Origin of the sequence: Mycolicibacter heraklionensis, from assembly GCF_019645815.1 — a bacterium.
In the GTDB taxonomy this organism is placed as follows: Bacteria; Actinomycetota; Actinomycetes; order Mycobacteriales; family Mycobacteriaceae; genus Mycobacterium; species Mycobacterium heraklionense.
This window is the reverse complement of the sequence record NZ_CP080997.1, coordinates 745,972-972,129: the sequence shown is the minus strand read 5'-3', so window position 1 is coordinate 972,129 and position 226,158 is coordinate 745,972. Positions and strand designations below refer to the sequence as shown.

The following is a 226,158-nucleotide window of genomic DNA, read 5'->3' as shown; positions in this document are numbered from 1 at the left end:
GTTCGGCGACCGGCGCGTCGCTGTCCGGGCCGAGGACGGTGCAGGCGGCCAGCACCACTTCGGGAGCCCCCTTGATCATCAGTTCCCGACCGACCACCGACGCCGAGAACGCCCGGCCGGAGCGGAACGGCAGGTGGGCGTCCGGGGTGGTCCAGAGGCTGCCGATACCGGCGGCGGCCTCGGTAACGGCCTGGTCGGTGGCGTGCGTGTGGGGGTCGCCCTCGGGCGCCGGCGCGGCGTTGGCCGCGCATCGCAGCACGTCGTCCTCGGCGTGGCCGGCGACGGGGTACACCCGGGTGACCCGTAGCCGGTTCTCGCTCAGTGTTCCGGTCTTGTCGAAGCAGACCACCTCGACCCGGCCCAGGGCCTCCACCGAGCGGGGAATGCGCACCAGCGCACCGGAATCGGTCAGGCGTTGGGCCGAGGCATGCTGGGCCAGGGTCGCCATCAGCGGCATGCCCTCGGGCACCGCCGCCACGGCGACCGCGATCGCGTTGCCCAGGGCCAGACGCAGGCCACCGCCGCGCAGCATCCCCAACAGACCCACCATTAGCCCGCCGCCGGCGCTGGCCGGGAACGCGCGACTCATCAGCTGACTCAGCTGGTGCTGCAGGCCGACCACCGGCAGGTCCCCGGCGGCCAGCTCGGCGGCACGACGGGCCTGAGTGTCGGCGCCGACGGCGGTAACCACGGCCCGTGCGGTGCCGGCGACAACTGTCGTGCCGGCGTAGAGCATGCAGCGCCGCTCGGCGAGTTCGGCGCCCGGTGTCGCCGCGGTCTGCTTGTCGACCGACAGTGATTCGCCGGTGAGCGAGGATTCGTCGACTTCGAGGTCGATGGCCTCGATCAGCCGCGCGTCGGCGGGCACCACCTCGTTGCTGCGGACCTCGATCACGGCGCCGGGTATCAGGCGGTCCGCGACGATCTCGGTGTAGGTGTTGGTGCCCGGCGCGACGGTGCGGGCGGGCGGGGTCTGTTGGGCCAGCAGCCGGTTCAGCCGGTTCTCGGCCTGCAGCTGCTGGGCTGCCGCGAGCATGCAGTTGCCGATCAGCACCGTGCTGACCATCAACGCATCCACCGGCGAACCCAGCATCGCGGTGGCCGCCGAGCTCAGTGCCAGCACCGGCATCAGCGGATCCGACAGTTCGGCGCGCACCGCCCTGATGAACTGCCAAGCCATGTGCGGTGGCGCGGCGTCGACTTCGGCTGCGGCGCAGGAGAGGTCGGGGACCGGCAGGATCGCGTGGATCTCGTCCAGTGACATCGCATGCCACTCGTAAGCCGGCGCGGGCCGCGGCGGCTGCGTCCGAGCCACCTGGCGAGCCAGCAGGTATCCCGAGAGCAGTCCGGTGGCTGCCCCGGCGGTGACCGGCCCGGGACCCCCTCTTCCCCGGCCCGCCCGCACCCCGGGAACCATCAGCAGTGCACCGATCGTCGATGCGCCGGTGGCCAGCGAGGTGCCGCGCTGGGCGGCCGCGCGCGCCGCCGGTATCGCGTGCAGCACCCGCCAGGCGCCGGCCAGATCGGTCAGCAGCAGATCCGCCTCCCACGGCGGTGGCGTCTCCGAGTCGCCGGGCAGGATCCCCAGGCCCACGTCGGCGCAGGCGAGGGCCTGCGCACCGCTCGACGTGAGCACCGCAACGGTGCGGCCGTCTTGCTGGCGTGCCGTCAATGCGGCAGCCAGCGCCTCGTCGAGTTGTTCGTCGTCGGCGGCGGTATCGACCGGCGCCAGTTCGTCGAACGCGGGACGCAGTTCACCCAGAGCTTCGACGTCGAGGGTGACCAGTTCCGCGCCCGACGCCCGTGCCTCGGCCAGCAGTGCCGAGGCCAGCGGGTGGCGTGCGGTGGCGGTGCAGAGCAGCCGGGGATCGATGAGGACGGCGTCGACGCGGTCGAGTCGGCGCAGGCCCTCCGGGCGCAACGGCAGCGCGGCGTGCTGCTCGACCAATGACCGGCTCAGCGTGGCCGCGAACGATTCAGTGGTGGTGCGCATGGCTTTCGGGGAGGCGACCACGGCCGCGGTCGCGGCTGTGGTGACGTTGCGGGTGAGCACTCCCACCAGGCCGGCCCCGAACAACTGGACGTAGCCCACCCGCCTGCCGTGGCGGTCGAGCGCCCCCTCCGGTAGCGGCACCGGCCGCGACGGCACGTGCACCTGAGCCTGGTCGGCGTGCCGGGCCAGGTACGGCTCGTGGCGGTTCCAGGCCTGCGCCGCGGCCGCAGACTCGGCGGCTTTGACACCTTGCAACGCCAAGTCCACTGCCAGCGTGGCCGGCGACAGGGTGGCGATACGCGCTCCGGTGGAGATCAGCGACAGCACCGTGTCGGCAGGTCCCCTGCCGATTCGGTCGGCGAGTTGCCGGCGCAACCACGGCTGGTAGTTGGCCAGCGCCGCGACGGCGTCGACGGTGATCGGCGCCTGCGGCAGCCGCAGCGCGCGCCCGGCGACCGCGATGGCCAACCCGGCGGCGTTGACGCCGACCATCACGCCGCGGGCCATCAGCAGCAACCCGTCGCCGGGTAGGACGGTGGCCGGCGCTGCCCCGATCGGAGCTGTCGTGCCGTCGGAGCGGCGGTAGCTGCGTTCGGTCTCGGCGATCAGGCGGCACAGGTCATTCAGCGTTACCTGCTCACCGTCGACCGCCAGTTCCACCACGACCCGAGACAACGGGCGGTTCAGCCGCGCCGACACCACGCCGGGTTCGGCGACGAGCGTGTCAAGCACCCGCTGCCCGAGTTCGGGGGATTCAGTCAAGCCACGTATCTCGATCCAGGCGCGGCCTTCCCCGCGCCAGCACCTGCGGGTCAGCGTCGCCGTGGTGGATTCGCCGGACAGCATCCGAGTGGCCTCGCGAATCGGCAGCGCGGCGACCTGCAGGCCGGCCGAGGTGATGGCCCCCACCGCCTCGGTGGTGGCCGACGCACTGCGGGCCGCCGCGCCGACGACGGCTGACGCCGCACGGATTCCCAGGGTGGCCGGTCGCAGCAGCGACGATGTCGGAATCAATTCGGCAGTAACCAATCCTGTGGTCTGACGGCGGGTCTGGGCCGTACCCGCCGGGCGGCCAAGGTGCCGCGGGAACTGCCCAATTCTGGCGACACTTTGGCGATTGCGCAACTATGCGAATGTGTCGTTCGGCGAATCCCGCCATGGGAGTTGGGACAAAATGAATGCCGCCATGGCAAAAGATGAAGAACGGCTGTCCGAAGAAATCAGTTCAGTCAACCGGACCGACGAACCGACCCAACCCCAACTGGCATCCGCCGCGAGCACGTTCGCGCTGCTCAGCAGTCCGGCGCGCCTGCACGTGATGTGGCTGGCCGCCCAGGACGCCTACGACGTGACAACCCTGGCGAGACGGGCCGGCGTCAACGTCGCCACCATGAGCCAGCACTTGACCAAGCTGCGGCTGGCCGGGCTGATCAACGCACGACGCGACGGGCGCCACCACATCTACACCGTGGATGACCCACACATTCTGACCCTGCTCCAGCAGATCTTCGCCCACATCGCGCCGGACGGCAGCCTGGCGCCCGACCCGCCGCGAGGCGGTTCGAGTAGCTGAACGGCCCGCCGCATACGACGATGTCTTCGATGCCGTAGACGGTACAGCCGAGATAAGGAGACTTGCGTTGGGCGATCAGGTAGTGGCTCCGGTGTTGCCCAACGGCGCGGTGTTGCCTTTCCCGCCGGTCGGCTCGGGCAGTGTCGCAGGCCGGACCCTGCAGGAGTCGACCTACAGTCCGCGGGCGGTCCCGCAACGGCTGCACACCGATGCACCCAATGTGGTGATCGTGCTTATCGACGATGCCGGCCCCGGGTTGCCGTCGACATTCGGCGGCGAGGTGAACACCGCGACCCTCGACCGGATCTGCGGCCAAGGTGTGTCCTACAACCGGTTTCACACCACGGCCATGTGCTCGCCGACCCGGGCGTCGTTGCTCACCGGTCGTAATCACCACGAGATCGGCAACGGTCAGATCGCGGAATTGGCCAACGACTGGGACGGCTACGCCGGCAAGATCCCCGCGTCGAGCGCCACGGTGGCCGAAGTGCTCAAGCAGTACGGTTACGCCACGTCGGCTTTCGGGAAGTGGCACAACACTCCCGCGGAGGAGACCACCGCGGCAGGCCCCTTCGAAAACTGGCCCACTGGTTTGGGTTTCGAATACTTCTATGGATTCTTGGCCGGCGAGGCCTCGCAGTATGAGCCCAACCTGGTCCGCAACACCACCGTGGTGGCCCCACCGAGGACACCCGAAGAGGGCTATCACCTGTCCGAGGACCTGGCCGACGACGCCATCTCCTGGCTGCGCCGACACAAGGCCTTCAACGCCGGCAAACCGTTCTTCATGTACTGGGCCAGCGGCTGCCTGCACGGCCCGCATCACGTCATGAAGGAATGGGCCGACAAGTACGTCGGCAAGTTCGACGACGGATGGGACGCATACCGCCAGCGGGTGTTCGAACGCGCCAAGACCAAAGGCTGGATTCCGCAGGACTGTTCGCTCACCGAGCGCGACGAAACCCTCACCGCCTGGGACGACATCCCCGAGGATGAAAAGCCGTTCCAACGCCGCCTGATGGAGGTCGCCGCCGGCTACGCCGAGCACGTCGACGTCCAGGTCGGTCGCATCGCCGACGAACTGGAAGCCCTCGGCTACGCCGACAACACGCTGTTCTTCTACATCTGGGGCGACAACGGTTCCTCCGGCGAAGGCCAGAACGGCACCATCTCGGAACTGTTGGCCCAGAACGGGATCCCCACCACGGTGCGTCAGCACATCGATGCCCTCGACGCGCTCGGCGGCCTGGATGTGTTGGGGTCTCCCCTGGTCGACAACCAGTACCACGCGGGCTGGGCCTGGGCCGGGTCCACCCCGTACAAGGGCATGAAACTGTTGGCGTCGCACCTGGGCGGCACCCGAAACCCGATGGTGGTGCGCTGGCCGGCCAAGATCGCCGCCGACCCGGCGCCGCGGGAGGTCTTCTTGCACTGCAACGACGTGGTGCCGACCATCTACGAAGTCGTCGGGATCGAAGCGCCGCTGACGGTGCACGGGCAACCACAGATGGCCTTGGCAGGAGCAAGCTTCGCGCGCACGCTGACCGACCGCGACGCGCCAGGCGGCAAGAAGACCCAGTACTTCGAGATCATGGGCAGCCGGGCGATCTACCACGACGGATGGATGGCGTCGGCTCGCGGCCCCCGGCTGCCGTGGGTGCCCGGCCAACCGCCCGGCATCGCCACCTGGACTCCGGATGCCGATGCGTGGGAGCTCTACAACCTCGACGAGGACTGGTCACAAGCCCACGACCTGGCCGAGCAGCTGCCCGAGAAGCTCGCCCAGATGCGCGAGATGTTCATGGTCGAGGCGGCCCGCAATGCGGTGCTACCCGTCGGCGGCGGCCTGTGGGTGCCCGTCTATCACCCCGAACTACGCATCGCCCCGCCCTACACCGAGTGGGACTTCACCGGCGACACCGTGCGAATGCCCGAATTCTGTGCGCCCGCGCTCGGCAACAAGAACAACGTGGTCACCATCGATGCGGAGATCCCGGCCGACGCGAACGGCGTGCTCTATGCCCTCGGGGCCGGCGCCGGCGGCCTGACGTGCTACTTCGACGATGGCTATCTCTGCTACGAGTACAACCTGTTCATCTTGTCGCGCACCAAGATCCGCACGGCAGGCAAGGTGCCGCCCGGCCGCACCACCATCGCCGTCACCACGCAGTACGCGGAGCCGCGCCCGGCGGGACCGCTCGACATCACCGTGGCCGTCAACGGCGAGACCGTTGCCGAGGGCCAGGTCCCCGTCAGCGCGCCGTTGTTGTTCACCGCCAACGACTGCCTCGACATCGGCACCTGCCTGGGCTCGCCGGTGTCCCTGGACTACCGGGAACGTGCCCCATTCCCGTTCGAGGGCCACATTCACCGGGTTCACGTCGCCTACACCTGAGCCCGCTGTCCACACCGGTGACCGCGGTCACAGACCAAAGTCCCGAGATGACGTGATCGGCAACACTTTTCCGTTTTCTACAACAGGCGGCTGTATAACGTCTCGATCCATGAAAGATCCAATGCTTGCTCTTCCGGTGCTCGCCGGAATCCTCGGACTGCTCGTCTTCGGATTCCTGGCCCTGGAGGTCGTGTTCCACATCGGCTGAGGGCCACCGACGGCTAGGGCCGGGTGTGCTGCGCGACAAGCTCCTTGAGCAGCTGCCCGGTCCGCAGCAACGGCGCCGCCGATTTGGCGGCCAGCGACATGATCACCGCACCTTCAACCGCAGCGATGGTGGTGGTGGCCAGCTGCTGCGCGGTCGCGGGCGCGACATCGGCCTCTTCCAGCCGATCGGCCAGTAGGCGCTCCCAGTCGGCGAACACCGCGCCGGCGACATCGGCCGCATCGGGCGCTTCGGAGCGTCCCAACGCTGCGGCCACAATCGGACAGCCCGCACGAAACTCGCTGCCGATCAAGGCTTCCTTCCACACCGCAATGAACGCCTCGACGGCCGTCACCGCATCCGCCTCGACCAGCAACCGCCGGATCATGTCAGAGGTCGTCCGACCCGCGGTTCTGGCCGCGCTGGCGACGAGTTCGGCTTTGCCGCCAGGAAAGTTGAGGTACACCGAGCGTCGCGCGATCCCACTGTGGGCGAGCAGTTCGGAAATCCCGGTACCCGCAACACCCTTGCGCTGCAGTAGTGCGATCGCACTGTTGATGAGCCGGTCGCGCGCCGCCATCGCCATCACCTTTCCCGGCCCCCGATTGTTTGCGATATACCGATCAGTCTACTAGCCTCGCAGCACACAAGTAGACCAATTGGTATACCGCGGTCGCCGGACTGATTCTTCGATCGGCGCAGGGGATGGGGAACAAGCCATGACACGAAGTGACGAGCAAGCCCTACGCAAGTTCCGCACCGAACGACGAGTGGGGCGCTACATCGCCAACCCCCTGGTATCGGCGCTGGCCCGCCTGGGCATCAGGACCACACTGGCCACCGAACTACAGACCATCGGCCGCAAGACAGGAAAGACGCGGCACGTTCCGGTCGCCGCCTGTTTCGACGCCAGCGGCGCCTGGGTGATCTCCCAGCACGGGTCACGCTCGGGGTGGGGCGCCAACATCACCGCCAATCCACAAGTCCGCATACGCCAGGGCTCGCAATGGCGCAGCGGACTCGCACGGTTCCAACCCGACGACGACGTGACGGCCCGCGCACGCACCTTCGCGTCCCGGCCCGCCTTCGCAGGCCTGGCGGTGGCCACGTTTCGCGCGCTGGCGAGCACGCCGGTCTCCGTGCGCATCACCTTCACCGATGGTGCCGTGTGAGATGCGTTCCGCCTGGGTGTATCTGGTCGTGGCAGCAACGCTGGGCGCCACCGGGGTGTTCATCGCCCATCTGAGGCTCAGCGACATCCCCGACCCGGCGGTCGGCCACTCGCCGCGCCCTCCGGCGGTCGGCCGACTCAAAGAGAAGGTCGTCGAATACCGCGTGGACGGTCCGGCAGGCACCCCGGTATTCGCGTCCTATCTCGACGTCGACGGCTCGGTGCGCCAGGTATCGGCGACCCTGCCCTGGCAGACCACCCTGCGCACCCAGCGCATCACCGTGCCCACCGGGGTGATGGCGCAATCCGAGAACGAGCCGTTGTCCTGTCGTGTCGTCATCGACGGGCAGGTACGCGATGAGCAATCGTCCATGTCGTCAGCGGTGGCATGCAAGGACCCGGTCGCATGAGGGCGCCGGACAGCCGGCCCCTGATCGCCCGGCTGCTCTATCGGTTCGCACTGCCCATCATCGTGCTGTGGGTGGGCGCCGCCGGCGCGCTCAATCTCGCCGTCCCGCAATTGGAAACGGTCATCACCGAGCACGCGAAATCGTTTCTGCCCGACGACGCCGCGTCGGTGCAGGCCATCGTGAAGCTGGGCGACCACTTCGGCGGCGCCGGCACCAACAACTTCGTCTACCTGTTGCTCGAAGGCGACGAACCCCTGGGCCCCGACGCCCACCGCTACTACTCGACATTGCTGGATCGGATCACCGCCGACACCGCGCACGTCAACTCGGCAATGGACCTCTGGTCCGATCCCCAGTTCGCCTCGGCGAACGAGAGCGCCGACGGCCATGCCGCCTACGTCTTGCTCAATCTGAGCGGCAACATGGGCACCGCCCTGGCGATGTCCTCAACCCAGGCCGTTCGCGACATCATCGCCGCCACCGAGCCCCCTGCGGGGATCACCGCACACCTGACCGGTCCGTCAGCGGTCGTCAACGACGAATTGGTGTCGATCAACGACTCGATCCTGCTGCTGCTGATCGCCTGCGGCGCACTCGTCGGCGCGATTCTGTTCTGGGTCTACCGCTCACCGGTCACGGTGGCGATGCCGATGCTGGTCGCCGGAGCCGGACTCGGCGTCGGCCGGCCGGTGGTCGCGCTGCTGGGCAGCCACCACGTCATCGGCGTCTCCATCTTCGCCTCAGCACTGATGGCAGTCATGGTCCTGGGAGCCGGAATCGACTACGGCATCTTTCTGTTGGGCCGCTACCAAGAGGCACGCCGGGCCGGGGCCGACCCGACCTCCGCGTACTACGCGGCGCTACGCGGTGTGCAACACATCATCATCGCCTCGGGCCTGACCATCGCCGGGGCAACCGCATGCATGACATTCACCCGACTGGCGATCTTCAGCACCTCCGGGTTGCCGTGCACCATCGCGGTCGTCATCACCCTCGCCGCGGCACTGACGCTGGGGCCGGCCATCCTCGCGGTCGGCAGCCGGTTGGGGTTCTTCGAGCCGCACAGAGGCCGCGATCGAAAGTCGCTGCGTCGCTGGCGGCGGATCGCCACCTACGTGGTGCGCTGGCCGGGCCCGGTCCTGGTGGGCTCGCTGGCGGTGCTGAGCCTGGCCCTGCTCGTGCTGCCGACGTTTCATCCCAGCTACAACGAACGCATCGCCCAGCCCAGCAACTCACCGGCCAACCTGGGCATCGCCGCGGCCGACCGCCACCTTCCGCCCAACATCATGTCTCCCAGCGTCTTCCTGGTCGAAGCCGATCACGACATGCGCAATCCGGCGGACATGATCGCCCTGGCCAAACTGGCCAACGCGGTGCTGGCGATTCCCGGAATCTCCAACGTTCAAGGCATCACCCGCCCGCTGGGCGCGCCGCTGCAGCAGGGCACGCTGACCTCCCAGGCCGGCTACCTCGGTCAACGACTGACGCAGATGACCGATGTGCTCAGCCAACGCGCCGATGACCTGCTGATCCTCAACGGCGAGGTGGGACGACTCCAGCTCACCATCGCCGGGATTGAGCAGGCCCTGCACAGCGGGCGCGCCGGCAGCGATGAGATCAACGGCAGCGCAACCGAACTCCAGGCCGCCCTGAGCGGCGTCGTGACGAAGATGGATTCGCTGCGCGACGCCGCCGCGCCCGCCCGCGTGTTCATCGATTCCATCCCCAACTGCCGGGACAATGAACCGTGCCGGGCGGCACTCACCAGCTTCTCGCTCTTCGAAGACCTTCATCGTTTCGACGGACTGGTGGACCGACTGGCCGGCGGAACCCACGCCGTCGCCCGCACCCTGCCCGAGCTGTCCGCACAGCTCGACAGCCTGAAAGGCTTCGCAGCCCAGGTCAATGCCGCGACCGAACCGGTGCGCGCCACCCTGCAGACGTTGGTTCCCCAGATCGCCGAAATCACCACGTTCACCGAGGAACTCAGCCAAAGCTTTTCCGGCGGCGACCCCAACGGTTCGTTCTTCCTGCCCAGTCAGGCCTTCGACAATCCGCTGTTCAAGAACGCTATGCCCTACTTCTTCTCCCCCGACGGCATGATGACTCGCATGGTCGTCACCCCCGAGATGGAGGGGTTCAGCCGCGAAGCGATGGATGTCAGCGCCAACGTCATCCCGACCGCACTGCAAGCGATCAAAGGCACATCGCTGGCCGGCAGCACGGTAAGCCTCGGTGGCCCCGGGGGCACCCTGCTCAATATCGAGGCCTTCGCGCGGGAAGACTTCATCACCAGTGCGGTAGCCGCGTTCGCGTTCGTGTTCTGCGTGATCCTGATCCTGCTCCGCAGTCTGGTCGCGGCGATCGCGGTGATCGGAACCGTGGCCCTGTCCTATCTGGCGGCACTGGGTTTGACCGCTTTCGTCTGGCAGGACCTCATCGGCAACCCGCTGCACTGGTCGGTGGCCCCGGTCTCCTTCGTGTTTCTGGTCGCGGTGGGCGCCGACTACAACATGCTGCTGGTCGCCCGGTTCAAAGTGGAGATCGGGGCCGGCATCAAGACCGGCATCATCCGCGCCATGGTCAACACCGGCGGGGTGGTCACCACCGCCGGGTTGGTGTTCGGGTTCACCATGTTCGCCATGCTGGCCGGCTATGCGCACAACATCGCCCAGACCGGCACTGCTGTCGGCCTGGGACTGTTGCTGGATACGCTGCTCATCCGGTCCCTGGTCATCCCAGCCGTCGCAACCCTGGCCGGTCGCTGGTTCTGGTGGCCGATCGTGGTGCACGACCGACCCACCAAACAGCTACCGGCGTGATCCGGCTCGGTGCGTCGTCAGCCCTCGACCGTGGGCCCCGGATACGGCAGCAACGCCATTTCCCGGGCGTTCTTGATGGCGCAGGCGACCTGGCGTTGTTGACGAACGGTGAGGCCGGTGACGGCACGTGAGCGGATCTTGCCGCGCGGAGAGATGAAGATGCGCAGCGTGGCGGTGTCTTTGTAGTCGACGACCGTCAGGCCCAGTTTGGCGAGCAGGTTCGGCTTCGCCGACCTAGGCGCGCTCCGTGAAACACGCCGCGAATCTTTGGTTTTGATCGCCATCTACCAACTCGCCTTCCGGACGCCAGGCAGGTGGCCCTCGTGCGCGAGTTGACGCACGCGCACGCGCGAGAGTCCGAACTTGCGCAGGTAGCCGCGGGGGCGCCCGTCGGCGCTGTCTCGGTTGCGCAGCCGGACCGGGCTGGCATCGCGCGGGTGGCGCGCCAGCTCGCGCTGGGCGGCCAGTCGCTGCTGCGGGCTGCTCGCCGTCGAACGAATGATCTCCTTGAGCTCAGCGCGTCGCTCGGCGTAGCGGGCCACCAACACCCGGCGCTGCTCGTTCTTCACGATCTTGGATTTCTTGGCCATTGCTCAGCGCTCCTCCCGAAAGTCGACATGGCGACGGACCACGGGGTCGTACTTGCGCAGCACCAGGCGGTCGGGGTCGTTGCGCCGGTTCTTGCGGGTGACGTAGGTGTAGCCGGTGCCCGCGGTGGAGCGCAGTTTGACGATGGGACGAATGTCGGTGCGCGCCATCAGATCCGCTGCCCTTCGCGCCGCAACCGGGCCACCACGGCCTCGATGCCGTCCCGGTCGATGACCTTGATGCCCTTCGCGCTGACCCGTAGCCGGATCCGGCGGTCTTGCGAGGGCAGGTAGTAGGTCCTGACCTGGATGTTCGGCGACCAGCGACGACGGGTGCGGCGATGCGAGTGCGACACCGCATTCCCGAATCCGGGCACCCGGCCGGTGACTTGGCAGCGTGCAGACAACGGAGCTCTCCTTCAACCCTTATTGACAATGATTGTCGACAAGCGACGCGCTGGAGGCTATCGTAGGGACGGTCTTAATGACAATGATTTTCAACAGGAGGATGATGCGGACTCCGGTGATCCTGGTGGCCGGGCAGTACGGCACCGACGCAGCGACCAAAGCCTTGCAGGCCAAGGCGGGCACGGTGACCGTCGCCTACGGCCTGGACGGTCACGTGGTGGTGCGGGAAACCACCAGCACGACAGCGGTTGCCACGACGTTGGCCCTGGAGCTGGCGCACGGCTGCGTGTCCTGCACCCTGCGCAACGACCTGCTGGTCCTGTTGCGCCGACTGCACCGGCGGGCCGGCGTTGAACGCATCGTCGTTCAGCTGCCCAATTGGCTGGAGCCGCAGCCCATCTGCTGGGCGATCCGCAACGTGCGGGTCCGCGTGGGACCGGGATACATCGATGGACCGGCCGGTCGAGATGTGGCGGTCGCCGCGGTCGTCACCTGCCTGGATGCCACCGCGTGGCTGCCCCAAGCACTCGGCGACGACGAACTCGACGACGGCCGCACCATCGCCCAGGTGGTGGTCGGCCAGGCCGAATCCGCCGACGCCCTGGTGGTTTACGCCCCAGACCCGACGGCTCTGGCGGTACTGCGCCGGTTGGCTCCGCTGGCACGCATCACCGCCGGAACCGATCGCCTTGAACAGGCACTGACCCACCTCGACGACGGCGCGCGCCGCGGTCGAGCCGATGATCCACACGCCCCGCTGCTGGCCGGTCAACCGCCGCTGCGGCCCGAGGGCCCGGTTGAGCTGATCGAATTCCACGCCCGCCGACCGTTTCATCCGCAACGCCTGCACGCGGCCCTCGATGCGCTACTCGACGGGGTGATCCGGGCACGCGGGCGGCTGTGGCTGGCCAACCGGGGCGAGCGGGCGATCTGGCTGGAGTCCGCGGGTGGCGGGCTGCACACCTGCGCGGTGGGCAAGTGGCTGGCCGCGATGACAGCGGAGGAGGCCGCCCGCGTGTCCCCGGAGCGGCACGCGTTCGCGGATCTGATCTGGGACCACCGCTACGGAGACCGGCACACCTCGCTGGTGGTTCTGGTCTGCGGCGCCCGACCCGAGCAGATCCGCGAAGCCCTGTCGGATGCTCTGCTCACCGACGACGAGTTACGCAGCACGCATCAGTGGGCCGGCTACCCCGACCCGTTCGGCGACCACCACCAGGAACCGTGCGACGAGACCCCAACTGCCACAGCAGATATTTCCCCGTACCGCACCCGAGACGGAGACCAACGATGAAACCCGGCATCCACCCCGACTACCACCCCGTCGTCTTCCAGGACGCCACCACCGGCCAGACGTTCCTGACCCGTTCCACCGTGACCAGCGACCGCACCATCGAGTGGCCCACCCCGGCGGGCCCTCGCAGCTACCCGCTGGTGATCGTAGAGATCAGCGCGGCGTCACATCCGTTCTGGACCGGAAACAGCCGAATCGTCGACTCCGCCGGGCAGGTCGAGAAATTCCGCCGCCGCTACGGACAACGCCAGGCCTGACCGCGCCGTGCTTCACCAGGAGACCGACAGCGCCTCGAGCACCTCACGGGCCGCCCGGGTGCCCGATTCGATGGCGCCCTCGAGGTAACCCGCGTGCTCGCGCGCCGTCTCGGTACCCGCCCAATGAATGTCGCCGGTCGGGGTGCACTCGATCGGCGGGATACCGTCGGTAGTCCCGGGCAGCGCCAGTGCGACGTAGCCGCCGCCGACGTATTCATCGAGGTGCCAAGATTTTTCGTGCCAGCTCGCCGGTTCGAGAACGTCGGGACCGACGTAGCGGGCCAGCGCACCGAGCACCGCGTTGCGCCGCTCGGCGGCCTCCAGTCGGTCGAGCTCGCGCGCCTCCGGTCCCCCCACCAGCACGCACAGATGGCCGGGGCCGCCCGGCGCGCCGGTGTCGAACACCGCGCGTCCGGGTTTATCCAGGACCAGGAACTCGCCGCCCGCTCGATCCCTCCAGAACGGGCGTGAATAGACCGCCACGCCCTTATACACCGAACCCATATAGGTATCGGACGCCAATGCGGCACGGCCGGGCGGGAGCGGCGGCTCGTAGGTGATTCGTCCGGTGAGTGGCGGCGGCACCGTCACAATGACTTTCGCGGCACGGACGTCACCCGCGGTCGTTCCGATGGTGACGCCATCGCCGCTCTGCACGATCGAGGTGACCCGGCGCCCCGGGAGCACTCGGGGACCGAGTTCGGCGGCCAGGCCCTCGATCAGCGAGCCGATCCCTTCGGCGACCAAGGACTCCTGGGCGCCCCCGGCCGTCGCCAACATCGTTCGCAGCCCGCCCTGCTGGCGGATGCTCTGCGCCATCGCGTGAATGGAGCAGCGATCAAGGTCAGCGGTCCACGAGATGTACGCAAGCACTTCGAGCAGCCGCCGAGCGCGCCCCGGGACTCGGCGCAGCCAGGCCTGCACCGTGGTGGCATTCCACCGTTGCGTCTTGGCGATGCGAGACAGGGCTTCGACGCCGACGAGCACGAGAAGGGTCGCCAACATCGAGGGCGCCGCTGCCCGCACTCTCCGCGATCCGTCGACCACGATGGGCAACGGCCGAGAGTGCATTCGAAACTGCGTGGCGCCCAGTTCAGAAGCCAGCGCCTTGAGCCGGTGGTGATCGTGGCCGATCCACTGACCGCCGAGGTCCACCCGTGACCCCAACGCGCTCGTCTCGGTCATGGCCCGTCCGCCGAGCCGGTCCGCGGCCTCCAAAACGAGCACGTCGACGCCGGCGCGGTGCAGCTCGCGGGCAGCCGTCAGTCCGGACATCCCCGCACCCACGACGGCCACCGTGCTGGCCATCGCTCCGTCGCCTGACTTCACGCCCCGTAATCTAAGTCGGTCAACCGACCGAGTCAAGGATTCATGCTGCTCGGCGGGCAGTAGTCGATGGACTCAGCCGGTGCGGCGCGGGCGTTTGCCGACGGGCTGCGGATCGGCGAATCGCACGACCATGTCCACGGCGCGGTCGAGGTCGCGTCGTGCCCGCTCGGAGTCCGGGTTTGTCACGTACTGCACGATCAGGCCGTCCACCAGGGCAAGCGCGAGCCGTCCGAGACTGTCGAATTCGACGGCGCAGCGCTCCCCCGCCGCCTGCGCGGCTTGGGAGCAGAACTCGGTGACGAGCGCGGTGTAGCGCTCATATTGCAGCTGGGCCAGGCCGCCGGAGCCTTCGCTGCGCACCGAGTACATGGCCAGCTCGTATTGCATGATCTGCAGGCCGGTGTCGCTTTCCACCAACGTGGTCCAGAAGTTCGTCACCCCTTGCCGCAGCGCATGGGCCACCCCCCGGTCGAGCTGCAGATCGGCGCGCACCGCGTCCACAACGTCGTCCATGACCGCGGCGATCACCGCACGCAGCAGCAGGTCCTTGGACGGAAAGACGTAGTGCAATGTGCCCAGTGGGATTCCGGCTTCAGCGGCAACCCCACGCAACGTCGTGCCCGCTACGCCAACGTCACGCAGTACGCGCATTGCGGCCGCGACAATCTGCCCCTCACGCTCGGTCGCCTTGATGTAGGCCACCCATTCCTCCTGAATCCACCGCTGCCGGGCGGACTAACCGGCGCGCCACACCCGTAGCGCCGCGATGATCATCGGAATCTGCAACGGCAGGCGCGCGATCGCCCCTGCCCGCAACCAGGGTTTGGCCCAGAACAACCGGACCGAGTGGATATTCGCCGGGTACACGGCAACGAACAGAGCGGCAGCGGCCAGCCCGGCCATGCGGCGGGTGCGCGGCGACAACAGCAGGGCACCGATGACCAGCTCGGCGACTCCCGACAGATACGTGTACATGCGTGCACTGCCCGGCAACTCCGGCGGAACGATCGCGTCGAACGGTTGAGGGACGACGAAATGTCCTGCCCCGGCGCCCAGCAGCAGCCCGGCGAGCCCTCGCGCGGCGGTGGCGGCGTTTCGCTGTCCTGGCGGTGCGGCAGTCATCGCTCGATCGTAGCCAGCCTGGCGGTCTGCAGTCACCGGCCGCCGGTGCCGAAAAGTACGGCCGCCATCAAGGCGTGAATCCGGGACCGCTGTTCGTCTCGATCATCAAAGTTAACCAGGCGTCCTATATCGACGACTAGAGCAAGCGCCGCGTGGACACGGAACACCGCTTCGGTATCGCCCGCGCCGGCCTGGTTCACCAGGTGAGCCCATTCGTCGACGTTCTGCCGCTGCAGACCGCGCAGTTCAATGCGGTCGGGTTCGGGCAAGTTGGCGAACTCGGCGAAATAGATGTTGATCAGCTCGGGCGCGGCGAATGCCAGTGCGGTATAGCGCTCGGCGATGCGCAGGGCCGCCTGCCTTGGACTGGTCGACTCGGCCAGGGAATCGGTGATGGCCATCAGCACGCGGCCGTTGGCCCGATGAAAGGCGACGGCCAGTAAGGCCGCCTTGCTCGGGTAGTAGCGGTAGGCACTGGAGCCGTTCAGTCCGGCCGCGGCGGCGATCTCCTCGATGCTGACTTCGTAGAAGCCGCGCTGGCCGAACATGCGGATGGCCTCGGCGAGCAGCCGTTCTCGCTTGGATGTGCTGGGCAGACCCCGCTCCGGTCGTCGGGGCGCGGGACCCGACGGCGCCGGGGGCAGCTCGACGGTGAGCACCGCCCAGCACAGCTCGCCGAGCAGGTCCGCAAGTGCGGCAGCAGGCAACCGCGTTCGGTGCGCGGAGATGCTGCCGATCACGCTCAGGGCGGCAGCGGCCAAGATCGCCGTGTCGGCCTCGGGAAGTTCTGGGCGCATAACCGCCAGCGGCTCGGCGATCGCGGCGTTGAGCGCATCGTAGCCGGCCCGGATTTCCTTGCGATCCGGCAGCTGCAGGTAGCGCCGCTCCCACCGATAGAACGCGCCCTCGCGCCGCGTCCCGATCGTGGTCTCGATCAGCGCCGCGGTGATCGCGCGCAACCGCTCCTGCGCCGGCCGGCTCGCATCGTCGGCGGATCGCGCGGCGCTCACCAGCGCCCCCGCCGTGTACTCGGCGGTCGCGACCAGTAGCGCGTACTTGTTGGCGAAGTGCCGGTACAGCGCCGGTCCGGAGATACCCACCTCGGCGGCGATCTCGTCGACCCCGACCGCGTGGTAGCCGCGATCGCTGAACGCGCGGGCTGCGACGCGGACGATCTGAGCCTTGCGGTCCCTGGGGCGGCGCTGCACCGCAGCCATGGACGCGACCATTCACACCCCCGTGTTGACTGTTGGACCCGACGCCCATACGTTAACCACAATTTACATTTTCATCCACGGAGGAAGTCGTGCTGCAATCCCGGTTCATCGAAGGGCGGGTCTGATCGTGTCCGAGAACGCCAGCTCCGCCAAACTCACCGCGTCACGCGACGGCCGGGTGCTGCGGGTGACGATCACCAATCCCGCCCGGCTCAACGCGGTCGACTACGCCACCATGACGGCCCTGGGCGATGTGTTCGCCGGCGCGGCCGACGACCCAGGCGTGCGCGCCATCGTCATCACCGGCGAAGGCAAGGCGTTCTGCACCGGTGCCGACCTGTCCGCCATCTCCGGCGGCGTCGGCCCCGAGGAGGTGATGGACTGCGCCTCCCGGCTGGTGACCTCAGTCGCCGAGAGCCCGGTGCCGGTGATCGCGCGGATCAACGGGCCGGCCGCCGGTGTCGGCGTGGGTCTGGCACTGGCCGCGGATCTGATCTACGCCGCCGAGAGTGCCTACTTCCTGTTGTCGTTCACCAACATCGGCCTGATGCCCGACGGCGGCACCACCGCCCTGGTCGCGGCCGCCGCCGGACGGGCGGTGGCCAACGAGATGGCACTGCTCGGTGAGCGCCTGTCGGCGACCGCCGCCCGCGATGCCGGCCTGATCAACGCGGTGCTCGGCGAGGCGGAGTTGGACGCCCGAGTCAACGAGGCCGCCGAGAAGCTGGCCCACGGACCGCGTCGCGCCATCGAATTGACCAAACGCGCGCTCAACGCCACCAACCTCGCATCGTTGGACGCCGCACTGGCTCGCGAGAAAGCCGGCCAGGTGGAGCTGCTGGGTTCCCCCGACTTCTTCGAGGGCGCCGCCGCGATGTTGCAGAAGCGGAAGGCGGTGTTCGGCGAATGATTGCTCAGCCGCTGCGGTCTCGCCGCAACCACTGGATGAATCAGGTGGCGAACCACGCCGAGATGCGTCCCGACGCCGTTGCCTTCCGCTGTCGCGGCAACGACACCACCTGGCAACAGCTGCACGATCGCTCCGAGCGCCTGGCCGGGGCACTGTTCCGGCGCGGCATCTCCTTCGGCGACCGGGTGCTGATCGTGATGCTCAACCACACCGAATACATCGAGGCGACCTTGGCGATCAACGCCCTGGGTGCCATCGCCGTACCGGTCAACTTCCGCCTCACCGACCCCGAGATCAGCTACATCGTCACCGACAGCGGCGCCAAGGGCGTCATCACCGATCAGCTGCTGGCACCGCTGATGGAGGCAGTCCGCAAGAACACCCCCGGACTCGACGTGGCCGTGGTGCTAGGCGATGACTACGAATCGCTGATCGCCGAGCCGGGCGACCCGCACCCCGGCGCTGACGTTCCCGAAGACACCCCGGCCCTGATCATGTACACCTCGGGAACCACCGGAAGTCCCAAGGGCGCCATCCTGTCCCACTCGAACCTGCTGGCCCAGTCGCTGACCTGCATCCAGGCGCTGCAGATCAGCCCGGACAGCGTGTACTTCTGCGCCGCGCCGATGTTCCACATCGCCGGCCTGGGCAGCATTGCACCCAACCTGATGCTGGGCACCAAGACGGTGATTCACCCGCTCGGCGCGTTCAACGCCAAGGACACCCTCGATGCCTGGGAGAGCGAGCGCGCCACCTCGGTGTTCCTCGTGCCGGCGCAGTGGCAGGTCATCTGCGCCGATCCGACTGTGCCGCAACGAGACTTGGCGCTCGAAGTGATCAGCTGGGGGGCGGCTCCGGCATCCGACACCGTACTGCGGGCCATGGCGGAGACGTTCCCGGACGCGCTCAACGTCGCGGTGTTCGGCCAGACCGAGATGTCACCCATCACCTGCGTGCTCCAGGGCAAGGACGCGATCCGCAAGCTTGGCTCGGTGGGCAAGGTGATCCCTACCATCGCGGCACGGGTCGTCGACGAGAACATGAACGACGTGGCACCCGGCGAGATCGGCGAGATCGTCTACCGCGGGCCGACCATGATGCAGGGCTACTGGAACAAGCCCGAGGCGACCGCCGAGGCGTTCGCCGGCGACTGGTTCCACTCCGGCGATCTGGTGCGCGTCGACGACGAAGGCTTCGTCTACGTCGTCGACCGCAAGAAGGACATGATCATCTCCGGCGGCGAGAACATCTACTGCGCCGAGGTGGAGAACGTGCTGTTCGAGCACCCGATGATCCGGGAGGCAGCCGTGATCGGGCGCGCCCACGACAAGTGGGGCGAGGTGCCGGTGGCCATAGTCGCCACCGAGGCATCGCTGACGCTGGAAGACCTCGAACCCTTCCTCAACGAGCGCCTCGCCCGCTACAAGCACCCGAAGGAACTGGTGCTGATCGACGCATTGCCCCGCAATGCCAGCGGCAAGGTGGTCAAGCCGCAGCTACGCAAGCAGTACGGTTAGCGCGGCCGACGATCTGCGCGGTTCCGGTAGCGTCGGGACATGAGTCTGGTCTATTCCAGCGAGATCGAGGCGCCGCGTGACGAGGTCTTCGCCTGGCATGCCAGGCCGGGGGCGTTCACCCGGTTGAGCCCGCCGTGGCAGCCGATGCACCTGCGTAGCGAAGCAGACGCGTTGCGCGACGGCATCGCCGAGCTGGCGCTGCCGGGCGGGCTTCGTTGGGTCGCCGAACACCAGGCGGGCGGCTATGACCCGCCTCGGCAATTCGCCGACGAACTCAGCAGCCGCGGCCTGGCGTCACTGCCGGCAAGGTTGGTGATGAAGTGGCGGCACATTCACGAGTTCGATGATCTCGGTGACGGCCGGACGCTGATGACCGACCGGGTCGACACCCCGGTGCCCGGGGCGCTGCTGCGGCCGATGTTCGTCTATCGGCATCGCCAGCTCGCCGATGACCTCGCCGCGCACCGGCGCGCCAAAGCCCATGGCCTACAGCCCCTTACGGTGGCAGTCAGCGGTGCATCCGGGCTGGTGGGTTCGGCGTTGACCGCGTTTTTGAGCACCGGGGGTCATCGGGTCATCCGGCTGGTGCGGCGCACCGCGGGCAATCCCGATGAGCGGCAGTGGAATCCCGACGATCCGGATCGTGATCTGTTGGCCGGCGTCGATGCGGTGATCCATCTGGCCGGTGCGTCGATCGCGGGACGCTTCACCGACGAGCATCGCCGGGTGATCCGCGACAGCAGAATCGGTCCGACCCGCAAGCTGGCCGAGCTCGTTGCCGACACGGCCACCGGGCCGAGCGCCCTGATCTGCGCTTCGGCGGTCGGTTATTACGGCTATGACCGCGGCGACGATGTCCTCACCGAGGACAGCCAACGTGGGGACGGCTATCTGGCCGACGTCGTCGCCGCCTGGGAGGGTGCCCTCGCTCCGGCAGAGCAATCCGGTACTCGCGTCGTACGCGTTCGCACCGGCATTGTGCAATCGCCACGCGGCGGGACACTGCGGCTGATGCGGCCGCTGTTCGCCGCGGGCCTGGGCGGTCGGTTGGGCAGCGGCCGACAGTGGCTGCCCTGGATCGGGATCGACGACTTGATCGACATCTATCACCGAGCCCTGTGGGACACCGGACTTTCCGGACCGGTCAATGCCGTCGCACCGCATCCGGTACGAAACAGCGACTACACCAAGACACTGGGACGAGTGCTGCGCCGGCCCACGATCCTTCCGGTACCGGGCTTGGGGCCACGATTGCTGCTCGGCGCCCAAGGCGCGCGTGAACTCGCCTGCGCGAGCCAGCGAGTACTGCCGGAGCGCCTGAGCCAGGCCGAACACCGGTTCCGTGCCCCCGAACTCGAACCGCTCCTGCGGCATCTGTTGGGGCGTGCCAGTCGCGCTACGTACTGATCCGCTGATACCGGCGTAGCGCCTCGGCCCGCTCGTGACCATGGTCGACGATCGGCTCCGGGTAATCCGGCGGACGCCCGCGCCGCACTAGGTGGGCATCGGTGACATCGGCCAACTCGGGAACCCAGCGACGCACGTAGGACCCGTCGGGGTCGAACTTTCGGCCCTGCAGCGTCGGGTTGAAAACCCGGAAGTACGGCGACGCATCGGTACCGGTCCCAGCGCACCATTGCCAGCCATGCTGATTGTTGGCCAGATCGCCGTCGACCAACTGATCGAGAAACCAGCGAGCACCCCACTGCCAAGGCAGATGCAGGTCCTTGACCAGGAAAGAGGCCACAATCATTCGCGCGCGGTTGTGCATGAATCCAGTGGCGAGCAGTTCCCGCATGCCCGCGTCGACCAGGGGAAATCCGGTGGTCCCGGCCTTCCAGCGCTCGAAGCGCCGTTGTGCCTCGGCATCGGTATCGGTCTGGATCGAGTCGAACTCGTTGTTCCAGTTCTCCCAGGTACTGTGTGGCCAGTGGTGCAGTACCGCGGCGTAGAAGTCCCGGAAAGCCAACTGCCGCAAATACGCTGACGCTCCTGGGCTGTGGTCGAGGTCGGCGACCATGGTGCGCGGGTGGATGTTGCCGAATTTGAGGTACGCCGACATCCGGCTTGCCCCGTCGCGGCCGAGGAGGTCGCGATCCTGGTCGTAGCGGTCCAACCCGCTGGCCACAAAGGCATTCCAGTGCTCACGCGCGGCAGCTTCCCCAGCCGGGATGTCGACCTGCCCGCCGAAGTCGGGGATCTCCACCGGTTGCGTGGTCTTGCCGGACAACGCCGCGGGGTCGATCCAGTGCGCCGATTCGGTCCGTGACAGCGCCGGACGGCGCCAGCCGTGTTCGCGCCACCGCCGAAAGAACGGTGTGAAGACCCGATAGGGGGTGCCGTCGTCTTTGACGACCCGGCCCGGCGAGACCAGGTAGGGCGATCCGGTCGACACCAGCGGGATGCCGCCGAGCGCGGCTTGCACCTGCTCGTCACGACGGCGCCCAAACGGTGCGAAATCTTGCGAGACATGCACGGCCGTCGCCGAGATCTCGGCGGCGAGTTGCGGGATCCGCCGCTGCGGGAGCCCGCGGGTAATCAGAAGCCGGCCACCGAATTCGTCGCGTAGATGACGTAGGCAGTCACCGAGGAACTGCAGTCGGCGCTGCCCCGAGGAGGCCTCCAGCCGTGGGTCCAGCACGAAACAACACAGCACTTCGGAGTCCTCGGCGACAGCGGCCGACAGGGCCGGCAGATCATCTACTCGCAGATCGCGGCGATACCACAGCAGGACCGGCATTCGGCTATGCCTTCGTCCTCAGGCCGGCGACAGCGGCAGCCGCAGCGCACCCGGCGCATCCTCGGGAACGGTCGGGCGTTGTGGCGCCACCGGCGGGATGCGCCGGTACGGATGCCCCAGCGGCGGCCGGGAGTCCGGCTCACCGTTGTTGGGCCAGAACGCCATCGCCCGTTCGGCCTGCGCCGTAATGGTGAACGACGGGTTGACGCCCAGATTGGCGGTGATCGCCGAACCGTCGACCACGTGGACGCCGGGATGTCCGTACGCGCGCTGGTAGGGGTCGATGACCCCAGTATCCGCGGATTCACCGATCGGACAGCCACCGATGAAGTGCGCCGTCAACGGGATGTTGAGCGCGTCGAGGTAAGTGCCGCCGGCCATCCCGCCGACCTTTTCGGCCATCCGGCGCGCCACCTCGTGGGCGGTCGGGATCCAGTCCGGATTGGGTTCGCCCACACCCTGTTTCGCGGTCATTCGGGTGCCGAACAGACCACGCTTGCGGTAAGTGGTCAGCGAGTTGTCCAGGGACTGCATCACCAGCACGATGATTGAGTGCGCCGAGGCGTTGCGGGGGAACATGCTGTGCAGCATCATCGCCGGGTGGCGTGCGATGGTCAGCATCAACCGGGCGAATCGCCAGGGTCCGCCGTCGATCAGGTGGGTGCCCATCATCGACAGCAGGTTGGAGCCCTTGCCGTAGCGGCACACCTCGACATGGGTGTTGGCTTCCGGGTGGATCGACGAGGTGATCGCCACCCCTTGGGCGAAGTCGTCACGATCGGGCGCGAACACCACTGGCACCTCTTCGGAATTGGTGCGGGTCAGCTCACCCAGGCGTGGCGACAGATGTGGCAGTGATCCGGTGTCGCGCAGCTTGTGCAGCAGCCGCTGGGTGCCCAGCGAGGCCGCCGCGAACACCACCTGGCCCGCGGTGAAGTCCCGCTTGTGCTTGCGCACCCAGCGTCCGGTGCGCACCGTGCTGACCACATAGCCGTCGCCGTCCGGCCGCACATCGGTGACCATCGTCATCGGATGGATCTGGGCGCCGGCGTGCTCGGCCAGATACAGGTAATTGGTCTCGGTGGTGTTCTTCGCGTTGTGCGGACAACCGGTGAAGCACTGCGCGCAGCCGATGCAGCCCGCACGGTCCGGGCCTGCCCCGCCGAAGAACGGGTCTGCGACGGTCATGCCGGGCTCTTCGCCGAAGAAGACTCCGACGTTGGTCGGGTGGTAGGTGTCCTCGACCCCCAGATCCCGGGCCACCGCCAACAACACCTCGTCGGCCGGGGTGGTGTGCGGGGTGGGTGTCACCCCGAGCATCCGGCGAGCCTGTTCGTAATACGGCGCAAGCTCGGCCTTCCAGTCGGTGATGTGCGCCCACTGTGGGTCGGTGTAGAACCGTTCCAATGGTTCGTAGAGGGTGTTGCCGTAGATCAACGAGCCGCCGCCGACGCCGACGGCGCTGGCGATGAACGTCTTGCCCAGCACGGTCAGCCGTTGCGGGCCGAAGCAGCCGAGTTTCGGTGCCCACATCGCTTTGCGGACATGCCAGTTGTTGGGCGGGAAATCGGTGGGGGCCCAGCGACGTCCCATGTCCAACACGCCTACGCGGTAACCCTTCTCGGTCAGGCGCAGCGCCGCGACACTGCCGCCGAATCCCGAACCGATCACCACGACGTCGTAGTCATATGTCAATTGGAGGCTCCTGGTGCGTTCGCCCGCGGCGGGCGCGATCGTATGGCGTAGTGAATCACGTTGCGCGTGCGGGTACGAGCAAGATCAGCGATGCCGCCAGGAGCAGGCTGAGACCGACAGCGTTGAGCACCGCGTCACGCGGGCCGTACATGTGCAGCATGCCGAGGTGATAGATCAGGTGCAGCGCATTGAAAACCGACCAGCTGATCGCCGTGATCACCACGACGGGGCGGTTGCGCAGGTAGTACACCGCCAGTGCGCTGAGCACGCCGAGCGCGAGAAACATGGCGCCGACATCCTTCACGAAGTGCTCGTTGTACGGTCCGAGCACCGGCAACCACCTCATGCCCATACCGGGAAACGTGCTGTACCAGTGCAGCGGGGCGAAGTATGCCCACAGTCCGAGGCTGAGACCGACGATGGTCAGGAGGATCAGGCACAGGCGATGCGCGATGAGGTTCATGCCCCGTGGACGGCGCAGCGGACGAGTTTGTGACATCGTGGCGCTCACACGCTGTCCGGTGTCAGCGCAGCCAGCCACTCGGCGTAGGTTTGCCGACCCCTCGGCCCGGGGTCGGTGGGCAGCAACGCGCCATTGGCCATACCCTTTCCGGCCGCCCCGGGGATCCGCAGTCCGATGACCGGCCGGTGCTGGCCGCGCCGCCGGACCAACTGCCGAACCATGTCGACGACCGACTCCACGCGCGGGCCGGCGAGTTCGGGCGCCATCTGCTGGGGCTCGCCGGTGGCCAGGCCGCATAGGTGGGCGGCGACCTCGCTGACCGCGATGGGCTGCGACTGCATCTTCGGGACCAGCGCGATCGGGCCGGGCACCTGCGCCAGGACTTGGTCGGCGAACTCGTGGAACTGGGCGGCCCGCAGAATCGTCCACGGCACGTTGCCGGCCTTCACCACTTCCTCTTGGTGCAGCTTGCCTTGGTAATAGCCGGTGCGCACCCGGTCGATGCCGATGATCGACAACGCGACGTGATGGCGAACCCCGTTGCGCTGTGCGGCGGCCAGCAGATTGGTGGTCGCTGCGCCGAAGGAGCCCCGTGCCTTCTTGGCGTTCATGGTCGCGAAGTCGGAGACGTCGATAACGACCTCGACGCCGTCGAGCGCGGCGTCGATTCCGGTGTTCCGGATCAGGTCAACCCCGTGCGCGCGGGCAAGGATCACCGGCTGGTGCCCCTGGCTGTGGAGATGCTCGACCACTTTGCGGCCGGTCTTGCCGGTACCGCCGGCAACCGCGATCTTCATGAGCTGCTTCTTTCCTGGTAAACGCCGATCAACGCCATTGTGATCGATGGGGCGCCGTGCGGGCGCCGCTTCGTCGTCTCAGGCGACACGGCGCTCCGACCGCCCACCGCGCACCCCCTGGCGATCCACTAGAGTTCTGTGCACCTGTTCTGACAGGTCCCCCGCCCCCGTAGCTCAGGGGATAGAGCACGGCTCTCCTAAAGCCGGTGTCGCAGGTTCGAATCCTGCCGGGGGCACCAAAGTGCACCAAAGGGGCGTAAAAGTGCACCAAAGTGCGCTGTATGGCGGGGCGTGACTATTACTTCCAGAAGGCGTTCATGGGCTGGGCGTACATGTCGTTGTCAGTGAGCGGAGCCAGGGTTCCCGGCGAGGTACGCAGCGCGTCTTCAATCGTGGCCATCAGGCTGTACTCGTTGTAGTAGTCGTCGGTGGTGAAGTTGCCGGACTGCATCCCGCCGGCCACCGCACCCGCGCTCGGGATGACGATCATCGGAACGTTATTGCCTTGGTTGCCGAAGCCCAGTGAGAGGTTGTTGTTGTCCTCGTCCGTGGTGACGATGATGACGTCCCGCTCGTTCGGGTCAGTCCACGTCTTCGAGTTCTCGATGGTAGAGACCTCCTGCTGGACGAACTGGTCGGCGGCCGCGACGTTGTACTGATGGTCTCCAACCTGGGTGGCAATGAACTGGAGAATGCCACTAAGCGAGTCGACCGGGCCCTCCCCGTTGTTGTCCTCGTTGGCGGCGATCCAGGTGAATCCGGGGAACGTGCTCGGGTCATTGAGGTCGGTGGACAACTGCGTCAGCGGAAGCAGGTGGTCCTGCAGGTAGTCAGGGGTGTTGCCGTAGACATAGCCGAATTGGGCGAACGGCAGTTCGTCAGCGGAGTAGTCACCGGATGATACGAGATCACCGGCGGTCGGCATGCTCTGCGCATAGCCGGCCCACGAAATGCCCGCCTGGTCCATCTCCTGCATGAGGTTCGGGGCGTCGATGGAGTTCAAAGCGGAGTTGTAATCGATGCCGAAGTCCGAGCCTCCCAGGATCCGGAAGTAGTTGGGGTCGCTGGGATGGCCCAGCGCGTAGTAGTTGTCGTCATAGCCGTAGGTGTTGATCAGGCTGTTCATGTACGGCGCATTGGGGCTGCCGACGATATCGGCGGCACCTTTGTTCTCCATGTAGATGACGAACACGTGGTCCAGTTGGCCGACGTCGGACACCGGTGCAACCAGCGGTGCGGCGCTGAGGCTGGGATCGCCGACCGTGAACGACTCGTTGTCGGCGTAGGCGCCGTTGTAATTGCCCAGGACCCAGTCCCGGTCGGTGAAGGTGGTGGTCACCTGCGCGGAGACGGCGCCCTCGGGGACCGTACCGGTGATGGAACGGCCCTCTAGTCCGGTGAAGCCCAGGCGATCCCACACCGAGACCGGTGCGAGCGCGCCGGTGCCCACCACGGCTCCGTTGGCGTCGTAGAAGGTGACCTGCACCGCGGCCGAGGACGGATCCCAGCCCTGTCCACCGAGATCCGCGCTCAGCGCATACGGCGTTCCGGCCGCACCGGTGACATCGACGGTCTGGCTGATGCTCGACGTACCCACCGGTCCGCCACCGGCGAAATTGTCACCGGCGCCCGACGGCGCGCTCTGCGGAAAGCTCGACCATGCCGGGATGGGAGCCGACACCGGCGACGGATAACCCATCGGGGTGCCGTAGGCGATCACGGTCGGGGTGCCGGTCTCGGTCCAGCCCGGGATGGTCACCCCGCTGTAGCCCGACCCGGACGGATCTGCTGTCTCAAAACTGGGATTGACCAGCAAGTTCTGACTCATCGCCTGCGCATCGGCGCTGGCCGCGCCAACCGGGTCAAGGCTGTTGAGCCAGCTGACGAGCTCGGTGTCCAACGGCGAACCCAACACCGTGCTGACTGAGCCCATCTCCAGGAAACTCGTCATCGCATTGAGGACCTGGTCGATGAGCATGTCGAAATCGTCGGCATGGGCGTCGGGCGCAGACGTCAGCTGCCCCAGTCCCAGCACGGCAAACGCTCCGATCGCGCCCGCCATCCCGATTCTGAGACGCTGAACAGCCATGGGGCTGACGATCCTCAGGCGTCACTAGGCTGTCAAGAAGCTTCAGCTAACACGATTCAAAGCCACAGCAAGCCCGCAGACTCAACCGCAACGTCAGGGTTCAGCTGAACAGATCCGCCAGGCTGAAGCTCGGCGTCGAGGCGATCAGATCCGACATGTTCGCCCACTGCTGGGCTGCCTGGGCACTCAGTTCGGTCGGCCAGTCGTCGTTGCCGCTCAGGATCACCGTCGCGAAGTCGTCACGGGCGTTGAGCAGCCCGGCCAGGATGCTGGTGTTCGGGTTGAACAGCGCGTCGTCGATGGCCGTGAGCAGCATCTGCGGCATCAGCACCGACATGGCGGTCTGGGCCAGCGCCAGCGTGATCGGCAGGGTGATGTCGCTGGTCAGCACCGGCAGCGCGTTCCACACCGAGGTCAGGCTCTCCATCGGGTGGTCCATGATGCTGCGCATGACGGCATCCCAGTCGGGGCTGAGCGCGTCGGTGAACCGCAGCTCGATCGGGGTGGCGGGCTGGCTGCCGAACACCGACTCGAAGTTATCGCTGCCCATCAGCGCCGACAGCGCGTTGAGCTCCAGATGCTGCAGCACCCAGGCGGGCTGGGCATGGATCCGGGACACGTCCAGCGCGTAGTCATACGACATCACCCGCCGGGCCATGTCGGCGGCGAACTCCTCCGGGCTGACGGTCGGAGTGTCGCTGGGCAGGTATTGGGCGATATCGCCGACCGGCACCACCTGCGCCGTCACCCCCAGGCCGATCGCGGCGTCACGGTCGTCGACGTTCTCGAAGCGCGCGAAGATCTCACCCGTGGTGAGTCCGCCGGTGTCGAGCCAGTTGGCCACACCCGGATTCGTCGCGCTCACAACGTAGTAGGTGTAGCCGTCGTCGGCGTGGAAGGTGGTGGTGTGGTTGAGGGTGGTCTGGGCCATGACGTAGGGCAGCGCACCGCCGTAGACGTTCATCAACTCGATGCCGCTGTAGGCCGCCTCCACGTTCGGCACCTTCAGGATCAGCGCCTCACCGGGATCCAGATCCCAGTTGCCGCCGGTGACGACCGCGGACTCCAGACCGACTCCGTAGCTGGTCTCCGGTGCCAGCGTCATCATCGTGTTGGCGGGCACCTCCATACCCACCGATGCCCCACCTTCGATGCTGCGCTGGTTGAACGGGACGACGATCTGGGCAAAGGCGTTGAACAGCATGTTCAACACGTCATCGACCGAGCCGATCTTGGCCGGCTCGGTCGGCACGTCGGTTCCGCCTCCCTCGGTGGGGAAGAATCCGCCGGCCGGAATGGAGAAGAACGGCGGGCAGTCAGCCACACATTGCAGGCTGAGGCTGGCCGGGCCCTTGGCCCAGTCGCCCGTCATGTCGCGGATCAGCAGGGACGCCGCACCCCCGACCGTGGCGTCGGTTGAGTCCAGGAAGTTGACCGCACCCGCCGGCGCTTCCGGTCCGATGTAGATGGTGAAGTTGCCATTGGCGTCGACCACCAGCCCGTGGTTGAGTTCCAGGTCCTCGATGGTGTGGGCCGTGGCACCGGTGACGGCCATGGTGCTGATCGACATGTGCTCGGTCGCCCCACCGAGGGTTCCGGTGAGTACGTAGGTCGCACCGGGAGCCAGCCCCGCGGTGACGTGGTAGTTGATGTCGGGGGTGAAGTAGTCGAAGTATTGACGCGAGTCGGCGACGTTCCCGGCGACCACTTCCGGTGATTGGAAGAACACCCCGTTGAACAACTCGGTGACGCGCGACAATCCGGTGGTGAGCAGCTGGTAGTTGGTGTTGCGCAGCATCGTCATCAGCGTGTCCGCGTCGCCGGGCGAGGCATACGGCAGCGCCAGGTCGTTGGCCTGCGCCTGCCTCATAGCCGCAAGCAGGTCATCGAGGGCCTGCTGATATCCCGCGGTCAATGTCACCGCGGGTGCGACGTTGCCGGCAGTGACCAACGGGGTGCCCACCACCATCGACAGCGCGCTGCCGACCGCCGCGGCGGCGATCCCCAGCCGCGTCCCGTGGACCGACGACAGGAACCGGGAGACCCCCGAAGGACCTTGCGCTTCGGTGCTGCCCGCCATGTCCACGGTCACTACGCCCCCGATCTCGTTAACCATTTTCTCGTTTTACTCACGGTGAATTTTTATTTTCCGACCCTACGTCGGGTCCGGAGGAGGTGCAACAGTCCCCGCACACCCAGCGGCCGTGTCGCGAAACCGGTTGCCCACATCGGCCGGTACCGACAGGTAGGTTGCGCTGCATGTCCATGCGATGGCTTTGCACGTTCGGCGCGGTGACGGCGGCCCTGGTCCTGAGCGGATGCGGGCTGACGGTGACGAAGACCGGCACCGACCCGGTGGCGAACCTGGCCCCACGCAGCACTCCCAACGGCATGGTGCTGGTGTCGCCGGACAACTTCGTGCGGGCTGTCACGGACCAGGAATTCACCAATATCGTCAACGAGAACGGCTTCGGACGCTTCTTCCACATGCGCGAAGTCACCCCGGTCGACCGGCAGCTGGTGGTGCGCTCCAACCGGGACACCTTGTACTCGGCGGCGGTGTTCGACCTGCAGGCCAGTCCGGTAACGCTGACGCTGCCCGACCCTGGTCAGCGGTACATGTCGGCACAAGTCATCAGCCAGGACGAATACGTCACGGACATGTTCTACGGCGGCGGCGAGCACACCCTCGATCAAAAGCACGTCGGAACCCGCTATGTGGCCGTCGCCGTACGCATCCTGGCCAACCCCAACGATCCCGCCGACCTGGCCGCGGCACACCGATTGCAGGACGCGATCACGGCGAGTCAAGACGACACGGGCAGCTTCGATGTCCCCCGGTGGGATCCGGTCAGCCAGAAGAAGGTCAACGACGCGTTGTTGGAGCTGGCCCAGACCATCCCGGACACCCGGGGCATGTTCGGCACCGAGGCCGACACCGACCCGGTGCGGCATTTGATCGGGGCGGCCGCGGGGTGGGGCGGCAACTCCGAGCAGGAGGCGCTGTACCTCAATGTCACCCCGGCCCGCAACGATGGCAACACGGTGTACCGCCTGACCGTCAAAGATGTTCCGGTGAAAGCCTTCTGGTCGGTCACCGTCTACAACAAGAACGGCTACTTCACGGAGAACCCGCAGGAGGCGTACTCGGTCAACGACATCACCGCGGACAAAGCAGCGGACGGATCGGTGACCGTGCAGTTCGGCGGTTGTTCGGACGACGTCCCCAACTGCCTGCCCACCACACCGGGATGGAACTACCTGGTCCGGCTCTACCAGCCGGAGAAGGAGATCCTGTCGGGCAAGTGGGTCTTCCCGGCGGCGCAACCGGAAGAGTCGGCAAGCAGCGAGACCCGGTCTCCGGCGTCGACGCCCACTCCGGCACCCAGCCCCGCGCCCCCGCCGTCGCGGCCGGCACGCTGAGGGCCAGAGCCCGCACTCGGCAAAGCCGGTTGAGGAGGAGGTAGTTGGTGGACAAGCAGTTTCGCTTCGGCGTGGGTCTGAACCCGATCCGGTCGGCGACCGAACTCGCCGAGACCGCAAGGCGGCTGGAGGGTTTCGGATTCGATGTCCTGCACGTGCCCGACCATCTTGGCGCCCCGGCCCCCTTCCCGGTGCTGGTGGCCGCCGCGGCGGCCACCTCGACGATCCGGGTGGGCACCTACGTGCTCAACGCCTGCTTCTACAAGCCGGCGCTGCTGACCCGCGACATCGCCGACACCGATGTGCTGTCGGGTGGACGGCTGGAGGTGGGCCTGGGCGCCGGCTACGTCCGCGCGGAGTTCGAGGCCGCCGAGCTGCCCTTTCCGAGCGCCGGTCGTCGCATCGAGTACCTCGAGCACGTGACGAAATACGTAGCGGCGCATCAGCCGCGCGTGCCCATCCTGATCGCCGGCAGTGGTGATCGGCTACTCACCGTGGCAGCTCACCACGCCGACATCATCGGATTGACCGGGGCGCGGGTGGACGGTGCCGCCGATCCCCTGGCCGAGCGGATCGGCTTCGTCCGCGCGGCCGCCGGCAACCGGTTCGACGCCCTCGAACTCAACCTGGCCATCACCGCGGTGCCGACCGACGGCTCCGGGATGCCCAATCTGTCGCTGACCCGCCGATTCGCGCCGAGCCTGTCGGATGAGGAACTGCTGGCTTCACCCGCCGTGTTGTCGGGATCCGTTCACGACATGGCCGACACGCTGCGTGAGCGCCGCCGTCGCTACGGGATCAGCTACTTCACCGTCCAGCAGGAACACGCCGAAGCCTTCGCCGAGGTCATCGCCGCACTGCGGTGACCAGCGCCCACACCGAACAACCCAGTGCCCCCGCCACCGCGACGGCGCCGATGTAGAGCCCGTAACCGGCGGTGATCGGCGCGACGACGTTCAGCCGGTAGTACCAGAGGCCCAGTCCAGCGATCAGCACGGAATCCAGCACTGCGACAACCGCGGCCAGCCGGGTGAAGAGTTCCCGGGCCACCATCGCGCCGGCCACCAGCAGGACGGCGGCCAGCAGCACGATCAGCTGGCCGACACCGAAGCGGGGCGGCAGCGCGATGGCACCGGCACTGCCGCCGATCGCACTGGCATGCCCGCCGCCGTTGGCCGACGTGATGAGCCATGGCAGCCACGCACTACCCGACAGCAGGGCCGCGCACAGCGCAATCAGCCAACCGGGACGCCAGCGAGTCATGTTGTGACACTAGCCCGCATCAACCAGTAGTCCGCTGCGCGGCATCGTCAACGTTCTGGTCAGGCCGAGCCGCGCCAGGAATTCGTCGTCGTGACTCACCACGATGAAGGCTCCGCGATAGCCCGCGAGCGCGTCGACGAGCTGACCGACGCTGGCCAGGTCGAGATTGTTGGTCGGTTCATCGAGCAGCAACAGCTGCGCCGGTGGATCGGCGAGCAGCAGTTGGGCCAGCGCGACGCGGAATCGTTCACCGCCGGACAGCGTGCCGACCGGCCGGGCCACACAGTCGGCGTCCAGCAGGAACCGGGCCAGTTGGGCCCGCACCGCCCGCGGCTCGCTGTCCGAGACCGCCGACACGGCATCGAACGCGGACACGGTGTCGTTCAGATGGTCCAGGCGCTGCGGAAGGTATCCGACCCGGTCGGTCAGCAGGCGCCCGGCCGCGCCCGCCAGCAGTGCGTCCAGCAGCGACGTCTTGCCCACCCCGTTCGGGCCGTCGAGGGCGATGCGTTCTGGGCCTTGCACGACGATCGGCCCGTCGACGCCCGGCAGTTCGGCCAGCCGGCGGCTGTTGGGCACCTCCGGGTCCGGCAGGTCGACGCGAATGTGTTCGTCGTGGCGGACCCGGGCCGATGCGACGTCCAAGTCGGCCTGGGCATCACGGACCCGCCCGTCAAGGTGCCCGCGCAGCTTGCCCGCCGAAACCTGGGCATTGGCAGCGTTCTGGTTCATCACAATCTTCGCGGCGCGCTTGTTCTGGCGGGCGACCTGGGCCGCCCGGTTGCGTCGGGCGAGTTTGGTCTCGGCTTCCACGCGTTGACGCTTCTCCACCCTGACGACCTGCTCTGCGGTGCGGGCAGCCGTCCGCGCGGCGGCCTGCTCAGCATCCAGGTGCACCCGCCAGGCGCTGTAGGGGCCGCCGAAGGTGGTGAGCCGCCCGTCGTAAAGCTCCGCGGTGCCGTCCATCTGCTCCAACAGCGCGGTGTCATGGCTGGCCACGATCAGCGCCCCCGGCCAGGCGTCCACCAGCCGCGCCAGCGCGGCCCGCGCGGCACGGTCGAGGTTGTTGGTCGGCTCGTCGAGCAGGGTGATCGGGGCGGCCGCCAGGCGCAGCCCGGTCAACGCCACCAGCATGGCCTCGCCACCGGAAAGTTCGACGACCCTGCGATCGAGGTCGCCCGAGGAAAACCCGATGTCGCGCAATGCCGCATCGGCGCGGGATTCGATGTCCCAGTCGTCGCCGACCAGCTCGAAATGCTTCTCGGCGGCATCGCCGCTTTCGATCGCCCGCAGTGCGGCGAGTCGATCGGCAACGCCGAGCAGCTCGGCGACCGAAGCCTCGGCGTCCAGCGTGAGCAGCTGCGGCAGATAGGCCACCCGGCCGGCCGTCGTGATGCGCCCGGTTGTAGCCCTGAGTTCTCCGGCGATGAGCCGAAGCAGGGTGGATTTGCCAGCGCCGTTGGCCCCCACCAGACCGGTCCGGCCGGTGCCGAACGAACCGGTGACGCCGGCCAGCGCGGTACTGCCGTCGGGCCAGGTGAAGCCGACATCGGTCAGGGTGACGACAGCATGGGAGTCAAAAGAAGGTAGGGACATGAGGTCTCCGGGAAGGTCAGCGGGAGCGCTGACAACCGGGACCGGACTACGGCAACTCGTCGGTGATCAGCGCGCGGACAGCGGCGTGAGACCGGCGATGCCTGTCATTCCATGACCTCCTGTGCAGGGACGTCCCGGATGGGGACGCCCGCCACCCTAGCTGCGGGAGGGCTGGCCGTGCAACCAATTAACCCGACGCGAAAACGGTGACGAACTTGCGCAGCGACTCGTTGATGTCGCTCTTGAGCGCGGCGGCCACCAGCATGCCGATCGGGCCGAACAACGCCGGACCGCCCAGGTGCACGTCGAAACTGACCTTGGAGCCGTCGCCCTCCGGCGAGACCTTGGCGAGCAGCTTGATCTTGACCCCGCCCTTACCGTCGCCGTTGAGCGTCATCCCGGTGGGCGGCTTGTAGTTCACGATCGTCCACCTGACCTTGTTGAGCATGCCCTTGACCTCGACGATCGACTCCAGCGTCGTGCCCTTGTCGAGGGTCTCGGGCAGCACACTGCGCCACACCCGGTGAATGGTCAGCCACTCTTTGTAGCGGGACAGATCCGAGGCGTGCGTCCAGGCCTGTTCGGGAGGCAGCGGGACGTCGATGGATCCGGAGAGCTTGGCCATGTCGTTCTTTCCCCTTGTGTCACGGTTTATCGCTGGGACATTGTGGTCGTTGGCGATTCCCGCCACAACTTCGGCCGCTCACCGAGCATGCCGCCCCGGGCCCACCACATCGCCTCGATGGCGGCCGCACCGAGCGCGCCGATACCAAGCGCCAGCAGTGTCAGGGCTACGTTGGAGGGGTCCAGCAAGAACTTCTCCCGGGTCAGCGGCATCGCGAAGATCGCCACATAAGCCAGCCCGCAGCTGATCACCAGCAGCAGCCGCCACCATTGATAGGGCCGCGCCACCACCGCCAGCACCCATCCCGCCGTGGTCAGCAATGTGATCAACGCACTGGTGGACGCCTGGATCTGCTGGACCGACGTGGCTTCGCTGCCGCGGTAGGCCACCAGGTAGGAGGCGAATGTGGCGACGCCCACCACCACGCCGGCCGGCAGCGCCCCGCTCATCACCCGCCGTACGAATCCGGGGTGCGCCCGCTCGTTGTTCGGCGCGAGCGACAGGATGAACGCCGGGATGCCGATGGTGAACCACGCAGCGACCGTGACGTGGATCGGCTGGAACGGATACAGCAATGGTTTGGTGCCGAACAGTGCCGACGCCAACCCGACCAACCCGACCAGCAGTGCCAGCAGCACGGAATACACCGTTTTGGTCAAGAACAGGTTCGCCACCCGCTCGATGTTGCCGATCACCCGGCGACCCTCGCCCACCACGTAGGGCAGGGTGGCGAATTTGTTGTCCAGCAACACGATCTGTGCCACCGAGCGCGCCGCCGAGCTCCCCGCCCCCATGGCGACACCGATGTCGGCATCCTTGAGCGCCAGCACATCGTTGACGCCGTCGCCGGTCATCGCCACCGTGTGGTCGTGCGCCTGCAAGGCGTGCACCATGGCCCGCTTCTGATCCGGGCGCACCCGGCCGAACACGGTGTGTTCCTCCAGTGCGCCGGCCAGTTGGTCCGGTTCGGACGGCAGTTTGCGGGCATCTATCGCGTCCCCGGACAGCCCCAGCTCGGCGGCCACCGCACCCACCGAGACCGCGTTGTCGCCGGAAATGACTTTCACCGACACTTCCTGCGCAGCAAAGTAATCCAGGGTTTCCCGGGCGTCGGGTCGGATCCGCTGTTCCAGCACCACCAGCGCCGCCGGGGTCACCTGTCCCGGGGCGTCGGGATGGTCGACGGGCTGGTCGCAGATGCCCAGCAGCAGCACCCGCAGGCCGCGCGCCCCGATCCGTTCGGCCTGTTCCGCGGCCGCCGATGACGGGTCGAGCAGCACGTCGGGAGCACCGATCACCCAGTTGCCGTGCTCCCCGTACGAGACACCGCTCCATTTGGTCGCCGACTTGAACGGAGCGCAAGCGCTGGACGTCCAGCCCGGCGAGGTGGGGAACGCCTCGGCGATGGCCTGGATGCTGGCGTTGGGGCGGGCATCGTCGGCGGCCAGCGCGGCCAGCGCTTGGCGTACCGGAAGACCTTCGCCGCCATCGAGTTCGGTGACCTCCGACACCCGCATCCCGTTCTCGGTGAGGGTGCCGGTCTTGTCGGCGCAGACGACGTCGACGCGGGCCAGTCCTTCGATCGCGGGCAGTTCCTGCACCAGGCACTGCCGTTGCCCAAGCCGCACCACACCGACCGCGAATGCCAGCGAGGTCATCAGCACCAGGCCTTCGGGAACCATCGGCACCAGGGCGCCCACCATCGCCAGCACCGACGCCCGCCAGCCCACGTCGGTGGTGAACAGCTGCGTGTAGATGATCAACAGGCCGGCCGGAATCAACAGGTAGGTGATGAATTTCAGGATCTGGTTGATACCGCTGCGCAGTTCGGATTTCACCAGCGTGAACTTGCTGGCCTCCTCGGCCAGTTTGGCGGCGTACGCCTCGCGACCAACCCGGGTGGCCCGGTAGGCACCGCTGCCGGAGATCACGAAGCTGCCCGACATCACCTGGTCGCCAAGATCTTTGCCGATCGGGTCGGCTTCACCGGTGAGCAGGGACTCGTCGACCTCCAGGTCGGATGACTCGATGACCTCGCCGTCGACGACGATCTGGTCGCCGGGACCCAGCTCGATGACGTCGTCGAGCACCACCTCGGCCGGCGGGAGCTGCTGCGTCCCGGACTGCCTGCGCACCAACGGTTTCGCTTGGCCGACGATAGCCAGCTTGTCCAGCGTCTGTTTGGCCCGGATCTCCTGCACCATTCCGATGACGCTGTTGAAGACGATGAGCAACCCGAACAGCCCGTTGATCAGTGAGCCGGTGGCGAGCACGATGACCAACAGCACGCCGAGGATCGCGTTGATCCGGGTGAAGACGTTGGCCCGGATGATCTCGGGGATGCTGCGCGCGGCGCGGGCAGGGATATCGTTGGTCTGGCCCTGCGCGACCCGCTGAGCGACTTGCGCGTCGGTGAGGCCTGTGGTTCGCGCTGTCGTCAACGGGTGAGCCTTCCCAGCTTGTCGTGATCGACGTACTCCAAAGCACCGGCCAGCACAGTGGCCCCGGCCGTAGCCGCCCACCTCGTCATGGTGCTACAGCCTCCACCACGCTGTTGGCGCGGCGGCGCCGAGCCGCACTGAACCACCGGGTTTGGGCACCGCCGTCGCTATCCCCGCGGTGTCGGCGGCGGCCAGCAGCCGGTCCACCGGCTCGGCCCAGCGGTGTGGCGCCAACCGGAACGTGCCCCAGTGAATCGGCACCAGCAAGCCCGACGGCGAGGCATTCAAGTCGAGATGAGCCTGGACCGCCTCCTCCGGGTTCATATGGACGTCGGGCCAGGCGGTGTTGTACGCCCCGATCGGCAACAGCGTGACGTCGAACGGGCCATGCTGGGCACCGATCGTGCCGAAGCTGCCGGTATATCCGCTGTCCCCGCCGAAGTAGACCCGGTGGTCGGGTCCGGCGATCACCCATGACGCCCACAGGGTCTGGTTGCGGGTCAGGAACCGTCCGGAGAAATGCCGCGCCGGGGTGCAGGTGACGGTGAGTTCGCCCAGCGTGGTGTTCTCGTCCCAGTCGAGCTCGATCACCCGTTCCGAGGGGATGCCCCACGTCCGCAGGTGCGCCCCCACGCCCAGCGGGACGACGAAGGGCGCCCGCTGGCTGCGGGCGAGCGCGGTGACGGTGTCGATGTCGAGGTGGTCGTAGTGGTCATGGCTGACGACGATCGCGTCGACCGCGGGCAGCGCACCGAGCCCCACCGGCGGCGGGTGCAGCCGTCGGGGCCCGACGGCGTCCGACGGCGAGCAGCGTTCGCTCCATACCGGGTCGGTCAGAACGCGGTAGCCGTCGATCTCCACGAGTGCCGTCGCATGTCCCAGCCAGGTGATCGCCAGCGGCTCGACGTCCACGCTGAAATCGGGCACCTCCAGCGGGATCGGCACCGAGGGCCGTCGCCCGACGCGGTCGGCGAACAACTCGCGCAACATCAGCCGCTGTTGTTCGCGGTCCATATTGACCATCGCGGCGCGTTCGACGTTGTGAAAGATCCCGTCGCGGTAGTTCCTCGACCGGGTGGCCACCGCATCGATAGCGCTGGGCGCCGCGCCCAACGCGGCGGGTGTGCCGCGCAGCGCACGAAGCGTCCAGCCGCCGGCTGCCAGGGACGCTGTAGCCCCCGCCAGACGAAGTCCCCCGCGCAGCATGACGACGAGTCTATGGGGGCGACCCGGGGGCTCCCCCGCGTTTGCGGTCACCGCGCGGTCATCGTCGTTAGGCGCCCTGGAACTTCGGCGGGCGCTTCTGGACGCGAGCCACCTGAGCCTCGATGACGTCTTGGCTGCTCCATGCCTTGTCGAACAGCTCCTTGTGCACCGGCTGCTGCTCCTCGTAGGCGCCGTCGTCGTTGAGCACCCGCTTGGCGTGCTGCAGCGCCAGCGGCGCCAGCCCGGCGATCTCGTGCGCCCAGGCCTGCGCGTCGGCAAGGGTTCCGATCCGGTTGGCCATGCCGGTCAACAGCGCCGCGTCGGCCGGCAGCTGCTCCGCGGTCAGCATCATCGCCCGGGCCCGCCCGTACCCGACCAGCGAGGTCAGCCGCCGGATGCTCCAGTTGTCCAGCGCCAGGCCGTACTTGGCGACCGGGAACTGGAAGAACGCCTCGGGGGCCACCACCCGCAGGTCGCAGACCATCGCCAATTGCAGACCGGCGCCGATCGCGGCGCCGTTGATGGCGCCGATCACCGGCACCGGGACGTCGGCGATGCTCTGGTGCAGGGCGACCAGCTTGTCGGGGTAGTCGGCGGCGAACGCGTCACCGGACAGATCCGCGCCGGCACAGAACACCGTGCCCTGCCCGGTCAGCACGATCGCCCGGACATCGTGGGTGGCGGCATCCAGGACCGCCTCCCGCAACTCGGTGACGAGCTGGGAGTTCAATGCGTTGCGCCGCTCGGGGCGCTGCAACTCGATAGTCGTGACGGCTTCATCGCGGGTAACACCGATCATGGCGAACCAGCCTAATTACGCTTTCGGTGTGAGCCGGATCGGGGCCGACGAACTGCGCGACGCGGTGCTGGACCGCGACTCTTTCCTCAGTTGGGACGCCGCGCCGCTGGCCGTGCCGATCAGCGACAGTTATGCCGCCGAGCTGGCCGCGGCGCGGGCTGCCACCGGCCGCGACGAGGCGGTCCTTACCGGGGAGGGGCGGATCAACGGCCGCCGGGTCGCGGTGATCGCCAGCGACTTCGACTTCCTGGCCGGCTCCATCGGGGTGGCGGCCGCCGAGCGGATCACCGCCGCCGTCCAACGGGCCACCGCAGAGCGACTGCCGCTGCTGGCGTCGCCGAGCTCGGGCGGCACCCGGATGCAGGAAGGCACCGTCGCATTCCTGCAGATGGTGAAGATCGCCGCCGCTGTCGAGCTGCACAAACGTGCCCACCTGCCCTACCTGGTGTACCTGCGCCACCCCACCACCGGCGGAGTGTTTGCCTCCTGGGGTTCGCTGGGGCACGTCACACTGGCCGAGCCGGGGGCGTTGGTGGGCTTCCTGGGGCCGCGGGTCTACGAACAGCTTTACGGTGCCCCGTTCCCGCCGGGCGTCCAGACCGCCGAGAACCTGCAGGCATACGGCGTGATCGACGGGGTCATCCCGCTGAAGTGGCTGCGGCGCATCTGCGCGCGGGCGCTGAAGGTGATGCTCGACGATCCCGGTCCTGCGCCCCCGACGCCGGCCGCCGAGCCGATTCCCGACATCCCGGCGTGGGACTCCGTGCGCGCGTCGCGGCGTCCGGACCGGCCGGGCGTGGGGTTTCTGCTGCGGCACGGCGCCACCGAGCGGGTCTTCCTGTCGGGCACCGGCAGCACCGAACGCGGTGCCACGATCCTGCTGGCGTTGGCGCGCTTCGGCGGCCAGCCCGCCGTGGTGTTGGGACAGCTGCGCGGGGCCGATCGGCTGACCGACCCGGTTGCGCTGCGCGACGCTCGCCGCGGCATGGCGCTGGCCGCGGGCCTGCGGCTGCCGCTGGTGCTGGCTATCGACACCCCGGGGCCCGCGCTGTCGGTGGAGGCCGAGCAGGGCGGATTGGCCGCCCAGATCGCGGCGTGCCTGGCTGAGCTGGTCACGCTCGAGGTGCCGACGGTGTCGGTGCTGCTGGGCCAGGGCAGCGGCGGTCCGGCGCTGGCGATGGTGCCGGCGGATCGGGTGCTGGCGGCGTTGCACGGCTGGCTGGCGCCGCTGCCGCCGGAGGGGGCCAGCGCCATCGTGTTCCGCGATACCCGGCACGCCCCGGAACTCTCCGCCGCGCAGGGCATCCGTTCGGCGGATCTGCGGGCCCACGGGATCGTGGATGTGGTCGTGAGCGAGCACCCGGACGCCGCCGAGGAGCCGATCGACTTCGCCAAGCGAATGTCGCAGGCCATCGCCGTCGAGCTGGACGCGCTGCGCAGGGTGCCCACCGAGCAGCGGATGGCGGCCCGGTTGGAGCGCTACCGCCGGATCGGGCTCCCAGGTTGAGGTCCGGCCGGACTTCGTAGGGCGTCCCGGCTGGACCCATAGGGATAGTTGCCCGGCTTTGCGCGACAAGTCGCAGTGGGACCCGCCGGGCAGCCGCAGTTGTCGCGCAAAGGCGGGCAACTCTGCTGTTCCCCCCAGCCGGGGGACCAGCGGCCGGCTACCCGGTGATCATTGCGACGGCCACTCCCGCCAGCACCATCCCCATCACCTGCCGGAGACGCACCCGCTCCCCCAGTAAGACGACCGCCAAGATCACGGTGGCGGCCGGGTACAGCGAGATCAGCACACTGGCCAGTGACAGCAGCGCGTGCTTCAAGGCGAACAGCATGGTGACGTTGGCGGCGGTGTCGAGCAGCGCGATCAGGAACGCCAGCCGCAGCGGTGTCCCCGACGGGACCCGGAGATTGCGGCTGGCCGCCGCGACGACGATCACCAGGACGGTGGCCGCGCCACGCGCGAACAACAGCGGCCACAGCCCGGAATCCGACGGAGTGCGATCCAGAAAGACGAAGTTCAACCCCAGGGCCACCCCTGAGGCAACGGTCAACCAGAGCACGCGGTGGGTGAGTCCCGGCCGATGGACGCCGTCGTCGCCGGCATGCCAGCTGATCAACACCACCGCGCCCAATGCCACCGCAATACCTGCGCTGGCAAGCAGGCCGGGCCGCTCCCCCAGGATCCGCCCGACGCACACCGGCACGCTGGCATCCACCACCGCGGCCAGCGGCGACACCACCGAGATCGGGCCGGCGGCCATGGCGGCGTAGAACCACCAGATACCCAGGGCCTGGCTGAGCCCACCGAACATGCCCAAGACGACGGTGCTGGTCGTGATGTGCCCGCCGCCGATCATGGCGAGCATTCCGAGCATCACCATGGAGACCGGGGTGGACACCAACACCACCCGCAGCGCGGCGACCCGCCGCGACGCGACACCGCCCACGAAGTCGCTGATCCCGAAACTGGTGGCCGACGCCAACGCCAGTCCCTGCGCGGTGGGTGAACCGATCACGCAGCTGCCTTGGCGGCGATGGTGGCCTTAACGTTGGATGTGACGATCACGGCGGAAAGCCTAAGTGGGCAGTTTGCTTGGAAACTCCTGCGTTTGCGGGATCTTTGCGGCCCACGTCCCCATGTTCGCAGGTCGGTGCTTTAAAATTCACCTGGATTTAACCCAGCCGCGCACGCAGCACGGGCCGCTCAGGCCAACGAGCGCAGCCACGCGTCATGCAGGGCGGCGTAGTGTCCCTCAGCGCGGATCAGCTCGGCCGGTGGCCCGTCCTCGATGATGCGCCCGCCCTCGATCACCAGAACCCGGTCGGCGATCTCGACCGTGGAGAGCCGGTGGGCGATCACCAGCGCGGTCCGCTGGGCCAGTACGCTGCGCAGCGCCTTCTGCACCATCCGCTCGCCGGGGATGTCCAGCGACGACGTCGCCTCGTCGAGGATCAGTACCGCCGGGTCGGCCAGGAAGGCCCGAGCGAACGCAACCAGCTGGCGCTGACCGGCCGAGAGCCGCCCACCCCGCTTGGCGACGTCGGTGTCGTAGCCATCCGGCAGGGCGGTGATGAACGTGTCGGCGCCCACGCTCGTCGCCGCGGCAACCACCTCGGCGTCGGTCGCGCCGGGGCGGCCGAAGCGGATGTTGTCGGCGACCGTCCCGGTGAACAGGAAGTTTTCCTGGGTGACCATCACGACGTGGCGACGCAGTGCGGCCTGGGTGAACGCACGCAGGTCGACGCCGTCAAGGGTCACCGCTCCCGACACCGGGTCGTAGAACCGGGCAATCAGCTTGGCGATGGTGGACTTGCCGGCGCCGGTGCTGCCGACCAGCGCGACGGTCTGGCCGGCCGGGATGTTCAGCGACAACCCGTCCAGCACCGACTGTCCATCCCGGTAGCCGAAATGCACGTCGCGCAAGGCGATCTCACCGCGCACCTGATCGGCTACGTCCGCGTTCTGCGGGCCGGGCGGGTCGGTGACGGCGGGCGTTTCAGCCAGCACCCCGGCCAGTTTCTGCAGCGCCGCGGTCGCCGAGGAGAAGATGTTGAGGAACTGGCTGATGTCCTGCATCGGGTCGAAGAACATCCGCAGATAGAGCAGGAACGCGGTGAATGTCCCGATCGTCATGTGCCCGTGCAGAACTCGCCAGCCCCCGTAGAGGAGCACCACACCGGTGGTGAGGTTGCCGACCAGTTTGATGCCGGGCGAGAAGATCGCGACCAGTTTGAACGCCCTCTCGTTCACCGCACGGTAGCGGTCGGCGACTTCCGTGAAGATCTGCTGATTGCGGGCCTCACGGCGATAGGCCTGTACCGCCTTGATTCCGGTCATGGTCTCGGTGAACTGCACGATCACCCGCGCCGCATGCTCGCGGACCGCGGTGTAGGTCTTGGCGGACTCGTCCTGGAACCACCGCAGTAGCACCACCAGCACCGGGAAGGCGGTCAGACACATCAGGCCGAGCCGCCAGTCCAACATGATGAGCAGCACCGCGGTGCCTGCCATCGTGAGTGCGGCGCTGACCAGTCCGTCGAGTCCGGACTGCAGCATCTCTTGGATCGCGTCGACGTCGTTGGTCAGCCGGCTGACCACCCGGCCGGAGGTGTAGCGCTCGTGAAACCCCACGTCCAGGTGCTGGAAGTGACGGAAGACCCGTCGCCGCAATTCCAGCAGCACCTGTTGCCCGATCTTGCCCGACCACTGCAGGAAGACCATCCGGGTGCCGGCTTGGGTGAGTACGACGACCGCGAGCGCAGCCACGATCACGCTCAGCTGCCGGGTCGAGCCGTCCTCGGCGATCGGCGGGATACCGCGGTCGATGCCGCGCTGCGCGAGCAGCGGAACCGCCAGCCGGGCAGCGTTTTCCACCACGACGGCCAGCGCCAGCAGCAGCGCCGCGCCGCGGTAGGGGCGCAGCAGCGACCACAGCAGGGCCCGCGCCGCGGCCCGGCCCGGGTCGGCCGTCACCGCCGCGCCCAGTCGACGAGGTGTTCGGCGCCGTCGTCGAGCTCGTCGTCGGCCGCCAGCAGGTAGCGGTATCGCGGCACCTCGGCCAGCAGCTCGGCGTGGGTACCGACCGCGGTGATGGTCCCGTCCTCGACCAACGCCACCCGATCGGCCAGTGCCACGGTGGAAGCCCGGTTGGCCACCACCAGCGCGGTGATCGGGCGCGGTCCGGTTCGCAGCAACCGGCGCAGCGCGTCGGTCACGGCGGCCTCGGTGTGCACATCCAGGGCAGACAGCGTGTCGTCGAGCACCAGGATCGTCGGCGCCGCCACCAGGGCCCTCGCCAGCGACAGCCGTTGGCGCTGCCCACCCGACAGGCTCATGCCCTGCTCCCCGATCCGGGTGTCCAGCCCCGACGGCAGGTCATAGGCAAAATCTGCCGACGCCACGGCCAGCGCCCGGGCCAGTTCCGCGTCGTCGGCATCGGGCTGCCCCAGCCGCAGGTTCTCGGCCACCGACATCGAGAACAGGGTCGGGTCGTCGAAGGCCGTGACCACCGCCGAGCGCAACGCCGCCAGCGTCAGCGTCCGGATGTCCCGGCCGCCGATGAGGATCTGTCCCTCATCTACGTCATAGAGCCGGGACAGCAGCATCGCCAGCACCGACTTCCCGGAGCCGGTGGCGCCCACCAGGGCGACGGTCTCGCCGGGTTCGACGGTGAGATCGACCCCGCGCAGCACCCACGGGCCGGCGGTGTCTTTTTCAGCGGCGAACCGGAATCCGACGCCGCGCAACTCCAGCCGGCCCGATGGTGGCACCGGGTCGTCGCCGTCGGTGATCTCCAGGGGCGCCCGGAATATCTCGGTGATCCGATCGGCGGCGGTCATCGCCTCATGGGTGGCCGACAGCAGGAAGCCCAGCGCCGACAGCGGCCAGATCAGCGACAACATCAGCGTGATGAACGCGACCAGCGTGCCCATGGTGACCAGGTGGTGCCCGGCGGCGTACGCGCCGACCGCGACCACCGAGATCAGTGTGAAGTTGGGGATCACCTCCAGCAGCGTCCAGAACTTCGACGACACCACCACCTTGTCGACGCCCAGGTCGCGCAGCCGTGCGGCTTGGGCGTCGAAGCGCGCGAACACGTAGTCCTCGCGTCCGAACGCCTTGATGGTGCGCAGGCCCGCCGCGGACTCCTCGACAACGGTGGCCACCTGGCCGGCCTGGTCCTGCGCTTGGCGGGTCAGCCGGGTGTACTGGCGGCGGAAGTGCTGGATGGCCAGCATCACCGGCACGAGCGACGCAGATACCACCACGCCCAGCGGCCAGTACAGCACCAGCAGAATCGTCGTCACCACGATGATCTGCACCGTATTGAGGACCAGGAACACCACCACGAACGACAGGAAGCGGCGCACGGCGGAAAGGTCGTTCATGATCCGCGACAGCAGCTGGCCGGACTGCCAACGGCCATGAAAGCTCAGCGGCAGGATCTGCAGCCGGGCATACAGGTCCTTGCGGATGTCGGCTTCAACGCCCATGGTGCCGTGCGCGATCAGCCAGCGCCGCACGAACCACAGCAGCGCCTCGATGACCCCCAGCGCGGTTGCCGCCGTGCCCAGCGTCCACAGGCCGGGCTGGTCATGGTGCAGCACCGGGCCGTCGATGACGGCCTTGGTCATCAGCGGGATGATCACAGCGGCGGCCAGGCAGAGCACGGCCACCGTCACCATGGTGATCCACCGCACCCGGTAGGGCCGCAGGTAGGGCAGCAGGCTGCGCAGCGCCGAAGCCGAGGTCACGGACTCGACCCTAGATCGATGGCGGCGACCCGCGGCACGTCCCGCGCTTAACGGCCACGTTCAGGCAAAATGGCGGTCATGGACAACGCCGCTGCCTCACCCCGAGTCTTGGTCGTCGACGACGACTCCGATGTGCTCGCCTCGCTGGAACGCGGACTGCGACTGTCCGGTTTCGAGGTGGCGACGGCGGCCGACGGCGCCGAGGCGTTGCGCAGCGCCAAGGAGGCTCGTCCCGACGCCATCGTGCTCGACATCAACATGCCGGTGCTCGACGGCGTCAGTGTGGTGACGGCGCTGCGGGCGATGGGTGACGACGTGCCGGTCTGCGTGTTGTCCGCCCGCAGTTCGGTCGACGACCGGGTAGCCGGGCTGGAGGCCGGCGCCGACGACTACCTGGTCAAGCCGTTCGTGCTTGCCGAGCTGGTGGCCCGGGTGCGAGCGATGCTGCGGCGGCGCGGGTCGGCGGCCAGTTCCTCCTCGGAGACCATCACGGTGGGTCCGCTGGAGGTCGACATCCCGGGCCGCCGCGCCCGGGTCAAGGGTGTCGACGTGGACCTGACCAAGCGGGAGTTCGACCTGTTGGCCGTGCTCGCCGAACACAAGACCGCGGTGTTGTCGCGGGCGCAGCTCCTCGAGCTGGTCTGGGGCTACGACTTCGCCGCCGACACCAACGTCGTCGACGTGTTCATCGGCTATCTGCGACGCAAGCTGGAGGCCGGTGGCGCTCCGCGGCTGCTGCACACCGTGCGCGGGGTCGGCTTCGTCCTGCGAACGCAGTGAGGACCACCATGAACGCCATGAAGCTGCTGCGGCGCATCTTCGCCAGGACACCGTCACTGCGGACCCGGGTGATGCTGGCGACGGCGATCGGCACCGCGATCGTGACGGTCATCATCGGCGCCATCGTGTGGGTCGGTATCACCAATGACCGTAAGTATTGGCTGGACCGGCGGCTCGACGAGGCGGCCGGCCTGACCGTCCCGCTGATCGGCTTGGGTGAACTGCCCCGATCGGCCGGTGCCAGCGACGCGGTCATCACGCTGCGGCGGGCCAACGAAGTGACGTCGAACTCCGCGGTGGTGCTGCCGGAACTGGAGCCGGGCTACGCCGACACCGAGATCGACGGCGTGCGCTACCGGGTGCGCACCGTCGACATCCCCGGCCCGGGGCCGCGGTCGCTGGCCGTCGGCGCCACCTACGACGCCACCCTCGCCGACACCAACAACCTGCACCGCCGGGTGATCCTGCTCTGTACGGCCGCGATCGGCGCGGCCGCGCTGTTGGGCTGGCTGCTGACGGCGTTCGCGGTGCGCCCCCTGCGGCGGCTGGCGCAGCAGGCCCGATCGATCGACGCCGGCGACGAACGACCCGACATCGAGGTGCGCGGCGCCACCGAGGCGGTCGAGATCGCCGAGGCGATGCGCGGCATGCTGCAGCGGATCTGGACCGAGCAGGACCGGACCAAGGAGGCGCTGGCCTCCGCACGCGACTTCGCCGCGGTCTCCTCCCATGAGCTGCGCACCCCGCTGACCGCGATGCGCACCAACCTCGAGGTGCTGACCACCCTGGATCTGCCCGACGACCAGCGCAAGGAAGTTCTCAACGACGTGGTGCGGACCCAGACGCGGATCGAGGCGACGCTGTCGGCCCTGGAGCGCCTCGCGCAGGGCGAATTGTCCACCTCCGACGATCACGTGCCGGTGGACATCACCGATCTGCTCGACCGGGCGGCCCACGACGCGATGCGGGTCTTCCCCGACCTGAATGTCTCGTTGGTGCCGTCGCCGACCTGCATCATCGTCGGGTTGCCGGCGGGCCTGCGGCTGGCCGTGGACAACGCGATCGCCAACGCGGTCAAGCACGGCGGTGCGACCCAGGTGCAGTTGTCGGCGGTCACCTCACGCGAAGGCGTCGAGATCGCCATCGACGACAACGGCGGCGGGGTCCCCGAGGAAGAGCGCCGCGTCGTCTTCGAGCGGTTCTCCCGGGGATCGACGGCGTCACACTCGGGGTCCGGTCTCGGGTTGGCGCTGGTGGCTCAGCAGGCCGAATTACACGGCGGCACAGCGTCTTTGGAAGACAGCCCGCTCGGCGGGGTGCGCCTGCTGCTGCGGCTGCCGCCGCCGCGCTAATTCGTCCTCAGCAGCTTCTCGTCGGGATCGAAGACAACCCCCCGTGCGGCTGCGGTCGCGGACAGCGCGCCCCAGAGGAAAGTGCTGAGCTGTTCCACCAGCACGGCTTTGCTGATTGTCGGGGTGTTCAGCCAACGCAGCACGCCCAGCGCCACCGCCCCGAGAGCGGCGTCGACAACGTATTCCAGGTTCGTACTGTCGCCGCTGCGGGCGCCGATGATCTGCGCCCAGACGCCAACCGTCGCGTCCGACAGCGGTCGGCCTCCGTCGATCAGATCGGTCGCAGAACGCCCGTCCCGGAAATGGGAGCCGACCAGAAATCGAAAGAGGTTGGGCCGCTCATCCACCAAGTCGACATAGGCGGTCAATGCCGAGCGGACCATCTGCTGCGCGGTGCCGGCAAAGTCGAAGCGCGGCACCACGTGCTCGATAACCAGTTCCTGCACCCGTGCAGCCGCTGCCCGGAAAAGGGTGTCCTTGTCCCCAAAGAATCGATACAGCTTCGGGCGGGGCACTTCGGCAGTCTTGACGACATCGTCGATAGACAGGTCCGGACCGTACTTTTCGATTGCGCGAAGGGTGGCTTCGATCAAGTCAGCCTGCACCGCGGCCCGGTGCTCACGCCAACGATCGCTCCGAGCGTCTCCCGTCAATGCGGGCAGCCGCCCGCGGCCAGAAGCCGCATCCGTCGACATGACTGCCATGGTAATCCGCATGAACCCGCTACCTCGCTCATGCCTTACCGCAATTGTGGTATTCGCTTTCCTAGCCGATCCAAGAACCGCGCGCCGAGTTTCTCCAGCGTCTCCACCGAGAACGGCTGAGCCATGCGTCGATTGACACCGGGTGCGATACGCAGCATGAAGTAGCCCAGCCAGGCCTCGGTGCGCACCGGCACGATCGCGAGATCGAACCGCGCGGCCCGCACCACGGCCCGGGCAACGAGATCAGGACTCATCGGAGCGAACGGAAGGCTTTCGGCGAGTTCTTGCAACTTCCGTTGGGCCGCGATACCGCGCTCCTTCAGTTCTTCGTCGACGCCGACGGTTACCGAGTTTTCGCCGATGCTGGTGTTGATCACGCCCGGACAGATGGCGCTGACCCCGACACCTTTTGGCCCGAGCTCTAGCCGCAGGCATTCGGTCAGCATCTTGACCCCCGCCTTGGACACCGAGTACGGGGCCATCACCGAAGTCGGGGTGAATGCCGCCGCCGAGGCGATGTTGACGATGTGGCCGCTGCCCCGCTCGACCATCTGCGCACCGAAAACCCGGCAGCCGTGAACCACTCCCATCAGGTTGACTTTCAGCTGGCGGTCCCAGTCTTCCGGGCTGAGCTGAAGAAACGGGCCGGCCACCAGCATGCCGGCATTGTTGACCAGCAGATCGGCGCACCCGTGTTCGGCGAGCACGTCAAGGGCGAACACCTCCCATGCGTCAGCGTCGGTGACGTCGAGTTGTGCTGCCGAGGCCTTGTGCCCGTTGCCGCGGATGGTCGCCGCGGTAGCCGACGCCGCCTCCGCGTCGATGTCGGACACCACCACATGGGCGCCCAGCTTGCCGAGTTTGATCGCCGTGGCACGTCCGATACCGCTGCCGGCGCCGGTGACCACCACCAGCCGCGGCCGGAATCCGTTGATCTTCACTTGAGGTGATCCACCAGGGCGCCCTGGGCGCCGAACAGATCGTCTCGCCACTGCGCAACCAGCTGATCGGTGTCGACGTCGTCGGGATGGAAGCCGGGTCTCATGTAGACGCGCAGGTCTGCCATCAGCCCCTTGACCAGCGGGCCGCGGAACACGCCGTAGGTCTGGCGCAGCACTTTGATCGGACGCCAGCCACGCCGATCGGTTAGGATGGACATCATCACCAGCGCCGTGGTGATGGGAATGGTCACCTCGTACATCACGGCCATCACCCCGATCCGGATCCACTCCGGGCCGCCGACCGTCCGATACACGTCGAACGCCACCGACTTGTGTTCCAGTTCCTCGGTCGCATGCCAGTTGAGCAGGTTCCACACTTCGGGATCACCGGGGATGGCCTGAATCTCCTTGCGCGACAGCACCCGGTCGGCCAGCGTCGCCGTGTAGTGCTCCGCGGCGGCGGTCATCGCCAGATGGACCAGCCCCGGTGTCCGGTTCTCGAATCGCAGGATCATTCGCTGACGCCTGCTGTCATGCGGGAACGTGAAGAGTCGCACCAACGAATATCCCATCGCGATGAGCTTCTCGTTGAGCGCCCGATGCTGCTGGCCGTGGACCGACTCCTGGCCGATGAACGCCGCCACCCGCTTCTTCAACGTGGGATCGGTGACCCGATCGGCAAACCTGCGAACCGACCGGATGAAGGACTCCTCCCCGGGCGGAAACACCGCCGACAGCATTGCCACCAGGTGGCTGAACACGATGTCACCCTCGACGAAGTGGTGATTCATCGGTTGCGGTTCCCCGAAATGGAACTTGATCCGCCGTACCTTGGGGTACGGGGGCGCAGGCGCTGCAGCTTGGGTGACTGTCGTTAGCCGGTTGGCAACCATGTATCCCTCTCCTTGGGCCGCGCTGGACGGGTTATTTCAGGTGATCCACCAAAACGCCATCGGCGCCGAAAAGCTCGCGCCGCCACTGGTCGAGGATCCGGCCGGTATCGATGTCATCCGGGTGGAATCCCGGCCGCAGGTACTTCGCCAGTTCACGTGCGGCACCCTTGAATATCGGCCCGCGGAACAGTGCATGGGCTTCGCGGACCAGCCGCAGCGGCTGTCGTCGGGCGTTCGGGTCGCGGGCCAGCGATACCGCCAAGGCCGTCACGACGATCGGGAGCGTGACGACGCCAAGCACCGCCATCACCTCGATACGGACACGCTCCGAACCGCCCATCGCGCGATAGACGTCGAACGCCACCGATTTGTGTTCAAGTTCTTCCAGCGCATGCCAGTTCAGCAGGTTCCATACTTCCGCGTCGCCCGGAATCTCCTGCAGTTCGTCGCTGGAGAGGATGCGTTGTGCAAGAACGGCGGTGTAATGCTCCGCGGCCGCGGTCAGCGCCAGATGCCCATAACGGCCCAGCCGGCGTTCGAGCCAGAGCAGTCTTTTCTCCATCGGCTCCGAATCCCACCACGCGATGGGATATCCCATGGCGACAAGTTTGTCGTTCAGCCGACGATGCTCCTGCCCATGCGTGGATTCCTGGCCGATGAATCCGGCCACCCGCTTCTTCAACACCGGATCCGAGATCTGATCGGTGAAATGCCGCACCGATCGGATGAAACCTTCCTCCCCCGGCGGGAAACCACCCGAGAGCCCAGCCACGAAGTGACTGAACACGATGTCGTCGTCGACGAAGTATTTGCCGGACGCAGCACCTTCCCCGAAGTTGAAGCGGAGCCGCCGAGTCTTGGGGTAGCTGGGCTTGGCGCCTGCCGGGGCGGCCGCGACCGCGGCTTTGCCCGAATGCCCGTTCGCCATGATGACCGCCTTAGTCAGACGTTCAGTACCTAGTACTGTAAGTACTAGGTACGGTACGCCCGCGGAACCCGCCGCACAAGACCTAAGGGAATTCGGCCCGGCGGCCCCGGGTTAGCGCAGCGGCGACTCAACCCTGCTGGTCACAGCACGGGGACATGGTGGGCACACCGGTGAGGTTTCAACTGTCAGCAGACCTCACCGGCGGCGTTACTTCTTCTTCTTGCGCCAACTGTCCCAACGGGCGAAGCCGGCCGCTGCGGCCGTCTCCTCGTCCTTGAACCACACTTCGGCGACCGTCGCGTCGTAGGCCGGGCTCGCCGGACCGTGGTAGAGCATCGAGTCCTCGTTGCCCTTGACCGTCCAGCCGATCGGACCGCTGCCGCCGGGGCCGGCCTTGGTCGACCCGGGACCGTAGGGCCCGGGCGGCACCTCCTCGACCCCGCCGACCAGCTTGGCCGCACCGCCGCCTTTCGCCCTGCCCTTGTCCCAGCGGGTGAATCCGGCTGCCTCGGCGGCCCTCTCCTCCGCGAACCACACCTCGGCGATCGTCTGGTCATACCAGGGGCTGTCCGTGGTGTGGTAGAGCATCGAGTCCTCGTTGCCCTTGATCGTCCAGCCGGTCGGGCCGACCCCGCCGGCACCCGCGCGTGCCGAGCCCACGCCGTAGGGCGCTCCGCCGACCGCCATCGTGGTGGTCTCGGCTTCCGAGGGAAGCGTGCCGCCGGTGAGCTTGGCCGTCGAGCCCGCGCCGGTGCCCGCACCGGCGGACGGGATGGGGGCTGTGGGTGCGCCGGCCGCGGCGCCGGCGGCACCCAGGGTCGCCGACACCGGTACCTCGCGTTTGACCCGCCGGATGGTGAAAGCGAAGGTCAACAACAGACCCAGCAGAAATGACAGTCCCATCAACCAGCAATTGACGCCGTGCATCAGTGGGCTCCTATCTCACGCGAGCCGGGAAGCGCCGCGAGGGCTTCTTCCTTGCTGGTGCGGCGAATCGAGACGATGGTCAGCAACCAGGCGACCGCCGAGCCCACCGCGAATGCCAGCAGATACCACAGCCAGTGAATGACGAAATCCATTGCAGATTCTCCTTAGCTAACGGTGATCGCGACGCGACGGTTTTGGGCACGGCCGTCCGGTGTCGCGTTGCTGGCGACCGGGTCGGCCGATCCGAACCCCTTCGACGTGACGCTGTCGGCGGGGACACCCTGCGACACCAGGAAGTCAGCGACGGACTTGGCGCGCGCGGTGCTCAACGGCACGTTGATGCCGTCATTGCCGGTGTTGTCGGTGTAGCCGTTGACCGCTACGCGGGCGTTGTGGCATCCCTTCAACTTCTCCGCCACCCGGCTCAATTGCTGCTGGGTGCCCACCGCCAGCGTGTAGCCGTTGGTGACGAACCTGACCGGCGTGCTCATCAACGCGGTGATGTCGGCCTGCAGGTTGCCGCAGTCACCGGCCGGGCCCGGAGCCGGCGTCTGCGCCGGTGCGCTACCCGATGGTGCGGGCGCCGGGGCCGGCGTCGGTGTCGGCGTGGGCGTCGGGCTCTCAGGTGCGCTGGGGGCCGCCTGGGCCTCCTCAGTCGAGACCTGAATGTTGTTGAGTAGGTTGAGGTTCGGCCACGCCGCCTTCGCAGCCGCCGTCACGGCGGACTTGACCGCCTCGGACGCCGCGGTGCCGATCAGCGTGACGGTGTCGCCGTCGATCTTGAATTTGAAGTCCGGCATGGTCACCGCGGCTTTGAACAACGATCCGAGCGCGGCCACGTCGGGCACCTTGACGCCGGGTTTGATGTTCAGGTTGTCGACGAGTTCGATCCCGCTGCCGAACACGCCCTTGAGCATGTCGAGCAGTCCGGTTCGCGTGGCGATATCAGGCACGTCTCCGTTGAGAGTGACGACGTTGCCGTTGCGCAGAATCGCCAGCGGGGCGAAGGACAACGCCGGCAGGCTCACACTCGGTACCGACGGCGCGGCGACATTCGGTGCATTGATATTCGGCGCGTTGATGTCGAGTTTGGAGCGATCCGTTATTCCGTAGCCGATCAGCGCCAGTAGCAACGGAATTGTCACCAGGGCCAAGAGCCAGCCGAAGCCGGGAGGCCGGCGGTAGAACCGCGAGACCTTTCGCCAGCCAGTCACAGTGCGATTTTCTGAGCCCGGCATGGATCCTCCTTGAAGACCGAAAAACACCCGCGAGTCCAGGACACCGCGAGTGTAGGAGTTTCGATTTGTCAATGGAGGCAATTAGTCGTTATTGGTGGACTTCCCCCCGCCCGGAGAGCTGGCCACGAGCTCGTTGACGATATGGGCCCGCGGCCAGGCGTCCTCGGCCGCGGTCTGAACGGCCGCCGCCTCGTCCGCCTTCGCCGCGGTCCCGCCCAGCGTGACGGTGTCGCCGTTGATCCCCAAGGTGAAATCGCCGATACCCGCGGCCGCCTCGAACACCGGTGCCGCGACCGAGAAGTCCACGGCCGCCGCTCCGGGTGCCACACCGAGTTGGTCGACGACGGTGACGTCGTCGCTGGCGGTGATCACCGCGTCCAACAGCTCTCGTTTGGCCGCAGGATCGGCCACGTCACCGGCCAGGGTGATCTCACTGCCGCGACGGATCACTGACACCGGGACCGACGCTGTCGGCCCAGCGGCGGGCTGCGGGACCCCGATGGGTTGGTGCGCGCGTTCGAGCAGGCCGTAACCGATCGCAGCGAGCAGCACCGTTACCAGCGCCGCGCCGATCAGCCGGGCACGCACTCAGCGGGTGCCGAGCAGGTCGATCACAAAAACCAGAGTCTTGCCGGCCAGCGGGTGCCCGGTTCCGTCCGGCCCGTAGGCCAGCTCCGGCGGGATCACCAGCTGACGGCGGCCGCCCACCTTCATTCCCGGGATGCCGTCCTGCCAGCCGGCAATGAGCCCGTCCAGCGGAAATTCCAGCGATTCGCCGCGGTTCCACGAACTGTCGAACTCCGCGCCGCTGTCGTAGTCGACACCGAGGTAGTGCACGTTGACGACCCCACCGGGTACGGCCGCGGGGCCCTCCCCGACGACGATGTCCTCGATGACCAGTTCGGCGGGTGCCGGGCCGGTCGGAACGGTGATCTGCGGCTTGGCCGGATTCGTCATGGTGGTTATCGTCCGCCGATGCCGACGTAGTCGCGCTCGGTGTAGCCGGTGTAGATCTGACGGGGCCGGCCGATCTTGCTGTCGCCCTCGTCGTGCATCTCGCGCCAGTGCGCGATCCAGCCGGGCAGCCGGCCCAGGGCGAACAGCACCGTGAACATCTGGGCCGGGAAACCGATCGCCCGGTAGATCAGGCCGGTGTAGAAGTCGACGTTCGGGTAGAGCTTGCGCTCGACGAAGTAGTCATCGGTCAACGCGGCCTCTTCGAGGTCCTTGGCGATGTTGAGCAGCTCGTCGTCACCGCCGAGCTTGCCGAGGATCTTGTCGGCCTGCTCCTTGACGATGCGCGCCCGCGGGTCGTAGTTCTTGTAGACCCGGTGACCGAAGCCCATCAGCTTGACGCCGTCTTCGCGGTTCTTGACCTTGCGCACGAAGTCGGTGACGTTGCCGTTCTGCTCGTCGCGGATCTGCTCCAGCATCTCCAGCACCGCCTGGTTGGCGCCGCCGTGCAGCGGGCCCCACAGCGCGTTGATGCCACCGGAGATCGAGGTGAACAGGTTGGCCCGCGAGGAACCCACCAGCCGCACCGTCGACGTCGAGCAGTTCTGCTCGTGGTCGGCGTGCAGGATGAACAACATGTCCAGGGCGCGGACCACCTCGGGGTCGGCCTCGTAGGGCTCGGCAGGCAGGCCGAACGTCATCCGCAGGAAGTTCTCCACCAGGCTCAGCGAGTTGTCCGGGTACAGGAACGGCTGGCCGGCCGACTTTTTGTAGGCATAGGCGGCGATGGTGGGCAGCTTGCCCAGCAGCCGGATGGTCGACAGCTCAACCTGGTCGTTGTCCGACGGGTCCAGTGAGTCCTGGTAGTAGGCGCTCAGCGCGTTGACCACGCTGGAGAGCACCGGCATCGGGTGGGCGTTGCGGGGGAAGCCGTCGAAGAACCGCTTCAGGTCCTCGTGCAGCATGGTGTGCCGCTGAATCCGGCCGGTGAACGCGGCCAACTGTTCGGACGTGGGCAGCTCGCCGTAGATCAGCAGGTAGCTGACCTCGATAAAGGTCGACTTCTCGGCCAGCTGCTCGATCGGGTAGCCGCGGTAACGCAGGATGCCGGCGTCTCCGTCGATGTAGGTGATGGCGCTCTTGACCGGTGAGGTGTTGGCATAGCCATTGTCGAACGTGGTGTATCCGGTCTTGGCGAGCAGCGAACCGATGGCGAGCGCGTCGGACCCCTCGGTCGCCTTGACGATCGGCAGTTCTAGCTCGCCGCCCGGATACCGGAGAGTGGCGGTGTCATCGGTTGCGGCCACAAGGAACCCCTTTGCGCTATTCGGCTGACCAGATTGGGCGTATAGGACGTGTATAGGAAAAGGTAGTCGGTTCCGGGCCGGCGCGCCCGCCCGGGGCCGGGGTATCTCCTATCGGCGTTCCGGTGACGGTGGCCGGCGTACATCACCGGGCCGGTGATAGCGCAGGAATGCGGGCGCTGCCAGGGCCGCAAGCACCACGCCCACCACCACCAGGGCCCCGCCACCGGCGGACGCCGCGGCCGTCCCCACCACTGCGCCGGCGGCACCGTGCACGGCATCGGCGAGCCGGGGGCCGCCGGCGACGATCACGGTGAACACCCCCTGCAGCCGGCCGCGGATCTCGTCGGATGCGGCCTGCTGCAGCATCGTCGATCGGAAGGCCGCCGAAACCATGTCCGCGGCGCCGCCGACTGCCAGGAACACCAGCGCCACCCACAGCGCTCGGCCGGCATGTCCTCCGCCGTGGCCGACCGCGAGCCCGAAGCCGATCATGGCAACGCCCCAGACCACGATCGCAGCCACCACGGCCAGGCCCTGACGGGTGATCCGCGGCAGCCATCCCGAGAACACCCCGCCCAGCACCGCCCCGCCCGACATCGCCGCGGCCAGCAGGGCCATGGTGGTGCCGCCCTCGACCGGCCCGCCGAAGTCCGCGCTCGCGATCTGCGGGAACAGCGCCCTGGGCATGCCGAGGATCATCGCGATCAGGTCCACGACGAACGACATCAGCACCACGGTGTTGCCGGCCAGGTAACGGAATCCGTCCAGCACGGCCGCGATCCCGAAACTGGACGGGCCGGCCGAGTCGACCGGTGGCATGGGAGCCAGCCGGAATGTCGCCCAGATCGGGAAGATGCAGGTCACGGTGTCGATCAGGTACAGAGTGGACAGATCCACCCAGCCGAGCAGCAGCCCGGCCAGCAGCGGGCCGACGATCGCCCCGAACTGCATGACGGTCATGTTCAGCGAATTGGCGGCGGGCAGATCGTGGCCGGCCACCAGCCGCGGAATCGCCGCGGACCGGGTCGGGGAATTGACCGCATAGAACCCCTGCTGCACGCCCAGCAGTCCGAGCACGACCCACACGTTGTCGAAAGCAGCCGCGGCCTGCACCCACAACAGCAGCGAAGCCACCGCCAGCCCGCAGGAGGCGATGATCAGCAGCTTGCGGCGGTCCATGGCGTCGGCCCACGCGCCGCCGAGCAGTCCGAAGACGATCAACGGCACCAACGCGAAAAGTCCGGACAACCCGACGTAGGCCGAGCTTCGGGTCAGCGCATAGATCTGCACCGGCACCGCGAAGATGGTCAGGTTCGCCCCGATAACAGTCGGGATGCCGGCCAGCCACAACCGCCGAAAGTCGGGGCTGCGCAGCGGGGTGGTGTCGGCGAAGATCCTCACCGCGGCGGCACCGGACTCACGGCTGGAGCCGCTCCACCCGCCCGCCGGTCACCCGAATCCGGTTGTGCAACCGGCCTTCCCGGCCCTGCCAGAACTCCACCACCTCGGGAGCGATCCGATAGCCGCGCCAGTTCGGCGGCGCGGGGATCGACTCGGCCCCGGAGAATTGGGCCGTCACCGCGTCCAACTGCGCCAGCAGTGCGGCCCGCGACGCGATCGGCTGCGACTGCTGCGACGCGCAGAAACCCAACTGGGACGCCCGCGGTCGGTGCGCCCAGTACTCGGCGCTGACCGATTCGGCGAGCTGGGTGACCGGTCCTCGAATGTGGACTTGGCGGCCCAGCTGATACCAGGGAAACGTCGCCGATGCGTAGGGCGTCGCGGCCAGCTCAGCGGCCTTGGCGGAGTCGGAGTCGGTGAAGAACGTCACGCCGTTCTCGTCGAGGTTCTTGCACAGCACCGAGCGGCTGACCGGGCGGCCGCCCTCGACCGTCGCCAGCACCATGGCGTTGGGTTCGGCTATCCCGGCGCGCTCGGCGTCGCCGATCCAGTTGCGCAGCAAAACCTCCCAGCCCGCCTCGAGCCAGTCCGCGTCGAGGTCGCCGCTGTTGTCCTTCTCCTGGTATTCCACTCGCATCGCCGCCAGGTGCTCGTTGTCTGGGCCCGTCCTGTGCACCGCCCAACGCTACGCCTCGCCGCAGACCAGCCCTCGTTACCGGCCGGTAGCAACGGCTCGGCACCGGGGTGGAAGAATCCGGTGTATGACTGCTGCGGTCCCGGAGAACTTTGTCGCCGGCTTGGAAGGCACGGTGGCCTTCACTACCGAAATCGCTGAACCGGACAAGGACGGCGGGGCGCTTCGCTACCGCGGCGTCGACATCGAGGACCTGGCCGGCAAGGTCGGCTTCGGCGACGTGTGGGCCCTGCTGGTCGACGGCGACTTCAACCGTCCGCTGGCGCCCGCCGAACCGCTGGAGCTGCCGATACGCACCGGCGACGTCCGGGTCGACGCCCAGGCTGGGGTGGCGATGCTGGCCCCGCAGTGGGGCTTTAAGCCGTTGCTGGACACCGACGACGCCACCGCCCGCGACCAGCTGGCCCGCGCGTCGGTGATGGTGCTGTCCTACGTCGCACAGTCGGCCCGTGGGCAGGCGTCCGCGGTGTCGCAGCAGGCGATCGACAGGTGCACCACCATCACAGAGCGGTTCATGACCCGCTGGCGCGGTGAGCCCGACCCGCGTCACACCGAGGCGATCGACGCCTACTGGGTGTCAGCGGCCGAGCACGGAATGAACGCTTCGACCTTCACCGCCCGGGTGATCGCCTCCACCGGCGCCGACGTCGGCGCAGCGCTGTCCGGCGCGATCGGCGCCATGAGCGGCCCGCTGCACGGCGGCGCCCCGGCACGGGTGGTACCGATGATCGCCGAGGCGGAGCGCACCGGTGACGCGCGCGCGGTGGTCAAGGGCATCCTGGACCGGCGCGAGAAGCTGATGGGCTTCGGCCACCGGGTATACCGCGCCGAGGACCCGCGCGCCCGGGTGCTGCGGGCCACCGCCAAGCGACTGGCGGCCCCGCGTTTCGAGGTGGCTGCGGCGCTGGAACAGGCGGCGCTGGCCGAGCTGCGGGAGCGTCGCCCGGACCGGGCCATCGAGACCAACGTGGAGTTCTGGGCGGCGGTGATCCTCGACTTCGCCGAGGTGCCCGCGGCGATGATGCCGGCGATGTTCACCTGTGGCCGCACCGCGGGCTGGTGCGCCCACATCATGGAGCAGAAGCGGCTGGGCAAGCTGGTGCGCCCATCGGCGATCTACGTGGGCCCGGGGCCGCGCAGCGCGGAATCCGTTGCGGGCTGGGAACACGTCACCAAAAGCTGACCCGGCTGTCCTTGCGCCGAACGTGTAACCAGGGCGAGATTCTGCGATTTTTCGCCCTGAGTACACGCTCGGCGGGGCCGGTGGGGTTCGGCGGGTCAGTGCCGTTTCAGTGCGCCGAGCAGGTTCTGCAGCAGCGGCAGGTCCGAGTGATCCTTGACCACGTCGAGCATGTCCGGCACTCGAGTGAACTTCACCCGCGGCCGGTCTTGCGCTTCGCCACGGGCGATCTCTGCTTTGTCGATCGCCTTCCAGCCGGCGGCGTCGATCACGTCGGGCTGGTGGGCGTGCACCATTCGGGCGATCGCACGCGGCCCGGCTATCGGCTCGGTCAGCAGGCCTGCGTTGTAGTCAGCGGCCAGAGTCTGGATCGTCTTGAGCGAGTCGGACTTGTTGGAGCCGATGAAACCGTTGGTACCGCGCTTGATCCAGCCCGACACGTAGGCTCCCGGAACTCGCTCGCCGGTCGCCGGGTCAATGACGCGGCCGCCCTCGTTCGGGACGACGCCGGCAGCGTCGTCGAACGGCAGGTCGGCGATGGGCGTTCCGTGGTAGCCGATCGAAGACAGCACCATTCCGGCGTCGATGCGTCGCACCTGGTCGGTCCCGGTGACAGTGAACTCCACTGCGCTGCAACGGTCCTCACCGAGGACTCGACCCGGGGTCAACTCGTAGGCGAATCGGATCCGCGGGCGGGTGATCGGCGCCGAGGCGTCTCCTAACTTGGTCAGTATCTCCAGTTTCTGCCGGGTCAAGTTGTCCTGGACGGTCGCCAGGTCATCGCGTACCCGGACATGGTCTTCGGTGTCGAGCACCACCTCGGCGGTCTGCGTGAGCCCCACCAATTCGGGCAGCGTGAACGCGGACGAAATGGGACCGCGCCGGGCGACGATCACCACTTCCTGGACCGCCGAGTCACGCAGCGCTGCCAGTGCGTAGTCGGCGATGTCGGTGTGGGCCAGCCGGTCCGGGTCGGCGGTGAGGATGCGCGCCACATCGAGGGCTACGTTGCCGTTACCCACGATCACCACCCGCTCGTGGCTGAGATCGACTGGCAGGTCGGTGAACTCGGGATGGCCGTTGTACCAGCCGACGATCTCGGTGGCCGTGCCCGTTCCGGGCAAACCCATGCCGTCGATCTCGAGCCGCCGGTCGTGCAGCGCACCCGAGGCGTAGAGCACGGCGTGGTGGTGCTGCAGCAGGTCCGCGTGGCTCAGGTGCTTGCCCACCTCCACGTTGAGGAAGAACTGGAAACCACGGCGCCAGGAGATCTCATCGAACAGCCGGGTGGCCAGCTTGGTGCGCTGGTGATCCGGGGCGACGCCGGCACGCACCAAACCGTAAGGGGTGGGCAGCTTCTCGAACATATTGACCAGCACGCCCTGCTGAGTCAGCAGCTCGTCGGCCGCGTACATGGCCGCCGGGCCGGAGCCGACGATAGCCACGGTCAGCGGATATTTGCCGCGCTGATGCAGCTCGGCGGCCGGCAGGATGGGCGCCAGCTTGGAGGTCGGCGGCAGCTTCACCCCTTCAGGTCGTTCCGGGTAGAAGGACCTGTTGATCTCCACGAACGGCAACTGTTCGGCCAGCGCCTTGGTATGCGGGACGATCGCGTCGACCGGGCAGGCCCGCACGCAGGCACCGCAGTCCACACACGCGTCGGGGTCGATGTAGAGCATCTCCGACGTGGCGAAGTCGGGCTCGTCCGGCGTGGGGTGAATGCAGTTGACCGGGCAGGCGAACACACACGAGGCGTCGTTACAACACGCCTGGGTAATTACGTGCGGCATGACCTGAGCGCGCGCTACGCGACCGAAGCGGCAACGGGCGTGAGGTGCGCGCGCTGCGGCTGGCTGCGGAACCGGGACGGAGCGCCGTGGATCCGGCAGATCCGCCACACCAGCTTGGCGACCGGGTTCATCAAACCGGTGTCGTGACACAGCATCCGGACGTCACCGAACATGTCCTGCAGCATCTGACGAGCTTCTGCCGAGCGGAAGAAGATGTCCTTACGGACCTCGTGCGGAATGTCGAACTCGGTCCAGAACGCCTTGGGCGGCACCACGATCGCCGAACACAGGATCCGCATGACGATCGGAACGTACAGCGACAGCCAGAACCGCTTGCGACGCGGCAGGTTCGGAATGCGCTTGTGCAGGTATTCGTGCGCGAACGAGATGTGCCGCGCTTCCTCGGCCACGTGAATGGCCATCACCCGCTCCATGATCGGGTGCAGGGTCTTGCCCTCCCGAAGGATGGCCTTCTGGATGTGGTCGATGGGCTCCTCGCCGGCCAGGATGCCGAACCAGAACGGGATCGGCAGCGGTCCGGCGACCAGCGGGATAAACGGCTGCACCCACTTCAGCAACCGCGGCATGCCGGGCACGTCGGCGCCGATGTGGTTCACCATCTCTTGGAACATCATGGTGTGGTTGCACTCTTCCACCGCCTCGTGCAGGCAGTAGCGGTACTCCGGTGAGCCGTTGGGCACCCAGAACGCGTACTCCATCAGGCCGCGGATCAGGATGGACTCGAAGTGCAGCCCGACCTTGGCGACGTTGGCCTGGCGCCACATGCCGATCTTGATCTGGACGTCCTCGGGCTGCGACTGGTACCACCAGTGCCGGCCGATCGGGTCGGTGCCCGGCAGGATCCAGCGCGGGTCGTTTTCGGTGACCTTGAACTCGGGGGTGTCCCAGTCGATGTCGGTGTACGGATTGAAGTTCCGGCGCACCGAACCTTCCGACAAGGTGTTGAGGATCTCGACGTAGTTCGCGTCGTCGGTCACTTCCATGTTGGCTCGCCACCGGCGCACGATGCGGGTTCGAGCGGCTTTCTGAGCCATCGGAGACACCTCCACCAGTCGTTTACATTTACCAGGCTTATGTACAACGGTACCGCAGGTACTGGGTACCCGTCCAGACTCCGGATCAACACTGTGGGCGTGACAGGTGTCGAGCGCTCCAGGTGATCCACATCACAATAAACCTGGCCTGCGGACGCCCGCCGGCCGCTGTCTACGCTAGAGGCCATGGCTGAGCAGCTCACGATCCCGGACACCATCAAGCCCGCTGACGGACGGTTCGGCTGTGGGCCGTCGAAGGTCCGCCCTGAGCAGTTGAACGCGCTGGTCACCACGGCGGCGCCGCTGTTCGGCACCTCCCACCGTCAGGCGCCGGTCAAAGACTTGGTCGGCCGCGTCCGCTCCGGGTTGCGCGAACTGTTCTCGGTGCCCGACGGCTACGAAGTGGTCCTGGGCAACGGCGGCTCCACGGCGTTCTGGGACGCCGCGGCGTTCGGGCTGGTCGACAAGCGGTCGCTGCACCTGACCTACGGCGAGTTCAGCGCGAAGTTCGCCTCGGCGGTGGCCAAGAATCCCTTCGTCGGCGATCCGATCGTCATCAAGGCCGACGCGGGCAGCGCCCCCGAGCCGCAGTCCGACCCGTCGGTCGACGTGATCGCCTGGGCGCACAACGAGACCTCGACCGGGGTGGCGGTGCCGGTGCGCCGGCCCAGCAGCTCGGGCGACGCCCTGGTCGTCATCGACGCGACGTCCGGTGCCGGCGGACTGCCGGTCGACATCACCGAGGTCGATGCCTACTACTTCGCGCCGCAGAAGAACTTCGCCTCCGACGGTGGGCTGTGGCTGGCCATCATGAGCCCGGCCGCCCTGGCCCGCATCGAGGCGATCGCCGCGTCCGGCCGGTGGGTGCCGGAGTTCCTGTCGCTGCCGATCGCGGTGGACAACAGCACCAAGAATCAGACCTACAACACTCCGGCGATCGCCACCCTGGCGCTGCTGGCCGAGCAGCTGGACTGGATGCTGGGCAACGGCGGGCTGGACTGGGCGGTCAAGCGCACCGCGGACTCGTCGCAGCGGCTGTACTCATGGGCCGAGGAGCGGCCGTTCACCACGCCGTTCGTCGCCGACCCGGCGTTACGCTCGCAGGTGGTGGGCACCATCGACTTCGTTGACGAGGTGGACGCGGCCGCGGTGGCCAAGGTGCTGCGGGCCAACGGCATCGTCGACACCGAGCCCTACCGCAAGCTGGGCCGCAACCAGCTGCGGGTCGCGATGTTCCCGGCGGTGGAGCCCGACGACGTGAGCGCTCTGACCCAGTGCGTGGACTGGGTGGTAGAGCGGCTCTGAGCGCAGCGGGCCCGCCTCCCTCTCGGCGCCGGGTTCATGCGGCGGTCCCAGCTTCACCTCTCCTCCGTCGAGCCTCGCTAAACCGCCGTGATCGGATCGTTATAACGCCCGCGTGTCACGACGGGGCGGGCTGTCGACTGGACTAGAGTCCGCAGGTAACCGGGCGTTCGCAAGGAGAAGTCATGCGGGAACTGAGGGCCATCGGCCTCGACGTCGACGGCAAACACATCATCTGCGAGAGCACCGGCGACGGCGAAGACCACACCGAGATGTTCCGGGTGCGCATCGACGACCGGCTGCGCGGCGCAGTCCGCGGCGAGGGCCACCGCGTAGGTCAGAATCCGGCCGACGCGGGCAGCAGCATGCTGCGCCCCAAGGACATCCAAGCGCGGATCCGCGCCGGGGCGTCGGTCGAACAGGTGGCCGCGGCAGCCGGTGTGGACGTCGCCCGGGTGGAACGCTTCGCCCACCCGGTGCTGCTGGAGCGGTCCCGGGCCGCGGAGCTGGCGACCGCCGCCCACCCGGTGCTGGCCGACGGCCCGGCGGTGCCGACCCTGCTGGAGGTCGTCACCTCCGCGCTGGTGTCGCGGGGCTTGAGCTCCGACAGCAGCAGCTGGGACGCGTGGCGCAACGACGACGGGCGCTGGACGGTGCAGCTGGCCTGGAAGGCCGGGCGTTCGGACAACGTCGCCCACTTCCGGTTCGCTCCGGGCGCGCACGGCGGGACGGTGACCGCGGTCGACGACGCGGCCATGGAGCTGATCGACCCCGGCTTCGGCCGTCCGCTGCGGCCGGTTGCCGCGGTGGCCGAGTTGGACTTCGAGACTCCGGCCGCCCCCGCGGTGGTCGAAGAGGTGCCGGTGCAGCAGCGCGCGGGGAGCCGCGCCCGCCGCAGCAAGCCGGAAGTCCCGGGGTGGGAGGACGTTCTGCTCGGGGTGCGTTCGACCGGTCAGCGCTGAGCGGCCAGCGCCAGCAGCACCAGCCACGCGCCCGCCACGCCGATCCCGGCGCCCAAGGCCAACCATCGCAGTACCGGAGTGCGCCGCCAGCCCCATACCGTGGGCGCCAGCCCTCCCACCGCAATCAGATTGAGCACCACCGCCACCGCGGGATGCACGCGCAGCAGCCCCAGGCTCAACACCGTGATCGCGGTCCCCGTCACCGCCGCGACGAACCCCGCCACGGTCAAGCCCGTCCCCCACGGCGTACGGGGGGTGGAGGTCATTCCGGCAGCCTAATGCGCTCGTAGAACGCCAGCGCGGCTGCGGTGGCGACGTTGAGCGAGTCCGTTCCCCGCGACATCGGGATGCGGACCCGAATGTCACTGGCGCGCATCGCCTTCTCCGACAGGCCCGGCCCCTCCGCGCCGACCAGCACCGCCACCGGTTCGTCGCGCACCTTCGCCATCGCACTCGACAACACCTCGGCCCGCGGGTCCGGCGTCATCGCCAGCAGCCGGAAGCCCTGCTCGCGCAGCATCGCCAGATCGCCGGGCCAGTCCGCCGAACGGGCGAACGGCACCAGCAGGGCGTGCCCCATCGAGACCCGCACCGAGCGCCGGTAGAGCGGGTCGGCGCAGCCGCTGCCGAACACCACGGCGTCCACGCCCAACCCGGCACCGTTGCGAAAGATCGAACCCAGGTTCTCGTGGTCGTTGACGCCCTCGAGCACCGCGATCGTGCGGGCCCCGGCGACCAGGTCGGCCACCGGCGGCTCGGGCACCCGCGACGCGGCGGCCAGCACGCCTCGGTTGAGGTGAAACCCCACCACGTCGGCCATCACCTCCGCGGACACCCGGTAATACGGGACATCGGGGGCGTCAGGTGCGGTCAGGTCGGGCGTCAACTCGGTCAGCCGCCGATCGGTGCCCAGCAGCGCCCGCGGGGTGAACCGCGATGCCAGCATCCGCTGCACCACCAGCACCCCTTCGGCGATCACCAACCCTTTTCCGGTGGGCAGGTCCGGGCGACGGTCGATGCTGTTCAAGTCGCGGAAATCATCCAGCCGGGAATCGCGGGGGTCAAAGATATCGACGACATCGACGACCCTGGCCACTGCGGGAACTTTACCGGCGAGGCGCTAACGTCAACGGCGATGACCCCTCAGCACTCCCCGGAGCACGCCCCCGAGCCGCCACCGCTGCCGACCGCCCTGCTGCGGGTCTGGCCGGTGATCCGCGCCGGGGTCACCGGCTTCTGCTGCGCAACCATCGCCGCGTTCACGGTGCCCGCGCTGGAAGGGTGGCGGCCGGTAAGCGTGGCGGGGCTCGGCGTCGGGATGGTGGGCACCACTATCTTTCTGGTGCAACGCAGGGCGGCACGACGCGGCGCGCGCGGAGCCCAAACCGGGCTTGAAAACGAATAGAGTTACGAACCGACGATTCGAGGAGGAAAGCCATGGCAGCCCCGCTGTTGACGGCACAGATCGACATCAACGCACCGGTGGCCAAGGTGTGGGCGCTGGTCTCCGACTTCCGGCGGATGCCCGAGTGGAGCCCGCAGTGCCGGTGGATGAAGCCGCTGGGTGCGGTGCGTCAGGGCACCCGCACGATCAACGTCAACCGGCGCGGCCGGATGTTCTGGCCCACCAGCTCCGTCATCACCGAATACATCCCGGAGCGCAAGCTGGCGTTCCGCGTCACCGAGAACCACAGCGTGTGGAGCTATGAGCTCGAGCCGACCGCCACCGGCACTCGGGTCATCGAGAGTCGGCACGTCGAAAACGGCAACACCACCGCGGTCTCGGCGTTTCTGGTGGGCAAGTTCATGGGCGGGACGCCCACCTTCGAACGCGAGCTGGTCGAGGGCATGAACGCTTCGCTGAGCAAGATCAAGGCCGCCGCAGAGAACGCCTGACGCCCCTGTGGCGGCGGAGTAACGTCCCCTGAAACGGGCAGGATACTGGGAGGAATCCATGGAAACCGTGAAATCCGCAGTGCGACTGCCGATCGTCGCCGTCGCAGCGACCGCGCTGGTGGCCGCCGGCCTGGCCCCGGTGGCGGCGTCACCCGAAATCAGCACGCGCGCCGTGGCCGCGGTGTCGGCGGAGGTGGCGCTGGCCGCCAGCGCGGTCGTCGACAGCTTCGACACCCTCGCCGGGCTCGCGCCTTTCGACATGTCCAGCATCGCCGAGGAACTCAACGTCCCCGGCACCGCCGACGTGTTCGACGTCCTGCCCGGCGCCGCCGACGCGTTGGACGTTCCAGGCGCCGCCGCTGCGTTCGACATCGTCGGCCTGTTCAACGCGGAAGTGGCGGCTGCGGTAGGACTGTTCAACCGCTTTATCAGCCTGCCGTTTACGTTGTACGACGACATCTCGAACGTGGTCACCAGCCTGATCAACCTCGACTTCGGGATGGCCTTCAGTCAGGCGGCCACCATCCCGCTGGACATCGTCAACTATGTGCTCGGCCTACCGGGAGCGGTGGTCAACACCGCCTTCAACATGATCTTCGTGCTCCCGGGCGAGTACCTGTTCAACTTCGGTTAGGCACTGCGTGGCGACCGATGTCGGCTTAGGCATCGGCGAGCAGAGCGCGGGCCACGACATCGATGATCGCGGCCCGAGCCCGTCGGTGGCTCCAACCGCGGTCAACGGTGAGCGAGCGGTAGGGACCGGTGCTGTGGCCCAGCGCCCACCACAGGTCCACCGCGTGGTCGACTGATACCCGCAGCGGCCCGGCCTCGGCAAGAAGTTGCACCAGCCCGCGAAGGTCGTTACGACGGCGGCGTTCGAGTTCGCTCTGCAGCTCGGCGATCTCCGGGTCGGAGGCTGCCACTGAGCGCACGATCTCGTCGATCGGAGCCACCCGGCGCAGAACGTCGCGGGTCGCATCGGTGATCAGCTCGAGGCGGCGCCGCTGGTCGGGCTCCGCCTTCACCCGGGTAAGCCAGTCCCCGGTACGCCAGGCTTCGGTGCTGGGCGCTCCGGTCGAAGCCTGTTCGACCACGGCGCGCAGCACGTCTCGCTTGGTTCCGAACACGGCGTACACGGTCTCCGGCGATACCTGTGCCCGCGCAGCGATCTGCGCGATCGTGGTGGTCGCGTAGCCGTTCTCGATGAACCCGGCTGTCGCGGCGTCGATTATCGCCGCACGTGTCGCCTCACGCTGCCGGGTGCGCGCAGCGGAGCGATATTGCCGTCGAGGCTTGACTTCCTCAGCCATTTAAGTACAGTTCCACTGTATTCATTACATGACCACCACAGCTAAATATGTCCATCCTGGCAGTCCATCATCTCGTGATCGCGTCGCACAAGCTGTGCGCGACACGGGTTCTACGCCGACACAAAGGCCTTCCCACGGCCCGAGACGGCGAAGGAGGCCCTCATGCCGACGGACGCGTTCGACATGGCAATCGTTCACAAGGTATTCCGCAGCGAGTTGCACGACTTTCCCGCCTTGATTCGCAGCGTCACGGCCGGCGACACCGCGCGATCTGCTGTCGTCGGCTCTCACATCGAGCTGATCATGGCCGCACTACACCACCACCATGCCGCTGAAGACGAGTTGATCTGGCCGAAACTGCACTGCCGAGCACCCGAATTCGCCGAAGCCGTCGCACGTATGGAACAAGCTCATCGCGCGATCGCGGTCGCTGACGCCAAGGTCAAGTCAGCTCTGACGTCCTGGGCACGCACCGCCGATGCCCGGCTCGCTGCGCAACTCCTCGAGGCCGTCGCGGATCTGTCAGCTCGGGTGGACGAGCACCTTGCCGATGAAGAGCGCAACATCGTCCCGCTCATCAACCAACACATCACCGCCGAGGAATGGCAGCAATGCGCCGCCCGCGGCTCCGAATTCATCTCGCGGAAGAACTTCCGACTCGGTCTTGTGTTGGGCGGCTTGACTTTCGACGTATCATCAGCGGATGAGGCCCGACGACTGCTGAGCCACATCCCGCGACTGCAACGCATCCTGATCCGGGTATTCGCGCGACGCACCCTGATGAGGTACCGCGCCGCTCTCGAGGGCTCACGAACTGCCGCGATGAGCCCGGAACCCTCTGCCCTCCAGATCATCGAGAACTTCCGCACTTGTGAGTTGACCACGATGTCTCGAGACGGCTCGCCACAGACCTGGCCGATCTGTCCGCTTTTGCTCCCCGATGGACGCTTCCTGATCTGTACCAGCATCGGCTTGCCCCAGAAGGCATTCAACATCCGTCGCAACCCGAAGGTGAGCATGCTGTTCTCCGAGCCCACCGGCTCAGGCTTCGATAATCCAGGCGCCGTCCTGGTCCAAGGCGACGCCATCGCCGAGGATCGCATCATCGCCGATCTCAGGGAGAATCGCGACTTGCGCCGGTTGTTCGAGCAGGTCTGCGCACGACAGCCGGCAAGTGCCTTCATGAGCAGTTGGCTCGGTCGGCAACTGTTTCCCTTCTACTACGTACGCCTCGCGATACAGGTGACGCCATACCGGATATTGCATTGGCCTACCAGAGATTTCAGCCAAAACCCGCGTCGATTCGACTTCGAAGAGCTCAGTCATGTGGACTGACGCGGCCAGGGCGCTGGCGGCGTTCTCGGAAATCGGCGGCGTTGTGACGGCGGCCGATTCCTACGGATATCCGGTCAGCGTCCGACAGACCTCCCTACCCTTGGACGCCGCTACGGGCGAGATGGTCGTTGTGTGGCCGAAAGGCCTCGACGTCGTCGAGGGCCCGGCCAACCTACTCTGCCACTCGCATGACGAAAAGCTCTGGCACCTGAAAGCCCTGCGCATCCAGGGACGCCTGGAGCGCCGCGGGGGCGATTGGATCTTCGTCGGTTCCGCGTTCACGCCACCCGCACGCATGGCAGTGGTGTTGTGGCGCGCCGCCAGAAGTAACCGCGCGGCGGGAAACCGCTACTTGGCCAGGCGGGGACTCGTTCGGCCGCAGGTGAATTGGACCGAAGTCAAGGCGATTCAGCGTCGCGCACGACTCGGGCAGCAGCGCTGACGGTAGAGCCGACCCCGAAAACCGCGGTGCACGTCAGGTTGCCTCCGGGTCCCCCGGCTCGGCGGGGATATCGGCGACCGTTTCACCGGCGGCATCTGACTCTGTTGCTACTGGTTCGGGCTCCACCGCGGGTTCCGGCGCCGCCTCGGTCTCCACGGTCGCTTCGACGGCCGCCTCGGTCACCTCATCAGCCACCGGCTCAGCCGGCTCGTCAACCGGTTCGCTGACCTCGTCAGCCGGTGGGGCTGCGGGAACCGCCGTCACATCGACGATCTCCAGCACGCCGTCGTCGTAGGGCTCGTATGCCGGGGAACCGGTGCCAGCGGCCGCCGGAGTGTCACTGTGCGCGCCGCAGCCGTACCGGTTGTCGACCACGTGCCCGTCGGCAGACATTTCGTTGCCGCAGACGCCGAATACCGTGCCCAGTTCGCCGGCGAGCGGCAAATAGAAGCCGCAGTCGCGGCAGACCCGCTTGGTGGACCGTGCCATCGCCGAATCCGGGCCGTACTCGCCGTCATGCCAGCGCTGCGCCGCCTCGGCGCGGCCCACCGGACTCATCAGCCAGCGTCGTCCCAGGCCGATCTCACCGGCTACCTCGTCAAGCTGCGGGTCGCCGCTCGAGGTGTACCCGGGTACCAGGCGCGGATCGTCGGCAGGTGGCGCCAGCAGGTCCCCCGGCCCCAGGTCGCCGGGCCGGACCCGCTGATCCCACGGCACCCACTCCGGAGCCAACAGGGCCGTGGGGCCGGGCACCAGCACGACCTCGCTGACCGTGGGCTCCGTGGCGCCCGGGATGGCAGCGACGACGACAGCCCACTGCCAGCCCTGATAGCCGGGCAGCAGCGCACCGAACCGGTGAGTGGCGGCGGTCGGGTCCTCGTAGTCGACTCCCAGGTGCTCGCCGACAGTCTCGGCACCGCTGAACTCGGCGACGGCCGAGCGGGCCTGCTCGACGGCTGCGGCCAGCACCGTGGGCACGGCGATGGTCGCAGTGGCTGATTCTGCGCTGGGTCCGGTCACGCGGGTCCCTTCCGTTCAATGACGTCCCTCATACTGCCGCAGCGCGGCTCTGTCAGCCACATGCAGGCACGATCACGGCCTACGCGGTCGTACGGCGGACATAGGGAAGAATCGCGGTGTGTCTGCACGGCGTCGCGATCTCCCCGAACCGGGCCGGCGCCGCCGTCCGCCTCCGGCCACCGGCCGCGGTGCGCGTAACGGCTCGGCCGGACAACATCCCGGCATGGCCAACTACCCCAGCAACAACGCGGGTGACCAGCGGCAGCGCAAGCCCATGCCCAGCAACAACCGGTACCTGCCCCCGCTACGCGAACACACCGACACGCCTCGCCGCCCCGAGCCTCCGGGCGGTTCGGGGGCCAGCGACCGTGTCACGGTCACCCGAGCCGCCGCGGCGCGCAGTCGCGAAATGGGCTCCCGGATGTACGGGCTGGTGCAACGGGCCGCCACCGCCGACGGCGCCGACAAATCCGGACTCACCGCATTGACCTGGCCGGTGGTGGCCAACTTCGCGGTGGACGCGGCGATGGCCGTGGCGCTGGCCAACACCTTGTTCTTCGCCGCGGCCGCCGGGGAGAGCAAGGGCCGAGTGGCGCTGTATCTGCTCGTGACCATCGCGCCGTTCGCGGTGGTCGCACCGCTGATCGGCCCGGCCCTGGACCGCCTCCAGCACGGCCGGCGCGCCGCGCTGGCCATGTCGTTCTCACTGCGCACCGCACTGGCCCTGGTGCTGATCGCCAATTACGACGGGGTCGCGGGCACCTTCGGCTCCTGGGTGCTCTACCCGTGCGCATTGGCGATGATGGCGCTGTCGAAGTCCTTCACGGTGTTGCGCAGCGCGGTGACGCCACGGGTCATGCCGCCGTCGATCGATCTGGTGCGGGTCAATTCCCGCCTGACGATGTTCGGCCTGCTCGGCGGAACGATCGTCGGCGGCGGGGTCGCCGCGGGGGCCGAGTACGTCTTCACCCGGCTGCTACAGCTGCCCGGGGCGTTGTTGGTGCTCGTCGCGGTCTCGGTGGCCGGCGCGGTCCTGTCGATGCGGATCCCGCGATGGGTGGAAGTGACCACCGGCGAGATCCCGACCACCCTGAGCTACCGCTTCAACGAACGGCGCCGCAGCTGGCCCGAGCAGGTTCGGCGGGCCGGCGACGCGCTGAGCCAACCTCTGCGGCAACCGCTGGGCCGCAACATCATCGCCGCACTGTGGGGCAATTGCACCATCAAGGCCATGGTCGGGTTCTTGTTCCTGTACCCGGCGTTCGTGGCCAAACAGCATGACGCGGGCGGATGGGTGCAGCTGGGCATTCTCGGGCTGATCGGGGCGGCCGCCGGGTTGGGCAATTTCGCCGGCAACTTCACGGCTGCCCGGCTGCAACTGGGCCGCCCTGCGGTGCTGGTGGTGCGCTGCACCATGGCGGTGACCGCCGTCGCGCTGGCGGCGGCGGTGGCCGGCACCCTGGTGATGGCGGCGATCGCCGCGCTGGTGACATCGGGGGCCAGTGCGATCTCGAAAGCATCGCTGGACGCCGCCCTGCAAGACGACCTTCCCGAGGAGTCGCGGGCGTCGGCGTTCGGCCGCACCGAGTCCACCCTGCAGCTGGCCTGGGTATTGGGAGGTGCGCTGGGGGTGCTGGTATACACCGACCTGTGGGTGGGCTTCACCGCGATCACCGCTCTGCTGATCCCGGGTCTGGCCCAGACCATCCTGTCGTTCCACGGCGACTCGTTGATTCCCGGCCTGGGGGGCAACCGGCCGGTGCTGATCGAGCAGGACGGCGCCCGCCTCGATCCGGCAAGACAGGGGTGATGTGTAGGTGAAACGCTCGACGGCCGCGCTGGTGGCGGTGCTGGCGGTGGTGACGGCGGCGTTCGCCGGATTCGGCACCTGGTGGTTCAGCCGAACCCAGGAGCCGACGCCGCCGCAGATCAGCGTGTACTCCAACGGCCACCTCACCCACGCCGGGCCGTACCTGTACTGCAGCGTGCTCGACCTCGACGAATGCCTGCTCACCGAAGCGCGCGGCACGCTGGCGGTCGACGCGCGTCATCCGGTGCAGCTGGCGGTGGACAACACCATTGGTCAAGCGCCGTGGCGACTACTGCGGCTTTACGACGACCCCGCCGATTCCACCGGCAAGATCTATCCGCCGGGCAGCACCCTGGCGGTCACCGTCCCCACCGTGGACCCGCAACGCGGTCAGCTGCGCGGGCTGGTAGTGCAGCTGCTCACCCTGGTCGTCGACACCAGCACCGGCGAGCAGTTCGCGGTACCGCACGCCGAGTGGGCGGTGGGCATGCGCTGGGGCCGTCAGGTGACTGCGGGCTGATGGCAGCGGCCCGCGGCTAGGACTGAGCTCCATGGCCCGCCGGCACCCGCTCGCCGGCCGGCACCGGCCCCGGCGGGGTGCCGTCCCCGAACGGCTTGCCGCCCAGCGCTTCTCGTCCGTGCGGTGAAAGCCAATTCGTCAGATCCGGGCCGTCGGGAACGATCTGGGACGGATTGATGTCGGCGTGCACGATGTAGTAGTGCTGTTTGATCTGTACGAAATCCACCGTGTCACCGAATCCGGGTGTCTGGAACAGATCCCGAGCGTAGGCCCACAGCACCGGCATCTCGGACAGCTTCTGCCGGTTGCATTTGAAATGTCCGTGATAGACCGGGTCGAACCGGGCCAGGGTGGTGAACAGTCGGACGTCGGCCTCGGTGATGCTGTCCCCCACCAGGTATCGCTGATCGGCGAGGCGCTCGCTGACCCAGTCCAGCGCGGTGAACAACCGGTCGTAGGCAGCGTCGTAGGCCTGCTGGGTGCCGGCGAAGCCACACCGGTACACCCCGTTGTTGATCTCGGTGTAGATGCGCCGGGCCACCTCGTCGATCTCGTCGCGCAGCTGCTCGGGATACAGCTGCGGAGCCCCGTCGCGGTGATAGGCCGTCCACTCGGTGGAGAAGTCCAGGGTCATCTGGGCGAAGTCGTTGGTGACCACCGCACCGGTGGGCACATCGACCATCGCCGGAACGGTGATGCCCTTGGGATAGTCCGGAATGCGCTTGAAGTAGGCGTCTTGCAGCCGCGGGATCTGCAGCACCGGGTCGACGCCACCGGGGTCCAGGTCAAAGGTCCAGCTGCGCTGATCGTGGGTGGGACCGCAAAAGCCTATGGAGATAACCTTTTCCAGCCCGAGCAGCCGCCGCACGATGATGGCGCGATTGGCCCACGGGCAGGCCCGCGCGACGACCAGCCGGTACCGGCCCGGTTCGACGGGATAACCGTCTCGGCCATCGGCGGTGATCCGGGTGGAGATGTAGTTGGTGTCGCGCGTGAAATCGCCGCCGGCGAGGTAGCTGGCCATGACTACCAGGGTGCCATGGCGAGCCACGATCGAAGCCACTGCTGAGCGGGGAGCTCAGATTCAGTCGGCAGGAGAAGCGGCCAAGAAGCGCCGGGCCAGATCGGGTTCGGCCGACGGCCCGGGCTCCCAGTGGGCAATCCATGGACCGGTGGCCTCGGACGGATCGAGGATGCCGTCCTCCAGCCAGACGCAGCCGTCCTGCAGCACCGCGTGGGCCAACTGAGTGTCGGTGCGGTCGCTGTTGGTCCACAACGCGGCGAACAACGCCCCGACCCGCAGCCGCGACTGCTCGCAGAACGCGTCGGCCAGCTGGTAGGCCTGCTGACCTTCGGTCCCGTCGGCCACTCGCTGCGATTCAGCGTGCACGCACACCGCGGCCATCGCGAACAGCTCCGCCCCGATATCCACCACGCGTCCCAGGAACCCCTGCTTTTTCTCCAGGCCGGCCTGCCACCGGGCCATCCCGTAGAACGTGTTGCGCGCCAGCTTGCGTGAATGGCGTTCGACGAACCGCAGATGCGTTGCCAACCTGCCGAACTCGCGATAGGCCATGGGGCGTTGACCTTCCCCGAATACCAGTTGCGGCAACCACTTTGCGTAGAACCCGCTGGCCCCGGCGGCGGACTTGGCCTTCTGACCGAGCCCGGCCTTGGGATTGGCGAGGTCTCCCGCAGCGCTCAAGTGGGCATCCACCGCCTCCCGCGCGATCAGCAGCCGCATGATCTCGCTGGAGCCTTCGAAGATCCGGTTGATTCGCAGATCCCGAACCAGTTGCTCGACCGGCACCGCACGCTCTCCGCGCGCGGCAAGCGACTCGGCGGTCTCGTAGCCGCGGCCACCGCGAATCTGCAACAGCTCATCGGCGATGACGCACCCCATCTCGCTGGACCACAATTTGGCGAGCGCCGCTTCGATCCGGATGTCGTTGCGACCCTCGTCGGCCATCTGACCGGACAGCTCCAGGACCGCTTCCAGCGCGTAAGTGGTGGCGGCGATGAACGCGATCTTCTTGGCGACGGCCTCGTGCTCGCCGACCGGCCGGCCCCACTGGACCCGCTCCCGGGACCATTCCCGGGCGATCTTCAATGACCATTTCGCCGATCCGGTCGCCATTGCCGGAATGGCCAAGCGACCGGCGTTGAGAGTGGTCAGCGCGATCTTCAGGCCGTCGCCCTCGCGCCCTACCAGGTTCTCGGCGGGCACCCGAACCTTGTGCAGCCGGGTCACGCCGTTCTCGATGCCGCGCAGCCCCATGAACTTGTTTCGGCGTTCGACGGTGATCCCGGGCGTATCGGCTTCCACGACGAAGGCACTGATCCCTCCCCGGTGTCCGTCGCCTTTGGGCACCCGCGCCATCACCACCAGCAGCTGCGCCACCACGCCGTTGGTGGTCCACAGTTTCACCCCGTCCAGCTCGTAGGCCGAACCGTCCTCGATCGGTCTCGCGGTCGACGCCAGCCGAGCGGGATCTGAGCCCACATCCGGTTCGGTCAACAGAAATGCCGAGATCGCCCCGGCCGCGCAGCGCGGCAGGAACATCTGCTTCTGTTGGTCGGTGCCGGCCAGCTTGAGCGGTTCGGGCACCCCGATCGACTGATGCGCGCTCAGCAGCGCCCCGAGGCTGGGATGCACGCTCGACACCAGCATCAGGGCCCGGTTATAGGCGACCTGCGACATGCCCAGCCCGCCATACTCGGCCGGGATCTTCAGCCCGAAACAGCCGAGCTCGGCCAGCCCTTTGAGGTACTCGTCGGGGATTTGCGCGTCACGCTCGATAACCGTGCCGTCGACGGTCTCCAGAAACTCCCGCAGCCTGCCCAGAAAATCCTCGGTGCGCGCGGCTTGACCATCCGGGTCATCGGACGGCCGCGGAAACGGGTGGATAAGCGGCAAGGGAAACCGCCCGAGGAACAGCCCCTTGGCGAAAGAAGGTTTGTCCCAGCCGCTCTCGCGAGACTCCTCGGCAACGGCTCGTGCTTGCTCCTCGCTGACCTGCATCTGCTGCGTCATCGGACACCTCCTGAACCAGCCACCGCCGAAGAACCGCTGCTTCGGGGATTAACCAGTTGGTGTCAAACCAAACGCCGTCACGTCGCCGCGGCCACGGTGGGTCAACCGGTTGGTGTTGGGGCGTGCAGGTTTCGCACCGTCCGCGACGATTCCACCGTGCGTGGATCCGGGTAGGTACCCAGGAGTCGGTCGGCGGTACCGGAGCTGGTCACGGTGAACCAGTACTTCTCGTTCTTGAAGTGGTGGTACCGGTGGTTGCGCCACACTGCGCGGTAGATCGCATGGCGGGGTTTGTAATCGGTGTGGACGAGGTAGTGAATCCATTCGTAGAACACCAGGAATGTCGCGATGGTGAGCACGAACGTCAGCCCTTTTCCGATGTCACGGAAGGCGAGCGGCGCCAAGGGCGTCAGGCCGAGGATGATCACGATCAGGCTGGGCCACGGAATGAAGATCAGCGGAATGTCGCGCGGGTCGCGGTGATGGAGACGATGATCACGGGCCAGGCGTGAGTCGATCGTGACGCCCGCCACGGTGCGCGGTCGCCAATGCAGGATGCCGGTATGGATCAACCACTCGCCCAGGGGCGAAAAACCCACGAGCGCAACCGCAATCACTGCGTCACCGATTGACCAGCCACCCACCGCCAAGCGTGCCGCCCACAGCGCGCCCACCCACGTGACGAGCATCCAGGGACTGGGGTGTCGGATGAATTCGGCGAACGCCCCACGCAGCGTCTGCTGTTTACGGCTCATTGCAGACCCTCCAACTGGTTGGCGAGTGCGGCGAAGGCGGCGCTGCCCAGTTCGAGCAGCTCCGCTGCGGCCAGCCGGGCGGAATCCTCATCCCCGGCGGTGATGGCTTCGGCAAGCGACCGATAGTGCTCGATGTCGTTGACCTCGGCAGCCATCACGTTGACGAGCGCGTCGAGGACGGGCACGTATGCCTGGTTCAGCGTGTTGAACAGCAGCCGGAACGCGATGGACTCGGCAGTGTCCACGATGAGTTCCCAAAACCCCAGGGCACGCCACATCCGTTGCACGGGTTCTGATTCGGCTTCCAATTCGTCCACCATGGCGCGCAGTCGAGCGCGGGCGTCGTCGTTGGCGCGGGCCGCCGCCAGTGCGGCCACCTGTGGCCCGATGATGGCGCGGGCCTCGATCACGCTGGCCAACGTGGCGCGGTCGACGTCGCCGCCGTGCACGAGCAGCAGCGGCAACACGTCGAACCCGGCCTCGGCACGGAAGTCGCGGACCACCGTGGACCCGCCCTGGCGGATCTGAATGAGGCGGGCACGGTCCAGCCGGCCCAGCGCCTCCCGGACAGCGGCACGCGACACCCCGAGGGCCTCGGACAGGGTTCGCTCGCTCGGCAGGGTGTCGCCGGGCGTCCGGTCACCCGAGAGCACCTGGCCGGCGAGCTGGGCGAAGATCTCGTCGGGTATCGACTGACGAGTGATCGGCTGCAGGGTCATGATCGGAACCCTAGCACGAAAAATGGCCGGAGGTCTGGTGGTCAGACCAGTGCGACGGTCGCACGGTACCGAAGCTGTCATTTCAGTAGTCAGTCAGCGACGATCGCCACTCGCAGTGGTATCGCCAGCACTGGCTGGGCTCAGGCGTCGAGCTCGCGCGCCACGGCCTTGACCACCTCGGAGATCTGCCGAGCGGTCTTGCGGTCCGGGTAACGCCCCTTGCGCAGCTCCGGCTGCACAGTGCCTTCCAGCAGCGTGATCATGTCCTCGACCATGCCGTGCAGCTCATCGGGAGTGTGCCGGTGTTCGACAGCCGGCGCCGCCTCGCGGCGGGTCCGCGACAAGCTCGGCGGCGGGTCGATCAACTTCACCGTCAACGCCTGCGGCCCGCGACGTCCGGCGGCGACGCCGAACTCGACCCGCTGGCCTGCCTTGAGACCCTCCACACCGTCCGGCAGGGCCGAGGCGCGGACGTAGACGTCCTCACCTTCTTCCTGGGACAGGAAGCCGAAGCCCTTCGCGGCGTCGTACCACTTCACCTTGCCGGTCGGCACTGGTCTCACCTGCTCGTCTCGCTGATCACGTACTCGAGGACATAAAGGAAGCGTCCCGCCTGTGCAGGACGCGTCAGCAGCCGATCTTACTCGGACGCAGACCCGCAAAACACCCAGGTTTCCTCGGTAGGCTGGACAAGCCACCGGAGGAGATCTGGACCGGATACCGAAATCGATTCGGTCGCTCCCCGGCCGACCGAATCGGATACGGACATGACGTTGAGGCACGCGGGTCTGCGCACACCGCCACCGCACGCGGATGCCGCCGACGCGGACCACCGGGAGGCCGCCCGCAAGGCCGCCTTCCACGAAGCCGTGGAGCGCGCGGTCGCCGCGCAGATGCCGACCAGCGGGCCGCTGGTGGACACCTTCGGGCGGGTCCACACCGATCTGCGGATATCCCTGACCGACCGCTGCAACCTGCGCTGCACCTATTGCATGCCGGCAGAGGGACTGGACTGGCTTCCCAGCCAGCACCTGCTGAGCGACGACGAGCTGATCCGGCTGATGCGGATCGGCGTCACCCGGCTGGGCATCACCGACATCCGGTTCACCGGCGGTGAGCCGCTGCTGGCCCGCCATCTCGAAAGCGTGGTGGCCGGCGCCGCAGCCCTGCGCCCTCGCCCCGAGATCGCCTTGACCACCAACGGCCTGGGGCTGGCACGCCGGGCCGGCGCCCTGGTGGCGGCCGGGCTGGACCGCATCAACGTCTCGCTGGACACCGTCGACCGCGCCCACTTCGCCGAGATCACCCGGCGCGACCGACTACCCGACGTGCTCGCCGGCCTCGACGCGGCCGCTAAGGCCGGGATGCGGCCGATCAAGGTCAATGCCGTGCTCGATCCGAAGATCACCGGCGACGACATCATCAACCTGCTGCGCTTCTGCCTACTCCAGGGCTACCACCTGCGGGTGATCGAGATGATGCCGTTGGACGCCGACCACAACTGGAACCGCGACGCCGGGCTCAGCGTCGAACAACTGCTGGAGACGGTCCAGGCACAGTTCACCCTGCGGCCCGATCCGAAGCCGCGCGGCTCCGCGCCGGCCGAAGTGTGGCTGGTGGACGAGGGACCGGACCACCCGGCAGGCACGTTCGGGATCATCGCTTCGGTATCGCGGCCGTTCTGCGGAGACTGCGACCGGACTCGACTCACCGCCGACGGTCAGATCCGCAACTGTCTGTTCGCCACCGCGGAGTACGACCTGCGCGCCCTACTGCGAGACGGTTCCGATGACGCCGCCATCGAGCAGGCGTGGCGGGCCGCGATGTGGACCAAGAAGGCCGGCCATGGCATCAACGATCCGGATTTCATCCAGCCGGACCGTCCGATGAGCGCGATCGGCGGCTGATCCATGACCCATCAGACCGGCGGCACTGATGACAGCGTCGCAGTGGCGGTCCGCTATTTCGCCGCGGCACGGGCGGCGGCGGGAACCGAATCAGAGACCGTCAGCGTGCCCCCCGGGGCGGGAGTGGCCGCCTTGGCGCAGACCCTCGCCAGCCGCAATGAGCGGCTGGCGGCGGTGCTGGGCCGATGCTCCTACCTTCGCGACGGTGTCGCGGTGCGCGACCACGAGGCGCCTTTGCGGCCCGGCGAAACGGTCGACATCCTGCCTCCGTTCGCCGGCGGTTAGCTGGCTCGACGAAGGAGAGACGAAGCTGGACCGCCGAATCGAACCCGGTGGATAGCATGATCTACGTCACATAACGAATTGATCACGGGCCGACAACAGCTTGGTGGAGTGGCCTCTGAGCTGCGCAAACGCTGGCGGTTCCTGGTGGTTTGAGAAGAACCAGCGATGAAAACACCCGGGAGCGGGAAGGGTGACGCGGCGGGTAAGACCGGTTACGGTACATCTCCGGGTGTATCGAAAAATTTTCCGTTCGATCCGCCTTTCCTCACCCGTAGCGCCGAGCTCCATCCAACGGGCGAGGAAAACCACAAATACCTGATGGATGGAGGCGGGGGACCCACCGGGTCCGCCGAGAGCGGCCCTGAGGCCATAACCGGTCTCTCGGGGTGAAGCCGACGACGCACCGTGTGCATCAAGGCCGGACAGTCCCCCCTGTCCGAACCCGACGCTGACCTCGCAGGCGTAGACAGAGAGGAACTCACCACCGTATGAGTGGACGGCATCGCAAGCCCACCCAATCAAACGTCAACATCGCCAAAATCGCTTTCACCGGAGCTGTGATCGGTGGCGGCAGCCTGGCCCTCGCCGGAACCGCAGCCGCGGCTACCGATGACGAATGGGACCACGTAGCCCGGTGCGAGTCCGGCAACAACTGGGGCATCAACACCGGTAACGGCTACCAGGGCGGGCTGCAGTTCTCGCCGAGCACCTGGAGCGCGCACGGTGGCGGCAAGTACGCCCCGTCTGCACACCTGGCCAGCCGCGAGCAGCAGATCGCGATCGCTGAGCACGTGCTGGCAACCCAGGGCCGCGGCGCCTGGCCGGTCTGCGGCCGCGGGCTGTCCAGCGCATCGCACCGCGAGGTTCCGGCGACGCCGCCGGCCGACGCCCCGATCGACAACCCGGACGTCAACGGCGAGACCGTGGCCATGGACAACCCGATGGCTCCCCCGCCCGCGCCCGAGCCCGCACCCTGGTGGGCTCCCCCGGCCCCCGAGGGCCCGGCTCCCGCCGAAGGCGCCGCACCGGCGGCTCCCGCCGGCTGGTTCCCCGAAGCTCCGGCTCCCGAGGCTCCGGCACCTGAGGCCCCGGCCCCGGTCGCCGAGGACCTGCCGCCGGCTCCCGAGGCTCCCGCTCCCGAAGCTCCGGCACCCGAGGCTCCGGCCCCGGTCGCCGAGGATGTCCCGCCGCCGGCCCCCGAGGCTCCCGCGCCTTGGTGGAACCCGGAGGCTCCGGCACCCGAGGCCCCGGCGCCCGGCGAAGAGGTGGCTCCGGCTCCGGCTCCCGCTCAGGACGGCAACCGGCAGGAAGCGGTCTCGGTCGGCTTCCACCAGCAGCTGTGGCAGGCCGTCCGGTCGGAGAACATCAGCGGCAACGACGCGCTGGACGCGTTCGCGCTGCAGCCCAGCCGGGTTATGTAGACAGCCAAAAAAAGCGGGGCCGGCTTCTTGCCGGCCCCGCTTTTTTATTGATGTCGGCTCCGCTACGCCGAGCCGACCCACTCCTCGGTGTCGTCGGCGAAGAACTGGTGCTTCCACACCGGCAGCCGCGCCTTGATGGTGTCGACGAGCAGCGCGCAGGCTTCGAAGGCCTCCCGGCGGTGATCGGCCGCCACGGCCGCCACCAACGCGGCGTCACCGATGTGCAGCACCCCAATCCGGTGGCTGGCCGCCAGCGCGCGGACCCCGACGGCCTGCTCGGCAACCTCGGACAGCACGTCGGCCATCACCTGCGGTGCCGACGGGTGCGCGGAGTACTCCAATCGGGTCACCCGTCTGCCGTGGTCGTGGTCGCGGATCATGCCGACGAACCCGACGATCGCGCCGGCGGCCCGGTGGCCGACCAGCTCCTCGTGTTCGGCCAGCACGATGGGCTGCTCGGTGATCGCGGCCCGCAGTACCAGCGTCCCGGGGGCCGTCACTGGTGGTCTCCGCCGGCGAGTTGGTCCAAGGCGTGATCGAGGACGTCGGCAAGCACGCCCAGCCCGTCGCGCACCCCGCCGGACGACCCGGGCAGGTTGACGACCAGGCTGCGGCCGGCGACCCCGCACACCCCGCGCGACAGCACCGAGGTCGGCACCTTCGGCAGGCCGGACCGGCGGATGGCATCGGCCAGGCCGGGGATCTGGTAGTCGAGCACCGTGAGCGTCTGGGCCGGGGTGTCGTCGGTCGGCGAGATACCGGTTCCGCCGGAGGTGATGATCAGCTCCGGCCCGGCAGCCACCGCGGCGCGTAGGGCGGCGCCGACCGGCTCGCCGTCGGGCACGACGTCCGGCTGCACCGGAGCGAAGCCGCGCTGGGCCAGCCAGTCGGCGATGATCGGCCCGGCGCGGTCGGTGTACACCCCGGACGAGGCTCGGGTGGACGCGATGATGACGCGGGCGGTCCTGGCGCTCACGAGCGCTCCCAGGCCCCGGTACGGCCACCGTCCTTGCTCAGCACCCGGATGTTGTCGATGACCGCGGCGCGGTCGACGGCCTTGATCATGTCGTAGAGGGTCAGGGCCGCCACGCTGACCGCGGTCAGCGCCTCCATCTCGACCCCGGTGCGGTCAGTGGTACGGACGGAGGCGGTGATGTCGATCTGGGATTCGCCGATGGTGAAGTCCACATCGACGCCGGTAAGAGCCAGTTGGTGGCAGAGCGGGATCAGATCGCTGGTGCGTTTGGCGGCCATGATGCCGGCCACCCGGGCGGTGGCCAGCGCGTCACCCTTGGGCAGGCCGCCGGCCGAGATCAGCTGTACCACTTCGGCGGTGGTGTGCAGCACACCGCCGGCGACCGCAACACGCTTGGTGGTCGCCTTTGCGCTGACGTCGACCATGTGGGCCGCACCCCGTTCGTCGAGGTGTGAGAGCGGCCCGGTCATGGCGTCATCGCCTACCGGTTGACGACGGTGACCGGATGCAGGTAGGGCAGCTCGTCGGACGGCAGCGGGAACACGAGGTCCCCGAACGGCGACAGTGCGCCAGTCCGATCGGTGCGCAGCTCGCTGACAGCGGGTTCGCCGTCGGTCTGCGGCCAACCGTTGTCGACGTACCGGTTCTTGTTGTCCTGGTTTCCAGCCACGGATCCATTCTGACAGGTCGCGATCGGCGGCGTTCACCGGTTGGGCCTTACGCTGGTCGTCGATGACCGAACGCGCCCGGGGTGTCCCACTGGGGTCGTGGCTGGCCGACCTGCCCGATGAGGATCTGATCCGGCTACTGAAGCTACGGCCCGACCTCGCCCAACCACCGCCGGGCAGCATCGCCGCCCTGGCGGCGCGGGCCCAGGCCCGCCAGTCGGTCCGGGCCGCGACCGACGAGCTGGACTTCTTGCGGCTCGCCGTCCTGGACGCCCTGCTGGAATTGCATGCCGACTCCACCGGTGTGCCGGTCGCCGATCTGCTGGCCCTGCTCGGCGAGCGCGTCCCCGCCGACGCGGTGACCGACGCGTTGACCGACCTGATCGAGCGGGCGTTGTGTTGGGGCTCGACAGAACCGAACGGAGTGCTGCGGATCGTCGCCGAAGCGGGTGCCGGCCTGCCGTGGCATCCGGGCCAGGTCACCCGGGAGGATTCAGCACTGGGCGCCGAACGGATCATCGCCGCCATCGCCGATCTCGACGCACCGCAGCGTGACCTGCTGGACAAGCTGCTGACCGGCTCCCCGATCGGACGGACCCGCGACGCCGCCCCCGACGCACCCCCGGAGCGTCCGGTCCCCACGCTGCTGGCGGCGGGACTGCTGCGCCGCATCGACGATGAGACGGTGATCCTGCCGCGGCTTGTCGGGCAGGTGCTGCGGGGCGAGCAGCCGGGCCCGATCGCGTTGCACGCGCCCGACCCGGTGGTGTCGCAGACCACCGCGGCCGATGTCGACGCGGCCGCCGCCGGCGCGGTGATCGACGTGCTGCGCGAACTCGACGTGATCCTGGCCAGTCTGGCCGAAACGCCAGTACCGGAGCTGCGCAGCGGCGGCCTGGGCGTGCGCGAGGTCAAGCGACTGGCCAAGACCACCGGTGTCGACGAGACCCGGCTGGGCCTGCTGCTCGAGGTCGCGGCGACCGCCCGGCTGATCGCGGCCGATTTTCCCGACCCGGCGACCGTCGATCAACGGGACTGGCCCGACGCCGACGGCCCGTACTGGGCGCCGACGGTGCTCGCGGACCGGTTCGCCGAACAGCCCACCGCCGAGCGCTGGCACCTGCTGGCCGCTACCTGGCTGGATCTGGCCGCCCGGCCGGGTCTGATCGGCAGCCGCGGCGCCGACGGCAAACCCCGGGCGGCGCTGTCCACGCCGCTGTTCTCCACCGCCGCCCCGCTGGATCGCCGGCTGTTACTGGGCATGCTCGCCGAGCTGCCCGTCGGTGCCGGGGTCGACGCCGTGACCGCATCGCAGGCGCTGGTCTGGCGCCGGCCACGCTGGGCCAACCGGCTACAGCCCGGTCCGGTGGGCGAACTGCTCGACGAGGCGCACGCCCTGGGCGTGCTGGGCCGCGGCGCGCTCAGCTCCCCGGGACGGATTCTGCTGGCCGACGGCGCCGACGGCGCTGCCACCGACGCCGACGGCGCCGCCGCGGTGGCCGCGATGGCCAAGGCGTTGCCCGAGCCGATCGACCACTTCCTGGTGCAGGCCGATCTGACGGTGGTGGTGCCGGGGCCGCTGAAACGGGAACTCGCCGAGGAGTTGGCCGTCGTCGCCACCGTGGAGTCGGCAGGCGCGGCGATGGTCTACCGGGTCTCTGAACAGACCATCCGGACCGCACTGGACGTCGGCCGTACCGGCGCGGGGGTGCGTGCGTTCTTCGAGAAGCACTCGAAAACCCCGGTGCCGCAAGGGCTCAGCTATCTGATCGACGATGTCGCGCGTCGGCACGGGCAGTTGCGGATCGGGTTGGCGGCCTCCTTCGTGCGCTGCGAGGACCCCGCACTGCTGGCCCAGGCGGTCGCCGTTCCGGCTGCCGAGGCGCTGGGCCTGCGGATGCTGGCCCCGACCGTGGCGGTGGCGCAGGCTCCGCTCGCCGACGTGCTCGCCGCGCTGCGCGGCGCGGGTTTCGCCCCGGCCGCCGAGGATGCCACCGGAACGATCGTCGATATCCGGCCCCGCGGGATGCGGGTGCACACCCCCGCGGAGCGTCGCGGGCACCGGCCGCACTCCGGTCCCGGTGACGACAGCCTGACCGCGCTGGTCCGGGTGCTGCGCACGGTGACGTCGGCGCCGTTCGACAACATCCGGCTGGATCCGGTGACTGCGATGATCGTGCTCAAGCGCGCGGCGCTGGAGCGGGCGACGGTGCTGATCGGCTACGTCGATGCTGCCGGCGTGGCCACCCAACGCGAGGTGGCCCCCACCCAGGTTCTGGGCGGTCGGCTGGTGGCGTTCGATTCGACGTCGGGACAGATGCGAGATTTCGCGATCCACCGCATCACGTCGGTGTCGTCAGCCGCCGAGGATTCCGCGCACTAGCGACGCATGTCGGGGCAGCCCGGATAATGGGCCCATGAGCACCGATGGGCCGTTGATCGTCCAATCCGACAAGACCGTGCTGCTCGAGGTCGATCACGAACAGGCCGGTTCGGCGCGCGCCGCCATCGCGCCGTTCGCCGAACTCGAGCGCGCCCCGGAGCACATCCACACCTACCGCATCACCCCACTGGCGTTGTGGAACGCCCGAGCGGCGGGCCACGACGCCGAGCAGGTGGTCGACGCGCTGGTCAGCCACTCCCGGTACGCGGTGCCGCAGCCGCTGCTGGTCGACATCGTCGACACCATGGCGCGCTACGGGCGCCTGCAGCTGGTGAAGAGCCCGGTCCACGGCCTGACCCTGGTCAGCCTGGATCGTGCGGTGCTCGAGGAGGTGCTGCGCAACAAGAAGATCGCTCCGATGCTCGGTGCCCGCATCGACGACGACACCGTCGTGGTGCATCCCAGTGAGCGCGGCCGGGTCAAACAGATGCTGCTCAAAATCGGTTGGCCCGCCGAGGATCTGGCGGGTTACGTCGACGGCGAGGCCCATCCGATTGAGCTGGCCCAGGACGGCTGGCAGCTACGCGACTATCAGGAGATGGCCGCGGAGTCGTTCTGGTCGGGTGGCTCCGGGGTGGTGGTGTTGCCGTGCGGTGCCGGCAAGACGCTGGTCGGCGCCGCGGCGATGGCCAAGGCGAAGGCCACCACGCTGATTCTGGTCACCAACACCGTCGCGGGCCGACAGTGGAAACGCGAACTGATCGCCCGCACCTCACTGACCGAGGAGGAGATCGGCGAGTACTCCGGGGAGCGCAAGGAGATCCGGCCGGTCACCATCGCCACCTATCAGGTGATCACCCGCCGCACCAAGGGTGAGTACCGGCACCTGGAGCTGTTCGACAGCCGCGACTGGGGGCTGATCATCTACGACGAGGTACATCTGCTGCCCGCGCCGGTGTTCCGGATGACAGCCGATCTACAGTCGCGCCGTCGCCTCGGGCTGACCGCCACGCTGATCCGCGAAGACGGCCGCGAGGGTGACGTGTTCTCCCTGATCGGGCCCAAGCGTTACGACGCACCGTGGAAGGACATCGAGGCCCAAGGCTGGATCGCGCCGGCCGAGTGCATCGAGGTGCGGGTCACCATGACCGAGAGCGAACGGATGTCCTACGCCGTCGCCGAACCCGAGGAGCGCTACAAGTTGTGCTCGACGGTGCACTCCAAGATCGCGGTGGTGCGCTCGATCCTCGAACAGCATCCCGGCGAGCAGACCCTGGTGATCGGCGCCTATCTCGACCAGCTGGATGAACTGGGTGAGCAATTGAACGCCCCGGTAATCCAGGGGTCGACGCGGACCGCCGAGCGCGAGAAGCTGTTCGACGCGTTCCGCCGGGGCGAGATCTCCACTCTGGTGGTGTCCAAGGTCGCCAACTTCTCCATCGACTTGCCGGAAGCATCGGTGGCCGTGCAGGTCTCGGGCACCTTCGGTTCCCGGCAGGAGGAGGCCCAGCGGCTGGGCCGACTGTTGCGCCCCAAGGCCGACGGCGGCGGCGCGGTGTTCTACTCGGTGGTCGCCCGCGACAGCCTGGACGCCGAGTACGCCGCACACCGGCAGCGGTTTTTGGCCGAGCAGGGCTACGGCTACATCATCCGCGACGCCGACGACCTACTCGGCCCGGCGATCTAGGCGCCGCCCCCAGCGCTGCCATCGGGGGAACTGAAGGCGGGTAAGGAGAGAAGCGTTATGCGAGTCCTCGTCTCCGGCGCCAGCATCGCCGGGCCAGTCCTGGCATACTGGCTGTCCCGCTACGGCTTTGAGGTCACCGTCGTCGAACGAGCAGCCGCCCTGCGCAAAACCGGTGGCCACGCCGTCGACCTGTTCAGGCCGGCTATGGAGATCGCGGCTCGGATGGGTGTGCTGCCCCAGATCGAGGCGCTCGCCACCGGAACCACCCGGCTGATCATCTCCCGCGAAGGCCACCAACGGCCTATCCGCGTTGATCTCGGCAAGATCTACCAAGCTTCCTCGGACCGGCACGTCGAGATCATGCGTGACGACCTCAGTGAGATCTACTACGAAGCCGCTCGAGACGACGTCGAGTACCTGTTCGGCGACTCGATAACGAGTATCTCCCCCGACGGCGAAGTCGGGTTCGAACACGGTGCAGCACGCCGGTTCGACGCAGTGGTAGGGGCTGACGGGCTGCATTCCAACGTTCGCCGGTTGATCTTCGGCGACGAGAAGCAGTTCACCCGGTTTCTCGGCGCATACCTGGCCGTGGCGTCGGTGCCGAAAACGATTTCCCTGGAGCGGGAAATGGTATGCCACGTCGGGATCGGGCGGGGCGCGGCGCTCTATACCGCCCAGCACCTGGACGATGCGCGCCTGGTGTTCTTGTTTCGCAGCTCCGAACTGTCCTACAACCATCGGGATACGCTGCAGCAGAAGGACATAGTGCGCCGGACGTTCGCCGGGATGGATCCGCGGGTGGACCGTTGGCTTGCACAGCTCGACGAGGCGCCGACATTTTATTTCGACTCCATCACCCAGCTGCAACTCGATACCTGGTCGCGCGGCCGAGTGAGTCTGGTCGGCGACGCCGGATATTGTCCCGGGCCGGCGGTGGGTGGCAGCACCAGCCTGGCGGTGGTGGGTGCCTATGTGTTGGCCGGGGAGTTGGCACGGGCACACGGCGAGCCGACCCGCGCGTTCGCTGCCTACGAGCAACAGATGCGCGAGCCGGTGCGTCGCAGCCGCGCGTTCGCCCGTGGCGCCGCGAAAACCATTGTGCCCGGCTCTCGGACCGCAGTCTGGGCGCTGACCCGGGGCGCGCAGCTGGTGTCATTGTTGCCCGCGTCGATCACTCGCGCAGCGGCGAAGCTGAACACCCGCGGCGTGCGCTTGCATGACTCGATACCCGTACCCGATTACGCCGGACTGCCGTGAGAGCACCGAGCAGGCGCGACGCGTAGACCGTCTCTCAATCGGGCGACCCGCCAGCACGGCAGTCGCATCGCGGTTAGCCTTGAAACATGGCCCTGTCCAAGGACGAACGTGAGCAGTTTCTGGCCGAACCGCACATCGCGGCGCTGTCGGTGAACGCCGGCCCCGGCCGCGGTCCCCTGACGGTGCCGATCTGGTACCAGTACGCACCCGGCGGCGAGCCCTGGGTGCTGACCGGGGCCGGGTCGCGCAAAGCGAAGCTCATCGAGGCGGCCGGGAGCTTCTCACTGATGGTGGAGCGCACGGAGCCGACGCTGCGTTACGTCGCCGTGGACGGCACCGTCAGCCGCATCGAGCCCGGCACCGAAGACCTCCACGCCGAGCTGGCCCACCGTTACCTACCCCCCGAACGGGCCGAGAAGTTCCTCCAGTTCGCGCTGGCCGAACTGGGCGAACAGGTAGTCATCTACCTGCGTCCCCAGCACTGGCTTTCAGCGGACCTGGGGGCGGTCTAGGCCTGACCGCGCGCCTCAGCGCACGCAAACGTCGGCGGGCAGCAGCAGCATCACCGGCCACAGCGCCACCGAGGTCACCGTCGCCACCTCGTAGACACTCGCCGGGGGTATGCCGTACTGCCGCTCGGCCTGAGCTTGGAGGCGTTCGACACCGTCGGGGTGCAGGAACAGCCACACCACTCCGGCGATCACGTAGGCAAGGCCGAACCACAGCGCCGCCTCGATCAGTGCCCCGACGCTCACCTGGCGGTCGAGGAAACGCAGAATCCCCCGAAACCACGAGGCTTCGGGGGATTCCACGTCTACACCTAACTACAGCAGCGACTGCGGCGGGTTGAACCGGTCGCCGTACTTGGCGGCCAGTTCCTTGGACCGCGCCACGAAGGCGGCCTTGCCGCCCGGGTAGCCGGTGATGAACTGCGCGGTGCCGCCGGTCCACGGCGGGAACCCGATGCCCATGATCGCGCCGATGTTGGCGTCGGCGGTCGAGGTCAGCACGCCCTCGTCGAAGCACTTCTGGGTTTCCAGCACCTCGGCGAACAGCATCCGGTCGATCATGTCCTGCAGCGGCGGGGTGGAGCTGCCGGACTTGAACGTCTCACGCAGGCCCGGCCACAGGCCGGTGCGCTTGCCGTCGACGTACTCGTAGAAGCCCGCGCCCTTCAGACGCGACGGGCGACCGAGCTCGATCATCTTGTCGACGACCTCTTCGTTCCGCTGCTTCGGCAGCGTGCCGCCGGCCGCCTCGACACCCTCGCGGGTGGCGGTGGCGATCTTCTGCATCAGCTCCAGGTTGAGCTCGTCGCAGAGCTGCAGCGGAGCCGCCGGGTAGCCGGCCTGCAGACCGGCCTGCTCGATGCTGGCCGGTTCCACACCCTCGCCCAGCATCATCAGCGCCTCGTTGACGAAGGTGCCGATGACCCGGGAGGTGTAGAAGCCGCGGCTGTCGTTGACCACGATCGGGGTCTTCTTGATGGCCAGCACGTAGTCGAACACCCGGGCCAGCGCCTCGTCGGAGGTCTTCTCGCCCTTGATGATCTCCACCAGCGGCATCTTGTCGACCGGCGAGAAGAAGTGGATCCCGATGAAGTCCTCCTGGCGCTTCACACCGGTCGCCAGACCGGTGATCGGCAGCGTGGAGGTGTTCGACCCCAGCAGCGCGTTGGGCTCGACGATGTCCTCGATCTCCTGGAAGACCTTGTGCTTGAGGTCCTGGCTCTCGAACACGGCCTCGATCACGAAGTCGACGCCGGCCAGGTCCTTGGGGTCGGCGGTCGGGGTGATCTTGTCCAGCAGCGCCTGCGACTTCTCGGCGGTGGTGCGACCGCGCTCCAGCGCCTTGGCTTCCAGCTTCTCCGAGTAGCCCTTGCCGCGCTGGGCCGCCTCGAGGGAGACGTCCTTGAGCACCACGTCGTAGCCGGCCTTGGCCGACACGTAGGCGATACCGGCGCCCATCATCCCGGCACCGAGCACACCGATCTTGCGGATCGGGGTCTTCGCGATGCCCTCGGGCCGGCTGCCGCCGCCGTTGATGTGCTGCAGGTCGAAGAAGAACGCCTGGATCATGTTCTTGGCGACGTTGCCGGTGACCAGCGAGACGAAGTAGCGGCTCTCGATGCGGGTGGCGGTGTCGAAGTCCACCTGCGCACCCTCGATCGCGGCGGCCAGGATGGCCCGCGGCGCGGGCATGTTAGCCCCCTTGACCTGCTTGCGCAGCAGGGCCGGGAACGACGGCAGGATGGCCGCCAGCGCCGGGCTGGAGGGGGTGCCTCCGGGCATCTTGTACCCCTTGGCATCCCAGGGCTGGACACCGGCGTCGGGGTTGGCCTTGATCCACGCCTTGGCGGCGGGCACCAGTTCCTCGACAGTCGGCAGCACCTCGTCGACCAGGCCCGCGGCCTTGGCCTTGGCCGGGCTGAAGCGGGTGCCCTGGGCCAGCACGTTCATGAACGCGTTCTGGATGCCGAGCATGCGCACCGTGCGGGCGACACCGCCACCGCCGGGCAGCAGGCCCAGGGTGACCTCGGGCAGGCCGAGCTGGCTGCCCTTGACGTCGGCGGCGATCCTCCTGTGACAGGCCAGCGCGATCTCCAGGCCACCGCCGAGGGCGGCGCCGTTGATGGCGGCCACGACCGGCTTGCCCAGGGTCTCCAGGGCGCGCAGGTCGGCCTTGATGCCCTCGCACTGCTCGAAGACGGCCTGGGCGTCGTCGGGTCCGACGTGGATCATCGCCTTGAGGTCACCGCCGGCGAAGAAGGTCTTCTTCGCGCTGGTGATGACGACACCGGTGACCGAATCCTTCTCCTCGGTCAGGCGCTGCACCGCGTTGTGCATGGACTCGCGGTAGTGGTCGTTCATCACGTTGGCCGACCCGGTCGGGTCATCCAGGGTCAGCGTGACGATGCCGTCGGCATCCTTGTCCCACTTGATGGTGTTCTCTGCCATTTTTTACAAGCCCTCTCAGACGCGCTCGATGATGGTGGCCACGCCCATGCCGCCGCCGATGCACAGCGTGATCAGCGCACGCTTGGCACCGCGACGCTCGAGTTCGTCGACCATGGTTCCGGTGATCATGGCGCCGGTGGCGCCCAGCGGGTGACCCATCGCGATGGCGCCACCGTTGACGTTGAGCTTCTCGTTGGGGATGTTGAGGTCCTTCTGGAACTTCAGCACCACCGAGGCGAATGCCTCGTTGAGCTCGAACAGGTCGATGTCATCGACGGTCAGCCCGGCCCGGTCGAGTGCCTTGACGGTGGCCGGGGTGGGGCCGGTGAGCATGATGGTCGCGTCGGCGCCGGTGGTGGCGGTGGCCACGACCCGGGCCCGCGGGGTCAGACCCTGCGACGCACCCGCCTTCTCGCTGCCGATCAGCAGCAGCGCGGCGCCGTCGACGATCCCGGAGCTGTTACCGCCGGTGTGGACGTGGTTGATGCCCTCGACCCAGTGGTACTTCTGCAGGGCCACGTCGTCGAAGCCGCCCATCGCGCCGATCCCGTCGAACGCCGTGCGCAGCTTGCCCAGGCCCTCCAGGGTGGTTTCGGGACGCATGTGCTCGTCGTGGTCCAGGATGAGCAGACCGTTCTGGTCGCGCACCGGGATGACGGACTTGGCGAAGTAGCCGCCCGACCAGGCTGCGGCCGCCCGCTGCTGGCTCTGCAGCGCGTAGTTGTCGACGTCCTCGCGGGAGAAGCCCTCGATGGTGGCGATCAGGTCGGCACCGATGCCCTGCGGGGCGATGTAGTTGTCGTAGGTGAAGGGCACGTCGGAGAACATCGCGCCGCCGTCGGAGCCCATCGGCACCCGGCTCATCGACTCCACACCACCGGCCAGCACCAGGTCGTCCCAGCCGGAACGCACCTTCTGCGAGGCGACGTTGACGGCCTCGAGCCCGGAGGCGCAGAAGCGGTTGAGCTGCACGCCGCCGACGGTGTCGGGCAGGCCGGCCGCCAGCACCGCGGTGCGGGCGATGTCGCCGCCCTGGTCGCCCACGGGCGAGACGCAGCCCAGGACGACGTCGCTGATCAGGCTCTCGTCCAGGTCGGGGTGGCGGGTGCGCAGTTCCTCGATCAGGCCGACAACCAGGCTGATCGGCTTGACCTCGTTCAGCGCCCCGTTGCGCTGCTTGCCGCGCGGGGTGCGAATGGCCTCGTAGATGAAGGCTTCTTCGGACATGGCTGATTCCTCTTCAATGGGTGTTCGATGCGGATTCTTCGATTGCGTCTGGGTCGGAGCGTAGTCCCCGGATTTCAACCCTAACAGGGTGGCCTATCAACCGGATGGTTGGGCCGTCTGGGCGCCCGCTCCCGGCCGCTCCTTCGGCCCCGTCGCCTGCGCTTTAGGCTCGGGTCCCATGACGGCGCGGATGGTCTCACGGCTGGAGCCCTATGCCACCACGATCTTCGCCGAGATGTCGGCGCTGGCCGCACGGATCGGCGCGGTCAACCTCGGCCAGGGCTTCCCCGACGAGGACGGACCGTCGGCCATGCTCGAGGCGGCCCGGGCCGCCATCACCGACGGCGTCAACCAATACCCGCCTGGGCCCGGCATCCCCGCCCTGCGGGAAGCCATCGCCGGGCAGCGCGCGCGGAAGTTCGGGATCGACTACGACCCCGACACCGAAGTCCTGGTGACGGTAGGGGCTACCGAAGCCATCGCGGCGGCGGTGCTCGGCCTGGTGGAGCCGGGCGCAGAGGTGCTGCTGCTCGAGCCGTTCTACGACTCGTACTCGCCGGTGGTCGCCATGGCCGGGGCGCGACGGGTCAGCGTGTCGCTGGTGCCCGACGGACATGGGTTCGCCTTGGACGCCGACGCTCTACGGCGGGCCATCACCCCGGCGACCCGGGCGCTGATCGTCAACTCTCCGCACAACCCGACCGGAACGGTGTTCACCGAGTCCGAGTTGGCCGAGATCGCCCGCATCGCGGTGGAGGCCGATCTGCTGGTGATCGCCGACGAGGTCTACGAACACCTGGTCTTCGCCGGACGGACTCATCGCCCGCTAGCCGGCTTCGAGGGGATGGCGCAGCGCACCGTCACCATCTCGAGTGCGGCGAAGATGTTCAACTGCACCGGCTGGAAGATCGGTTGGGCGTGCGGACCGGCGGAACTCTTGGCCGGGGTGCGGGCCGCCAAGCAGTACCTGACCTATGTCGGCGGGGCGCCGTTTCAACCGGCGGTGGCGCTGGCGTTGAACACCGAGGACACCTGGGTGGCGGCGCTGTGCGCGACCATGCAAGCCCGCCGGGACCGGTTGACCGACGGCCTGCGGGGCGTCGGTTTTGAGGTGCACGACAGTTTCGGCACCTATTTTCTCTGCGCCGATCCCCGCCCGCTGGGTTACGACGACAGCACGGCGTTCTGCGCCGAGCTGCCGCACCGGGCCGGGGTCGCGGCCATCCCGCTGTCGGCGTTCTGCGTGCCCGGCGCGGAAGCAACCGCCCCCGATGTCTGGAATCACTTGGTGCGGTTCACTTTCGTCAAGCGTGAGGACACCATCGACGAGGCGATCCGGCGACTGGAGACGCTGCGCGACGGGCCCGCTACCGCTCGGTAGCGGTGTCTTCGCCCATGATTCGCTGACGCAGCCGTTCGGTGGCGATGCTCAGCACCAGCTTGCTGGCGCGCCGGACGATGAACTCCGGGATCGGCCCGGATGGTTCGACGGTGATGTCGAAGCGCACCCGGGTGCTGTCGGGACCTTCGCGGGTCAGGGTGTATTCGACGTGCTGGGCGCGCTGCTGGGCCGTCGCTTTGGCATCCCAGACCATCCAGTCCGGACCCCAGTGGTATTCCAGGATCTCCTTGTCCACCAAGCCCAGAATCTTGATGGTGGCCAGTACGTGGTGGGGGCGGCCGTCCTCATATTCGTCGAGGACTTCGATCCGCTTGTGCACCGGCGACCACGATGCCAAGTCGGACACATCGGCGAGCGCGTCGAGGATTGTCTCCGGCGGCGCGTCAATCACAATTTCCCGCGATGCTCGAACAGCCACTGGTTCGAGCCTAGCGCCGAGCCCTGCCGGCGGCGGGATTTCATCGCACCGAAATCAGCGCCCCTTCTTGATCTTGAGCACCTGGGTGCGCAGGCCGTCGGTGGCGGTCTTCATGCCGCCCTTGAGGGTGCTCTTGAGTAGGAACCCCGGGATCGGGATCGACGGGTCCACGTCCATGTCGAATCGGACCTTGGTTTTGTCGCCCTGGGGGGTCAGCGTGTACTTGGCGTCCTGGGCCTTGAGTTGGCCGGCCGACACCAGGGTCCAGCCGACACTGTCGTCGGTCCAGCTGTACTCGACCACCTGCTCGTCGGTCAGGCCCGCGGCCTTGATCTTCATCCGCACCCGGCGCGGCCGGCCGTTGTCGTACGTGTCGAGCACCTCAGCGCTCTGGTACTGCGGCGACCAGGACGGAACAGACTCGACGTCGGCGAGGACGTCGAAGATCTCCTCCGCGCTCGCTTCGATAACCACCTCGCGGGAATCCTTGACTGCCATGGCTGGCACCCTAACCAGGCGCGCGGTGATGTGTGGGGATTTGGCCGCCCGAGAGTCGCCCCATCGACCAGGTGGCGGTGGCACCATGGAGGTCATGCATGTGACCGTCCGGATTGCCGCACCCCTGCTGGCCACCGCGGCACTGACCGCCGCCCCGGCCGCCCACGCCGATGACGCCAGCTATCTGGCGCGGGTCAACGCCGCCCCGGTGGCGATCCCGGTCGCCGATCACGTCAAAGTGACCTCGGGGCACTACATCTGCGCTGAGTTGCGGATGTACGGCCACACCGGGACTTACCGCTCCGGCATCTCGCCGGGTGACCTGGTGCGCCAGCTGACCAACACCTTCTACTACAGCCCCGAAGCCGCCGACGTCCAGATTCAGGCGGCGCAGGCGGAACTGTGCCCGGAGACGTTGCGCCCCTAGCTCTCTCGGTCCGTCTTGGGCAGCGCGCCTTCGCCGGTCAAGCGTTGGACCGAAAGCGGCTTTCCACAAATCCGAAACTGGTAACGTCCGGCCGCATGACATCTACGGTGAGTTGGCCGGTGCGTGCCGCCGGGCTGGTAGCAGTTGGTGCGGGCCTTCTGGCCTCCGGCGCGGGCGTGGCCGCCGCCGAGGACCCGAACGCGGTTCCCGAGCCCATACTGACCACGCAGTGTTCGGTCGACCAGTTGATGGGCGCGACCAAGGTCGTTGACCCGGCGGCCTACGACGCGATTGTGACGAAGTACAACCAAGAGCCGCCGTGGATGCAGGAGCAGATCATCTCGCGGATGAACAACCTGCTCGCCAAGGATCCCGCCAGCCGGCAGACCGAGGTGGATCAGTTCGGAGTCCTGTTCCCCCATTACGCGGCCCTTTTCCGAACGCAGGAGTCCGCCGCCGAAGGTATTGCCCAACAGTGCAGCACCCTGCCGGCAAACGACCCCTCGGTGTGGAAGCCTTCGACCGAGCAGTCCGCTCCCGCACAAGACGAGGCGGTTCCGGCCGCTACCTGAACCGGGGTCGGCCGGTCAGGCGATTTCGCTCGAAGCCGAGGCTAGGAGCGGCGGCCGAACCCCGCGCCCGGGCCGCCCTTGGCGTCCACGTCGTCGAGGATCGCTTGGAACAGCACGATCCCGGGTCCCGGCTGGGTGAGCGGACCGACCGGGACGGTGCCATCGCGGACCATGCCGACCAGTAGGTCATCGACAGTGACGGGCGCCCCGTCATCGCCCGGTTGCCACCACTCTTCGCCGGCGGGATCCACTCCGGCGGGCCCGATGTCGAAGCAGTTGAGACCGGTGCCGCGACCAAGTTTGCAGGCGTGGCGCACGGTGACGTGCTCCACGTCGCCCGGTGGTTCTGGACTGTCGGGTTCGGTGGCGGCAGGTTCAGCGGGATCGGCCGAGCCGATGCCGTAGATCCCGAAGCCTTCGTAGTCGGCGATGGAGGCCACCTTGACCGGGTCGAACTCGATCACCGCGTAGTCCAGGCCTTCGTCAGCGGCCACCACCGTGCCCACGGTGCCGTGGTCTTCGGCACCCTCAACCAGCACGGGCGAGCCCGGCCCGCCACAGTGCGCGGCCGTGAAGCCGACCAGCTTGCCTTCACCGTCACGGCCGATGGTGGTCAGCGTGCACAGCGCGTCGTCGTGCAGCACGATCGCAGCGCCGCCCCCCAGCAGAATCTTGTCGTCAGCCGCGGCGGCGGCCGGCAGCCCGGCAGAGGCCATCAGGGCTGCGACGACGAGGGCTGAAGCTCGCCGAGTCGAGGCAGGGTGCACAGCGGCTCAGTCTAGGGACAGGATCGGAACCGCAACCCGCATAACACCTCGCACATCAGGCTTTTACCGAACTGTCCCCGAAACGATGCCGACGGCGTACGGTCGGATGTGAGCCGCTTCATTGTCAGCGGTGGTCCACCCACTCTCATCCCTAGGGCGGCCCCCCACGGGCAATTGTGATTCCTCCGCCTAGCCGCAACCGCGGGCCAGACGAATCCGACCGTGAGGGAACTGCAGTGGATTGTGAAATATGATGCGACACTTAGACATACCGAGTTCGACGTTTCGACATCGCAAACCTGGCACCGCGATCAGCGGACCATCTCAGCATCCGCGGGAGCAGCTGCGATGATCGCTCCGATGGGAAGCATCCGCCGTGCCCGCCCTATCCGGCTTTCGGTAGCCCGCGAGCTCGGCCACGGCATCGACGGCGCGTGGTGGCCGCGTGCAGACCACATCACCACTGAATTGCCGGACCTGGTCTCGATGCTGACTCCCCTGCTCGGCGACATCACCACCATCAACGTCAATTGGTCACCGCTCCAACGACCACCCGACCTCAACTGGCCGGGGTGGGAGGGCAAACGCCAACACGTCATGTCCCTCAGCGGCAGGCTGGCTCACGCCAATCTGCTGGTCATCTCGTATGCGACCCGCAGCGCACTCGCCTTGATGGTGATGCGCTGCGCCGCGAACCTGCCCATCGAGGCAGCCGACCGTGACAAACCCGCATGCCTGACCGCGGGCTCGATCCTGCGGTACGCCCGACGGCAACGTGACTCTGTTTGCGGTTAATAGCCGGGGCTGAGGTCGGGAGCCGGCCGCCATCGGGTGGGCCCACGCATCGGCGCGGATCGGACTGAGTGGCCAGGGCCGGGATCGAACCGGCGACCTTCCGCTTTTGGCGTGGATGTCCGTGTTCAACAAATGCCTATGTTCAATAAAAATGAACATGTGGCTAAACTGAACACATGGGTCAGATCGGGGCGGGCCTCGCCAAGTCTGTGGAGCGTCACCTCGCCGACTACGGAGTGCGGGTGCTCGGTGGCCTATCGGCGTTGAACTCTGCCTATCCCGAACCGCTACACCTCGAAATTGACGGGAAGCCCGTCACGATCACCGCCCTCTACCTCCCTCACCTGTCGGCAACAGCAGCACTACAGGCCTGGGCGATCGCCGACACCACCTCACCGCTGCTTGTAGTGGGCCCACGGCTACATCCATCAAGCGCTGAAACACTGCGGGCCCGCGGACTCTGGTACATCGACGGGGCTGGCAACGCCTACCTGCGGAACCAGGGTGGCCTGCTCATCGACGTGCGCGGCCGGCGTTCGGCCGTGCCGGAACGACCAGGCATCCTCGGCAACGGGTTACGCGGCGATGGACCGCGCAATCTCTTCACCCCGAAGCGCGCGCAAGCGGTCTGCGTCCTGCTGGCCGCACCCGAACTCGTCGAGGCGCCGCTGCGTGAAATCGCCGAGTGCGCCGGCGTATCGGTCGGTATGGCCAAGGAGACGATGGATACGTTGCGCACTACCGGATTCCTGGAGCACCTCGGCTCCCGGCGCCGGCTGGTGCGCGCCGGTGAGCTGCTGGACCTGTGGGCGGCCGCCTATCCGGGCGGCCTCGGCCGGGCCAACAGACTCTTCGTCGCTGGCGGTGACATCCACACCTGGTCGGCACCCGACGGTTTGCAGGTGGCTGTCAGCGGAGAGCAAGCCGTGCCCGGCGACATCCGCAACCCCGAATCCCTAGTGCTCTATGTCCACACAGCAAATAACGGGCTTCCTACCGACCTGCTCATTCACAACCGCTGGCACCGCGACCCGCATGGCAGCATCGTGATCCGAAAGCTGTTCTGGCGCAACCTACCTGACCAACAACCCGAGATTGCACCAGCGGTCCTGATCTATGCCGACCTTCTTGCTTCGCACGAGCCGCGCCAACTCGAAGTCGCCCACCACATGAGAAGCCACGATGACCGACTCGCCCGACTATGACCCGACACTCCTGGCGTGGGTGACACCGATAGTCACGGCACTCGCCGACATCGTGCCAACTGAACAGCTAATGCTCGTCGGGGCGCAGTGCCGCGATCTGCTGCACTGGCGCTACTGCCACAGCGTCCCGCCGCGGGCCACCAACGACACCGATATCGCAGTCGCCCTGAACAATTGGGATGGCTTCGAGGCCATTCGTGCCACTTTCCCCGCCGCCGGCAACACCGGGCACCGATTCCTGATCGCCGACGGCCCCGTCGACATTCTCCCGTTCGGCGAGGTGGAATCGCCCGTCGGCACAACCTGCCATCCCCCCGGCAACGAGCCCATGAACGTGCACGGATGCACCGACGCCTACCTACGTGCCGACGTTCTGCCCCTCCCCGGCGGCTTGACGGTCCGCATCCCCCCGGCGCCGAACTATGCGGTACTCAAATTGCACGCATGGCTCGACCGGTCCGCGGCCCACGACTACAAGGACGGCCCTGATCTCGCCCTGGCGGTGCACTGGTACGCCGGCGACCTCGACCGGCTTTACGCCGAACCACACCAGTGGGCTCTGCGCCGCCATGACTTCGACCTGCGCCCCGCAGCCGCCGCGCTGCTCGGCCACGACATGCGCGGCGGTCTCAGCCCACCCGAAGCCGCCATGCTGGCAACGCGCGTCATAGACGCTGACCACGACCTGCTGGCCGAACACTTCGCAGTCGGCCAACCAGGCTGGCCTGCTATTGCAGCTGCGCGGCGCACCCTGGTCGACTCGCTGCTCGGCCAGCTCAGCCCTGAGTCCTGAACGGCAAGCTGCCGGTTCTCAATTTCCGGCATTGGGCAAGACTGCTAGCGATCATCCGTTTTCGATCTATGCACTTTCGTCAAGGTGGCGGACAAGGCGCTCCAGCAGGAGAGTGACGCACTGACCACTGAACCGTCCCAGGTATTCATGTCCTACTCGCACGACGACGAAGAACATGGCGAGCCGCACTCGGTGTAGCGGGAGAAGTCAACCTCGGAGTCCCCGGACTCCTCGCTGCGGATCGAAGGCCGCGTGCAGTGGCCGTCCACCGAACCCACGTGATCGGTGCGAGGGCAGTCGCAGAACTCGACGGAGACGGCCTCGGACATGTCCGGAACGTAGGCCGAGCGGGTGACACGTGGCGACCCGTTTGTCATCATCCACCCGTGCGGCGGCCGCCGCAGTTGTCAGGCCTCGCGCGGGATGGCCTTCGCCAACTCGCCGGACAGTCGCCACCGGGCATGGTGGCCGTCTTCAACCGAACCGCCGGTGCTGAGAGTGACGTGGGCGGCGACGCAGAGGTCATCGGCAGGATTCCACTGCACTCCCGCCCTACCGAACGATGACAACAGTCGCCTCCCCCCGAGGGCGGCCCAGCGTCGGTCGAGAAGCTGGTCTCGCAGGGTCTCCCTCGATCCCAGCCCTGCCTCGTCGAGCCGCTGGGCTTCGGCGACTCCATCGGAGACCGCATGGCCGTGATAGGCGCTGATGACGCCGTCCAGTGTCGGCTTGACGATGTAGGCCAACGAGTTCGCGGGCTTGGTCTCTCTGGTGTCCGTTACGTGGAGCTTGAGGAGGAATCGCGTTGGCGCGGTAGCCGACTCGGCTGGTGGCTTCGCGAAGTCCCGGATCGCCTTCCACACCGGCGCAGGCTTGTCGTCGACGGAGTCCACGGGGACACCGGTAAACGCGGCCAGCTGCTTTCCCGGTCTCCAGAAGTCGAACGCGTCGTCGCGTGCCTCGCGGTAGCGCTGGTAGTGCAGGATTGCGCCTTCGGTCAGTCCGCTGCCTGATGGCGGTGGTGGCATCCCGTAGCCGCGTTCGAAGGTCACCGAGCGCGTCATCAGTGGTCGGAGCGCGCCGTTGCCCACGTTGTAGAGCAGGACGTTCTCGGTGTCGACGAACGTGCCGTCATCGGCTGCGCGGTACACCGCATGCAGGCGCCCACCTGATCTGGGAGCTAAGTCGCGCAGCGCTCGGCGCAGGTCATTTCGCATTTCGAGCACCCAGTCGCGCGGTTCATACGGCAAGCGGACCGTCGACCACAGCTCGACGACGTCAGATGCGGCTCGCAATACGTAAGGGGCCGGCATCTCGACACAATATGAGGCTGGCAGGACGACACACGGGTCAACCCGCGCGACCGCGGGTCATCAATCTCGAACTCAGTCGTGTAGCGCGACTCTGGCCGTGGTCTCCTCCCTGCGGGGAAACAGGACGTCAACCGTGCCTCCGATAAGGGCGATTCCGCTGGCGCCAGCGTTTTCCTGACGCTCGGGCACGTGCTGAAAGGGGTTGGTGCCAGCACCAACGACGCCTTGGTTGATGCCGCTGGAGTGCTGAACTCGATCACGACCGCGCAGCCGGATAGCCGGACAGCCGCAGAGTAACTCGCGGAGCTACACGCCGTGTCCGGCGATGTCCATCTGCTCAACCGTCGCGGCGTCGTACCCGCGCGAACGCAAGTACTGCTCGGCCGCAGCAACCGCGGCGCTGGCCTCAGATTGAGTGCTGACGCCGTCCGCGTTGGCGATCCCGTACGCGACGGCGCAGTCCTGTTGGACATCCGCGAGGAACTTGTGCTCGTTGACATAGCCGCTCGTCGCCGCGGCGTTGGCGCACGAGTACTCGTTCGCAGAAGCCGTGCCCGCGTTCACGATCGGCAGCGCCGGGAACATCGCAGTCGCGAAAAGCAGTCGTGCCCTCATAGTCCGCTGAGAGTACCGGCGCGCCGCCTCGGGGTCGGGCCGATTCCAGCTGCGGAGTGACCCGGCCGTGGGTCAACGGGGGCGCCGCCGAGACGATTAATCTGGAATGGGTCATTCTGGGTCACCGGGACCTTCTCGCCGTGCGCCTCAAAGACGAGAAAAACCACCTGCTACCAGGTGGTCCTAGTGGTGGCCAGGGCCGGGATCGAACCGGCGACCTTCCGCTTTTCAGGCGGACGCTCGTACCAACTGAGCTACCTGGCCGGAAGGCACATGTGCCTCGCCGCGTAAAGCGACCCTGACGGGACTTGAACCCGCGACCTCCGCCGTGACAGGGCGGCGCGCTAACCAACTGCGCCACAGGGCCTTGCTTGTACTGCTCACCCCCGACGTTTCCGCCGTTTGCGAGTACCCCCAACGGGATTCGAACCCGTGCTACCGCCGTGAAAGGGCGGCGTCCTAGGCCACTAGACGATGGGGGCCAGAACCGAATCTCTCCGAGGCACTCACAACGTTTCACGCTGGGAGCTTCGCTAGCTTAGGGCACGGTGGCCCCAATCCTCAAACCGGTCCGAAGCGGAGCACAATCGGGCGGGCAGTATTCTGATGCGGCACGGCCCCTATAGCTCAGTTGGTAGAGCTACGGACTTTTAATCCGCAGGTCGCAGGTTCGAGCCCTGCTGGGGGCACCAGAGCGGCCGTGAGGCCGAACCGGTTATCCATCACGTACGCGCTGCCCGACGAGCCGGGCGCCGGCGAGCGCGTGATGCGAATCACTCCCATCGCGGACCACCACGTCGCCTCGTCGGCAATCACCCGCCGCCGCCGCGGCAGAAAATCGGCAGCGGGACCAGCGAAATCATCTTTCTCTAGGCTCCCTCCCAGCTAAGATTCACTAATTCGTGACATCCATCACAGGATGTTGCATCCGGTTAGGGGGAGCCATGGAACTCACCACTCGTCCGCTCATCGCCGCCGGAATCGCGGCGATCGGAGCCGGTCTGATCACCACCGCCCCGCCGGCCCCGACGCTGCCGGGCAGCCAGTCGCCCGCCGTGCAGCTCGTCGCCGACACCGACTTCTTCACGCTGTGGGCCGACGTCCTGGACCGCGCGTTCACCAATATCACCGCACTCGGCACCGAATGGGTGACGCCGCCGCTGCCGATCGTGCAGCAGGTGGTGGCGAACCAGGTCGGCTTCCTGCAGGACTTCCTGAACAACCCGGGCGACATCTTCAACATCGTCGGCCAGATGTGGTCCAACCTGGTCGCCGGCGTCACCGCCCCGTTCGAAGCCGACACCAACCTTCTCGACCCCGCCCACCGGCTCGTGTTCGCGACCCTTTCGAGCCTTCTCTCTCCGGACGACAAGCTAGCGGCATGGCTGGTGGACTTCTCCGCATGGCCGGTGAGCGGTTTGCTCGCCGGCACGCTGGGGGCCCTCGTCAGCCCGTGGCTGGAGTTGCGCGACAGCATCAGCTCGATGATCGGCGCGATCGGCGACCGTGACTGGTCGGGAGCATGGAACGACCTGATCGACATTCCGGCCCACATGATCGACGGCGGGCTCAACGGGTATGGCACTGTCGACCTCACGGACCTGCTCGTTCCGTTGCTGCCCGACTTGCCGGTCGGCACGATCCGGTCGGTGAGCATCGACCTGGGCGGGCTGCTCAGTCCCGGCGGGCCACTGTTCGGCAACATCGGTGCGGACGTATGCACGACGTTGCCGATAGTGGGTTGCGTCTCGGTCCCGCCGTTCCCGATCACCGGACTCGGCTCGGGGCCGTTGGGCTCGCTGATCGAGATATCCCACACCATCGCGCAGGCACTGGGCTGGGACGGTACAGGCAACCCGATCGACGCGCTGCTCAACGACGTGACGGATGCGAGCGGCTCCGCCGATGCCTGGGCTGTCTTGGGCCTCTGAGCCCTTGCGCCGGGCGATTACTCCGGCAGAACCGCACTCAAGTAGGTCATGTCGTCGAACGCCACCGCCAGCTCGTCGTCCCCGTACTCCAGGCCGCACTGGGCGTAGAGGTCTCGGACCCGGCTGCCCGTCACCGTCCAGCCGGCACCGGTCAGGTACTCGACGATGTGATTGCGTTCGCCGTGGTAGATCAGGTCCCCGATCTCCACTTCCAAGCCCAGCGCCGACATCTTCTCCCGGTGCTCACGCCACGCCGGGCTGGCAAACACCGAGGTGTCGCCGATGAACTCACAGGCCAGTCGGCTGCCCGGTGCGCTCAAAGACTTGATGGTGTCGAACAGGGCATCCTGAGCGTCGGGCTGCAGGTAGACCAGTAGACCCTCGGCGCTCCACACGGTGGGGGCCTGCGGGTCGAACCCGGCGGCACGTAGCGCGGCCGGCCAGTCGTCGCGCAGGTCGATGGCGACGGTGCGGCGCTCGGCGGTGGGTTCGGCGCCCAGGTCGGCCAGGGTCGTGGTCTTGAAGTCGATCACCTCTGGCAGGTCGACCTCATAGACCACGGTGCCGGCCGGCCAGTCCAGTCGGTAGGCGCGGGAGTCCAGTCCGGCGGCGAGGATCACCGCCTGACGGATGCCGCTGCGCGTCGCCGACAGAAAGTGCTCGTCGAAGAATCGGGTCCGCACGCCCATCCCGTGTCCCATCCGGACCGGGTCGAACTCGGCGCTTTCGGGAAACACCACCTCGCCGTCCACCAGCCGGGTGAAGAAGTCGATGCCCACCGCCCGCACCAGCGGTGCCGCCCACGGGTCGTTGATCAGTTGGTCCGGTCCCGAGGTGGCCAGGGCGCGCTGCGCCGCCACCATGGTCGCGGTCGCCCCCACACTGGTAGCCAAGTCCCAGCTGTCACTGTCCGTACGCGTCATCCCGATACCTCTCCGATTCCTCAAACTATCTAGCCAGGCTACCGAATATCGTGCACCACGACACCGGCGACAATCGTCGCCTCGACCAAGCCGGCGTTGAGGGCAACCGGATCACCGCCCAGCACGCACAGGTCACCGGGTTCACCCACGGCGATTCGGCGCGGTGTGGCGGGCTGATCGGCCCGGCCGGCGAAACCCTGCAGGGCGGCGCGGGCCGAGATCCGCTCCCCCGTCCCCAACACGGCGCCGCTCGGTGTAACCCGGTGGACAGCGGCGCGCATGGCCCCCCAGGGGTCGCCGTCACCGAAGGGCGTGTCGGTGGAGAGCGCCAGCGGAATTCCGTTGCGCTGCAACGACGCGACCCGCCACAGCTCGTGGTGACGCTCGGGTTCGATTTCGGCCAGGTAGTCGTCGCCGCGTTCGGCGACGAAGTTGGGCTGGGTGACGACGGTGATCCCGAGCGCGGCGAGGTCGGCCAGCCGGTCGTCAGGCACGACGGCCGCGTGTTCGATGCGATCCTCGGCATGTGTACCGGCGGCCTGCCACGCGGCGATCGCGACGGTCAGCTGGGCGTCGGTGACGCAGTGCAGCGCCACACCGTGGCCCCGAGCGTGGTTGTCGGACAACGTCTTTGTCAGCGCATCCAGGTTCAGGCGGTCGTCGTCGAGGATGATCTTGGTCGGGCCGAGGGTGATCCCCGGCGCCGCGCCGGTCCCGGCAGGCGCCAGGCAGTGCAGCCGCTGCAGCAGCTCGCCGGCGCTGCGAGCCGCGGCGAACACGGCGATGTCGGCGTCGCGGTGTCCCGGGGTGGCGTCGGTGATCCCGGTGACGCCGTAGGCCGCCAGCGCCCTGCTCAACCGGGCCAACGAGGGTTCGCGGTGCGGGAGCCGGGGTGCGGGATCGGCGTGAGCGCGCAGCAGCCGCCCATCGGGGTGCTCGGTCACCCCGGCGCGGGCCAGGCCGGCGGAGTTCAGCACCCATAGGGCGCCGCTGCGGTGCGCCACCCGTACCGGTAGCTGCGGTGAGATGCTGTCCAGGAGTGCGGCATTGAGTTCTCCGGCGACCGACTCGTGGTAGCCGTAGCCGCGCACCCAGCCGTCGGAATCGGCTGGAGCGGCCCGTAGTGCGGCGGCCAGTTCGTCGAGGGTGCGCACCTGCGGCGGCCCTAGGCACACCGATTCCAGCGCCGCTGCGGCCGAGCGAAGGTGCACGTGGTGGTCGTGTAGCCCGGGAATCACCGTGGCGTGGCGCGCGTCGAAGACGTCTTCGCCGCGCTGCGCGGTCAACGCCGGTGCGACCCGTTCGATGGTGTCGTCGAGCCGGATATCGACCCTCGACCCGTCCAGCAGCACCGCTCGCTGGATCAGCACCGCGCCCCCGCCCGCGCGAGGAGTTCGCCGATCCGGCCGTTGTCGGCTCCCAGCGCCGGCCCGGCAGCCTCGATCCACGGTGACTGTGGCGGCAGCACGGGAACCTCGCCGACCGGAACACACTTGGGCAGGGCGGCGTAGCCGGCGGCGACCGCGGCCAGCGAAAAGGTGATCACCTCGCCGCCGCCGCGGGCCAACGAATCAGCCACGGCCGCAGCGGCTTCGATGCCGGTCAGCGGGTCGGCGATGGCGTCGGCGCAGAACACCGGACCAGCATTGCCGTCACAACCCACCAGTCCCCCGGCGACCGCGGCGTCGTCACCCAATCCGGCGTAGCCGCTCACTGCGCCGTGCGCGGTGATCTGCACCCACACTCGCCCGGGCCGGCCGGCCACGTCGAATGGGCCCAGGCCACGACGGGCCAGCGCCGCCGGACGCGAGCCTTCCAACACCACGTCGGCGGCGGCCAGCAGTTGGGCCAGGACCGCGGCATCGCGGTCGAACCGCAGTGCGCAGGAAAGCTTTCCGCCGTTCATCCAGTCGAAGAACGCGGTGGATCCGGCGCGGGTGCCGTCCGGGCGCGACGGACTCTCCACCTTTATCACCGTCGCTCCGGCCCGTGCGAGCAGGCGCCCGCACAGCGGTCCGGCCCACAGTGAGGTCAAGTCGACCACGAGGGCGCCCCGCAGGCCGCAGCCTGGGCCCGTCGGACCGACTCGGCGAACCACCGGCGCCGCGGGGGCGGTCTCGCCCAACGCGGCGGCGGGCAGATCCAGCAGCCGCGCCCGCTCGACGACCGCGGTGACCGGGCGCTCGGCCGCCCATCCGGCGATCGCCGCCCACGGCTCGCGGCATTCGGATTCGATCAGGGCGGGCACCGCCTCGAGGTCGTCGGCACGGGAGAGCGTGAGCGCCCACCACCCGTCCGCGGCGGCCAGCAGTCGTGAGGCTCCCCCGGCCGAGATCCGCCCGGCACGCGTCCAGCCCAGCAGCGCGGCCCGACCGGCCAGCAGCTCCCCGGCGTCGGCCTCGACACCGGTCGCGGCGGTGAAGCGGCCCAGCGCCTGCGTGGCGCGCTCAAGCACGGCCGCACGGGAGAAGTCACCCTGACCGTCAGGCGCTCCGGTCAGCCAGGCCAGCCCCGACGCACCCCAGGCTTCCTCGGAGGTCACGACGCGATCCCGTCGACCAGGCCCCAGCTCAGCGCGGTCGCCACGTCGATGGTGCGGCCGGACAAGATCAGATAGGCGGTGCGCCACCGACCGATGCGGCGAGTCACGCTGACCGTGCCGCCGGCGCCCGGAATCAGCCCCAGGCGCAACTCCGGTAGGCCCAGCACCGCGTCGGGGTGCGCCTGCACCCAGCCGCAGAAGGCGGCCATCTCCAGACCGCTGCCCAGAACCTGGCCGTGGATCTCGGCGCGGCAGCGCGCGCCCAGCCGAGCGGTCAGCTCGTCCAGCGCCAGCGCCGGGCTGTGCCGGGTGCGCGCCAGGTGGGCGCTGGGCACATCGGTGAACCCGCCGAACTCGGCGAGGTCGCCGCCGCTGCAGAACGACGGCCCGACGCCGCTGAGCACCACCTCGTCGATCGCGGGGTCGGCGGCGGCGACGGCCAGCCCGTCGAGCAGGACGGCGCGCGTCGCGTTGTCGAAGGCGTTGTGGCGTTGCGGCCGGTTGAATCGCAGCCGCAAGGTGTCGCCGTCGCGGTCGAGCAGCATGGGGTCGGCGGTGTCGGGCACGGTGGCCGGGCCGCGCGCCGCCAGCCAGTCGGCGAACTCCGGGCCGGCCTGCAGCACCGAGTAGGCCAGCGATTCGGTGATCAGGCCAGACAGGGCGGGTGCCGCCGGGTCCACCGCGCGCAGTACGTCGTCGCAGATCGCCGCGGCTTGCGGCCAGCGCGCGCAGCGGTCGGCGATCTCGGCAAGCGCCTCGGGCACCGAGGCGACTCTGATCACCCGCCGATCCGCCGTCTCGGTCTCCGAGAGGGTGCAGGTGGCGTGCTGCAGCCAGTGTTCGGCGTGCGCGGTGTCGAATCGGGAGCCCGTAGCGATGACGATCCCGACGCCGGGAACAGCGTCGGGTGAGGCGGCGTCGAGCTCGACCGTGCGGATCATCTCGCACGTCAGCGTACCGAGCCTCGTTGTGGCTGGATCTCGCGTGATTTCGAAACTGCCGAAAAATGATAATGTCGTTCTCATGGCGGTAACGAGGGCCGAACGGTGAGCATTTCGCTGCTGCTGGAGATGGCGGTGTCGGCCGAGCCGGACCGGATTGCCGTCGTCTCCGAGACCGCCCGCTACACCACCGCAGAGCTCAACGCCCTCGCCGACGCGGGTGCGGGAGTCATCGAGGAGACCGGTGCCGGCAGCGTGGCCTACGTCGGGATGGGCGGCGACATGCTGCCGCTGCTGCTGTTCTCCGCGGCGCGCTCCGGGCGTCCCTTTGCGCCGCTGAACTACCGGCTCAGCGGCCAGGCGCTGCGGGAGCTGATCGAGCGACTGCCACAGCCGCTGGTGGTGGTCGACAAGGAATACCGCGACATCATCGGCGATGTCGGTGTCGCGGTGATGGATTCAGCCACCTTTTGCGCCCGCGCCGAGACCGCCACGCCTACGGTGCAGTGGCCCGACCCGGACGACGTGGCGGTGGTGCTGTTCACCTCGGGGACTACCTCGAAGCCCAAAGCCGTTGAGCTGACGCACAACAACCTGACCAGCTACGTGACCGGCACGGTGGAGTTCGGCTCCGCGGACGCGCGCGACGCCGCGCTGATCTGCGTTCCGCCGTACCACATCGCCGGCGTCGGCGCGGCGCTGAGCAACCTCTACGCCGGCCGCAAAGCGGTCTATCTGCGCCGGTTCAGCGCGTCGGAGTGGATCCGGCTGGTCAACACCGAGGCGGTGACCACCGCGACCGTGGTCCCGACCATGTTGGAGCGCATCGTCTCCGAGCTGGAAGCCCGCCCCACCCCCTTGGCCACCCTGCGCAACCTCGCCTATGGCGGCTCCAAGGTGGCCCTGCCGCTGGTGCGCCGGGCACTGGATTTGCTGCCCGAAGTGGGCTTCGTCAACGCCTACGGCCTGACCGAGACCAGTTCGACGGTCGCGGTGCTGACCCCCGAAGACCACCGGACTGCCTACGGGTCCACCGAGGAAGCCGTCCGCAAGCGGTTGGGATCGGTCGGCCGCGCGGTGCCCGGGATCGAGGTCGTCATCCGCGACGACGAGGGCCGGGTGCTCGAGCCCGGACAGCCCGGCGAGCTGTACGTGCGCGGCGAACAGGTTTCGGGCAAATACACCGGTATCGGATCGGTGCTCGACGCCGAGGGCTGGTTCCCCACCCGCGACCTGGCCGTGCTCGACGAGGACGGCTATCTGTTCATCGTCGGGCGCTCCGACGACACCATCATCCGGGGCGGGGAGAACATCGCGCCCGCCGAGATCGAGGACGTACTGGTCGAGCATCCCGAGGTACGCGACGTCGCGGTGGTCGGTGCGCCCGACCCGGAGTGGGGACAGATCATCGTCGCGTGCGTGGTGCCGGCGCCGGGTACGTCACCGGATCCCGATGCACTGCGCGAGTATGTTCGACAGCAGCTGCGAGGATCCCGCACCCCGGACCGGATCGTCTTCCGGTCGGAGTTGCCGACCACGCCGACCGGCAAGGTGTTGCGCCGGGAACTCGTCGCTGAAATCGAAGCACTGCACGCCAATGCCGAAGGGGCGCAATGATCAAGTCCGGTACCCGCCTGAAGAGTCAGGTCTGCGACACCCAGGTCATAGTCGTCAAGACCGCCGACAGCCTCGATGACCTGCGCGCCGGCGGCGCCGCGATGGTGCCGCTGGATGACACCACTTCCGGTGGCGCAGCCCTGGATCCGGACTTCTCCGGCGGTGCGGTGATGGGCAAGCGCTACGTCGACGAGGCCGGCGCCGAGGTGCTGGTGACCAAAGCCGGCGCCGGAACCTTGAGCATCGGTACCGTGCCGCTGACCATCAAGGAAGCCAAGCCGCTGCCGGCCAGCGACTAAAGCGCTCAGCTCGCCGGCTCGTCGGCCGGTTCCGCTTCGTCGCCGACGCGCATCAGGTGCGCCAGGCGGCCGACGAACACCGGCGGATAGATCCCGACGCCGGCTCGGGTGATCCACTCGGAGGCGAACTCCGGTTCGTTGATCCATTGGCCGGCACCGAGCTCGTCGTCTGCTTCCTGCAGCATGAAGATCTCGCGCGGGTTGTCGAAGGCCTGGAATATCAAGATCTTTCGGATACCGGCCGCGGTGAAGTGCTTCTCGGTGGCATGAACATGCGAGATCAGTGCCTTGGTGTCGCCGACTTCGGCCACCGCCGCGACTACTACGCCCGGCGGTTCGGCGAGGCTCGCCGGATCGGTGAGATCGATGCGCTCCACCAATGACCCGGCGAACACCGCCGGGATGTCGCTGACGCCGACGGCGTCGAACCAGGCCATGAAGGCCTCATCACGCAGCAGGTCGACTACCGGCTGCGCGGCGTGGAGCGCCATCACCGCCAGCACCCGGCCTGGATCCACCGCCGAGGTGTAGACGAGCACGTGATGGGCGCCCAAGTGGGCGAGGTTGTCGCGGTGTCGCTGCATCAGCGGCCAGACCTTGGCCGGATCGGGCACCCGATAGTCCGTCACCAGCACCAGGGAGCGTGCCAGTGGGTCAGGCATCATGTCGGTCGCGCGCCGCCCGCGCCCCTCAACTGGCTGGGCTCAGGTCCGCCGCGACCGACGTACACGCTGCCGGCCCGCAGCGGAACGTCTCGATGTGGGCGTCCCAGGCCGCCGAAGCCGCCGGGTCGATCCCGGCCGCGCGCAGCGCCTGCGCCTTGAAGGCGCGAGCCGCCGCGCTGAGCCGGTGCTGGCGGGCGTCGACGTCGCTGTCCAACTCGGCCGGCACATCTCCCCACAGCGTCACCTCGGTGCTGCTGTGCTCCAGGGCGTCGATCACGCCCTGCCGCACCCGCGCGTGTCCGTCGAACATCTCGGCGCACACCGCGATGGTCTGCGGGTGGGGCCAGTGCTCCCACTGGGTGAGCACCGACGCCAGGTCCAGCACCTTGGCCCCGAGAATCTGCAGCGGGCGGGTGTCCTCGGCGTCGTCGATCAACACAGTGACGTCCCAGCCCGCCGTCGCGCGGTCATACAGCCAGCCGCCGGCAGCCATGACGACGTCGACGACGCTGCGGCCGACGATGTCGAAGCGGTAGCGCATGTCCGGGTCGCCCGCCCCGGTCACAGCTGGGCGCCCTTTTCCTGCGGAGCGAAATCGCGGGCCAGCGTTTCCGCGTACCCCGTGAACACCTCGGTCAGGGGTATTGATGGATCCAGCAGCCATGACATCTCCATTCCGTTGATAAAGGCGATAATCTCCGCGGCCTTGGCGGTCGCGTTGAGGTCTGTGCGGTAGCGGCCGTCGTCCATGCCGCGCTGGATCAGCTCGGCGACGATCTCCAGCGCGCTGCGGTAGCGGTGCAGCATCCGGTCGTGCAGCGGCGCCTCCGGCAGGACGTTTTCGGCGAGCAGCACGGTGAAGGTGCCGACCAGTTCGGGCGCTCGGGTGAATCGCTCGGCCACCCGCTGGATCTCCTCGATCAGGTCTCCGGTTCGGTCGGCGTGCGAATCGTCGTCGGCGTCGCGGGCGTCGAGCACCGCGTGCAGCAGCTGTTCTTTGGACGCGAAGTGGTGCAACAGGCCGGCCGCGCTGACGCCGGCGTTGCGGGCGATCTGCGCCAGCGAGGTGTTGCGCCAGCCGTTGCGCGCCAGCAGGTGTTCAGCCGCCAACAGAATCCGCTGCCTGCGGTCCTCGCCTTTGGCGAGAAGTGTGGCGTACGGCCGGGGTGACGTCACCGGTCTCCTTCGATCAACCAACCAAGTGAACACACAGTAGGTTGGTTAGGGCGGTTGTGACAAGGGTCTCATCGAAGAAATTTTGGCTAGGAGTTCACAACCCCAGCGACTTGGCGACGATCATCTTCATCACCTCGCTGGTCCCGGCATAGATCCGGGCCACCCGCGCATCGGTGTACAGCCGGGCGATCGGGTACTCCATCATGTAGCCGTAGCCGCCGAACAGCTGCAGACAGCGGTCGATGACCCGGGCCTGCATCTCGGTGCAGAACAGTTTGGTGCGCGCGGCGTCGGCGCCCGACAGGACACCCTCGACGTGGTCGGCGACCGCCCGGTCGAGCATGCACTGGGCAGCCTCGATCTCGGTGGAGACCGCGGCCAGTTCGAACTTGGTGTTCTGGAACGACGCGACCGGGGAGCCGAATACGTTGCGGTTCTGGACGTAGTCGATGGTCGCGGCCAGCGCGGAGCGGGCCTGCGCGACCGACCCGACCGCCACGGTGAGGCGCTCCTGGGCGAGGTTGTGGCCCAGGTAGCCGAAGGCCTCGCCCTCGGCCCCCAGCCGGTTGGCCGCCGGAACCCGCACGTCGGTGAAGGACAGCTCGGCGGTGTCTTGGACCTTGCAGCCCATCTTGTCCAGTTCGCGGCCCCGCTCGAAGCCCGGCATGCCGTCCTCGACCACCAGCAGGGTCAGGCCTGCGCGACGGTTGTCGGGATCGGTGGAGGTCCGGGCCACCACGATCACCAGGTCGGCCTGGATGCCGCCGGTGATGAAGGTCTTGGCCCCGTTGAGGATGTAGTCCTCGCCGTCTCGCACGGCGGTGGTGCGCATTCCGGCCAGGTCCGATCCGGTGCCCGGCTCGGTCATCGCGATCGCGGTGAGCAGCTTGCCGGCCGCCATCCCGGGGAACCAGCGGGCCCGCTGTTCGTCGTTCGTGTAGTGCAGGAAGTAGGGCAGGATCACCTCGAGTTGGGTGCGCACCGTGGACAGCGTGACCAGGGCACGCGCCGCTTCCTCTTGCAGCACCACGTTGTAGCGGTAGTCGTCGATGCCCCCGCCGCCGTACTCCTCAGGGATGGCCACGCCGAGCATCCCCAGCGAGCCCAGGTGTTCGAACACCTCGCGGGGCATCCGGCCGGCCTTCTCCCAGTTGGGGTATTCCGGCACGACGTGCTTTTCGACGAAGTCGCGGGCCAGCGCCCGGAACGCCTCGTGGTCTTGGGTGAACAGATCGCGCCGCATGAATGTCTCTCCCTAACCGACCAGCTCGACGATGGTGGCGTTGGCGGTGCCACCGCCTTCACACATGGTCTGCAGGCCATAGCGAATCCCGTTGTCGCGCATGTGATGAATCATCCGGGTCATCAGCACCGCGCCGGATGCGCCGAGCGGGTGGCCGAGTGCGATCGCCCCGCCCACCGGGTTGAGACGCGTGGCGTCGGCGCCGGTCTCGGCCAGCCATGCCATGGGCACCGGGGCGAAGGCCTCGTTGACCTCGAATACGCCGATGTCGTCGATGCCCAGTCCCGCCCGCTTGAGCACCTTCGCGGTCGCCGGGATGGGACCGGTGAGCATCAGTACCGGGTCGGCTCCGGTCACCGCGCCGGCGGTGTAGCGCACCAGCGGGGTCAGCCCGCGCCGGGCGGCCTCCGCTTCGCTCATCACCAAAAGCGCTGCGGCGCCGTCGGAGATCTGCGACGAGTTGCCGGCGTGGATCAATCCGTCGTCGCGGAAGGCGGGCTTGAGTCCCGCCAGCTTCTCGGCGGTGGTGCCGCGGCGGATGCCCTCATCGGCGTCCACCACGCCGCCGTCGGTCGCGACCGGGACGATCTGGTCGCGGAACGCACCGGTGTCCTGCGCGGCGGCGGCCAACTCGTGTGAGCGCGCCGAATATTCATCGACCTGGGCGCGGTCAAAGCCCCACTTCTCGCAGATCATCTCGGCGCCGATGCCCTGGTTGAACTGAAATCCGTCATAGCGGGCAAGCGCTTTCGGGCCGAAGGGTTCCCCGGTGGCGCGGGCGGCACCGAGCGGGACCCTGCTCATCACCTCCACACCGCCGGCGACCACGATGTCCTGCTGGCCCGACATCACGGCCTGCACGGCGAAGTCCAGCGCCTGCTGGCTGGAGCCGCAGGCCCGGTTGACCGTGGTCGCCGGGACGTGTTCGGGCCATCCGGCGGCCAGTACCGCGTACCGGCCGATGTTGGAGGACTGGTCGCCCACCTGCGACACGCAGCCCCACACCACGTCGTCGACGATGCCCGGGTCGGTTCCGGTGCGCTCCATCAGTTCGTTGAGCACGATCGCGGACAGGTCCGCGGCATGGGTGCCGGCCAGCCCGCCGTTGCGCTTTCCGACGGGGGTGCGTACCGCTCCGACGATCACCGTGGGTCGCATCTGACTACTCCGATCTCGTTGATTTCGGCGGCCACCCGCCGGTGAAGCGCGGCGGACGTTTCTCGGCGAACGCGGCATAGGCTTCCGCGGCATCGGTGCCCGCGAAGTTCACGATCTGGGCCCGCGCCTCATTGGCCAGGGCCTCGGGCAGGGTGGCGTCGGCGCCCTGATTGAGCAGAGCCTTGGTCTGGGCCAGCGCCCGCGGCGGGCCGGCGGCCAGTCGGTCGGCGAGATCGTCGACGAATGCGTCGATCTCGCCGGCACCCACCACCCAGGTCACCAGGTTCAACGCCTGCGCCTCGTCGGCGTCGATGGTCTCGGCAAGCAATGCGAGCCGCTTGGCCTGTTGCAGGCCGACGATCTTGGGCAGCAACCAGGAGCCGCCCAGATCGATCGAGAGGCCGCGCTTCGAGAAGATCTGGCAGAACGTCGATTCCGGTGTCGCCACCACCAGGTCGCAGCCCAGGGCCAGGTTCCAGCCCGCCCCGACCGCTACGCCGGTCACTTTCGCGATCGTGGGGATCGTGAGCTCGTACAGGGCCAGTGCGACGTCGGAGAGCCGGCGCAGCTTCTCCACCGGGTGGACGTCGTCGGGGGTGCCGATGTCGGCGCCCGAGCAGAACGCGCCACCGGCGCCGGTGATCACCAGGGCACGCAGGTCGGGGTCGTCGGCGGCGTCGCGCAGGGCATCCCGCAGCTGACGCCACAGCTCCGGGTTGATCGCGTTCTTGCGGGCGGGCCGGTTCAGGGTCAGCGTCCGCACGCCGTCGCGGTCGGCGCGCAGCAGTACGGGCGCAGTGTCGGAAGCCATCAGCGCCCAGCCTGCCCTATCGCACCGTGGGCGCGTAGAGCGGCGATCTCCTCGCCGGTCAGACCCAGCTCGTCCAGCACGGCGTCGGTGTGTTCGCCCAGTCCCGGCACCGCCCCCATCGGCGGGCGGTAGCCGGCGATCACCGGCGGCGGCAGCAGCGACGGGATCGGGCCGGCCGGGGTGTCGATGCTTTGCCAGCGGTCGCGTTCGGCCAGTTGCGGGTGCGCCAGCACGTCGCTGGGCGCGTTGTAGCGGGCGTTGCCGATCCCGGCGGCGTCGGCAGCGTTCTGGATGTGCGCCAACGTGTTCGCAGCGCACCACGCGGCGATCGCCTCGTCCAGGACTGCGCGGTTTGCGACCCGGTCGGCGTTGCCGGCAAAGCGCGGGTCATCGGCGAGGTCGTTGCGGCCCAGCAGTTCCCGGGCCAGGCGCTGCCATTCTCGGTCGTTGGTGGTGCCCAGGACCACGGTGTGCCCGTCGGCGGTCGGGTACGCGCCGTAGGGCGCCACGGCCGGTGAGCTCATGCCCAGTGGCTGCTGGTCGATCCCGGAGTGCCGCGCGTAGGTCAGGTGGTAGCCCATCATCTCGGCCATGGTGTCGAACAGGCTCACGCTGACCGACGGCGCCGGCGAATCCGGTTGGGCGACTGCTTCTTTGCGGCCGACCAGCAGGGCCATGATCGACAGCGCCGCGTACAGGCCGGTGGTGACGTCGGCGACCGGCGGGCCCGGTTTGGCCGGGGCGCCCGGGTTGCCGGTCACCGAGCAGACTCCGGACTCGGCCTGCACCAGCAGGTCGTAGGCCCGCTTGTGCGACAGCGGTCCGCCGGTGCCGTAGCCGTCGATCTCGACGGCGATCACGTTGGGGTGCCGCTGCGCCATCTGCTCGGGCGACAGGCCCAGCCGTGCGGTGGCGCCCGGCGCGAGGTTGGACACCAGCACGTCGGCGCGGTCCAACAGCCGGTGCAGGACATCGCGTCCCGCTTCGCTTTTCAGGTCCAGGGTCAAAGACTCTTTGCCCCGGTTGACCCAGACGAAGTGCGCCGCCTGGCCGTTGACGACGTCGTCGTAGTAGCGGGCGAAATCGCCGCCGTCGGGGTTTTCCACCTTGATGACCCGCGCGCCGAAGTCGGCCAGGGCGCGGGTGCACATCGGCGCCGACACCGCCTGTTCCAGCGCCACCACGGTGATGCCGGCGAGCGGTGCATTTGACGGCTCCGGCATCACATCACCATGCCGCCGTCGACCGGCAGTACCTGCCCGGTGACGTAGGAGGCGGCATCAGAAGCCATGAAGACGAATGCGCCGGCGATCTCGCTGGGTTCGGCCCAGCGCTTCATCGGGATGCGGTTCATCATGTTGGCCGCAAACTTCTCATTGGTGCGGATGGTTTCGGTCATCGGGGTCGCCGCCAGCGGCGCCAGCGCGTTGACGCAGATCCTCCTGGTGGCCAGTTCCCGGGCCAGCGACTTGGTGAAGCCGATCAGCGCCGCCTTGGCGGCCGAGTAGTTGACCTGTCCGAGGGTGCCGGTCAGGCCCGCCGCCGACGTCACGTTGACGATGCGACCGGTGCCGTCGGTGGGAATGTAGGGCAGCACCGCCTGGGTGCAGTTGAAGGCGCCGACGGTGTGCACGTCGAGCAGCAGTCGCATCGACTCGGCGGTGAGTTTGTCGAACATCGCCGGGCGGGTCACCCCGGCGTTGTTGATCAGGATGTGGATCTTTCCGTCGGCCAGTGCAGCGGCCTTGGTGGCGGCCGCGTCGGCCGAGTCGCGGTTCGTGACGTCGAGCGCCGTGGAGTCGGCCCGGCCACCCGATGCCGAAATCTGTTCGGCCACCGCGGCTGCCGCGTCCCCGTCGACGTCGGTGACCAGCACCGCGGCCCCGGCCTGCGCCAGTGCGGCCGCGACCGCCGAGCCGATGCCGCCGGCCGCCCCGGTGACCACCGCGCTTCGGCCGGTCAGGTCGAAGTAGCCGGCCATCAGTAGCTCCTCGGCAGGCCGAGCACGTGCGAACCGAGGAAGTTCAGGATCATCTCCTGGCTGACCGGGGCGATCTTCATCAGACGGGACTCCCGGAAGAACCGGGAGATGTTGTATTCCTCCGAGTAGCCCATCCCGCCGTGGGTCTGCAAAGCGCGGTCCGCCGCGGCGAAACCGGCATCGGCACAGAGATATTTGGCCATGTTCGCCTCACGGCCGCAGGACTTGCCGTTGTCGTAGAGCCAGGTGGCCTTGCGCAGGATCAATTCGGCGGCGTCCAGGCGGGCCAGTGAGTCGGCGAGCGGGAACTGGATGCCCTGGTTCATGCCGATCGGCCGGTCGAACACCACGCGCTCGTTGGCGTACTTGACCGCACGGTCGAGCGCGACCCGGCCGATGCCCAGGGCCTCGGCGGCGATCAGCATGCGCTCCGGGTTGAGCCCGTGCAGGATGTAGGAAAAGCCCTTGCCCTCTTCGCCGATCCGGTGTGCGGCCGGGATGCGCAGGTCGTCGATGAACACCTCGTTGGACGACACCGCGTTGCGGCCCATCTTGGTGATGGGCCGGATGTCGACGTGGTTGCGGTCGATGTCGGTGAGGAACAGCGTGAGACCGTCGGTGGGTTTGCCCCCGCGCTTTTCCACGTCGTCGCGGGACTCGGTGCGGGTCAGCAACAGGATCTTCTCGGACTCAAGGGCTTTGGAGATCCACACCTTGCGGCCGTTGACCACATAGTCGCTGCCGTCACGGCGGGCGAACGTGGTGATACGCGACGTGTCGAGGCCCGCGGTCGGTTCGGTGACGCCGAAGCACACGTGCAGGTCGCCGTGGGCGATGCGGGGCAGGGTCTCGGCCTTCATCTCATCCGAGCCGAAGACCACGACCGGCTGCATGCCGAAGATCGACAGGTGGATCGCGCTGGCGGCGTTCATCCCGCCGCCCGAACGCGCCACTTCCTCGGCCAGGATGGTGGCCTCGGTGATGCCCAACCCGTGGCCGCCGTACTCCTCGGGGATGGTCATGCCGAGCCAGCCGCCGCCTGCGATGGCGTCGTAGAACTCCCGCGGGAACTCGTGCGCCTGGTCCTTGGTCATCCAGTAGTGGTCGTCGAACTTCGCCGCGAGTTCGGCGACCGACTGCCGGATCAGCTGCTGATCCTCGGTCAGTTCGAAGCTCATTCCGCCGGACATGGTTTCCTCCAGCCCATCAGCGCGTGCACGTTGTTAGCCGGAAACGAGAATAACATTCTCGTTTACTGGGTTCCTTCGGCGTACCAGGTACGGAACTCGGCGTAGTTGGGCATCTCTTCGGAGTTCGCCTTGGGGTCGATACAGACGTGGATCACCGCGGTCCCGCCGGCGGCGAACGCACGCTCGATGGCCGGCCCGATCTGCGTTTCGTCGTCGACGAACTCCCCGCGAGCACCCATTCCCTGCGCGATCGTGTCGAACCGGACGTTCTTGCCCCAGTGCACGCCGGGCTGCGGCGAGGGCTGCTCGAAGGTGCGCTTGTAGACGCCGACTTCCAGGCCCCATTGGTGGTCCACGCCCACGACGCAGACCAGCGGCAGACCCAGCCGGGCCGCAGTCTCCAGCTCGGCGATGTGGAACAGGAACGCCGAGTCGCTGGTCAGCAGCATCACCGGCCGCTTGCCGCCCTCGGCGACCGAGGCGCCCACGGCATAGGGCAACCCGGTGCCCAGGTGACCGAAGTTCTGGTTCCACATCACGTCATGCGGCTTGGCCTGCGAATAGGTCCATTGGAAGATCACCGTGGCGCCGCCGTCGCGGACCATGATGCCGTCTGCGGGGAAAGCCCGAGTCGCTTCGACCACGAAGCGCGCCGGGTGCACGGGGGAACGGCCGGCCGGTGCGGTCTCGGCCAGTTCGGCGAGCTGGTCGGCGTCCTGTTTGATCCACCGGTCCAGATCGGCAGACGGGGTGCGGGGACGAGCGCGGCTCAATTCTTCGACGAGCTGCGGAACGATGCCCCGCAGATCACCCACCAGCGCCACGTCCACCGGCCGGTTCACCCCGATCGCCAGCGGGTCCTGCTCGACGTAGATCCACTTGCGCTCGCCGTTCCTGTCGGCCCAGTGCCGGGTGGTGCCGTAGTGCACCGGCTCCCCCAGCTCGGTGCCCAGCGCCACGCAGACATCCGACCCGGCGACGGCCTCGACGGCTGCGGTCGAGAAGCCGTAGGGAAAGGTGCGTTCTTCCAAGCCCGGGATGAACGCCGTGCCGCCGGACGTCTGGATCACCGGGCAGGCCATCAGCTCCGCCAGCTCGGCGACCGCGGCCGCACTGCGCGAGGTGTGCACGCCGTGGCCCACCAGCAGGATCGGGCTGGACGCGTTACGGATGATCTCGGCGGCCTGCGCGACCTCGGGCGCTCCGGCCCGCTGGTTCACCAGCCGGTAGCGGTGCGGCTCGGGTGGATCGGCGACGTCAAGCTCTTCGAGGATGACGTGCGACGGATATTCGATATAGGCCGGTCCGGGGGTGCCGGACATGGCCCGGCGGATGGCCTCGTGCACGATCTCGTCAGTCTGGTCGGCGTATTCGATCGAGGCGCTGTACTTCACCGACGGCGTGAAAAGCTCTTCCTGGCGGACGAATTGGATGCGACCACGCCGCACCCGGCGCTCGGTGATGCGAGCACGCTGGCCGCCGAGGAACACCACCGGGGAGTTCTCCACCCGCGCGCACATCATGGCGCCGGCGATGTTGGCCACCCCCGGCCCCAGGGTGCCGATGCACAGGCCAGGACGGCCGGTCATCCGCGAGGCCGCCTCGGCCATGAACCCGGCACTCTCCTCGTGGTGCGGCGCCACCACGGACCAGCCGCGTTGTTCGGCCTCGACGAACATGTGCACGAAGTTGGGGTCGGGAATACCGAACAGCGTGTTGACACCTTCGGCCTCGAACAGTTCCAGGATCCGGCGATAGACGGGCACACCCACTTCTCGAAACTCCTTGCTTGACTTTGCTAATACCGTTGAGCGAGACGACGACGGTGCGCTGCCGGGGATCCGAACAGCGACCGGTTGAACGTGGCGCGCTTCAGGTAGACGTGGATGCCGCTCTCCCACGTGTAGCCGATGCCGCCGTGCAGTTGTAGCGCTTTGCCGACCACGTCGACGGCGGCAGCGCAGGTGTAGGACTTCGCCATGGCCACCGCCACGTCGGATTCGTGGGTTTCGTTGGCTACCAGGGCGTCGACGGCCTCGCGCACCAAGCTCCGGGCCACCGAGATTTTCACCAGCATGTCGGCGCACGCATGTTTGACGGCCTGGAAGGAGCCGATGGGGCGCCCGAACTGCTGGCGGGTCCGCGCGTAGGACACCGTGGCGTCGAGCATGGCCTCGGCCAGGCCCAGGCTGTCGCACGCCACGGCGACCGCCGCCCGATTGAGGACGGACTGCGCGCTCCCGGCGAGCGGCAGAGGCTCGGCCACCTCGACCCCGTCGGCGGTGACGGTGGCGACGTGGCGGGTTTCGTCGAGCACCGGCTGACCGGTGACGGTCAGACCCTCGACGGTTGCCACGACGTCCGCCCCGGACGCATCGGTTGCCACCACCAGCAGCCGGTCGGCGCCGTGGGCGTCCGGCACGAAGTCGGCACGGCCGGTCAACCGCCGTTCGCCATCCAGAGCGAACGACCCCCCGATCACCGCGGCAACCCGGGTCCGTCCGGCGGCGACGTCGGCCAGCAGCGCGTCACGAACCTCGCTGTGCTGCAGGCTGTTCAGCAGGCCCACCGTCAGCACCGCACCGCCCAGATAGTGCGTTGCCGCAGCGGCGCGGCCCAGTTGCTGGCAGATCACCGCGGTTTCGGCGAACGTCGCGCCGGCCCCACCGAATCCATCGGGGATCTCCAGCCCGACCCAACCGGCGTCGACCATCGTGGACCAGTCGACGACACGGCCGCGGGCCAGCACGTCGGCGGCGACCGCGCGCAGGTCGTCGTGAAGTTCGGCGAAATCGGTTGCGGTCACGGCATGCTCGGTTCTCTCGGCAGGCCGAGGCCGCGTTCGCCGATGATGGTGCGCTGAATCTCGCTGGAGCCGCCGGGGATGGTCCATTCCCAGGAGCCGATGAAGTCCAGCACCCACGACCCCGACTCCCAGCCGCTGGACAGCGGTTTGCCCAGCACCGTGTGGGCGTCCAGCCCACCGATCTCGGTGCCGAAGTCGGTGAGCCGCTGCAGCACCTCGCTGTAGAAGAGCTTCACGATCGAGGCGTCGGCCGGGCCGGCGGTGCCGGCTTCGACGTCGTGCACCAGTTGGCGGCACATGCCGCGCAGCCCGGTGATCTCGGTTTCCAATTGCGCCAGCCGGTCGGCCACCACCGGGTCTTCGGTGGGGGCGGCCTGCACCAGCCAGCGAAATCCGGCGCAGCCCAGTCGTTCGGCGAGCTCGAGCATGGTCATCCCGCGCTCGGCGCCCAGGGTCGCCTGCGCCACCTGCCAGCCGGTGTTCTCCGCGCCGATCAGATTGGTCGCCGGGATGACGACGTCGTCCAGGAAGATCTCGCAGAAATGCTGGTCACCGACGGCATTGCGGATCGGCCGCACCTGCACCCCGGGCGTGTCCATGTCCAGCAGGAAGTACGAGATGCCTTTGCGCTTCGGGGCGCCCGGGTCGGTACGCGCCAGCAGCAGACACCACTGCGCGTGGCTGGCGCCGCTGGCCCACAACTTCTGGCCGTTCACCACATAGTCATCGCCCACCCGACGCGCGGTGGTGCGCAGCGATGCCAGATCCGAGCCGGCCTCCGGTTCGGAGAAACCCTGCACCCAGATCTCGCCGTCGAGGATCGCCGGCAGATGTCGGCGCCGCTGTTCCTCGGTGCCCGCGGCCAACAGGGTCGCCGCGGCGTGGTGGATGCCGACGAAGGCCAGCACCAGCCGGGGCGCGTCGTGGGCGGCGAGCTCCTGGTACAGCACGGCCTGATCGGCCACGGACATCCCGCCGCCCCACTCGCGTGGCCAGTGCGGGACCGCGAACCCGGCGCTGTGCAGGGTGGCGAACCAGCTGCGTTGGAAGTCGACGAACTCCTGCTCACTCACCCCAGTCTGGGCGCGGCGCCAGTCCGCGGGGATGTTGTCGCGGCACCACTGGCGCACTTCGGAACGGAAGTCGGGCGTCATCGCCGGTTCGCCCGCTCCGCGAAGGCGAGTAGGCGCTGCCGGTGTTCGTCGGACTTCATGGTCGCCACCTCGGCGGCGAACCCGGCTTGCAGCGGCCCGGCCAGCACCTGCGACAGGTACATGTTGACCACCCGCTTGGTGCCCTGCAGCGCCTCGGGCGGCTGTGCCGCCAGGCGGGCGGCCAGCTGATGTGCTTGCGGCAGCAATTCTTCGGGCGCCACCGTGCGGCTGGCCAGTCCGAGCTCGACGGCGGTGGCGGCGTCGATCCGGTCACCGGTGTAGAGGTATTCGCGGGATCGCAGGATCGGGGTGATCAACGGCCAGAGGGCAGCCCCGCCGTCACCGGCGACCAACCCGACCGCCACGTGCGGATCGGCGAGGTAGGCGCTCTGCGAGATCAACACGATGTCGCAGAGCACCGCCACGCTGCAGCCCAGTCCGACGGCGGGTCCGTTGACGGCCGCGATGATCGGCAGCGGGAACCGCAGCATCTCTTCGACGATCTGAGCCCCTTCGCGGATGCTCTCGTCTCGGGCGACTTCGTCGTGCAGGAACGTGGTGATCCAGTTCAGATCGCCGCCCGCGGAGAACGCCCGCCCGGCGCCGGTCAGCACCACGACCCGGATCGCCTTGTCGGCGGCCAGTTGGCGCCACACGTTGGCCAGGCCCCAGTGCAGGTTGGCGTTGACACTGTTGAGCTCGTCGGGCCGGTTGATCGTGACGGTGCGGACCGGCCCGTCACCGGTCACTGTGATTTCCTGGGGCAGGTCGTATTTCATGCGTAGAGTCCCGTCAGTCCGGTGTGCTGGGTACGGCGGGCCAGCCGGTCGCGGGTGGCCGACAACCCCCACGGCAGGCGGCGCAGCGGCTGGCTGTAGCGCGACAGCCACGACAGTGCGGTCTCGTCGCAGAATCCGACGGCACCGTGCAGTTGGTGGCAGATCCGGAACACCACTTCGGCGGCCTCCAGCGCCGCCGATCGCAGTGCCAGCGCGTCATCGGTGGCTTCGGGCCGCCCGGTCGCGATGCTCCACAGCGCGTATTTGGCCAGCATGTCCACCCCGGCGCGTTCCACCTCGGCGTCGGTGAGCTGGAACTGCACACCCTGGAACGTCGACAGCGCCTGACCGAACTGTTCGCGCAGCCGCACGTGGGAAATCGTCAGATCCATTGCCCGGTCCAACATTCCGAGCAGCGTCCAGCACTGCAGCGTCAATGCCAGCGCGACGTCATCGGTACCGGCGTCGTCAAGCTGTGCCAAAGTCAGCTCCGCCACCAGAGCCGGCCGGGCCTCCGACTGCCCCACCACGGTGCTGCGCACCCCGCCCAGCGTGACCGTGGCCCAGCGCTTGGACAGCCCCGCCACCACGCCGGCGGGGGCATGGCCGGCGACCACGATCAGCCCGTCAACGTCGAGATCGGCCGGCGCGGAAAGGCATTCGGCCACCGGGTACGGCAGCGCCCAGTACCCGGCGCTGCGGCACAGCGCGGCGGCCGCCTCGAGTTCGTCGGCGTCGGCGCGGGGCTTCAGCTCGTACGCTCCCAGCCCGCGCAGGATCGGGCCCACCACTTGCTCGCGGGAACCGGGGTCGGCGTCAGCGCGCACCACCAAGTCGTCGCCGCCTGCCGCTTCGAAGGCGCTGCGCGCCGCGCGCCCGAATTCTTGCGCGTCCGCGCCGAGTTCGAGATTCATCGCCCCGGCCCCAGCAGAGCGCGCGACAGCAGGATGCGCTGCATCTCGATGCTGCCCGAGGACACCGTGGCGGCCTGCGAATAGCGCCAGTGGTCTTCGACCTCCTGGCGATACCACTGAGCCTGCGGGTTGTCGGGCGCTTCGGCGGCGATCTCCATCAGCACCTCCGCGCTCTCCTGGTCCAGCCGGGTGACCGCGATCCGGTAGGCGGCCGCGTCACCGGGCGCTATGCGACCACTGGCTTGCAAAGACACCACCCGGTAGGCCATCAGGCGGGCACGCCGGCAGTGCGTGAGCATGCGCGCCCATCGGGCAGTCAGCTCGCCGGGCAGGGCCTCCCATCGCTGCCCGAGGGCGTGCGGCGCCGCGGCGAGCAGCCGTTCGCAGCGCGCGTAGCGGGCGATGCCGACTCGCTCAAAAGCCATCACGTCGGCCACGATCGACCAGCCCGCGTCGATTTCGCCGAGAACGTCAGCGTCGGTGACGCGCAGGTCGTCGAAGAACACCTCGTTGAGATGGTGCGGACCCATCATGGTGCCCAGCGGTCGGACGGTGATGGCGGGGTCGTCCATCGGGACCAGGAACACCGTCAGGCCCTGCTGCTTCTTGGTGACCGATCCTTCACCGACCCGGGTGGTGCGCACCAACAGGAAGCACCACTGCGCCATGGTCGCATACGAGGTCCAGATCTTCTGGCCGTTGATCAGCCAACCGTCACCATCGCGGCGGGCGTGAGTGCGCAGCGAAGCCAAGTCTGAGCCGGCTTCGGGTTCGGAGAAGCCTTGGCACCAGATCACCTCGCCGGACGCGATCGGCGGCAGGTGGCGGCGCTGCTGCTCGGGAGTGCCGTGCCGCATGATGATCGGTCCGACCCAGTTCACCCCCATGTACTGCGCCCCGCGCGGCTCATGGTGCGCCCACATCTCCTCGCGCACCACGGTGTGCTCCCACACCGGGGCGCCCGCCCCACCGAATTCCTCCGGCCAGGACAGACACAACAGATCCTGCTCCGCCAGCACCCGGCAGAACCGTTGTGCTGCAGCAAAATCAGCGGGGTCGTCGGTGAACGCACCCGGGAACCGGTCGGGCAGCTCCCGTTCGATCAGGTCACGCAACTGGGCCCGTAGTTCGCCGGCGCGCGTCCCCAAGTCGAAGTCCAGCGTCATGCGGTGCCCCGCTCGAGTCCGAGTTCGGCGAAGACCGCCGCGGTGTGCGCGCCGAGCTCCGGCGCCGCGCCGGCAACCCGTCCGGGGGTCCGCGACAGCCAGGTGGGCACCCCGGGGAAGCGAACCGGGCCGTTCGGGGTGTCCACGGTCTCGAACAGCCCCACCGCGTTGAGGTGCGCATCGTCGAACAGCGCCCCGGGCGAGTTCAGTGGGGCCGCTGGGATTTCCAGCTCCTCGAACAGCGCCAGCCACTGGGCGGTGGTGCGCTCTTTCATGGTCTGCGCCACCAGCCCATAGATGGTGTCGATCTGTTGGGCCCGCTGCGCCAGGGTGGCATATTGCTCGCAAGACCAGGGCGGCTGCACCGCACCGATGAAGGCGTTCCAGTGCTTGTCGTTGTAGATCAGCGCGGCGATCTGGCCGTCGCTGGTGGCATAGGGGCGCCGGTTGGGCGCCACCGTGCGCGGGTAGACGGCCGGGCCCAGCGGCGGGTCGAACATCGCGCCGTTGGCGTGTTCGACGAGCATGAACGAGGCCATGGTCTCGAACATGGCGACTTCGACTTCCTGGCCCTCTCCGGTTCGTTCGCGGTGGAACAACGCCATCATCGTGGCGTAGAGGGCGGTCAGTCCGGCGATCTTGTCGGCCATGATGGTGCCGACGTAGTCGGCCCGCCCGGTGAGTTGCTCTTGCACCGCGGGCAGTCCGCATTCGGCCTGAATGGTGTCGTCGTAGGCCGGGCGGTCGGCGGCCGGGCCGCGGCGCCCGTAGCCGTAGCAGTTGGTGTAGACGATCGCCGGGTTGAGCACGGCCACTTCGGCATAGCCCAGGCCCAGCTTGGCCATCGCCTTGGCCCGCATCGAGTGAATGAACACGTCGGCCCGGCCGATCAGTGCGGCAATAGCGGTCCGTCCGGCCTCGGTGCGCAGATCCAGCACGACGCTGCGTTTGCCCCGGTTGACGTTGACGAACACCCCGCTCATGTCGGGTGCGGGGCCAGCCGAGATGTAGCGGGTGGCGTCGCCCTCCGGGGGCTCGACTTTGATGACGTCGGCACCCATGTCGGCCATGATCTGCGTGCAGTACGGCCCCATCACCATGGTCGTCAGATCCACCACTCGCACGCCGCTCAGCGGCCCGCGCGCCGGCGACTCGCCATCCACCCCGTTGGCGCCAGCCGTTATTTGTTCGGACAAAATACTCCGTTCTGCGTAATGCAGAACACTATTCCGCAGCGGTTATTCGTGCGTCAAGGCCGGGTTGCCCGGTCGCGGCGGACTATTGTCTGGACTAACTGGGCTTGATAACGTCCGGAGTCATGACCGCCTCCCCGCCACTCCCTCGCGAGCTGGCCGGTACCCTCTCCGCGGCGCCGGGCTGGCGGCTGGAGCGGGTCACCGAACCGAGCCGACTGTTCGGCGCCAACGGGCTGCGAACCGGCCCGGACGGCCGGGTCTACATCGCGCAGGTGACCGGCAGCCAGATCAGTGCACTGGATGTGACCACCGGCGAGTTGGCAGTCGTGAGCGCGCGCGGCGGCGACGTCGTCGCTCCCGACGATGTCGCCTTCGACGAGCGCGGCACCTTGTACGCCACCGAGGTGATGGATGCCCGGGTCAGTGCGCTCGATGCCTCCGGCCGCAGCCGGGTACTGCGCGACGACCTGCCCTGCGCCAACGGCATCACCGTGCACCACGACCGGATGTTCGTCGGCGAATGCCGCGAGGGCGGACGCCTGATGGAACTCGACCGGGCCACCGGCGGTAGGCGCATCCTGGCCGAGAACCTGCCGTCGCCCAACGCCATGGAGGTGGGGCCCGACGGGCTGCTGTACTTCCCGGTGATGACCGCCAACGAGATCTGGCGGATCGATCCCTTCGCCACCGATGCCGTCCCGGAGCGGGTCGCGGGCGATCTGGGCGTACCGGACTCGGTGAAGTTCGACGCCGACGGCTTTATTGTGTCCACCCAGGCCGCCAGCGGACAGGTGCTGCGTATCGATCCGCGCACCGGCGAGGCCACCGTACTGGCGCAGCTGCGTCCCGGACTGGACAATTGCACCTTCGTCGACGGGCGGCTTTTCGTCTCCAACTTCACCGGCGAGATCACCGAAATCGCCGGCGGGGGACAGACATCGACGGTGCTGCCGGGCGGTCTGAACTGGCCGCTGGATCTCACCGTGGACGGCTCCGGCAGGCTCTACGTCGCCGACGGCACCTACTTCTACGCCGTTGGCGAGGGCGGCCGGCTGGAAACCCTCGGCATGCTGTTCAGCCCCGGTTATCCCGGCTTCGTACGGGGCGTGGCCGCCGTCGGCCCCGGCGAGTTCGTCGTCACCACCTCCGGCGGGCAGGTCGCGCGCTACGTGCCGGCGCAGTCGTCCAGCGAGGTGCTCGCCGACGGCTTCGACCAGCTTTACGGGGTGGCGGTAGGGCCCGCCGGTGTCGCGGTCACCGAGTTCGGCACCGGCCGGGTATTGGGGGTGCGCGCCGGCTCGGTTGAGGTGCTGGCCCGCGACCTGGCGGGGCCGGTCGGGATCCAGATCGCCGATGACGGGACCTGTCTGGTAGCCGAATCCGGTGCCGGCCGCGTGGTGCGGGTCAGCGGCTCGGGAATCCAGACGGTGGTCGACGGACTCCTTCGGCCGCAGGGGATTACGCTGGCGGACCGCACGCTGTACGTCGTCGACGCCGGAACCCGGCAGGTGCTCGCCGTCGACCTCGACACCCGGGCGCGGCAGGTGATCGCCGACGGGCTGCCGATCGGGCCGCCTCCGGGCGTGAAACCCAAACCGCTCAACGGAATGCCGCCGTTCTCCGGTCCTCAAGGTCCGTTCGCCGGTATCGCGCGCGGCCGCGACGGCACCCTGTTCGTCTCGGCCGACGGCGACGGCAGCGTGCTGGCACTGCACCCGGTCGGGCCGTGACCGACCACCGCTACCTGAAGGTCGCCCGGACGCTGCGCAAGGAGATCGCCGACGGCGTCTATCCGATCGGCTCGCAGCTGCCCACCGAACACGAACTGTGCGAACGGTTCAACGTCAGCCGCTACACGGTCCGCGAGGCGCTGCGACGACTGCGGGAGGACAACCTCGTCGCCTCCCGTCCCCGCGCGGGCACCGTGGTGATCCCCCGCGCCGCGACCAACTGCTACGCCCAAGACGTGGTGTCGATCGATGACCTGGTGGCGTTCGCAGCCGGCGCCGAGTTCGAGATCGACTCCAACGCCATGGTCACCCTCGACGCGGATGCCGCCGCGCGCACCGGTCTGCCGGTGGGCACCGAATGGCTGGCGGTGCGCGGCAACCGCCGGAGGGAGGGTCAAACCGCGCCGATCTGCCGGACCGAGTACTACATCAACCGTGCGTTCGCCGGAGTCGGCCGGCTGCTGCAGCGGCACTCCGGCCCGATCTTCCCGCTGGTCGAGGATGTGTTCGGCGTCAGCGTCGTCGAAGTCCGCCAACACATCCGCGCGGTGATCATCACCCCCGAGCTCGCGACTGCGCTGGCCGTCGAGCCTGGCACCGCCGGCCTGCAGATGCAGCGCAGCTACATCACCTCCGAGGGTGAGATCGCCCAGGTGACGGTGAACACCCATGCCGGCGACGACTATCGCTACTCGATGACGCTGCACCGGGTGCCCGGACCGGGCGCACTGTGATGGCCCGCTTTGCCGGCACGCTGGCCCACGCTCTGGCCGACGCCGCCGCGCAGACCCCGCAGCGGGTCCTACTGGTCGACGGCGCCACCCGGCTGACCTGCCGAGAGCTGCACCGCCAGGCGACCGCACTGGCCGGGGCGATGCTGGAGAAGATGCCGACGGGCAGCGTGGTGTCGTTCATGTTGCCGAACTGGCACGAGGCCGCCGTGGTCTATCTGGCCGCGACGCTGGCCGGGATGGTGGTGAACCCGATCCTGCCGTCGCTGCGTGACGCGGAGCTGACGTTCATCCTCGCCGACTCAGGAACCCGAATGCTGTTCGCGCCAGAGCAGTTCCGTGGTCACGACTACGCGGCGATGCTGACCCGCGTCACCGGTTCCCTCGCCGACCCGCCCGAGGTGGTGCTGGTGCGCGGTCTGTCGGCCGGCTACGCAGCCCTGCTCGGCGGATCCCCCGGAGCCGCACTGCCGACGTTGGATCCCGACGCGGTCCGGCTACTGCTGTACACCTCCGGTACCACTGGCCATCCGAAAGGTGTTCTGCATAGTCATAATTCGATTAATGCCCTGATTCACCAGCTGGGCCGGCACTGGATGGTCGAACCCGGTGACCGGTTCCTGGTCCCGTCCCCCATCGCCCACATCGGGGGATCGGTCTATGCGTTCGAGGCGCCGCTGATGCTCGGCACCACCGCCGTCCTGATGGACACCTGGAACCCCGATACCGCGATAGCGCTCATGCTTTTCGAACACTGCACCCACGTGGCAGGGGCAACACCGTTTCTGGCGCAGTTGCTCACCGCCGCCCGTGAGGCCGGCACCCGCCTGCCTGATCTCAAGCTCTTCGTCTGCGGCGGCGCGTCGGTCCCGTCATCGTTGATCCGCGAGGCGGCCGGCTACTTCGGTAGCGCCGTCGTCACCCGGGTGTACGGGTCCAGCGAGGTTCCGGTGACCACAGTCGGATCGATAGGCCCCCACGAACTTTCTCACGCCGCAGACACCGATGGCCGGGCCGGGATCGCCGACATCAAGCTGGTGGCCCGCCCCGGCGGTTCACCCGGCGAAGGCGAGATCTATGTCCGCGGCCCCCAGATGCTGCTCGGCTACCTGCGCCCCGAGGACGAGCGCGACTGCTTCGATGACCAGGGCTACTTCGCTACCGGCGATCTCGGCCGGTGGGTCGACGAGCACTATCTCCTCGTCACCGGACGACTCAAGGACGTGATCATCCGCAACGGCGAGAACATCTCCGCGCGCGAGGTGGAGGACATCTTGATCGGCCATCCGGGCATCTCCGAGGTCGCCGTGGTCGGGATCCCCGATACGCACACCGGGGAGCGCGCCTGCGCGGTGATCGTGCCGACCGGCGACGACGCTCCCGACGTCGCGGATCTGCGGGCGATGCTGACCGCCCACGGTGTCGCGCTGTTCAAAGCCCCTGAGCAGGTGGTGATCTGGGATGAACTTCCCAAGAACGATGCCGGCAAGGTTGTCAAGCAGCAGATACGGGCGGCTCTGATCGGAGGTAACTGACCATGCAGGTGGCGATCGTGACCGGGGCCAGCAGCGGAATCGGGTTCGGCTGCGCGGCAAAGCTTGCCGAGGCCGGGATGGCGGTGCTGGCAACCGGCCGCGACGCCGGACGCTTGGCCGGTTTGGCGGCGACGCTACAGGAGTACGGAATCGATCCCGACCGGATCGCCACCGTGGCAGTCGACCTGACCACTGCGCAGGCACCACAGCAGATCCTCGACACCGCCCTGTCCCGGTGGGGCCGGGTGGACTATCTGATCAACAACGCCGGTGTCGGCAGCCCCAAGCCGCTGCACGAAACCGACGACGAGACCTTGGACCATTTCCTGAATCTGATGCTGCGGGCTCCGTTTCGGCTGGCACGCGACGTACTGCCGCACCTGCGGCCCGGATCGGCGATCATCAACATCACCTCCACCTTCGCCGTGGTGGGCGGACTGCGCGGCGGGGCGTACTCAGCCGCCAAGGGCGGGCTGACCGCACTGACCACCCACATCGCCTGCCAGTACGGCGCCCAGGGCATCCGCTGCAATGCGGTGGCCCCCGGTGTCACCGTGACCCCGATGGTCGAACAACGCCTGTCCGACAACCGGTTCCGCAAGCTCAACGCCGAGATGACGCCATATCCGCGACTGGGCCGGGTGGACGACATCGCGGGCACCGTGGCATTCCTGTGCTCGGAGGCCGGCTCCTTCATCAACGGCCAGACCATCGTCGTCGACGGTGGCTGGAGTTCGACCAAGTATCTGTCCGACTTCGGCCTCGACTCCGACTGGGTGCAACCGTGAACCTGTTCACCTTGCTGGACCAGGCGGCGACCCGGTTCGGCGAGCGGGGTGCGGTGTATCAGGGCGAGCGGCGGCTGCACACCTGGAGCGAGCTGGCCGATCGCGCACGACGACTGGCGACGTCGCTGAGCCGGGTGGCGGGAGCCGGCGCACGGATCGCCATCGCCAGCGAGAACCGGCCGGAGATCATCGAGCTGATGTTCGCCACCTGGGCGGCCGATTGCGCCGTCGTTCCGCTCAATTACAAGCTGCACCCGCGGGAGATGGCGCAGATCATCCGCGACGCCGGTGCGGCGCTGGTCTTCGCGTCCCCGAAGCTGGCCGCGGGGCTGACCTCCGAGCTGCCCGGAGCCGTTGGCGCACCCGTCGAGACCATCGGCGGCGCAGCATATCTGGACCGGCTTACCTGCCCGCCCGCTGAAGAAGTCAACCCGGATCCGGCACGGCTGGCGTGGCTGTTCTACACCAGTGGCACCACCGGGCGCTCGAAGGGCGCCATGCTGACCCACCGCAACCTGATGGCGATGACGCTGGCACATCTGGCCGACCTCGATGACCCCGACGCCGACTGCAGCCTGATCCACGGCGCACCGATGTCGCACGGATCGGGGCTCTACATCGCGCCCTACGTGTTACGCGGAGCCCGCCAGGTGGTACCGGAGTCGGGCGCGTTCGACGCGCACGAATTCCTCGACCTGTGCGGGCATCATCGCGGCGCCACTGCCTTTCTCGCGCCGACGATGGTGGGCCGGCTGGTGGCCACCGGCCGGCACCGGCCGGCCAACCTGCGCACCATCATCTACGGCGGCGGGCCGATGTATCTCGGGGACTTGAAGCGGGCGATGACCGCGTTCGGTCCGGTGTTCGCTGAGCTCTACGGCCAGGGCGAAGCGCCCATGACGATCACCGGCCTAAGCCGCGCCGATCACCTCGGTGACGACGCGATCCTGGGCTCGGTCGGCTGGCCACGGACCGGCGTCGAGGTCGCGGTGCTGCGCGACGACGGCACCCGAGCGCCCGCCGGCGAAGTCGGCGAGATCGTCTGCCGCGGCGACGTCGTCATGGCCGGCTACTGGAACAACCCGGACGCCACCGCCGAGGCCGTCCGGGACGGCTGGCTGTTCACCGGCGACAAGGGTTCATTCGACACCCGCGGATTTCTCACCCTGCGCGACCGCTCGAAGGACGTGGTGATCAGCGGGGGCAGCAACATCTATCCCCGCGAAGTCGAAGAGGCACTGGTGAGTCATCCCGGCGTCATCGAGGCTTCAGTGGTGGGCGCACCCGACGCTGAGTGGGGCGAGATCGTGGTCGCCTTCATCGTGGGCGACGCCTCAGTTGCCGAGTTGGACAGTCATCTGCTGGAACGCATCGCGCGGTTCAAGCGCCCCAAGCGCTACGAGTTCGTCGACGCGCTGCCCAAGAACAGCTACGGCAAGGTGCTCAAACGCCAGCTGCGTTCCCAGCTGCGGTGAGGTCGGCGGCCGCCGGCCGGCCGGTTTCGCGCCGGTGCACCACCGCCAGGCCGCCGCGTCCCGCGGCTGTAGTGACACCTCGGGAATGGTGACGCTCGCCCTTGGCCGTGGTCGGAACCAGTTCGTAGTGGCGCAATAGCGTACGTAGTGTGACCAGCATTTCCATGTTGGCGAACGCGGCCCCCACGCAACGGTTCACCCCGCCGCCGTAAGGCACCCACAGTGCCGTATCGGGCGGATTGCCCACGAAGCGATCCGGGTCGAAGACGTCGGGGTCGGCGAAGTTGTCCCCGGAGAAGTGCATCAACCGGAAGGCAACCACCACCGCGTGGTTCTCCGGAATAACCCACGGGCCCAATTTGATCCGCGTACGAGTGATGCGGCCGGTCCCTTCGACAACAGATCGGGTCCGCTGCACTTCCCATATCACCGCCTGTAGCAGTTCCGATCCACCGGCATCGACTTCGTCGACCAAGCGGTTCAACAGATCCGGGTGGCGACGAAGCCGTTCGACCGCCCACGCCAGCGTGGTCGCCGTCGTCTCGTGACCGGCAGCCAACAACGTCAGCAGCTCATCGGCGATGTGCACGTCACTGATCGGCTGCCCGTCGTCGTAGCGGGCCGTCAGCAGCAAAGCCAGGACGTCGGTTCGTTCGGCAAAGTCGGGTGAGTTGCGCGCAGTGTCGATCAGTTTCGCAATCAAGGCGTCGTAGCGTCGCCGATAGTCTCCGAAGCGCCCGCCCGGGCTCAGTCGGCCGAAGTCGCGTCGCGCCCGCGGTGGCAGCACCGCCAGCCGGGACCCCGACGCCACCAGTGTTGGCAACACCTCGCGCAGTTCATCGAATTCGGCTCCTTGAGCACCGAATACGGCACGCAGGATGACGTTGAGCGTGATGCGCATCATCGACGGCTGGGTGGCGAACTCGCGGCCTTCGGGCCACGTCGCGATCTCGCGCAGCACCTCCGCTTCGACGATGGATTCATATCCGCTCATCCGCTTGCCGTGGAACGGCGGCACCAACAGTTTGCGACGGCGAAGATGCGGGTTGCCGTTCAGGCTGAACGTCGAACCCGGCCCCAAGACCGCGCCCAGATTGCCGGGCCGGCCCACCAGGTCGCTATGGGTCGTGAACAGGTTCTTGACCAACACCGGATCGCTGAGCACCACCGCATGACCGACGATCGGCAGCCGCAGCGAAAACGCGCCACCGTAGCGTTTCCCCAATGCCCGCATCGCGGTCTTGCGAGCGGTCAGAAACAGCAGGGCCGCCAGCGGCTTCGGAATCGGCGCTACCGGCGGGAGCCGCACCGGATCGGTCGTCTTCTCAGCCACTCCAACACCTTCCCAACAGTCGGTACATGTGGGTACCACGGTGCCATGAGTGAGCCGCTCACCTCAATCGTTAGATTCCCCGAGAACCGAACCGCCGGGCTCATGCGGCGGTCGCGGCTGAGTGGCTATTTGACCTGAGACTTCATCTCGTCAAGGTTCACCAGAATCGGCCATCCGCACACCGACAGCGCGTTGCCGTGACCGGTCTCGTGGATGTCGAACGCGGACTGGATCGCCGAATGGAAGCCCTGCACGTCGAGGGTCTGGTTGACCGCACGTTTGGCCTGGCGCAGCGCGAACGACGGCATGGTGGCGATGTGCTCGGCGAGTTGGCGGGTCTCGGAGTCCAGCTGCTCACGGGGAACCACCCGATTGACCATGCCGGTCTGCGCGGCTTCCTGCGCGGTCATGGCGCGGCCGGTGAACAGCATCTCTTTGGCCTTGCGCGGACCCAATTCCCAAGTGTGCCCGTGGTATTCGACGCCACCGATGCCCATCAACACCACCGGGTCAGAGAACTGAGCGTCGTCGGCGGCGATGATCAGATCGCACGGCCAGCACAGCATCAGCCCGCCCGAGATGCAGCGGCCCTGAACCGCGGCGATCGACGGCTTGGGCACGTTGCGCCACCGCAGCGTGTACTCCAGGTAGCGCTTGCACTCGTGTTTGTAGATGAACTCCAGGGTGATCTTGTCCGGCACCGGGCCGCCGCCCTTGAGGTCGTGACCGGCCGAGAAGTGTTTGCCGTTGGCGCGCAACACGATGACGGCGACGTCATCGTCGTCGGCGGCGCGTGTCCAAGCCGCGTCGAGCTCGTCGAGCAGCTCGGTGTTCTGAGCGTTGGCGGCGTCGGGCCGGTTCAGGGTGATCGTTGCGATCTTCTCGGCGACCTCGTAGTCGATGTACATGCGCGTCCTTAATCAGTTGCGGGAATCAGCGGCGGATCAGGCCGAGCGGACTCCCGGGCGCCACGGTCTGCGGCCGTGCCGACACATCGCAGAGAAGGGCCTTCTCATCACAGGAAAGTTACCATCTTCGCGACTGCGATGGCAGCGTCGCGACAGCCTGGCGCCGATCCGGGGCTGTTCTCCGGTAGGGTGCATTCGTGTTCTCCCAAAAAGGCAACCGTTGGAGCCGGTGGTGAGTAACCCGGAAGAAGAGCCCGTCTGGAAGCAGCGGGCGGTCGAGCGGTCGATCAAGACCGCACGGTTGCGGGCCGCCCAGCGCGTACAGCGCTTCTTGGACGCAGCCCAAGCCATCATCATCGAAAAGGGCAGCACCGACTTCACCGTCCAAGAGGTCGTCGAGCGCTCCCGACAGTCGCTGCGCAGCTTCTACCTGCAGTTCAACGGCAAGCACGAGTTGCTGCTGGCACTGTTCGAAGACGCGCTGGTGCGCACGTCCGACCAGATCCGTGCCGCAACCGACGGCCAGACCAAGCCGTTGGAGCGGCTGAAAGTGGCGATCGAGCTGCTCTTCGAGCTCTCTCGACCCGACCCCTCAGCGAAACGGCCGCTGTTCACCGACTTCGCGCCGCGCCTGCTGGTCTCGCACCCCACGGAAGTGCGGGTGGCCTTCACCCCGCTGTTGACGCTGCTCACCGAACTGATGGAAGCCGCCGACGCGGCCGGCGAGCTACGCAAGGGCGTCAACGCCCGGCGCATGGCGGCCATGGTCATGCAGACCGTCATGTTCGTCGCTCAGTCCAGTGCCGAGTCCGACGATCCGGCGGCCCACCCCATCACCGCCGACGAGCTGTGGGACTTCTGCGCCCACGGGCTCGCCAAGTAGCCCCCCTGCTTTCTGCGCGAGCGTGCGCGTTTGCACGCGACACGCCGCGCGAAATTGGCATTCTGCGCACCCTCGCCCGCGTAGCGCCGCCGTCCCATATCCCGGACCGGTCGTCCGGGCTTCCCCAGCCGTAGGCACGTATGCTCTAATCGAGAATGTGATTTCCACTTTCTGCGTGCCTGCCTGGAAGATCGGTGGCGCCGATGCGTAAACCCCTCGACCCGGACGTCACCAACTGGCCCGACGAGGACGTGGCCCTGATCGGCAGCCAATGCGCCGATTGCCAAGCCACGGTGTGGCCCCGCCAGGATCACTGCCCGCGATGCAGCGGCCCGCAGATGCAGGACCTGCTGCTGCCCCGCCAAGGCACTTTGGAGGCCTGGACCACCCAGGGTTTCGTCCCGAAGCTGCCCTACGCCGGCGGCGAGACCGCCGAGGGCTTCACCCCGTACGGGGTCGGGCTGGTCCGACTCGGCGACGTGGTCCAGGTCGAGGCTCGCCTGACCGAATCCGATCCCGCCAAGCTGAAATTCGGCATGGACGTCGAATTGACCATGGTGCCGTTCTACGTCGACGACGACGGGACCGAGATTCTCACCTGGGCATTCCAGCCCGTCTAAGGAGACCTGGAAAATGACGGTAGCGAACAACGATGTGGCGATCATCGGCGTCGGGCTGCACCCGTTCGGCCGATTCGACAAGTCCGCGATGCAGATGGGCGCCGAGGCCATCCACCTCGCCCTGGCCGACGCCGGGGCGCAATGGAAGGACATCCAGTTCGGGGTGGGCGGCAGCTATGAGATCTCCAACCCGGACGCGGTGACGCGGCTGGTCGGTCTCACCGGCATCCCGTTCACCAACGTGTTCAACGCCTGCGCCACTGCGGCCACGGCCACCCAAGTCTGCGCCGACAACATCCGGTCGGGTAAGTACGACATCGGCATCGCGATCGGGATGGACAAGCACCCCCGCGGCGCGTTCACCGATGACCCGGCCAAGCTGGCCCTGCCGGCCTGGTATGCCGAGAACGGGCAGTTTGTCACCACCAAGTTCTTCGGCATGAAGGCCAACCGCTACCTGCACGATCACGGCATCTCCCAGCGCACCCTGGCCAAGGTCGCCGCCAAAAACTTCCGCAACGGAGCATTGAACCCCAACGCATTTCGGCGCAAGCCGATGTCTGAGGATGCCATCCTCGACTCGACGGTGCTGAACTACCCGCTGACCCAGTACATGTTCTGCGCGCCCGATGAAGGCGCGGCCGCGGTGATCATGTGCCGCGCCGACATCGCGCACCGCTTCAGCGGTAAGCCGGTCTACCTGCAGGCCACCGAGATCCGCACCCGCCGCTACGGCGCCTACGAAGTGCACGCCACCTCCGCCCCGATCGAAGAGGACGTGGCGCCCACGGTCTATGCCGCACGCGCCGCCTTTGAGAAGGCTGGCGTGACACCGGAAGACGTCGATGTGGTCCAGTTGCAGGACACCGACGCCGGCGCCGAGATCATCCACATGGCCGAGTGCGGCTTCTGCGCCGACGGTGACCAGGAGAAGCTGCTCGCCGACGCGGCGACCGAGATCAGCGGGGCGCTGCCGGTCAACACCGACGGCGGGCTGATCGCCAACGGCGAGCCGATCGGCGCGTCGGGACTGCGCCAGATCCATGAGCTGGTGCTCCAGCTGCGTGGCCAGGCCGGTGACCGCCAGGTGCCCGGAGGCCCGAAGGTGGGGTTCGCCCAGGTCTACGGCGCGCCGGGTACGGCGTCGGCATCGATCGTCATGGTCTGAGCGTCTGAAACGAAATCACTCACTAACTGCATGCGCATGCCATGCGCATGTGCTATGTTGTGAGGATGGCGGTTGCGATTCAGATCAAAGATGTCCCTGAAGAAGTTCGCGACGCGCTGGCAGCCCGCGCCGAAGCGCGCGGCCAGTCCACGCAGACGTACCTGCGATCGCTGTTGGAACGGGAGTACCAGGCGGGGCGCAACCGGCAGCTCTTGGAGACCTTGGCCGGTCATCGCAGCCTTAGCATGACAGCCGAGGAAGTGACGGCCGTCATCCGCGCCGACCGCGACGGATGAGTTTCCGCCGATGATCGTGGTGGACGCTGGTGTCCTGGTGTTGGCGCTCACGAGCGGCACTCCGCAAGGCAACGCGGCACGCACAGCCCTGAACGGCGATGACGCCTGGCTTGCACCGGCACACATGCCGGGCGAGGTGCTACGCACCCTGCACAAAGCCGTGCTGCGCAAGCAATTGGAGTTCGAGGACGCCGAGGCCGCTGCCGAGACGGCCACCGCACTGGCTATCGAATACGTGCTTCCTGATGCACTGCTTCTGCGCACCGCCTGGTCCTGGCGGCACAACATCTCGATCTACGATGGCCTGTATGTCGCTGTCGCGGTGGAACGTTCCGCCGCCGTAGTCACTGTCGACAGCCGCTTGGCCGATGCTGCTGACCAGCTCGGTATCCCCGTCGCAATCAACCTGCTCCAATAGCGCAGCAGCAGATCGTGCCGCGCCGAGCTGCGTTCAAGGTGTAGCCGCCCCCGTCAGTCGTCCAGCGCCGGCGGCGGCCGGTAGTCCGGTTCATACCCGGCGATCCGGATCGGGCTGCCCACCAGCCGGAAATCGCCTGCGGTGACGACCATTTCCGGATGCTCCTTGAGGGCTTCGGGCAGCGTGCGCACCGCCGCCGCCGGGATGCCCAGAGGACGCAGTCGCGCCTCCCAGCCGGCCGCGGTGTCAGAAGCCAGCGCGGCGGTGACCACCGCAAGCACCTCATCGCGGCGGGCCGCGCGCTCGGCCATCGTCGCGAAGCCATCTACGCCGGCCTCCGCGGCGAACGTCTTCCAGAACCCGTCATGGGTGACGAACAACGCCAGATATCCCTCGGCGGTCGGGAAGAGCTGCGCGGGAACGTAATACGAATGCGCTCCGTGTGGGTGCCGTTGGGGTTCGATGCCGTCGTTGAGGTAGGCCGCCGCGCGGTAGTTCAGTTGCGAGAGCATCACATCCAGCAGCGACACTTCCACCTGCCCACCACGGCCGCTGACGATCTGCGCCAGTAGGCCCAACGCCGCCGTCAGGCCGGTGGAGTTGTCCGCCGAGGAGTAGCCCGGCAGGGTCGGCGGCGCGTCCGGGTCCCCGGTCATCGCGGCGATCCCGGTGGCGGCCTGGATCACGTAGTCGAAGGCCGGTTGATCGCCGCCGTCCAGGCCGAACCCGGTCAGCGCGACGCAGACGATCCGCGGATTGAACCGTCGCAACGACTCATACGTCAGTCCCAGCCGGCGGATCACCGACGGCTTCATATTCACCAGCAGCGCATGGGATTCGGCAACCAGCTCGCCCAGTGCGGCCTGCCCGGCCTCCGACGTCAGGTCCAACTGGATGCTGCGCTTGTTGCGGTTGAGGCTGGCGAAGTAGCTCGGGCCCACCTGGCGGGAGATCTCGCCGCCCGGCGGTTCGATCTTGATGACCTCGGCACCGAGGTCGGCCAGCAGCATGGTGGCGTACGGGCCGGCCAGCATCACCCCCACTTCGAGGATGCGGATCCCGGCGAGCGGTCCGCTCACCTAGACGGCCTTGGCGAGTTCGGCGATCACCTCGCGGGTGCGGTACTTGGAGGCGACCAGTTCGTCGCGGGTGTCGCCGATCGGCAGCAGCCGCACTGACAGGTCGGTCACCCCGGCGTCGGCGAACTGCTTGAACCGCTTCAGGATCGACTCTTCGTCGCCGGCCGCGCACAGGTCGCCGACACTACGGGCCTCACCGCGGTCGAGGAGGCGCTGGTAGTTGGGCGAGGTCTCGGCCTCGGCCAAGATCCGGTTGGCGCGCTCCTTGGCGGCTTCGATCTCGGAGTTGGCGCACAGCGTGACCGGGATGCCGGCGACGATGCGCGGCGCGGGCCTGCCCGCTTGCGCCGCGGCCCTGTTGATCTTGGGCGCGATATGTTCGGCGATGGCCTTTTCGTCGGCCATCCACAGCGACGTGCCGTCGGCGTGCTCGCCGGCGATCTGCAGCATCACCGGGCCGAGCGCGGCCACCAGCACCGGCATCTTGGTCTCGGCGCTGAGCGCGGTCGGGTTGTGCACGGTGAAGTGGTCGTTCTCCACGTCAACAGGGCCGGGTCCCGACAGTGCGGCGTTGAGCACCTGCAGGTAGTCCCGGGTGTAGGCGGCGGGTTTGTCGTAGGGCAGGCCGAGCATGTCCCGGATGATCCAGTGGTGCGACGGCCCGACGCCCAGCGCCAGTCGCCCACCCGAAATGGCGTGCACCGAAAGCGCTTGGCGGGCAAGTGCAATCGGGTGCTGGGCCTGCAGCGGCACCACGGCGGTCCCGAGCTCGATCCGGGTGCTGTGCGAGGCCATCAACGCCACCATGGTCAACAGATCGAAGTCGTCGGGCACCTGCGGCATCCACGCGGTGGACAGGCCCGCCGAGTCGGCCCATTCGATATCGGAGATCAGTTTCTTGACCTTGCGCGACATGTCACCGCGCTCGGCTCCGATCATCACGCCAAGGCGCATGTCAGTGTGCCCCCGCCTTCTCGACCACCTGCCGGACCCCGGTCACCAGATCGTCCAGTGTGGTTCCGGTGGGAAAGACCGCCGTAGCCCCGGCGGCCAGCAGTTTGGGCACATCGCCCTGTGGGATGGTGCCGCCGACAACGACCGCGATGTCGCCACCGTCGGCGGCTCGCAGCGCCTCGACGATGCGACCGGTCAGCGCCACATGCGCACCGGAGAGGATGCTCAAGCCCACCACCGCCACGTCCTCCTGCAGGGCGGTGGCGACGATGTCCTCGACGCGTTGCCGGATGCCGGTGTAGATGACCTCGAACCCGGCGTCCCGCAGGGTGCGGGCGACGATCTTGGCCCCCCGATCGTGGCCGTCCAGACCGGGCTTGGCAACCAGGACCCGTACGGGGGAAGTCAATGGAGAAGTCATCAGTACACCACCGGTTGCTGGAACTCGCCCCAGACCGCCTTGAGCGCCGAGACCATCTCGCCCACCGTGCAGTAGGCGTTGGCGCAGTCGATCAGGGGATGCATGAGGTTGACGTCGCCCTCGGCCGCGCGTGACAACGCCGCGAGCTTGGCGGCGACGTCGTCGGCGTTGCGATCGGCCTTGACCCGCGCCAGCCGCTTGAGCTGAACGTCGCGGCCTTCGGCGTCCAGTTCGTAGGTGGCGATCTCCGGTGGTGGCTCGTCGGATGTGAACTTGTTGACGCCGACGACGGGCCTTGTGCCCGACTCGATCTCGTGATGGATCTTGAACGCCTCGTCGGCGATGAGACCCTGCAGGTAGCCGTCCTCGATGGCGCGGACCATGCCGCCGTGGTTCTCCAGGTCGGCCATGATCTCGATGATGCGCTCTTCGGTGGCGTCGGTGAGCGCCTCGACGAAATAGGAGCCGCCGAGCGGATCGGCCACCCGGGTCACCCCGGTCTCATACGCCAGGATCTGCTGGGTGCGCAGCGCCAGGGTCGCGGACTCCTCGCTGGGCAGCGCGAACGGCTCATCCCAGGCCGCGGTGAACATCGACTGAACCCCGCCGAGCACCGCCGCCATCGCCTCGTAGGCCACCCGCACCAGGTTGTTCTGGGCCTGCGGCGCGAACAGCGATGCGCCGCCGGCCACGCAGCCGAACCGGAACATCGACGCCTTGTCGCTGGACGCGCCGTAACGTTCCCGCACGATCGTGGCCCACCGCCGCCGGCCGGCCCGGTATTTGGCGACCTCCTCGAAGAAGTCGCCGTGGGTGTAGAAGAAGAACGAGACCTGGGGGGCGAACTGCTCGATGCTCATTCGGCCGCGCTCCACGACGGTGTCGCAGTAGGTGACGCCGTCGGCGAGGGTGAATGCCATTTCCTGCACGGCGTTGGCGCCCGCGTCGCGGAAGTGCGCGCCGGCCACCGAGATCGCGTTGAATCGCGGTACTTCGGCGGCGCAGAACTCGATGGTGTCGGCGATCAGGCGCAGGGACGGTTCGGGCGGCCAGATCCAGGTGCCGCGCGACGCGTACTCCTTGAGGATGTCGTTCTGGATGGTGCCGGTGAGCTTGGCGCGTGGCACCCCGGACCGCTCGGCGGCGGCCACGTAGAAGGCCAGCAGGATGGCGGCGGTGCCGTTGATGGTGAAGCTGGTGCTGATCTTGTCCAGCGGGATGGAGTCGAACAGGATCTCGGCGTCGGCCAGGGTGTCTACCGCCACCCCGACCCGGCCGACTTCTTCACCGACCTCCGGGTCGTCGGAGTCGTACCCGCACTGGGTGGGTAGGTCCAGGGCCACCGACAGCCCGGTTCCGCCCTGGCTCAGCAGGTATTGGTAGCGCCGGTTGGACTCCTCGGCGGTGCCGAAGCCGGAGTACTGACGAAACGTCCACAGCCGTCCGCGGTAGCCGGACTCGAAGTTTCCGCGGGTGAAGGGATACGTCCCGGGAGCCGGCGGCTCTTCGCGCCGGTCGTCCGGGCCGTATACCGGTTTCAGCGGAATCCCTGAGGAGGTCTGCACTGGGTCGCTCATCGATGGATACGGTACTTGCAAAAAATGAGAATGCCAATACCACTACCGCGACGTGCGCGAATGCCGGTAGCTACCCGGCCAGGTTGAAGTTGCCGCTGGCCCCGTAGACCGACAGTGAGACCAACAGCGTCACCGAGACGACGACGATCAGCGAGGTCCGCACCGCGTTGCCCACCGCGACGCCGACCCCGGCCGGACCACCGGCGGCGAAATAGCCGAAATAGGTATGGATCAACAAGATGGTGATCGCCATCAAGAAGGCCTGCAGGAACGACCACAACAGGTCGATGGGGTTGAGGAACGTGCGGAAATAGTGGTCGTAGAGGCCGGCCGACTGACCGAACAAGAACACCGTGGTGAAGCGACTGGCCACGAACGACAGGATCACCGCGATGGCATACAGCGGAACGATCGCGACCAGCCCGGCGACGATGCGGGTGCTGACCAGGTAGGCGATCGGGCGGATGGCCATCGATTCCAGCGCGTCGATCTCCTCGTTGATCCGCATGGCCCCCAGCTGCGCGGTGACCCCGGCGCCGAAGGTGGCGGCCAGGCCGATCCCCGCGACCACCGGGGCCGAGATGCGCACGTTGATGAATGCCGCCAGGAATCCGGTCAGGGCCTCGATGCCGATGTTGCCCAGCGAGCTGTATCCCTGCACCGCCAGGGTGCCGCCGGCCGCCAGGGTCAGGAAGCCGACGATCACCACCGTGCCGCCGATCATCGCCAGGGTGCCGGTGCCCATGCTGATTTCGGCGATCAGCCGGATGACCTCGCGACGGTAGTGGGCGAACGCGAACGGTGTGGTGGCGATCGCCTTGCCGTAGAACAGCGTGTGGTCGCCGATGCGCCCCATCGCGGCGATCGGTCGCCGGAGCTGCCGGGTGACACCCGGATAGACCGCCGCCAGAGCACGAAGCGCCACGGCTCAGCGCGCCGTCATCTTGATGCCGATCGCGGTGACCACCACGTTGACCACGAACAGGGACATGAAGGCGTACACCACGGTTTCGTTCACCGCGTTGCCGACGGCTTTGGCGCCGCCGCCGGAGATCGTCAAGCCGCGGTAGCAGGCGACCATTCCGGCGATCAGCCCGAACAGCGCTGCCTTGACGCAGGAGATGACCAGCTCGGGAACTCCGGTCAGCAGGGTGATCCCGGCCGCGAACGCGCCCGGGTTGACGTCTTGCACGAAGACCGAGAAGACGTAGCCACCAAGGATGCCGATGATCACCACGAGGCTGTTGAGCAGCAGCGCCACCAGCCCGGCGGCGAGCATCCGCGGTGTCACCAGCCGTTGCACCGGGTTGATGCCCAAGACCTCCATGGCGTCGATCTCTTCGCGAATCGTGCGCGACCCCAGGTCAGCACACATCGCGGTGGCACCGGCCCCCGCCACGATCAACACCGTCACCATCGGACCGACCTGGGTGACCGCGCCGAACGCCGCGCCGGCACCGGACAGGTCCGCCGCACCGAGCTCGCGCAGCAGGATGTTGAGGATGAAGCTGACCAGGACCGTGAACGGAATGGCCACCAGCAACGTCGGCGCAAGCGAGACGCGCGCGACGAACCAGGACTGCTCGATGAATTCCCGGGCCTGGAACGGACGTTTGAACAAGAACCTGACGGCGTCCACCGACATGGCGAAAAGCCCGCCGACCGCCTCCATCGGCCCCGCCAGACGAACCCTCGCCGATTCCGGGGACCAGCGGATCAGGTCCTTCATCCCCATAAAGACAGGCTCCTCCCGAGACAGTGCGCGTGAATCTTATCCGATTCGTGAATTCTGCGATACTCGATTCTGATTTTTGTGCACACTCATTCTCATCTGGCGCAAACGCCCCAAAGTGCCGTCTTCAAAGCCGGCCGTCGACCCGCAGGTCGGGATGCACCCACGCCGGTGACCTGCGCTCTTTGAAGGCACGGAACCCTTCGACGGCCTCCGGCGCACCCAAACTCGTGTTCATCCCGATCCGGTCGAACAGGCCGAGGTAGGAGTCCAGGCTGGCCTTCACCACGGCACGCGCGGCCGGCGCGGTGCGGCAGCACTGCGCCAGCACGTCGCGTGCGGCGTCGGCCAGTTCCTCGTGCGGCACCACACGTGCCACCATGCCCCAGTCGAGGGCTTCCTGCGCACCGAAGGTGCGGCCGGTGAACATCAGGTCGCGGGTTCGGACCGGTCCGATCACTCGCGCCAGCATCTGGCTGTAGTAGGTGTCGGCGATGCCGCGGAACAGCTCGGGCACCCGGAAGGTAGCGCGGTCGCTGACCACGGCCATGTCACTGCAGAGCGCGATCTGCAGCCCACCGCCCTGGCACAGCCCGTTGACCGCGGAGACCACCGGCTTGACCGAACTGCGCAGGGTGTCGAACGGGGTGATGTCCATGCCCAGCGCGGCCCCGAACGTGAGCCAGTCGTCCGCCCCGCCACCGCCCATGTCCCCGCCGGGGGCGAATACGTCTGCGGTGCCGGTGATCAACAGCCCGGCCAGCTCCGGATCCTGATTGACCCGGCCCACCGCATACCGCAGGCCGAAGTACATGGCCGGCGTCATCGCATTGCGGGCTTCGGGGCGATCCAGGGTGCAGACCGCGATCGGCCCCTCCCGCCGAAACGACAGGTACGGCGTTCCCAGCCAGTCCCCCTCGGGCGGGCGCGGCCCCTGCGATTGAGCATCCATCAGACCCCGACCTCTCCTTCTTCGGCGTGTACGCGGGCTCAGCCGGCCAGCTCGCCGACCAGCTCCAGCGTGCCCAGATCGCGGATGGCCTGGCAGCCGCGCTGCAGCATCGTGACGAACATGTCGTCGCCGCGGTCCGTGTCGGTCGCGAACACCAGCCCGAGCGCGCAGATCAGCGGCACCTGCAGCGCGCCGAACCGGTAGTCCTGCCAACAGGTTTCTCGGTCGTAATCGGTGACGCCGTGGCCCAGCAGCGCGCGGTGATAGTCGGTGACCAGGTCAGCTTCGATCTCTCTGCGCAGCTCGGACGCCAAGCTGGTGCCGGTGAAGAACGCCAGGTCCCGGGCCGGCAGCCCAACACCCAGCGTCTGCCAGTCGACCACCCAAATCTGGTCCCCGTCGGGACTGAACAGCATGTTGTCCAGCCGGTAGTCGCCATGGATCAACGCGAACCGGCCCAGCGGCGCCGACACCCACGGGGTGATGAGGTCCAGCGCAGCGGTCAACGTCGCGCAGTCCGCGTCACCGAGTTGGGCGCCGAGACGCTCAACGCATGCCCCGGCGCACATCCGGGCGATGTCACCCATGCCCTTGGCGCCGGCCTCGTCCAGCTGGGTCATGGCCAGGCCGGGAAAGGTCAGCCATCGTTGGTCGCACCAAGTGGGCGCGTGCAGCCCGGCCAGTGCGGTCACCGCCAACCGGGCCTGGCGTTCACCGCAACCCGCGATCTGATCACCCTGGACCGCGGGCGCCCGATCGGAGAGCAGCAGTGCGTACTCGGTTGCGTCATCAGTGATTTCGCAGTGGAAGCACTGCGGTATCGGAATCTTGACGCCGTCGGCGACGTCGCGATAGAAGGCGCACTCACTGCGATAGCCCAGGACGACGCGATCGCGGACGGCGTCCTCGCCTGCCGGCAGCTTGATCACGAAGCTGGCCGGCAGGTCGGCCGGGTTGTCGGCGTAGCGGGCCGCCACCCGATACGTGGCCCCGGTCTGGCCGGTGCCGACCGGGACGACGTCGACCGAGGCCACCTCGACCGGTTCGCCCCGGGCGCTCAACACCGCCGACAGCCACTGGCTGGTCACGTCGTGCGGGTGACGCGGTATCTGTCGCACGGAAGTCATCGGTCGCACTCCGGCGCAAGGGAACTCATACTCAAAACCCGCACGGGCAGCGGCTTCCAGCCATGCTGGAAGACGCTACAGTAAGAATTTCAGTATGGTCAACGAAAGAGGACCCCGCAGATGACGAACGCCCAGGACTGGCAGGAAACGCTGGAGGATCTGGACCGGCGGCGGCAGCACACGTGGGCCATGGGCGGCACCGAGCGGGTGGCCAAACACCGTGGCAAGGGCAAGCTCGATGCGCGGGCCCGAATCGGGCACCTGCTGGACCCGGGCAGCTTCCGCGAACTGGGCACCATGGTCGGCGGGCAGATCGCCGCCGACGGCATCGTGGTCGGCTCGGGTCTGATCAACGGCTCCCCGGTGATGGTGGGTGCGGAGGATTTCACCACCCTGGCCGGCAGCATCGGGCCCGGCGGCAACGCCAAGCGCTACCGGATCGCCGAACTGGCGCTGCGCGACAAGATCCCGCTGGTGATGCTGCTGGAGGGCGCCGGATTCCGTCCCACCGGTGAGCATTACGGCCGTACCCCGACCGACCTGCTGGCCCAGGCGCAGTGCTCGGGCAAGGTGCCGACCGTCGCCGCGGTAATGGGTCCCTCGGCCGGACACGGCGCCCTGGTCGGCCCGGTCTGCGACTTCCGGATCATGAGCCCGCACGGCGCGATCTTCACCGCCGGCCCCCCGGTGGTCAAAGAGTCCACCGGCGAAGACATCTCCAAGGAGGACCTGGGCGGTCCCGAGGTCGCGTTGAACAGCGGTGTGGTGCACAACTTCGGCGCCGACGACGAGACGGTGCTCGACGACATCCGCCGGTATCTGTCCTACTTCCCGTCCAGCGCATGGTCTTACCCCACGGCGCTGCCGCCGGACCCGGCCGCACAGTCGCGGCCCACTCCCGAGCTGCTCGACATCGTGTCGCGGGACAACCGCCGGGTCTACGACATGCGCTCGGTGCTCGACGTCGTCTTCGACCGGCCCGACTGGTTCGAAGTGCAGCCGCGGTTCGGTCGGGCGATCATCTGCGCGCTGGCCCATCTGGGCGGCCACCCGGTCGCGGTGGTGGCCAACCAGCCGCAGGTACTGGCCGGCTCGATCGACACCGACGCCGCGGACAAGGCGGCGCACTTCATCATGGTTGCCGATTCGTTCCACCTGCCGATCGTGTTCTTGGCCGACAACCCCGGCATGCTGCCCGGTAGCCGCTCCGAGCGTGCCGGGGTGTTGCGCGCCGGCGCCCGGATGTTCGCCGCCCAGACCGCGGCCACCACGGTGAAGCTGCACCTGACGCTGCGCAAGGCCTACGGCTTCGGCTCGATGGTGATGTCGCTGCTGGGGTTCGACTCCCAGGTGGCGACGTTCGCCTACCCCGGGGCGACGATGGGGGCGATGAGTGCGGCCGCGCTCAGCTCGGCGACGCACGCCGGGGAGGATCTGGCCGCCAAGCTGCGCGACACCGAACTGCAGGCGTCGTATCACTCCGCGCAGCAGCTCGGGTTCGACGAGCTGATTGACCCCCGGGAGACCCGCGACGCGCTGCTGGGGGCCCTGCAGCGCGGGTTGCGCAGCCGCCAGGCCGCCGCGGAGCCGGTGAGCCGAACCGTCATCATGCCCTGATGGGCACTTTGCGTGACGCGCTGCTGGGCGGCTGGGAGCTGTCGTCGTTCGAGTCCCGCGGTTCAGCGAGGCTCGACGCAGGAGAGGCGAAGCTGGGACCGCGGCATGAGCCCGTCGACGCCGGCACCGGCACGGTGTCACACCCGTTGGGCACGGCGCCGCGGGGTCTGATCCTCTACACCGCCGACGGGTATATGTCGGCGCAACTGACCGGCAGCGCGGACGCCGTGCTGCCCGCCTACATCGCCTACGGTGGCCGATTCCGCGTCGATGAGGACACTGCGACCGTGCATCACGAAGTCAGCGTCTCGATGCTGCCGGAGCTGCTGGCGAGCCCGCAGCTGCGGCAGGCACGCGTGGACGGCGACCGGCTGACGCTGTCGGCGACGACCACCAACGACGGTGTGACGACGCTCAACACCTTGGTCTGGGTCAGACGTCGATGATGACCTTGCCGATCGCTTTGCGGTCGGCGACGTAGCGCAGCGCGGTTGCGGTCTCGGCGAGCGGGAAGCGGGCGCCGATGTAGGGGCTGACCTTTCCCTCGGCGAACAGCCGGTTCAGTTCGGCGAGGTCGCGCTCGTTCTCCGCCGGAAAGTCGGTGGCGAACGTCCGGATCTCCATGCCCTGCACCGTGATGCCCTTGAGCATCACCAAATTCAGCGGAATCGCCGGAATCGAACCGGCGGCGTAGCCCAAGGTGATGAACCGCCCGCCTCGGGCCAGGCTGCGCAACGCCGGCTCGGCGTAGGAACCGCCGACCGGGTCGAGCACGGCCTGCGCGCCGTCGCCGGTGATCTCGCGGATCCGCGTCTTCAGGTCCTCCCGGTCGTAGTCGACCGTCGCGGCCGCACCGCGCTGGCGACACACCTCTAGCTTCTCCGGGCTGGACGCCGCGGCAAGCACTTTCGCGCCCATCGCCACGGCCAGGTCGACGGCGGCCAGCCCGACCCCGCCGGCGGCGCCCAGCACCACCACCCAATCGCCTTCTGCCACTTGGGCAACCGAGCGCAGTGCGTGATAGGCGGTCCGGTAGGTGACACCGAACCCGGCCGCGGCCGCGTAATCGATGCCGTCGGGAATGGCGGTCACCGCCGCGGCGGGCACCAGCGCCTGCTCGGCGAACCCGCCGACGAACGACGCGCCGGCCACCCGGTCCCCGACAGCGAACGGCACCCCGTCACCGACCGCGATCACATCACCGGCCAGCTCGCTGCCGGGCGTGAACGGTGCCGGGATCTTGAGCTGATACTTGCCGTCGATCAACAGCACGTCGGGGAAGTTGACCGCCGCGGCCCGCACGCGCACCACCATCGTGCCGGGGCTGGGCGTGGGGTCAGGCAGCTCCTTGAGCACCAGATCTTCCGGCGGGCCGTAGTGCTCACAGACCATCGCGCGCATCAGGCCGCCCCCAGCCCACGAAGACAGAACGACACCAGGTGATCCACATCGGCGCGCTTGGGCTGGGCGGTGCCGCCCAAGTAGCAGCGCATGGTGGCCAGCGTGCAGGTGAAGACCATGTCGGCGTCCCGGCGAGGGTTACGGCCGCCGAGCGCCGCGACAGGTTGGGTAAGCAAATCGCGCAGTGGCCGCAGGATCTCGTCGTCGGAGACCCCGGCGGCCGTCAGTTGGGTGCTGGCCGCGCGGCTCAGGCTCAACAGGTGGGGATCGGACACCTGCGCCACCGTACCTCGTATCCAGGCAGCCACCTGGCCGGCGGGCGTCGACTCCTTGGCCAACTGGTGGCGCAGATACGACACGACGATCGCGACGCCGCGTTCCATCACCGCCTGGAAAAGTTCCTCCTTACCGGCGAAATAGCGGTAGAACGCCTTATTCGATGATCCGGCTTCGGCGACGATGTCGCTGACCCGAGGCTCCTCGGGCGCGACCCGTTCCAGCACCGTGACGGCCGCCGCGAGGATGCGCTCCACTTCGGCGGTGGCCTGCTGCTGGCGGTCATCGAGCGCCCGGTGGACGGCAGCGTCGACTCTGCTCATGGCACCGCTGGAATCCGGTCGACCAGATCCCCGTACTTCGCGCGGGCGGCCTCGATACGGTTGTCCAGGAATTCGCTGGGCCACTCCGGATCTTCGGCGTCGTAGTCCTTGAGCAGCAGCCTTGCCAGGTTGACCTTGTGCGCCTCGGTGGGCCCGTCGGCCAGGCCCAGCGCCACCCCGCCCAACAGCACATTGGTCAGCGGCAACTGCTCGGTCAGGCCCATCGCGCCGTGCACCTGAATCGCGCGCAATCCGATCGACTTGAGTACCTGCGACGCCAGGATCTTGCAGACTCCGATCTCGGCACGGGCCGCCTTCTCGTCACCGGAGTCGATCAGCCAGGCCGCGTGCAGCACCGTCAGCCGAAACGGGATCAGCTCGGCGTAAGAGTCGGCGATGAACGCCTGCACCAGCTGCTTGTCGGCCAACGAACTGCCCTGAGTGAAGCGGCTTTTGGCGCGGCGGGCCATCATGTCGATGGCACGCTGGGCCACTCCGATCGAGCGCATGGCGTGGTGCAGCCGTCCGCCGGCCAGCCGACTCTGCAGGATCAGAAAGCCTTGACCGGGCTCCCCCAGGATGGCGTCGGCCGGGACCCGCACATTGTCGTAGCGCACCAGGGAATGCCCGGCCTCGTGCGGATGCGATCCCACCAGGTGGTGGGTGGCTTCGATGACCAGCCCCGGGGTTCCGGCGGGGATCAGAAAGGTCGACGCGCCGCGGTGCACCGGAACGTCCGGGTCGGTGATCGCCACCACGATGAAGAACGACGCCACCGAGGCGTTGGAGGAGAAGTACTTTCGCCCGGTGATCACCCAATCATCGCCGTCGCGAACGGCTCGGGTGGTGAACACCCGCGGGTCCGCGCCGCCCTGCGGTTCGGTCATGGAGAAGCAGGAGAAGATCTCCCCCGACAGCAGCCCGGCCAGATAGCTGTCCTTTTGCTCTTGGGTGCCGAACCGGGCCAGGATTTCGGCGTTGCCGGTGTCGGGGGCCTGGGTGCCGAACACGATCGGCGCCCAGCTGGACCGGCCCAGGATCTCGTTGATCAGGGTCAGCTTGACCGCGCCGAACCCCTGGCCGCCCAGTTCCGGGCCCAGATGCGGAGCCCATAGGCCTTGTTCACGCACTCGGTCCTTGAGTGGGTCGACGATCCGGCGGCGTTCCTCGGTCAGCGGCAGGTATTCGCAGCCCGGAAACAGCACCTCGAGTGGTTCCACCTCGTCGTGCACGAAGGTCCGGATCCAGTCGAGCTTCGCCTCGAACTCCGGTTCAGTAGAGAAGTCCCACGCCATCTTTGCTCCTTATCAGGGGTGGTTCAGACACTGCCGCCGTCGGCCCGCACGATCGAGCCGGTGGTGAAGCTGGAGGCGTCCGACATCAAAAACAGTGCTGCGCCGACGATCTCGGGCGGATTCCCGGCGCGCTGCAATGCGGCGGCGCCAAACGGGTTATCGGCTTCCCCGAAATTCCACGCCTTGGAGATGTCGGTCAGAAACGGGCCGGGCATCAAGGTGTTGACCCGGACCGTGGGGCCGAACGCCTGGGCCAGCGCTTCGGTCATGACGTTGAGCCCGGCCTTGGACGCGGCGTAGGGGATGAACGACGGGTGTGGGCGAATCGATCCGTGGGTGCTGACGTTGATGATCGATCCCCGGCCCGCGGCCACCATCCGTTCACCGATCAACGCCGACAACCGAAACGGCCCTTTGAGATTCAGGTTGACCACGGCGTCGAACATCTTCTCGGTGACGTCGGTCTGCTTGTCGTAAACCGGCGACATACCCGCGTTGTTGACCAGCACATCGACCCGGCCGAACCGCTCATAGGCCGCGTCGACCAAGCCGTCGAGCTGATCCCAGCGCCCGACGTGCACCGCATACGGCATTGCGGTGCGCCCCGTCTCGGCCTCGATCTCAGCGGCGGTGGCCTGGCACGCCTCGAGTTTGCGGCTGGCGATCAGCACGTCGGCGCCGCAGCGGGCGGCCGCCAGCGCCATCTCGCGCCCCAGACCGCGGCTGCCGCCGGTGACCAGCACCACCCGACCGGTCAGGTCGAAGAGCGAATCCGCATAACCCATGTCAGGCACGCCTTGCGGACAGCGAAGCGGCCAGTTCGGCTGCCTTGGAGATCAGCTGCGGGATCATCGGCCCCATGGCGGCGGCGATCTTCGGGTCCACCCGGTCACCGCTGACCGAGGCGGCGTAGGTCTTCTCCAGCACGATCCCGAGCTTCCAGTTGGCCAGCACCAGGTAGTAGTCGATGTTCTCCGTCGACAACCCGCTCACCCGCTCATAATGAGCCAGCAGCTCACTGCGCGTCGGCATTCCGGCGAGGTCGGCGTAATAGCCTTGCGTTCGGGGGTTTTCGCCGTCGTAGCCGAGCAGCGCCCAGGCCAGGTCCAGCAGTGGGTCGCCGATGGTCGTCATCTCCCAGTCGATGATCGCGACCAGTTTCGCCGGGGCGCCGTGCGCGTACATCACATTGGCGAACTGGTAGTCGCCGTGCATGATTCCCGGCGTGTAGTGCGCCGGCCGGTTGCGGCGCAGCCAGTCCGCGGCCTCGTCCAGGCCCGGCAGGTCGCGCACCCGGTAGCTGTCCAGGAACGCCAGCCAGCGATCGACCTGGCGTTCGTGGAATCCGTCCGGGCGGCCGAACCCGTCGAGGCCCTGCGCCCGCCAGTCCACTCGGCCGAGGCGGGCGGCGCCCTCGACCAGCTCGAAGGCCAGCCCGCGGCGGGCGGTCAGGTCCGTGTCGAACGGCGCCGGCCAGGCGTTTCCGGTGGAGTTCCAGCCGCGCACCTCGGCCATCACGTAGAACGGTGCGCCCAGCAGGTCGCCGGTGTCGTCGGCGGCGACCAACTCCGCATGCGGGACATCAGTGCCCGACAACGCCCGCACCAGTCGGATCTCGCGCCGCAACCCGTCGATGCGGGCGGCGTCCGCCCGGGCGCCCGGCATTCGCAGCACCATCGTGGCCTCGCCCCGGCGGAGCCGATAGAGGGTGTTCTGCGAGCCGCCGGTCAGCGGTTCCAGGACGGTCGGTTCGCCGTCCCCGGGTGCGCCATGAGCGTCGAGCCATCGCCCTAACGCCGCAGCATCGAGCTGTGATTCAGCCATCGCCTGCACCTCCCGATCTCCGTATGGAGAATATCGTTCTCCGGCGAAAAGGGAAGGGCTTTGTGGATTTTCTGGTCCGCGAGAGTGCATGCTTGTACGCCCAACACCGCGTGTTGCCGAGCAAACACGCCCGCTCGCGCCAAGTAAGGATCGCTATGCGTTGAGCACCTCGGAGATCGGGGCGCCCGCGGCGATCTTGGCCCGCGCACCCATCACCTTGCCGGGCCGGCCCGCGCCGACCACACCGGACAGCACACCGTTGCGCTCGTAGTAGGCCAGGAACTTGTGGCCGTCGTCCTCGACCAGGTGCACGGTGTCGGTGGCCTCCGGCTCACCCAGGCACTGGATCTTCACGTCGTACTGGTCGCTCCAGAAGTACGCGGGCACCGCCACGTCGTGCAGGGACTCCCGGCCCAGCATGGTCGGGACCATCACCCGCACCTGGGTGACGACATTGCTCCAGTGCTCGACGCGCACCTGATTCCCGTCGCGGCCCCGCCAGAACGCCACATCGCCGACGGCCCACACGTTCGGCACACTGGTGCGCCCGGTCGCGTCGCACACCACCCCGTTGTCGAGGTCGATCCCGCAGCCGTCCAGCCACTGGGTCGCCGGCCGCGAACCGACGCCGAGCACCACCACGTCGGCAGCCAGCTCGGTGCCGTCGGTGAGCACGACGGTCTCGACGCGGCCCGTGCCGCGAACCTCGGCGACGCCAATGCCGCTGCGGACATCGACGCCGTTGGTCCGGTGCAGCCGCGCCACCAGTTCGCCGATCTGCTCACCGAGCACGGCCGCCAGCGGGGTGGGCTGCGGCTCGACCAGCACCACGTCCACGCCCAGCTTGCGCAGGCTGGCCGCCGCCTCACAGCCGATGAATCCCGCGCCGATCACCACCGCCCGGCTGGCGCCGGCCGCGTCGTCGCGCAGCGCCAGACTGTCCTCGAAAGACCGGACCACCCGGATGCCGTCCAAGTCGCCGAAGCTCGGGATACGCCGCGGCACCAGACCGGTGGCGATCACGAGTTGGTCGTAGCCCAGCACGGTGCCATCGGCCAGCGTCACCGATTGCGCCGCGGTGTCCACGCTGCGCGCACCGCAGCCCAGCCGCAGGCCGATGTCGCGGGAGGCGTAGAACTCCGGCGACTCCAGCGTGGTGTCGTCGCGCTCGCCGCGCAGCACCTCTTTGGTCAGCGGCGGCCGGTCATAGGGCGGGCGAGTCTCATCGGAGACGATGGTGATCGGCCCCGCGTATTCTTCGCGCCGCAATTCCTCGGCCGTGCGAACGGCCGCCAGGCCGCCGCCGACGATAACGATCCCGTTGTCGGGCACCACGATCCCCCTGTTTCTCCCGGCCCGGGGCGATCAGTACTTGAGCGCGCCCTTGTCGACCGGGATCTGGACTCCCGTCAGGATTCCAGAGCCATCACCGGCCAACCAAACCACCACGTCGGAGACCTGGTCAGAGGTCATGAACGATGGCGGGTGCAGCGGCATCGGAGGGAAGGCGTGGAGGTAGTCGGGGCGTTCGCGGAAGATCTCGGCCATTACCTGCGGCTCGATCATCGGGGTGTCCACCGAGTAGGGGTGAATCGAGTTGACCCGGATCCGGTACGCCCCTACCTCGAGGGCCAGCGTGTTGGTGAGAGCCACCAGGGCGTGCTTGCTCGCCGCGTAGTGGCCGTTGCCGGGCGTGGCCTTCAGCCCGGCCGACGAGCTGACGATCACGATCGAACCGCCGTTGCCGGCCTCGATCATCGCCGGCACCGCCGCCCGGATGGTGCGCCAGGTGCCGGTCAGGTTCACGTCGATGACGGTGTTCCACTGCTCGTCGGTGAGCTCCCACAGCCGGCCCCAGCTCAGCACGCCGGCGTTGGCCACCACCACGTCCAGCCGGCCGAACTGCTCGACTCCGTCGTTGACCAACTTGCGCAGCGCTTCGTCGTCGCGGACGTCGACCGGCCGGGCCAGCACCTTGCGGCCCTGGGCCTCGACCGCGCTGACCATCTCGGCGAATTCCTCGGGCGTGGCCGCCGGGTAGGTGATGCAGTCCGACGCCGGGGCACAGATGTCGGCGGCGATGATGTCGGCACCGGCGGCCGCCAGCCGGACCGCGTGCGAACGACCTTGGCCGCGCGCCGCGCCGGTAACAAAGGCCACCTTGCCCTGCAGATTGTGGTTCTGGCTCTCGCTCACCCGACGAGGCTAGCAGCTGTTTATGGAACGTGTTCTAATTCGGTGCCTCAGAGGTCGGCGATGATCTGGGCCCGTTTCTGTGCGTACTCTTCGTCGGTCACCGTTCCCGCCGCGTGCAGTGCCGACAGCTCCTGCAACCGCTCGCCGACAGACGGCTGCTCGACGACCGGCACAGCTGCGGACTCGCCGGCCGCCGACTGCTGAGCGACCGCTCGGCGCACCACCGCGCTGATCTGCTGTCGCAGTGCAGGGTTCGACCGCACGTCGACCATCTGGTTCAGACCCACGCCGTGGGACTTGAGCAGCTGCAGGATCTCCATCAGCGGACCGGACTGCCCGCTCAAGTCGTAGGTCTGGCCGTCTTCGGCGACGGTGAACTGCGCAGGCACCAGCCCATTGACCACAGCGCTGCGTTCCCAGTCGATCAGGTGCTTGCCGCTGACCGGGTCGACCTGGACCACCAGCTTGCGGGCGGTGATGTTCCCCAATCGGCTGACGCTGGCGATGACCCGGTCCTCGGTGTCCATCGGCGTCAGACCCGGCCCGGCGATGTGCAACTGCAACTTGACCAGCGGTTGGTCGTTGATCCGGGTGCCGGTCTCGGTGATGCCGTTGATCTGCGCGAGCGCCAACACCCCGTCGCGTTCCAGCAGGGCGGCATTGCTCGCCGATCTCGCCCCGAAATACGCCAGCGCAATGCCCACCAGCACATCGACCACCGTGATCGCGATACCGCTGTAGTACATCCACCGCGTCATCTCGTACTCGCCGATGGCGTAGTAGACGATCAGGAAAATGGGCCCGACCATGCCTCCGCACAACAGCACGAGCAACTGTGCCTTCACGTATCGCCACAACACGTGCCCAGCGTCCAACACTCGCTTGCCGAGCAGACGCAAAATCCCCCTTTTCCTCGGAGGAAAAGGGGGATTTTGCGTCTGCTCGTGCAGGAACTACTTGATGATCTTGGTGACCCGGCCGGCGCCGACGGTACGACCACCCTCACGGATGGCGAACCGCAGACCCTCGTCCATGGCGACGGGCTGGATCAGCTTGACGGTCATCTCGGTGTTGTCACCGGGCATCACCATCTCGGTACCCTCCGGCAGGCTCACCACACCGGTCACGTCGGTGGTGCGGAAGTAGAACTGCGGACGGTAGTTGTTGAAGAACGGCGTGTGGCGACCACCCTCGTCCTTGGACAGGATGTAGGCCTGACCCTCGAACTCGGTGTGCGGGGTGGTGGTGCCGGGCTTGACCACAACCTGGCCACGCTCGACGTCCTCACGCTTGATACCACGGATCAGCAGACCGACGTTGTCACCGGCCTGACCCTGGTCCAGCAGCTTGCGGAACATCTCCACACCGGTGACGGTGGTCTTGGTGGTGTCCGGACGGATGCCGACGATCTCGACTTCCTCGTTCACGTTGATCACGCCACGCTCGACACGACCGGTGACCACGGTGCCACGACCGGTGATCGTGAACACGTCCTCAACCGGCATCAGGAACGGCTTGTCGGTCTCGCGGACCGGGTCCGGGATGGACTCGTCGACGGCGTCCATCAGGTCCTCGACGGACTTGACCCACTTCGCGTCGCCCTCGAGCGCCTTCAGAGCCGACACCCGAACCACCGGGGCCTCCTCGTCGAACTCCTGGGCACCCAGCAGCTCGCGGACCTCCATCTCGACGAGCTCGAGGAGCTCCTCGTCGTCGACCATGTCGGACTTGTTCAGCGCCACCAGGATGTAGGGCACACCGACCTGACGGGCCAGCAGCACGTGCTCGCGGGTCTGCGGCATCGGGCCGTCGGTGGCCGCGACCACCAGGATCGCGCCGTCCATCTGGGCGGCACCGGTGATCATGTTCTTGATGTAGTCGGCGTGGCCCGGCGCGTCGACGTGGGCGTAGTGCCGCTTCTCGGTCTGGTACTCCACGTGGGAGATGTTGATCGTGATACCGCGCTGACGCTCTTCGGGAGCGTTGTCGATCTGGTCGAACGCACGCGACTCGTTCAGGTCCGGGTACTTGTCGTGCAGAACCTTGGTGATAGCCGCGGTCAGCGTGGTCTTGCCGTGGTCAACGTGACCGATGGTCCCGATGTTGACGTGCGGCTTCGTCCGCTCGAACTTCGCCTTCGCCACTTCTTGTCCTCCTGGACTTGTTGGTGCTGGGTTACAGCAGGATTGAACTTTTTGGGTTTGTGTTTGTGCCACCGTAGCGGCACGGGCGGGCAGCTACTTACTCGCCCGTTGCCTTCGCGATGATCTCCTTCGCCACCTGCGCCGGCACTTCAGCGTAGGAGTCGAAAACCATGGAGTAGTTCGCCCGGCCCTGGGTCTTCGACCGCAGGTCTCCGACGTAGCCGAACATCTCTGACAGCGGCACCTGCGCCTTGACGACGCGCGCACCGCTGCGCTCCTCCATGGCCTGGATCTGGCCACGGCGGGAGTTCAGGTCGCCGATCACGTCGCCCATGTAGTCCTCGGGCGTGGTGACCTCAACGGCCATGATCGGTTCCAGGATCACCGGCTGCGCGGCGGCGGCAGCCTTCTTCAGCGCCTGCGAGCCGGCCACCTTGAAGGCCATCTCGGAGGAGTCGACGTCGTGGTACTGACCGTCGATCAGGGTGACCTTGATGTTGACCAGCGGGTAGCCGGCCAGCACGCCGTACTGCATGGCGTCCTGGGCCCCGGCGTCCACCGCGGGGATGTACTCGCGAGGCACGCGCCCGCCGGTGACCTTGTTCTCGAACTCGTAGGTCGCACCGTCTTCGCCGGTGAAGGGCTCGACGTCGATGAGGACCTTCGCGAACTGGCCCGAACCACCCGTCTGCTTCTTGTGGGTGTATTCGACCTTCTCCACCTTGCGGCGGATGGTCTCCTTGTAGGCCACCTGCGGCTTGCCGACGTTGGCCTCGACCTTGAACTCGCGGCGCATGCGGTCCACCAGGATGTCCAGGTGCAGTTCGCCCATGCCGCCGATCACGGTCTGGCCGGTCTCCTGGTCGAGGTGCACCTTGAAGGTCGGGTCCTCTTCGGCCAGCTTCTGGATCGCCAGGCTCAGCTTCTCCTGGTCGCTCTTGGTCTTGGGCTCGATGGCCACCTCGATGACCGGAGCCGGGAACGTCATCGACTCCAGCACGATCTGGTTGGCCGGGTCGCAGAGCGTGTCGCCGGTGGTGGTGTCCTTGAGGCCGATCACCGCGTAGATGTGGCCGGCAGAAACCGATTCGACCGGGTTCTCCTTGTTGGAGTGCATCTGGAACAGCTTGCCCAGCCGCTCCTTCTTGCCCTTGGTCGAGTTGACCACCTGAGCACCGGACTCCACCTTGCCCGAGTACACCCGGACGTAGGTGAGCTTGCCGAAGAACGGGTGCACCGCGATCTTGAACGCCAGCGCCGAGAACGGCTCGTCGATGCTGGGCTTGCGGCTGATGATCTCGTCTTCCTTGCCGGGCACGTGGCCCTGCACCGACTCGACGTCCAGCGGCGACGGCAGGTAGTCGATCACCGCGTCCAGCATCGGCTGGACACCCTTGTTCTTGAACGCGCTGCCGCACAGCACCGGGTACAGCTCCGAAGAGACCGTCAGCTTGCGGATGCCGCCCTTGATCTCCTCGATCGAGAGCTCCTCGCCGCCGAGGTACTTCTCCAGCAGCGCCTCGTCGGTCTCGGCGACCGCCTCGATCAGCGCAGTGCGGTACTCCTCGGCCTTGTCGGCCAGGTCGGCCGGGATCTCGATGGTTTCGTAGGTCTCACCGAGCTTGGTCTCGCCGCGCCACACCTTGGCGTTCATCTCGACCAGGTCGACGATGCCCTCGAAGTCGTTCTCCGCGCCGATCGGCAGCTGGATCACCAGCGGACGAGCGCCGAGGCGCTCCTCGATGGTGCGCACGGTGAAGTAGAAGTCCGCACCGAGCTTGTCCATCTTGTTGACGAAGCAGATCCGGGGCACGTCGTACTTGTCGGCCTGCCGCCACACCTGCTCGGACTGCGGCTCCACGCCCTCCTTGCCGTCGAACACGGCAACGGCGCCATCAAGGACACGCAGGGACCGCTCCACCTCGACGGTGAAGTCGACGTGGCCCGGGGTGTCGATGATGTTGATCTGGTTCTTGTTCCAGAAGCAGGTCACCGCGGCGGAGGTGATGGTGATGCCGCGCTCCTGCTCCTGCTCCATCCAGTCGGTCGTGGAGGCGCCGTCGTGCGTCTCACCGATCTTGTAGTTGACGCCGGTGTAGTACAGGATCCGCTCGGTCGTCGTCGTCTTACCCGCATCGATGTGCGCCATGATGCCGATATTGCGGACCTTGTTCAGGTCAGTCAGCACATCCTGTGCCACAGCAGTCTTCCCACTCTTTCGGTTACTTCAATTGCTTGTTGTCGCAGGTGCGTCGGCCGCTGAGGCCGACGTGATCACCAGCGGTAGTGCGCGAACGCCCGGTTGGCCTCGGCCATCTTGTGGGTGTCTTCACGCCGCTTGACGGCAGCACCCAGGCCGTTGCTGGCGTCGAGGATCTCGTTGGCCAGGCGCTCGATCATGGTCTTCTCCCGGCGAGCCCGCGAGAAGCTCACCAGCCAGCGCAGCGCCAGCGTGGTGGAGCGCTCGGCGCGCACCTCGACCGGAACCTGGTAGGTGGCACCACCGACGCGGCGGCTGCGAACCTCAAGGGCCGGCTTGACGTTGTCCATCGCGCGCTTGAGCGTCACGACCGGGTCGGTGCCGGTCTTGTCCCGAGCCTGCTCGAGAGCGCCGTAGACGATGCGCTCAGCCAGCGACTTCTTGCCATCCAGCAGCACCTTGTTGACCAGCTGGGTGACCAGCTGGGACCCGTAGACGGGGTCGTTGACCAGCGGACGCTTGGGTGCGGGGCCCTTGCGCGGCATCAGCTCTTCTCCTTCTTCGCGCCGTAGCGGCTGCGGGCCTGCTTGCGGTTCTTGACTCCCTGGGTGTCCAGCGAGCCGCGGATGATCTTGTAGCGCACACCCGGCAGGTCCTTCACACGACCACCACGCACCAGCACCATCGAGTGCTCCTGCAGGTTGTGGCCCTCACCCGGGATGTAGGCGGTCACCTCCACCTGGCTGGTCAGCTTCACGCGCGCCACCTTGCGAAGTGCCGAGTTCGGCTTCTTCGGGGTGGTGGTGTACACGCGGGTGCACACGCCTCGACGCTGCGGGCTGCCCTTGAGGGCCGCGGTCTTCACCTTGGCGACCTTGTCGCGGCGACCCTTACGGACCAGCTGCTGAATGGTTGGCATCTACCGGCTTCCTATATCGCTGTTCAAAACTGTCGTAAATCCTGCAGGTCTGTGCCCCACCGCTACCCCGCGGTCGGGCGTGTCGCATGGGCCGCTGCGGATTCCTCCGCTGCATAATGGACATGCGAATTGGGCCAGGCGCGCGCGTTATGTCACCAAACGCGCCTCGGTGGCCAGGCACGAGCTACCACAATACCCGGCAGCACTCCGGCAGGTCAAAGCGCGACCAACCGGCCCCTCTGACCCCACTAGTCCCGCTCAGCGGCTACTCGGTGCGGCTGTCCATCGCCGAAGCCAGCCTGCGCACCATGTCGGCGAAGACGGCGTCGGTGTCCACGTCATCCATCACGCCGGTCATCTCCAACAGGACAAATCCGTGCATCGCCGCCCAGAACTCCAGCGCCGCGTGAAACGCCCGGTCCCCTTCGAGTCCGTAGGACGCCAACACCTCGATGACCGGGGCGGCGGCTCGGGTTGCCGCGGCGGTGTACTCCGGGTCGTCGCCGCCCAGGGGCATCCGGGTGAACGCCGAATACCGGCCCGGGTGATGGTGGGCATAGCTGCGGTAGGCCCCGGCCATCACCAGCACCGCGTCGTCGCGGGCGCGACCCTGGCCGACCTGGGTCAGCATCTCCAGAATGTCGTCGATGACCCGCATGCGCATGGCGCGGCGCAGGTCATTGAGGCTGTGCACGTGGTTGTACAGCGACGGACCCTTGGTGCCCAGCTGGGTGGCCAACGCGTTGATGGTCAGCGCGTCCCAGCCCTCGCGGTCCAGGAAGTTCAGGGCGGCGTTGACGATGACGTCGCGACTCAGCTTGACCGGGCGCGCCCCCGATTTGCCGTTGGCGCGCGAGCGACCCCCCGCTGTGGGCGGGTCTGGTCGAGCTGACATGGCGTAGGCCCTTCGGATCGTGCGGAAGGAGGAGATCAGCACAGAACTCTAATCGACCGATTAGTAGGGGAACCCGAGTACGCGCCAGCTGGTGCGACGTAAGCTTTGCCGAGATTGCGTCCGGCGAGAGGGGCTCGGAGATGAAATGGACCGCGCTGGCTGGTGCGCTGCTGGGTCTGGCCGCCGGTTCACTGGGGGGTGCCGCGGGCGCACAAGCCGTGCCCGGCGACATCCACATCTACGGGGTGCACGAGACCCACACCCTGGACTGCAACGGCGGGACGCTGTTCATCAACGGCGTCAACCTCACCATCCACGCGATGGGAACCTGCTGGGCGGTGACCACACAGGGCTCGCAGAACACCGTGATCGCCGACACCATCGTCAACGACGTCACCGTCTACGGCAACGACACGACCGTGTACTACCACAATGGCGACCCGCTGCTGTTCGACCGCGGACGCGAGCTGGGGATGACGAACCGGCTCCAACGCGTACCGGCGTGACCCACGTTCTCCGCATCAACCCCTGCTCGCTGCTGGCCGGCGCACTGGCGCTGCTTGCGGTCGCGCTCACCGGTTGCGAGTCGGAGGCGCCGCCCAAGTCCGCTCGGATCACCAAGAACTACGACGGGCGGTTCTCCAACACCATCAGCTATGAGTCGTTCGGCGCCACATCGGCGGTGGACTGCGCCGACGGCAAATCGCTGAACGTGGCCGGTTCGAACAACAAGCTGACGGTCCGGGGCCGCTGCGAGGTGGTGAACGTAGCCGGCGCTGACAACCGCATCACCATCGAGCGCATCGACAAGACGCTGACGATCACCGGGCTCAACAATTCCATCACCTACCGCGGGGGCGATCCGAAGGTCGACAACCGCGGGTCGGGTAACACCATCGCCGACAAGCGCTGAGCGGCGTCAGGCTTCCCGGTGGTCGCAAGCGCGGCGGAGCCGGGCGAAGCGGGCCACCGGCGTCAGGCTTTAGCGCCGTGGCGACCGGCCCCGCCGGCGAACCGGCCCGCCCCGCGCAGCGCCTCGTCGGCCACCCGCTCAATGCTCTCGAATTCCTGATCCATCGCATGGGACTCGGCCATGCCCCACTGCCGCAGCGCCGACAACCGGTCCGAGCGCAGGCAGCCCTGCGGCAGCTCGGCCAGTTCGAGGGCCAGCTGCTCGGCTGCCGAACGAGCCTCCCCCTTGGGGACAACCCGATTGGCCAATCCGATCGCCCGCGCCTCCTCGGCGTTCACCGCCCGGCCGGTGAGGATCATGTCCATGGCCCGACTGTGGCCGATCAGGCGGGGTAGCCGCACGGTGCCACCGTCGATGAGCGGAACTCCCCAGCGCCGGCAGAAGACCCCGAACACCGCATCGTCCTCGGCCACCCGCATGTCGCACCACAGCGCCAACTCCAGCCCGCCGGCCACCGCGTAGCCGCTCACCGCGGCAATCACCGGTTTGGACAACATCATTCGGGTCGGGCCCATCGGACCGGGCCCGCTGCGATGGGTCTGATTGGCGTTCGGGGTGCCTAATGCTTTGAGGTCGGCTCCCGCGCAAAAGGTTCCGTGATCTCCCCACAGCACCGCCACCGAAGCGGTCTGGTCGCGGTCGAATTCGTCGAAGGCCTGATACAGCGCGGCGGCGGTCGGGCCGTCGACGGCGTTGCGCGCGTGCGGCCGGTCCAGGATCACCGTGGTGACGGGGCCGCTGCGCTCCACCCGCACTGCGTTACTCATAGCACCTCCGCTCGTTGGGCGACGTCACGTCGTGAAGCCAGTTCTTGGGCAAACTCCGCGTAGCGACTGCGGATCCGCGCCCCCGGCCAGTCCCGCGGGAGCAGTTCCGGCGGCAACACCGGGTCGCCGCGAAGGTGGCGGACCATGGCCGCGGCAACGACGAAGCGGCCGGGTACGTCTTCGGCGTCGGCCATCGCCGTGAGCAACTCATGTCCGGTGCGCGCCCAACCGTCCAGATCCCACAGCTTGGCAGCCAGCTCGGCCGGCTGCTCGTCGCGTGCGGTGAGCAGCCTGGTGTAGCTGCTGAGGCGATCGCCCAACTCGACCTCGAGGTTGTCCGGACGCATCCAAAACCCTTCGCGCAGTTCGGCGAACCTCCGGTCGGACAGACCCGCACGCAATGCTGCCCTGGTCCGCGCATCGCAGCCGATGCTGGTGATCACCACTGCCAGCCAGTCGCCGCTCCAGCGCTTGGTCTGCGGATCAAGCGCCGCGTCCTGCCTGCGCTGGCGCTCCAGCAGCCGCTCGGACAGTCCGTAGCCGTCGACGGAGCGGACCAGGTCCCCCGCAGCGACCAGTCGGGTCAGCGCCACCCGCATGGCGGTTTCCTTGATACCGAAATCCGCGGTGAATCTGAGCAATTCAGCCGGGGTCGCCGAAGCGGGGTGGGCCCCCAACAGCACCGACAGCACCACGGAGCGCGCCGTCATCCGTGCTGGCGTGGTGGGCATCGTGTGCCACCCTAGACCCCGGAGGCCTTTCGGCCGTAGTCCCCGAACGGCTCGTCGCGGTGCCGGACCGCGTCGCGGAACCCGTGCGCCACCGCGTCGGCCACGAATGCGTGCCCCTCCGGGGTGTGCCGCGCCACCCCGTCGAACACGGTGCTGACCATCCGGCTGGTGGCCACACCCTGCTGCAGCAGTGCGGTGTTGAGCGCGAGCTTGGCCATGATCAGCTGGTTGACCGGCATCGCGGCGATACGGGACACCAGGCGTTCGGTGCGCTCGTCGAGATCGGCTGGGTCGGGGGCCTCGATCGCCAGACCCCACTCGGCGGCCTGCGCTCCGGTGATGCAGTCTCCGGTCAGCAGCAGTCGCTTGGCGCGCTGGTCGCCGAGCCGGTGCGCCCACAGCCCGGCCGCCGGCACCCCCCACACCCGCATCGGGGGGTAACCGATCTTGGCGTCGGATGCCGCGATCACTTGGTCGGCATGCAGTGCGATATCGGTGCCGCCGGCTACGCAGTAGCCGTGGATCTTGACCACCGTGGGTTTGTCGGCGTGCATCAGCGAGGCGAACCCGCGGACGAAACGGCTCATCATCTGATAGTCGATCATCGGGTCCCACGGCTGATCCGGGCGATGGTTGGTCGCCTGCGTCTTGCCGTCGAGCACACTGCCCCGGTAGTTTTCGCCGCCAGCCGACGACGAACCTTCGGCGTAGGCACCGAGGTCGAAACCGGCGCAGAATCCCTCGCCACGGCCTGACACGAGGATCACGTGCACGTTCGGATCCAGATCGGCCCGCTCCACCAGCGCCGACAGTTCCAGCGGGGTGTCAGCGGTGATCGCGTTGCCGTGCTCCGGGCGGTTGAAGGTGATCCGGGCGATGCGGTCGGTGACCTCGTAGGTCATCGTCCGCAGGTTGTCGAATTCAACCGGGGCGATGTGGTGCCGCATGGACAGCCGGCCTCAGCCTTTGACCAAGGCACGCTCGATGATCGGCCCCAGGTCCAGGCTCGCCGGCAGGGTACCGAACGCCCCGCCCCACTGTCCGTCGAGTCGGGTCGCCAAGAACGCCTCGGCCACAGCCGGGTGTCCGTGGCGCACCAGCAGCGAACCCTGCAGCGCCAGGCAGATGTCCTCGGCGATCTTGCGGGCCTGGTGCTGAGCGGCAACGACGTCGGTGCCGAGGTCGGCCAATTGGGCCTTCAGCGCCTCGATGTGGGCGTCAAGCCGGCGGTCCTGCCCGGTGGTGCCGGCCAGCTCGTCGAAGAGCACGGCCGCCGACTGGGGTTGGGTGGCCAGGGCGCGCAGCGTGTCCAGTGCGCTGACGTTGCCCGACCCCTCCCAGATGCCCATCAGCGGCGCCTCCCGATACAGCCGCGGCATCAGGGTGTCCTCGATGTAGCCGTTGCCGCCCAGGCACTCCATCGCCTCGGCCGCATGCGGGGTGGCGCGCTTGCACACCCAGTACTTGGTGGCCGCCAGCCCGATCCTGCGCAGCAGCCCCTCTCGTTCGTCGCCGCGGACCGCCTTGTCCGTAGCACCGGCCATCCGCATCGCCACCATGGTCGCGGCCTCGGCCTCGACGGCCAGATCGGCCAGCACGTTGCGCATCAGCGGTTGGTCGATCAGGTAGGCGCCGAACGCCTTACGGTGCTGAGCGTGGTAGGTGGCGCGGGCCAGTCCCATCCGCATGCTGGTGGCGCTGCCCAGCGCACAGTCCAGCCGGGTGAGGTTGACCATCTCGATGATGACCGAGACCCCGCGGCCCTCCTCACCCACCAGCCAGGCGGTGGCGCCGTCGTACTCGACCTCACTGGAGGCGTTGGCGTGGTTGCCGAGCTTGTCCTTGAGCCGCTGCAGCCGCATCCGGTTGCGGGTGCCGTCCGGCAGGATCCGGGGCAGGAAGAAGCAGCTCAGGCCTCCGGGCGCCTGCGCGAGCACCAGGAACACGTCGCACATCGGCGCGGAGGTGAACCACTTGTGCCCGGTCAGGGTGTAGCTGCCGTCGGCGTTCGGCACCGCCTGGGTGGTTCCGGCGCGCACGTCGGAGCCGCCCTGCTTTTCGGTCATTGACATGCCCGCGGTGATACCGGCTTTGGTGGCCGGCACCTTCAGTTCGGGGTCGTAGACCCCGCTGGTCAGCAGGGGCTCGTAGGTCTTGGCGAGTTCGGCGTTGTTGCGCAGCGCGGGCACGATCGCGTACGTCATCGAGATCGGACACATGTGGCCGGGCTCGGAGGTCCAGACCCCGGTTTGGGCGGCGCGGACGACGTGCGCGCCGGGTCGGGGGTCGGCCCACGGCGCAGCGTGCAGGCCGTGCGCGATCGCGGTGCGCATCAACTCGTGGTAGGCCGGGTCGTATTCCACTTCGTCGATCCGGTTGCCGACGACGTCGTGGGTGTGCAGCACCGGCCGGTGGCGGTCAGCCAGCTCGCCCCAGCGTTGCACCTGTTTGGACCCGGACAGCGCCCCCAGGTCGGTGACCTCGTCGACGCCCCATTGGCCGCCCTCGCGGATCAGGGCCTCGATGAGGACCGGGGACGACGCGGGGTTGTAGCCCTCCAGCGGAAGGACCTGGTTGGTGACGATATGCGTGTCGGCCATAGCCGAATATTACAGTTTTTGCACGCATGCACAATGGGCTGTAATCAAATTGGTGCTCGGCAAACAAAACGGCGGTCACAGCCCGGGGTCGGGAGGTTCCGGGCTGTGACCGCCGTCGTTTTGGGGCGCCGGACTAGGCGCTGCGCACTCCCCCCGCACCGTGCTGGTGCCGCTCAGGCATTTGGACCCCCTCCAGTCCTGAGACGTGTGCGCAGCTGCCGCGGTCACGGCGCCTGAGCAAAGTTGTAGCACAGAACCGACCAGATGTCGCCCTCTAGCGGATTAATCGGTCAAAACGGATGTTTTTTGTCAGCGGGGGTGCGCGGTGAAGAACTGCCACAAGGTGGCCGTCGCCGAGTCCGGCCACTGGTGGCCGCCGCCGGCGATCGTGGTCAGCTGCACGCTACGGCCCGACGGGCAGTCGGCAATCGCGGAGGTAACCGCACCATCGGTGGTGCTCACGGGCGGTGCACAGTCATCGACGGTGCGCCAGAACGCGTCCACCTCCGGGACCGACGGACCGTCGATCTGCGCTACCCCGGCGCCGGGGCCGCCGTCGTAGCGGATATTGGGGTCCGCGGCGCCATGGATGTGCAACACCGAGGTGGGGTGCGGGGACGGGCAGGGCCCGAGCTGGGTGGCCGCAACCGGTCCGATCGCGGCGAACAGCCCGGTGGCGCAGGCCAGCGTGTAGGCCATGATGCCGCCGTTGCTCATGCCGGTGGCGTAGACCCGCGCCGGGTCGATGGCCACGGCACGGCCGACGTCGCCCACCACCGCTGCGATGAAGCCGACGTCATCGACGCCCTCGGCGGCAGCACGCCCGCAGCAGTTGCCGCCGGTGTTCCACGCCCGCGACACACCGTCGGGATAGGCGACCACAAATTTCGCCGTATCGGCCAATTCGTCCCAGCCGTAACGCCGTTCAGCGTTGGCCGCGCTACCGAAGCCACCGTGCAGCATGACCACCAGCGGAGCCGCCGCCGGCAGACCGGCCGGCCGATACACCCGGTAGGAGCGCTGCAGCCCGCCGACCGTCAGGGTGTGCACGCTGGTGCCGTCGGGCGCCGGCTGCGCCACCCCAGGCGCGACACAGCCGCTGATGATCAGCGCGGCGCCGAGCAGCACCACCCAGCGCCGCATGTCAGCTCAGCCGATCCCGCAGGAACGCTATGTCGGCCTTGCGGCCCTCCTCCGCGGTCTCGCAGATCACCGGGGCGCCGGCGGCCTTGACCACTGCGACCAACAGGTCGGGGTCGATCTGGCCGGCACCGACGTTGGCGTGCCGGTCCCGCCCGGAGCCGGCCGCGTCCTTGGAGTCGTTGCAGTGCACCAGATCGATGCGTCCGGTGATGGCCTTGATGCGCTCCACGGCATCGGGCAGGGATTCCCCGGCCGCCCAGGTGTGGCAGGTGTCCAGGCAGAATCCGACGCCGGTGTCGCCGATGTGGTCCCACAGCTTGGCGATGGTGTCGAAGCGCCGGGTCATCGCGTGGTCACCTCCGGCGGTGTTCTCCAGGTACACCGGGACGGTCGTCTCCAGGCGGTCCAGCGCCTTGCGCCAGCGAGCGAACCCGGCTTGCGGGTCGTCGTCATCGGCGGTCACGTGGCCACCGTGCACGATCACCGCGGCCGCGCCGATATCGGCGGCAGCGTCGCAGGTCTGCTGCAGGATGGTGCGCGACGGGATGCGCACCCGGTTGTTCGGCGAGGCGACGTTGATCAGGTACGGCGCGTGCACATAGATCGGCAGCGCCGCCGCGCGCAGTTGCGCCGCGTCCTCGCGGGGTTTGGGCGGCTTCCAGCTCTGCGGGTTGCCCAGGAAGATCTGCACCACCTCGGCGCCCTCGGCTTCGGCGGCAGCCAACGGATTCTGTGGGCGCACATGGGATCCGATCAACACGGCGGCCAGCTTAGTCCGGCGACGACGCGGATTCGATCGGCCAGGTGTGCACCGGCTGGTTGGTGTGCATGTGCGTGCAGTAGCGGCGCAGCATCTCGGCCAGCGCGGCCGGCCGGCTCAAGCCCTGGGCCTGCAACGCGCGGACCGTCGACACCTGCCAGGTGGCGCCGTTGCACCCCGTTGCCACCCGATCGGCGATGATGCCGAGGAACCGGTCGCTCACCTCGGCGGCCACCCCCCACTCGTCCAGGCCCTGACGGGCCAGTGGCAGCAGCTCGCGCCGCGTCAGTTCCGCCACGCTCACCTCACCCAGCTCCGGCCAGAACAGCCGGGCGTCCATGCCGTGGCGCGCGGCCCGGCGAAAGTTGTCGTGCGCCACCGCAAAACTCATCTGCGTCCACAGCGGACGCTGCTCGCGGGCCAGTCTGCGCAGCAGGCCGTAGTAGAAGACCGCATTGGCCACCATGTCGGCGACCGTGGGGCCCGAGGGCAGGACCCGGTTCTCCACCCGTAGGTGCGGTCTTCCGTCGACGACGTCGTAAACCGGGCGGTTCCAGCGGTACACGGTGCCGTTGTGCAGGCGCAGCTCCGCCAGTTGCGGGGTACGCCCCTGCGCGAGTTCGTCGGCTGGGTCCTCCTCGGAGACCTCGGGCAGCAGCGACGGGAAGTACCGCACGTTCTCCTCGAAGAGGTCGAAGATCGACGTGATCCACCGCTCGCCGAACCACACCCTGGGCCGCACCCCCTGGTTCTTCAGTTCATCGGGGCGGGTGTCGGTGGACTGGGCGAACAGCTCGACCCGGGTCTCCGCCCACAGTCGGTGGCCGAAGAAGTAGGGCGAGTTGGCGCCGATCGCCAGTTGCGGGCCGGCCAGCACCTGGGCGGCGTTCCAGTGGTTGGCGAAGTGGGCCGGCGAGACCTGCAGGTGCAACTGCATGCTGGTGCACGCTGATTCCGGCGCGATGTCCTCGACCTGCAGGCTCAGCGGTTCCGGGCCATCGATGTCGATGCCGATGTCCTCACCGCGCGCGGCGAAAATCGAGTCGTTGAGTGCCGCATACCGTGCCGAGTCACTCATCCAGTCACCGGCCAGATGCTCGGGCATCAGGGTCGGCAAGATGCCGATCATGACGATGCCCGCGTCGTGTGCGCGGGCTTTGGCCTGGGCGTCATTGAGGCTGGCGCGCACCTCGGCTTCCAGATCCAGCGCCGAGAGCGCCGTGAGCTGACGGGGCGGCACGTTGAATTCGATGTTGTAGGAACCCAATTCGCGTTGAAACGCCGGATCGTCGATCGAGGACAACACGCCGGCGTTCGACATGGCCGGCCGATAGTCCTCGCCGATCAGGTTGCCCTCGATCTCCATGCCGGTCAGCGGCGGCTCACATTCGAAGCTGGACTGCGCCAGCATCGTCTCGAAAACATCCAGGCACTGCTGAATCTTGTGCCGGTAATGCCGGCGCTGGGTATGACTGTAAGCAGTGCGGTTCACCTGGTCCCCCATACCCACGATGCAACCTGCGCACGCCCGTCCTCGCAACATCACACCGCCCCCGCTGCGCTGAATGGTGGCAAGAAATAGGGAAACGCCCGATTCAGCGGCCCCTGTCAGCGGCATACGCTCCGGCGATGATCATCCGAGCAAGAACCCTTAAACGCTGGGTTATCGGCGCCAGTCCAGCCTGCCTGGCCGCGCTGGGGGTCATCGTGGCCCCGGGAGCCGATGCCAGCCCACTGCCCAATGGTCTTGACGTTTCCTGCACCGCGGACAGCGGCGTCCACACGACGTGCATCATCGGCGGGTGCCCGCGCGTGAATGGCGACTACGTCGTCGACGCCGTCCACGTGCTGTACAACGGACGCCAGGAGGAGTACGGCTTCAAATGCATCAACGGGCAAACCGCCAGATGGGGCGTACAGACAGTCGCTGAGTTCACGATCGGGGTTCAGGGCTGCCGCAAGAAGGACCTGGAGGGCGACTGGTGCGGCCCCTGGGCGGACTACACGTACAAACCCCCGGCAGCGCCCGCGCCTGCGGCCGGAGCCGCACCGGCCCCGGGTCCCGCAGAGAAACCGGTGCGTTGCACCGGTGACGGCCGGATCCTGCCCCCGGGCTCCGATTGCTCCAAGACGCCCCCACCGGCAAAGCCGGAGGAGAAGCCGCCGACCAATCAGGTGCGCATGCAGATCACCAAGCAACTCGGCAATGTGAAGGTCAACGTCACCAACAACGCACCCATCGCCGGTAATTGCCTCTACAAGGCCAATGAGGTCAACGGTGCTGGGATTCCGGTCAGCAGGGCGTTCGACATCGCTGCCAACGGCTCGACAACGCTGAACTTCATCGCCCCGCTCCCGGGACAGACCTACCACGTCGTGCTCTCCTGCCACGGCGACTTCAAAGGCAAGAGCGTCGAATTCGGCCACCAGGAGCAAGACGTGTCCTGACCGCCCGACATCAGCTCGGCAGGAACGAGAAAGGCCCCGGGGGCGCACCCCGAGGCCTTTCTCGTTGCTGACTACCGGTAGTCGCTGTACCCGTAGTCGTCCAGCGGAACCGCGGCACCGGTGGCGGCGCCGAAGTCCGGGCTGTAGTACTGATCCTCGTAGGACGGGATCGTGTACGCAGCGGCCCGGGCCTCTTCGGTGGGCTGCACCGTGATGTTGCGGTACCGGTTGATGCCGGTGCCGGCCGGGATCAGCTTGCCGATGATCACGTTCTCCTTCAGGCCCTGCAGCTTGTCGCTGCGGCAGTTGATCGCCGCATCGGTCAGCACGCGGGTGGTCTCCTGGAAGGAAGCCGCCGACAGCCACGAGTCGGTGGCCAGCGACGCCTTGGTGATACCCATCAGCACCGGACGGCCAGCCGCGGGCTCGCCGCCCTCGGCCACCACGCGACGGTTCTCGGTCTCGAACTCGGCCCGCTCGGTCAACGAACCGGGCAGGAACTCCGTGGCGCCCGAGTCGATGATGGTGACGCGGCGCAGCATCTGCCGGACGATCACCTCGATGTGCTTGTCGTGGATCGACACACCCTGGGCCCGGTAGACCTGCTGGACCTCGTTGACCAGGTGGATCTGCACCTCACGGGGGCCCTGCACCCGCAGCACCTCGTGCGGGTCGGCCGAGCCCTCCATGAGCTGCTGGCCGACCTCGACGTGGTCGCCGTCGGACAGCAACCGCTCCGAGCCGTCCTCGTGCTTGAACACGCGCAGCCGCTGACGCTTGGGCAGCTTGTCGTAGACCACTTCCTCGCCACCGTCGTCCGGCACGATCGTGATCTTGTAGAACTTCTCGCCCTCTTCAAGCTGCACCCGTCCGGCGACATCGGCGATGGGCGCCTTGCCACGCGGAATCCGGGCCTCGAACAGCTCCTGCACACGCGGCAGACCACCGGTGATGTCCTCACCGACACCACCCTGGTGGAAGGTGCGCATGGTCAGCTGAGTACCGGGCTCACCGATGGACTGGGCGGCGACGATGCCGACCGCCTCACCGATGTCGACCAGCTTGCCGGTGGCCATCGACCGGCCGTAGCAGGTGGCACACACCCCGGTTCCGGTGGTGCAGGTCAGCACCGAGCGGACCTTCACCTGCGAGATACCGGCCGCCAGCAGCGCCTCGATCGACGGGTCGCCCAGGTCGTGGCCCCGCTCGACAACGACCTTGCCGTTGCTGTCGGCAGCGTCCATGGCCAAGGTGCGGGCGTACGCCGAGGTCTCGATGAACGGGTTGCGGATCAGCGACCCGTCCGCCTGAGGCTCGGCCAAGTCGACGATGATCCCGCGCTCGGTGCCGCAGTCGTGCTCGCGCACGATCACGTCCTGGGACACGTCCACCAGACGACGAGTCAGGTAACCCGAGTCAGCGGTACGCAACGCGGTGTCCGCCAAGCCCTTTCGGGCGCCGTGGGTGTTGATGAAGTACTCCAGCACCGTCAGTCCCTCACGGAAGGAGGACTTGATCGGCCGCGGGATGAACTCACCCTTGGGGTTGGTCACCAGACCCTTCATGCCGGCCAACGTCCGGGTCTGGGTGAAGTTACCCGTCGCACCGGAGTCGACGATCGTGATGATCGGGTTGTCGGCCGGGTAGTGGTCACGCAGCGCCTGACCCACTTCCTCGGTGGCTTCCTTCCAGATCTCCACCAGCGCCTCGTTGCGCTCGTCGTGGTTGAGAGCACCACGCTGGAACTGCTTTTCGACCTTGTCGGCACGCGCTTCGTAGGAGTCGAGGATCTCCTTCTTACGCGGCGGCACCAGCACGTCGGCCATCGAGACCGTGACCCCCGAACGCGTGGCCCAGTAGAAGCCGGCGTCCTTGAGCTTGTCGACGGTCTGGGCGACCACGATCATCGGGTAGCGCTCGGCCAGGTCGTTGATGATGACGGCCTGAACCTTCTTGTGCATCTGCTTGTTCACGAACGGGTACCCGGTCGGCAGCAGCTCGTTGAACAGCACCCGGCCCAGCGTGGTCTCGGCGATCCAGGCACCGCCCGGACGCCAGCCGTTCTCGCCGAACAGCTCGGTCTCCACCTCGGCCGGCGGCCGCAGCTGGTCCAGACGCACCTTGATCTTGGCCCGCACGCTCAACGCACCACGGTCGACGGCCATGATCGCCTCGGCCGGCGAGGAGTACACGCCGGCCTCCGGACGGTCCTTGGCAGCCGGGGTGTATTCGCCTGTCTCACCCTCGATCTCGGTGGTCAGGTAGTACAGCCCGGTAACCATGTCCAGTCGCGGCATGGCCAGCGGACGACCCGAGGCCGGCGACAGGATGTTGTTGCTCGACAGCATCAGGATGCGGGCCTCGGCCTGCGCCTCGGCACTCAGCGGCAGGTGCACGGCCATCTGGTCACCGTCGAAGTCGGCGTTGAAGGCCTCACACACCAGCGGGTGCAGCTGAATGGCCTTGCCCTCCACCAGCTGCGGCTCGAAGGCCTGGATGCCCAGGCGGTGCAGCGTGGGTGCACGGTTGAGCAGCACCGGGTGCTCGGCGATGACCTCTTCCAGGACGTCCCACACCTGGGGGCGCTGCCGCTCCACCATCCGCTTGGCGCTCTTGATGTTCTGCGCGTGGTTCAGGTCGACCAGTCGCTTCATCACGAACGGCTTGAACAGCTCGAGTGCCATCAGCTTGGGCAGACCGCACTGGTGCAGCTTGAGCTGCGGCCCGACCACGATCACCGAACGGCCCGAGTAGTCGACACGCTTGCCGAGCAGGTTCTGACGGAACCGGCCCTGCTTGCCCTTGAGCAGGTCGCTCAACGACTTCAGCGGACGGTTGCCCGGTCCGGTGACCGGGCGGCCGCGACGGCCGTTGTCGAACAGCGCGTCGACGGACTCCTGCAGCATCCGCTTCTCGTTGTTGACGATGATCTCGGGGGCGCCGAGGTCGATCAGTCGCTTGAGGCGGTTGTTGCGGTTGATGACCCGGCGGTACAGGTCGTTGAGGTCGCTGGTGGCGAACCGGCCACCGTCGAGCTGCACCATCGGACGCAGCTCCGGCGGAATCACCGGCACCGCGTCGAGCACCATGCCCATCGGGGAGTTACCCGACTGCTGGAATGCGGCGACCACCTTAAGGCGCTTGAGAGCACGAAGCTTCTTCTGCCCCTTGCCGTTCTTGATGATGTCGCGCAGCAGCTCGGCCTCGGCGTCGATGTCGAAGGTCTCGATCAGCTTCTGGATCGACTCGGCACCCATCGCACCGGTGAAGTACTCGCCGTAGCGGTCCACCAGCTCGCGGTAGACGGTCTCGTCGACGATCAGCTGCTTGGGAGCCAGCTTGACGAAGGTGTCCCAGATGTTGTCGAGGCGGTCCAGCTCACGCTGGGCACGGTCGCGCAGCTGACGCATCTCGCGCTCGCCGCCGTCGCGAACCTTGCGGCGCACATCGGCTTTCGCACCCTCGGCCTCCAGCTCGGCCAGGTCGGCCTCCAGCTTCTGGGCGCGGGCCTCCAGGTCGGCGTCGCGCTGGTCTTCGACGGCCTTCTTCTCGACGACCATCTCGGCTTCCAAAGTGGACAGCTCGTTGTGGCGCATCTCGGTGTCGACGCTGGTGATGACGTAGGCCGCGAAGTAGATGATCTTTTCGAGGTCCTTGGGCGCCAGGTCCAGCAGGTAGCCCAAGCGGGACGGCACGCCCTTGAAGTACCAGATGTGGGTGACCGGGGCGGCCAGTTCGATGTGGCCCATCCGCTCACGACGCACCTTGGCGCGAGTCACCTCAACGCCACAGCGCTCACAGATGATGCCCTTGAAGCGCACCCGCTTGTACTTGCCGCAGTAGCACTCCCAGTCGCGAGTCGGTCCGAAGATCTTCTCGCAGAACAGGCCGTCCTTCTCGGGCTTGAGGGTGCGGTAGTTGATCGTTTCCGGCTTCTTGACCTCACCGTAGGACCATTGCCGGATGTCCTCCGCGGTCGCCAGGCCGATGCGGAGCTCATCGAAGAAGTTGACGTCGAGCACGTAACTCCCTTTCCCCTTGCGGGTTTAGTAGCGAGTAATTAAGCCAGGTCCTCAACCGAGGCGGATTCGTTGCGGGACAGGTTGATTCCCAGGTTGGCGGCTGCCCGCTCCAGGTCCTCGTCCTCGCCTTCGCGCAGCTCGATCGCCGCACCGTCCTTCGCCAGCACCTCAACGTTGAGGCACAGCGACTGCAGCTCTTTGAGCAGCACCTTGAAGGACTCCGGGATGCCCGGCTCGGGGATGTTCTCGCCCTTGACGATCGCCTCGTAGACCTTGACGCGCCCGACGGTGTCGTCGGACTTGATCGTCAGCAGCTCCTGCAGCGTGTACGCCGCACCGTAGGCCTGCATGGCCCAGCACTCCATCTCACCGAACCGCTGGCCACCGAACTGCGCCTTACCGCCCAGCGGCTGCTGGGTGATCATCGAGTACGGACCCGTGGAACGCGCGTGGATCTTGTCGTCCACCAGGTGGTGCAGCTTCATGATGTACATGTAGCCGACGGTCACCGGGTACGGGAACGGCTCACCGGAGCGGCCGTCGAACAGCATCGCCTTGCCGTCACCGTTGACCATGACCTCGCCGTCGCGGTTGGCCAGGGTCGAGGACAGCAGGCCCTGCAGCTCGGCTTCCTGCGCACCGTCGAACACCGGGGTCGCGGTGCGGGTGTCCGGGCCGGCGGAGTACAGCTCCTCGGGGAGCTTGTCCGCCCAGTCCGGCACGCCGGCCGCCACATCGATGTTCCAGCCGGTCTTGGCAATCCAGCCCAGGTGGGTCTCCAGGATCTGACCGATGTTCATCCGTCGCGGCACACCGTGGGTGTTCAAGATGATGTCGACCGGGGTGCCGTCCGGCAGGAACGGCATGTCCTCGGCCGGCAGGATCTTGCCGATGACGCCCTTGTTGCCGTGGCGACCGGCCAGCTTGTCACCGTCGGAGATCTTGCGCTTCTGCGCGACGTAAACACGCACCAGCTCGTTGACCCCGGCGGGCAGCTCGTCGTCGTCCTCGCGGGAGAACACCCGGATTCCGATGACCTTGCCGGACTCGCCGTGCGGCACCTTCAGCGAGGTGTCGCGGACCTCGCGGGCCTTCTCGCCGAAGATCGCACGCAGCAGCCGCTCCTCGGGCGTCAGCTCGGTCTCACCCTTGGGGGTGACCTTGCCGACCAGGATGTCGCCGTCGCGGACCTCGGCGCCGATGCGGACGATGCCGCGCTCGTCGAGGTCAGCCAGCACCTCGTCGGAGACGTTCGGGATGTCCCGGGTGATCTCCTCGGCGCCCAGCTTGGTGTCGCGGGCGTCGATCTCGTGCTCCTCGATGTGGATCGAGGTCAGCGTGTCCTCCTCGACCAGCCTGTTGGACAGGATGATCGCGTCCTCGTAGTTGTGCCCCTCCCACGGCATGATCGCCACGAGCAGGTTCTTGCCCAGGGCCATCTCGCCGTTGTCGGTGCAGGGACCGTCCGCAATCACCTGGCCGGCCTCGACACGCTGGCCGGCGTCGACGATCGGACGCTGGTTGGCGCAGGTGCCGTGGTTGGACCGGTTGAACTTGCGCATCCGGTAGGTCTGCCGGGTGCCGTCATCGGCCATCACCGTGACGTAGTCGGCGGACACCTCCTCGATGACACCGGTCTTGTCGGCGACGATCACGTCGCCGGCGTCGATCGCGGCCCGCAGCTCCATGCCGGTGCCCACCAGCGGGGCCTCGCTGCGCACCAGCGGAACCGCCTGGCGCTGCATGTTGGCACCCATCAGGGCACGGTTGGCGTCGTCGTGCTCGAGGAACGGGATCATGGCCGTGGCCACCGACACCATCTGGCGCGGCGAGACGTCCATGTAGTCGACCTCGGCCGACGACACGTACTCGACCTCGCCGCCCTTACGGCGGACCAGAACACGGTCCTCGGCGAAGCGGCCGTCGTCCTCCAGCGGCGAGTTGGCCTGCGCCACAACGTGGCGGTCCTCCTCGTCGGCGGTCAGGTAGTGGATCTCGTCGGTGACGACGCCGTCCACAACCTTGCGGTACGGGGTCTCGATAAAGCCGAACGGGTTGACCCGCGCGTACACCGACAGCGATCCGATCAGACCGATGTTCGGGCCTTCCGGGGTCTCGATCGGACACATCCGGCCGTAGTGGGACGGGTGCACGTCACGAACTTCCAGGCCCGCCCGCTCACGCGACAGACCACCCGGCCCCAGCGCCGACAGGCGGCGCTTGTGGGTCAGACCCGACAGCGGGTTGTTCTGGTCCATGAACTGGGAGAGCTGGCTGGTGCCGAAGAACTCCTTGATCGCGGCGACCACCGGGCGGATGTTGATCAGGGTCTGCGGCGTGATGGCCTCGACGTCCTGGGTGGTCATCCGCTCGCGGACCACGCGCTCCATCCGGGACAGCCCGACCCGGATCTGGTTCTGGATCAGCTCACCCACGGTGCGCAGCCGCCGGTTGCCGAAGTGGTCGATGTCGTCGACCTCGACGGGAACCTCCACGCCACCCGGCACCGTCATGGTGGCGGACACGCCTTCCTGAGCGGCCTGGTGCAGGCGCACCAGGTACTCGATGGTGGCCACGATGTCCTCTTCGGTCAGCGTGGTCGGCTGCGACTCGCCCGGGTTGGCGGTCAGGCCCAGCTTCTTGTTGATCTTGTAGCGACCCACCCGCGCCAGGTCGTAGCGCTTCTCCTTGAAGAACAGGTTCTCCAGCAGAGTCTGCGCGGACTCCTTGGTGGGGGGCTCGCCCGGACGCAGCTTGCGGTAGATGTCCAGCAGCGCCTCGTCGGAGTTGGCGGCGTTGTCCTTCTCCAGCGTCGACATCATGATCTCGGAGAAGCCGAAGCGCTCGCGGATCTGCTCAGAAGTCCAGCCCAGCGCCTTGAGCAGCACGGTGACCGGCTGGCGGCGCTTGCGGTCGATACGAACGCCGACCAGGTCGCGCTTGTCGACGTCGAACTCCAGCCAGGCGCCGCGGCCCGGGATCACCTTCACCGAGTGCAGCGTCTTCTCGGTGGACTTGTCGATGTTGGCGTCGAAGTACACGCCCGGCGAACGCACCAGCTGGGAGACGACGACACGCTCGGTGCCGTTGATGATGAAGGTGCCCTTCTCGGTCATCATCGGGAAGTCACCCATGAACACCGTCTGGCTCTTGATCTCGCCGGTGTTGTTGTTGATGAACTCCGCGGTGACGAACAGCGGGGCCGCATACGTCATGTCCTTGTCGCGGCATTCCTCGACGGGGGCCTTGACCTCGTCGAACCGCGGGTCGGAGAACGACAGAGACATCGAGCCGGAGAAGTCCTCAATCGGGGACAGCTCTTCGAGAACCTCTTCGAGGCCACCCTTGGGCGCGGCACCGGTCTGCTGGGCCATCTTCTCGCGCCACTCCGACGCCCCGATCAGCCACTGGAACGAGTCGGTCTGCACGTCGAGCAGACCCGGAACCTCGAGGGGTTCGCGCAGCTTGGCGAAGGAGACCCGGTTCGGGGCCCCGGGCACGGAACTATTGGGAGAATTCTGGGTGGTAGTACCTGAAGCGTTCTTCTTGCTCTGGCGGGAGACTGCCAAGATGCGTCCTTCCAGCACCTAATGCGGCCAGCGGATCCCGGTTCTCACCGGACCCCGTTCGCTGCGAATATCGACCGTTGGTTCGGCTGGCGAACGTTCTGTCCGGTCTCACGCACAGCCAAACCACGAGCTAACAGGCCTGAAACGAGTCAATACACCTGACTCAGGCTGGTACTGCGGTGTTCGGGTGCGGGTAAGGGATGGGCAGGAGGAAGCCAGCGCAACGTCCAACAATAGCGCAGGCTGACGCAATCCTCAACTGCGATGCTCCGGGACCCTATCGGTGCTGGCTGACCTCCGCCGGGCTCCCCGCACGTGTGCTGGTGACAAGATTGGACCGTTTAGGTCCGTCCGTCAAGAGCTGACACGGCGTGAGCCTGCAGAGTCTCAGCCCGGCGGGGTCGGGATCGACGCCGTGGGAGCCTCTTCGTCTGCCGGGAACTCGTGTACGGCGTACTTGTGGGTGCCCTCGAGCTCGTCCCGGATGGCCGCCTGAGCGTTGGGCGGAAGGGTGTGCAGGATCTCGCGCACCCGGGCCTGGCGCCGCGCCACACCCTTGCGGTCCGGCAGGCCGGGGGTCGCGCTCAGCTGCGGCGGCACGCCCTCGATTTCCTCGACGCCGCCGTCACTCTGCCCGGCCGCGATCATCGCTTCCTCGGCTGCGGCGGTCGCCTGGTCTTTCTCCTCGGACATGCCGATCGGACCGATCCGGCGGCCGTTGAGGAACTGGCGCACCACCGGCTCGTCGGAGGTCAACAGCACCTCGCGGGGGCCGAACATCACCAGCTCCTTGCGGAACAGCATCCCGATGTTGTCCGGCACGGTGCGCGCGATGTTGATGTTGTGCGTAACGATCAGGATGGTGGCGTCGATCTGGGCGTTGATGTCGATCAGCAGCTGGCTCAGGTACGCCGTGCGGACCGGGTCCAGGCCGGAGTCTGGCTCGTCGCAGAGGATGATCTGCGGGTCGAGCACCAGGGCGCGGGCCAGGCCGGCACGCTTGCGCATACCACCGGAGATCTCACCCGGGAACTTGTAGCCGTCGTTGGGCATACCGACCATCTCGAGCTTCTCCATGACGATGTCACGGATTTCCTTCTCGGATTTCTTGGTGTGCTCCCGCAGCGGGAAGGCGGTGTTGTCGTAGATGTTCATCGACCCGAACAGCGCGCCGTCCTGGAACAGCACGCCGAACAGCGTGCGGATCTCGTAGAGCTCCTTGGCGGAACACTGCAGGATGTCGGTGCCGTCGATGACGATCGAACCGCGCTCGGGGCGCAACAGGCCGATCAGCGACTTCAAGAACACGGACTTGCCGGTGCCGGAGGGCCCGAGCAGGACGCTGACCTCTCCCTCGGGAATCGTCATGGAGACGTCTTCCCAAATCCGGGCCGATCCGAAGGACTTGGTAAGCCCTTGTACCTCGATGGCGACACCCATTAGTGAGGTCCTTCCGCAACGTCTGTTCGTGCCACGACTGGCTTGTGGCTTGGGCCACTGTAGCGCACAGGTGCGACCCTTATCGGCGGTCCGCCTCAGTCGACAGGTGTCCAATTGCCATGGAAGCCCGTCGGGGCCCGTTGGGGCAGGTGCACGGTGACCACCGACGCACCGGTCGCGGCGTCGATTATCACCCATTGTCCCCCGTTTTCGCCGTGATGGCGGCCCATTCCGATCAGACTGCGGCCGTCCTCGTCGGGAGCCCCACGAGTACGGCGGCTGCCCGGCCCTGAAACAGCAGAAGCCCCCGGGACCTCGCGGGTCCCGGGGGCTTCGACCGTAGAACGAACTACTTGACGGTGACGGTGGCGCCAGCCGCCTCGAGCTTGGCCTTGGCGTCCTCGGCAGCCTCCTTGGCGACCTTCTCCAACAGCGGCTTGGGAGCGCTGTCGACCAGGTCCTTGGCTTCCTTGAGGCCCAGGCCGGACACGACCTCGCGGACCACCTTGATGACGCCGATCTTCTTCTCGCCAGCCGACTCCAGGATGACGTCGAACTCGCTCTGCTCCTCGCCGGCCTCAGCGGCGGCGGGGGCAGCACCCGCGGCGGCGGCCACGGCGACCGGAGCCGCAGCGGTGACGTCGAAGGTCTCCTCGAACTGCTTCACGAACTCAGACAGCTCGAGCAGGGTCATCTCTTTGAAGACGTCGAGCAGCTCTTCGGTGGAAATTTTGGCCATGATTTCGGTCCTTTCTGATTCCGGTTAGGGAAGTTGGGTTGGGGTTGTGCCTAGTTATTCGGCGGCTTCGGCCGGAGCCTCGGCGGTCTCGGCCGGAGCTTCGGTCTCGGCCGGAGCCTCGGCCTCCGCGGGAGCCTCGGCCGGGGCCGCGGCAGCAGGTGCTGCCTCGGCGGGCTTCTTCTCCTGCAGTGCGGCTGCCAGGCGGGCCATCTGCGAAGCCGGGGCGGCGAACAGGCCGGCGGCCTTGGACAGGTTGGCCTTCATGGCGCCAGCCATCTTGGCCAGCAGCACCTCGCGCGACTCCAGGTCGGCGATGCGCTCCACCTCGGCGACGGTCAGCGCGCGACCGTCCATGTAGCCGCCCTTGATGACCAGCGCCTTGTGGTCCTTGGCGAACTTCTTGATGGCCTTGGCGGCGTCGACCGGCTCGCCCTGGACGAACGCGATGGCCGTCGGGCCCGCGAAGAGCTCGTCGAGCCCCTCGACTCCGGCCTCGGCCGCAGCCAGCTTGACCAGCGTGTTCTTCGCCACCGTGTAGGTGGCCGAGCCGCTGAGCGAACGCCGCAGCTCCGCCAGGTTCGCAACCGTCAGACCGCGGTACTCGGTGATCACGGTGGCGGTCGAGTCGTTGAACTGCTCGACGATGTCCGCGACGGCGGCGGTCTTGTCAGCCCGCGCCATGCATACCTCCTCGGTGTCGCTTGTACTTGTTCTCGTACTTGTCTCGGTGACCCACCCGGGAAATAACGAACGCCCCGACGCAGGATGCGGTCGGGGCGTCACAGTGCGTGCCGGCGGGGCCGGTGCCTCGTCCTCCTGCGTGGGCCGCCGGGATGTTCCCGGACCTTCAACCGATTGCTCGGTGACCGACGGTCTTCGGTGGATCGCCACACACCATAGCGTGACGAGGGCCGATCAGCCAAAACGGCGTCCGCCGCTCAGGCGTTCAGCACGCCGGTCACCAGCACCGCGAAGGTGACCGCCAGCAGCGCCACCCGCACCCAGTGCAGCCCGTCCCAGCGGGCCGCCAGCTCGCGGGACACCTCCTCGGTGCCGCGCCAGGCCGCGATGCGGTTGTTGATCGGCACCAACACCAGCACCGACATCAGCACGACGACCACCATCAGGCCCGCCCCGGCACCGATGAGCCACCGCTGCGCACCCGCTACGGCGGCGGCCCCCACCAGCAGCGCGAACGAGGTCAGGTACCAGAACGGCATCACCCGCCCGAGCAGCCGGGCGCCATCAGCGCGGGCGGCCCAGAACGCGTCGTCGGACAGTCGCCCGAGGATCGGGCGCACGAACGCGGCCACCGCGAACTCCGCGCCCACCAGGGTCCCGACCACCAATATCGCGAGAATCTCCACACATTGCTTCACGGCAGTCGACTATGAACGCTATGCTGACAAAAAACAAGGTACTGACAAATTAGTCAGTGTGAGGAGGTGTGGTGGCGGCATCGAAAAACGGTGTCACCGACTGCCCGATCGACGCCGCACTGTCGGTCATCAGCGGTCGCTGGAAGGGCACCATCTTGTGGCGCCTGGCCGACGGGCCGATGCGCACCGCCGAGCTGCGGCGCAGCATCCCGGGCATCACCGAACGGATGCTCATCCGTCATCTGCACGAGCTCGTGGCCGACGGCATCATCGACCGCCACGACGCCGGGACGGTGCCGCCGTGCGTGCACTATTCGATCTCCGAGTACGGGAGGACGCTGACCCCGGTGCTGGCTCAGCTGTGCGATTGGGGCCGTCTGCACCTTTCGCGTTGATGTGATGAAGGGGCGGGGCCTCCGCTCCTTCATCACATCAACGCAGGGTGGCCAGCACGGCCGCCCCCACCAATCCGGCGTCGCCGCCGAGTTCGGCGGGCACCACCCGCAGACCGACCAGGAAGTCCAACCCGGCACGCTCGGCCAGCGCGGTCCGCAGCGGGTCGAACAACAAGGCACCGGAGCGGGCCACTCCCCCGCCGATCACCACCAGATCCAGGTCGCACACCGCCCCCACCGAGGTGAGCATCACCGCCAGCGCGTCGGTGCCGCGCCGAAAAGCCCGCAGCGCCACCGGGTCACCGGCTTCGGCGGCCGCGGCGAGCGCCTTCGCATCGGCCAAAGACCCTTCCGGTGTCCACCCGTTGGCGAGCGCCCAGCGCACCATCGCCGGCCCGGAGGCGACGGTCTCCACGCAGCCGCGGCCACCGCAGCGGCACCGCTCCCCATCGGGGTCGACGACCACGTGCCCGACATGCCCCGCGTTGCCCGTCCGGCCGTGCAACGGCGCGCCATCGACCACCAGTCCGCCGCCCACGCCGGTCGAGACCACCATGCCCAGCATGGACCGGGTGCCGCGCCCGGCGCCGTGCCGGTATTCGCCGAGCGCCATGCAGACGCCGTCGCCGCCCAAGCGGACCGGAACCCCGGGCACTGCGGCGGCCACCCGGTCACGTAGGGCGAACCCGCGCCAGCCCGCAATGTTGACCGGGCTGACGGTTCCGGCGTTGACGTCGATGGGTCCGGCCGAGCCGATGCCGACCGCGTCCACCTGTCCACCCGCCCGTTCCAGGGCGCCGTCGATCAGCTCGGCCACCACCGACCACACCACCTCGGTGCCCTGATCGGCCCGGGTCGGCAGAGTGGCGGTGTAGGTCAGGGATCCGTCGGCGTCGGCCAGCCCGACGGCGATCTTGGTGCCGCCGACATCCAGCGCGAGGATGGCCGCCATCAGTCCACCCCCACCGTGACGGGCGCCAGCACCGCCATTCGCACCGCCGTCGAATAGGCCAGCGCGCCCGCCCCGCCGACCCGGACCAGCGCCCACCAGGTGCCCGGCCGCGCCCATACCGGCGGGGCGATGTCGAAGCTCAGCTCCCGCTGGCCACGCGCCGGCACCACCGCACCCACCGCCGGCGGCCCGGCCCAGTCCCAGGTACCCCAGGGGCTGATCAGATGCGCTTCGACCGCCAAGTCGGCGTGTGCGTCGGTGCCGACCGTGACGGTCAGCTGGGCGGAGCGTCCGGCGGTGACCTCAACCGCGGACGGGTCGTCCACATAGAGCAACCGGTCGGAACCGGGATCGCCGACGCGCACCACCGTGACGTCTTCGACCGGCTGGCGCCATGCCGTCGGCACGTCGCCGGACAGGTCGAGTCGGGCCCGCAGCGGATAAAGCCCCGGGGCGGCAGCGGCCGGAACCGTCACCGCCACCGGGATACGTGTGTGTTCCCCGGCCGCTAATCGCACCGGTTGTTCGGTCGGCGTGATCGCCCAGCCGGCCGGGCACTGCCACGTCACCGCACCGGCCAAGGTCGCGTCGACGCAGTCGCTGGCCACGGTCAGATCCAGCGTCAGGCGTGCGCCCGGATCCGCCTCGGCCCGGTGCGGATGCAGAGCCGGAGTCACCGGCAGGCCGCCGAGGGGCGCCGGGCCGCGATTGTGCAGCCAGTAGCGGGCGTAGAGCGGTTGGGCCGCCTCCGCGTCGGGCGCCAAGGGACTGCCGGCGCCCACCCGCTCGATGCCGAGCCGGGCGGTGACGGTGGCGATCTCGTAGCCGTGCAGCCGGTCCGGGTCCGGGTGCTCGCGGGGCTGTTCCAGCAGATCGGCGCGGCCCACCAGGGTCACCGGGGCCAGGTCGCTGTGCAGCGTGACGGCGGCGTCGGTCCCGTGGGTCTCCACCAACCGCAGCGTGACGGTGTTCGGGTCGACGGGTTGTGCGCTGCCGCGCGCCATCGGGTTGCCCGCCGCCTTGAGCGCCCCCAGGCCCACACCGCCGGCTGGGTCGATGCGCAGCAGCGAGCCGTGTGACGGCAGTGGACCGTCACCCCCGGTCACCGCCACGGCCCGCAGCGGGTCGCCGAACTCCGCGCTGCGCTCGGGGATCGCCGCCCGGCGCCAGTCGCCGTCGCCGGCCACCAGCGCGTATTCGAAGGTGTGCGTCCAGTGCTGCAGTTGGAAGGCGCTGCCGTCCGGGGCGGTGCGACGCGGATCGTCGGTCCAGGCGGCCGACGGCCAGCTGCTGCAGGATCGCAGCAGCGCGGTGTGCAAGGTTCCCGCGGAATCCACGGCGAAACTGGGCGCCCCGCGGTTGATCAGCGCGACGGTGCGCGCCTCGAAGGGCTCCATCTCCGCGTCGACGTCCTGGTCCACCGCGATCTCGGCGTCGGACAGGTCGTCGGCCACCCGTGCGATCTCGGCCACCAACTGGTCATCGTCGCGACCGGCGATCACCAGCACCGGCAGGGCGCGCGGACCGGTGAGGTCGGCGCCGGGAACCCAGACCTCGGTGAGGGGTTTGGCCGCCGGCACCCACACCCGCGCCCGGCCGCGCCGGTCGAGCTGGCGCTGCAGCTCGGCGGCGTAGGCCGGATCGGCGGCGTCCAGCACGGCCCGGGTGAAGGCGTTGCGGTCCGGCCCGCCCAGCGCGATACGGGTGTCGGGCAGGTTGGAGTCGACGTCGAGGTTGCCGTAGCGGGGCCCGTCGGCGTCCGAACAGGTGGCGGTGACCCCGGCGCGCACCAGTGCGACCATCAACTCCCGGACCGGCGAGCCATCGGTGACTACTTCGGCCACCGAGACCGCCCGGCTGCCGTCGCCGACGCTGACCCGGGCCGTCGCGGACAGCCCGAACCAGCGGTTGGCGGGGGTGTCGAGGGTCCGGGGGTACTGCGCGGTGTCCACCGAGCGTCCGCTGGGCTCGTGCAGCAGGCCGAAGCCGCGGCCGATCACGGCGTCGGCCACCTCGGCGACCGGCAGGGCGCCGGGCACCGGGCAGGGCCAGCGCAGTCGCAGCAGGTGGTCGGCGCCGGTGAACCCCTCGATGGTGGTGGTGCAGTCCACCCGGTCCACGCCGTGCCACAGCGTCAGCGTCTGGGTGTAGGTCAGCACCGTGCGGATCCGCCCGGAGACCACCAGCCGCTCCCCCAGCGGTCCGCGGTAGGCCTGCACCGTGACGTCACGGGCCACCGCGGAGGTGAACAGGTTGCCGCTGGGCACCAAATGCCATGGGCCCTCACCGGATTGCGGGTGTTTGGGGTACTCGTCGTAGACGGCGAGCTGGTTGCCCAGGCCTCCCTCGATGATCATTTCGCGGCCCTGGTGGAGCCACGAGGTGATCCCGCCGCCGCGGTCCGGGTCCGCGGTCAGCTGGTGGTGCTCGTTGCTGATCCGGGGAGCGTCCAGCGGTTGCCAGTCGTGGACGTCCGCAGTGGGAATCAGCCGGTAGGCCCGCCAGCCCAGCGACGGCACGCCGCGAGCCAACCAGCTGACCGTGGTGCCGCCGTGCTCGACATGTGCGGGCAGCTCGGCGCCGTCGGTGTCGATCACGCGCGCTCCGCCGGCCAGCGGCGTCTCCAGGTGCAGCGTGACGACGTCGGTGCGATCGGTGGCCACCGGGTTCCACACCACGGCACCTTCGTCGGCGCCCACCAAGCCCGACAGCACCGCCAGCGCGGTGTCGCGGGCGTCGGTGCCCAGCTGCCAGGCGTCGCGCCAGCCGGTCAGCAGGTCCAGGTACACCTGGTCGGCCTCCGAGCCGGTGATGGCGTCATGGTGGGCGCCGTAGGACAGTTGCGCCCACGCTTTGGTCAGCGCCGCCTCCGGGTAGTCCACCCCGGTCAGCGCCGCGGCGAACACCGCAAAGCGCTCCGCGCCCAGGATCGCCTGTTCGGCGGCCCGGTTGGCCTGCTTGGTGTCGATATAGGAGACGTGGCAGCCGGTGTAGATCGGGTTCATGTCGCGGGTCTGCGGGGAGGGAGTCGCACCGCGCTGCTCGAGTTCGGCGCGCACCGCGGCGAAGAACTCACTCGGCAGCGCGCAGACGAACTTCGGCCAGGTGTAGCGGGTGTTCCAGTCCCGGTGGATCTCGGTGATCCAGCGGTTCGGCGGGGTGAAGTCGGTGCCCACCGGCAGCAGCACGTTGCGGGTGGCGGCGACCTTCTTCATCTCGGTGAACAACCGGTAGACGTCGTCTTCGGCGGCGCCCAGGGTCGCATTCGCGTCCATCCACCAGCCGGCCGCGTAGTGCGCCGGCATGTAATGGGTCAACAGACCGCGCCCGGACGGCGCGATCCATTCGAACTCGGATGGGAACTGCATCCGGCGCGGATCGCCGCTATCGGCCATCGGGCCCCACTGGTGAAACGGCCCGCGGGCCCAGGCGCTGGAGGACAGCCCGGCGTCGGCGACCAGCCCGGGGAACTGCGGGTCATGCCCGAAAACGTCGAGCTGCCAGGCTGTCGCCGGGTCAGCGCCCATGATGTCGCGCTGAAAGCCCATGCCGGCCACCAGGTTGCGGATCGTGGTCTCCGCGTCGGTGAGGTTGGTCGACGGCTCGTTGTAGGTGCCGCCCATCACCTCCACCCGGCCCTGCGCCATCAGCCGCCGGAGCTCGGCACGGTCCTGCGGGTGGGTGTCCCAGTACGGCTTGAGGTAGTCCACCTCGGCCAAGACGAACTTGTACTCGGGGTGCTCGCGGGCCCAGTCCAGGTGGCCGCGCACCAGATCGAAGCCGTTGGTCTGCCGGCACGCGCCGAGCGGGTGCTCGGTCCAGGCGCTGGTGTAGTTGGCCTGGGTGTTCCACCACACCGGGTCGTAGTGGAAGTGGCCGACCATGAACATCGTCCAGCCGGGTTCGGCGACGGTGAACGTGAAGCCGGTGCCGTTGACCCGCGCGGCCCGCTGCTGGCCCGGCACCGGGTTCTCGACGGTCACCGGCACCTCGACGACGCCGGCGCCGGGCTCGGCGACGGTTTCCCCGGCCAGACCGTCGCCGTCGATACGCAGCAGTGTCGCCACGTCGGCGTCACGGTAGTCGACCCGAACCAGCTGCAGGGGCGCGTCGGCCGGCCCGACGAACTTCTCGGTCGATTCGACGTCGAGGATCCGCATGGCACAAACCTACGGATGCGCGCCCGCCGCGCGGAGCCTTTCGGCGACCGGCCGTGCCTGGCAGGCTCGGGTCATGCCCGTCTCCAGTGAGGTACTGGCCGATCAACTCGACTGGCATTGGCAGCACCTGCTCCGGCCACGGCTGGACGGTCTGAGCGACGACGAGTACCTGTGGGAACCGGTGCCGGACTGCTGGAGCGTGCGCCGGGACGGAATCGACTTCGCGTTTCCGGCGCCGGAGCCGGCGCCGTTCACCACCATCGCCTGGCGGATGACGCACGTCACCGTCGGCGTGTTCGCGATGCGCAACCAGCACCACTTCGGCGGGCCGCCGGCCGACTACCAGAGCTGGCCGTACGCCCTGGACGCCGCCACCGCGCTGCGCCAACTCGACGATGCCTACGTCCGCTGGATCGCCGGGGTGCGCGGCCTGGACGACGCCGCTCTGGCCCGGCCGATCGGACCGGCCGAGGGTCCGTGGGCCGAGCACACCATGGCCCAGCTCATCCTGCACATCAACCGCGAAGCCATTCACCACGGAGCCGAAATCGGCTGCATCCGCGACCTGTACGCCCACCAAGCCGGCCCGGCCTAGGGCAGACCCGAACGGGGCGTGCCGACGCCGGCGGCGTGCAGATCTTCTACGAGGATTTGGGAAACCCAGACGACCCGGCCGTCTTGCTGATCATGGGGCTGGGGGCGCAGCTGCCGATGTGGCCGGACGGGTTCTGCGCCCTGCTGGTCGACGCCGGCTACCGAGGCGCTGACGGAGAACTTCCGCCGCTGATTTGGCAGACTGCAGCAATGAGTTCGACCCCACCCCGCCAGGTGGCCCAGCTGGACCGGGTGCCGTTGCCGGTTGAGGCGGCCCGCGTCGGCGCGACCGGCTGGCAGCTCACCCGCGCCGCCACCCGAGTCTTCACCCGGCTGCTCGGGCCGGGGCCGATCCAGCAGAAGGTGATCCGCGAGCTGCCGCAGACGTTCGCCGACCTGGGCCCCACCTACGTCAAATTCGGCCAGATCATCGCCTCGAGCCCCGGCGCGTTCGGCGAACCGCTGTCCCGGGAATTCCGCGGCCTGCTCGACTCCGTCCCGCCGGCCGACCCGGACGCGGTGCACGAACTGTTCGTCGAGGAACTGGGCGCCGCACCGCAGGAGCTGTTCGCGAAGTTCGACGAGACCCCCATCGCGTCGGCTTCGATCGCCCAGGTGCACTTCGCCACCCTGCACAGCGGCGAGGAGGTCGTGGTCAAGATCCAGCGGCCGGGCATCCGCCGCCGGGTCGCGGCCGACCTGCAGATCCTCAAACGGTTCGCGCAGCTCGTCGAGCTGGCCAAGCTGGGCCGCCGGCTGTCGGCCGGCGACGTGGTCGCCGACTTCGCCGACAACCTCGCCGAGGAGCTGGACTTCCGCATCGAGGGCCAGTCGATGCAGACCTGGGTGTCGCACCTGCACGCCTCGCCGCTGGGCCGCAACATCAAGGTGCCCGACGTGCACTGGGACTTCACCAGCGAGCGGGTGCTGACGATGGAGCGCGTGTCCGGCATTCGCATCGACGACGCCCCCGCCATCCGCAAAGCCGGTTTCGACGGCGTGGAGCTGGTCAAGGCGTTGCTGTTCTCCACCTTCGAGGGCGGACTGCGGCACGGGTTGTTCCACGGCGACCTGCACGCCGGCAATCTGCTGGTGGACGACGAGGGCCGGGTGGTGTTCCTGGACTTCGGCATCATGGGCCGCATCGACCCGCGCACCCGTTGGCTGCTGCGCGAGCTGGTCTACGCGCTGCTGGTCAAGAAGGACCACGCCGCGGCCGGCAAGATCGTGGTGCTGATGGGCGCGGTGGGCACCGTCAAACCCGAGGGCCAGGCCGCCAAGGACCTCGAGGCTTTCGCCACCCCGCTGACCATGAAGTCGCTGGGCGACATGTCGTATGCCGAGATCGGCAAGCAGCTCGGGGCGCTGGCCGATGCCTATGACGTCAAGCTGCCGCGCGAGCTGGTGCTCATCGGCAAGCAGTTCCTCTACGTGGAGCGCTACATGAAACTGCTGGCACCGCGCTGGCAGATGATGTCCGATCCGCAGCTGACCGGCTACTTCGCCAACTTCATGGTCGACGTCAGCCGCGAGCACAAAGACAACGACGACAACCCGGGAGTTTGACCGTGGTGGAGATACGCAGCGGCACGGCCCGCTCGGGCGACCTGGAGATCTTCTACGAAGACCTGGGAAGTCCCGAGGATCCCCCGGTGCTGCTGGTGATGGGACTGGGCGCCCAGCTGCTGCTGTGGCGCACCGGGTTCTGCGAGAAGCTGGTCGCTCAGGGCCTGCGGGTGATCCGGTACGACAACCGGGACGTCGGCTTGTCCAGCAAGCTGGGCCGCGACCACTCCCGCGGCGCCCTGGTCCCGCGCATGGCGCGGTTCTGGCTGGGTAAGCCCAGCCCGGCCGTCTACACCCTGGAGGACATGGCCGATGACGCTGCCGCCCTGCTGGATCACTTGGGAATCGAGCAGACACACGTCGTCGGCGCTTCGATGGGCGGCATGATCGCGCAGGTGTTCGCCGCACGGTTCGCGGCCCGGACCCGTTCGCTGGGCGTCATCTTCTCCAGCAACAACCGGCGTTTCCTTCCGCCGCCGGCCCCGCGGGCGCTGATGGCGCTGCTGACCGGACCGTCACCGGACTCCCCGCGCGAGGTGATCATCGACAACGCGGTGCGGGCCAGCCGGATCATCGGCAGCCCCCGCTACCCGGCGCCGGAAGACCAGCTACGGGCCAACATCGTCGAGGCCTACGAGCGCAGCTACTACCCCTGGGGCATCGCCCGGCAGTTCGGCGCCATCCTGGCCAGCGGCAGCCTGGCCGAATACAACCGGCTGATCACCGCACCGACCGTGGTCATCCACGGCTTGGCCGACAAGCTGATGCGCCCTTCGGGGGGACGGGCGGTGGCCGATGCCATCGACCGCGCCCGCCTGGTGCTGTTCGAAGGTATGGGCCACGACCTGCCCGAAGAGCTGTGGGACCCGGTGATCAGCGAGCTGACCACGACGTTTGCCGCCGCGAGATAACCACTCGCGCTGGCCGGTCGGGGCCGCTCGGTGGCCTAAGCCACACCGAAGTGCTCATAACAGACCGGCAACGGTAGTCTGTGCACACTCTCCCCCCAATTTAGAGAAGATCGCGAGTGAACTGAGCCATGCCCAAGCTGGAACCGAAGTACGAGGAACTGCAGTCGATCTACGACATCTCCAACGAGTTCTACGAGCTGTTCCTAGGTCCGACAATGGGCTACACCTGCGGGTTCTACCCGGACAAGGACACCACCTGCGACGAGGCGCAGATCGCCAAGTTCGACTTGGCGCTGGGCAAGCTGGGCCTGGAGCCCGGCATGACGCTGCTGGACATCGGCTGCGGTTGGGGTGCCTGCATGCAGCGCGCGCTGGAGAAGTACGACGTCAACGTCATCGGGCTCACCCTCAGTGGTGAGCAGCGCCAGTACGCCATCGACAAGCTGTCGAAGGTGGACACCAACCGCAACGTCGAGGTGCGGCTGCAGGGGTGGGAGGAGTTCACCGACAAGGTGGACCGGATCGTGTCGATCGGCGCGTTCGAGCACTTCGGCCGCGACCGCTGGGCGGACTTCTTCGACATCACCTACAACGCACTGCCCGACGACGGTCGGATGCTGCTGCACACCATCACCGCGATCAGCGGGCAGGACGAGGCGCAGGCCAAGGGCATTCCGATGACGATGTCGCTGGCCAAGTTCACGCTGTTCATCATGCGGGAGATCTTCCCCGGCGGGCAGCTTCCCTCGGCGTGGTTGCCCCGCCAGTACGCCGCCGACGCCGGTTTCACCGTGACCCGCGACGACGAGATCGGGCCGCACTACGCACGCACCCTTCAGGACTGGGCGGCGATGTTGGCGGCCAATAAGGAGCGGGCGATCGAGGTGCAGGGCCAAGAGGCATACGACCGTTTCGACAAGTACCTCAACGGCTGCGTGGAGCTGTTCCGCAACGGCAACACCAGCGTTCACCAGTACACGCTGCAGAAATAGTGGAGAACGGGCCTGCCGCGGGTTCCGGCTTGGCTACATTTCACGTCAACCGATTCACCCCCGACCCGCTAAGCTGCAACAGTTGACCGGCACGTGCGACGCCCCAGACCACATGTCCGGTCGCAGCGGGTTTCATCAGGAAGGCAATCAGTCACAGATGGTGGACAAAGCGACACGCACCTCGGGGATGCGTCCGAAATTCGAGAATATCCAGGCCCACTACGACCTGTCCGATGACTTCTTCGCACTGTTCCAGGACCCCAGCCGGACGTACAGCTGTGCGTACTTCGAGCCGCCGGACATCAGTCTGGAGGAGGCCCAGGTCGCCAAGCTCGACCTGAACCTGGACAAGCTGGACCTGCGGCCGGGGATGACTCTGCTGGACATCGGTTGCGGCTGGGGCGCGACCATGAAGCGCGCCGTGGAGAAGTACGACGTCAACGTGATCGGCCTGACCTTGTCGAAGAACCAGCACGCCTACTCCCAGGAGCTGCTGGATGCCATCGACACCGACCGGTCACGGCGGGTCCTGCTGCAGGGCTGGGAAGAGTTTCACGAGCCGGTGGACCGGATCGTCTCGATCGAGGCTTTCGAGCACTTCGGCTTCGAGAACTACGACGACTTCTTCAAGAACTGCTACGAGATCATGCCGGCCGACGGCCGGATGGCCATCCAGAGCAGCGTCAGCTTCCACCCTTATGAGCTCAACGCGCGCGGCAAGAAGCTGACGTTCGAGACCGCGCGGTTCATCAAGTTCATCCTCACCGAGATCTTCCCGGGCGGCCGACTGCCGACCACCCAGATGATGGTCGACCACGGCGAGAAGGCCGGTTTCACTGTGCCCGAAGCGCTTTCGCTGCGGCCGCACTACATCAAGACCCTCAAGATCTGGGGCGACGCCCTGGAAGCTCACCACGACGAGGCCGTCGCGATCCAGTCCGAAGAGGTCTACGAGCGTTACATGAAATACCTGCGCGGCTGCGAGTACTACTTCACCGACGAGAGCCTGGACGTCAGTCTGGTCACCTACGTCAAGCAAGCCGCCTGACTCAAGGTCACGGCCACAGAAAAGCCCCCGTCACGCGCTAGCGTGCGGGGGCTTTTCGGTGTGTCCTATTCGGCCGCGAAGTTGCGGGTGACGGTCGGGTCCACCGGAATGCCGGGGCCGGTCGTCGTCGAAATGGTGACCTTCTTGAGGTAACGGCCCTTGGACGACGACGGCTTGAGCCGCAGCACCTCGTCGAGGGCGGCGCCGTAGTTCTCCGCCAGCTTTGCCTCTTCGAACGACGCCTTGCCGATGACGAAGTGCAGGTTGGCCTGCTTGTCGACACGGAAGTTGATCTTGCCGCCCTTGATGTCGGAGACGGCCTTGGCGACGTCGGGGGTGACGGTGCCGGTCTTGGGGTTGGGCATCAGGCCACGCGGACCCAGGACCCGAGCGATGCGGCCCACCTTGGCCATCTGGTCGGGGGTGGCGATCGCGGCGTCGAAGTCGAGGAAACCACCCTGGATCTCCTCGATCAGGTCGTCGCTGCCGACCACGTCGGCGCCGGCGGCGATGGCCTGCTCGGCCTTCTCGCCGACCGCGAATACCGCCACGCGGGCGGTCTTACCGGTGCCGTGGGGCAGGTTGACGGTGCCGCGGACCATCTGGTCGGCCTTGCGCGGGTCGACACCGAGCCGGATGGCGACCTCGACGGTGGCGTCCTGCTTGGTCGAGGACGTCTCCTTGGCGAGTTTGGCCGCCTGCAGCGGGCTGTAGAGGTTGTCGCGGTCCACCTTCTCGGCGGCGGCGCGGTAGGCCTTGCTGGTCTTGCTCATTGGTTATCCAATCTCGTGGTTGGTTGTGGTCTGCGGGCCGAAGCTGGCCCTCCCACGCTTTCCTTGCGTTGAGTCTGCGTTCACGGCGGTGCTCACTCGCACTTTTGCGCCGTCAGCGCAGGATCAACAGCTACTACTCGACGGTGATTCCCATGGAGCGGGCGGTACCGGCGATGATCTTGGCTCCGGCCTCGATGTCGTTGGCGTTGAGGTCGGCCTTCTTGGTCTCGGCGATCTCGCGCACCTGGTCCCAGGTCACCTTGGCGACCTTGGTCTTGTGCGGCTCGGCCGAACCCTTGGCGATACCGGCGGCCTTGAGCAGCAGCCGCGCCGCGGGCGGGGTCTTGAGCGCAAAGGTGAAGCTGCGGTCCTCGTAGACGGTGATCTCCACGGGGATGACGTTGCCGCGCTGGCTTTCCGTCGCGGCGTTGTACGCCTTGCAGAACTCCATGATGTTCACGCCGTGCTGACCGAGCGCGGGGCCGACCGGCGGCGCTGGGTTGGCCTCGCCGGCCTTGATCTGGAGCTTGATCAGCCCGGCGACCTTCTTCTTCGGGGCCATGAGTGGGGTGTTCCTTTCCTACGTACTAAATCTTGGAGACCTGGTTAAAGGCCAGTTCCACTGGTGTCTCGCGACCGAAGATCGACACCAGCACCTTGAGCTTCTGCTGCTCGGCGTTGACCTCGCTGATCGAGGCGGGCAGCGTGGCGAACGGACCGTCCATGACGGTGACCGACTCGCCGACCTCGTAGTCGACCTCGATGACCGGCCGCTCCAGACCGCCCTCGGAGGCCGCCGCGGCGGTGCTCGCCGTGCCACGCGCCTGCTTCTTGGCCGCACCCTGCGGCAGCAGGAACTTGACCACGTCGTCCAGCGGCAGGGAGGTCGGCCGCGAAGTGGCGCCGACGAACCCGGTGACGCCGGGGGTGTTGCGCACCGCCGACCAGGAGTCGTCGGTGAGGTCCATCCGAACCAGGATGTAGCCCGGCAGCACCTTGCGGTTGACCTGCTTGCGCTGGCCGTTCTTGATCTCGGTGACCTCTTCGGTGGGCACTTCCACCTGGAAGATGTAGTCGCCGACGTCGAGGTTCTGCACGCGGGTCTCGAGGTTGGCTTTCACCTTGTTCTCGTAACCGGCGTAGGAGTGGATGACGTACCAGTCGCCCGGCTTGGAGCGCAGTTCGGCTTTCAGCGCCACCGCGGGGTCGAGTTCCTCGGCCGGCTCCTCCTGGGCCGCCTCAGGGGCTTCAGTGGCCTCAGCCTCGGCGGACTCGGTGGCCTCCACCGCGGAGTCCTCAGCGGGAACCTCAGCGGCCTCCGCCACGTCGACCGGCTCGCCCGCGGGCGTGTCGCCGTCGAAGGTAGTCACGGTTGTCAGTCCTTCCTATAACTTCACTCGCCGAACACCAGCAGCACCAGCCGGGCGAATCCGAAGTCTGCCCCGGCGACCAATGCCACCATGAAGACCAGGAACGCCAGCACCACTGCGGTGTAGGTGACCATCTGCTTGCGGTTCGGCCAGATCACCTTGCGAAGTTCGCCGACGACCTGCTTGAGGAAGTTCAGTACGAAGACGAACGGGTTGCGCGAGGGCCCTTCAGCCTTCTTCTTGGCCTTCTTCTTGGCCTTCGCAGCGTCCGCGGCGTCTTCGGCGTCCAATTCGATGGCAGTCGAGTCCTCGTCGCCTGCACCACGACGCCGCGAACGCTTGCCGGTGGGCCGCAGCGGGTCGCCGACCTGCCTGCTCACCACGGCCGTGCGACTGCTGCGGCCGGATTCGGCATCGCTGTCGCCGTCGGCTGCGGCGTCGGGACGGTCGAGCTCGTCGGTCACCGCATGCTCCTTCGTTGTTCGCGCTTACCTCATTGCCGTACCGCGCATGGTGTCCAGTGTCCACCATGGCACGTCAGCAGGGGCGACAGGACTTGAACCTGCAACCTGCGGTTTTGGAGACCGCTGCTCTGCCAGTTGAGCTACGCCCCTTCGCGGTTGGCGCACCAACCTGCGGGTTCGGAAGCTTCACCTGTGCGCCGTCTCCGGCTCACACAATTCGCGCGCCCCCCGGAATCACGGAAAGCGCGCTAATGCTGGGAAAACCCCGAAGTCCGAGTGTACCTCGCCGCTATGGCCAGTTACTAATCAGGCTGTTCGGCGAGGCTCACCGGAGTCGGCCCGCAGGGACGGCGGAGGTGAGCGGAAGCCGGGACTGCCTCATGGATCAGGCTGTTCGGACGACCTGACCCGATTCGGCGTCCCACCTGAGGTTGACCGAATCGTCTCCTTCGTGGCCCATCATCGTGGTGAACGCCTCGAGCACCACGTCGCCGTCCTGGTTGGTCAAGATGTTGCGGGTCGTGACGATGTCAGCACCGAAACGCTCGTTGACCGAGGCGATCTCCATCCGGGCGTAGAGCGTGTCGCCGGCCTTGATCGGCTTGAGGTAGGTGAAGCCCTGGTCGACCTGGACCATCTGCATGGTGGTGTAGCCGGTGTCAACGTGCCGGAAGAAGTCGGACTGCACCAGCTTGGCCAGGATCGCCACAAAGGTGAGCGGCGCCAGCAGCGCGTCGTGGCCCAGTTTGGCCGCCTCTGCCTCATCGAAATAGGCCGGGTCCTCGGCCTTGATGGCCCGGGCGAACTCGCGGATCTTCTCGCGGCCCACCACGAACGACTCCGGGTAACGCCAGATCATGCCCCGGATATCGGTTTTGATCGCCATCGCTGCGCGTCCCTACGCCAGCTTGGCCGAAGCGACCGCCCGCCCGAAGATCTTCTTGCCACCGGTGGTGGCGGTGAGCGCAATGGTCACCGTCTTCGATTCGGGGTCGACGGACTTCACCCGGCCACTGAAGGTGATCTCAGCGCCCTTGCCGTCGTTGGGCACCGGCACCACGGAGGTGAAACGCACGTTGTACTCGGTCACCGCGCCCGGGTCACCCACCCAGGACGTGACGTAACCACCGCCGAGACCCATGGTCAGCATGCCGTGGGCGATAGCGGTGTCCAGGCCCACCTGCTGGGCGATCTCGTCGTCCCAGTGGATCGGGTTGAGGTCGCCGGACACACCGGCGTAGTTGACCAGGTCCTGCCGCGACAGCGGGATGACCCGCTCGGGCAGCTGATCGCCGACCTTGACCGAACTGAACTCACGCAACGCCATCGGTGAAACCCTTGTCTCCCTCGCCGGCGCGACCCGCCAACGTCGTATATGTCTTCTGCACGATTTCGCCGGCGTGGTTGGTGACCACCTGTTGGGTCACGATGATGTCGGTGCCGTGTGCGCGGCGAACGGATTCGACCGACACGTCACAGTACAGCCGGTCGCCTTCCTTGATCGCCCGGTAATACTCGATCTTCTGGTCGACCTGGACGATCTGAGCGTCGTCGGTGGTGACCCCGCAATGGTCGAAGAAACCCGAAATCGCCATGTGCCCGAACACCGAGATGAAGGTCAGCGAGGCCACCAGCCCGTCGTAGCCGAGGTCAGCTGCCGCGCGCAGGTCGAGGCTGGCCGGGTCCACCGCCTTGACTGCGCGCGCGTACTCGCGGATCTTCTCCCGCTCGACCTCGTAGTAGTCGGGATAGCGATACTGCGCCCCGGCGAGACGATCTGCCAACGACACGGATCGGCCTGACTTAGCGAGATTCGCGGTGCGACTCGTGCTTGCCGCAGTTGGGGCAGAATTTCTTCAGCTCCAGCCGGTCGGGGTCGTTACGGCGGTTCTTCTTGGTGATGTAGTTGCGGTGCTTGCACACCTCACAGGCCAAGGTGATCTTCGGCCGCACATCAGTACTGGAGGCCACGTCTGTCGTCCTTCTTCACATGTCGTATTGCTTGCAGTAGCGGTGGGGAGGCTCGATCTCCCGACCTCACGATTATGAGTCGTGCGCTCTAACCAGCTGAGCTACACCGCCCCGATCGGCGCTAGTCGGCGCACCGACTGGCGTCCACCGAGCCCCCTAACGGAATCGAACCGTTGACCTTTTCCTTACCATGGAAACGCTCTGCCGACTGAGCTAAGGGGGCCTTCACCTACAGCGACCCGTTCGGGCGCTGCAAGCCTGTAGAAGGTTACAACCTCGCCCACGAGGTCACCAAACCGCGATGACAGACGCCGCCGAAAGTAACTGCTTTAGTCTGGAGGGCGTGCCCGAATCCGACCGGCTGTATTTCCGCCAGCTGCTCTCCGGACGCGATTTCGCGGCCGGCGACCCGATGGCCGCCCAGATGCGCAACTTCGCCTACCTGATCGGCGACCGGCAGACCGGCGACGCCGTGGTGGTCGACCCGGCCTATGCCGCAGGTGATCTGCTCGACGCGCTCGAGGCCGACGGTATGCACCTGTCCGGCGTGCTGGTCACCCATCACCACCCCGATCACGTCGGCGGCAAGATGATGGGCTTCGAGCTCAAAGGGCTGGCCGAGCTGCTGGAGCGAGTCAGCGTTCCGGTGCACGTGAATGCCCATGAAGCACAGTGGGTTTCGCGGGTGACTGAAATTCCGATGACCGACCTGACCGCGCATGATCACGGCGACAGGGTCAGCGTCGGCGACATCGACATCGAGCTGCTGCATACGCCCGGTCACACGCCGGGCAGCCAGTGCTTCCTGCTGGACGGTCGGCTGGTCGCCGGCGACACGTTGTTCCTGGATGGCTGCGGCCGAACCGACTTCCCGGGCGGGGACTCCGACGAGATGTACCGCAGCCTGCAGCAGTTGGCGGCACTGCCGGGCGACCCGACGGTGTTCCCCGGTCACTGGTATTCGGCCGACACGAGCGCGGCGCTTTCCGAAGTCAAGCGGTCCAACTATGTATTCAGCGCCGGAAGCCTGGACCGGTGGCGCATGCTGATGGGCGGATGAGGGGATAGCTGATGGGATCAGTTGAGGACCGCTTGTACGACGTCGCGCACGCGGGCGCGGATGCCTGGCTGGCGTGGGCCGCGTGGCTGGCCATCGGCATCACCGTGCTGGCACTGCTCTATCTGAACCGTCAACTGCAGCGCAACCGCCGGTTGGCCGCCGAGCAGACCCGCCCGCACGTGGCGATGTTCATGGAGCCGCACGCCGCCGATTGGCACGTCATCGAGCTGGTGGTCCGCAACTTCGGCAAGACCGCCGCCTATGACATCCGGTTTTCGTTCGACCAGCCCCCCACGGTGGCCCGCTACGAAACCGCCTCGGACGGCTACGCCGACGTGGTCGCGCTGCAGCTGCCCGAAGAACTGACGGTGCTGGCGCCGAACCAGGAGTGGCGCACCGTGTGGGACTCGGCGATCGACCGGGCCGAGCTCGGCGAGGGCATCGAGTCGAGGTTCACCGGGACGATCAGCTACGCCGACAGCCCCGACGAGCCGAAGGGCTGGTTCGGGCGGCGGGGCAAGCAACCTCGGTATGAGAACAAGGTGGTCCTCGACTGGGGAGACCTGCCCCCGGTGCGGCGCGTGGAGTTGATGACGACGCACGACCTGGCCAAGCGGGAGAAGCAGAAGCTGGAGCTGCTGCGCAGTCTGCTCAGCTACTTCCACTACGCCAGCAAAGAGACCCGCCCGGACGTGTTCCGCGGCGAGATCGAGCGGATCAACGGGGCCGCCCGCGAGATCCAGGATCGGTTGCGCGGCCGCGAGCAGCTGGAGGCCTCCGGCAATACCGACATCACGGTGCGGCTCGGCGACGCCAGCGCTGAGCTGGGCAAGCACCGCAGCTGAGCCGCCGCACAAACCCCGGCGTCAGTCGGCTCCGGCTGGCCCCTTGCCTGGGTAGTGCGATGCCCGGAACTGCTGCAGGTAGGCCGGCCAGTCCCAGGTCGACAGGAACTCCTTCGCCGCGGCGTAGCCGTTGTCGTAGAGCTTTTCGAGCCGGTCACGGGAGATGTCGAAGTCCAGCACGCTGACATCGGTGGAGTTGACCTTGATGGCCCGCACACTGACCCACGGCTGGTTCAGGTAGGTCTGGTCGTGGCCGATCAACATGGTGCTGATCAGGTTCTCCAGCAGCAGTGATTGTCCGAACAGCCGCAGCGGCCGCAGCACCGGAACCATGGCGTCGATGCCATCGGACACCTCCGGAACCACCGTGACGCCGAACGTGGGCCACAGTGGTGGCCGGCCGTCGAGCCGGTCGAAGGTGTAGATCGGGAAGTTCGACAACACGCCGCCGTCGACCAGGGTGGATCGCAGCCCGCGGGCGCTGGTGAGCGTCACCGGGCGGTAGAAGAACGGGACGGCCATCGAGGCGCGCACCGCGTCGGCGACGGACTGCTCGTCGGGATCGAGGCCGTACACCCGCCGGTAGTCCCATGGCAGGCGGACCAGCTGCCCGGTCGTCACGTCGGTCACGGTGACCACGGCGCGGTAGCGCCGCTCGGCCAGCAGGTTGTCGGCGTCGTAGGTCAGGTCACCCCAGGTGCGCACCCCCAGGTTCGCCAGCTCACTGCGGATCCACTCGTGGGCGACGTCGCCGCGGTAGAGGGCGCTGTCGCGCAGGAATCCCCACACCGGCCCCACCAGCGGGATCGGCCCCGCGTCGCGCCAGGTGCGCAGCGGTACCGACAGTGCCAGGTCTTTGACCTGCGCCGCGGTCAGCTGGTCGCCCTGGGCGGCGGCCGCCAGGATCGTGCCCACCACTGAGCCGCCGGACACTCCGGAGATGCGCTGCACCGAGTAGCCGGCGTCCATCAACGCGACCACCGCTCCCACCAGTCCCACGAAGCGCACTCCCCCGCCGGACAGCACCAGATCGGCGGTCAGCGGCTGGGTGTCCCGGGCTCGACGTGTGGCCATCGGCTGGCACTCAGTCCGCTGAATTCCATTCGTAGGGAAGGAATTTACCGTCGAAGGTGATCACTACCCGGTCACCGCCCGGATGCGGCTTGCGCTCGACATCCATGCTGAAATTGATCGCGCTCATGATGCCGTCGCCGAACTGCTCGTGGATCAGTTCCTTGATGGCCGGGCCGTATACGCCGACCGCCTCGTAGAGCCGGTAGATGGTCGGGTCGGTGGGCGGTGCGGTGAGTCCGCCGCGCATCGGTACCGCGGCCAGCACCGGCACCACCGCCGGGTCCAGACCCAGCAGGCCCGCCAGGATCGCGCCCAGCTCGGCGGGAATCGGATGCTGGCCCAGCAGTGCCGAGGTGGTCCACACGACCGGCTTGCCGATCGCGTCGGCCAGTTCCTGCCAGGTCAGCCCCTTGGCGAGGCGGGCGGCGATGATCTGCTCGGTGATCTGGCTTCGGTTCATGGCTTCCAGCATGCCCGCCCGGCTCACTCTTCGAAATAGCGACGCAGGTTGTCCCACATCGCGGCGTGCGAGCTACCGCCGTCACGCAGCACGGTCTTCATCAACATCTTTGGGGCACTGATGTCGACCTGTTCGTGCAGTCGGGTTCCGTCGGCGTGGGGGCGAACCGTCACGGTCGACCACATCTCGATACCGGGCCGCTGCAGGGTGTGGGTCCGGATTTCGTCGGGCGCCGGAGTTCGCAGGTCCACCCTGCAGGTGAACCGGATCGGTATTCCGTACAGGCGCATGCGATGCGGGGCCAGGTATCGGGTGACACCGTCGGTGCCGCCGGGGATCCGCCGCACGTTCACCAGCATCGGGTGCAGGGCTTCGTAGTTGACCAGGTCGGCCAGAAACGCCGCAACGGTGTCCGGCGGCGCAGCAATGTCGGCGGTGTGCTCCAGGCGTCCGCGTGCCATGACGGAACCTTAGCTCCGCAGGATGCGGTGGCATACTCGCCGGTATGCCGCATGATATGGCCTCTGGGCGTCGCCGATCGGCCGTACTGCTCATGGCTGTGGCTGCGATAGCGGTGCTGATCTTCGGCTGCGGTTCGCAGACCCGGGCCGAGAACACTCAACTCGATTTCGCCGCCCAAACCCTCGACGGCCGACCGTTTTCCGGTGCGAGCCTGGTCGGCAGGCCGGCCGTGCTGTGGTTCTGGGCGCCGTGGTGTCCGCTCTGCCAACGGGATGCACCGATGGTCGCCCGGCTGGCCGCCACCCACCCCAAGGTGACGTTCGTCGGGGTGGGCGCGCAGGACCGGCTGGACGCGTTGCGCGCGTTCGCGGCCAGGTACGGCGTCGACGAATTCACCGAGCTGGCCGACACCGACGCCGCGGTGTGGGCCCGGTTCGGGGTGACTCGCCAGCCCGCCTATGCCTTCATCAAGCCGGATGGACGGGCCGAGGTGGTGACGGGCTCGCTGTCCGAAGACGAGCTGACCAGGCGCCTGCAGGTCCTGACGGGTTCGTGATCGACACCGCCTCCCTCAGTTTCGCCCTGGGCGCCGGGCTGGTCGCGGCGTTGAACCCGTGCGGGTTCGCGTTTCTGCCCGGTTATCTGGGTCTGGTGATCGCCGCCAGCCGAGACACCTCACGCCCGGTCGCACTGGCTCGGGCGGCGGCGGCGACGGTGGTGATGGCGACCGGATTCCTCACGGTGTTCGGGATCTTCGGGCTGGCCGTCTCGCCGTTGATCGCGTCGGCGCAGAAGTATCTGCCGTTCGCCACCGTGGTGATCGGCGTGGCACTGCTGGCTCTGGGCGCCTGGCTGTTGGCCGGCCGCGAGTTCCCACTGCTGTTGCCCGGCACAGCGGGCGGCACGCCGACGGCGCGCTTGGGGTCGATGTACGGCTACGGCGTCGGCTACGCCGTGGCGTCACTGTCCTGCACGATCGCACCGTTTCTGGCGGTGATCAGCACGACGTTCCGGCAGGGGTCGGCGTCGGCCGGCGTGCTGGCGTTCATCGCCTACGCCGCGGGCATGAGCATCACCGTCGGCGTCGCGGCGCTGGCGGTGGCTTTGGCGGGGGCATCGGCGACCTCGGCGCTGCGGCGGGTGCTGCCGCACGTGGGCCGGATCGCCGGGGTGATCGTGCTGCTGACCGGGTTGTATGTCAGCTATTACGGCTACTACGAGATCCGGTTGTACTTCGCCGGGGCCGACGCCGACGATCCGGTGATCGCGGCGGCGGGTGCGGTGCAGTCCTGGTTGGCCGATCGGGTCGACGCGCTGGGCGTCTGGCCGTTGCTGGGCGCGATCGTCGCACTGGCGGCCGTTGCGCTGGGCTGGCGCAGGCGAGCACGCCGGGCCGGGCCCGACTCCCGATAACTGTTTCGATTGTTTCAATAACGGGCATCGGCGAGTAGTATCGATCGCATGCCCATCGCCGTCGCACCGATCGCCCGTCAGGTCGCCGAACGCGCACGCACCGACGCCGGGTTCGCCTATGTCCTCGACGCCCTGCTGGAAGCGCCCACGGCGCCACAGGGCACGTTAGAGCGCATCGCCGCTCACGCGCTGAACGACCAGCGTCGCGCCGCGCTCATCGACGACTTCGTCGCCGGGGCCCTGCCCACCCCGAAGGTCCAGGAACTCTTGCGGCTGGGCACGCCGCAGGCGGTGCACCGGCTGCGCAGCCGCGGCAAGCTCATCGGCGCAGCCGTGGGCAACCAGACCTGGTTCCCGGCCTGGCAATTCGACGACGCCCGGCTGCGCCCCGACCTGCCTGAGATCCTGGAGTTGCTGGGCCGGTTCACCGCCGACCCGCTGGCCGCCGACCGCATCATGCGGCTCACTCATGACGAACTGGGCGGTGTCTCGATCGCCGAGGCGCTGCGCCGCGGTGAGACCGCGCCGGCTGCGCGTCGACTGCTGACCTCGCTCGGTGCCTGAGCTTCCCGCCGGTTATCGGGCGCCGCTGCCCGACGCCCGGCCCGGTGGGCTGCGCCGCCGCCGGATCGTCGCCGGGACACAGCTGTGGCGCCTCGACGCCCAGCATCCCGACCAGTGGACCTGGGACGGTTTCGCCCAACCGCGCTACCGCTTCGATCCGCCGTCGGCTACGTTCCGCACCCGTTACGCGGCAACCGATCTCGTCGGCGCGTTCCGGGAGCGCTACCGGCTCACCGGTCTGATGATCCCCGGCGACCACGCCCGCCACCACCTGGTGCGACTGTCCGCCGCCAGGCACCTACGGGTGCTCGATCTGCGCACCGAACGCAACCTGGACGCACTCGGCATCGACGACCAGATCAGCACCGGCCAGCACGACGCGGTGTGGGCCACCTGCCAAAACCTGGCGGACGCCGTGCGGCGCTGGTGGCCCGAGCCCGACGAGTGCCCGGACGCGATCGTCTACCGCTCACGCACCACCCCGGAGACCTCGGTCAACTATGCGTTCTTCGACGCCACGGCATTCGCCGTCGAGTCCTGGCCCCTCGCCGAACGCCTGGACGTGACCGCGGATCTGGTGCTGCGGCACGGGTTCACCGTCACGTACTGAGCCCGCGCACCGGTGCGGTCGTGACCGCACCAGCCCCACCTGTCACGGCCCGGGAGGATGTGGGCGTGTGCCCGGCTCTGAGCGACAACGTCGGTTATGTCAACCCGGGTCTGGTTGGCCGACGCACACGTGTTTGGTCGGCCGACGCACCCGGGTTTGGTTGGCCGCCGCACCCGGGCTTGGCTGGCCGACGCCCTGCCCACCCGGGCCCCGCCGTGGCCTGACATAACGTCGGTTGTCGCTCAGAGCCGGGCGGAGAACACCTCTCCGCCCACGCGTGACGCCTGAGGCAGACGTGAACGAGCCCGGCGCTCAGCCCGGCTTTGTCGCCGCGACCAACCGAGTCGACGCCCACGGCCCGCCGTACCACATTCGCCAGCCCAGGTTGCGCCATGTCACGTCACGCCAACCGATTTCACGCAGTTGGGCGGCGTGCTTGCGGATCTCCCACAGGTCGGCGATGGCCAACCGGCCTCCGGGCCGCAGCACCCGGGCTGCCTCGGCCAACGCGCGCCGGCGGCCCTCGCGGGACCCGATGTTGTGGATCGCCAGGTTGGATACCACCACGTCGACGCTGGCGTCGGGCAGCGGCAGTGCGGTCATGTCGCCGGTGCGCACCTCGATCCGGTCGGCGACGCCCTCCAGTGCGGCGTTGGCCAGGGTGGCATCAGCCGAGTTGTCGGTCTGGTCGGCCTGCCACAGGTCGACTCCGATCGCCCGGCCGTCGGGCAGCCGCTGGGCCGCGGCGCACAACACCGCGCCTCGCCCGCAGCCCATGTCCAGCACCACCTCGTCGCCGCGCAGCCCCAACCCGTCGAGAATGTCGGCCCAGACCTTGAACTTCCCCGACCGCGTCGCGTGCCAATACAGCCCGACCTGGGCCAGGATGGCGGCGTCGAGGACCAGTGCCGCCGCGCCGGCCCACTGCGGACCGCGGGCCAGGGCGATGCCGCCGTAAACCGCGAGCGCAGCGCACCCGAGCGCCAGGGCGGCGAGCTGCCCGCGGAACGGCACCCGGTGAAACGATCCGTCGATGCCGTAGTCGCCGCGATGCCGCGCCGTCTCAGTCATCGCGGAGCCTTTCGTCGCCGAACCTGATACCCAGGTCGCGTGCGGTCTGAATCGAATCGCATTCCAGCGGAACGGTTTTCTGTCGGCGGGTGGCCTGCGCCAGCGGCACGTAGTCCACCGTCGGCGGGTTGAGTGCCACCATCACCCCGCTAAGGCCCTCGTCGAGGGCCCGCACCGCGGCAGCGCCGAACCGCAGACCCAGCAGCCGGTCCGCCGACGTCGGCGAACCGCCGCGCAGCAGGTGCCCGAGCACCACGGCACGAGACTCGCGCCCGGTGAGCGCCTCGAGTTCGGCCGCGACCTTGGCGCCCACGCCGCCCAGACGTTCGGCTTGGCCCACCGCCTTGCCTGCCACGGTGAGCTCGCCACCCACCGGCTTGGCGCCTTCGGCGACGCAGACGATGGAGTACGTCGAACCGCGTTGTGCGCGTTCGTTGATCAGCGCGGCCACCGGCTCAAGCCGATACGGAATCTCCGGGATCAGGATGGCGTGCACCCCGGACGCCATCCCGGCGTGCAGCGCGATCCAGCCGGCGTAGCGGCCCATCACCTCCACCACGATGATCCGGCTGTGCGAGGTGGCGGTGGAGAACAACCGGTCGATGCACTCCGACGCGAAGTCGACCGCGCTGTCGAAACCGAACGTCGCCGCGGTGCACTCCAGATCATTGTCGATGGTCTTGGGCACCCCGACCAGTCGCAGCCCCGCCTCGTTCAGGTGGTTGCCGATCGCCAGGGAGCCGTCGCCGCCGATGGTGATCAACGCGTCGATCTCGTGCTGCGCGAAGCGCTGCAACAGCTCGTCGGTGCGGTCCTGTTCGCTCCAGCTGCCATCGGGCTGCTGCACCGGGTACGCGGTCGGGTTGCCGCGGTTGGTGCTGCCCAAGATGGTGCCGCCCTGGTGGATGATGCCGCGCACCCGGTTTCGGGTCAGCTCGATCAGCCCGCCGTCGGGGTAGTCGTCGCCCAGCAGCAGGCCGTTGTAGCCGTCCCGGATCCCGACGACGTCCCAGCCCCGGCTGCGGCCGGCCAGGGTGGCGGCGTAGATGACGGCGTTGAGGCCGGGCGCGTCGCCGCCACCGGTGCTGATCGCGATCCGCTTGATGCTCGCCGTCACGCCTAAACCTCCTGCACCGGGCTCTTGGGGTCGACCAGAACCTTGGCGTGCTTGGCCGGGTCGCCCAGTGCGTCGAACGCGTTCGCCACCCCGCCCAGGCCGACCGTGCCGGTGATCAGTGGCGAGACGTCGACTTTGCCCTCGGCGATCATGTGCAAAGTGTCACGGAATTCCATTGGCGTGTAACCCAATACGAACCGCAGGTCGGTCTCCTTATTGATCGCGATCGCCGGCCGGATCGCGTCGGTTCCCATGCAGACCCCGACCACAACCACCCGGGAGAACAGTGGAGCCCCGGCGATGATGCTGTCGATGACACCCGGGACCCCGACGCACTCGAAGATCACCGGACGGTTGGGCGTGGCGGCGCCGACGGCTTCGGCAGCCCGCCAGACATGCCACCAGGGCAGCCGCGCCTTGTACAGCTTTTCGACGGTGCCCACCGCCAGGCCCAGTGCATCCGGTGCCTTCTCCAGGTGGCCGTGGCCCGCCGCCGCGGCGTACGGCGAGTCCTGTGCCGGGTCGACAACGATGTCGGCGCCGCAGCGGGTGGCCAGCGCGCGCCGGCCGGGCGAGTAGTCGCTGGCGATCACCGTGCGTACGCCGCGCGCTTTGAGCATGCACACCACCGCCAGGCCGATCGGTCCGCAGCCGATCACGATCGCCACGTCGCGCTTGCGCACCTCGCCGCGCCGCACGGCATGCCAGGCCACCGCCATCGGCTCGGTGAGTGCGGCCGCATCCGTCGACAGCCCGTTGGGAACCGGCAGCGCCAGCGACTGCTCGACGAGCATCTGCTCGGCGTAGCCTCCCGGCGCCGACTCCGACAGCCCGACCGCATGGACGGCGTCGCCGCGCCGCAACAGCGGTATCGCGACCACCCGGGTGCCGGGGCGGGGCGCCTTGCGGGTGCGGGGACCGTGGTCGAGTACTTCGCCGCAGATTTCGTGGCCGAGTACCACCCGCTGGTCCGAGCGCATGAAGCCGTCGTATCCGGTCAAGGCCATGACATCGGCGACCTCGTCGCAGTGCTGGCGGGCGTGCAGATCCGATCCGCAGATGCCGCACCGCAGCACGTCGATGAGCAGCTGGCCTTTGGCCGGGACTGGAGTCGGTAGGTCGACGACCTCGAGTTGGGCGTTACTACAGCTGACCGCTTTCACCCGTCCCAGCCTACGAGGACGCCGTGTCAGCGTCGCGTCAACGACCGGGTCCGGCGAGCACGCAGCAGCGCACCCAGCCCGATAAGGGCCAGCGCGGCCAGCCACGGCCAGGCCCCCCACTGATATACCCACCCGGCCAGCGCGCCCTGGAGCCGCCCCGCCGCGGCCAGCACCGGATCCGCCGCGTCGCCGCCCAGCTCGAACAGCCGAATCTCGTAGTAGCCGTAGTAGCCGACGTAGAGTCCGACGGCCACCAGCAGCGCTCCGCTGATCCGGCTGGCGTAGCCGGTAATTCGGCGCAACCTGTCGATCAGTGCGGTGCGGGCCAGCGCCACCGCCATCGCCAGCACCCCGACCAGTAACCCGAACCCGGCCGCATACGCCAGATAGGCCACCACCCCGTCGAGGCCCCCGCGCCATGCCGCCCCGGTGACCGCCAGAAACGGGCCGATCGTGCAGCCCAGCGACGCGCAGGCATAGCCCACCCCGTAGCCGAGCATCGACCCGATCCGGGCGGTCGGCGCCCACCGCCCGCCGATCGAGGCGACCGCGAGCCGGCGGCCCGCCAGCAGCCACACCCCGAGCGCGACCAGCACCATGCCGATCACCACAGTGGCGTAGGGCAAGTAGCGCTGCACTCGCGAGGCCACCGTGACGGTGAGCAACCCGAACGCGCCGAACACCGTCAGAAAGCCCAGGGTCATCGCCGCGGTGGCCGCCAACGCCCGGCCCACCGCACCCCACCCGCCGGCCCGCTCACCGCGCACCACCAATGCCAGGTAGGCGGGTAGCAGCGCGAACCCACACGGGTTGAGGGCTGCCACCAGCCCGGCGGCGAAGGCCAAGCCCGACAGGTTCTGGTTCACCTACGTCAGCGCCGCGACCCGGTCGGACAACTCCTGTTGCGACATCGCCGACGTCGGGTTGTTCACGAATGTCGAGGTGCCGTCGGCGCGCTCGAACACGTACGCGGGCTGCCACGGCACCCCGAATCGCGCCCAGATCGAGCCGTCGGCGTCGTTGAGGTTGGTGAAGTTCAGGTGGTACTTGGCCACGAAGTCCTGCATCGATGCCACATCGGAGCGCCCCGCCACCCCGACGAAGGACACCCGCGGGTTGGCGGCCGCGACCTGGCTCACCGACGGAGCCTCGGCGTTGCAGAACGGACAGCTGGGCCTCCAGAACCACAGCACCGCCGGTTTGCCCTGCAGGCTGGCGCCGTTGAACGGGGCCCCGTCAACAGTTGTGGCGGTGAACTGCAACCGGTCGTCGGCGGCCGTGGCGGTCGGTGGGCCGGCCAGCCCGACAACCAGTGCGGCGACGGCGGCCAGTACCAGCGGGTAGATCCTCATGAAATGCACCACGATCGCGACCGGTCGATGGTTCAGCCCCGTCCCGTCGTAGCCGCGGTTTATGGTGGCCGCGATGGGACTGCACCTGCACCGCGCCGAGCGCACCGACGTCCTCGCCGACGGCCTGGGTGCGCTGTTGGCGACGCCGCCGGCCGACCCGTTCGCCCAGGAGCTGGTGCTGGTGCCGGCGCGCGGGGTGGAGCGCTGGCTGTCCCAGCGACTGTCGCACGTGTTGGGCGCCGGACCCGGGGGCGACGGGGTGTGCGCGGGCGTGGAGTTTCGCAGCCCGGTTTCGCTGATCGCCGAGATCACCGGCGCTGCCGACGACGATCCGTGGTCCCCGGATGCCCTGACCTGGCCGCTGTTAGCGGTGATCGACGCGAACCTGGATGAGCCCTGGTGTGCCACGCTGGCAAAGCATTTGGGCCATGCCGACCCCAGTCCGGAGGGTGAGCTGCGCCGCGGCCGGCGCTATGCGGTGGCGCGCCGGCTGGCCGGACTGTTCGCCGCTTACGCCCGTCAGCGGCCGCAGTTGCTCGTCGACTGGAGCGCCGGTCTGGCCACCGACGGTGCCGGTGCAGCGTTGCACGACGACTTGGGTTGGCAGCCGCCGCTGTGGCGCGCGTTGGCGGCTGCCGTCGGGATCGATCCTCCGCACGTTCGGCACCGCGATACGGTCGCGCGGCTGCGCCAGGGGCCGACCGAGACGCTGCCGGCCCGGCTGTCACTGTTCGGACACACCCGGTTGGCGTGCACCGACATCGAGTTGCTGGACGCCCTGGCGACCCACCACGACCTGCACCTGTGGCTGCCGCACCCTCCGATGCCCTGTGGCAGGCGCTCGGTGACGTACACGGCGCCGTGCCGCGCGCCGAGGACGGCACCCGGCGCAGCGCACACCACCCGCTGCTGGAAACGCTGGGTCGCGATCTGCGGGAGCTGCAGCGCAGTCTGCCGGCGACTCCCGCCAGCGATGAACACCTCAGTGCCGCAACGCACCCGGAGACGCTGTTGGGTTGGCTGCAATCCGATCTGGGCGCCAACGCGCTGCGCCCCGAGGGCCGCAGCCGCGCCGCATCCGACCGCTCGGTGCAGGTGCATAGCTGCCACAGCCCGGCCCGCCAAGTCGACGTGCTGCGCGAGGTGCTGCTCGGGCTGCTGCATGACGATCCGACGCTGGAGCCCCGCGACATCGTGGTGATGTGCCCCGACATCGAAACCTACGCGCCGTTGATCGTCGCCGACTTCGGGCTGGGCGAGCTGGCCGGGGACACCCACCCGGCGCACCGGTTGCGGGTTCAGCTCGCCGACCGGGCGCTGACCCAGACCAATCCGCTGCTGGCGGTGGCCGCCGAACTGCTGGAGATCGCCGGCAGCCGCGCCACCGCGACCGCCGTGCTCAACCTCGCCCACACCGACCCGGTACGGGCGCGGTTCGGCTTCACCGACAACGATCTGGCCCAGATCACCACCTGGGTGCGTACCGCCAACATCCGCTGGGGTTTCGATCCGCACACCCGCGAGCGGTACGGCCTGTCGCACATCGTGCACAACACTTGGCGATTCGGGCTGGACCGCATCCTGACCGGGGTGGCGATGTCCGACGATTCGCAGGCCTGGCTGGACACCGCGCTGCCGCTCGACGACGTCGGCAGCAGTCAGGTGGAGCTGGCCGGGAAGCTGGCCGAGTTCGTCGCACGGTTGCAGTCGACGGTCGACAAGCTGGACGGGACTCGCCCGCTGGCGGAGTGGATCACCGCGCTGCGCGACGGGGTCGCCGAGCTGGCCGACGCCGGCAGTGAGGCCTGGCAGAGCGCGCATCTGCAGCGCGAGTTGACGCAGGTGCTCTCCGACGCCGCGGCCCGCAGCGACACCGTGCTGCGGCTGCCCGATGTCCGCGTGCTGATGGCCGGGCATCTGGCCGGGCGCCCGACCCGTGCCAACTTCCGCACCGGAACGCTCACGGTGTGCACCATGGTGCCGATGCGGTCGGTGCCGCACCGGGTGGTGTGCCTGCTGGGCGTGGACGACGGCGTGTTCCCCCGGCTGAATCTTCCTGACGGCGACGACGTGCTGGCGCGGCGCCCGATGACCGGAGAACGTGACATCCGTTCCGAGGACCGGCAATTGCTGCTCGACGCGATCACCGCGGCCACCGAGAAGCTGGTGATCACCTACACCGGCGCCGACGAACACACCGGCCACCTCCGCCCGCCGGCAGTGCCGCTGGCCGAGTTGATCGACGCCCTGGATCAGACCACGCCCGAACCGGTGCGCGAGCACCTCGTCGTGGAACATCCCCTGCAGCCGTTCGACGTCAAGAACGTCGAACCCGGCCGGCTGATCCCCGACGTGCCGTTCACCTTCGACCCGACCGTCCCGCTGGCCGCCAGAACCGCCGCCGGAACCCGCCGTGCCGCAGCGCAGTTCATCACCGACCCGCTGCCCGCACCGCCGCCGGACGACGTTGCGCTCGTCGACCTGCTGAAGTTCTTCAAGGACCCGGTCAAGGGGTTTTTCAGTGCGCTGAACTACACGCTGCCGTGGGAGGTCGACGAGGTCGAAGACGGTATGCCCGTCGAGATCGACGCGCTTGGCGAATGGGCGGTCGGCAATCGGATGTTGCACGACATGCTGCTGGGCGTCGACTCGGCCAAGGCCATCGAGGCCGAGTGGCGGCGCGGCAGTCTGCCGCCCGGTCAGCTGGGCTGGCGCACCGCCAAACAGATTCGGGACCGGGTCGTGCAATTGGCTGCGGCGGCGATCGAGCATCGTGTCGGTGCGCCCGCGACCTACGACATCGATCTGGATCTCGGCGGTGGGCGCCGGCTGACCGGAACCGTCACCCCGGTGTTCGATACGACCACCGTGTCGGTCAACTACTCCAAGCTGCGGGACACCCACTTGTTGCAGGCCTGGATCCCGCTGGTGGCACTGGCCGCCCAGCGTCCCGACGTGGAATGGACCGCCCGCTGCATCGGCCGGGCCCGCGACGGTGAACGCGCCCTGCAGCGGCTGCTCGGGCCGCCACCCAATCCGATGGAGACATTGCGGGAGCTGGTGTGGCTCTACGACATCGGGCGCTGCGAACCGCTGCCGCTGCCGATCAAGACTTCGTTCGCGTGGGCCGAGAAGCGCCACGCCGGCCGCGACCCGGTCTGGTACGCGAGCAGCAAATGGGCCACGCAGCGCTACCCCGGCGAGGACGCCGAGCCCGCGTGCGTCCGGGTCTGGGGGCCACGCGCGCCGTTCGCCGTGTTGCAGGGCCCGCCTCGTCCGGGTGAGGAGATCGACGGCGAAGACACCCGACTAGGCGCGCTGGCGGCCCGGCTGTGGCTGCCGCTGCTACGCGCGGAACGGCCGGTGCGCTGATGGAACGCTTCGACCTGCTGGGCCCACTGCCCGCCCGCGCCACCACCACCGTCCTGGAGGCCAGCGCCGGCACCGGTAAGACATTCACCTTGGCCGGTCTGGTGACCCGCTATCTGGCCGAGGGGCGCGCCACGCTGGACGAGATGCTGCTGATCACGTTCAGCCGGGCGGCCACCAGGGAGCTGCGGGACCGGGTGCGTCGTCAGCTGGTGGAGACATTGGCCGCCCTCGACGGCGCCAGCACGCAGGAACCCAATGATCTTGTCGCGCATCTGTGCAGCGGCAGTGCGGAGGATCGCGAGGTGCGCCGCCGGCGGCTGCGTGACGCGCTGGCCGGCTTCGACGCCGCGACCATCGCCACCACCCACCAGTTCTGTCATCTGGTGCTGAAATCACTGGGCATCGCCGGTGACACCAGCGCGGGCGTCGAGTTGGTGGAAAGCCTTGACGACCTGGTGATCCAGGTCGTGGATGACCTGTACCTCGCGAAGTTCGGGACGCAGCGCGACGAGGTGGCGCTCAGTTACGCCGACGCGCTGAAACTCGCGCGGGTGGTGGTCTCCGACCCGTATGCCCAACTGCGCCCGCAGGATCCCGAACCGGGTTCGGTGGCCGAGGTGCGGCTGCGATTCATCGACGCGGTGTGCACGGAGTTGGAGTTGCGCAAGCGCCGGCTCGGCGTATTGGGGTACGACGACTTGCTGCGCCGGCTCGCCGCCGCACTGGAGCCGGCGGATTCCCCGGCGCGGGAACGGATGCGGCAGCGCTGGCCGATCGTGATGGTCGATGAGTTCCAGGACACCGACCCCATCCAGTGGCAGGTGATCGAACGCGGCTTCGTCGGGCATTCGGCGGTGGTGCTGATCGGCGACCCCAAGCAGGCGATCTACGGGTTCCGCGGCGGCGACATCTACACCTACCTGCAGGCGGCACGCACCGCCGGGCAGCAGCGCACCCTGGCGGTGAACTGGCGCAGCGACTCAGCCCTGGTCGATGCGCTGCAGACGGTGATGGGCGGTGCGGCGCTGGGTGATCCGCAGATCGTGGTGCACGATGTCCGGGCCGCGGTCGGCGGGTCTCGGCTGGTCGGTGCGCCCAGCACCGCCCCGTTCCGGCTGCGGGTGGTCGGCCGCGCGGCGTTCGGCGTCAGCTCAGACCGCGTTGTCCCGATGCCCAAGCTGCGCCGCCACATTCCCGATGATCTGGCCGCCGACGTCGCCGCCTTGTGGGCCAGCGGCGCGACCTTCGACGGCAGGCCGATCACCCCCGGTGACGTGGCGGTGATCGTCGAGAACAGCAAGGACGCGGCCGCCTGCCAGGAGGCCTTGCTGCGGGCCGGGATTCCCGCGGTGTTCACCGGCGATGCGGACGTGTTCTCCTCGGCTGCGGCCGCCGACTGGCTGTGTCTGCTGGAGGCGTTCGAGGCGACCCACCGCGGCGGGTTGGTGCGGGCCGCCGCGGCGACGGTATTCTTCGGCTATACCGCCGCCGCACTGGCCGACGGCGGTGACGCGTTGACCGACAAGGTGGCGTCGACGTTGCGGGACTGGGCGGATGAGCTGCGGCTGCACGGGCCGGCGGCGGTGTTCGAGGCGGCGCAGTTGGCCGGCCTGAAGCGCCGACTGCTCGGCGAGTACGGCGGCGAACGCACCATGACCGATCTGGCGCATGTGGCTCAGCTGCTGCATGAGGCCGCGCACCGCGACCGGCTGGGCCTGCCGGCGTTACGGGATTGGTTGCGCCGTCAATGCACCGAAGGAAACGGCGGCGGGCAGCACAATCGTCGGCTGGACTCCGACGCCGCTGCCGTGCAGATCCTGACGGTGTGGGGCGCCAAGGGTTTGCAGTTCCCGATCGTGTACCTGCCGTTCGCGTTCAACCGGCACATGTTCGACGAGGCCATCCCGCTCTATCACGACGGCGGTGTCCGCTGCCGGCACGTCGGCGGCCCGGACAGCTTCGACCACACCGATGTGCAACGGCTGAGCCTGGCCGAGGCTGCCCGCAACGACATTCGGCTCGCCTATGTGGCATTGACCCGGGCGCAGTCGCAGGTGGTGGCGTGGTGGGCGGCGTCGTACGACGAGCCCAACGGCGGCCTGTCCCGGCTGCTGCGGGGCCGATGCCGCGGCGAGGCACCGGTGCCGGATCGCTGCGAGCCCAAACCCACCGATGACGAAGCACTGTCCTGTTTCCGGGAGTGGGAGGCCGCCGGCGGCCTGGTCATCGAGGACTCGGTGATCGCCCCGTTGGCACCGGTCGTCCCGGCACAGCCTCCGGATGGCTTGGAAGCGCGGCATTTCCACCGCCACATCGACACCGGGTGGCGTCGCACGTCGTATTCGGGGCTGATCCGGCATGCCAGTGAGGTCACCGAAGGCGGGGCGTCTGGGGTGCACAGTGAACCGGAGTTGAGCGCCCGCGACGACGAGGCCGACGACGTGCCCGTAGCGGCGGCGCCGCCGCCGGTCGGGGCGGATCTGATCTCGCCGATGGCCGAGCTGCCCGCCGGGGCGGCGTTCGGCTCGCTGGTGCACGCCGTGCTGGAGACCGCCGATCCGTTCGCCGCCGACTTGGCCGCCGAGCTGGAAGCCCACGTGCGTCAACACGCCGCCTGGTGGTCGGTGGACGCCGAGCCGGCCGCGCTGGCGGCGGCGCTGGTGCCCATGCACGACACCCCGCTGGGGCCGCTGGCCGACGGGCTGACACTGCGCGAGATCGGCACCCGGGACCGGTTGCGGGAGCTGGATTTTGAGATTCCCCTGGCCGGTGGAGATGTTCGCGGCGTAGCGCCGGACGTGCGGCTGGCGGAGGTGGGATTGCTGCTGCGCGAGCACCTGCCCGCGGACGACCCGTTCGCCCCGTATGCCGACCGGCTGGCCACCGAGGCCCTGGGCGGCCAGCCGCTGCGCGGATATCTGTCCGGGTCGATCGATGTGGTGCTGCGGGTGCCCGAGCAGCGCTTCCTGGTGGTCGACTACAAGACCAACCGGCTCGGCGACACCGCCGCCGACTACGGCTTCGACCGGCTCACCGCCGCCATGCTGCATTCGGACTACCCGCTACAGGCGCTGCTGTATACCGCGGTGCTGCACCGCTTCCTGCGGTGGCGGCTGCCCGGTTACGACCCCGAGCAGCACTTGGGCGGGGTGTTGTATCTGTTCGTGCGCGGAATGTGCGGACCGGACACCCCGGCGCTCGGCGGGCACCGTGCCGGGGTGTTCGACTGGCGGCCGCCGACCGCACTGGTGGTGGCGTTGTCGGATCTGTTGCACGCGAGGCGGGCGGCATGAGCGAGTTGTTGGAGTGGCGGGTAGCCTCCGGCGGCACTGGGCTGTTGCGGGACTTCAATCAGGCCGGTGTGCTGGATGCCGCCGATGTGCACGCGGCCCAACGCATCACGACACTGGGCGGCGAGCCCGACGAGACGGTGGGCTTGGCGCTGGCGCTGACCGTGCGGGCACTGCGGCACGGGTCGGTGTGCCTGGATCTGTCGACGGTGGCCGCCGACACCGACGCCGCGGAGGTGGCCTGGCCGGAGCCGGAGCCATGGCTGGCGGCGGTGCGGGACAGTCGGCTGGTGCAGGCGCAGGTGCTGCGGCTTTATGACGGCCGGCTGCTCTACCTCGACCGGTATTGGCGCGAGGAGGAGCAGGTCTGCACGGACCTGCTGGCGTTGTCGGCGCCCGGGACGGCGCCGGCGGAGCTGCCCGCCTTTGAGCGACTTTTTCCGTCCGGCAAGTTCGATGAGCAGCGTGCGGCCGCCGAAATCGCACTGTCGCAGTCGGTTACGGTGCTCACCGGTGGTCCGGGCACCGGCAAGACGACTACGGTGGCGCGGCTGTTGGCGCTGTTGGCCGAGCATGCCGAACGGTCGGGCACGCCCGGGCTGCGGATCGCGTTGGCCGCCCCGACCGGTAAAGCGGCGGCCCGGCTGACCGAGGCCGTCGCCGCGGAGGTGGCCGAGCTGGCGCCGGTGGATCAGGCGCGGCTCGCCGGGCTGGGCGCGACCACGTTGCACACCCTGCTGGGTTCGCGGCCGGACAGCTCGGTGCGGTTCCGCCACGATCGGGCCAACCGGCTGCCGCACGACGTGATCGTCGTCGACGAGACATCGATGGTGTCGCTGACGCTGATGGCCCGGCTGCTGGAGGCGATGCGCCCGGATGCCCGCCTGATTCTGGTGGGCGACGCCGACCAGCTGGCGTCGGTGGAAGCCGGTGCGGTGCTGGCCGATCTGGTGGACGGGCTGGCGGCGCGGCCCGACACCCGGGTGGCGACGCTGCGCACGTCGCACCGGTTCGGCGAGTCGATCGGTGCGCTGGCAGTGGCGATCCGCGACGGCGACGCCGATAAGGCGGTCGCGCTGCTGGCCGCCGGGGGCGAACACGTGGAGTGGATCGACACCGACCACGCGGTCGACGTGGCCGAGCGATTGGCGGCACTGGTGGTGCCGCACGCGCTGGCGGTACGCCAGGCCGCCCTGCTCGGCGATGCCGCGGCGGCCTCGGCGACGCTGGACGAGCATCGGTTGCTGTGTGCGCACCGGGAGGGCCTGCACGGAGTGCAGCACTGGAACCAGCAGATCCGCCGGTGGGTGGCCGAGCAGACCGGTGACCCGATGTGGACCGAGTGGTATGCCGGCCGACCACTGCTGGTGACCGCCAATGACTATGGGCTCGGGTTGCGCAACGGCGACACCGGAGCGGTGGTGGTCCGCAACGAGGGGCTGCGCGCGGTGATCGCAACGGCATCCGGGCCGCTGGAGTTCGCGACCAGCCGGCTCGCCGACGTCGAGACCATGTACGCGATGACGATCCACAAAAGCCAGGGCAGCCAGGCCGGCGAAGTGACCGTGTTGATGCCGCCCGTCGAGTCGCGACTGTTGACCCGGGAGTTGTTCTACACCGCGGTGACTCGAGCCAAGTCGAAAGTGCGGGTGGTGGGCTCGGAGGCCTCGGTGCGGGCCGCGCTGGGTCGGCGGGTGGTGCGGGCGTCCGGGCTGGCACTGCGGCTGCGGGAGGCGTGAAGGCTGGCCGTGTACTACAAATTGGTAGTACCCTATGAGCATGTCTGAAGTGCCGGTACGCGAGCTGAACCAGAACACCGCCGGTGTACTGGCGCGGGTCAAGCGCGGCGAGCACCTGGAGATCACCGAGCGGGGAACGGTAGTCGCCCGCCTTGTCCCTGCCCAGGACAGTCCACTAGCCGAGATGATCAAGGCGGGGCAACTTCATCCGGCGACCGTCAGCGGGCCGGTGCCTCGCCCAACGGGTCCGGTTCGCACCGATCACGAGGCAGGGGATTTGCTCCGCGAGATGCGGGATGACGAGCGCTACTAATGCTGTATCTGGACACGTCGGCTCTGGTGAAGCTCGTCCGGCGTGAACCGGAGAGTGATGCGCTCGTCGACTGGCTTGCCGCACAGCAGCCAACGCCATGGGTGTCCTCAACGCTGATCGAGGCCGAACTGCCTCGCGCCATCCGGCGGGCGGAGCCGTCGTTGCTGGTCGATGTCCCGGCAACGCTGGCACGGGTCTCCCGCTACGAGGTGAACGAGGTGGTTCGGGCCGCCGCTGCTGCATTACCCGACCCGACGCTGCGATCCCTGGACGCCATCCATCTGGCGACCGGCCACGCGGTGTTCGGCGCCAGGCTGACGGCGTTCGTCGCCTACGACGGACGCCTGCTCGCGGCCGCCGAAGCCATCGGCCTGCCGACCGTTTCCCCGGGTCGCTAGTCGCCCGGATCTGTCACACCCCGGGCTTACCGTCGCGACCATGGGGAATCGCAAACAGTCGGGCAGCAACGGAACGGGCTTCGTCATTCTCGTGGTCATCGCGTTGCTGTGGTGGCTGCGCTGGCTCATTCTGGCCGGCGCCGTGATCACCTTGCTGGTGATCGTCACGCGCCGGCTGATGCGCAGTTACACCGCGTACCGCGCCGCCGAATGGACCCGGCTCAGCGAAATCCGCCGGCGCGCCGACGTTCAGAACGCCCAGGTGTTGCGCGGTGACCCGCGCGGGTTCTTCGGGCAGTACCCGCTGCCGGACCCGGAGCTGATTCCGCGCTGGTACCGGGCCGGTTAGGCACGTCGCCGACGGCGGGCCGCCGGGCCGGACCACGTGGACAGTTGCCCGCCTTTGCGCGACAACGTCACCCCAACCCGGCGCGTAATTGCACCCACCCCGCGACGCACTCGCGGTTGTCGCTCAAAGGTGGGCACCTCCCCCATCCCCGCCAACCAGTTATGGATGGGGCCGGTGGTGCGTCACACTGAGACCATGACGGAATCCGGAGACACCCGCGTCGCGGTCTACCTCGACTTCGACAACATCGTGATCTCCCGCTACGACCAGGTCAACGGGCGCAGTTCGTTTCAGAAGGACAAGGCCAAGGGCCTGGCCAAGAACCCGGAACGCCTCGCGCGGGCCACTGTCGACGTCGGGGCGATCATCGACTTCGCGTCGTCGTTCGGGACGCTGGTGCTCACCCGCGCCTACGCCGACTGGTCAGCCGAGGTCAACACCGGCTACCGCGCGCAACTGGTGGGACGGGCGGTCGACCTGGTGCAGTTGTTCCCGGCGGCCGCCTACGGCAAGAACGGCGCCGACATCCGGTTGGCCGTCGACGCGGTCGAGGACATGTTCCGGCTGCCGGATCTGACCCACGTGGTGATCGTGGCCGGCGACTCCGACTACATCCCGCTGGCGCAGCGCTGTAAACGCCTGGGCCGCTATGTCGTCGGGATCGGGGTTGCCGGATCGACCAGCCGCGCGCTGGCGGCGGCCTGCGACGACTTCGTCAGCTATGACGCACTGCCCGGAGTGCCGGTGTTCGAGCCCGCGCCGGCGGCCGCCGACGCAGACGCAGGACCGAAGCGGCGCACCCGCCAAACCAAAGAGGAGCCCGAGGAGCCGCCACAACCGGATCCGCAGGACACCGCCACCGGACTGCTCATCCGCGCCCTGAAGATCGGCCTGGAGAAAGACGACGTCGAGTGGCTGCACAACTCGTCGGTCAAGGCCCAGATGAAGCGCATGGACCCCTCCTTCAGCGAGAAAGCCCTGGGGTACAAGTCATTCAGCGACTTCCTGCGGTCCTACTCGGACCTGGTGGAGCTCGACGAGAGTTCGACGACGCGAATGGTGCGGTTGCGCACCTAGCGGCCGAGCTAGCCCTCCGCGGCCACCAACGATCGCAGCTGCACGTCGGGGTTGTCGCGTTGGAAACCCTGCAGGCGCCAAGCGTTGGAGAACAACACCAGGTGCACGCCGTCGGTGCGGGTTAACACTTCGGCCAACGACTGCTTGCTGACGAAGTCGACGTCGCCGGGATCCACGATGCGGGCGACCTGATACGGCAGCGGTTCCAGCGTGATCGGCGCGCCCATTTCGCTGGCCATCCGGTGTGCGGCCACCTCGAACTGCATTGGCCCGACCGCGGCAAGCACCGGCGCCTGCTCACCGCGGCGATCGGAGACCAGCACCTGCACCACGCCCTCCTGGTCCAACTGCTCGATGCCGCGGCGGAACTGCTTGTGCTTGCTGGGATCGACGTTGCGTGCCACGGAGAAATGCTCCGGCGAGAAGCTCGGGATCGGCGGGTACTGCACGGGCACATCGCAATACAGCGTGTCGCCCGGACGCAGGGCGGCGGCGTTGGCCAGCCCGATCACATCACCGGGCCACGCGGTGTCCAACGTGGAGCGCTGCTGGCCGAACACCGACTGGGCGTACTTGGTGACAAAGGGCTTGCCACTCGCGGCGTGGGTGAGGACATCGCCGCGCTCGAAGGTTCCCGAGTACACCCGCGCGAACGCGATGCGATCGCGATGGGCCGAGTCCATCCCGGCCTGCACCTTGAACACGAAAGCGCTGAACGGTGCGTCGGTGGCGCGCCGGGCCCCGTCGACGTCGAGCGCCCCGCTGGGCGCCGGCGCCAACTCGGTGAGCACGTCGAGAAGCTGGTTCACGCCGAAGTTCAGCGCCGCCGAGGTGAACAGCACCGGTGTCGCCGTGCAGTCGAGGAACGCCTCGCGGTCGAAGTCGGATCCGTCGGCGGACAGCAGCTCGCACTCTTCGACCGCGGTATCCCAGTCGGTACCGGCGGCGGCGTGCGCGTCGGCCGCGGCGATGTGCTCCTCGGGTGCCGCGGTGGCACCACCGGCGGTGCGGGTGAACCGGATGAAGTTTCCGGACCGGCGGTCGAGCACCCCGTTGAACTCTCCGGCGATGCCGACCGGCCAGGTCAGCGGGGTGGGGCGCAGCCCGATGCGGGTATGGATCTCGTCCATCAACTCCAGGGCATGCCGGCCGGGTCGGTCCCACTTGTTGATCACGGTGATGATCGGGATCCGACGATGACGGCACACCTGGAACAGCTTGAGGGTCTGCGGCTCAAGGCCTTTCGCGGCATCGATGAGCATGACGGCGGAGTCGACGGCGGTCAGCACCCGGTAGGTGTCTTCGGAGAAGTCGGCGTGGCCGGGAGTGTCGAGCAGGTTGATGACGCAGTCCTGCCCCTTGGCGGTGCGGTACGGGAACTGCAGGGCGGTCGACGTGATCGAGATGCCGCGGGCTTTCTCCATCTCCATCCAGTCCGACACGGTGGCACGACGACCGGACTTGCCGTGGACCGCGCCGGCTTCGGTGATGGCTTTGGCGTGCAGTACCAGCGCCTCGGTCAGGGTGGATTTGCCGGCGTCGGGATGGCTGATGACGGCGAAGGTTCGGCGGCGGCCCGCTTCGGAGGCGATCCGGCCCGTTTGCGCCGCGGCGGCGACCGTCGGCGAATCCAGGGCGTTGTCGGTCATTGCGTCAGCGAGTGTATGGGCGATCTTGCGCGAATCGGTAATCGGGCACTAGGCCCGATACCCTTCCGGCGTGACCGCGATCGACCCCGAAAGGCTTGCCACCTGCCTAGAGGTGCTCGCCGAGATTGATGCGCTGCCGGCTGAGCACCCCGATGCCGTTGCGGTGCGCCGAGCCACCGCGCGCATGTTCAAGGCCCTCAAGAAGGCCCGCCGGAACGCCAAACGCGACGCAGTGGCCGCCGCCGATCACGCCGTCATCGCCGCCACGGCCACCGGGGCGCCAGGCCGAATCGACGACGAGACGCAGGGCATTCCGCTGGTGTCTGCCACGGTCGGGGCGTCGGCAGGCACACTGCTGCGCTCGCAGGCCTGCTACATCTGCAAGGTCCACTACACGCAGGTGGACGCGTTCTATCACCAGCTCTGCCCGGGCTGCGCCGCGATGAGCCGGGCCAAGCGTGACGCTCGCACCGACTTGACCGGCCGCCGCGCCCTGCTCACCGGCGGGCGCGCCAAGATCGGCATGTACATCGCGCTGCGGCTGCTGCGCGACGGTGCACACACCACCATCACCACCCGGTTCCCCAACGATGCCGTGCGCCGCTTCGCCGCCATGCCCGATCACGCCGACTGGCTGCATCGACTGCAGGTGGTGGGTATCGACCTGCGCGACCCGGCACAGGTCGTCGCGCTGGCTGACACGGTGGCCGGCCAGGGCCCGTTGGACATCCTGATCAACAACGCGGCGCAGACGGTGCGGCGCGCACCCGGCTCGTATGCCGCCCTCATCGAGGCCGAGCGCACCCCCGCAGGCGAGCTGGTTGAGGTGATCACCTTCGACCACGTCAGCGACGCCCACCCGGCGGCTCTGGCCGGCAGCCTGGCCGAGCACCAGGAGCCGCACGCGCTGACCGAACTGGCCCTGACCGCCCGCAGCGCCTCCCCGCAACGGATCGCCGCCGGCGTCGCCATCGACGCGGGTGGGCTGTTGCCCGACACCGCCGCGGTGAACAGCTGGACCCAGCGGGTGCACGAAGTCGACGCCCTGGAGCTGCTCGAGGTGCAGCTGTGCAACCAAACCGCGCCGTTCATCCTGGTGAGCCGGCTGCGCCCGGCCATGGCGGCGGCTTCGGCCCGCCGTAAGTACGTGGTGAATGTGTCGGCGATGGAGGGCCAGTTCAGCCGCCGCTACAAGGGCCCGGGCCATCCACACACCAACATGGCCAAGGCCGCGCTGAATATGCTGACCCGCACCAGCGCAGCGGAGATGCTGGAGAACGACGGCATCCTGATGACCGCGGTGGACACCGGCTGGATCACCGATGAGCGCCCGCATCCCACCAAGTTGCGACTGGCCGAGGAGGGATTCCACGCCCCGTTGGATCTCGTGGACGGCGCCGCCCGGGTCTACGACCCGATCGTGCGCGGGGAGGCCGGCGAAGATCTGTACGGGTGTTTCCTCAAGGATTACGCGCCGAGTCCCTGGTAGCGCCGTCAATACAGCGGGCCGCCGCCGAACAGGGTGCGGTGTGAATCCGGCTGGTTTCCGTCGAGGTCGGTGATGCCGTAGTCGAGCGCGGTCTCGGCGGTGATCAGGGTGTGCCCGCTGCGGGAACCGATGTCCGGGTCGTCCGCCAGGGCGGCGATGACGCGGCCGATGAACTCCGGGGTTTCGGCGTTGGCCAGTGGAAAGCCCTGGAAGTTGTCCAGGCCGCGATCCATGAAGCCCTGCATGACTTCGTTTTTCACCAGGCCCGGCCACAGCGACACCGCGCTCACCCCGGTACCGGTCAGTTCGACCGCCATGTCGGCGGCCATCTTGTCCAGCCCTGCCTTGGAAATGCCGTAGAGCACCGAGTGCAGGTGCCCCCGCGCCCCGAACGAGGAGATGTTGGCGATCAGACCGGCACCACGGGCCACCATCAGCTGCGCGGCGTGCACCGAGGCGACGTAGTGGGCGCGCAGGCCCACCCCGATCAGGGTGTCCCAGTCGGAAAGCGGCCGCTGCCAGAACTTCTCGGTGAACCCGGCGAAGCCCTTGGGCGCCGCCCAGACGTTGTTGACCAGTAGATCCAGCCGGCCGTCCTGCTCGTCGGCGACGCGGGCGAACAGCGCGGCGATCTGCTCGTCGTCGCGGTGGTCGCACTGCACGGGTATGCCACGCCCACCGCGCTCGGTGATCAGTCGGGCGGTCTCATCCAGCGGCCTGTCGGCGCCGACTTCGCCGCGGGCGGTGACGTAGACGGTCCAGCCGTGCGAGCCGAGCGCCAGGGCAATGCCCTTGCCGACGCTGCGGCTGGCGCCGGTCACCAGGGCGATCCGTGTGCTCATCTCAGATCTCCACGAGGGTGTCGTCGCCGAGCGGCCGGGTGATCACCCAGAGCTGCCGGAAGTGGCTGCGGGCCATTTTCCAGGCCCCGTCCTCGATCACGTAGTCGTCGTCGTACTCGCCGGTGAGCAGGCGTTCGGTGCGCTCGATCATGTTGAGCTGGCGAAACTTCAGCGTCCAGCGTCCGGTGGCCGTGCCGGGTCCGGTGATGGTGATATCGGGGTGCATGCCGTGGTGCATATCGAGGATCACCGGTTTGCCGTCCACGGTGTGCAGCGCGATGCGGGTGAACACCGCTGCGATCTGGTCGGCGTCGTCGAACCCGCCCAGGGGTCCGTAATGAATGTCGGCCCCGCGATTGATGAAGCAGGCCCGGAAGGTTTCGGGGTCTTTGGCGTCACACGCCCGGAAATAGCGGTGCTTGAGGGCTTTGATCGCCTCGATCTGTTCGAGGGCTTCCAGTCGCTCTTCGACGGTCATCGTCTCGACGATAGTGGGGGCTATCCGCCGACGGTGATCAGCATCGTGAACGTGCGGGTGCTCTGGCCAACGGTGGTCGTCAAGGCCAGTCGATGGCTTCCCGTGGGCACCGATGGGGCCACCGTGACCTCGAGGCGCTGATGCGCGGCTCCGTCGGCATCGAACCTGCCCGAAACCGGCACCACCGCGATCCTGCCGTCGGCGGAGGTGCCGGTGATCATGTAGTCGTCGGGGCCGGCGCTCAGTCGTTGCGCATCGAATGTGACGGTCGCCGAGCCGCCGGGGGTGATCTCGGCGACCGCCGGTGTGACGTTGACGGCCACGGCCTGACCACCCGCGCCGAACGACGGCGGCGCCGCGGATTCCGCGCTGCCCCACTGCATGTTCGGCTTGCGTGACAGGGTGAAGACGAGCTGGCCGCCGGTGCGGATGACGGACTCCGGAAGCGAGGTCTGCTCGGTGGGCCGGCCGTCAACCGTCAGCCCGTCGATATAACGCAACCGGTGCCATCCGGAAGCGCCGGGCGCGCTGATCCGGATGGATTTGCCGCGCGCCAAAGCGATTTCGGCCGCTTCGAACAACGGGGTGTTGACGGTCAGGATCGCGGTTCCCGGGATGGCCGGGTACAGGCCCAGCGCGGACCAGACATACCAGCTGGCCATCGCGCCGAGGTCGTCGTTGCCGGGTACGCCGTTGGGGGTGGGGCCGAACAGTTCGCTGCGGATCCGGTCGACCAGCCGCTGCGTCTTCCACGGTTGGCCGAGGTAGTTGTACAGCCAGGGCACGCCCAGGCCCACTTCGTTGCCGGCCCACAGGTAGGGCTGGTTGGGGCCCACGTTGAGTTTTTTGGTGAACCGATCGAGCCGGTCGATCGCCGCCCCGCGACCGCCGAGCGCGGTGACCAGGCCGGCGACGTTGTGCGGTACGTACCACAGGTATTGCTCGGCGTTGCCCTCGTCGTATCCGAGCTGACCGAAGCAACGCGGGTCGGGTTCGACGAACCCGGGTCCGTCGGGAAAGAAGCCGGCCGCGTCGCGGGGCGAGAGGTAGCCGGTGGTGGGGTTGAACAGGTTCTGCCAGTACTGCGCCCTCGGCTGGAATTGCGCGGCGGTATCGCTTTGGCCGAGCGCGTCGGCGAAGCGGGCGATGGCGAAGTCGTCGACCGACCACTCCAGGGTGATCGATGCGCTGGGAATCGAAGGCCCCCTGCAGGATCCACCGGCCTGCGGCAGATACCCGCGTTCCAGATAGCTGCCCAGGCCCGGACGCTCGACGTAGCCGTCGCGGCCCACCCCGCCGGTGGTCGCGCCCGAGACCATGTAGTGCAGCGCCCGTGTCGTATCGAACTCCCTGGCGCCGAATGCGTACAGGTTCACGATCAACGGCACCACGCTGTCGCCGGTCATCTGGGCGGTGGCGGCGTTGGCCAGTGCCCACCGCGGAAACGCCCCGGCGTGTTCGGCGTCGTTGACCAGCGACTGCGCCATGTCCGAGGCACGCTGCGGCACCAGCAATCCATGCAGCGCGGCCAAGCCGCGATAGGTGTCCCAGTCGGAGAAGTTCGCATACTGGGTGTGCCCGTCGGGCAGCGTGTGGATGGCGTTGTCGAAGCCGAGGTAGCGGCCGTCGACGTCGTTGAACGTATTCGGGTGCAGCAGAGCGTGATACAGCGCGGTATAGAACGTCGTCAGGTCACGGCGGTCGCGGCCGGCCACGCGGATCTGCGACAGCGCGGTGTTCCACTCGCGTTCGGATGCGTCGCGCACGTCGTCGAAACCCGCTTTGCCTTCGGCGGCCAGGTTCGCCCGCGCACCGTCGATGCTCACGTAGGACAGCGCGGTCTGTACTTCGACCACCGATCCGGGCGGAAACTGCACGTACCCGCCGCTGTCGCCGATGTAGCTGGAGTAGGCGCCGCGGGTGCCCGGATAGACCGAGTACCCGTCCCAGGTGCCGTAGGCGGTGAACGGGCGATTGAACTTCATCGCGAAATACACCGTGTAGGTGTTGTTTTTGCCGCAGAACCCGCCGCTGGCCGCCATTCCGGTGATGGTGGTGTTGTCGTCTCCGATCTGGATCGTCGCCGCCGAGTTGCCTGCCAGCGATGCACTCGGGCGCACATAGAACAGCGCCGGCCCGCCGTTGCGCGGGTAGTGGAACCGGCCGACGCCGGTGCGGGTGGTGGCGGTCAGTTCAGCGGTCACGCCGGTCTCGGGGAAGCGGACGGTGTAGTAGCCGGGCTTGCCGCTCTCGGTGCGGTCGTGGGCGATCTTCTCGGTGACTTCCCATGGCCGCGAGCCAATCTCGGTGGTGGTGGGCAGCATCGAGATGTCCCCGAAGGCCGCACAACCCACCGAGGCGTGGGTGACGCTGAATCCGGTGGCCTGGTCGACGCCGTGGTCATATCCGGCGTAGGTGCCGACGGTATCGGGCGAGTACTGCACCATGCCGAACGGCACTGAGGTGCCGGGGAAATTGTTGATCTCCCCGACGACCCTGCCGCCGGTTCCGGTACCGATCAGGGTGTCGACGTAGTCGACCGGATGGGTCACGAACGCCGGCCGGTATTCGTAGGACGTGTTCGGGGCCGCGACTAGCCCGACGACCAGCAGTGCCGAGGCCAGCAGCACCAGCATGGCCTGTCGGGAGCGCATAGCTGTGCTCTACTACACCCCCGGCGTTCCAGCAAGCGTTTTCGCCTCCTGCGGTGCGGACCGGCGTGCCGCGGGGTTCCAACCGACGTAGCTCAGGTACAGCCCCAACAGCGCGATGCCCACGTAAAGGACACGCCACCAGGTGATTGCGCCGGCCGTGTTGTCGGGAATCGACATCAGGGTGTCGGGGAACATGATCAGGAAGAACCCTTTGACGGCGACCAGCCAGCCCACCACCGAGATGATGATGGCCAGGGCGCCTCGCCAATACGGGTGCAGGCCGATCACCACAAGACCGATCAGCAGCGCGAACGCCCCGGCCGTCCACGTCCGCAGCGGCTCGGCGGAGAACTGCGAGAGGTGCTGCCACAGCTCCGGGGCGCGGACCGCCGCGCCGCCGTCGAGGACGACGATGAAGGGCCCCATCACCCGGGCAAACATCCGCGTGGCGGCCTGCGATTGTTCTGACGTGCTCATTGCGCTTTCCTTCCCTGACCGCTGGACCGGGACAGCGGTCTAGCTGATATCCAGCTGACCACCGCCGCTCGGTGCGGGGCAGGGTCGGTAGTCCCCGGCGAGTCAGCCATGGGTCACTTATTGCGGCGGGAAGACGTACGCGAGAAGGCGGCCACGGCAGTTCGCCGTGGCGCGCGCTATGGCAGGCGAATCAGCAGATTTGGCCGGCGAAGAACGCCGCCGACACCAAACCGACGCACAACGCCAAGGTGGCGTGGCCCATCATGCCGGCGCCGACGGTCGCGGTGGCGGCCGTGACGCCCAAACCGGTCAAGAACGCTGTCATTGCCATCTCTCCTGTGGTGCGCATCACATCGGGGTTTCCAACGTGGTCTACACCACATCATATCTCTAAGGGAAATGCCAGTCCCATCCAATTCACCGGAAAGTCGCGGTTTAGTGGAGCTCGGCGACGTGAGCGACCGGTGAGAGTGGTGGGGGTACCGGTGGCGGGCGGAGTGAATTGCGGTGTGAGTGAGGTCGTCGCCTGTGGATGGACGGACGTTTCCGACCGCAGCGTCGGCGTACGCTGCCACCATGCCGCCGAAGGATCTGGAGTCACGGGTCACCGCCCTGGAGGCGCAGGTGGGTGAGTTGCATCGCCGAGTCAGCGCCAGCGAACGCGACGCCGCCGCAGCCCGGGTGCTCGCCGGTGGCGCTGATCGCGACGTCGGTGAGATCCGCGGTGAAATCCGTGACTTTCGCCGGGCCACCATCGGAAGCTTCAACGCGTTGCGTCAGGACATGGTCGACGGTTTTCGACGGGTCGACGAACGGTTCGCGCAGATCGACGAGCGGTTCACGCAAATCGACGAGCGGTTCGCGCAGATCGACGGAACGTTCGGGCAGGTCGCTACCGGCTTCGCCGAGATGCGCGCCAGGTTCGACATGACCGCGGCCGGACAGCAGCGCATCGCCGAGCTGATCCAGACCGTCATCGACGCCCAAGGCGGCAACGGCTCGGGCTGACAGCGCTGCCCGAGGCTCGCCGGCCCTAAGGTGTCAACCGTGACCGATTCCCCCGACGCGGTGCGGGCCCTCGCGGCGATCCTGACCGAACACGGTCCACTGGGAGCCGAGGACATCGCCCAGCGGCTGCGTGCGGGTGGTCAACGCCTGAGGGTTTCCCGGACGCTTCCAGGTGCTCCGCGAGCCTGTCCCCAACTCGTTCCCGCTGTCGAAGCGCAGGACAAGCAGCTCCAGGAGCCGGCCGCGCGGATCGAAACCCAGCCGCAGTTCGCGGGGAAGCCGGCTGGCGCGAGCATCTCCCCAGCCGGCTTCGACTTCGCTCGTTGGGATTTCGAACGCAAGTGTGTGCGACTGGCCACGCGCTACCGCCTGGACACCAACGATCGGCCGTTCTAGGGACTTCCGGCCCTGCCGGCGACGCGACCGGACGCGCGATAGTGGTACTACGCGTTACAGATAAGCCGGAGGCCGCCATGTCGCAGCGACTGAGCATCCTGGACACCGCGTTCCTGCACGCCGAGGACACCGACGCGCACACGCGACTGGGCATCGGCGGGCTGGCGATCCTGGAGGGCCCGATGCCCGACCACGCGCCGCTGATATCGACGCTGGCCGAGCGGATCGCGTACTGCCCCCGGTTCTCGCAGCGGTTGCGCAGCCAGCTCTTCGACCTGAGCGCACCGGAGTGGGTTGACGACGACAAGTTCGACCTGTCCTATCACGTTCGGCGCGTGGCGGTCCCGGGCTCCGGCAGCGACGAGGACCTGTTCCGGCTGGTGGCCGACGTGATGTCCTGGCGGTTGGACCACGACCGCCCGCTGTGGGAGATCTGGCTGATCGGCGGGTTGACCGACCACCGGTGGGCAATGCTGGTGAAGGTCCATCCGTGCCTGGCCGATGCCGTTGCGACCGTGCATATCCTGACCGGTCTGTCCGATGACGGCTTGGCGGACAGCGCCGCCCTTGACCGCTGCGTGAGCCGCCACCCCGCGGGCAGCGCCCTGGTGACGTCGCCGCCGCAGAACCTGCAGCCGGACCCGCGCCCCAGCCCGTGGCTGGCCGCACTGCGGGCACCGGCGCGGCTCGCCGACGACGCCCTGGCCGCTGCCCGCGGGGTGTTGCTAGGCTCCAGCGAATTTGCGGCCGGCCTGCAGCGGCCGCCGTCGTCGCTGAACGGCCCCGTCACCTCGCGGCGGCGCTACACCGCGGCGCGGGTCGCACTCGACGATGTCAATCAGATCTGCCGGACGTTCCACGTGACCGTCGACGATGTCGCGCTGGCCGCACTCACCGAGAGCTACCGCGACATGCTGCTGCGCCGGGGTG

At 67.9% G+C, this 226,158-nt stretch carries 217 protein-coding genes, 8 tRNA genes, 3 pseudogenes and 1 riboswitch (2 of these 229 cut by a window edge); of the genes and pseudogenes, 80 read left to right on the top strand and 148 right to left on the bottom strand.

Annotation, left to right across the window (positions count from 1 at the left end; translation table 11 throughout):
• Window positions 1–3,022 carry the 5' portion of an HAD-IC family P-type ATPase gene (locus K3U94_RS04665; protein WP_230987415.1) on the bottom strand. The gene continues 1,310 nt to the left of window position 1, outside the view, so only the first 3,022 of its 4,332 coding nucleotides appear in the window; its start codon is at window positions 3,020–3,022; its stop codon lies off the left edge, out of view.
• Between the two features lie 157 nt (window positions 3,023–3,179).
• On the opposite strand from K3U94_RS04665, the gene K3U94_RS04660 reads away from it, so the two are divergent.
• Together K3U94_RS04660 and K3U94_RS04655 are read left to right on the top strand one after the other, a co-directional pair.
• Window positions 3,180–3,566, top strand: coding sequence for an ArsR/SmtB family transcription factor (locus K3U94_RS04660; RefSeq protein ID WP_230987413.1), 387 nt, complete (start codon window positions 3,180–3,182; stop codon window positions 3,564–3,566).
• A gap of 67 nt (window positions 3,567–3,633) precedes the next feature.
• On the top strand, window positions 3,634–5,961 hold the full coding sequence (locus K3U94_RS04655; RefSeq protein ID WP_220695739.1) for an arylsulfatase: 2,328 nt from the start codon (window positions 3,634–3,636) through the stop codon (window positions 5,959–5,961).
• Window positions 5,962–6,182: 221 nt separating this feature from the next.
• Here K3U94_RS04655 and K3U94_RS04650 read toward each other — a convergent pair whose 3' ends face one another.
• Window positions 6,183–6,746 (bottom strand): TetR/AcrR family transcriptional regulator, encoded by a 564-nt coding sequence (locus K3U94_RS04650; RefSeq protein WP_220695738.1) that lies wholly within the window; start codon window positions 6,744–6,746, stop codon window positions 6,183–6,185.
• 139 nt (window positions 6,747–6,885) lie between these two features.
• Here K3U94_RS04650 and K3U94_RS04645 point away from each other — a divergent pair, with 139 nt between their 5' ends.
• Genes K3U94_RS04645 through K3U94_RS04635 form a run of 3 tightly spaced genes read left to right on the top strand, consistent with a single transcriptional unit; the run spans window position 6,886 to window position 10,569 of the window.
• Entirely contained in the window at window positions 6,886–7,338 is a 453-nt protein-coding gene (locus K3U94_RS04645) for a nitroreductase family deazaflavin-dependent oxidoreductase (RefSeq protein WP_220695737.1), read from the top strand.
• 1 nt (window position 7,339) lies between these two features.
• On the top strand, window positions 7,340–7,747 hold the full coding sequence (locus K3U94_RS04640) for an MmpS family transport accessory protein (protein WP_220695736.1): 408 nt from the start codon (window positions 7,340–7,342) through the stop codon (window positions 7,745–7,747).
• Window positions 7,726–10,569 (top strand): MMPL/RND family transporter, encoded by a 2,844-nt coding sequence (locus K3U94_RS04635; protein ID WP_220695735.1) that lies wholly within the window; start codon window positions 7,726–7,728, stop codon window positions 10,567–10,569. Before K3U94_RS04640 ends, K3U94_RS04635 begins: the two co-directional genes overlap by 22 nt.
• 17 nt (window positions 10,570–10,586) lie before the next feature.
• Here K3U94_RS04635 and rpsR read toward each other — a convergent pair whose 3' ends face one another.
• The 4 genes from rpsR to rpmB are packed head-to-tail and all read right to left on the bottom strand — an operon-like array spanning window position 10,587 to window position 11,563.
• The gene (gene rpsR / locus K3U94_RS04630) at window positions 10,587–10,853 is read right to left on the bottom strand and encodes a 30S ribosomal protein S18 (protein ID WP_220695734.1); all 267 of its coding nucleotides are present in this window, start codon (window positions 10,851–10,853) and stop codon (window positions 10,587–10,589) included.
• Window positions 10,854–11,159 (bottom strand): 30S ribosomal protein S14, encoded by a 306-nt coding sequence (rpsN, locus tag K3U94_RS04625; protein WP_220695733.1) that lies wholly within the window; start codon window positions 11,157–11,159, stop codon window positions 10,854–10,856.
• Between the two features lie 3 nt (window positions 11,160–11,162).
• Entirely contained in the window at window positions 11,163–11,327 is a 165-nt protein-coding gene (gene rpmG / locus K3U94_RS04620; RefSeq protein WP_024441797.1) for a 50S ribosomal protein L33, read from the bottom strand.
• A complete protein-coding gene (rpmB, locus tag K3U94_RS04615) occupies window positions 11,327–11,563 on the bottom strand; it encodes a 50S ribosomal protein L28 (protein ID WP_046285807.1) in 237 nt (78 codons plus the stop codon). Before rpmB ends, rpmG (K3U94_RS04620) begins: the two co-directional genes overlap by 1 nt.
• Window positions 11,564–11,667: 104 nt before the next feature.
• Between rpmB and mrf the strand changes: the two genes are divergently transcribed.
• Together mrf and K3U94_RS04605 are read left to right on the top strand one after the other, a co-directional pair.
• Complete coding sequence (gene mrf, locus K3U94_RS04610; protein WP_220695732.1) at window positions 11,668–12,858, top strand: ribosome hibernation factor-recruiting GTPase MRF; 1,191 nt, start codon at window positions 11,668–11,670, stop codon at window positions 12,856–12,858.
• Window positions 12,855–13,115, top strand: a complete 261-nt coding sequence (locus tag K3U94_RS04605) for a type B 50S ribosomal protein L31 (RefSeq protein ID WP_220695731.1) — start codon at window positions 12,855–12,857, stop codon at window positions 13,113–13,115. Before mrf ends, K3U94_RS04605 begins: the two co-directional genes overlap by 4 nt.
• A gap of 12 nt (window positions 13,116–13,127) precedes the next feature.
• On the opposite strand, the gene K3U94_RS04600 is transcribed toward K3U94_RS04605, so the two are convergent.
• From K3U94_RS04600 to K3U94_RS04585, 4 genes are read right to left on the bottom strand one after another with little or no spacing between them, the layout of a single operon-like run.
• A complete protein-coding gene (locus K3U94_RS04600) occupies window positions 13,128–14,480 on the bottom strand; it encodes a flavin monoamine oxidase family protein (RefSeq protein ID WP_350355352.1) in 1,353 nt (450 codons plus the stop codon).
• 36 nt (window positions 14,481–14,516) lie between these two features.
• Complete coding sequence (locus K3U94_RS04595) at window positions 14,517–15,146, bottom strand: TetR/AcrR family transcriptional regulator (protein WP_220695730.1); 630 nt, start codon at window positions 15,144–15,146, stop codon at window positions 14,517–14,519.
• Window positions 15,147–15,179: 33 nt separating this feature from the next.
• Window positions 15,180–15,566, bottom strand: a complete 387-nt coding sequence (locus K3U94_RS04590; RefSeq protein WP_220695729.1) for a DoxX family protein — start codon at window positions 15,564–15,566, stop codon at window positions 15,180–15,182.
• Between the two features lie 32 nt (window positions 15,567–15,598).
• A complete protein-coding gene (locus K3U94_RS04585; RefSeq protein WP_220695728.1) occupies window positions 15,599–16,795 on the bottom strand; it encodes a TetR/AcrR family transcriptional regulator in 1,197 nt (398 codons plus the stop codon).
• Between the two features lie 115 nt (window positions 16,796–16,910).
• On the opposite strand from K3U94_RS04585, the gene K3U94_RS04580 reads away from it, so the two are divergent.
• The 3 genes from K3U94_RS04580 to K3U94_RS04570 are packed head-to-tail and all read left to right on the top strand — an operon-like array spanning window position 16,911 to window position 20,617.
• On the top strand, window positions 16,911–17,693 hold the full coding sequence (locus tag K3U94_RS04580; protein WP_230987409.1) for an enoyl-CoA hydratase: 783 nt from the start codon (window positions 16,911–16,913) through the stop codon (window positions 17,691–17,693).
• Window positions 17,690–19,210 carry a fatty-acid--CoA ligase FadD5 gene (gene fadD5 / locus K3U94_RS04575; protein ID WP_220695726.1) on the top strand — a complete coding sequence of 507 codons (1,521 nt, stop codon included), beginning with the start codon at window positions 17,690–17,692 and terminating at the stop codon, window positions 19,208–19,210. Before K3U94_RS04580 ends, fadD5 begins: the two co-directional genes overlap by 4 nt.
• Window positions 19,211–19,249: 39 nt before the next feature.
• The gene (locus tag K3U94_RS04570) at window positions 19,250–20,617 is read left to right on the top strand and encodes a TIGR01777 family oxidoreductase (RefSeq protein ID WP_220695725.1); all 1,368 of its coding nucleotides are present in this window, start codon (window positions 19,250–19,252) and stop codon (window positions 20,615–20,617) included.
• Here the strand turns inward: K3U94_RS04570 and K3U94_RS04565 are convergent.
• Genes K3U94_RS04565 through K3U94_RS04550 form a run of 4 tightly spaced genes read right to left on the bottom strand, consistent with a single transcriptional unit; the run spans window position 20,607 to window position 24,905 of the window.
• Window positions 20,607–21,950 (bottom strand): cryptochrome/photolyase family protein, encoded by a 1,344-nt coding sequence (locus K3U94_RS04565; protein ID WP_220695724.1) that lies wholly within the window; start codon window positions 21,948–21,950, stop codon window positions 20,607–20,609. The genes K3U94_RS04570 and K3U94_RS04565 overlap by 11 nt on opposite strands.
• Before the next feature lie 18 nt (window positions 21,951–21,968).
• Window positions 21,969–23,645: a GMC oxidoreductase gene (locus K3U94_RS04560; protein ID WP_220695723.1), complete on the bottom strand. Its 1,677-nt coding sequence runs from the start codon at window positions 23,643–23,645 to the stop codon at window positions 21,969–21,971.
• 55 nt (window positions 23,646–23,700) lie between these two features.
• Window positions 23,701–24,156 (bottom strand): hypothetical protein, encoded by a 456-nt coding sequence (locus K3U94_RS04555; protein ID WP_230987408.1) that lies wholly within the window; start codon window positions 24,154–24,156, stop codon window positions 23,701–23,703.
• Window positions 24,153–24,905: an SDR family oxidoreductase gene (locus K3U94_RS04550; protein ID WP_220695722.1), complete on the bottom strand. Its 753-nt coding sequence runs from the start codon at window positions 24,903–24,905 to the stop codon at window positions 24,153–24,155. Before K3U94_RS04550 ends, K3U94_RS04555 begins: the two co-directional genes overlap by 4 nt.
• Window positions 24,906–25,068: 163 nt before the next feature.
• On the opposite strand from K3U94_RS04550, the gene K3U94_RS04545 reads away from it, so the two are divergent.
• A tRNA-Arg gene (locus tag K3U94_RS04545) sits at window positions 25,069–25,144 on the top strand.
• Window positions 25,145–25,203: 59 nt separating this feature from the next.
• On the opposite strand, the gene K3U94_RS04540 is transcribed toward K3U94_RS04545, so the two are convergent.
• The gene (locus tag K3U94_RS04540; RefSeq protein ID WP_220695721.1) at window positions 25,204–26,994 is read right to left on the bottom strand and encodes an alkaline phosphatase family protein; all 1,791 of its coding nucleotides are present in this window, start codon (window positions 26,992–26,994) and stop codon (window positions 25,204–25,206) included.
• A 100-nt stretch (window positions 26,995–27,094) separates the two neighbouring features.
• Window positions 27,095–29,110 carry a hypothetical protein gene (locus K3U94_RS04535; RefSeq protein ID WP_230987405.1) on the bottom strand — a complete coding sequence of 672 codons (2,016 nt, stop codon included), beginning with the start codon at window positions 29,108–29,110 and terminating at the stop codon, window positions 27,095–27,097.
• Window positions 29,111–29,394: 284 nt separating this feature from the next.
• Between K3U94_RS04535 and K3U94_RS04530 the strand changes: the two genes are divergently transcribed.
• Both K3U94_RS04530 and K3U94_RS04525 read left to right on the top strand, forming a co-directional pair.
• Entirely contained in the window at window positions 29,395–30,417 is a 1,023-nt protein-coding gene (locus K3U94_RS04530) for a DUF1214 domain-containing protein (RefSeq protein ID WP_220696670.1), read from the top strand.
• Window positions 30,418–30,464: 47 nt separating this feature from the next.
• The gene (locus K3U94_RS04525) at window positions 30,465–31,283 is read left to right on the top strand and encodes an LLM class F420-dependent oxidoreductase (protein ID WP_220695720.1); all 819 of its coding nucleotides are present in this window, start codon (window positions 30,465–30,467) and stop codon (window positions 31,281–31,283) included.
• Here the strand turns inward: K3U94_RS04525 and K3U94_RS04520 are convergent.
• From K3U94_RS04520 to K3U94_RS04495, 6 genes are all read right to left on the bottom strand, one after another.
• On the bottom strand, window positions 31,264–31,680 hold the full coding sequence (locus K3U94_RS04520; protein ID WP_220695719.1) for a hypothetical protein: 417 nt from the start codon (window positions 31,678–31,680) through the stop codon (window positions 31,264–31,266). The genes K3U94_RS04525 and K3U94_RS04520 overlap by 20 nt on opposite strands.
• A 9-nt stretch (window positions 31,681–31,689) precedes the next feature.
• Complete coding sequence (locus K3U94_RS04515; protein ID WP_220695718.1) at window positions 31,690–33,276, bottom strand: ATP-binding cassette domain-containing protein; 1,587 nt, start codon at window positions 33,274–33,276, stop codon at window positions 31,690–31,692.
• A 187-nt stretch (window positions 33,277–33,463) separates the two neighbouring features.
• The gene (locus tag K3U94_RS04510) at window positions 33,464–33,901 is read right to left on the bottom strand and encodes a type II toxin-antitoxin system Rv0910 family toxin (protein WP_047317507.1); all 438 of its coding nucleotides are present in this window, start codon (window positions 33,899–33,901) and stop codon (window positions 33,464–33,466) included.
• Window positions 33,902–33,927: 26 nt separating this feature from the next.
• Window positions 33,928–36,342, bottom strand: a complete 2,415-nt coding sequence (locus K3U94_RS04505; RefSeq protein WP_220695717.1) for a cation-translocating P-type ATPase — start codon at window positions 36,340–36,342, stop codon at window positions 33,928–33,930.
• A 93-nt stretch (window positions 36,343–36,435) separates the two neighbouring features.
• On the bottom strand, window positions 36,436–37,548 hold the full coding sequence (locus tag K3U94_RS04500; RefSeq protein WP_220695716.1) for an MBL fold metallo-hydrolase: 1,113 nt from the start codon (window positions 37,546–37,548) through the stop codon (window positions 36,436–36,438).
• Between the two features lie 67 nt (window positions 37,549–37,615).
• Window positions 37,616–38,347 (bottom strand): enoyl-CoA hydratase, encoded by a 732-nt coding sequence (locus K3U94_RS04495; RefSeq protein WP_047317510.1) that lies wholly within the window; start codon window positions 38,345–38,347, stop codon window positions 37,616–37,618.
• A 28-nt stretch (window positions 38,348–38,375) separates the two neighbouring features.
• Between K3U94_RS04495 and K3U94_RS04490 the strand changes: the two genes are divergently transcribed.
• Window positions 38,376–39,854 (top strand): acetyl-coenzyme A carboxylase carboxyl transferase subunits beta/alpha, encoded by a 1,479-nt coding sequence (locus tag K3U94_RS04490; RefSeq protein WP_220695715.1) that lies wholly within the window; start codon window positions 38,376–38,378, stop codon window positions 39,852–39,854.
• 157 nt (window positions 39,855–40,011) lie between these two features.
• On the opposite strand, the gene K3U94_RS04485 is transcribed toward K3U94_RS04490, so the two are convergent.
• The 3 genes from K3U94_RS04485 to K3U94_RS04475 form a co-directional block, all read right to left on the bottom strand.
• Window positions 40,012–40,866 carry an EamA family transporter gene (locus K3U94_RS04485; RefSeq protein WP_047317511.1) on the bottom strand — a complete coding sequence of 285 codons (855 nt, stop codon included), beginning with the start codon at window positions 40,864–40,866 and terminating at the stop codon, window positions 40,012–40,014.
• A 188-nt stretch (window positions 40,867–41,054) separates the two neighbouring features.
• The gene (locus K3U94_RS04480; RefSeq protein ID WP_230987404.1) at window positions 41,055–42,824 is read right to left on the bottom strand and encodes an ABC transporter ATP-binding protein; all 1,770 of its coding nucleotides are present in this window, start codon (window positions 42,822–42,824) and stop codon (window positions 41,055–41,057) included.
• Window positions 42,821–44,536: an ABC transporter ATP-binding protein gene (locus K3U94_RS04475; RefSeq protein WP_230987569.1), complete on the bottom strand. Its 1,716-nt coding sequence runs from the start codon at window positions 44,534–44,536 to the stop codon at window positions 42,821–42,823. The genes K3U94_RS04480 and K3U94_RS04475 overlap by 4 nt, the downstream gene beginning before the upstream one ends.
• A 147-nt stretch (window positions 44,537–44,683) precedes the next feature.
• On the opposite strand from K3U94_RS04475, the gene K3U94_RS04470 reads away from it, so the two are divergent.
• Window positions 44,684–45,385, top strand: a complete 702-nt coding sequence (locus K3U94_RS04470) for a response regulator transcription factor (protein WP_109413587.1) — start codon at window positions 44,684–44,686, stop codon at window positions 45,383–45,385.
• Between the two features lie 17 nt (window positions 45,386–45,402).
• Window positions 45,403–46,737: a sensor histidine kinase gene (locus K3U94_RS04465; RefSeq protein WP_047317721.1), complete on the top strand. Its 1,335-nt coding sequence runs from the start codon at window positions 45,403–45,405 to the stop codon at window positions 46,735–46,737.
• On the opposite strand, the gene K3U94_RS04460 is transcribed toward K3U94_RS04465, so the two are convergent.
• The 12 genes from K3U94_RS04460 to pdxH form a co-directional block, all read right to left on the bottom strand.
• Entirely contained in the window at window positions 46,734–47,432 is a 699-nt protein-coding gene (locus tag K3U94_RS04460) for a TetR/AcrR family transcriptional regulator (RefSeq protein ID WP_220695713.1), read from the bottom strand. The two genes, K3U94_RS04465 and K3U94_RS04460, sit on opposite strands and share 4 nt — an antisense overlap.
• Before the next feature lie 44 nt (window positions 47,433–47,476).
• Entirely contained in the window at window positions 47,477–48,382 is a 906-nt protein-coding gene (locus K3U94_RS04455) for an SDR family NAD(P)-dependent oxidoreductase (protein WP_220695712.1), read from the bottom strand.
• Window positions 48,379–49,275, bottom strand: a complete 897-nt coding sequence (locus K3U94_RS04450; RefSeq protein ID WP_220695711.1) for a metal-dependent hydrolase — start codon at window positions 49,273–49,275, stop codon at window positions 48,379–48,381. The genes K3U94_RS04455 and K3U94_RS04450 overlap by 4 nt, the downstream gene beginning before the upstream one ends.
• Window positions 49,276–49,306: 31 nt before the next feature.
• Window positions 49,307–50,203, bottom strand: a complete 897-nt coding sequence (locus tag K3U94_RS04445) for a metal-dependent hydrolase (RefSeq protein ID WP_220695710.1) — start codon at window positions 50,201–50,203, stop codon at window positions 49,307–49,309.
• Window positions 50,204–50,410: 207 nt separating this feature from the next.
• On the bottom strand, window positions 50,411–51,130 hold the full coding sequence (gene arfC, locus K3U94_RS23525; RefSeq protein WP_230987402.1) for a channel accessory protein ArfC, sunset domain variant: 720 nt from the start codon (window positions 51,128–51,130) through the stop codon (window positions 50,411–50,413).
• Window positions 51,130–51,282 (bottom strand): channel accessory protein ArfB, encoded by a 153-nt coding sequence (gene arfB, locus K3U94_RS04435; protein WP_047317518.1) that lies wholly within the window; start codon window positions 51,280–51,282, stop codon window positions 51,130–51,132. The genes arfC and arfB overlap by 1 nt, the downstream gene beginning before the upstream one ends.
• Window positions 51,283–51,294: 12 nt before the next feature.
• The gene (gene arfA, locus K3U94_RS24050; RefSeq protein WP_434084904.1) at window positions 51,295–52,368 is read right to left on the bottom strand and encodes a channel-forming protein ArfA/OmpATb; all 1,074 of its coding nucleotides are present in this window, start codon (window positions 52,366–52,368) and stop codon (window positions 51,295–51,297) included.
• Between the two features lie 81 nt (window positions 52,369–52,449).
• Window positions 52,450–52,956 (bottom strand): channel-forming protein ArfA/OmpATb, encoded by a 507-nt coding sequence (gene arfA, locus K3U94_RS04425; RefSeq protein WP_220695709.1) that lies wholly within the window; start codon window positions 52,954–52,956, stop codon window positions 52,450–52,452.
• A complete protein-coding gene (locus K3U94_RS04420) occupies window positions 52,957–53,325 on the bottom strand; it encodes an FKBP-type peptidyl-prolyl cis-trans isomerase (protein ID WP_047317521.1) in 369 nt (122 codons plus the stop codon). It abuts the gene before it with no gap.
• A gap of 5 nt (window positions 53,326–53,330) precedes the next feature.
• Window positions 53,331–54,629: a citrate synthase gene (locus tag K3U94_RS04415; protein WP_047317522.1), complete on the bottom strand. Its 1,299-nt coding sequence runs from the start codon at window positions 54,627–54,629 to the stop codon at window positions 53,331–53,333.
• Window positions 54,630–54,737: 108 nt separating this feature from the next.
• Window positions 54,738–56,030, bottom strand: a complete 1,293-nt coding sequence (locus K3U94_RS04410; RefSeq protein WP_220695708.1) for an MFS transporter — start codon at window positions 56,028–56,030, stop codon at window positions 54,738–54,740.
• 16 nt (window positions 56,031–56,046) lie between these two features.
• On the bottom strand, window positions 56,047–56,706 hold the full coding sequence (gene pdxH / locus K3U94_RS04405) for a pyridoxamine 5'-phosphate oxidase (protein WP_267878345.1): 660 nt from the start codon (window positions 56,704–56,706) through the stop codon (window positions 56,047–56,049).
• Between the two features lie 85 nt (window positions 56,707–56,791).
• Between pdxH and K3U94_RS04400 the strand changes: the two genes are divergently transcribed.
• Window positions 56,792–57,907 carry a citrate synthase 2 gene (locus K3U94_RS04400; RefSeq protein ID WP_220695707.1) on the top strand — a complete coding sequence of 372 codons (1,116 nt, stop codon included), beginning with the start codon at window positions 56,792–56,794 and terminating at the stop codon, window positions 57,905–57,907.
• A 95-nt stretch (window positions 57,908–58,002) separates the two neighbouring features.
• Here K3U94_RS04400 and K3U94_RS04395 read toward each other — a convergent pair whose 3' ends face one another.
• Both K3U94_RS04395 and K3U94_RS04390 read right to left on the bottom strand, forming a co-directional pair.
• Window positions 58,003–59,694: an FAD-dependent oxidoreductase gene (locus K3U94_RS04395; protein ID WP_220695706.1), complete on the bottom strand. Its 1,692-nt coding sequence runs from the start codon at window positions 59,692–59,694 to the stop codon at window positions 58,003–58,005.
• Window positions 59,695–59,708: 14 nt separating this feature from the next.
• On the bottom strand, window positions 59,709–60,749 hold the full coding sequence (locus K3U94_RS04390) for an AurF N-oxygenase family protein (protein ID WP_220695705.1): 1,041 nt from the start codon (window positions 60,747–60,749) through the stop codon (window positions 59,709–59,711).
• Window positions 60,750–60,935: 186 nt separating this feature from the next.
• On the opposite strand from K3U94_RS04390, the gene serC reads away from it, so the two are divergent.
• Together serC and sepH are read left to right on the top strand one after the other, a co-directional pair.
• On the top strand, window positions 60,936–62,054 hold the full coding sequence (gene serC, locus K3U94_RS04385; RefSeq protein WP_220695704.1) for a phosphoserine transaminase: 1,119 nt from the start codon (window positions 60,936–60,938) through the stop codon (window positions 62,052–62,054).
• A 182-nt stretch (window positions 62,055–62,236) separates the two neighbouring features.
• Window positions 62,237–63,013: a septation protein SepH gene (gene sepH / locus K3U94_RS04380; RefSeq protein WP_220695703.1), complete on the top strand. Its 777-nt coding sequence runs from the start codon at window positions 62,237–62,239 to the stop codon at window positions 63,011–63,013.
• On the opposite strand, the gene K3U94_RS04375 is transcribed toward sepH, so the two are convergent.
• Window positions 63,004–63,279, bottom strand: coding sequence for a DUF2537 domain-containing protein (locus K3U94_RS04375; protein ID WP_047317528.1), 276 nt, complete (start codon window positions 63,277–63,279; stop codon window positions 63,004–63,006). The two genes, sepH and K3U94_RS04375, sit on opposite strands and share 10 nt — an antisense overlap.
• Window positions 63,276–64,109: a TrmH family RNA methyltransferase gene (locus K3U94_RS04370; RefSeq protein ID WP_220695702.1), complete on the bottom strand. Its 834-nt coding sequence runs from the start codon at window positions 64,107–64,109 to the stop codon at window positions 63,276–63,278. Before K3U94_RS04370 ends, K3U94_RS04375 begins: the two co-directional genes overlap by 4 nt.
• 39 nt (window positions 64,110–64,148) lie before the next feature.
• Between K3U94_RS04370 and K3U94_RS04365 the strand changes: the two genes are divergently transcribed.
• From K3U94_RS04365 to K3U94_RS04355, 3 genes are read left to right on the top strand one after another with little or no spacing between them, the layout of a single operon-like run.
• On the top strand, window positions 64,149–64,418 hold the full coding sequence (locus tag K3U94_RS04365; RefSeq protein WP_220695701.1) for a DUF2530 domain-containing protein: 270 nt from the start codon (window positions 64,149–64,151) through the stop codon (window positions 64,416–64,418).
• 32 nt (window positions 64,419–64,450) lie between these two features.
• Window positions 64,451–64,909: an SRPBCC family protein gene (locus K3U94_RS04360; RefSeq protein ID WP_047317531.1), complete on the top strand. Its 459-nt coding sequence runs from the start codon at window positions 64,451–64,453 to the stop codon at window positions 64,907–64,909.
• A 58-nt stretch (window positions 64,910–64,967) separates the two neighbouring features.
• Window positions 64,968–65,543 (top strand): hypothetical protein, encoded by a 576-nt coding sequence (locus K3U94_RS04355; protein WP_220695700.1) that lies wholly within the window; start codon window positions 64,968–64,970, stop codon window positions 65,541–65,543.
• Between the two features lie 25 nt (window positions 65,544–65,568).
• Here K3U94_RS04355 and K3U94_RS04350 read toward each other — a convergent pair whose 3' ends face one another.
• Window positions 65,569–66,219: a TetR/AcrR family transcriptional regulator gene (locus K3U94_RS04350; protein WP_220695699.1), complete on the bottom strand. Its 651-nt coding sequence runs from the start codon at window positions 66,217–66,219 to the stop codon at window positions 65,569–65,571.
• Window positions 66,220–66,381: 162 nt separating this feature from the next.
• Here K3U94_RS04350 and K3U94_RS04345 point away from each other — a divergent pair, with 162 nt between their 5' ends.
• On the top strand, window positions 66,382–67,554 hold the full coding sequence (locus K3U94_RS04345; protein ID WP_220695698.1) for a hemerythrin domain-containing protein: 1,173 nt from the start codon (window positions 66,382–66,384) through the stop codon (window positions 67,552–67,554).
• Window positions 67,544–67,996, top strand: a complete 453-nt coding sequence (locus K3U94_RS04340; RefSeq protein ID WP_220695697.1) for a hypothetical protein — start codon at window positions 67,544–67,546, stop codon at window positions 67,994–67,996. The genes K3U94_RS04345 and K3U94_RS04340 overlap by 11 nt, the downstream gene beginning before the upstream one ends.
• A gap of 33 nt (window positions 67,997–68,029) precedes the next feature.
• Here K3U94_RS04340 and K3U94_RS04335 read toward each other — a convergent pair whose 3' ends face one another.
• The gene (locus K3U94_RS04335) at window positions 68,030–69,016 is read right to left on the bottom strand and encodes a DUF3027 domain-containing protein (protein ID WP_230987401.1); all 987 of its coding nucleotides are present in this window, start codon (window positions 69,014–69,016) and stop codon (window positions 68,030–68,032) included.
• Between the two features lie 223 nt (window positions 69,017–69,239).
• Between K3U94_RS04335 and K3U94_RS04330 the strand changes: the two genes are divergently transcribed.
• The gene (locus K3U94_RS04330) at window positions 69,240–70,826 is read left to right on the top strand and encodes an MFS transporter (protein ID WP_220696666.1); all 1,587 of its coding nucleotides are present in this window, start codon (window positions 69,240–69,242) and stop codon (window positions 70,824–70,826) included.
• A 7-nt stretch (window positions 70,827–70,833) separates the two neighbouring features.
• Window positions 70,834–71,346 carry a DUF2771 domain-containing protein gene (locus K3U94_RS04325; protein ID WP_220695696.1) on the top strand — a complete coding sequence of 171 codons (513 nt, stop codon included), beginning with the start codon at window positions 70,834–70,836 and terminating at the stop codon, window positions 71,344–71,346.
• A gap of 16 nt (window positions 71,347–71,362) precedes the next feature.
• Here the strand turns inward: K3U94_RS04325 and K3U94_RS04320 are convergent, their stop codons facing one another.
• The 5 genes from K3U94_RS04320 to K3U94_RS04300 all read right to left on the bottom strand — a co-directional run bounded on the left by K3U94_RS04320 (window position 71,363) and on the right by K3U94_RS04300 (window position 76,408).
• Complete coding sequence (locus K3U94_RS04320) at window positions 71,363–72,370, bottom strand: glutathione S-transferase family protein (RefSeq protein WP_220695695.1); 1,008 nt, start codon at window positions 72,368–72,370, stop codon at window positions 71,363–71,365.
• A 60-nt stretch (window positions 72,371–72,430) separates the two neighbouring features.
• Window positions 72,431–74,380, bottom strand: a complete 1,950-nt coding sequence (locus K3U94_RS04315) for an acyl-CoA dehydrogenase family protein (RefSeq protein WP_220695694.1) — start codon at window positions 74,378–74,380, stop codon at window positions 72,431–72,433.
• 101 nt (window positions 74,381–74,481) lie between these two features.
• Window positions 74,482–75,135 carry a sterol desaturase family protein gene (locus tag K3U94_RS04310; protein ID WP_220695693.1) on the bottom strand — a complete coding sequence of 218 codons (654 nt, stop codon included), beginning with the start codon at window positions 75,133–75,135 and terminating at the stop codon, window positions 74,482–74,484.
• The gene (locus K3U94_RS04305) at window positions 75,132–75,854 is read right to left on the bottom strand and encodes a FadR/GntR family transcriptional regulator (RefSeq protein WP_220695692.1); all 723 of its coding nucleotides are present in this window, start codon (window positions 75,852–75,854) and stop codon (window positions 75,132–75,134) included. Before K3U94_RS04305 ends, K3U94_RS04310 begins: the two co-directional genes overlap by 4 nt.
• Before the next feature lie 140 nt (window positions 75,855–75,994).
• A complete protein-coding gene (locus K3U94_RS04300; protein ID WP_046188082.1) occupies window positions 75,995–76,408 on the bottom strand; it encodes a cold-shock protein in 414 nt (137 codons plus the stop codon).
• A 213-nt stretch (window positions 76,409–76,621) separates the two neighbouring features.
• Here K3U94_RS04300 and moaA point away from each other — a divergent pair, with 213 nt between their 5' ends.
• The 3 genes from moaA (at window position 76,622) to K3U94_RS04285 (ending at window position 79,467) form a co-directional block, all read left to right on the top strand.
• Window positions 76,622–77,761, top strand: a complete 1,140-nt coding sequence (gene moaA / locus K3U94_RS04295; protein WP_220695691.1) for a GTP 3',8-cyclase MoaA — start codon at window positions 76,622–76,624, stop codon at window positions 77,759–77,761.
• Window positions 77,762–77,764: 3 nt separating this feature from the next.
• On the top strand, window positions 77,765–78,046 hold the full coding sequence (locus K3U94_RS04290) for a MoaD/ThiS family protein (RefSeq protein WP_220695690.1): 282 nt from the start codon (window positions 77,765–77,767) through the stop codon (window positions 78,044–78,046).
• A 302-nt stretch (window positions 78,047–78,348) separates the two neighbouring features.
• Window positions 78,349–78,525: riboswitch (cyclic di-AMP (ydaO/yuaA leader) on the top strand.
• A 9-nt stretch (window positions 78,526–78,534) separates the two neighbouring features.
• Complete coding sequence (locus K3U94_RS04285; RefSeq protein WP_220695689.1) at window positions 78,535–79,467, top strand: transglycosylase family protein; 933 nt, start codon at window positions 78,535–78,537, stop codon at window positions 79,465–79,467.
• A gap of 62 nt (window positions 79,468–79,529) precedes the next feature.
• Here the strand turns inward: K3U94_RS04285 and K3U94_RS04280 are convergent, their stop codons facing one another.
• Genes K3U94_RS04280 through K3U94_RS04265 form a run of 4 tightly spaced genes read right to left on the bottom strand, consistent with a single transcriptional unit; the run spans window position 79,530 to window position 81,113 of the window.
• Complete coding sequence (locus K3U94_RS04280; RefSeq protein WP_047317543.1) at window positions 79,530–79,967, bottom strand: molybdenum cofactor biosynthesis protein MoaE; 438 nt, start codon at window positions 79,965–79,967, stop codon at window positions 79,530–79,532.
• Window positions 79,964–80,443: a MogA/MoaB family molybdenum cofactor biosynthesis protein gene (locus tag K3U94_RS04275; RefSeq protein ID WP_220695688.1), complete on the bottom strand. Its 480-nt coding sequence runs from the start codon at window positions 80,441–80,443 to the stop codon at window positions 79,964–79,966. The genes K3U94_RS04280 and K3U94_RS04275 overlap by 4 nt, the downstream gene beginning before the upstream one ends.
• On the bottom strand, window positions 80,440–80,913 hold the full coding sequence (moaC, locus tag K3U94_RS04270; protein ID WP_047317545.1) for a cyclic pyranopterin monophosphate synthase MoaC: 474 nt from the start codon (window positions 80,911–80,913) through the stop codon (window positions 80,440–80,442). The genes K3U94_RS04275 and moaC overlap by 4 nt, the downstream gene beginning before the upstream one ends.
• An 11-nt stretch (window positions 80,914–80,924) precedes the next feature.
• Entirely contained in the window at window positions 80,925–81,113 is a 189-nt protein-coding gene (locus K3U94_RS04265; RefSeq protein ID WP_047317546.1) for a hypothetical protein, read from the bottom strand.
• A gap of 62 nt (window positions 81,114–81,175) precedes the next feature.
• On the opposite strand from K3U94_RS04265, the gene K3U94_RS04260 reads away from it, so the two are divergent.
• The 4 genes from K3U94_RS04260 (at window position 81,176) to K3U94_RS04245 (ending at window position 86,953) form a co-directional block, all read left to right on the top strand.
• Window positions 81,176–83,494, top strand: a complete 2,319-nt coding sequence (locus K3U94_RS04260; RefSeq protein WP_220695687.1) for a helicase-associated domain-containing protein — start codon at window positions 81,176–81,178, stop codon at window positions 83,492–83,494.
• 34 nt (window positions 83,495–83,528) lie between these two features.
• Window positions 83,529–85,181 carry a DNA repair helicase XPB gene (locus K3U94_RS04255; RefSeq protein WP_047317548.1) on the top strand — a complete coding sequence of 551 codons (1,653 nt, stop codon included), beginning with the start codon at window positions 83,529–83,531 and terminating at the stop codon, window positions 85,179–85,181.
• A gap of 57 nt (window positions 85,182–85,238) precedes the next feature.
• Window positions 85,239–86,441 carry an FAD-dependent monooxygenase gene (locus tag K3U94_RS04250; protein ID WP_220695686.1) on the top strand — a complete coding sequence of 401 codons (1,203 nt, stop codon included), beginning with the start codon at window positions 85,239–85,241 and terminating at the stop codon, window positions 86,439–86,441.
• Window positions 86,442–86,527: 86 nt separating this feature from the next.
• Complete coding sequence (locus K3U94_RS04245) at window positions 86,528–86,953, top strand: pyridoxamine 5'-phosphate oxidase family protein (RefSeq protein WP_047317550.1); 426 nt, start codon at window positions 86,528–86,530, stop codon at window positions 86,951–86,953.
• 15 nt (window positions 86,954–86,968) lie between these two features.
• Here the strand turns inward: K3U94_RS04245 and K3U94_RS04240 are convergent, their stop codons facing one another.
• The 3 genes from K3U94_RS04240 to K3U94_RS04230 are packed head-to-tail and all read right to left on the bottom strand — an operon-like array spanning window position 86,969 to window position 90,625.
• The gene (locus K3U94_RS04240) at window positions 86,969–87,253 is read right to left on the bottom strand and encodes a hypothetical protein (protein WP_052956765.1); all 285 of its coding nucleotides are present in this window, start codon (window positions 87,251–87,253) and stop codon (window positions 86,969–86,971) included.
• Window positions 87,254–87,265: 12 nt separating this feature from the next.
• The gene (locus tag K3U94_RS04235; protein ID WP_220695685.1) at window positions 87,266–89,398 is read right to left on the bottom strand and encodes a 3-hydroxyacyl-CoA dehydrogenase NAD-binding domain-containing protein; all 2,133 of its coding nucleotides are present in this window, start codon (window positions 89,396–89,398) and stop codon (window positions 87,266–87,268) included.
• A gap of 15 nt (window positions 89,399–89,413) precedes the next feature.
• Window positions 89,414–90,625 (bottom strand): acetyl-CoA C-acetyltransferase, encoded by a 1,212-nt coding sequence (locus K3U94_RS04230; RefSeq protein WP_220695684.1) that lies wholly within the window; start codon window positions 90,623–90,625, stop codon window positions 89,414–89,416.
• Between the two features lie 190 nt (window positions 90,626–90,815).
• Between K3U94_RS04230 and K3U94_RS04225 the strand changes: the two genes are divergently transcribed.
• Window positions 90,816–92,006 carry a pyridoxal phosphate-dependent aminotransferase gene (locus K3U94_RS04225; protein WP_220696665.1) on the top strand — a complete coding sequence of 397 codons (1,191 nt, stop codon included), beginning with the start codon at window positions 90,816–90,818 and terminating at the stop codon, window positions 92,004–92,006.
• On the opposite strand, the gene K3U94_RS04220 is transcribed toward K3U94_RS04225, so the two are convergent.
• Both K3U94_RS04220 and K3U94_RS04215 read right to left on the bottom strand, forming a co-directional pair.
• Window positions 91,993–92,445, bottom strand: coding sequence for an SRPBCC family protein (locus K3U94_RS04220; RefSeq protein ID WP_220695683.1), 453 nt, complete (start codon window positions 92,443–92,445; stop codon window positions 91,993–91,995). The two genes, K3U94_RS04225 and K3U94_RS04220, sit on opposite strands and share 14 nt — an antisense overlap.
• 54 nt (window positions 92,446–92,499) lie before the next feature.
• Window positions 92,500–92,943 carry an SRPBCC family protein gene (locus K3U94_RS04215; protein ID WP_220695682.1) on the bottom strand — a complete coding sequence of 148 codons (444 nt, stop codon included), beginning with the start codon at window positions 92,941–92,943 and terminating at the stop codon, window positions 92,500–92,502.
• A gap of 94 nt (window positions 92,944–93,037) precedes the next feature.
• On the opposite strand from K3U94_RS04215, the gene K3U94_RS04210 reads away from it, so the two are divergent.
• Both K3U94_RS04210 and K3U94_RS04205 read left to right on the top strand, forming a co-directional pair.
• Entirely contained in the window at window positions 93,038–93,370 is a 333-nt protein-coding gene (locus tag K3U94_RS04210; RefSeq protein ID WP_230987398.1) for a DUF732 domain-containing protein, read from the top strand.
• A gap of 95 nt (window positions 93,371–93,465) precedes the next feature.
• Window positions 93,466–93,942: a DUF5078 domain-containing protein gene (locus K3U94_RS04205; RefSeq protein ID WP_220695680.1), complete on the top strand. Its 477-nt coding sequence runs from the start codon at window positions 93,466–93,468 to the stop codon at window positions 93,940–93,942.
• Window positions 93,943–93,983: 41 nt separating this feature from the next.
• Here the strand turns inward: K3U94_RS04205 and K3U94_RS04200 are convergent, their stop codons facing one another.
• Window positions 93,984–94,658 carry a chymotrypsin family serine protease gene (locus tag K3U94_RS04200; RefSeq protein ID WP_220695679.1) on the bottom strand — a complete coding sequence of 225 codons (675 nt, stop codon included), beginning with the start codon at window positions 94,656–94,658 and terminating at the stop codon, window positions 93,984–93,986.
• A 411-nt stretch (window positions 94,659–95,069) separates the two neighbouring features.
• On the opposite strand from K3U94_RS04200, the gene K3U94_RS04195 reads away from it, so the two are divergent.
• The 3 genes from K3U94_RS04195 (at window position 95,070) to K3U94_RS04185 (ending at window position 97,502) form a co-directional block, all read left to right on the top strand.
• On the top strand, window positions 95,070–95,504 hold the full coding sequence (locus tag K3U94_RS04195; protein WP_220696664.1) for a DUF5994 family protein: 435 nt from the start codon (window positions 95,070–95,072) through the stop codon (window positions 95,502–95,504).
• A gap of 176 nt (window positions 95,505–95,680) precedes the next feature.
• Window positions 95,681–96,709 (top strand): type IV toxin-antitoxin system AbiEi family antitoxin, encoded by a 1,029-nt coding sequence (locus K3U94_RS04190; protein WP_220695678.1) that lies wholly within the window; start codon window positions 95,681–95,683, stop codon window positions 96,707–96,709.
• A complete protein-coding gene (locus K3U94_RS04185) occupies window positions 96,687–97,502 on the top strand; it encodes a hypothetical protein (RefSeq protein WP_220695677.1) in 816 nt (271 codons plus the stop codon). The genes K3U94_RS04190 and K3U94_RS04185 overlap by 23 nt, the downstream gene beginning before the upstream one ends.
• Before the next feature lie 407 nt (window positions 97,503–97,909).
• Here the strand turns inward: K3U94_RS04185 and K3U94_RS04180 are convergent, their stop codons facing one another.
• The 5 genes from K3U94_RS04180 to K3U94_RS04160 form a co-directional block, all read right to left on the bottom strand.
• Window positions 97,910–98,815: a hypothetical protein gene (locus tag K3U94_RS04180; RefSeq protein WP_220695676.1), complete on the bottom strand. Its 906-nt coding sequence runs from the start codon at window positions 98,813–98,815 to the stop codon at window positions 97,910–97,912.
• Between the two features lie 306 nt (window positions 98,816–99,121).
• Window positions 99,122–99,430, bottom strand: coding sequence for a hypothetical protein (locus tag K3U94_RS04175; RefSeq protein ID WP_220695675.1), 309 nt, complete (start codon window positions 99,428–99,430; stop codon window positions 99,122–99,124).
• 187 nt (window positions 99,431–99,617) lie between these two features.
• Window positions 99,618–99,694, bottom strand: a tRNA-Phe gene (locus K3U94_RS04170).
• A gap of 29 nt (window positions 99,695–99,723) precedes the next feature.
• Window positions 99,724–99,797 (bottom strand) — tRNA-Asp (locus tag K3U94_RS04165).
• Window positions 99,798–99,839: 42 nt separating this feature from the next.
• A tRNA-Glu gene (locus K3U94_RS04160) sits at window positions 99,840–99,912 on the bottom strand.
• A 134-nt stretch (window positions 99,913–100,046) separates the two neighbouring features.
• Here K3U94_RS04160 and K3U94_RS04155 point away from each other — a divergent pair.
• A tRNA-Lys gene (locus K3U94_RS04155) sits at window positions 100,047–100,122 on the top strand.
• A gap of 252 nt (window positions 100,123–100,374) precedes the next feature.
• Window positions 100,375–101,361: an outer membrane porin GjpA gene (gene gjpA, locus K3U94_RS04150; protein WP_220695674.1), complete on the top strand. Its 987-nt coding sequence runs from the start codon at window positions 100,375–100,377 to the stop codon at window positions 101,359–101,361.
• Between the two features lie 17 nt (window positions 101,362–101,378).
• Here gjpA and K3U94_RS04145 read toward each other — a convergent pair whose 3' ends face one another.
• Genes K3U94_RS04145 through K3U94_RS04130 form a run of 4 tightly spaced genes read right to left on the bottom strand, consistent with a single transcriptional unit; the run spans window position 101,379 to window position 105,767 of the window.
• Window positions 101,379–102,284: a class I SAM-dependent methyltransferase gene (locus tag K3U94_RS04145; RefSeq protein ID WP_220695673.1), complete on the bottom strand. Its 906-nt coding sequence runs from the start codon at window positions 102,282–102,284 to the stop codon at window positions 101,379–101,381.
• Between the two features lie 38 nt (window positions 102,285–102,322).
• Entirely contained in the window at window positions 102,323–103,654 is a 1,332-nt protein-coding gene (locus K3U94_RS04140; protein ID WP_220695672.1) for an amidohydrolase family protein, read from the bottom strand.
• The gene (locus K3U94_RS04135) at window positions 103,648–104,826 is read right to left on the bottom strand and encodes a CoA transferase (protein ID WP_230987396.1); all 1,179 of its coding nucleotides are present in this window, start codon (window positions 104,824–104,826) and stop codon (window positions 103,648–103,650) included. Before K3U94_RS04135 ends, K3U94_RS04140 begins: the two co-directional genes overlap by 7 nt.
• Window positions 104,823–105,767: an enoyl-CoA hydratase/isomerase family protein gene (locus K3U94_RS04130; RefSeq protein ID WP_220695671.1), complete on the bottom strand. Its 945-nt coding sequence runs from the start codon at window positions 105,765–105,767 to the stop codon at window positions 104,823–104,825. Before K3U94_RS04130 ends, K3U94_RS04135 begins: the two co-directional genes overlap by 4 nt.
• 105 nt (window positions 105,768–105,872) lie before the next feature.
• Here K3U94_RS04130 and K3U94_RS04125 point away from each other — a divergent pair, with 105 nt between their 5' ends.
• The gene (locus K3U94_RS04125) at window positions 105,873–107,384 is read left to right on the top strand and encodes a class I adenylate-forming enzyme family protein (protein WP_220695670.1); all 1,512 of its coding nucleotides are present in this window, start codon (window positions 105,873–105,875) and stop codon (window positions 107,382–107,384) included.
• Window positions 107,381–107,683, top strand: a complete 303-nt coding sequence (locus K3U94_RS04120) for a hypothetical protein (protein ID WP_220695669.1) — start codon at window positions 107,381–107,383, stop codon at window positions 107,681–107,683. The genes K3U94_RS04125 and K3U94_RS04120 overlap by 4 nt, the downstream gene beginning before the upstream one ends.
• Before the next feature lie 5 nt (window positions 107,684–107,688).
• On the opposite strand, the gene K3U94_RS04115 is transcribed toward K3U94_RS04120, so the two are convergent.
• From K3U94_RS04115 to K3U94_RS04040, 16 genes are all read right to left on the bottom strand, one after another.
• Window positions 107,689–108,345 (bottom strand): fatty-acid--CoA ligase, encoded by a 657-nt coding sequence (locus K3U94_RS04115; RefSeq protein WP_220695668.1) that lies wholly within the window; start codon window positions 108,343–108,345, stop codon window positions 107,689–107,691.
• Window positions 108,346–108,373: 28 nt separating this feature from the next.
• A complete protein-coding gene (locus K3U94_RS04110; RefSeq protein ID WP_220696662.1) occupies window positions 108,374–108,889 on the bottom strand; it encodes a hypothetical protein in 516 nt (171 codons plus the stop codon).
• A gap of 20 nt (window positions 108,890–108,909) precedes the next feature.
• The gene (locus K3U94_RS04105) at window positions 108,910–109,524 is read right to left on the bottom strand and encodes a TetR/AcrR family transcriptional regulator (protein ID WP_047317565.1); all 615 of its coding nucleotides are present in this window, start codon (window positions 109,522–109,524) and stop codon (window positions 108,910–108,912) included.
• A 94-nt stretch (window positions 109,525–109,618) separates the two neighbouring features.
• Window positions 109,619–110,767 carry an acyl-CoA dehydrogenase family protein gene (locus K3U94_RS04100; RefSeq protein ID WP_220695667.1) on the bottom strand — a complete coding sequence of 383 codons (1,149 nt, stop codon included), beginning with the start codon at window positions 110,765–110,767 and terminating at the stop codon, window positions 109,619–109,621.
• A gap of 12 nt (window positions 110,768–110,779) precedes the next feature.
• Window positions 110,780–111,925 carry a thiolase family protein gene (locus K3U94_RS04095; protein ID WP_220695666.1) on the bottom strand — a complete coding sequence of 382 codons (1,146 nt, stop codon included), beginning with the start codon at window positions 111,923–111,925 and terminating at the stop codon, window positions 110,780–110,782.
• A 4-nt stretch (window positions 111,926–111,929) separates the two neighbouring features.
• Window positions 111,930–112,736 carry an enoyl-CoA hydratase/isomerase family protein gene (locus tag K3U94_RS04090; RefSeq protein ID WP_220695665.1) on the bottom strand — a complete coding sequence of 269 codons (807 nt, stop codon included), beginning with the start codon at window positions 112,734–112,736 and terminating at the stop codon, window positions 111,930–111,932.
• Complete coding sequence (locus tag K3U94_RS04085) at window positions 112,736–113,959, bottom strand: CaiB/BaiF CoA transferase family protein (protein WP_220695664.1); 1,224 nt, start codon at window positions 113,957–113,959, stop codon at window positions 112,736–112,738. The genes K3U94_RS04090 and K3U94_RS04085 overlap by 1 nt, the downstream gene beginning before the upstream one ends.
• Entirely contained in the window at window positions 113,959–114,717 is a 759-nt protein-coding gene (locus K3U94_RS04080; protein WP_220695663.1) for an SDR family NAD(P)-dependent oxidoreductase, read from the bottom strand. The genes K3U94_RS04085 and K3U94_RS04080 overlap by 1 nt, the downstream gene beginning before the upstream one ends.
• Entirely contained in the window at window positions 114,717–115,907 is a 1,191-nt protein-coding gene (locus tag K3U94_RS04075) for an acyl-CoA dehydrogenase family protein (protein ID WP_230987395.1), read from the bottom strand. Before K3U94_RS04075 ends, K3U94_RS04080 begins: the two co-directional genes overlap by 1 nt.
• Before the next feature lie 62 nt (window positions 115,908–115,969).
• On the bottom strand, window positions 115,970–117,679 hold the full coding sequence (locus K3U94_RS04070) for a thiamine pyrophosphate-binding protein (RefSeq protein ID WP_220695662.1): 1,710 nt from the start codon (window positions 117,677–117,679) through the stop codon (window positions 115,970–115,972).
• A gap of 26 nt (window positions 117,680–117,705) precedes the next feature.
• Window positions 117,706–118,713 (bottom strand): acyl-CoA dehydrogenase family protein, encoded by a 1,008-nt coding sequence (locus tag K3U94_RS04065; protein ID WP_230987392.1) that lies wholly within the window; start codon window positions 118,711–118,713, stop codon window positions 117,706–117,708.
• Complete coding sequence (locus K3U94_RS04060) at window positions 118,710–119,867, bottom strand: acyl-CoA dehydrogenase family protein (RefSeq protein WP_220695660.1); 1,158 nt, start codon at window positions 119,865–119,867, stop codon at window positions 118,710–118,712. Before K3U94_RS04060 ends, K3U94_RS04065 begins: the two co-directional genes overlap by 4 nt.
• On the bottom strand, window positions 119,864–120,646 hold the full coding sequence (locus tag K3U94_RS04055) for an enoyl-CoA hydratase/isomerase family protein (protein ID WP_220695659.1): 783 nt from the start codon (window positions 120,644–120,646) through the stop codon (window positions 119,864–119,866). The genes K3U94_RS04060 and K3U94_RS04055 overlap by 4 nt, the downstream gene beginning before the upstream one ends.
• Window positions 120,643–121,560, bottom strand: a complete 918-nt coding sequence (locus K3U94_RS04050; RefSeq protein WP_220695658.1) for an acyl-CoA dehydrogenase family protein — start codon at window positions 121,558–121,560, stop codon at window positions 120,643–120,645. The genes K3U94_RS04055 and K3U94_RS04050 overlap by 4 nt, the downstream gene beginning before the upstream one ends.
• Window positions 121,557–122,726: an acyl-CoA dehydrogenase family protein gene (locus tag K3U94_RS04045; RefSeq protein ID WP_220695657.1), complete on the bottom strand. Its 1,170-nt coding sequence runs from the start codon at window positions 122,724–122,726 to the stop codon at window positions 121,557–121,559. The genes K3U94_RS04050 and K3U94_RS04045 overlap by 4 nt, the downstream gene beginning before the upstream one ends.
• Window positions 122,723–123,859 carry a CaiB/BaiF CoA transferase family protein gene (locus K3U94_RS04040; RefSeq protein WP_220696660.1) on the bottom strand — a complete coding sequence of 379 codons (1,137 nt, stop codon included), beginning with the start codon at window positions 123,857–123,859 and terminating at the stop codon, window positions 122,723–122,725. Before K3U94_RS04040 ends, K3U94_RS04045 begins: the two co-directional genes overlap by 4 nt.
• A gap of 185 nt (window positions 123,860–124,044) precedes the next feature.
• Between K3U94_RS04040 and K3U94_RS04035 the strand changes: the two genes are divergently transcribed.
• From K3U94_RS04035 to K3U94_RS04015, 5 genes are read left to right on the top strand one after another with little or no spacing between them, the layout of a single operon-like run.
• Window positions 124,045–125,652, top strand: a complete 1,608-nt coding sequence (locus K3U94_RS04035) for an NHL repeat-containing protein (protein ID WP_220695656.1) — start codon at window positions 124,045–124,047, stop codon at window positions 125,650–125,652.
• A complete protein-coding gene (locus K3U94_RS04030) occupies window positions 125,649–126,386 on the top strand; it encodes a GntR family transcriptional regulator (RefSeq protein ID WP_220695655.1) in 738 nt (245 codons plus the stop codon). Before K3U94_RS04035 ends, K3U94_RS04030 begins: the two co-directional genes overlap by 4 nt.
• On the top strand, window positions 126,386–127,918 hold the full coding sequence (locus tag K3U94_RS04025; RefSeq protein WP_220695654.1) for an AMP-binding protein: 1,533 nt from the start codon (window positions 126,386–126,388) through the stop codon (window positions 127,916–127,918). The genes K3U94_RS04030 and K3U94_RS04025 overlap by 1 nt, the downstream gene beginning before the upstream one ends.
• Before the next feature lie 2 nt (window positions 127,919–127,920).
• Complete coding sequence (locus K3U94_RS04020; RefSeq protein ID WP_220695653.1) at window positions 127,921–128,706, top strand: SDR family NAD(P)-dependent oxidoreductase; 786 nt, start codon at window positions 127,921–127,923, stop codon at window positions 128,704–128,706.
• Window positions 128,703–130,181 carry an AMP-binding protein gene (locus K3U94_RS04015; RefSeq protein ID WP_220695652.1) on the top strand — a complete coding sequence of 493 codons (1,479 nt, stop codon included), beginning with the start codon at window positions 128,703–128,705 and terminating at the stop codon, window positions 130,179–130,181. The genes K3U94_RS04020 and K3U94_RS04015 overlap by 4 nt, the downstream gene beginning before the upstream one ends.
• Here the strand turns inward: K3U94_RS04015 and K3U94_RS04010 are convergent.
• Together K3U94_RS04010 and K3U94_RS04005 are read right to left on the bottom strand one after the other, a co-directional pair.
• Entirely contained in the window at window positions 130,150–131,514 is a 1,365-nt protein-coding gene (locus K3U94_RS04010; RefSeq protein ID WP_220695651.1) for a cytochrome P450, read from the bottom strand. The two genes, K3U94_RS04015 and K3U94_RS04010, sit on opposite strands and share 32 nt — an antisense overlap.
• Window positions 131,515–131,639: 125 nt before the next feature.
• Window positions 131,640–132,422 (bottom strand): enoyl-CoA hydratase, encoded by a 783-nt coding sequence (locus tag K3U94_RS04005; protein WP_220695650.1) that lies wholly within the window; start codon window positions 132,420–132,422, stop codon window positions 131,640–131,642.
• A gap of 232 nt (window positions 132,423–132,654) precedes the next feature.
• Here K3U94_RS04005 and K3U94_RS04000 point away from each other — a divergent pair, with 232 nt between their 5' ends.
• The 5 genes from K3U94_RS04000 to K3U94_RS03980 all read left to right on the top strand — a co-directional run bounded on the left by K3U94_RS04000 (window position 132,655) and on the right by K3U94_RS03980 (window position 135,807).
• Window positions 132,655–133,305, top strand: a complete 651-nt coding sequence (locus tag K3U94_RS04000; RefSeq protein ID WP_230987390.1) for a TetR/AcrR family transcriptional regulator — start codon at window positions 132,655–132,657, stop codon at window positions 133,303–133,305.
• Between the two features lie 203 nt (window positions 133,306–133,508).
• A complete protein-coding gene (locus K3U94_RS03995) occupies window positions 133,509–133,925 on the top strand; it encodes a Zn-ribbon domain-containing OB-fold protein (RefSeq protein WP_220695649.1) in 417 nt (138 codons plus the stop codon).
• Window positions 133,926–133,938: 13 nt separating this feature from the next.
• On the top strand, window positions 133,939–135,093 hold the full coding sequence (locus tag K3U94_RS03990) for a thiolase family protein (protein WP_220695648.1): 1,155 nt from the start codon (window positions 133,939–133,941) through the stop codon (window positions 135,091–135,093).
• A gap of 65 nt (window positions 135,094–135,158) precedes the next feature.
• Window positions 135,159–135,389 (top strand): FitA-like ribbon-helix-helix domain-containing protein, encoded by a 231-nt coding sequence (locus K3U94_RS03985; RefSeq protein ID WP_047317740.1) that lies wholly within the window; start codon window positions 135,159–135,161, stop codon window positions 135,387–135,389.
• Window positions 135,390–135,399: 10 nt separating this feature from the next.
• Window positions 135,400–135,807 (top strand): type II toxin-antitoxin system VapC family toxin, encoded by a 408-nt coding sequence (locus K3U94_RS03980; protein WP_047317585.1) that lies wholly within the window; start codon window positions 135,400–135,402, stop codon window positions 135,805–135,807.
• Window positions 135,808–135,860: 53 nt separating this feature from the next.
• Here the strand turns inward: K3U94_RS03980 and K3U94_RS03975 are convergent, their stop codons facing one another.
• The 8 genes from K3U94_RS03975 to K3U94_RS03940 all read right to left on the bottom strand — a co-directional run bounded on the left by K3U94_RS03975 (window position 135,861) and on the right by K3U94_RS03940 (window position 143,649).
• A complete protein-coding gene (locus K3U94_RS03975; RefSeq protein WP_220695647.1) occupies window positions 135,861–136,886 on the bottom strand; it encodes a CaiB/BaiF CoA transferase family protein in 1,026 nt (341 codons plus the stop codon).
• Window positions 136,887–137,840: an LLM class F420-dependent oxidoreductase gene (locus K3U94_RS03970; protein ID WP_220695646.1), complete on the bottom strand. Its 954-nt coding sequence runs from the start codon at window positions 137,838–137,840 to the stop codon at window positions 136,887–136,889.
• Between the two features lies 1 nt (window position 137,841).
• Complete coding sequence (locus K3U94_RS03965) at window positions 137,842–138,261, bottom strand: cobalamin B12-binding domain-containing protein (RefSeq protein ID WP_047317587.1); 420 nt, start codon at window positions 138,259–138,261, stop codon at window positions 137,842–137,844.
• Entirely contained in the window at window positions 138,261–139,838 is a 1,578-nt protein-coding gene (locus tag K3U94_RS03960) for a methylmalonyl-CoA mutase family protein (RefSeq protein WP_220695645.1), read from the bottom strand. Before K3U94_RS03960 ends, K3U94_RS03965 begins: the two co-directional genes overlap by 1 nt.
• A 70-nt stretch (window positions 139,839–139,908) precedes the next feature.
• Window positions 139,909–140,694: an ABC transporter permease gene (locus K3U94_RS03955; protein WP_174549759.1), complete on the bottom strand. Its 786-nt coding sequence runs from the start codon at window positions 140,692–140,694 to the stop codon at window positions 139,909–139,911.
• 72 nt (window positions 140,695–140,766) lie between these two features.
• Window positions 140,767–141,567 (bottom strand): MlaE family ABC transporter permease, encoded by an 801-nt coding sequence (locus K3U94_RS03950; RefSeq protein ID WP_047317590.1) that lies wholly within the window; start codon window positions 141,565–141,567, stop codon window positions 140,767–140,769.
• A gap of 130 nt (window positions 141,568–141,697) precedes the next feature.
• Entirely contained in the window at window positions 141,698–142,522 is an 825-nt protein-coding gene (locus tag K3U94_RS03945; RefSeq protein ID WP_047317591.1) for an enoyl-CoA hydratase/isomerase family protein, read from the bottom strand.
• 38 nt (window positions 142,523–142,560) lie between these two features.
• Complete coding sequence (locus K3U94_RS03940) at window positions 142,561–143,649, bottom strand: phosphotransferase family protein (protein ID WP_220695644.1); 1,089 nt, start codon at window positions 143,647–143,649, stop codon at window positions 142,561–142,563.
• 120 nt (window positions 143,650–143,769) lie between these two features.
• On the opposite strand from K3U94_RS03940, the gene K3U94_RS03935 reads away from it, so the two are divergent.
• Complete coding sequence (locus tag K3U94_RS03935; RefSeq protein WP_220695643.1) at window positions 143,770–145,266, top strand: acyl-CoA carboxylase subunit beta; 1,497 nt, start codon at window positions 143,770–143,772, stop codon at window positions 145,264–145,266.
• Window positions 145,266–145,712: a lipocalin-like domain-containing protein gene (locus K3U94_RS03930; protein ID WP_220695642.1), complete on the top strand. Its 447-nt coding sequence runs from the start codon at window positions 145,266–145,268 to the stop codon at window positions 145,710–145,712. Before K3U94_RS03935 ends, K3U94_RS03930 begins: the two co-directional genes overlap by 1 nt.
• Here K3U94_RS03930 and K3U94_RS03925 read toward each other — a convergent pair.
• The 13 genes from K3U94_RS03925 to K3U94_RS03865 form a co-directional block, all read right to left on the bottom strand.
• On the bottom strand, window positions 145,699–146,667 hold the full coding sequence (locus tag K3U94_RS03925; protein WP_220695641.1) for an NADPH:quinone oxidoreductase family protein: 969 nt from the start codon (window positions 146,665–146,667) through the stop codon (window positions 145,699–145,701). The genes K3U94_RS03930 and K3U94_RS03925 overlap by 14 nt on opposite strands.
• Complete coding sequence (locus K3U94_RS03920) at window positions 146,667–147,266, bottom strand: TetR/AcrR family transcriptional regulator (RefSeq protein WP_220695640.1); 600 nt, start codon at window positions 147,264–147,266, stop codon at window positions 146,667–146,669. Before K3U94_RS03920 ends, K3U94_RS03925 begins: the two co-directional genes overlap by 1 nt.
• Complete coding sequence (locus K3U94_RS03915; RefSeq protein WP_047317597.1) at window positions 147,263–148,561, bottom strand: acyl-CoA dehydrogenase family protein; 1,299 nt, start codon at window positions 148,559–148,561, stop codon at window positions 147,263–147,265. Before K3U94_RS03915 ends, K3U94_RS03920 begins: the two co-directional genes overlap by 4 nt.
• A gap of 23 nt (window positions 148,562–148,584) precedes the next feature.
• On the bottom strand, window positions 148,585–149,346 hold the full coding sequence (locus K3U94_RS03910; protein WP_047317598.1) for an SDR family NAD(P)-dependent oxidoreductase: 762 nt from the start codon (window positions 149,344–149,346) through the stop codon (window positions 148,585–148,587).
• 1 nt (window position 149,347) lies between these two features.
• Complete coding sequence (locus tag K3U94_RS03905; RefSeq protein WP_220695639.1) at window positions 149,348–150,385, bottom strand: phosphotransferase family protein; 1,038 nt, start codon at window positions 150,383–150,385, stop codon at window positions 149,348–149,350.
• A 153-nt stretch (window positions 150,386–150,538) separates the two neighbouring features.
• Window positions 150,539–151,720 carry an NAD(P)/FAD-dependent oxidoreductase gene (locus K3U94_RS03900; RefSeq protein ID WP_220695638.1) on the bottom strand — a complete coding sequence of 394 codons (1,182 nt, stop codon included), beginning with the start codon at window positions 151,718–151,720 and terminating at the stop codon, window positions 150,539–150,541.
• 30 nt (window positions 151,721–151,750) lie between these two features.
• Window positions 151,751–152,581, bottom strand: a complete 831-nt coding sequence (locus K3U94_RS03895; RefSeq protein ID WP_220695637.1) for a mycofactocin-coupled SDR family oxidoreductase — start codon at window positions 152,579–152,581, stop codon at window positions 151,751–151,753.
• A 47-nt stretch (window positions 152,582–152,628) separates the two neighbouring features.
• Window positions 152,629–153,441 carry an SHOCT domain-containing protein gene (locus K3U94_RS03890; RefSeq protein WP_220695636.1) on the bottom strand — a complete coding sequence of 271 codons (813 nt, stop codon included), beginning with the start codon at window positions 153,439–153,441 and terminating at the stop codon, window positions 152,629–152,631.
• A 93-nt stretch (window positions 153,442–153,534) separates the two neighbouring features.
• Complete coding sequence (gene tuf / locus K3U94_RS03885; RefSeq protein ID WP_047317600.1) at window positions 153,535–154,725, bottom strand: elongation factor Tu; 1,191 nt, start codon at window positions 154,723–154,725, stop codon at window positions 153,535–153,537.
• A 97-nt stretch (window positions 154,726–154,822) separates the two neighbouring features.
• Window positions 154,823–156,925 carry an elongation factor G gene (gene fusA, locus K3U94_RS03880; protein ID WP_047317601.1) on the bottom strand — a complete coding sequence of 701 codons (2,103 nt, stop codon included), beginning with the start codon at window positions 156,923–156,925 and terminating at the stop codon, window positions 154,823–154,825.
• A 74-nt stretch (window positions 156,926–156,999) separates the two neighbouring features.
• Complete coding sequence (gene rpsG, locus K3U94_RS03875; RefSeq protein WP_024441009.1) at window positions 157,000–157,470, bottom strand: 30S ribosomal protein S7; 471 nt, start codon at window positions 157,468–157,470, stop codon at window positions 157,000–157,002.
• Complete coding sequence (gene rpsL, locus K3U94_RS03870) at window positions 157,470–157,844, bottom strand: 30S ribosomal protein S12 (RefSeq protein ID WP_007767794.1); 375 nt, start codon at window positions 157,842–157,844, stop codon at window positions 157,470–157,472. Before rpsL ends, rpsG begins: the two co-directional genes overlap by 1 nt.
• Window positions 157,845–158,109: 265 nt before the next feature.
• Window positions 158,110–158,739, bottom strand: a complete 630-nt coding sequence (locus K3U94_RS03865; RefSeq protein ID WP_047317745.1) for a TetR/AcrR family transcriptional regulator — start codon at window positions 158,737–158,739, stop codon at window positions 158,110–158,112.
• Window positions 158,740–158,879: 140 nt separating this feature from the next.
• On the opposite strand from K3U94_RS03865, the gene K3U94_RS03860 reads away from it, so the two are divergent.
• The gene (locus tag K3U94_RS03860) at window positions 158,880–159,245 is read left to right on the top strand and encodes a DUF3060 domain-containing protein (RefSeq protein WP_047317602.1); all 366 of its coding nucleotides are present in this window, start codon (window positions 158,880–158,882) and stop codon (window positions 159,243–159,245) included.
• Window positions 159,242–159,652, top strand: a complete 411-nt coding sequence (locus K3U94_RS03855) for a DUF3060 domain-containing protein (RefSeq protein WP_230987388.1) — start codon at window positions 159,242–159,244, stop codon at window positions 159,650–159,652. The genes K3U94_RS03860 and K3U94_RS03855 overlap by 4 nt, the downstream gene beginning before the upstream one ends.
• Window positions 159,653–159,714: 62 nt before the next feature.
• Here K3U94_RS03855 and K3U94_RS03850 read toward each other — a convergent pair whose 3' ends face one another.
• The 7 genes from K3U94_RS03850 to K3U94_RS03820 form a co-directional block, all read right to left on the bottom strand.
• Window positions 159,715–160,479 (bottom strand): crotonase/enoyl-CoA hydratase family protein, encoded by a 765-nt coding sequence (locus tag K3U94_RS03850; RefSeq protein ID WP_220695635.1) that lies wholly within the window; start codon window positions 160,477–160,479, stop codon window positions 159,715–159,717.
• Entirely contained in the window at window positions 160,476–161,210 is a 735-nt protein-coding gene (locus tag K3U94_RS03845; protein WP_230987386.1) for a PaaX family transcriptional regulator C-terminal domain-containing protein, read from the bottom strand. Before K3U94_RS03845 ends, K3U94_RS03850 begins: the two co-directional genes overlap by 4 nt.
• A gap of 11 nt (window positions 161,211–161,221) precedes the next feature.
• Entirely contained in the window at window positions 161,222–162,157 is a 936-nt protein-coding gene (locus K3U94_RS03840; protein ID WP_220695634.1) for a crotonase/enoyl-CoA hydratase family protein, read from the bottom strand.
• A 12-nt stretch (window positions 162,158–162,169) separates the two neighbouring features.
• A complete protein-coding gene (locus K3U94_RS03835; RefSeq protein ID WP_220695633.1) occupies window positions 162,170–163,810 on the bottom strand; it encodes an acyl-CoA dehydrogenase family protein in 1,641 nt (546 codons plus the stop codon).
• 309 nt (window positions 163,811–164,119) lie between these two features.
• Entirely contained in the window at window positions 164,120–164,953 is an 834-nt protein-coding gene (locus K3U94_RS03830) for a CE1 family esterase (RefSeq protein ID WP_220695632.1), read from the bottom strand.
• 1 nt (window position 164,954) lies between these two features.
• Entirely contained in the window at window positions 164,955–165,713 is a 759-nt protein-coding gene (locus K3U94_RS03825; RefSeq protein WP_220695631.1) for a deoxyribonuclease IV, read from the bottom strand.
• A gap of 10 nt (window positions 165,714–165,723) precedes the next feature.
• The gene (locus tag K3U94_RS03820) at window positions 165,724–167,217 is read right to left on the bottom strand and encodes a glutamate-cysteine ligase family protein (RefSeq protein WP_220695630.1); all 1,494 of its coding nucleotides are present in this window, start codon (window positions 167,215–167,217) and stop codon (window positions 165,724–165,726) included.
• Window positions 167,218–167,342: 125 nt separating this feature from the next.
• Here K3U94_RS03820 and K3U94_RS03815 point away from each other — a divergent pair, with 125 nt between their 5' ends.
• Entirely contained in the window at window positions 167,343–168,161 is an 819-nt protein-coding gene (locus K3U94_RS03815; RefSeq protein WP_220695629.1) for a hypothetical protein, read from the top strand.
• A 71-nt stretch (window positions 168,162–168,232) separates the two neighbouring features.
• On the opposite strand, the gene K3U94_RS03810 is transcribed toward K3U94_RS03815, so the two are convergent.
• The 7 genes and pseudogenes from K3U94_RS03810 to K3U94_RS03780 all read right to left on the bottom strand — a co-directional run bounded on the left by K3U94_RS03810 (window position 168,233) and on the right by K3U94_RS03780 (window position 179,310).
• Window positions 168,233–172,183: a DNA-directed RNA polymerase subunit beta' gene (locus K3U94_RS03810; RefSeq protein WP_220695628.1), complete on the bottom strand. Its 3,951-nt coding sequence runs from the start codon at window positions 172,181–172,183 to the stop codon at window positions 168,233–168,235.
• A gap of 38 nt (window positions 172,184–172,221) precedes the next feature.
• On the bottom strand, window positions 172,222–175,770 hold the full coding sequence (gene rpoB, locus K3U94_RS03805) for a DNA-directed RNA polymerase subunit beta (protein WP_220695627.1): 3,549 nt from the start codon (window positions 175,768–175,770) through the stop codon (window positions 172,222–172,224).
• Between the two features lie 369 nt (window positions 175,771–176,139).
• Window positions 176,140–177,192, bottom strand: a complete 1,053-nt coding sequence (locus K3U94_RS03800) for an ABC transporter ATP-binding protein (protein WP_047317612.1) — start codon at window positions 177,190–177,192, stop codon at window positions 176,140–176,142.
• Window positions 177,193–177,287: 95 nt separating this feature from the next.
• Window positions 177,288–177,443, bottom strand: a pseudogene (locus tag K3U94_RS03795) (carotenoid oxygenase family protein); the annotation flags it as partial.
• Between the two features lie 98 nt (window positions 177,444–177,541).
• Window positions 177,542–177,931: a 50S ribosomal protein L7/L12 gene (gene rplL / locus K3U94_RS03790; RefSeq protein WP_047317613.1), complete on the bottom strand. Its 390-nt coding sequence runs from the start codon at window positions 177,929–177,931 to the stop codon at window positions 177,542–177,544.
• A 54-nt stretch (window positions 177,932–177,985) separates the two neighbouring features.
• Window positions 177,986–178,612 (bottom strand): 50S ribosomal protein L10, encoded by a 627-nt coding sequence (gene rplJ, locus K3U94_RS03785; RefSeq protein ID WP_220695625.1) that lies wholly within the window; start codon window positions 178,610–178,612, stop codon window positions 177,986–177,988.
• Between the two features lie 257 nt (window positions 178,613–178,869).
• The gene (locus tag K3U94_RS03780; protein WP_047317615.1) at window positions 178,870–179,310 is read right to left on the bottom strand and encodes an anthrone oxygenase family protein; all 441 of its coding nucleotides are present in this window, start codon (window positions 179,308–179,310) and stop codon (window positions 178,870–178,872) included.
• 71 nt (window positions 179,311–179,381) lie between these two features.
• Here K3U94_RS03780 and K3U94_RS03775 point away from each other — a divergent pair, with 71 nt between their 5' ends.
• The gene (locus K3U94_RS03775; RefSeq protein ID WP_047317748.1) at window positions 179,382–179,705 is read left to right on the top strand and encodes a winged helix-turn-helix transcriptional regulator; all 324 of its coding nucleotides are present in this window, start codon (window positions 179,382–179,384) and stop codon (window positions 179,703–179,705) included.
• A 37-nt stretch (window positions 179,706–179,742) separates the two neighbouring features.
• On the opposite strand, the gene K3U94_RS03770 is transcribed toward K3U94_RS03775, so the two are convergent.
• Window positions 179,743–180,657, bottom strand: a complete 915-nt coding sequence (locus K3U94_RS03770; RefSeq protein WP_220695624.1) for an ROK family protein — start codon at window positions 180,655–180,657, stop codon at window positions 179,743–179,745.
• Window positions 180,657–184,817, bottom strand: a complete 4,161-nt coding sequence (locus K3U94_RS03765; protein ID WP_220695623.1) for a glycoside hydrolase family 38 N-terminal domain-containing protein — start codon at window positions 184,815–184,817, stop codon at window positions 180,657–180,659. The genes K3U94_RS03770 and K3U94_RS03765 overlap by 1 nt, the downstream gene beginning before the upstream one ends.
• Window positions 184,818–184,890: 73 nt before the next feature.
• On the opposite strand from K3U94_RS03765, the gene K3U94_RS03760 reads away from it, so the two are divergent.
• From K3U94_RS03760 to K3U94_RS03740, 5 genes are all read left to right on the top strand, one after another.
• Window positions 184,891–185,412 carry a DinB family protein gene (locus K3U94_RS03760; protein ID WP_220695622.1) on the top strand — a complete coding sequence of 174 codons (522 nt, stop codon included), beginning with the start codon at window positions 184,891–184,893 and terminating at the stop codon, window positions 185,410–185,412.
• Window positions 185,413–185,621: 209 nt separating this feature from the next.
• Entirely contained in the window at window positions 185,622–186,977 is a 1,356-nt protein-coding gene (locus K3U94_RS03755; protein ID WP_220696656.1) for an ABC1 kinase family protein, read from the top strand.
• A gap of 2 nt (window positions 186,978–186,979) precedes the next feature.
• Entirely contained in the window at window positions 186,980–187,888 is a 909-nt protein-coding gene (locus K3U94_RS03750) for an alpha/beta fold hydrolase (RefSeq protein ID WP_275564542.1), read from the top strand.
• 128 nt (window positions 187,889–188,016) lie between these two features.
• Entirely contained in the window at window positions 188,017–188,880 is an 864-nt protein-coding gene (locus K3U94_RS03745; RefSeq protein WP_220695621.1) for a cyclopropane mycolic acid synthase family methyltransferase, read from the top strand.
• Between the two features lie 157 nt (window positions 188,881–189,037).
• Window positions 189,038–189,928, top strand: a complete 891-nt coding sequence (locus K3U94_RS03740; protein ID WP_047317753.1) for a cyclopropane mycolic acid synthase family methyltransferase — start codon at window positions 189,038–189,040, stop codon at window positions 189,926–189,928.
• A 65-nt stretch (window positions 189,929–189,993) separates the two neighbouring features.
• Here K3U94_RS03740 and rplA read toward each other — a convergent pair whose 3' ends face one another.
• The 11 genes from rplA to K3U94_RS03685 all read right to left on the bottom strand — a co-directional run bounded on the left by rplA (window position 189,994) and on the right by K3U94_RS03685 (window position 194,729).
• Window positions 189,994–190,701 carry a 50S ribosomal protein L1 gene (gene rplA, locus K3U94_RS03735; protein ID WP_220695620.1) on the bottom strand — a complete coding sequence of 236 codons (708 nt, stop codon included), beginning with the start codon at window positions 190,699–190,701 and terminating at the stop codon, window positions 189,994–189,996.
• 133 nt (window positions 190,702–190,834) lie between these two features.
• On the bottom strand, window positions 190,835–191,263 hold the full coding sequence (gene rplK, locus K3U94_RS03730; protein WP_047320946.1) for a 50S ribosomal protein L11: 429 nt from the start codon (window positions 191,261–191,263) through the stop codon (window positions 190,835–190,837).
• Window positions 191,264–191,288: 25 nt separating this feature from the next.
• Complete coding sequence (gene nusG / locus K3U94_RS03725; protein ID WP_220695619.1) at window positions 191,289–192,071, bottom strand: transcription termination/antitermination protein NusG; 783 nt, start codon at window positions 192,069–192,071, stop codon at window positions 191,289–191,291.
• A 23-nt stretch (window positions 192,072–192,094) separates the two neighbouring features.
• Window positions 192,095–192,535: a preprotein translocase subunit SecE gene (gene secE, locus K3U94_RS03720; RefSeq protein WP_047320944.1), complete on the bottom strand. Its 441-nt coding sequence runs from the start codon at window positions 192,533–192,535 to the stop codon at window positions 192,095–192,097.
• Window positions 192,536–192,612: 77 nt separating this feature from the next.
• Window positions 192,613–192,685, bottom strand: a tRNA-Trp gene (locus K3U94_RS03715).
• 235 nt (window positions 192,686–192,920) lie between these two features.
• Window positions 192,921–193,421: a (3R)-hydroxyacyl-ACP dehydratase subunit HadC gene (gene hadC, locus K3U94_RS03710; protein ID WP_220695618.1), complete on the bottom strand. Its 501-nt coding sequence runs from the start codon at window positions 193,419–193,421 to the stop codon at window positions 192,921–192,923.
• A gap of 12 nt (window positions 193,422–193,433) precedes the next feature.
• Window positions 193,434–193,862 carry a (3R)-hydroxyacyl-ACP dehydratase subunit HadB gene (gene hadB, locus K3U94_RS03705; RefSeq protein ID WP_047320942.1) on the bottom strand — a complete coding sequence of 143 codons (429 nt, stop codon included), beginning with the start codon at window positions 193,860–193,862 and terminating at the stop codon, window positions 193,434–193,436.
• On the bottom strand, window positions 193,849–194,325 hold the full coding sequence (gene hadA / locus K3U94_RS03700; RefSeq protein ID WP_047320941.1) for a (3R)-hydroxyacyl-ACP dehydratase subunit HadA: 477 nt from the start codon (window positions 194,323–194,325) through the stop codon (window positions 193,849–193,851). The genes hadB and hadA overlap by 14 nt, the downstream gene beginning before the upstream one ends.
• Window positions 194,326–194,338: 13 nt before the next feature.
• Complete coding sequence (gene rpmG, locus K3U94_RS03695) at window positions 194,339–194,506, bottom strand: 50S ribosomal protein L33 (protein WP_024440978.1); 168 nt, start codon at window positions 194,504–194,506, stop codon at window positions 194,339–194,341.
• A gap of 37 nt (window positions 194,507–194,543) precedes the next feature.
• Window positions 194,544–194,617: transfer RNA gene (locus K3U94_RS03690), tRNA-Met, on the bottom strand.
• A gap of 39 nt (window positions 194,618–194,656) precedes the next feature.
• Window positions 194,657–194,729, bottom strand: a tRNA-Thr gene (locus tag K3U94_RS03685).
• A gap of 120 nt (window positions 194,730–194,849) precedes the next feature.
• On the opposite strand from K3U94_RS03685, the gene K3U94_RS03680 reads away from it, so the two are divergent.
• Together K3U94_RS03680 and K3U94_RS03675 are read left to right on the top strand one after the other, a co-directional pair.
• Window positions 194,850–195,566 (top strand): MBL fold metallo-hydrolase, encoded by a 717-nt coding sequence (locus K3U94_RS03680; protein ID WP_230987382.1) that lies wholly within the window; start codon window positions 194,850–194,852, stop codon window positions 195,564–195,566.
• Window positions 195,567–195,577: 11 nt separating this feature from the next.
• On the top strand, window positions 195,578–196,411 hold the full coding sequence (locus tag K3U94_RS03675; RefSeq protein ID WP_047320939.1) for a DUF8453 domain-containing protein: 834 nt from the start codon (window positions 195,578–195,580) through the stop codon (window positions 196,409–196,411).
• A 21-nt stretch (window positions 196,412–196,432) separates the two neighbouring features.
• On the opposite strand, the gene K3U94_RS03670 is transcribed toward K3U94_RS03675, so the two are convergent.
• The 3 genes from K3U94_RS03670 to K3U94_RS03660 are packed head-to-tail and all read right to left on the bottom strand — an operon-like array spanning window position 196,433 to window position 198,406.
• Window positions 196,433–197,485, bottom strand: a complete 1,053-nt coding sequence (locus K3U94_RS03670; RefSeq protein WP_220695616.1) for a patatin-like phospholipase family protein — start codon at window positions 197,483–197,485, stop codon at window positions 196,433–196,435.
• Window positions 197,486–197,495: 10 nt separating this feature from the next.
• Entirely contained in the window at window positions 197,496–197,945 is a 450-nt protein-coding gene (cynS, locus tag K3U94_RS03665) for a cyanase (RefSeq protein ID WP_491562384.1), read from the bottom strand.
• A 23-nt stretch (window positions 197,946–197,968) separates the two neighbouring features.
• Window positions 197,969–198,406, bottom strand: a complete 438-nt coding sequence (locus K3U94_RS03660) for an SRPBCC family protein (protein ID WP_220695614.1) — start codon at window positions 198,404–198,406, stop codon at window positions 197,969–197,971.
• A gap of 44 nt (window positions 198,407–198,450) precedes the next feature.
• Between K3U94_RS03660 and K3U94_RS03655 the strand changes: the two genes are divergently transcribed.
• The 4 genes from K3U94_RS03655 to K3U94_RS03640 are packed head-to-tail and all read left to right on the top strand — an operon-like array spanning window position 198,451 to window position 200,994.
• Entirely contained in the window at window positions 198,451–198,963 is a 513-nt protein-coding gene (locus K3U94_RS03655; RefSeq protein ID WP_267878344.1) for a redoxin domain-containing protein, read from the top strand.
• Window positions 198,960–199,820 carry a cytochrome c biogenesis CcdA family protein gene (locus K3U94_RS03650; RefSeq protein WP_220695612.1) on the top strand — a complete coding sequence of 287 codons (861 nt, stop codon included), beginning with the start codon at window positions 198,960–198,962 and terminating at the stop codon, window positions 199,818–199,820. Before K3U94_RS03655 ends, K3U94_RS03650 begins: the two co-directional genes overlap by 4 nt.
• Before the next feature lie 48 nt (window positions 199,821–199,868).
• The gene (locus K3U94_RS03645) at window positions 199,869–200,384 is read left to right on the top strand and encodes a hypothetical protein (RefSeq protein WP_047320934.1); all 516 of its coding nucleotides are present in this window, start codon (window positions 199,869–199,871) and stop codon (window positions 200,382–200,384) included.
• Window positions 200,377–200,994, top strand: a complete 618-nt coding sequence (locus tag K3U94_RS03640) for an RES family NAD+ phosphorylase (RefSeq protein ID WP_220695611.1) — start codon at window positions 200,377–200,379, stop codon at window positions 200,992–200,994. The genes K3U94_RS03645 and K3U94_RS03640 overlap by 8 nt, the downstream gene beginning before the upstream one ends.
• 312 nt (window positions 200,995–201,306) lie before the next feature.
• On the opposite strand, the gene K3U94_RS03635 is transcribed toward K3U94_RS03640, so the two are convergent.
• Genes K3U94_RS03635 through dsbE form a run of 5 tightly spaced genes read right to left on the bottom strand, consistent with a single transcriptional unit; the run spans window position 201,307 to window position 205,697 of the window.
• On the bottom strand, window positions 201,307–202,065 hold the full coding sequence (locus tag K3U94_RS03635; protein ID WP_220695610.1) for a class I SAM-dependent methyltransferase: 759 nt from the start codon (window positions 202,063–202,065) through the stop codon (window positions 201,307–201,309).
• On the bottom strand, window positions 202,058–203,182 hold the full coding sequence (locus tag K3U94_RS03630) for a 6-phosphofructokinase (protein WP_220695609.1): 1,125 nt from the start codon (window positions 203,180–203,182) through the stop codon (window positions 202,058–202,060). The genes K3U94_RS03635 and K3U94_RS03630 overlap by 8 nt, the downstream gene beginning before the upstream one ends.
• Before the next feature lie 2 nt (window positions 203,183–203,184).
• The gene (locus tag K3U94_RS03625; RefSeq protein WP_220695608.1) at window positions 203,185–204,345 is read right to left on the bottom strand and encodes a zinc-binding dehydrogenase; all 1,161 of its coding nucleotides are present in this window, start codon (window positions 204,343–204,345) and stop codon (window positions 203,185–203,187) included.
• Between the two features lie 26 nt (window positions 204,346–204,371).
• Window positions 204,372–205,211: a cytochrome c biogenesis CcdA family protein gene (locus K3U94_RS03620; protein ID WP_220695607.1), complete on the bottom strand. Its 840-nt coding sequence runs from the start codon at window positions 205,209–205,211 to the stop codon at window positions 204,372–204,374.
• Window positions 205,212–205,697: a disulfide bond-forming protein DsbE gene (dsbE, locus tag K3U94_RS03615; RefSeq protein WP_220695606.1), complete on the bottom strand. Its 486-nt coding sequence runs from the start codon at window positions 205,695–205,697 to the stop codon at window positions 205,212–205,214.
• A 73-nt stretch (window positions 205,698–205,770) separates the two neighbouring features.
• On the opposite strand from dsbE, the pseudogene recC reads away from it, so the two are divergent.
• From recC to K3U94_RS03580, 7 genes and pseudogenes are all read left to right on the top strand, one after another.
• Window positions 205,771–209,069 (top strand): annotated as a pseudogene (gene recC / locus K3U94_RS03610) (exodeoxyribonuclease V subunit gamma).
• Window positions 209,069–212,362: an exodeoxyribonuclease V subunit beta gene (gene recB, locus K3U94_RS03605; protein ID WP_220696654.1), complete on the top strand. Its 3,294-nt coding sequence runs from the start codon at window positions 209,069–209,071 to the stop codon at window positions 212,360–212,362. Before recC ends, recB begins: the two are co-directional and overlap by 1 nt.
• On the top strand, window positions 212,359–214,098 hold the full coding sequence (recD, locus tag K3U94_RS03600; RefSeq protein ID WP_220695605.1) for an exodeoxyribonuclease V subunit alpha: 1,740 nt from the start codon (window positions 212,359–212,361) through the stop codon (window positions 214,096–214,098). Before recB ends, recD begins: the two co-directional genes overlap by 4 nt.
• Before the next feature lie 40 nt (window positions 214,099–214,138).
• Window positions 214,139–214,411, top strand: coding sequence for a type II toxin-antitoxin system Phd/YefM family antitoxin (locus K3U94_RS03595; protein ID WP_220695604.1), 273 nt, complete (start codon window positions 214,139–214,141; stop codon window positions 214,409–214,411).
• Window positions 214,411–214,809 carry a type II toxin-antitoxin system VapC family toxin gene (locus tag K3U94_RS03590; protein WP_220695603.1) on the top strand — a complete coding sequence of 133 codons (399 nt, stop codon included), beginning with the start codon at window positions 214,411–214,413 and terminating at the stop codon, window positions 214,807–214,809. The genes K3U94_RS03595 and K3U94_RS03590 overlap by 1 nt, the downstream gene beginning before the upstream one ends.
• A 40-nt stretch (window positions 214,810–214,849) precedes the next feature.
• Window positions 214,850–215,158, top strand: a complete 309-nt coding sequence (locus K3U94_RS03585; protein ID WP_220695602.1) for a hypothetical protein — start codon at window positions 214,850–214,852, stop codon at window positions 215,156–215,158.
• A gap of 195 nt (window positions 215,159–215,353) precedes the next feature.
• Entirely contained in the window at window positions 215,354–216,235 is an 882-nt protein-coding gene (locus K3U94_RS03580; protein WP_047320927.1) for an NYN domain-containing protein, read from the top strand.
• Window positions 216,236–216,243: 8 nt separating this feature from the next.
• Here K3U94_RS03580 and K3U94_RS03575 read toward each other — a convergent pair whose 3' ends face one another.
• A complete protein-coding gene (locus tag K3U94_RS03575) occupies window positions 216,244–217,884 on the bottom strand; it encodes a peptide chain release factor 3 (RefSeq protein WP_220695601.1) in 1,641 nt (546 codons plus the stop codon).
• A 70-nt stretch (window positions 217,885–217,954) separates the two neighbouring features.
• On the opposite strand from K3U94_RS03575, the gene K3U94_RS03570 reads away from it, so the two are divergent.
• The gene (locus tag K3U94_RS03570) at window positions 217,955–219,373 is read left to right on the top strand and encodes an SDR family oxidoreductase (RefSeq protein ID WP_220695600.1); all 1,419 of its coding nucleotides are present in this window, start codon (window positions 217,955–217,957) and stop codon (window positions 219,371–219,373) included.
• 5 nt (window positions 219,374–219,378) lie between these two features.
• Here the strand turns inward: K3U94_RS03570 and K3U94_RS03565 are convergent, their stop codons facing one another.
• The 5 genes from K3U94_RS03565 to K3U94_RS24045 form a co-directional block, all read right to left on the bottom strand.
• Window positions 219,379–220,215, bottom strand: coding sequence for an SDR family NAD(P)-dependent oxidoreductase (locus K3U94_RS03565; protein ID WP_220695599.1), 837 nt, complete (start codon window positions 220,213–220,215; stop codon window positions 219,379–219,381).
• Between the two features lies 1 nt (window position 220,216).
• Entirely contained in the window at window positions 220,217–220,693 is a 477-nt protein-coding gene (locus K3U94_RS03560) for a nuclear transport factor 2 family protein (protein WP_220695598.1), read from the bottom strand.
• Window positions 220,694–220,713: 20 nt separating this feature from the next.
• A complete protein-coding gene (locus tag K3U94_RS03555; RefSeq protein ID WP_220695597.1) occupies window positions 220,714–223,347 on the bottom strand; it encodes a GH92 family glycosyl hydrolase in 2,634 nt (877 codons plus the stop codon).
• Window positions 223,348–223,359: 12 nt separating this feature from the next.
• A complete protein-coding gene (locus K3U94_RS03550; RefSeq protein WP_220695596.1) occupies window positions 223,360–223,824 on the bottom strand; it encodes a hypothetical protein in 465 nt (154 codons plus the stop codon).
• Between the two features lie 190 nt (window positions 223,825–224,014).
• Entirely contained in the window at window positions 224,015–224,149 is a 135-nt protein-coding gene (locus K3U94_RS24045; RefSeq protein WP_267878343.1) for a hypothetical protein, read from the bottom strand.
• Between the two features lie 251 nt (window positions 224,150–224,400).
• On the opposite strand from K3U94_RS24045, the gene K3U94_RS03545 reads away from it, so the two are divergent.
• On the top strand, window positions 224,401–224,832 hold the full coding sequence (locus K3U94_RS03545; RefSeq protein WP_220695595.1) for a hypothetical protein: 432 nt from the start codon (window positions 224,401–224,403) through the stop codon (window positions 224,830–224,832).
• A 192-nt stretch (window positions 224,833–225,024) separates the two neighbouring features.
• Here K3U94_RS03545 and K3U94_RS23510 read toward each other — a convergent pair.
• Window positions 225,025–225,105 (bottom strand): annotated as a pseudogene (locus tag K3U94_RS23510) (toxin); the annotation flags it as partial.
• A gap of 200 nt (window positions 225,106–225,305) precedes the next feature.
• Here K3U94_RS23510 and K3U94_RS03535 point away from each other — a divergent pair.
• On the top strand, window positions 225,306–226,158 hold the 5' portion of the coding sequence (locus K3U94_RS03535) for a wax ester/triacylglycerol synthase family O-acyltransferase (RefSeq protein ID WP_220695593.1). The gene runs 533 nt beyond the window's last position; the window shows 853 of its 1,386 coding nt (coding positions 1–853); its start codon is at window positions 225,306–225,308; its stop codon lies off the right edge, out of view.

Bases quoted from the DNA above. Each gene is read 5' to 3' on its own strand.
- K3U94_RS04660 (WP_230987413.1), top strand. From the start codon at position 3,180: ATGGCAAAAGATGAAGAACGGCTGTCCGAAGAAATCAGTTCAGTCAAC.
- K3U94_RS04650 (WP_220695738.1), bottom strand. From the start codon at position 6,746: ATGGCGGCGCGCGACCGGCTCATCAACAGTGCGATCGCACTACTGCAG.
- K3U94_RS04645 (WP_220695737.1), top strand. From the start codon at position 6,886: ATGACACGAAGTGACGAGCAAGCCCTACGCAAGTTCCGCACCGAACGA.
- K3U94_RS04640 (WP_220695736.1), top strand. From the start codon at position 7,340: ATGCGTTCCGCCTGGGTGTATCTGGTCGTGGCAGCAACGCTGGGCGCC.
- K3U94_RS04635 (WP_220695735.1), top strand. From the start codon at position 7,726: ATGCAAGGACCCGGTCGCATGAGGGCGCCGGACAGCCGGCCCCTGATC.
- rpsR (WP_220695734.1), bottom strand. From the start codon at position 10,853: ATGGCGATCAAAACCAAAGATTCGCGGCGTGTTTCACGGAGCGCGCCT.
- rpsN (WP_220695733.1), bottom strand. From the start codon at position 11,159: ATGGCCAAGAAATCCAAGATCGTGAAGAACGAGCAGCGCCGGGTGTTG.
- rpmG (WP_024441797.1), bottom strand. From the start codon at position 11,327: ATGGCGCGCACCGACATTCGTCCCATCGTCAAACTGCGCTCCACCGCG.
- mrf (WP_220695732.1), top strand. From the start codon at position 11,668: ATGCGGACTCCGGTGATCCTGGTGGCCGGGCAGTACGGCACCGACGCA.
- K3U94_RS04605 (WP_220695731.1), top strand. From the start codon at position 12,855: ATGAAACCCGGCATCCACCCCGACTACCACCCCGTCGTCTTCCAGGAC.
- K3U94_RS04590 (WP_220695729.1), bottom strand. From the start codon at position 15,566: ATGACTGCCGCACCGCCAGGACAGCGAAACGCCGCCACCGCCGCGCGA.
- K3U94_RS04585 (WP_220695728.1), bottom strand. From the start codon at position 16,795: ATGGTCGCGTCCATGGCTGCGGTGCAGCGCCGCCCCAGGGACCGCAAG.
- fadD5 (WP_220695726.1), top strand. From the start codon at position 17,690: ATGATTGCTCAGCCGCTGCGGTCTCGCCGCAACCACTGGATGAATCAG.
- K3U94_RS04570 (WP_220695725.1), top strand. From the start codon at position 19,250: ATGAGTCTGGTCTATTCCAGCGAGATCGAGGCGCCGCGTGACGAGGTC.
- K3U94_RS04565 (WP_220695724.1), bottom strand. From the start codon at position 21,950: ATGCCGGTCCTGCTGTGGTATCGCCGCGATCTGCGAGTAGATGATCTG.
- K3U94_RS04550 (WP_220695722.1), bottom strand. From the start codon at position 24,905: ATGAAGATCGCGGTTGCCGGCGGTACCGGCAAGACCGGCCGCAAAGTG.
- K3U94_RS04540 (WP_220695721.1), bottom strand. From the start codon at position 26,994: ATGGCTGTTCAGCGTCTCAGAATCGGGATGGCGGGCGCGATCGGAGCG.
- K3U94_RS04535 (WP_230987405.1), bottom strand. From the start codon at position 29,110: ATGGTTAACGAGATCGGGGGCGTAGTGACCGTGGACATGGCGGGCAGC.
- K3U94_RS04520 (WP_220695719.1), bottom strand. From the start codon at position 31,680: ATGACTCGCTGGCGTCCCGGTTGGCTGATTGCGCTGTGCGCGGCCCTG.
- K3U94_RS04515 (WP_220695718.1), bottom strand. From the start codon at position 33,276: ATGTCCCTACCTTCTTTTGACTCCCATGCTGTCGTCACCCTGACCGAT.
- K3U94_RS04510 (WP_047317507.1), bottom strand. From the start codon at position 33,901: ATGGCCAAGCTCTCCGGATCCATCGACGTCCCGCTGCCTCCCGAACAG.
- K3U94_RS04500 (WP_220695716.1), bottom strand. From the start codon at position 37,548: ATGCTGCGCGGGGGACTTCGTCTGGCGGGGGCTACAGCGTCCCTGGCA.
- K3U94_RS04495 (WP_047317510.1), bottom strand. From the start codon at position 38,347: ATGATCGGTGTTACCCGCGATGAAGCCGTCACGACTATCGAGTTGCAG.
- K3U94_RS04475 (WP_230987569.1), bottom strand. From the start codon at position 44,536: ATGGTGACGGTGGCCGTGCTCTGCCTGGCCGCCGCTGTGATCATCCCG.
- K3U94_RS04470 (WP_109413587.1), top strand. From the start codon at position 44,684: ATGGACAACGCCGCTGCCTCACCCCGAGTCTTGGTCGTCGACGACGAC.
- K3U94_RS04465 (WP_047317721.1), top strand. From the start codon at position 45,403: ATGAAGCTGCTGCGGCGCATCTTCGCCAGGACACCGTCACTGCGGACC.
- K3U94_RS04460 (WP_220695713.1), bottom strand. From the start codon at position 47,432: ATGTCGACGGATGCGGCTTCTGGCCGCGGGCGGCTGCCCGCATTGACG.
- K3U94_RS04450 (WP_220695711.1), bottom strand. From the start codon at position 49,275: ATGGTTGCCAACCGGCTAACGACAGTCACCCAAGCTGCAGCGCCTGCG.
- K3U94_RS04445 (WP_220695710.1), bottom strand. From the start codon at position 50,203: ATGGCGAACGGGCATTCGGGCAAAGCCGCGGTCGCGGCCGCCCCGGCA.
- arfC (WP_230987402.1), bottom strand. From the start codon at position 51,130: ATGCACGGCGTCAATTGCTGGTTGATGGGACTGTCATTTCTGCTGGGT.
- arfB (WP_047317518.1), bottom strand. From the start codon at position 51,282: ATGGATTTCGTCATTCACTGGCTGTGGTATCTGCTGGCATTCGCGGTG.
- arfA (WP_434084904.1), bottom strand. From the start codon at position 52,368: ATGCCGGGCTCAGAAAATCGCACTGTGACTGGCTGGCGAAAGGTCTCG.
- K3U94_RS04420 (WP_047317521.1), bottom strand. From the start codon at position 53,325: ATGACGAATCCGGCCAAGCCGCAGATCACCGTTCCGACCGGCCCGGCA.
- K3U94_RS04400 (WP_220695707.1), top strand. From the start codon at position 56,792: ATGACTGCTGCGGTCCCGGAGAACTTTGTCGCCGGCTTGGAAGGCACG.
- K3U94_RS04395 (WP_220695706.1), bottom strand. From the start codon at position 59,694: ATGCCGCACGTAATTACCCAGGCGTGTTGTAACGACGCCTCGTGTGTG.
- K3U94_RS04390 (WP_220695705.1), bottom strand. From the start codon at position 60,749: ATGGCTCAGAAAGCCGCTCGAACCCGCATCGTGCGCCGGTGGCGAGCC.
- serC (WP_220695704.1), top strand. From the start codon at position 60,936: ATGGCTGAGCAGCTCACGATCCCGGACACCATCAAGCCCGCTGACGGA.
- sepH (WP_220695703.1), top strand. From the start codon at position 62,237: ATGCGGGAACTGAGGGCCATCGGCCTCGACGTCGACGGCAAACACATC.
- K3U94_RS04375 (WP_047317528.1), bottom strand. From the start codon at position 63,279: ATGACCTCCACCCCCCGTACGCCGTGGGGGACGGGCTTGACCGTGGCG.
- K3U94_RS04365 (WP_220695701.1), top strand. From the start codon at position 64,149: ATGACCCCTCAGCACTCCCCGGAGCACGCCCCCGAGCCGCCACCGCTG.
- K3U94_RS04360 (WP_047317531.1), top strand. From the start codon at position 64,451: ATGGCAGCCCCGCTGTTGACGGCACAGATCGACATCAACGCACCGGTG.
- K3U94_RS04355 (WP_220695700.1), top strand. From the start codon at position 64,968: ATGGAAACCGTGAAATCCGCAGTGCGACTGCCGATCGTCGCCGTCGCA.
- K3U94_RS04350 (WP_220695699.1), bottom strand. From the start codon at position 66,219: ATGGCTGAGGAAGTCAAGCCTCGACGGCAATATCGCTCCGCTGCGCGC.
- K3U94_RS04345 (WP_220695698.1), top strand. From the start codon at position 66,382: ATGCCGACGGACGCGTTCGACATGGCAATCGTTCACAAGGTATTCCGC.
- K3U94_RS04340 (WP_220695697.1), top strand. From the start codon at position 67,544: ATGTGGACTGACGCGGCCAGGGCGCTGGCGGCGTTCTCGGAAATCGGC.
- K3U94_RS04330 (WP_220696666.1), top strand. From the start codon at position 69,240: ATGGCCAACTACCCCAGCAACAACGCGGGTGACCAGCGGCAGCGCAAG.
- K3U94_RS04320 (WP_220695695.1), bottom strand. From the start codon at position 72,370: ATGGCCAGCTACCTCGCCGGCGGCGATTTCACGCGCGACACCAACTAC.
- K3U94_RS04315 (WP_220695694.1), bottom strand. From the start codon at position 74,380: ATGACGCAGCAGATGCAGGTCAGCGAGGAGCAAGCACGAGCCGTTGCC.
- K3U94_RS04310 (WP_220695693.1), bottom strand. From the start codon at position 75,135: ATGAGCCGTAAACAGCAGACGCTGCGTGGGGCGTTCGCCGAATTCATC.
- K3U94_RS04305 (WP_220695692.1), bottom strand. From the start codon at position 75,854: ATGACCCTGCAGCCGATCACTCGTCAGTCGATACCCGACGAGATCTTC.
- moaA (WP_220695691.1), top strand. From the start codon at position 76,622: ATGACGTTGAGGCACGCGGGTCTGCGCACACCGCCACCGCACGCGGAT.
- K3U94_RS04290 (WP_220695690.1), top strand. From the start codon at position 77,765: ATGACCCATCAGACCGGCGGCACTGATGACAGCGTCGCAGTGGCGGTC.
- K3U94_RS04285 (WP_220695689.1), top strand. From the start codon at position 78,535: ATGAGTGGACGGCATCGCAAGCCCACCCAATCAAACGTCAACATCGCC.
- moaC (WP_047317545.1), bottom strand. From the start codon at position 80,913: ATGACCGGGCCGCTCTCACACCTCGACGAACGGGGTGCGGCCCACATG.
- K3U94_RS04260 (WP_220695687.1), top strand. From the start codon at position 81,176: ATGACCGAACGCGCCCGGGGTGTCCCACTGGGGTCGTGGCTGGCCGAC.
- K3U94_RS04255 (WP_047317548.1), top strand. From the start codon at position 83,529: ATGAGCACCGATGGGCCGTTGATCGTCCAATCCGACAAGACCGTGCTG.
- K3U94_RS04250 (WP_220695686.1), top strand. From the start codon at position 85,239: ATGCGAGTCCTCGTCTCCGGCGCCAGCATCGCCGGGCCAGTCCTGGCA.
- K3U94_RS04245 (WP_047317550.1), top strand. From the start codon at position 86,528: ATGGCCCTGTCCAAGGACGAACGTGAGCAGTTTCTGGCCGAACCGCAC.
- K3U94_RS04235 (WP_220695685.1), bottom strand. From the start codon at position 89,398: ATGGCAGAGAACACCATCAAGTGGGACAAGGATGCCGACGGCATCGTC.
- K3U94_RS04230 (WP_220695684.1), bottom strand. From the start codon at position 90,625: ATGTCCGAAGAAGCCTTCATCTACGAGGCCATTCGCACCCCGCGCGGC.
- K3U94_RS04225 (WP_220696665.1), top strand. From the start codon at position 90,816: ATGGTCTCACGGCTGGAGCCCTATGCCACCACGATCTTCGCCGAGATG.
- K3U94_RS04215 (WP_220695682.1), bottom strand. From the start codon at position 92,943: ATGGCAGTCAAGGATTCCCGCGAGGTGGTTATCGAAGCGAGCGCGGAG.
- K3U94_RS04210 (WP_230987398.1), top strand. From the start codon at position 93,038: ATGCATGTGACCGTCCGGATTGCCGCACCCCTGCTGGCCACCGCGGCA.
- K3U94_RS04205 (WP_220695680.1), top strand. From the start codon at position 93,466: ATGACATCTACGGTGAGTTGGCCGGTGCGTGCCGCCGGGCTGGTAGCA.
- K3U94_RS04200 (WP_220695679.1), bottom strand. From the start codon at position 94,658: ATGGCCTCTGCCGGGCTGCCGGCCGCCGCCGCGGCTGACGACAAGATT.
- K3U94_RS04195 (WP_220696664.1), top strand. From the start codon at position 95,070: ATGGGAAGCATCCGCCGTGCCCGCCCTATCCGGCTTTCGGTAGCCCGC.
- K3U94_RS04190 (WP_220695678.1), top strand. From the start codon at position 95,681: ATGGGTCAGATCGGGGCGGGCCTCGCCAAGTCTGTGGAGCGTCACCTC.
- K3U94_RS04185 (WP_220695677.1), top strand. From the start codon at position 96,687: ATGACCGACTCGCCCGACTATGACCCGACACTCCTGGCGTGGGTGACA.
- K3U94_RS04180 (WP_220695676.1), bottom strand. From the start codon at position 98,815: ATGCCGGCCCCTTACGTATTGCGAGCCGCATCTGACGTCGTCGAGCTG.
- K3U94_RS04175 (WP_220695675.1), bottom strand. From the start codon at position 99,430: ATGAGGGCACGACTGCTTTTCGCGACTGCGATGTTCCCGGCGCTGCCG.
- gjpA (WP_220695674.1), top strand. From the start codon at position 100,375: ATGGAACTCACCACTCGTCCGCTCATCGCCGCCGGAATCGCGGCGATC.
- K3U94_RS04145 (WP_220695673.1), bottom strand. From the start codon at position 102,284: ATGACGCGTACGGACAGTGACAGCTGGGACTTGGCTACCAGTGTGGGG.
- K3U94_RS04130 (WP_220695671.1), bottom strand. From the start codon at position 105,767: ATGATCCGCACGGTCGAGCTCGACGCCGCCTCACCCGACGCTGTTCCC.
- K3U94_RS04120 (WP_220695669.1), top strand. From the start codon at position 107,381: ATGATCAAGTCCGGTACCCGCCTGAAGAGTCAGGTCTGCGACACCCAG.
- K3U94_RS04115 (WP_220695668.1), bottom strand. From the start codon at position 108,345: ATGCCTGACCCACTGGCACGCTCCCTGGTGCTGGTGACGGACTATCGG.
- K3U94_RS04110 (WP_220696662.1), bottom strand. From the start codon at position 108,889: ATGCGCTACCGCTTCGACATCGTCGGCCGCAGCGTCGTCGACGTCGTC.
- K3U94_RS04100 (WP_220695667.1), bottom strand. From the start codon at position 110,767: ATGCGGCGCGATCTGTTCACCCAAGACCACGAGGCGTTCCGGGCGCTG.
- K3U94_RS04095 (WP_220695666.1), bottom strand. From the start codon at position 111,925: ATGCGACCCACGGTGATCGTCGGAGCGGTACGCACCCCCGTCGGAAAG.
- K3U94_RS04090 (WP_220695665.1), bottom strand. From the start codon at position 112,736: ATGGCTTCCGACACTGCGCCCGTACTGCTGCGCGCCGACCGCGACGGC.
- K3U94_RS04085 (WP_220695664.1), bottom strand. From the start codon at position 113,959: ATGCCGGAGCCGTCAAATGCACCGCTCGCCGGCATCACCGTGGTGGCG.
- K3U94_RS04080 (WP_220695663.1), bottom strand. From the start codon at position 114,717: ATGGCCGGCTACTTCGACCTGACCGGCCGAAGCGCGGTGGTCACCGGG.
- K3U94_RS04075 (WP_230987395.1), bottom strand. From the start codon at position 115,907: ATGTCCGGCGGAATGAGCTTCGAACTGACCGAGGATCAGCAGCTGATC.
- K3U94_RS04060 (WP_220695660.1), bottom strand. From the start codon at position 119,867: ATGACGCCCGACTTCCGTTCCGAAGTGCGCCAGTGGTGCCGCGACAAC.
- K3U94_RS04055 (WP_220695659.1), bottom strand. From the start codon at position 120,646: ATGAAATACGACCTGCCCCAGGAAATCACAGTGACCGGTGACGGGCCG.
- K3U94_RS04050 (WP_220695658.1), bottom strand. From the start codon at position 121,560: ATGAATCTCGAACTCGGCGCGGACGCGCAAGAATTCGGGCGCGCGGCG.
- K3U94_RS04045 (WP_220695657.1), bottom strand. From the start codon at position 122,726: ATGACGCTGGACTTCGACTTGGGGACGCGCGCCGGCGAACTACGGGCC.
- K3U94_RS04035 (WP_220695656.1), top strand. From the start codon at position 124,045: ATGACCGCCTCCCCGCCACTCCCTCGCGAGCTGGCCGGTACCCTCTCC.
- K3U94_RS04025 (WP_220695654.1), top strand. From the start codon at position 126,386: ATGGCCCGCTTTGCCGGCACGCTGGCCCACGCTCTGGCCGACGCCGCC.
- K3U94_RS04020 (WP_220695653.1), top strand. From the start codon at position 127,921: ATGCAGGTGGCGATCGTGACCGGGGCCAGCAGCGGAATCGGGTTCGGC.
- K3U94_RS04005 (WP_220695650.1), bottom strand. From the start codon at position 132,422: ATGTACATCGACTACGAGGTCGCCGAGAAGATCGCAACGATCACCCTG.
- K3U94_RS03995 (WP_220695649.1), top strand. From the start codon at position 133,509: ATGCGTAAACCCCTCGACCCGGACGTCACCAACTGGCCCGACGAGGAC.
- K3U94_RS03990 (WP_220695648.1), top strand. From the start codon at position 133,939: ATGACGGTAGCGAACAACGATGTGGCGATCATCGGCGTCGGGCTGCAC.
- K3U94_RS03985 (WP_047317740.1), top strand. From the start codon at position 135,159: ATGGCGGTTGCGATTCAGATCAAAGATGTCCCTGAAGAAGTTCGCGAC.
- K3U94_RS03980 (WP_047317585.1), top strand. From the start codon at position 135,400: ATGATCGTGGTGGACGCTGGTGTCCTGGTGTTGGCGCTCACGAGCGGC.
- K3U94_RS03970 (WP_220695646.1), bottom strand. From the start codon at position 137,840: ATGCGCCTTGGCGTGATGATCGGAGCCGAGCGCGGTGACATGTCGCGC.
- K3U94_RS03965 (WP_047317587.1), bottom strand. From the start codon at position 138,261: ATGACTTCTCCATTGACTTCCCCCGTACGGGTCCTGGTTGCCAAGCCC.
- K3U94_RS03960 (WP_220695645.1), bottom strand. From the start codon at position 139,838: ATGAGCGACCCAGTGCAGACCTCCTCAGGGATTCCGCTGAAACCGGTA.
- K3U94_RS03955 (WP_174549759.1), bottom strand. From the start codon at position 140,694: ATGGGGCGCATCGGCGACCACACGCTGTTCTACGGCAAGGCGATCGCC.
- K3U94_RS03950 (WP_047317590.1), bottom strand. From the start codon at position 141,567: ATGAAGGACCTGATCCGCTGGTCCCCGGAATCGGCGAGGGTTCGTCTG.
- K3U94_RS03945 (WP_047317591.1), bottom strand. From the start codon at position 142,522: ATGGATGCTCAATCGCAGGGGCCGCGCCCGCCCGAGGGGGACTGGCTG.
- K3U94_RS03940 (WP_220695644.1), bottom strand. From the start codon at position 143,649: ATGACTTCCGTGCGACAGATACCGCGTCACCCGCACGACGTGACCAGC.
- K3U94_RS03935 (WP_220695643.1), top strand. From the start codon at position 143,770: ATGACGAACGCCCAGGACTGGCAGGAAACGCTGGAGGATCTGGACCGG.
- K3U94_RS03930 (WP_220695642.1), top strand. From the start codon at position 145,266: ATGGGCACTTTGCGTGACGCGCTGCTGGGCGGCTGGGAGCTGTCGTCG.
- K3U94_RS03925 (WP_220695641.1), bottom strand. From the start codon at position 146,667: ATGCGCGCGATGGTCTGTGAGCACTACGGCCCGCCGGAAGATCTGGTG.
- K3U94_RS03920 (WP_220695640.1), bottom strand. From the start codon at position 147,266: ATGAGCAGAGTCGACGCTGCCGTCCACCGGGCGCTCGATGACCGCCAG.
- K3U94_RS03915 (WP_047317597.1), bottom strand. From the start codon at position 148,561: ATGGCGTGGGACTTCTCTACTGAACCGGAGTTCGAGGCGAAGCTCGAC.
- K3U94_RS03910 (WP_047317598.1), bottom strand. From the start codon at position 149,346: ATGGGTTATGCGGATTCGCTCTTCGACCTGACCGGTCGGGTGGTGCTG.
- K3U94_RS03905 (WP_220695639.1), bottom strand. From the start codon at position 150,385: ATGGCTGAATCACAGCTCGATGCTGCGGCGTTAGGGCGATGGCTCGAC.
- rpsG (WP_024441009.1), bottom strand. From the start codon at position 157,470: ATGCCGCGCAAGGGCCCCGCACCCAAGCGTCCGCTGGTCAACGACCCC.
- rpsL (WP_007767794.1), bottom strand. From the start codon at position 157,844: ATGCCAACCATTCAGCAGCTGGTCCGTAAGGGTCGCCGCGACAAGGTC.
- K3U94_RS03865 (WP_047317745.1), bottom strand. From the start codon at position 158,739: ATGTCAGCTCGACCAGACCCGCCCACAGCGGGGGGTCGCTCGCGCGCC.
- K3U94_RS03860 (WP_047317602.1), top strand. From the start codon at position 158,880: ATGAAATGGACCGCGCTGGCTGGTGCGCTGCTGGGTCTGGCCGCCGGT.
- K3U94_RS03850 (WP_220695635.1), bottom strand. From the start codon at position 160,479: ATGAGTAACGCAGTGCGGGTGGAGCGCAGCGGCCCCGTCACCACGGTG.
- K3U94_RS03845 (WP_230987386.1), bottom strand. From the start codon at position 161,210: ATGCCCACCACGCCAGCACGGATGACGGCGCGCTCCGTGGTGCTGTCG.
- K3U94_RS03840 (WP_220695634.1), bottom strand. From the start codon at position 162,157: ATGCGGCACCACATCGCCCCGGTTGAATTCGACAACCTGCGGACGATG.
- K3U94_RS03835 (WP_220695633.1), bottom strand. From the start codon at position 163,810: ATGGCCGACACGCATATCGTCACCAACCAGGTCCTTCCGCTGGAGGGC.
- K3U94_RS03830 (WP_220695632.1), bottom strand. From the start codon at position 164,953: ATGCGGCGCTGGGTGGTGCTGCTCGGCGCCGCGCTGATCATCAGCGGC.
- K3U94_RS03820 (WP_220695630.1), bottom strand. From the start codon at position 167,217: ATGGGGGACCAGGTGAACCGCACTGCTTACAGTCATACCCAGCGCCGG.
- K3U94_RS03815 (WP_220695629.1), top strand. From the start codon at position 167,343: ATGATCATCCGAGCAAGAACCCTTAAACGCTGGGTTATCGGCGCCAGT.
- K3U94_RS03800 (WP_047317612.1), bottom strand. From the start codon at position 177,192: ATGGGTGTCGCCATCGAGGTACAAGGGCTTACCAAGTCCTTCGGATCG.
- rplL (WP_047317613.1), bottom strand. From the start codon at position 177,931: ATGGCCAAAATTTCCACCGAAGAGCTGCTCGACGTCTTCAAAGAGATG.
- rplJ (WP_220695625.1), bottom strand. From the start codon at position 178,612: ATGGCGCGGGCTGACAAGACCGCCGCCGTCGCGGACATCGTCGAGCAG.
- K3U94_RS03770 (WP_220695624.1), bottom strand. From the start codon at position 180,657: ATGGCGGCCATCCTCGCGCTGGATGTCGGCGGCACCAAGATCGCCGTC.
- K3U94_RS03765 (WP_220695623.1), bottom strand. From the start codon at position 184,817: ATGCGGATCCTCGACGTCGAATCGACCGAGAAGTTCGTCGGGCCGGCC.
- K3U94_RS03760 (WP_220695622.1), top strand. From the start codon at position 184,891: ATGCCCGTCTCCAGTGAGGTACTGGCCGATCAACTCGACTGGCATTGG.
- K3U94_RS03755 (WP_220696656.1), top strand. From the start codon at position 185,622: ATGAGTTCGACCCCACCCCGCCAGGTGGCCCAGCTGGACCGGGTGCCG.
- K3U94_RS03745 (WP_220695621.1), top strand. From the start codon at position 188,017: ATGCCCAAGCTGGAACCGAAGTACGAGGAACTGCAGTCGATCTACGAC.
- K3U94_RS03740 (WP_047317753.1), top strand. From the start codon at position 189,038: ATGGTGGACAAAGCGACACGCACCTCGGGGATGCGTCCGAAATTCGAG.
- rplA (WP_220695620.1), bottom strand. From the start codon at position 190,701: ATGAGCAAGACCAGCAAGGCCTACCGCGCCGCCGCCGAGAAGGTGGAC.
- rplK (WP_047320946.1), bottom strand. From the start codon at position 191,263: ATGGCCCCGAAGAAGAAGGTCGCCGGGCTGATCAAGCTCCAGATCAAG.
- hadC (WP_220695618.1), bottom strand. From the start codon at position 193,421: ATGGCGATCAAAACCGATATCCGGGGCATGATCTGGCGTTACCCGGAG.
- hadB (WP_047320942.1), bottom strand. From the start codon at position 193,862: ATGGCGTTGCGTGAGTTCAGTTCGGTCAAGGTCGGCGATCAGCTGCCC.
- K3U94_RS03675 (WP_047320939.1), top strand. From the start codon at position 195,578: ATGGGATCAGTTGAGGACCGCTTGTACGACGTCGCGCACGCGGGCGCG.
- K3U94_RS03670 (WP_220695616.1), bottom strand. From the start codon at position 197,485: ATGGCCACACGTCGAGCCCGGGACACCCAGCCGCTGACCGCCGATCTG.
- cynS (WP_491562384.1), bottom strand. From the start codon at position 197,945: ATGAACCGAAGCCAGATCACCGAGCAGATCATCGCCGCCCGCCTCGCC.
- K3U94_RS03660 (WP_220695614.1), bottom strand. From the start codon at position 198,406: ATGGCACGCGGACGCCTGGAGCACACCGCCGACATTGCTGCGCCGCCG.
- K3U94_RS03655 (WP_267878344.1), top strand. From the start codon at position 198,451: ATGCCGCATGATATGGCCTCTGGGCGTCGCCGATCGGCCGTACTGCTC.
- K3U94_RS03645 (WP_047320934.1), top strand. From the start codon at position 199,869: ATGCCCATCGCCGTCGCACCGATCGCCCGTCAGGTCGCCGAACGCGCA.
- K3U94_RS03635 (WP_220695610.1), bottom strand. From the start codon at position 202,065: ATGACTGAGACGGCGCGGCATCGCGGCGACTACGGCATCGACGGATCG.
- dsbE (WP_220695606.1), bottom strand. From the start codon at position 205,697: ATGAGGATCTACCCGCTGGTACTGGCCGCCGTCGCCGCACTGGTTGTC.
- recB (WP_220696654.1), top strand. From the start codon at position 209,069: ATGGAACGCTTCGACCTGCTGGGCCCACTGCCCGCCCGCGCCACCACC.
- recD (WP_220695605.1), top strand. From the start codon at position 212,359: ATGAGCGAGTTGTTGGAGTGGCGGGTAGCCTCCGGCGGCACTGGGCTG.
- K3U94_RS03595 (WP_220695604.1), top strand. From the start codon at position 214,139: ATGTCTGAAGTGCCGGTACGCGAGCTGAACCAGAACACCGCCGGTGTA.
- K3U94_RS03590 (WP_220695603.1), top strand. From the start codon at position 214,411: ATGCTGTATCTGGACACGTCGGCTCTGGTGAAGCTCGTCCGGCGTGAA.
- K3U94_RS03585 (WP_220695602.1), top strand. From the start codon at position 214,850: ATGGGGAATCGCAAACAGTCGGGCAGCAACGGAACGGGCTTCGTCATT.
- K3U94_RS03580 (WP_047320927.1), top strand. From the start codon at position 215,354: ATGACGGAATCCGGAGACACCCGCGTCGCGGTCTACCTCGACTTCGAC.
- K3U94_RS03575 (WP_220695601.1), bottom strand. From the start codon at position 217,884: ATGACCGACAACGCCCTGGATTCGCCGACGGTCGCCGCCGCGGCGCAA.
- K3U94_RS03565 (WP_220695599.1), bottom strand. From the start codon at position 220,215: ATGAGCACACGGATCGCCCTGGTGACCGGCGCCAGCCGCAGCGTCGGC.
- K3U94_RS03560 (WP_220695598.1), bottom strand. From the start codon at position 220,693: ATGACCGTCGAAGAGCGACTGGAAGCCCTCGAACAGATCGAGGCGATC.
- K3U94_RS03555 (WP_220695597.1), bottom strand. From the start codon at position 223,347: ATGCGCTCCCGACAGGCCATGCTGGTGCTGCTGGCCTCGGCACTGCTG.
- K3U94_RS03550 (WP_220695596.1), bottom strand. From the start codon at position 223,824: ATGAGCACGTCAGAACAATCGCAGGCCGCCACGCGGATGTTTGCCCGG.
- K3U94_RS24045 (WP_267878343.1), bottom strand. From the start codon at position 224,149: ATGACAGCGTTCTTGACCGGTTTGGGCGTCACGGCCGCCACCGCGACC.
- K3U94_RS03545 (WP_220695595.1), top strand. From the start codon at position 224,401: ATGCCGCCGAAGGATCTGGAGTCACGGGTCACCGCCCTGGAGGCGCAG.